Genomic DNA, 221,031 nt, shown 5'->3' on the forward strand with positions numbered 1-221,031 from the left:
GCGGGACCCGCGACCGCCCAGATCAGCACGACGAGTCCGGCGGTCATGAGTGTGACGAGAACCCAGCCTCTAGTACTCTTGCACCTATGTCTGACCCTCGCGACCTCGTGGACCTGTATCTGCGGCTCAGCGTAGACCGCGACGGCAAGGACTCCCTAGAGCGCCAAGAAAAGGACCTTCGAGCCTGGGCGACGCGGGAGGGTCTGACAGTGCGCACCGTCTGGGCCGACAAGGTGTCGGGATTCAAGAAGGTGAATCGCGACGACTTCGACGGGGCCGTATCCGCTGTTAGCTCGGGCGAGGTCGGCACGCTCGCCGTGTGGAAGTTGGATCGTCTCTCGCGTCGCGGCGCCGGTCAGGTCGGTCTCGTGCTCGATGATGTCGAGGAAGTCGGCGGGCGTCTCTTCTTCCTCAAGGATTCACTCGATTCCACAGTGCCCGGTCACCGCATGGTCATCTTGGTTGTCTCGGAACAGGCGCGGGCTGAGTCCGCGAATACGTCTCTTCGAGTCCGCGACAAGATCGCCAAAGATGCCGCGAAGGGCATTCCCAAGAAGGGCACGCGGCCATTCGGGTATGAGCCTGACGGGATCACCCTTCGACCCTCAGAGGCCGACCTGATCCGCGATGCTGTGGCCGACGTGCTCGCCGGTGAGCGGTCCATGCTCAGGATCGCGAAGGATTGGACGGAGGCCGGGGTGCTCACTGACGGCATGAAGCGGGAGCGCCGGGGCAAGGACGGTATCAAGAAACCAGCACTCCGCCGTTGGACGGCCACCACGGTACGGAGTGTGCTTCTCCGGGAGCGTAATGCGGGCCTCTTGGTGCATGAGGGTGTGGTGATGCCGGTGAGCCTGATCCAGTCGATCATCACTCTGGAGGATCACGACAATCTCAAGGCACGTGTCAAGGTCGGCATTCCTCTGAGTGGGCGCGCACACTCTCTACTGGGCGGGATCATCCGGTGCGGAGAGTGTGACGCCACCATGCACGGCACGATTGCCTACTCACAGCGCAAGGGCGGGCCTAGGAACGTCTATCGCGTTTACAAGTGCCAGAACACCCTCTACGACAAGAGCCGCCGCCACGCGAGCATTCAGGCGCCCATCGCTGATGATCTGTTCGTCGGGTTCATCTTCCGTGATCTGTTTGTCGATGAACTCCACTCCCCCGAGACGGACGACCGGACAGCGGCGCTCAAGGCCGTCACAGCCCGCCTGGCGAGCTTGGTGGAGAGCATCGAGCACGTGGGTCATGTCCTGCTGGACCCAAGCCTGAAGAGCCTACACAGCCAAGCGCGGGGTGAATTGAAGGTGCGCGAAGCGGAGCGATCCGGGCTCGAGCAAGAGCGAGACGCTTTGCTGGCCCAGACTGTGGACGGTGGCGCTCTCGCCGCTTTTATAGCGGAATGGCGAAGCCGGGGCGAAGGGTTTTCGGATGAAGCCGACATGGAGGATTGGAACCGGCGCTTTTGGGCTGCGTGGGAGGGTGTTGGCCTGGACGGCCAGCGGGCCATGATCCGAGCGCGATACAGGCCCTCGGTTCGAGTGGGAGGGCGGGGCGTCGGCAGAATCAGCCCCCACCCCATCAATCCAGTCACGTTCGGGCAACCGGTCTAGTCCCCCGCATGTTCGATGCGGGCGTGCCCCTTCGACCACCGACCAGACAGCCTGACCCCGTGCCCGCGAAGATGCCTCAGATATATTCGCGAGCATGGAGCAACGCTACGTATTCGACCTGACGTTCCCGACGGGTAATCCCGAGCAGAGGGTTCACCTGAAGTTCGAAGGTGGTGGAGACGAGCTGGTGTTTCCACTCATCGCCGCCGCCTTCGCACGGCTGGGGCGACACGAAGACGGCACAACCGGCTTCTTGCTCTCACCTGCGGACGCACTCGACCATGACCAAGGCGTCGAGGATTCGCAATTCCTACTCCTCGAAGGACACGAGACAGCGCATGACCTTCGATTCCTCATCGGTCCGAACGACGACGCGGTGTTCCTGCGCACCGGCGGGTGGGGCGGCACGGGCCTTCCCGAGATGTACAACTGGGTGCTCAGTGATCTGCTGCCGTTCGGACGCACCTTTTTAGAAGTCTACGGAGCCGTGGAGTTCATCAAGGTAGCTGGCCGTGCAGTCGAAGCCAGGAAGAACCGAGAACTGCGGCGCGAGGCAGAGGCATGGCTAAGGTCCGACAGCAAGGAAGTGTGGGGCTTGCTACTAGACGCGGTTAGGCGCTCAGATGCTTGGCCCGTCGACGACCTGACTAGAACGTTCGCGTTGTCGATCACGGACGCAACGCGCCTGATGACAGTGTGCGGATACACGTACGATCCGGCCTCGCGGTGCTACTACCGGATGAACGCGTACCCCGGACTGTTCGACCAGTTGGACGGCGGAGGCGCGTGATCGGCCTCAGAAAGGGCTGAACCTGGCACGGATCGCATCATGCAAGGTCGGCTGCGACGGGTAACCCTGCTGCCTAGGATCAAACGACCCGTCTTCGAGGCGGTAGACGGTCGCCTGAAGTCCGAACTGTCGATGTGCCTGCCATGCGTGCTCGCCGGTTCGTAGCACATTGATCTCTACGGCGCTCGTCTCCCCGTGGAACTCGATGATGAATTCGTAACCCACCGGCTTCTTGATTGCGTCGTCTGGTTGGAGGTCGTCGTGGTCTTTCGTCATGTACTTAGCCATGCGCACAGATTACGTCCAACGAGAATGTCAGCGTTCCCCTGCGATCGACCCCGGCTTCTACATCTGACACTACGCATCGATCATCTGCACGGCGTTGGACCGGGACCGAACGAGCGGAGATCAAGACAAGGGCCGGATCATCGCGGCAGGACTAGCCGCCCACACTCCCAGCACTGCCAGATGGGGCCGCGATGCGTCGTGCAGACGGTCATCGAGATAGAACAGTGGGCGCACGTGGGTGGGTTCGCGAGGTCTAACGCGGGTAAGTGGGAGTCATTCACGCTGGAAAACGTACTCAGCGATCCGCCCTGTCAGCGCTTATCCACAGATATACACACAAGAATGTAGCTGGGAGTTCGCTGGGAAGATGAAGGCACGATGTAGTCGCGCACTGTCTGCATAGCGGTGGATGGCGGCCTATGCCGACCCACAGCGGCCTTTTGGGCTACCTAGTACATGGGACCTAGACCCGTTACTCACCTTGTTACTCCCTCGGGATGTCTGTCGCCGCTCGTAGACTGAAGACGCAAGGTTCCGCCTCCCGATGACACCACACAGTGTCACCGGGAAACGACAACCGAGCACAGAGAAAGCCCCCGAGCCTGACAACTCATAAAGGGGGGCTTTCACTGCGGAACAGGGCGACCTCAGTCCTCACAGGGACAGGGCCGGGGGCCGCTTCGTAGCTACCAACTGCGGAGCGGCCTTCCTGTCAGTGTACCTAGCCGAAATCTACGCGTGGGGTCAGACATTCCGCCTGAGCCTCCCGTCCACCTACCTCCCTGCTCTACGCTCAGTGCATGGATAGATGGTTCACCGCGTACTTCAGACGCGACAACTCCGCGACGGGCAACACGGCTGTTCTTCTTTCAGAGGATGGCACCTATCCGGCGCGCCTCGCCTGGGAAGGCGGAGTGTACGAACTCGACTTCGCGCACGATACGGCACCTGAAGCCCACTACGAGTACATCCATGACCTTCCGGAGAACTCGAACTAGGCGGCAGGATCACGCCTCAAGGTTTCAGGCCGATTGAAGCACGCGATACAACGTTGCAGGGCTGATCCCCACCATGCGCGCGATGTCGGCGCGAGTGTGATCACCGGAGCGAACTAGGGCCATGATCGTGGCCAGCTTCTTGGCATCCACCACTGACGGACGCCCGCCCACGTTCCCCTTGGCCTTCGCGGCTTCGAGACCGGCACGAGTGCGCTCAGCCATCGTGGCCCGCTCAAGCTCTGCGAACGCGGCGAGGATCGTCAGCATGGCCTTACCCATAGGACCAGCGCTGAGGTCGATCTGTTCCGTCAGACTCTTAAAGGTCACGCCCCGGTCGATCAGGGTCTCGATAACCTCCAGTACGTTGCGGGTGTTGCGGCCAAGGCGGTCGAGCTTCCACACAACGAACGTGTCTCCACGGTCCAGCCGGTCGAGTGCCTTGTCGAGTTCGGGGCGGGATGCCAACGCGCCACTCACGCCGTGATCCGTGTAGACCCGATCCACCTTCGCCTTGGTCATAGCCAGGTCCTGGGAGGCCGTGTCCTGATCCTTGGTGCTGACTCGCGTGTATCCGATGATCGCCATGCCTCAATACTCTCAAAACCCATCTGTCTCATCAAGACCTTGTGAGAGATATTTCTGCGATACCTTTTTGGGATCAGATCGGCACCGTACCGGCGCTCTCACCCACCCATCGTTTTTGATAGAGAACGTTCCAGGCATAGGACAGCCCGCCCCATCGGACCTTGACGAAGGACGGGGCGGGCTGTGGAGGGTGTCACCCTTCCCTGTGAGAGGGTGACGGGTCTGTGCGCGCTGACAGAAGAAGCACGCACAGAGGACTTTTCTACTTCTGGGATTCCTCGGCGGCGAGAGCGGCCAGGCGAGCGACCTCGGCACGCTCGCCAGCGGTGAGGGTGGCGTGCTCGCCGCGCATCAGACGGTCGGCCTCGCCTTCGCCGGTGAGCATCTTGCGGATATCCGCCTCAGTCCACGTCGTGAACTCTGCTTGCTCTACCTTCGCGGCCTTCTCTTGCTCGCGCAGAAGGGCGGCGAGTGCGTAGATGTCAGTCATTCTTGGTTCCAATCCCTGCGAGGGTGCGCACGGTCACGTCGAGGTCTGCTACTTCGTCTTCGCTCAACACGATTTCGCCGCGCACGTGAGCCAGGAGGGCGTCGAGGGTGGCGAGGAAGGCGTCATCCGTCACACTCATCTGTAGTCCTCATTCAAATGACGGAGCACTTCGCCGTGATCGCGCCAGACCTTCTGGACGGCAAGCTTGCGGGCGGCGGGATCACTAATCTTGCGCGAGTACTCCAGCTTGGCGAACGCGGCCTTGAAAACTTGATACTCGTCGTCCTCACCGATCACCATGTCTTCGGGGGCTGGGCCAGTACCGAAGCGCTGACTGCCCCACTTTTGCACCTGCTCCTGCGGCGTAAGGTCCAAGAATGAACTCCCTAGACGATCCTTGGTCAGTTCGTATGTCTCCGGTGAGACCGTAAACGTCTCACCACGGGAGAGAACTCGGCCTGCGGCGGCGTCACCGGCGGCAGAGAAGGCGGGGAGGGTCAGCCCCGTGGCGCGGCAATGAAAAATCTTGTCAGTCATCGGGAAACTCCTAGGTACTTCGCGAGCGTTCGGGCGAACGCTTCGAGTTCGGGGAAGGTGTCAACGGCGCTCAGGAGAGCAAGACCGGCTTGGGGATCGCGGCGGATCATGACTTTCACAGCCTCTGTGAACAACTCGGCCTCGGCCATGTACTCCGCCGATGAAGTGTCCGTAATGCCTAGCTCATCGATGAGCTTCGTCAGTACGTCGGACTCCGCCTTAATCATTCGAGCCTGATGCACTGGGCTACCGGTGAGCTTCGCCTGTCGGCGGGAGTCTCGGGCGTGATCCGCCGCTTCGATCAGCCGTGTGAGCACGTTCGCGGTCGTCGGTTCACCGTCGAGTACGCGCGCAAGCTCGCTCTTTCTGGCAATGGCGTAGCGTCCGACGCTCGACGTGGCGAGCGACATTTCCTTGGCGATGACGGAATAGGGCACGCCGTCATCAAGCATTGTGTTAATGCGCGTGATTTGCGGGTGCAGTGCCACCGTGCTTTGTCGTGTCATATGCGAACTTCCTAATAGAGAGTAGGAGGAGCGCAGAGGGACCAACGTTTTCGATCAGCCCACGGCGAAGGAGTCCAGACGAACTATCCGTGGGATCAACGCCTCTGCGCCCTTCCTATGCTTTCTACTATCGCGCACTGGCATCCCAGAATGCGGGTCTCATCCCAGTGGATTTCGGGAAGCTCTCGCGCATTATCCAAAAATAGCTGATGCGATCTGCGGGCCTCTAATTCTCTCCAGGTCCACGGATACCTGACATTGCACACTAGGCGCTGATAATGGCGCACGGTGTTATTGGAGGCCATCGAGCGGGAGTGCGCCAATCTCCGAAAGAAGCTCATCCATCCAATCAACCTGACTCTCTGCCGCGCCGGAGCGAGCCGGAGGCTCAGCGACGACAGGCGCGGGCGAGGAGGATTTATCCGACGAGGGGTTCTTCTCTTCCTGCGGATTCCTATTGTGGTTCCCCGTTTGCCACTCAGTGGTTCCCCGTTTGCCACTCAGTGGTTCCCCGCTTGCCACTGCTGGCTCAACAGTGGTCTCCTGCTTTCCGCTGCCCCAGTCGCGGTCCTTCACCTGCATAACATCCGTCACCAGTTGGTTGCGGACGAACCGGTACTCAGTCACTGGGGAGCCTCCGCCTGGGTTTCGATGCTTCCCAGTCGCAACCAGCACACCGGTCCGTTGCAGGTACGCGAGAACCTTTCGCACCGTAGGCTTGCTCACTCCAGCTTCGTCGGCGAGCGTTCCCACGGATGGTCGAATGCGTTCTCCGCTCTTAAAAACACCGTGTCGCGAGAGCATCATGCTTACTGCGACGAACGGGGCGCGTCGGATCTTCGCCTTAGCGAGAGCGGCGTTGGGGAAGTGTTGCACGAACTCCTGGAACTCGAACGGCTTCAGGGCATCGGTCTTCCGGGTACGGTCTTGTACCATTTTCTAGTTTCCAATTCATCGTTACCTCTCGGTCGGTCGAGAGGGAGCCAGCCCCGGTGCGGATGAATTGGGAAACGACGCGCCGGGGCTGGCTCACCTAAGTGTGCGGGGTTCCGACATCCGCTGACGCCATATATATACGCCTCTTTACTACAATCGTCCAAAACGCGACAGGATCAATTGGGGCGCTGTCGAGTTCGCCACTCGCGTTGATACTCTGCGGCGGCGGATCGACATTCGTCGCACCGGCACTTGTTGTTCGAATATCTCGAAATGGTGCCGTGCGGTGACACTGTGCCGTCCGGTCGTCGGAGGTTCCGCTTCTTCCTGCTCGCGCTCTTCGCTGCTCGGCAGACATCACAGCGACAGCGATTCTTGTTGTAGGCGGTGAGGCCGTGCTCGGGGGCTTGCTTGCGCGGCCTGGGTTCCGGCTTGACCTTGGCTACCGGCTTGTCGACGTACTTCTTGTTCTGACCCATCAGCGAACGGCGCTCTCGGATCTGCTCTTCAGTAGGCGTTCGAGTGATCGGTCCCCATGTCACGATTACCGGCCTTGGGCCGTCGTGCGTTGTGCCTTCCTCTGTCCAGCGACGCCCGCCTACGGGCTTCTGAGCGGCGCCTGACGGCTTTGGAGGGTTGCTTGCGGCCCATCGAGCGCGGTCTGCAAACTCGGCCTTAAGAGAGACCGCTAGGTCTGCACGCACCCTGCGCTCTTCATCTCTGGCCTTTACCACGATCAGAGCGCGGTCGACATCCGTCTGGGCGTCGGCGGCGAGCATCGTCAGGTATCGACGGCGTAGCTCTGGGAGTGCGTCGAGCTCGTAAAGGGCTGAGACTGCATCTGAGAAGTTCATATCCCTTCTACCTATCGCGCGAACTCGCTCGGCCTATTTCGGTGGCCCTACGACATCGAGATATGCCCTGAGGTTCCCGCACACGTGCCGCTATGTATGCCGTCCGAGGATTGCAGTGACGCCGACGGCGGCTGGGGGCGAGGTGCGGCGCGCGTCGCCACTAGTCTGGGCGGATCAGCTGAACCCGCCGTCGTGGAGATCGATATGCCACCTGCCTGCCCTTGCCAAGACGCGCACCGCCGACTTATGGACGTCCACGAAGACATCCATCGTGCGAGCGAGTCGTACTTCGATGCAGAGGAGTTCCGCCGGTTTCTTAACTCCGCCATACAGAATTCTCGCGGGGTGAGCTTCCTACTTCAGAAGCGCAAGTCTCGATGGAACAACTTCGATGACTGGTATCTCAAGTGGCAGGACGAAGCGCGGGCCAATGAGGTCATGCGCTGGGGCGTTCAATCGAGAAACCGCATAGTTAAAGAAGAGGACTTGCGCACGCTCAGCGTCGCGGAGGTCACGTACTACGGGCCGCGCCTTCGCGAGGGCGAGGACGTGATCAACGTCCCACCGTCGTCCACGGTTGACGACATCATCAACGTCTACCGGGATCTGATCGCCCGCGATCGCCCAACCGGTCCTGGCACCATCCGAGTCTCCCGCAAGTGGTTCGACGATCAACTCCCACAGCATGAGTTGATTGCGGCCCTCCGCGAGCTTTACGCGGGGATCGCGAAATTGATTCAAGTTGCACACGAACAGTCCGGGGTCGGAGTGTGCGAACTAGGCGGGTTTCGGCGTCCGTGCGTCGACGCCAGCATAAGCGACGCCCCTCGGTGCTTTCCGCTCGCCCCGCCATCGGCGAGCATCGATGTGACGACCGGAACCATCTACGACGTTGAGTACGGAATCATCGAGATGGACGAGGACGCGGCTCTGCGCTCGATGGAGAAGTACGGGGAACCGATCGCGTTCGATAAGGGAGTGTTCGACGACGTGCCCGCTCGGATGGCGATGTCAAAAATCTTCCTTGAGAAGGACGGGTATGCAGGATCGGTGCTCCTGTTTTACAGAGGCCTCAAGGTTGTTCGAGGCATACCGCTCGCGATCCCCGTCGACCAACCACGGGAGTTGATCTTCGAGCATGCAATCGAGATGCTAGGCGCAATGACCTTCGATGGAGTCATGTTCGCCTCTGAGACGTGGATTACGACGCTGGACGCACGCACCGGTAAACCAAAGAAGCGTTGGGCTAGCGGCTCGCCGCAGCAGACCGAGTTCTACGACAAAGATCCCGTCGGAGGTCGCGACGAGGCCCTCGTCGTCTACGGGCTTTCGAAGGACGGTCGTGCGCGCACGATCGCCGAGTTGTTCAGAAAGACGTCGGCAGGCTACGAGTACCGGACGTTCGTCGACAGCGACGACCCCAAGGATGTGCCTCAGATGCTGATGGGGCCGGTCTCCCGCGCCTGGGGCACTCACCGCGGGCAAAGGTCGAGCGAGTAGTTCGACGGCCTGCACTTGATCGTGATCGGGCAGTAGTCGGCTCTTGGCACCGAGAGCGGCCACGGGCTGAGGTCAAAGCGCTTGTAGCGCCGAACCGGGAAGCGCCTCAGTGCTCGGTCCAGACTTCGCTCTCCTTCAACGGCGGCTCACCTAGAATCTTCCGCGCCGCGTTGAGCGAAGCAACGGCCTCACCAAACGCCAGGGTGTCGAGGTGCGTCGCGTTGATGGTTATGGATGTCTCGCTGTCGCCCTCCACGACCCGCAGAGCGCATGCCGCCCCAATTGGCTCGATCTCTCCGACAAGCCGGGCGATGAAGCGCGCGTCGTCGAGGATCACATGCTCCGCTTCCCGCATGTAGGCGGCCACGACCGTCTCGCAAGCCTTGTACGCCTGCTCAAACACAGCTCGAATATCGACGGGCTCCACGAAGCCTTCCCAAAGGGCGGCGCACTCTCTCCACTGGCGCTTGTAGTTCTGGCGTTGCGACGCCTCAATGTTGTCCGCGCAGACCTGCAACACGTCAATGACGGGACGCACTCGTGTCCCGCCAGTCTCCGGGTCCTCATCGGAGGAGATCGTGATTGCCGACGCCGCCGGGGGACGATGCTGGTCCAGGTTGCGAAGCATCCAGACAAGGCGGAAACTGCGGTGCTGTTGGTAGAGCCGATTGAAGTTGTCTGGGGCACTACTCCCCATTGGGAGGTCGAGCGTCTTGGCGTTCGTCTCGACCATCGAACGGAGCGTTGTGAACGCCGTGAGGGCGGCGCTCAGGCGACCATTGAGCCTCGAGCGGTACGGTCCGCGCTGATACTCCAACTGGCCCACTGACGGCAGTTCCGCGAAGAACGTCTGCAACTCGTTCAGGGCATCGACGATGGGGCCAATCAGCGCATGTCCGCTGAAGTCGCGGAGCCGGGCGAGAGCCGCCGGGATGCGCTGGCGTTCCTCCAGGGTGAGTGGGCGCACCATCCGGATTTCGTTCTCCCCATTTGGCCCGACCATCGAGCCGAGGGACCAGTCGTCGCCTTCGAGCATCAGGACTCGTGACGGACGACAACGCCCGCGGAGAACCAACCCACGAGCGTCGCGGCGAGTTGCACATGCCCGGTCGCCTCTGCCAACGAGTATCCGTGCCCCGAATGCCGATGTTGCTCTGCGAAAGCGAGAGTTTCGAGCATGCCAAGTAAGACCGCGAGATGATCGGGATGGTCGTCGTCGCGCCGGGCGAACGCGAGCCCCCATCCGTGTTGCTGTCGGAGCGCGCCTACGATCTTCGACAGTTGTGGCTTCTTGTCTTTGGGGATGATCTGACTTCCCGCGGCGGCCTCGACCGCTTGAATGCCCTCGCGGAGAATCTTGCTGGTGTCCGGGTCAATGCTCTGCATCTCCCGCCACGCCTTGACTAGATGCCGCCCGGCGGTGCCATTCGCATCCTGAATTGCCACTTGCGCCGCTTCCTCCACTCCCTCCGGTAGGCGACGAGCAAGCCTGTAGTGACGGTCCTCCCCCACAATTGTGACCGCCGAGCCGCTGCGCTCCATGTGAACATTGAGCACCGCAACCTTTTCCGGTGTCGACCCGTACGGCAACTCAGGCTCGAACGTAGACAGGAGAAGGTCGACAACGCGAAGAGTGAACTTGTCTCCCCGATTGGTAATCGCCGAGGCGAGTTCGTCCTGGCTCGGACGGGGCTGGTCGAGCCGCGTCCGGAGGGAGGTCTCGATGAAGTGGATCATCGCAGGATTTACCTGGCCGTACTGCGTCGCCTGGTAGAACAGACTGCGTAACCACTCGAAGATCGGTCCTTCAAGACTCTCCGGGATCTGCTCACGGATGATGTAGAGATCGGCGATCTCCTCTTCGGATGCGTCCCACGGTTCCCAAGGCTCCACATGTGGAGCCTATTGCTTCGGCGCGACGTCAGACATAACGACGCCGCGCGGCCCGAATCAACCGCGGCTTCCGTCTCATCCCGCGGGCTAGTCAGTGGTGTCCGCTTCGTCTAGTTCGAGGTATGCGAGCACTTCATCCAAGCTCGCGTCGGGACCAACGAGAACCCTTCGGGCGCTGATGTCGTTCAACGAGAAATGCCCGTCGTCCTCTTGCAGGTACAGGCCCCGCTTCTCAGAGAAGGCGGAGGCTATGTCCTTCTCGGTGGGCGGCTGCTCTTCCGCATCTTCGATACCCCAAGCGATTGCATCCAGCATGGCGGCGGCGCGGTGCAGTCTAGACGGGTCATCGCTTCGGAGAGCAACCCGCGCGACGGCCTCCGCGGCCTTATGGATGGTGGTCGGCCACGTGACATCAGGATCTGTCGTCATATCCGCAGATTAGTACAGAGCGTGGCGTCAGTGGGATCGCCGCAGGCAGGTCGCATCAGCGTGCTTTACTCACTGGCTGTTGGGACCATCGTGAGCCGCACGCATGCCCTAGATTTCACTCATGCGCGAAGAACCTGAATCTCACACACAGGACGCTCTGTCGGCCCTCAGCAGACGCATCCAACGCACTTACAAGTCGCGCGTTGAGACAGCGCGGCGTCATCAAAAGCGGGGTAACTACTGGAACTTTGCCCTGGTCGTGGCATCACTTACGGGCACATCGGTGGCAGTGGTGTCGCTCACTGACCCGTCCGTGTACGGTGAGCGTGGTTCGGCCCTAATGGTGGTTCTCGGAATCGTGACTCTCGTGGTTTCCGTGCTGGTTACAAGCGCGCAGTTCCAGGTGCAGGCAGAGAAGTTTTTTCACGCGTACCGAAGCCTTCAGAAGCTGTGGGTGGCGTCCGATCTTGCAAAGCGTTCGCTTACGGATACGCGTGAACGAAACGAGCGTGCGGACGAGATAGACCGCGATTACCAGTCTGTGCTGGACGACACCGATAATCACAGCCCTGCCGACTTCTTCAAGGCGTTCCCGGGCGAGCTCAAACGGAATAAACCATCTGGCGTGGACCCCGCCGATCGGTTGTCGATCGTGGCATTCAGCAAGAGAAAGCTGATAGTCCTCGGAAGCAATATTTTCACCTTCCTTCCTGTGCTCGGGAGCATCGCCTTGTTGCTGCTGCTGACCCCAGCAGCCAAATGGCTCCTCGGTCTGTAGTTTCGTCATATGTGGCTTGCAATAACAGCCCATCCGGGCACATCCCCTCGCTCGTCGTCGAGGAGTTCGCGAGCTACGGTCAGGCCGCCTCCGTGGCTGTGTCGAAGAGTATTCATGTCGTCCTTTCGTGGGGCGCTCAGCCGATGCCGAGTCGCAGGATGAAGAGTCCCGGATAGATGGCGAAAAGCACGGAGAGCGGGAGGATCAGGAACACGAGCGGTAGGAGCATCAGGATCTCCTTGCGGCCGGCCTGTTCGATCAGCACCCGCTTGGCGTCTTCGCGGGCGTCTCCCGCCTGTGCATGCAACACGGCCGACAGCGGGGCGCCGTGTTCGAGCGCGGCGACGACCTGATCGATCGCGCGCGCGAGTCCGGGCAGCTGCAGACGGCTCGACATCTCTCCGAGCGCGTCGGCAAGCGAGGATCCCGTTCCGACGGCCAGCACCACGGTGCGGAACTCGACAGTGAGCTCACCCGATCCGACCGCCGCGACGCGGCGAAGAGAATCGAGGAAGCCTTCCCCCGCCGACAGGCAGAGAGCGAGGAACTCGAGTGTCGTCGGCAGCTCATCGGTGAGCCGTGCTCGACGCGACCGCATGCGGGCTGTGAGATGCATGTCATACGAGACCCCGGCGCAGCTTCCGAGCAGGATGGGGAGAAGAGCGATCGGAGGGCTCATACGTCCGGAGATCGCGATCGCGATGAGAGCGAGTGCTCCGGCGATGATCCCGCCGAGCACCCAGCCGAGTTGTCGTCCGCGGAAGGTCGACGGGTCGATCGCGAGACCCGCCTGGGCGATCCTCCCCTGGAGCGCCCCGCCACCGCCGAGCAGTCTCTCGAAGACTGCCGACGAACGGACCCAGAGCGTTCGGTCCGCAGCGGGAAGAACTCCTGCCCAGGGCAGGGCGATCTCCGGCAGCCGCTCGTCCGCGACGGCGTCGCGCACGTAGGGAGCTATCCGCAGCGTCAACGACGCCGCCGACCACCGCGGGAGCGCCGCGAGGATGCACAGCAGCCCGGCAGACAGCACCCCACCGCCGAGCACTGCGACGGCGAGCCCGGACAGAGCACTCACCCGAACCACCGTCCCGGTTCCGGCAGGCGCCCTATCCGGATCATGATCCGGTATGCCATGACGGACACGGCCGCGCCCAGACAGATCACCAGCACACCCTCGGGCGTGCCGTAGGCGGCGGCACCTTCGGGCCTCAGCACCAGGAGGCCGAGGATGACCCACGGCGCGACGGATCCGAGGACGGCCGCACCGCGGATCCACGACTGACGCGCCTCGACCTCACCTCGGAGGGCCGCATCCGCACGCACCGACGACGACAGCGCCCGCAGGACACCGACCAGCTCCGTGCCGCCTACCTGCCTCGCCATGCGGAGCGTCTCGATGATGCGGTCCGCGATCGGATCGGCCAGCGAAAGTTTCAGTCGATCGAGGCTCGTCTCGAATCGCCCCGTCGCCCGCAGATCACGCGCGAACACGATGAAAGCCGGCCTCATCATCGCGGGAGCGGACTCAGCGAGACTCGCGACCGCATCCGGCAGCGACAGCCCCACACGGATGGATGCGACAAGCAGGTCGCAGACGTCGGGCCAGAGCTGTCGGCGCAGCTTGCGCAGCCGCAGGCGACGCGACCGCAGGAACACGACCGGCGCCGTCGCCGCAGTCGCACCGGCCAGCATCGCGAGGGCAAGAATCGCGGTGACGAGCCAAACGGCGGATGTCGTGGCGAGCGCGACCAGAACCACGATGACCAGAAATGAGCGCTGGCGGATGCGCCCGAAACCCGCCTCTTCGAGCATCCGGACGATGGCTCCCCGTCGTCTGGCCTTCTCCTGCTCGGGCCGCGGAGGCCAGAGCCAAGGCGCCGCGCACAGCAGCAGGCCCGCCGCAAGCACTGCACCGAGCAGAGCCGTCACGCGTCGACTCCGACGCGTCGGAGATCGCCGCGCCGACCCGCGTTCGCATCTGTGCCGTGTGCGTACACCGACCGCGTGACGAGTCGGCCGTCGAGGATGTCCCCCGTCGGCGCGATGACCTCGTGCACTCGTCTGACACCGTCAGCGCCCCGCACGCAATGCACCACGAGATCGACTGCGGCGGCGAGAGCAGGGGCGATGAACGAGCGGTCGATGTTCCTGCCTGCCAGCAGCGGCAGAAGCGTCAGCTTGTCGAGCGCGTCGGCTGCGGAACTCGCGTGCACAGTGGCGGCACCCGGCACGCCCGTGTTGAGTGCGAGGACGAGGTCGAGCGCCTCCGCATCCCTGACCTCGCCCACCACGAGGCGATCGGGACGCATCCGCAGTGCCTCCTTCACCAGACGACGCAGGGTGATCTCACCCGTCCCCTCGAGACTCGCCTGACGTCCCTGCAAAGAGACCACGTCAGGGCCGTCGACGGCGAGCTCGAACGTCTCCTCGACCGTGATGATGCGCTGCTGATCGGCACATGACGCGAGGAGCGCGCCGAGGAAAGTGGTCTTGCCGGCGTGCGTCGCACCCGACACGACGACGCTCTTCCCCTCTCTCATCGCCCGACGCAGAGTGGCCGCGAGGTCGGCGGGGAGTGCGCTGTGCGTGACGAGGGCGTCGAGCGATCGGTAGCGAGGTAGGAACTTGCGGATGTTCACCGACCAGGAGCCGCGCACCACATCCGCGATGGCCACGTGCAGCCGCGACCCGTCCGCCAGCGACGCATCGACGAAGGGCTGGCTGATGTCGACCCGGCGACCGGTCGACTGCAGCATCCGCTCGACGAGGTCGCGCAGCTGCGCGTCACTCACCCGCAGCGCGAGTCGCTGCGAGACACCACCCCGCGCGACATGAATGCTCTCGGGGCCGTTGACCCAGATCTCCTCGATCTCGGGATCGTCGAGCAGCGGCTGCAGCACGCCGAATCCGCTCACCGCGGCGAGGACATCGCGCACGCATCCGGCCTCATCATCGATCGGAGTCTCACCCCGAGCGAGCGCGACATCGTTGAACCGCCGCACCTCGGCGAGAGCGACGGCGCGAGCGACCTCGGCATCGCGCGACGGGTCCGTCCCCTCGGCGCGGAGGCGCTGACGGACACGCTCGACGACGAGGACGGAGGGGTGGATCACCCGAGCATCCTCGCAAGGATCCCGCTCCCGCCGCCGGAGTTATCCACAGCACGGTCCCGCCGCCTGCGGGCGGATCCTCAGCTACGCACGATCCCCCGATCAGTAGACTGATTTCACCGCGCGGGAGTGGTGAAATTGGCAGACACGCAGGATTTAGGTTCCTGTGCCCTAGGGCGTGTGGGTTCAAGTCCCACCTTCCGCACCGATCAGTCGCATGCCGTGCGGCCGACGACTTGACCGCCGCACAGCTCACTACGACGGGAAATCCATGCATCACGCCGCTCTCATCCCCTGGCTCGACCCCGCCACCATCATCGGCTCGGCCGGCCCCTGGGCGCTCCTCGTGGTGTGCTTCATCGTCTTCGCCGAGACCGGCCTGCTGGTCGGCTTCCTGCTGCCGGGCGACACGCTGCTCGTGATCTCGGGCCTGCTGTCGCACCCGATCGCCGGCTCCGAGCACGGCGTCTTCGGCATCAACGTCTGGATCGTCGCGCTGCTCATCGGGTTGTCCGCGTTCGTCGGTGGCGAAGTCGGCTATCTGATCGGTCACAAGGGCGGGCCCGCGGTCTTCGAACGCAAGGAATCCGGCCTCTTCAGCAAGAAGAACGTCGAGCGCACCAACGCGTTCTTCGAGCGCTTCGGCGGCATCACCGTCATCCTCGCCCGCTTCGTGCCGATCGTCCGCACGTTCGCGCCGGTCGCTGCCGGCGTCGGCCACATGCCGTGGCGCCGCTACACGCTCTACAACCTGATCGGAGCGATCCTCTGGGGCTTCGGGCTCACGATGTTCGGCTACGCCATCGGATTCATCCCTCCGGTCGCGCACTTCGTCGAGAGCTACATCGACCTGATCCTGCTCGCCGCCGTCGGCGGTACCGCGCTCGTCACGCTCTGGCACTACCTCTCCGAGCGCCACAAGGCCAAGAAGGAGGCCGCTGCCGGCGAAGGCGAGACCGACGCCGCCGAGGCGGAAGAACTCGCGCTCGACCCCGAGGTGTTCGACCGCGCTCCCGACTTCGACGGAGACGGCAAGCACTGACCTCGAACGAGTGAGATGGGGGCGGGCTGAGCTCTCAGCCCGCCTTCTTCTTGCTCGGGGTCTTCTTGGTGCTCGCCTTCTGATCGGACGAATCCGACGAATCCGACCGAGCGGCCTTCGTGCGCGCGACGCTGGCTCGCAGCGCCTCCATGAGATCGATCACCTCGCCGCTCTTGGCGTCACCCTCGGCCTCGCCGAACGTCTCCGACACGTCGAACGTGTCACCCGCCTCGATCTTGGCGTCGATCAGAGTGCGCAGCTCCCTCTGGTACTCGTCGACGAAGGACTCGGGGTCGAAGTCGGCTGAGTAGCTGTCGACCAGGGATGCCGAGAGCTCGAGCTCCTTCTTCGAGATCCGCACGTCTTCATCCAGCGCCGGGAACTCGGCCTCGCGCACCTCGTCGGCCCACAGCAGCGTCTGCAGCACCAGCACCTTGCCGCGCACCCTGAGCGCGGCGAGGCGGGTCTTCTGCCGCAGTGTGAACCGCACGATCGCCGTGCGGTCGGTCTGCTCGAGCGTCTTGCGCAGCAGCACATAGGCCTTGGGCGACTTCGAGTCGGGCTCGAGATAGTACGGCTTGTCGAGAGTCAGCAGATCGACCTGGTCGGACGGCACGAACTCGACGACGTCGATCTCGCGGCTCTTCTCGGCGGGCAGCGCTGCCAGGTCGTCCTTCGTGAGCACGACCGTCTGCCCCTCGTCGACGTACGCGCGATCGATGTCGGCATATGCCACGGTCTCGCCGCACACCTCGCACGTGCGCTGATACCGGATGCGACCGCCATCCTTCTCGTGCACCTGATGCAGCGGCACGTCGTGGTCCTCCGCCGCGGAGTACACCTTGACCGGCACATTCACGAGGCCGAAGGTCAGCGCGCCCTTCCAGATCGTTCTCATGCCCCCAGTGAACACCAGGCGCCCCGGTCGCGGCCAGTACCTTGACTACGCTGGGCGTCATGGTTGCCGAGGCGCAGAACGTGCAGATCGACGGCCGCCGCCTGCGCATCACCAACCTCGACAAGGTCGTCTACCCCGACACCGGCACGACCAAGGGCGAGATCATCGCCTACTACACGGCGATCGCGCCCCACATCCTCCCCCTCCTCAAGGGCCGCCCGGTCACCCGCAAGCGCTGGGTCGAGGGGGTCGGAACCTCTCAGCATCCCGCCGATTCCTTCTTCACGAAGCAGCTCGAGCCCGGAGCGCCGAGCTGGATCCCGCGGCACGAGATCCGTCACTCCGACGGCCCGAAAGAGTATCCGCTCGTCGATGACGTGCCGACCCTCGTCTGGCTCGCGCAGGTCGCCGCGATTGAGCTGCACGTGCCGCAGTGGCGCTTCGCCCCGGACGGCCTCCCCGGAAACCCCGACCGACTCGTGCTCGACCTCGACCCCGGCCCCGGGGTCGGTCTCGCTCAGTGCGCGGACGTCGCCCGGATCGCCCGCGGACTGCTCACCGACATCGGACTCGACCCCGTTCCCGTCACCAGCGGCAGCAAAGGCATCCACCTCTACGCCGCTCTTCCCGGCCAGCAGACCAGCGACGAGATCTCGGCAGTGGTGAAGGAGATCGCCCGGCTCATCGAGACCGAGAATCCTGATCTCGCCACCAGCACCATGGCGAAGGCCGCCCGCGGCGGCAAGGTGTTTCTCGACTGGAGCCAGAACAACGGCAAGAAGACGACCATCTCGCCGTACTCGATGCGCGGCCGCGCACAGCCCTGGGTGGCCGCACCCCGCACCTGGGAAGAGCTCGACGACCCCGATCTGGCGCAGCTCGACTTCGCGACCGTCCTGGAACGCGCGGACTCCGGGATCGATCCGATCTCGCCGCTGCGCACCGAACATGCACCGCGGGTGCAGACCCCGAGCGCCGCAGCATCCGATGAGGACGCCGCCTCCGCGCAGCCCGCCGCATCTGCGCGACGCCGCCCGCGGATCTCCGGCGCGGCGAACGCCCCGACATCCGTCTCCCCCGCGTCCGTCTCGCCGATGCTCGCCGAGAACGGCACGCCCGCGATCGCCCGCCGCCTGAGCTCCCCCTCCTGGGTCGAGGTGAAGTGGGACGGCATCCGCGCGATCGGCACCTGGGCCGACGGACGGATGCTGCTGCATGCCCGCAGCGGCACGGACATCACCGCCCGCTACCCTGAGCTCACCGCGGACGGCGCTCCCTTCCTGCCGGTCGCCGATGCGATCATCGACGGAGAGATCGTCGCATTCGACGCGCACAGCCGGCCGAGCTTCTCGCTGCTGCAGAATCGGATGCACCTCACTCGGCCCCGTGAGATCGAACGCGAGGTCGTTCGCACCCCGATCGTCTACATGGTCTTCGACCTGCTGCGCCTCGACGGGCACGACCTCAGCTCGATGCCGCTGTCACAGCGGCGCACTCTGCTCGAAGAGGTGGTCTCGGATCTGGAGGCCCCGATGCAGGTGCCGCCCGTGTTCGACGACGTCGACGCCGCGCTGGCCGCGAGCGACGAGTTCGGTCTCGAGGGCGTGGTCGTGAAAGACCCCGCGTCCCGCTATCGCGCAGGGCAGCGCTCCCCCGCCTGGCTCAAGCTCAAGCTGACTCGGATGCAGGAGGTCGTGATCGTCGGCATCCGTCCGGGGAAAGGCGAGCGCGAGGGCACGTTCGGTTCCCTGCTGCTCGCGGTTCCGGACTCCGGCCGGCTGCGGTACGTCGGACGCGTCGGCACCGGCTTCACCGACCGGATGCTGCGCGATCTGCTCTCGCGCCTCGCGCCGTTGCGCATCGGATCAGCCGCCGTGGACGGAGTACCCGCTCTCGACGCATCGGACGCGCTGTGGGTGGAGCCGGAGCTGGTCGGCGAGGTCGAGTTCGCCAACTGGACCCCCGACGGCGTCCTTCGTCACTCCCGCTGGCGCGGGCTCCGCCCCGACAAATCGCCCGACGAGGTCGTGGTCGAGAGCTGACCCGTCACGCGTGATGCGGTTCGCAGTCCGACTGCTCAGCGGGTTCGATCTGGAAGGTCGAATGCTCCACGTCGAAGTGATGGGCGAGACACGACTGCAGGTCGCTCAGCAGCTTCGCGGATCGCCCGTCGGCGAGAAGCGCAGGTTCGACGCTGACGTGCGCGCTGAACACCGGAGCGCCGCGGGTCAGCTGCCACACGTGCACATCGTGCACTCCGACGACACCGTCGTAGTCGAGCAGGTGCTGGCGGATGTCGCTGACCGCCGTGCCTGCCGGCGCCGATTCCGACAGCACCGAGAAGACCTCGCGCAGCAGCGCGATCGCGCGCGGGATGATCAGCACGGCGATCATGATCGACGCGAGCGCGTCTGCCGGCATCCATCCCGTCGTCACGATCACGATCGCGGCGATGATCACCATCGCCGAGCCGATCAGGTCGCCCATCACCTCGAGGTACGCGCCGCGGACGTTGATGCTGGTGCGCTGGGCACGGCTCAGAAGCCACATCGAGATCGCATTGGCCACGAGTCCGACGACCGCGACGACGAGCATCAGCCCTCCGGCGACCTCGGTCTCGCCCGGATCGATCAGCCGACCGACGGCCTCGATCCCGACCCATCCGGCGAGGAGGATCAGGATGATCGCGTTGATCAGCGCCCCGAACACCTCGGCGCGCTGATACCCGAACGTACGGCGGTCGTCGGCCGGTCGCGCGGCGACCGCGGCGGCGATCAACGCGATCACGAGTGCCGAGGCGTCGGTGAACATGTGCGCCGCGTCCGCCAACAGCGCGAGCGAGCCTGTGAGGATCGCGCCCACGACCTGCACCACCATGATGGTCGCGGTCAGGCTCAGCGATATCGCCAGAAGACGGCGATGACTCGCAGAGCGGATGCCGCCGGAGGCGGGCGCGTGATCGTGCATGCTTCCAGGCTAGACGGGCGATCGTGCCGCTCGGCGGGTCTGCGCGCAGTCGGGAATGGTGATGATTCTCAGTAGCCGCGCCCTTCAGCGCGCTCGGGTGTACTCGAGCACGACGCAGCCGTTGTCGAACGAGCGCATCCGATCGAGGCCGAACTGCGTCGGGGCGAAGGGGTGGCTCGTCATCGGGATGCCGGACCCCGCGATCACCGGGTACTTCTTGACGATCAGCCTGTCGATCTCATCGAGGAGTACGCCGGCGAGCACGGCACCGCCAGCCAGGTAGATGCCGAGACCGGGCTCCGCCTTGAGCTCACGCATCCGCGCGACGGGATCCGTGCGGACGATCTCGACGTTCGGCTCGCCCGGGTCGTCCAGCGAGCGGCTGAACACAATGGTGCGCAACTGCGAGTACGGATCGGTGATGCCGGCCTGCAGTGCTGGCTCGTAGGTGCGACGCCCCATCACCACGGTGTCGAAACGAGTGAGCGGCTCGTCGGCGCCTCCCCGATCGGCTCGGACGAATGCGGGCTGGATGTCGGAGAGTTCCGTGCCGAGCAGTTCGGCGAATGCCGGGGTCACCGGATAGAAGTCGACCTCGTCGGCCGGCCCCGCGATGAACCCGTCGAGGGTCACGCCGATGTAGTAGGTGAGTTCTCGCATGTCGACCACAGTAACCACTACGTATGAAGTACGTCAAGAGTAGTGGTTACTGCTCGGTGGGTCAGAGATCGGCGAGCAGCGGCACCAGTTCTGCGAACGCGCGGGCGCGGTGCGACTGCTCCTGCTTCTCGTCGGCCGTGAAGTCGCCCACGGTGCGCTCGGCGCCCTCCGGCTGTCCATCCGGGATGAAGATCGGGTCGTAGCCGAACCCGCCCCCGCCGGATGCCTCGGTGGCCAGGCGCCCCGGCCAGTTCCCCACGACCACGTGCTCGGCTCCCTCGGGCGTCACCAGCGCGATGGTCGAGTTGAAGTGGGCGGTGCGGTGTGGATCCGCGATGTCACGCAGCTGGTCGAGCAGCAGTTCGAGGTTCGCCGCAGCATCCTTCTTCTGCCCCGCCCAGTAGGCGGAGAACACCCCGGGCGATCCTCCGAGCACGTCGACGCAGATGCCGGAGTCGTCGGCGAGGGCCGCGAGACCCGTGTGCAGCGATGCAGCACGCGCCTTGATGAGCGCATTCTCGGCGAAGGTCACACCGTCCTCGACCGGCTCCGGGCCGTCGTATCCGACGACCTCGAGATCGGGGCGCGTGGCCGCGACGATCTGCTGGAACTCCGCGACCTTGTGCGGATTGTGGGTGGCGAGGACGACCTTCATCAGCCCGCGAGCGCCTTCAGCTGCTGATCCTTCAGATCGGCGCAGCCTGCGACGCCGAGTTCGAGAAGCGCATCGAGCTCGCGCTTGTCGAACGGTGCCCCCTCGGCGGTGCCCTGCACCTCGACGAAGAGGCCACGACCGGTCACGACGATGTTCATGTCGGTCTCGGCGCGGACATCCTCGACATATGCGAGATCGAGCATGGGCGCGCCGTCGATGATCCCGACCGAGACGGCGGCGACGGAGTCGAGCAGCGGCGTCGAGTTCTTGCCGATGAACTTCTTCTCCCTGCCCCACTCGATCGCATCCGCCAGGGCCACGTAGGCACCGGTGATCGCGGCGGTGCGCGTTCCGCCGTCGGCCTGCAGCACGTCGCAGTCGATGACGATCGTGTTCTCGCCGAGAGCCTTGGTGTCGACGACGGCGCGCAGGGCTCGGCCGATCAGGCGCGAGATCTCGTGCGTGCGTCCACCGATGCGACCCTTGACGCTCTCGCGGTCGTTTCGGCTGTTGGTCGCACGGGGAAGCATCGAGTACTCGGCCGTGACCCAGCCCTTGCCCTTGCCGGTGAGCCAGCGGGGCACGCCGTTCGTGAACGATGCGGTGCACAGCACCTTGGTGCCGCCGAAGCTGATCAGTGCCGATCCCTCGGCGTGGCTGCTCCAGCCTCGCTCGATCGTTATCTCACGGAGCTGGTCGGTGGAGCGGCCGTCGGCGCGGACGATGCTGGTCATGGGGTTCCTTCGGTGGGGGTGGAAGAAGCGGATGGATGCTGCGGAGGAGTCAGAGCCCTGCGGCTGATTCCGGAAGAGTGATGACGCCGGTCTGCACGAGCTGCACGTCGCGCACCTCCCGGCCCATCAGACGGTTGGCGAGGGCGGTGAACTCGGTGGTCGAGTCGCCGGTCGCCTCGTAGACGTACGACGCGGTGGCATCGGGCGACGCGAGAAGGTCGCCGCGGACCAGCTGGCGATACACGTCTCCCGCGGTCTCGTCGTCGCTCGACACGAGGGTGACGCCCTCGCCCATCACGTAGCTGATCGCACCGCGGAGGAAAGGGTAGTGCGTGCATCCGAGCACCAGGGTGTCGACACCTGCGTCTCGCAGCGGCGCGAGGTACTCCTCGGCGGTGGCGAGGACCTCGGGCGTGCCGGTGATGCCACCCTCGACGAACTCGACGAAGCGGGGGCACGCCGCGGTGAAGACCTCGAGACGCTCGTTCACCTCGAGCATGTCCTGGTAGGCACGTGAGCCGATCGTCCCGACAGTGCCGATGACGCCCACCCGCCCGTTGCGCGTGGTCGACACGGCCCGGCGCACGGCAGGGCCGATGACCTCGACGACGGGGACGTCGTAGCGCTCCCGCGCGTCGCGCAGCATGGCCGCGGACGCCGTGTTGCAGGCGATCACGAGCATCTTGACGCCCTGATCGACCAGCGTGTCGAGCACCTCGAGGCTGTAGCGACGCACATCGGCGATCGGCTTCGGGCCGTACGGCGAGTGCGCGGTGTCGCCGATGTAGACGAACGATTCCCGGGGCAGCTGGGCTCGGATGGCCCTGGCCACCGTGAGTCCGCCGACACCGGAGTCGAAGATTCCGATCGGGGCGTCGTTCATGACTCACCAGCCTACCCGCGCGCACCCCGCGTCACGCTCAGCAACCCGGGCGGATGTCGTCACTAAGCTGAGCGCATGACGACGTCCACGGCGCTTCTGACCGACCGTTACGAACTCACGATGCTCGCCGCCGCGCTGCGCGACGGAACGGCCTCACGGCCGAGCGTGTTCGAGCTCTTCTCACGGCGGCTGTCCGGCGGGCGCCGATTCGGCGTCGTCGCGGGCACGGGACGCCTGCTCTCGCTGCTGCGCGAGTTCCGCTTCGGCGACGACGAGCTGCGCTTCCTGCGCGACAACGACGTGGTGGATTCCGAGTCGCTGACCTACCTGGAGAACTACCGCTTCACCGGCTCCATCCGCGGGTATCGCGAGGGCGAGCTGTACTTCCCCGGTTCGCCGATCCTGACCGTCGAGGGCACGTTCGCCGACGCCGTCGTGCTCGAGACCCTCGCGCTCAGCGTTCTGAACCACGACTCGGCCGTCGCCACCGCCGCATCGCGCATGAGCATCGCCGCAGGCGAGCGCCCGCTGGCTGAGATGGGTTCCCGCCGCGCCGCCGAGCAGTCCGCCGTGGCCGCCGCGCGCGCTGCCTACATCGCCGGCTTCCGTGCGACGAGCAACCTCGAGGCCGGACGCCGATGGGGAATCCCGACGATGGGCACCGCGGCGCACTCGTGGACCCTTCTGCACGAGACCGAGGAAGAGGCCTTCCGATCGCAGATCGACAGCCTCGGCACCGACACGACCCTGCTCGTCGACACCTACGACATCCGCACCGGCGTCGAGACAGCCGTTCGCGTGGCCGGCACCGGCCTCGGCGGTGTGCGGATCGACTCTGGCGACCTGCCGATCGTCGCGGCGGAGGTACGCGCTCAGCTCGACGAGCTCGGAGCGACGAGCACGCGGATCACGGTCACGAGCGACCTCGACGAGTATGCCATCGCTGCGCTGGCGGCATCGCCGGTCGACGCCTACGGCGTCGGCACCTCGGTCGTCACGGGCTCCGGATACCCCACCGCAAGCATGGTCTACAAGCTCGTCGCGCGGCAGGATCCGACAGGAGCATGGATCGGAGTCGCGAAGGCCTCGACTGACAAAGCATCGCAGGGCGGCCGCAAAGCCGCATTCCGCACTCTCGTCGACGGCGTGGCCGAGGCCGAGACCGTCGTGGTCTCGGACGGCTTCGAGCAGTTGGACACCCCGGCGGAGCACCCGGAGGGTCGCGCACTGCAGATCACGTTCGTCGAGGCCGGTGAGATCGACACCGCTTTCGAAGGGCCGGAGGGCACGGCATCCGCTCGGGAGCATCACCTGCGCGTGCGTGAAGAGCTTCCGGTCAGAGCCCTCGCCCTGAGCAAGTCCGACCCGGCCATCCCGACCGTGTTCGTCGACGCGAGCTGATGCGCCGCTGAGCCTGCGCGGCTCAGCTGATCATCGACTCGTAGATCTCCTTGCACGTGGGGCAGATCGGGAACTTCTCCGGGTCGCGACCCGGGGTCCACTTCTTGCCGCACAGCGCGCGCACCGGCTTGCCGGTGATGGCGGACTCGAGGATCTTGTCCTTCTTCACGTAATGCGAGAAGCGCTCGTGGTCGCCCGGTTCGAGATTCTCCTCCCGGAGGAGCTCTTCCAGTTCGCGATCAAGCGTTGCCACGCCGCCCTGATCGGGGCTGTCCAGCGGAGTACTCATGCCGAGAGTCTAGCCGTGCACAGCCGCTGGTGGGCGGCTGTCACGCGGTCTCGACGAACTCCATCAGGCGCTCGCCCCCACGCTCGAAGATGCGACCGCCGACCGTCACGCCGACGGCGAGCATGACGACGCCGGTGGCGATTCCGGCCCAGAACGTCGCCGGAGCGAACTGCGAGCCCTCGAGCATCGTGAGCACCAGCAGCCAGATGGTCGGGATGCTCACGACGATGGCGCCGAGGAACGCCGCGGCCGGGCCATAAGCCCCGCGCGAGGTGGGGCGCTGGGGCTGCTGGAACGGGCTGTCTCCCGGGCGCGACACAGCATAGGGCGCGATCACCGACACGATGCTCGAGAACCCGAGCGCCGACAGCAGCAGGCTGGCCCCCAGCCCGGTGAGCGGGAGCAGAAGACGCCAGTCGTCGATCCACAGCAGCGTCAACGGCACGGAGATCGCCAACACGGGCACGGCGACCAGCACGACCGGCACCAATCGTCCCAGGCGATCGGGGATACCGCGCACGCCGCTCGCGACGTGGGTCCACAGCGCGGTCGAGTCGTAGGCGACGTCGTTGTGCGGAAGCCATCCGAAGAACAGGGCCATCACGGGGACCGGGACGAGCGCCGCGATCTCGAGCGGCACGCCCGCGACGAGGAGAGGGAGCACCGTGAGTGCGCCGGCCACGGGGACCACGATCAGGTTCATGATGTACCGACGGTCGCGCAGCCAGTAGACGAGGCTCCGCGACGCGATCGCGCCGAAGGCGTTCGACGGGAGCAGACCGAACCAGCCGAGTCCGGATCGCTCGCGCGATGTGACAGGCCGCTCCGTGGTGGTCAGCAGCCGACGCACGAGCCACGTCCACAGCGCCCAGAGGACCGCGGCGGTCGCGAACGCCACGACACCGCTGATCCAGGCGCCGGTGTTGTCGTCCGTCGCGAACGAGAAGAGGAAGCGCGACGATGCCGCGAAGGGCGTGACACCGACGGCTGCCGCGAGGGTGCCGACCGCAGCGGGCACCTCGCCGTCCCACTTGAGGGATGCGAGGAAGACGGCCACGGGGAATGCGATCACGATAACGGCCAGAGCGAAGAGGGCGGTGAGCTCGCGTGATCGGCGTTCGGGCAGGACCAGCGCGTTGACGGCCATTCCGACCCTCGCCGCCAGGATCGTCGACATGAGGCTCACGAAGCTCATCACTACAGCGAGGAGCCACGGGGCGCCCAGCCTGATAGCGACGACGCAGACGCTGATGTTCACCGCGAGCAGCGCCAGACTCGGGACGCTGATGAACGAGGCGAGGGCGAGGATCCACGGCATCTGCCGCTCGTCGACCCCGAACACGGCGAACCGCCGGGGGTCGAGCTGGTCGACCGCACCCACGAGGATCGGGCCGACCAGGAATCCGAGCAGCAGCGCGGCGCTGCCGAGCACGATGACGGTGCGCGCGACGGCGACCGGCGCGTCGTCGAGGCTCAGGACCGCAGCGCAGACCACGGAAGTGAGAACGACGATCACGGCGAGCATGATCACCGTGCGCAGCCGACGTTCGCCGCGGAGCGATCCGATCAGGAGCGCCGCCCTCAGTCGGAGAACGTGTGCAGCCACTCGAGCCCCTCCACCTCGCTGATGCCACCGGAGAGCTCGACGAATCGCGCCTCGAGCGTCTGGCCTGCGCGCACCTCATCGATCGTGCCCTCGGCGAGCACCTCTCCCCCGACGATGATCGCGACGCGCGAGCAGACGCGCGCGACGAGATCCATGCCGTGGCTGGAGAGGATGACCGTTCCGCCATGGTCGACGTATGCACGCAGGATGTCGAGGATGACCGCGGACGATACGGGATCGACCGCCTCGAAGGGCTCGTCGAGCACCAGGACGCGAGGCGAGTGGATCATCGCTCCCGCGAGCATGATCTTCTTCGTCATACCGGCCGAGTAGTCGGAGACGACGCGGTTCAGCGCCTCGCCGAGGTCGAAAGCGCGCGCGAGGTCGCCGACGCGCTTCTCGATGACGTTCGATGCGAGACCTCGCAGCAGGCCGTAGTAGTAGAGAAGCTGACGGCCGGTGAGGCGATCGAACGTGCGCAGCCGATCGGGCAGCACACCCATCATCCGCTTCGCCGCGAGCGGCTTGGCCGCCTGGTCGATGCCGCAGATCACGACGTTCCCCTCGTCGGCGCGCAGGAGCCCTGCGACGATCGAGAGCGTCGTCGTCTTGCCCGCGCCGTTGGGCCCGACGATTCCATAGAACGACCCGGCGGGTACGGTCAGATCGATGCCGTTGACCGCCGTGTGGTCGCCGAAGCTCTTCACCAGACCGCGGATGCGGATCGCCTCGGAGGCCGATGCAGCCTCGACTCCGCTGACGGCCTCTTCCGTCGCATCCGCATCGGAGACGGCGTCGACGACGTCGGACACCGGACTTTCGTCTGCGGGCTCATCCGCTGCAGCGTCTTCGAGGACCTCGACGACGTCGGAGGCCGCGCCATCGGTCGAAGCGGCGTCAGCCGTCGGGGACTCGATCGACGGCGTGTCGACGTCGTCGACGCGGGGTCGTTCGATCACGGGAGACACGTCGTCCGCGCCGTCCGCCACAGGATCAGCCACGGCAGGAGCGGCCACGGTCGCTTCAGCGGACTTCGCCTCCGCAGCACCCTTCGACTCCGCCTCCGCAGCGGCCTTCGACTCCGCAGCACCCTTCGACTCCGCAGCGGCCGCAGCCGCGGTCTCCTCCGCGGCCCGAGCCTCGGCGGCCTTCGCCTCCTCCGCCTCAGCCTCCGCGGCCTTCGCAGCGGCGGCCTTGGCCGCAGCCGTCTTCGCAGCGGCGGTCTTCGCGGCCACCGTCCTCGCCGAAGCCGTCTTTGCGGCAGACGTACGGGCGGTGGACTTCGCCGCGGCGCTCTTCTCGGCCGCAGCCTTCGCCGCAGCCGTCTTCGCGGCGGTCGTCTTCGCGGCCGTCGTCTTCGCGGCCGTCGTCTTCGCGGCCGTCGTCTTCGCGGCCGTCGTCTTCGCCGCCGTCGTCTTCGCCGCCGTCGTCTTCGCGGCACTCGACTTGGCCGTCGTCGATCGCGCTGCGGTGGTCTTCGCGGCAGTACTTCGCGCAGTCGTCGGGCGAGCCGAGTTCTTCGCTGCGGCGGTGCGTGCCGCGGCCGACGTGGTCTTCTTCGGCGCGGCGGAACGCGACGCCGCAGCATCGACGCTCCGGTCGATCTTCAGCGCGGGCTCCGCCACCACCTCGATCGTCGCGGCAGCCTTGTCAGCGGCTGACTTCGTGGGCGTTCGCGCGCTCGTCGCCTTCTTGGCGGGCGTCTTCCGAGCCGGCGTCTTCTTGGCGGTCGAGGGCGCGGCGTCGGCCACCTGATCGGTGCGGTCGTCGGGGGAAGCAGTCACCGTCCTACGGTATCAACGGGTACCCACTTTCTCAGGGTCGCCGCAACAATTGGCCCCGGAATCACAGATCGGACCCCGTACGGGGCCGATCTGGACGAATCTGAGTGTTGGGTGTGTACTGGATCACGAATTGGCAACAGGGACCACAACCCCCGGGGGTTCCCAGGCTGGATCGCTAGCATGACCCTCGGCACGACGAAGTGTCTGGTCGGTGAACCGACCGTGAACACATACTTCCTTTAGGAGCACTCGTGACTCTTCAGACCGTCATCCTCGCAGCAGGAATGGGCTCACGCCTGGGCCGCGCGCTGCCGAAGCCGCTCACCGAGCTCAGCGACGGCCGCACGATCATGCGTCAGCAGCACGACAACATCCGCGCCGCCTTCGGCACCGACGCACGCATCACCTCCGTCGTCGGCTACCGCGCCGAGACCATCATCGAGGCCTTCCCGAACGTCAACTACGTGCACAACGAGCGCTACGACGAGACGAACACGTCGAAGAGCCTGCTGCGCGCGCTGGGCGCGACCGGCAAGTCCGGCGTGCTCTGGATGAACGGCGACGTCGTCTTCGACCCGATGATCCTGGGCCGTGCCGCGGCCTACATCGAGCGCGACCAGTCGTTCGTCACGGTGAACACCTCGAAGGTGAGCGACGAAGAGGTGAAGTACACGGTCACGGCCGAGGGCTTCATCAACGAGCTCTCCAAGACCGTCAAGGGCGGACTCGGCGAGGCCGTGGGTATCAACTACATCTCCTCCGCGAACAAGAAGGCGTTCATGCGCCAGCTGCAGCGCGTCGAGGACCAGGACTACTTCGAGCGCGGACTCGAACTCGCGATCGCCGAGGACGGCCTCCTGCTCGAGCCGATGGACGTCTCCGACCTCTACGCGGTCGAGGTCGACTTCGCCGAAGACCTGGAGCGGGCGAACCTGTTCGTCTGATCTCTTTTCACGAAAGCCCGGCCCCGTCAAGGGTGCCGGGCTTTCGGCGTTTTCGCGGGCTGTGTTCCTAGGATCGATCCATGGCCCCCAAGGTGCACAAGATCCACTCCCTCCCCGATGACTCCCCGTGGGACAGGGGCGTGCCGCCGGTGGGTTCCGCCGAGCATCCGTTCATGGTGCGGGGCCTCGATCGAGTTCTCGCGATCCAACGACCGCTCGTGCTCGCACACATCCGCAGCATCCGTCTGCGCAACCCCCACGCATCGCCCGAGCAGATCATCCGCATCCTCGAACGCCGCTATCTGGCGGCGGTCACCACGGGCGGCGCAGCCGTCGGTGCGACGGCTGTCGTCCCCGGCATCGGCACGGGCATCACGCTCGCGCTATCCGGCGTCGAGACCGTCGGCTTCGTCGAGTCGACCGCTCTCTTCGCTCAGTCGGTCGCCGAGGTGCACGGCATCGCGGTCTCGAATCCCGACAGGGCCAGAGCTCTCGTCATGACGCTCATGCTCGGCAAGGAGGGCGTGGCGCTGGTCGGCCAGCTCGCCGGAGAGGCGACCGGCAAAGGCGGCACCCGTTCGTCCTATTGGGGCGAGATGGTGACGAAGTCACTCCCCCGGGCCGCGGTCGGACCGCTCGTCGACCGACTCAAGAGCATGTTCGTGAAGCAGTTCGCCGCAAAGGGAGGAGCCTCCTTCATCGGCAAAGCGCTGCCGTTCGGTGTCGGCGCAGCCGTCGGCGGGGCGGGCAACCACATCCTCGGACGCCGTGTGCTCACCACCTCGCACCGCGCGTTCGGCGCGGCTCCCATGGATCTGCCCCTCGATCTCGAACCGGTCGACGGTGCCGAGAAGGTCGAGCTGCGGATGCTGCACGGCGCGCAGTTCGTCGGCGGCGCCATCGCGGGAGCGGCCGGTTCCGCGGCGCGCGGTGTCGGCTGGGCCGGACGGAAGATCACGTCGGTGGGTCGTGGGCGCAGGCAGGGAACGTCCGAGATCGAGAGCGGCGCGGGCGAGCGGTCGGGCACGCACGACCTGTCGGGCGAGCTCGGCACAGACGCGCGTCCCCCTCGCAGCGACTGAGTCCGCGCGGATCGCCGAACACGAGAGAGACGCCAAAGGATCCGGCGACCCGTTGTGGCGAGCATCCAACGGACGAGGCCGACCCGACGATAGGGTGGAATCCGTGACGGACAAGCCCGAACTCTCGACCACCGCCGGCAGGATCGCAGACCTCCGCGCTCGCTACAACGAAGCCGTTGTCGACGCTGAGAAGGTCGCGCACGACAAGCAGCACGCCAAGGGCAAGATGACCGCCCGCGAGCGCATCGAGCTGCTCGTCGATCCAGGAAGCTTCGTCGAGTTCGACGAGTACGTGCGCCACCGCACCACGGCCTTCGGGATGGACAAGAACCGCCCCTACGGAGACTCGGTCGTCACGGGCGTCGGCACGATCCACGGGCGGACAGTCGCGGTGTACTCGCAGGACTTCACCACGTTCGGCGGCTCGCTCGGCGAGGTGTCCGGCGACAAGATCATCAAGATCATGGAGTTCGCGCTCTCCGGCGGCATGCCGATCATCGGCATCCTCGACTCGGGCGGTGCGCGGATCCAGGAGGGGGTGCTCGCGCTCAGCAAGTACGGCGAGATCTTCCGACTGAACACCCGTTCGTCCGGTGTCATCCCGCAGATCTCGATCATCATGGGCCCGGCCGCCGGTGGTGCCGTGTACGGCCCCGCCCTGACGGACTTCGTCATCATGGTCGACAAGACCAGCCAGATGTTCGTCACCGGCCCTGACGTGATCAAGACGGTCACCGGCGAGGATGTCGGCATGGAGGAGCTCGGTGGGGCCCTCACGCACAACACCCGCTCCGGCGTCGCGCACTACCTCGCCGAAGACGAGGACGATGCGATCGACTATGCGCGCACGCTTCTGGGTTTCCTCCCCGACAACAACATGGCGGAGATCCCCGGCTACGAGAGCGGGTTCGAGTGGGAGACCACGGATGCCGATCGCACGCTGAACGCGATCATCCCGGACTCCCCCAATCAGCCGTACGACATCCACACGGTCATCGAGCACGTCGTCGACTCCGGGGACTTCATCGAGGTCCAGCCGCTCTTCGCGCCCAACATCGTGATCGGCTTCGGACGCGTCGAGGGCCGCTCGGTCGGCATCATCGCCAACCAGCCGTCGCAGATGGCAGGAACCCTCAACATCGAAGCCGGCGAGAAGGCCAGCCGGTTCGTGCGGTTCTGCGATGCGTTCTCGATCCCGATCGTCACGCTCGTCGATGTGCCCGGCTATCTGCCAGGCACCGATCAGGAGTGGACCGGTGTGATCCGCCGCGGCGCGAAGCTCATCTACGCGTATGCCGAGGCGACGGTGCCGCTGGTCACCGTGATCCTCCGCAAGGCCTACGGCGGCGCGTACATCGTCATGGGCTCGAAGCAGCTCGGCGCCGATGTGAACCTCGCCTGGCCCACCGCCGAGATCGCCGTCATGGGCGGTCAGGGTGCGGTCAACATCCTCTACCGCGGCGAGATCAAGCGCGCCGAAGAGGCAGGCGAAGACGTCGCAGCCGTGCGAACCCGCCTTGCGAACGAGTACACGTACAGCGTGACCTCACCGTTCCTCGCGGCCGAGCGCGGCGAGATCGACGGCATCATCGAACCGGCGAACACCCGCGTCTCCATCGCCAAGGCCCTCCGCGCCCTGCGCGGCAAGCGGGCGGAGCTGCCACCCAAGAAGCACGGGAACATTCCCCTGTGAGCGCGCAGGACGCACCGGAGACGCCGGCGGGGGCAGAGCGTCCGCCGACGATCGAGATCACGCGCGGCTCGGCCACGGAAGAGGAGCTCGCGGCGCTCATCGCGGTCGTGAGCGATGCGTACGCGCAGGAGTCGGCGGATGCCGTCGCGGACGTGCCCCGCGTCTCCGCGTGGACTCGCACGCAGCGTCCGCTGCGGAGACCTCTTCGACGGGACATCCCGTGGGGCCGCTTCTCGGGCTGATCGCGCGTCGCTGAACGCGAGGCGGACGAGGCGCCTGCGAGACCCGGAGCCCCCCAGCTTCCGGGCCACGCAGACAGTCTCCCCCGGTCGACGCGGGACCGTCGTCCCAGCAATCGGAGCACCCCAGTCGGCGCATCCCTTCGATAGTACATCGATTGGAATTAACCACCCACTCCGAAAACCGATATACCGGTATGGCAGTTGGATGCTCGTTCAGTCGTCAAGGTAGAGATCGGATGCCCTCGGGGTGAGAACGGCGTCGAGAACGACGCATGCAGCTCCGACGGCACCCACATCGTCTCCCACCACGGTGCCCTCGACAGGGAGAAGATGCACTGCGCGCGTGGCGCTTCGCCTGTTCAGCTGCTCGGGGAGCTCGCGCAGGTACACCTCGGCCAGGCGGCCCCAGAACGGCCCACCCAACACGACACGGTCGACGTCGAGCACGTTGGTCAGCGCCGAGATCAGGACCGCGAGGTGGCCCGCCGCCCGGCGCAGCACCGCGAGCGCAGGCGAATCGCCGGCACCGGCCCGCTCGCAGAGGAGTGAGAAACGCGCCTCTACGGCACGCTCGTCGTCAGCATCTCGATCATCGTCGAACACTCCCGCGGTCTCCGCCTGCTCGACGATCGCCTGCGGCGTGCACACCACCTCCACGCATCCGCGTGATCCGCACGAGCATGCCGGCCCCTCCGGATCGACCATGATGTGACCGATCTCGCCGAAGTTATGAGAACTGCCCGTGATGACACCGCCCCCGCGCACCGCGGAGGCGCCGAGCCCCGTTCCGAGGTAGATGAACAGGAACGAGCCCTCGGTGGAATCGGTACCCGTCCAGAGCTCGCCCACGGCGGCGGCCGTCGTGTCCTTCTCGAGAGTGACGTCGAACCCGGTGGCCGCAGCGAGCACCGAACGCAGCGGAACTCGATGCCAGCCGTGCAGCTTCGGCGGGTCTATCACCGTGCCCTTCTGCGCGTCGAGCGGACCGGGAGCGGCCACCCCGACACCCGCGACGAGAGCACGGTCGACTCCGGCCTCGTCGATCAGCGCATCGATCGTCTGGGCCATGGTCTCGACGATGCGGCGGGGATCCTTGTCAGGCGTCCGAACCACGAGTCGGTGGATCACACCGCCCGACATGTTCAGCAGTACGAAGGTGATCACCGCCGGGTCGAGGTGCACACCCACCGAGAAGCGGCTCTCCGCCACCAGGCGAAGAGTGACACGAGGCTTGCCGGGTCCGTTGATCGTCCGCCCCGCCTCGGCGATGAATCCGTCGTCGAGCAGCCGTCGGGTGATGTTCGTGATCGTCTGGGCGGAGAGCCCCGTCGCCTCGACGAGCTCGATGCGACTGAGCCCCTCGGCCGAGCGGCGGATGGCCTCGAGGATCACCGACTGGTTGAAGTCGCCCATTCGGGGGAGGTTGGTTCCTCGGCGCATTCCCATGCCCCATCTTCTCGCATGGGAGCCATTCCTGTGTCCCCCAAAATACCTACAGACAACGACTTGAATAACCACGAGACTGAGTAAGACGCTTCGCGTTCGGCTGGTCTCTCCGTCCCAGGGTAGACAGACGCAGACCGGCCACCAGCGGATGGTTTTCGGGTAACTGTCCGCATGGCGAGGGGCTGGCGGATTCGCCGCCCCTCGCCCACTCTGTCTGACCTCGACTCTGACCTCCTCCCCCGGCCAGAGCCGAGGGCAAGGACCGCCTCTCAGTGCTCGGGTGCCTCGCGGGGGATCTCGTGGAAGACATCCACGGCGTCGTCATCGCTCTGCCCGCCGGCGCCGGCGCGACCGACCACCGTCACCGCGGTCACCGGATCCCGTGCGGCACGGATGATCCAGCGCTCGGCGTCGGCGTCACGAAGCACCCTAGCGAGCTCGTCACGGATCACGGCTCGCCGCGCTTCGTCGACATCGTCCAGACCGCCCTCGTCGAAGACGGTCACGGCGGCACCGTGCCGCCGGGCATCCTCGATCGCATCCCGCACCGCATCGTTGAGCAGGTCGGCGCCGCGCAGCTCGTCGCGGAGCCGCCCCTCGGCCAGCCTCGCCTGGAGCCGTTCCTCGGCGTCGAGCGCACCGCGGGACGCGACGGCGCGGCTGAGCACAGGTCCGGCGACGGCGAGCGCGAACTGCGTGCGCAGGCGCCGCTCCTTCTGCCGCACCTGCTGCGTCGCGTGCCACGCGGATACCGCCTGCTGGATGCCGGCGAGGCGCTCGGTGTCACGCACCGCCCGATCCCAGAACATCACCAGCAGGTGGGCCACCGCGACCCACATGAAGGATCCGACCAGGCCGAGCGACAGCGCCACGAAGAACCCGAGATAGGCCGACGAGGCGACCACGAGGACCAGGACGACGAGCCAGCCGATCACGAATCGGCGGCGCACGATGCATACGATGCCCACCAGCCCGAGCGCACCGATGTACCACGTGGCGAATGGCGCGGTCAGAGTCAGCGGATCGAGCGAGAGTGTCACGAGGATGGGGATCAGCACGCTGGATGCCAGCGTGACGAGGGCGACCCACAGGGGCATCCGCACCGACGTCGCGGAGTCCCAGAGGATCGCCGCGTTCACGACCACGAGATACAGACCGATCGCTGCCACCATCAGCAGCGGCCCGGTGGGCTGCTCGATCCACCAGACGCCTCTGGCGGCGAAGTACATCGCGAACCCGACTGCGAGAGAGGTCGCGACGCTGCGCACCGTCCGATTCATGGACGCTCCCAGCCGAGCGTCACGGTGGTGCCGCACTCGCTCGAGTCGATCTTCGCCGTCCCAGCCACGCCGGCCATGCGCGCAAGGATCGACGCGCTGATGCCGAGGCGGTCAGCACCGATGGCCTGGAGGTCGAACCCGGGACCGGTGTCGGTGATCGTCACGCTGATCCCCTCGTCACCCCTGCCCTCGGCGAGAATGTGCAGCCCCCGTCCGTTCGCGTGCGTCACGGCGTTGCCGAGGGCCTGTCGGGCGGCGAGCACGAGCGCCCGCGCGGCACGACCCGGGATCAGTCCGATCCCCCCTCGCTCTTCGACGATCGCATCCGCTCCGAGCTCGGAGAGCGCCCGCCGCAGCTCCACGACGATCTGTGCGATTCCGACCGGCTCATCGCTCCCCTCCTGCGCCACCGCGGCTTCGGTGTTCGCGAGCCGGGTCAGCGCCTCGCGCGCCATGCCGACGGCGAGCTCCTGTGCTCGTTCCCCCTCTGCCCGCTCCGCAGCGATGAGAGCAGCGAGGACGCTGTCGTGCATGAGCGCCGACATCGTCGCACGCTCCTCCTCCGCAGCGGCAGCCGCAGCGGCCGATGCATAGGATTCCACAGCGTGCGCGCGGGCTTCGTCGACGCCGGCTGCGACGGATCGGAACATCCAGCCCAGCGCGATGATCACGATGCCGAGGATCAGTGTGAACGACACGTCGAACGCCGTGGTCACCCAGAAGTCCCGCGAGAACTCCCCCTCGACCAGCCGGACGTACCCGTAGACGAAAGGGAGGCCCACTGCCCAGGCGAACTGCAGCCATAGCGGGAAGGCGAGCATCGCGGCGACGACGCCGACGTTGACGAGGAAGAAGATCCACGGCTGATCGGCCGCCTTGCCCACGGGGTCGACGAAGCTCGGCCAGGCTCCGAGTGCAAGGGTGTAGACGATCGCGAAGACACCTGACGCGGTGCGCACCCCTCGGCCGACCACGCAGGCGATCAGCATCACCACGAGTGGTGTGAACACCACCAGAAGCATCGCGATCCTCGCAGGATCCGACCACGACATCGTCGTGATGCCGGCGATCAGCGCCTGGGCTCCGAGGATCGCCGATCCGATCGCGACCACCGTCGCGAGGATGCGCTCCATGCGCTTGCCCGTGAATCGCTCGAATTCGGTCTCGACGCTCCCCGGGGAAGGGATCTTGCTCCACGCATCGCGGATGCTGAGCGGGTCAGTGGGCACTCGGTGCCCCGTCTGCGGCGACGATCCCGTCCTCCATCGCGCGGCGGAGGAGATCGACCTTGGTCGGCGCCGGGCGCCCGACCTCGACGTACTTCACCCTGATCCGCGTGATGTTCTCCTTGGCGGTCGAGTAGGCGACGCCGAGACGCTCGGCCACAGCCTTCAGCGGCAGACCCGCCGCGTACAGGCGCAGCACATCGCGCTCGCGAGAGGAGAGCTGCGCATCCGCGAAGTCACGGTCGCCGTCGACGGCACTCGCCCATTCGACGTTGTTGAGCGCCTCGCCGTCGGCGACCGTGCGGATCGCATCGAGCACGTCGTCGAGCGCCGAGGACTTGCTGACGACTCCGGCGGCACCCGCGGCGAGCGCCTCGCGAACGGCCGCCGGACGGTCGGCGACGCTGTGGATCACGACGCTCGCACCGTCGGTGACGAGCGATCTGACGTTCTCGGTGACCGTCGTGCCGTCACCCAGAGTGAGGTCCAGCACGACCACGTCTGCGGGCGGAGCCGCGGACGCCGATCGCCACTCGAGGTACGACACGACAGTGCTGCCGGAGAAGACCACCGTCTGCCCGCCGTCACGGGCGAACGCGGCCTCCAGACCGAGGCGGACGGATTCGTGATCGTCGATGAGTGCGACCCTGCTCATCCACCCAGCCTAGTGATTCGCGCGGGTGTCGATTCCCGTCACCGCGTGAGCAGAGCGACGACCTCGAAATGATGCGAGTGCGGGAACAGGTCGAAGCCGCGGAGAGTCCCCACGTTCCACCCGCGCTCACGGAAGGTGCCGAGGTCGCGCGCCAGGGCGACCGGGTCGCAGGCGACGTAGGCGATCGCCTCGGGGGCGAGTGCGTCGAGGGCCTCGACCACCGCGCGACCGGCTCCGGCCCTGGGCGGATCCAGGACCACAGCACCCGCGTTCGTTCCCGCGGGCGCTCCCGCGATGTAGCGGTCGACGCGCGCGGTCACCGCGCTGACGCCGAGCTGCGCGAGGTTCTGCTGCGCGTGAGCCGTAGCGCGCCTGCTGGATTCGACCGTGACGATGTCGGTGCCGCCGAGGTCCGCGAGCGATGCGGCGAAGAGCCCCACGCCTCCGTACAGGTCGAAGTGCTTCTTCTCGGGGTCGACATGGCCGTCGAGGATGCCGTACACGGCACCGTCGAGCACCGATGCGGCGCGCGGATGCACCTGCCAGAAGCCGCCGGCATCGACCTGGAAGCGTCGATCGCCCACCTGCTCGTAGACGACCTCGGGCGCGGGGCGTCGGCCCTGTCCTCGCGCGGGACGCTCATCGAGCCGCTCACGACGGATGATCCGGACCTTGCCGTCGCCGGGTTCGACCAGGTCGACGCTGCCTGGCTCGCCGCCGACGAGCGCGAGCGCGGCCCGGGCGATCGCCGGACGCGCCAGGGGATGCGAGCCGACGGGGATCACGCGGTGACTGCGCGCGGCATAGGGGCCGACCTGTCCGTCATCGTCGACGTGCAGCGTGACCCTGGTTCGCCATCCGGTTCCGTCGGAGGAGTCGACCGCCTCGATCTCGGGGGCCTCGAGCCCCGCACCCGCGAACCGGTCGAGGGCCTCGGTCAGCACCTGGCGCTTCAGGACCCGCTGATGCCCGAGGTCGATGTGTCCGAGGTCTGCACCTCCCGGGCGGTCTTCCGGAGCACGGGAGACGTCGGCCTCCGACCAGATGTGCGGTCGGCGGTGCGGGGACGCCTCGAGGACCTCGACCGTCTCCGCGCGCCAGAAGCTCTTCGACTCGTCCATCGAGTCCTCGGTCAGCCTCGCACGCACCCGCTCTCCGGGGATCGCATCGGAGACGAACACGACGCGTCCCTCGTGGCGGGCGATGAACGTACCGCCGTGCGCGATGCCGGTGATGTCGAGATCGAGCAGGGCTGCGGAAGAAGTCATCCTTCGAGGATACGGTGGTGCACATGCGCGTCTGCCTCGCCTCCACCTCCCCTGCCCGCCTGATGCTGCTGCGGCAGGCAGGAATCGAGCCGCTCACGCAGTCGCCGGCCGTGGATGAGGATGCCGTGGCGGCCGTCGCCGCGGCAGCGCGCGGCACCGCACTGCCCCCGGCCGAACTCGTGCTGCTGCTCGCCCGAGCGAAGGCCGCCGACGTCGCGCACAAGCTCGCCGCGGAAGGCCTCTTCGACGGCATCGTGATCGGCGGCGACTCGATGTTCGCACTCGGGGGCCGCGTGTACGGCAAGCCCTACACCCCCGAGGAGGCCACCCGGCGCTGGCACGAGATGCGCGGCGCCACCGGCATCCTGCACTCCGGACACTCGGTGTTCCGGGTGTCCCCCGGTGCCGCGCCCGTCGAGGCGACCGCGACCGCAGAAGCCTCTGTGACGTTCGCCGACGACATCACGGATGCCGAGATCGCCGCCTACGTCGCGTCCGGCGAGCCTCTGCACGTCGCGGGCGCATTCACGGTCGACAGCCTGGGCGGGGCCTTCATCACCCGCGTCGACGGGGATCCGTCGACCGTGGTGGGGATGTCCCTGTCGACCGTGCGACGCCTGGCCACGGATCTGGGCGTCGCGTGGACCGACCTCTGGTCGTAGGGTCTCATCGACGTTTCTCCCTCTTTCTTGTGGAGAGTCGTCAAAGAGATCGAGTTCCTTCTCGCTAGGCTGGCAACCATGCCTGATATCGCCAAGGTGCTCATCGCCAACCGCGGCGAGATCGCCGTCCGCATCATCCGTGCCGCTCGTGACTCGGGGATCGCCTCAGTCGCCGTGTACGCCGACCAGGATCGCGACGCTCTGCACACCCGCCTCGCCGACGAGGCCTACGCCCTCGGCGGAGCGACGAGCGCCGAGACCTACCTGCAGATCGAGAAGATCCTCTCGATCGCCCGCCGTGCCGGCGCAGACGCCGTGCACCCGGGGTACGGCTTCCTCGCCGAGAACGCCGAGTTCGCCCGCGCCGTCATCGGTGCCGGGATGACCTGGATCGGCCCCTCCCCCGAGGCCATCGAGGCGCTCGGAGACAAGGTCACCGCTCGTCACGTCGCCGAGAAGGTGGGCGCCCCGCTCGCGCCCGGGACTCCCGGCCCCGTGGCCGGCGCAGACGAGGTCGTCGCGTTCGCGAAGGAGTTCGGCCTGCCGATCGCGATCAAGGCCGCCTACGGTGGCGGCGGACGCGGGCTCAAGGTCGCTCGCGAACTCGACGAGGTCGCCGAGCTGTTCGAATCCGCGACACGTGAGGCCGTCACCGCCTTCGGCCGCGGCGAGTGCTTCGTCGAGAAGTACCTCGACAAGCCCCGCCACGTCGAGACGCAGTGCCTGGCGGACTCCGCGGGCAACGTCGTCGTCATCTCGACCCGCGACTGCTCGCTGCAGCGCCGTCACCAGAAGCTCGTCGAGGAGGCGCCTGCGCCGTTCCTCACCGACGAGCAGAACGACCTGCTGTACTCGGCGTCGAAGGCCATCCTCAAGGAGGTCGGCTATGTCGGCGCGGGAACCTGCGAGTTCCTGATCGGCGCCGACGGCACTGTCTCGTTCCTCGAGGTCAACACCCGCCTGCAGGTCGAGCACCCCGTCTCCGAAGAGGTCACCGGCATCGACCTTGTGCGCGAGCAGTTCCGGATCGCGGCCGGCGGCACCATCGACTACGACGACCCGAAGCCGACCGGACACTCGATCGAGTTCCGCATCAACGGCGAAGACCCTGGTCGCGGTTTCCTCCCCCAGCCGGGTCCGATCCACGTCTTCAAGACCTTCGGCGGCCCCGGCATCCGTCTCGACTCCGGCGTCACCGCCGGCGACTCCGTCTCGGGAGCGTTCGACTCGCTGCTCGCGAAGATCATCGTCACGGGCAAGGACCGCGCCGAGGCCCTCGAGCGCTCGCGCCGGGCGCTCGACGAGTTCGAGGTCGCGGGTCTTCCGACCGTTTTGCCGTTCCACCGCAAGGTCGTCCGCGACCCGGCCTTCACCGCCGACAACGGCGAGTTCGGCATCTTCACCCGATGGATCGAGACCGAGTTCGAGAACGACATCCCCGCGTGGGACGGCGAGCTCGAGTCTCCGGCCGCCGCCGAGAACCGCCACACCGTGGTCGTCGAGGTCGCCGGCAAACGGCTCGAGGTGAGCCTGCCCGACCGTGTCGCGGTCGCCGCAGGAACCGCGGGACGACCGGCCGCCGTGCCGCCGTCTCGTCGCAGCCACGCCACCTCGGTCAGCGCCGGAGCCTCCGGTGACGCCGTGAAGTCGCCGATGCAGGCCACCGTGGTCAAGGTCGCCGTCGAAGAGGGGCAGCAGGTAGTCAAGGGCGACCTGGTCGTCGTGCTCGAGGCGATGAAGATGGAACAGCCGCTGCAGGCGCACAAGGACGGCACGGTCGGCAGCATCGCGGCCACCGCGGGAGCGACCGTCGCCGCCGGCCATCAGCTGCTCACGATCAGCTGACCGCAGACAGTCTCAGGACGAAGGCCCCCGCCGCGAGGCGGGGGCCTTCGTCGGCGATTCAGTCCGCCGGGGCAGAAGCGCACCATTCATCGAGCAGTCGCTGCCCTGTCGATGTGCCGAGGGTGGCGCGTGCCGCCGGCGAATCGTGGAACTCCCGCAGCGCGGACCAGACGACCTGCGGGTGCGTCTTCAGCATCGCCGGGGCCACGGTGACCGTGGCGGCGACACGCATCCCGTGGGACGCGGTCACACGGCTCGGATCCACGCGAAGCCGGATCACGGGGAGCTCGACCATGCCGCGACGCGGTTCCGTCAGGTCTGGCTCCACGCCGCGGATAGAGGTCCACGGCAGGTACAGGGTCTCTGTGGCACGGATCAGGATCACCCCGTCGTGGCCGATGCCCAGCCCCATCGGCCGACGACCGAAGGAATCGGAGCGGTACTGCGTGATGGCCGCACGAACCGCCGTATAGACGAACAGGGCGGCGGTCGCCGCGAGCACCGCGACTCCGAGGAAGGCCTCGGGTCGGCCGGTCAGCCCGATTCCGACCGCCACGATCGCAGCCGCGATGAGCACGAGCGCCCACACGACGCACAGCGTCAGGGTGAGGACGCCCGGCCGCCGCTCCGGCACGAAATGCATGCGTGCATCCGGGGTCGATATCCGCCCGCGCGTCAGAGTCGCCGCGTCGACCAGACGCGCGCGCCCCTCGGCGAAAGGTGTGCGGGCCGCGACCGCGAGGGCCGTGACACCGAACAGCGCGACGAACGCACCCGACCACAGCGGGCCGGCTGCGCCGCCCGAGAATCCGATCATGGCGGCCGCGGCTGCGAAGAGGACGACGCCCAGCCAGAGCATGCCGGTGTTGCGCCGGGGGCGACGTTCACCCCACGTCGCCGGCCATCCCTGCAGCGGTGGCGACGCGAACGGATCCGTCACTGCGCCTCCCCCGCGAAGCCGAACGGCACCACGGGATCGGCAGACAGCACGATCACCGGCACCTAGGAGATGTTCGCGTTGACGAGGTGCATCGCCCGGCTCGCATCGGTGATGCTGCTCGAGAGCGAAGGGTACGCCGCGAACACGCGCGAGACCTGGTCGACCGTCAGACGCCGCTCGACGGCGACGGCGATCGGATAGATCAGCTCGGAGGCCTTCGGTGCGACGATCACGCCGCCGATGACCGTGCCCGAGCCCTTGCGTGCGATCAGCTTCACGAAGCCGTCCTTGATGCCCATCATCTTGGCGCGCGGGTTCGCGGCCAGCGGCAGCTTGAAGACGAGTCCGTCCGCGACACCGTCTTCGACGTCCTTCTCCGAGTAGCCGACCGTCGCGATCTCGGGAGCCGTGAAGATGTTCGAGGTGATCTTGATCAGCTCGAGCGGGATCACGATGTCGCCCAGAGCGTGGAACACGGCTGTGCGGCCCTGCATCGACGCGACGGATGCGAGGGGGAAGAAGTTCGTGCAGTCGCCGACGGCGTAGACGTTCGGCACCGAGGTGCGAGCCACGCGGTTGACGCGGACGTGCCCGGTCTCGTCGAGTTCGACTCCCGCATCCTCGAGGCCGATGCCCGCGGTGTTGGGGATCGAGCCGACGGCCATGAGGCAGTGGCTGCCGTCGACCGTGCGACCGTCGGAGAGCGTGGCCGTCACACCGTCCTTCGTGACCTCGACCTTCTCGGCTCGAGCCTTGGAGAGCACCGTCATTCCGCCGCGCTTGAAGACCTTCTCGAGCACGCGTGCAGCATCCTGGTCCTCGCCCGGCAGCACCTGGTCGCGGCTGGAGATGAGCGTCACCTTCGCGCCGAGGTTCATGTAGGCGGAGGCGAACTCCGCACCGGTCACACCGGAGCCGACGACGATGAGGTGCTCGGGAAGCGCCTTCATGTCGTAGAGCTGCGTCCAGGTGAGGATGCGCTTGCCGTCGGGCTTCGCCGAATCCAGCTCGCGCGGCGAGGCACCGACCGCGACGATGATCGTGTCGGCCTCGATGCGGTCGAAGTCGGTGCCCTTCTGCCCCGTGGACACGATGATCGCGTTCGGACCCTCGAGCCGACCGTGGCCGGAGAGGATGCGCACACCGGCCTCGAGCAGAGTGGTGCGCATGTCCTCGGACTGCTGACCGGCGAGGGCGATGAGGCGCTTGTTCACGGCTGCGAGGTTGATCGCGATCTCGGGCTTGAGCGGCTTGCCGTGCTCGCCCTTGGCGTAGAACTGGACACCGAGATCCGAGGCCTCGGAGATCGCGACCGCGGCGTCCGCCGTGGCGATCAGGCTCTTCGAGGGGACGACGTCGGTGAGCACTGCCGCACCACCCACGCCGACGCGCTCGACCAGGGTCACCTCGGCTCCGAGCTGAGCGGCTGCGAGTGCCGCTTCGTAACCGCCGGGACCGCCACCGAGGACGGCGACGCGCTGAGTGCGCTCAAAAGGGGTGGAAGACATGATCTCCATTCTTCCGCAATCCTGGCCCCGGAGCCTGCACCTTCCTAGAGTGGATCCATGTCCGAAACACACAGCAACCCCCTCGACGACCCGAATGCGAATCCGTTCGAGGTCGCAGCCGACGCAGCCGCCGACATCGCGCGCCTGACCGGAGTCGAGAAGCACGACATCGCCCTCACGCTCGGCAGTGGCTGGGGCAAGGCCGCCGACATCATCGGCGAGACGATCGCGACCATCCCCGCCACCGAGGTCACCGGCTTCTCGAAGCCCGCTCTCGAGGGCCACGTCGGGACCCTTCGCAGCATCCGCACCCCTGACGGCAAGAACGTGCTCGTCATCGGCGCCCGCACCCACTACTACGAGGGCCACGGCGTCCGCCGTGTCGTGCACTCGGTCCGCACCGCCGCGGCCACGGGGGCGAAGATCATGGTACTCACCAACGGTGCCGGCGGCGTCCGCGAGACCTGGACGCCGGGACAGCCGGTGCTGATCAGCGACCACATCAACCTCACGGCCGACTCTCCGCTCGAGGGCGCGACCTTCATCGACCTGACCGATCTCTACGCGACGCGCCTGCGCGACATCGCTCGCAGCGTCGACCCCACGCTCGACGAGGGCGTCTACACGCAGTTCCGCGGCCCGCACTACGAGACGCCGGCCGAGGTGCAGATGGCGAAGCGCATCGGCGGCGACATCGTGGGCATGTCGACCGCACTCGAGGCGATCGCCGCCCGCGAGGCCGGCATGGAGATCCTCGGCTTCTCGCTCATCACGAACCTCGCCGCCGGCATCCAGAAGACGCCGCTCAGCCATGCCGAGGTCATCGAGGCCGGTCGCGAGGCGGAGCCTGTGATCTCGGCTCTGCTCGCTCGCGTGGTCGAGGCGCTGTGAGCGCCGAGCGCCTCGCACAGGCTCGCGCCTGGATGAGGCAGGACCCCGACCCCCAGACGCGCGACGAACTCGCGGCGGTCATCACCCGCGCGGCGGCAGGCGACGAGACCGCGATCGCCGACCTCGACGATCGCTTCAGCACGCGCCTCGCATTCGGCACCGCAGGGCTCCGCGGCGCTCTCGGGGCGGGCAGCAACCGCATGAATCGCGTGCTCGTCGCCCAGGCGGCGGCCGGGTTCGCCTCGTACCTGCGCGAGCGGGCGCACGGCGGCATTCCGACCGTGATCATCGGCTACGACGGTCGCCGCAACTCCCGGGTGTTCGCCACCGACTCCGCCGAGCTGTTCGCCGGTGCCGGGCTCCGCGCGATCCTGCTCCCGCGCCTTCTGCCCACCCCGGTGCTCGCCTTCGCGGTACGGCACCTCGGAGCGGATGCCGGGGTCATGGTCACGGCCTCGCACAACCCGCCGAACGACAACGGCTACAAGGTCTACCTGGGCGGCGCGGATCAGGGGTCGCAGATCGTCGCGCCGGCGGACGCCGAGATCGCCTCCCACATCCAGCGGATCGCCGATGCGGATGACGTCACTGTTCTCCCCCGGTCGAGCGCCTACGAGACGGCAGGCGAGGACGTCGTCGACGCGTATGTCGCGGCGACCGCCGCGGTGGCCCCTGCTCCCGCATCCGCGTCGGACATCCGGTGGGTCTACACCGCGATGCACGGCGTCGGATGGGAGACCCTGTCGAAGATCGCCGCCGCCGCCGGCTACCCCCAGCCCATGGTCGTCGAGGAGCAGCTGAAACCCGACGCCACGTTCCGCACCGTGTCGTTCCCCAACCCGGAGGAGCCAGGGGCGATGGACCTGTCGTTCGCCCGGGCCCGGCGGGTCCAGGCGGATTTCATCCTGGCGAACGATCCAGACGCCGACCGCCTCGCGGTGGCGATCCCCGACGCGTCGTCTGAGAACGGCTGGCGTCGCCTCACCGGCAACGAGGTGGGCCTCCTGCTCGGAGCGCGCGCCGCGAAGGCGGCCGCAGGCGCGCCCGGCGCGTCCCTGGCCTGCTCGCTCGTCTCCTCCCCCGGTCTCGGCGCGGTCGCGGCGCACCACGGCCTCGACTTCCACGAGACGCTCACGGGCTTCAAGTGGATCTCGCGTGCCCCCGGTATCGTGTTCGGATTCGAGGAGGCCCTCGGCTACCTCGTGAACCCCGAGACGGTTCGCGACAAGGACGGTATCTCGGCAGCCGTGGCGATCCTCGGCCTCGCCGCCGAGGCGCACGAGCGAGGGAAGTCGCTGGCAGATCTCCTGACGGAGCTCGGCGACACCTACGGCCACTTCGCCAGCGGCCAGGTGTCGGTGCGCGTCGACGACCTCTCGGTGATCGGCACCGTGATGCTGTCGCTGCGCACGCTGCCTCCGTCGCAGTTCGGCGGGCACACCATCGCCTCGGCGGAGGATCTGCTGCAGGCGGACCCAGGGCAGCCGTCGGGCGACGTGCTGCGTTACCGCCTCACCGACGGATCCCGGATCATCGTGCGCCCCAGCGGCACCGAGCCCAAGCTCAAGGTCTACATCGACGCGAAGGCCGAGTCGGCCGAGCGCGCCGCCGAGATCGTGCGCGAGCTCGAAGCCGCCGTGCGGAGCCTCCTGGAAGAACGATCGTAGGCCGCATGCCGAGAAGACACGTCGTCATCAGCGCGCACAACGGGGTGCACGCGCGCCCCGTCGCCGAGCTGGTGCGCGTCGTGCAGGCGCATCCGCACACGGTGACCCTGCGCACGTCGTCGGGCGCGGTCGTGGACCTCAGCAGCGTCCTCGCGCTGATGGACCTCGCACTCGCGCCCGGCGACGCCGTGGTGCTCGAGACGGCGGAGTCGGCAGACGCCGACTCCGTGCTCGACGCGCTGGCCGGTGTGCTCGACCCTCGGCGCTGAGTTGCACCCTCGAGCCCGGACCTGAGCGGTCAGCCGTCGATGACGGCCACGAGCTCGTCGAGAAAAGCCTCGAAGCTGGTGCCACGGCGAACGATGCGCTGCACGCTGTCGCGCTCGCTGAACACCTCGACGAGCTGCTCGAAGACGGTCTGGAATGCGGCCCGGTCGCTCTCGCTGAACGCGGCGAGCGCGACCACCTGCACCCTGCCCTCCCCCCAGGCCGCCGAACCGTCGGCGACGCCGATCGCGATCGCTGTCCTCGACGCCGTCATCTGCAGCGCATGGGGCACAGCGAGGGCGTCCGTGAACGCCGTCGACGACATCCGTTCGCGCAGGATCGTGTTCTCGACGTAGTCCTCGCCGATGAGCCCTGCGCTCACGAGCAGTCCCCCGAGGCGCCGGATGATCGCCTCCTCACCCTCGTCGGGGAGCGGATAGACGAACGCATCCGCGACGAAGTACCGTGCGAGCTCTGCACGAAGGCGCGTCAGGCGCCTCCCTCTTCTGACCCGTGCCGCGGCCTGCTGGATGCGATCGACATCGGCATCGGTGAGGAACGGCTGGATGCGCACGAACCGGTCACCGGTCGCACCTGGCTCGATCGTGCTGAGCACCAGATCGGTGTCGAAGGAGGCCCATTCCGGGTCGACGTTCGTGACGACGCTGGTGACCTCGATGGCGGATCCCAGGGACCGGTCGACGCTGGAGCGGAGCAGCTCATGCAGTTCGTAGTAACCGGGGCACACGATGGTCGCCGTGAGGATCGACTCGGCCTTGCGGCTGCGCTCGAGGCGTCCGCCGACGTGCATCGCGATGTAGGCGATCTCGTCGTCGTGGATAGGCGTCCCCAGCCGGTCGTGCAGACCGCTCGCGATCGACACCGCCACCTCGAAGATCATCGGATAGGAGGTCTTCAGCGACCGCGTGAGCGGATTGCGGGTGAGGGCGCTCTCCTCGGCGCGGCGCAGCAGGTTCTGCACGTGCAGGGCGAGGCGCAGCACGAAGGTCTCGTCGACCAGGTCGACCTGGAAGTCGTCGGCGGCCCTGGCGATCTCTGCACGGACCGCGGCCTCCACGGCAGGAGCGACGCCGCTGCGAGCGACATCGCCGGCGGCGTCCTCCCCCGGGGCCACGATGCGGGTGAGGACGAGGGACGCCAGGTGACCGCTGTCGCCGTCGCCCAGCGCGACGGAGAAGTGCTCCTGGGCGAGGCGGGCGATGATCGCGCCGACTCTCGGTATCTCCTCGCGCGCGCCGGCAGGACCGGCCTCGAGCGAGTGACCGGCGGCGACCCGCTCGGCCGCGATCGCGATGTGCAGAAGGACGTCCGAGATCGCGAGCTCGTTGACGTAGTAGCCCAGCTCGCCGAGCTCGCGCACCAGCTCGGACTTGAAGGGGGCGACGGACCCTGCGGCGACGGCGGTGCCGGCGAGGGCTCGGCGGAAGGTCTCGGGGTGGAAGGACGCGGCGTCCATCTCGTCGTGCGCGAGCCGGCTGAGAAGGCGGCGCTGTGCCGCCTCGTTGCCGCGCAGGCGCACGATCTCACGGTCGCGCTCCAGAGTCAGCTCGGTGCCGTCCAGCAGCCCGCGGACCCGGGTGAGGTCGGATTCGAGAGTCGCCTCACTCACGTGCAGCTCGTCGGCCATCGCGAACACGTCGACGCCGCGCGGCAGGTCGAGCAGTGTGCGGACTATGCCGTGCAGCCGGTCTCTGGGAGCGGATTCGCCGCCCTGCCTGGCACGCAGCGCATCGCGCGCCGCTGAGCCCGCCCGGTAGCCCGCGGGCCCTGACTCGACGGCATCCGCACCGCCCGTCCGAGCGTTCAGCGCCGCCACGTACGAGCGGATGCTGCGGGGGGTGACCCCGAGCTGATCGGCGAGGCTCGCGGCCGTCGCCCAGTCGCCCTGGCGGAGCAGGGTCGAAAGGAGCTGGTCCTGGCGCTGACGCGACATGATCCTCCCCCTCTTCCGTGCCGACTGCACTGTCCTGACGTGACTTCCATGATGTCAGGAAGCGCGTGGCCCCGCTCCGAAACCGATGTTCCGCAGGGGCGGAAAGGAACCTGTTGGCGAGCGCACGCACCGGTTCCCAGACTGTTCTCAGGAAAGGTAGTGGGCATCGATGAAGATCCTTGTGGTGTGCGGCGCCGGCGCGTCGAGCACATTCGTCGCACAGCGACTGCGCAGAGCGGCCTCCGACGCCGGACTCGACTGGGACGCGGCAGCCGGCATGGAGCACTCCGTCACCGGCGGCGATCACGACCTCGTCCTCGTCGGCCCTCATCTCGCCGGCCGCCTCGACGCCATCCGCGATGCGGCCGCCGTGCCCGTGTTCGTCCTCCCGGAGGACGTCTTCGCCGACCGCGACGGCACCCGCACCCTCGCGCTCGCCCGCTCGATCCTCGCCGACGCCAGGAACACCCCGAAAGGAACATCATGACCGTCTCCCGCACCGTACGCATCGGCTCATCCCACGGACTCCACGCCCGCCCCGCGAAGCTGTTCGCACAGGCGGCCAAGGACTCGGGCATCGCCGTGACCATCGCGAAGGACTCCGGCAAGGCGGTCAACGCAGCCAGCATCCTCGGCGTCATCGCGCTCGCGATCGAGTACGGCGACTACGTCACGCTCACCGCGGACGGCGACAGCGCCGAAGGCGTGCTCGACACGCTCACAGAGCTGTTGACGACCGACCACGATCAGGATGCCGGCGCGTGAGCGAACTGCGAGGAGTCGGGATCGGTCTCGGCGTCGCCCAGGGCGTCGTCGTGCGGATGACCGAAGCGCTGCCCGCTCCGGAGAACACACCGAGCACGCAGGGCATCGATGCCGAGCGCACCAGGGTGCGCGAGGCCGTCGCCGCGGTGGCTCAGGAGCTGACCGCCCGAGGGGAGGCAGCCGGAGGCTCGGCCCGGGAGGTTCTCGAGGCCCAGGCGATGATCGCCGAGGACCCCACGCTGCAGGACGAGGTCGACGCCAGGATCGATGACGGCGCCACCGCCGAGTGGGCCGTGCACGACGCCTTCGCCGGGTTCCGCGCCACGCTCGAGGCGGTCGGGGGCTACCTCGGCGAGCGCGCGGCCGATCTCGACGACATCGCCCAGCGCGTGCTCGCACGGCTTCGGGGCGTGGATGCGCCCGGTGTGCCCGACCCGGGGCATCCTTTCGTCCTGGTCGCGCGTGACCTCGCCCCGGCCGACACGGCGCTGCTGAACCTCGACCAGGTGCTCGCACTCATCACCTTCGACGGCGGCCCCACGTCGCACACGGCGATCCTCGCCCGCGAGAAGGGCATCGTCGCGATCGTCGGCGCGGCCTCGGCATCTTCCCTCGCCACGGGCCAGTCCGTGATCGTCGATGCGGCCGCCGGACTCGTGACCCTGGATCCGACCGACGACGAGAAGGAGCGCGCCGAACAGCGCGCCGCCGCTCGACGATCCGCGGACGACGCACCACTGACCCCCGGCGCCCTCGCCGACGGCACGCTGATCCCGCTGCTGGCGAATCTGGGGAAACCTGCAGACGCATCCGATGCCGTCGAACGCGGGGCCGAGGGCGTCGGGCTGTTCCGCACCGAGTTCCTGTTCCTCTCGTCGGCCCAGGCGCCGACGGTGGAGCAGCAGCGCGAGTCGTACCTGGAGCTGCTCGCAGCCTTCCCGGGCAAGAAGGTCGTCGTGCGGATGCTGGACGCCGGGGCCGACAAGCCGCTGGCTTTCCTCAACGACGCGCACGAGGAGAATCCGGCACTGGGCCTGCGCGGCCTCAGGGCCCTCCGCGCGAGCGAGGACATCCTGCGCGAGCAGCTGACCGCTCTCGCCGAGGCGGATGCCGCGACCGAGGCCGACCTCTGGGTCATGGCGCCCATGGTCGCGACCGTCGAGGAGACCGAGTACTTCACCGCGCTCGCCCGCGAGTACGGCCTCAAGACCGCCGGCGTCATGGTCGAGATCCCGTCCAGTGCCCTGCTCGCCGACCGGATCCTCGCGCATGCGGACTTCGCATCGATCGGCACGAACGACCTGACGCAGTACACGATGGCCGCCGACCGCATGCTGGGTTCCGTCGCCGGATTCCAGGACCCGTGGCACCCCGCCGTGCTCAGGCTCGTGCGCGAGGTCGGTGCCGCCGGTGCCCGACTCGGAAAGCCGGTCGGCATCTGCGGCGAGGCCGCGGCAGACCCGATGCTCGCCGTGGTGCTCGTCGGACTCGGTGCTACGAGCCTCTCGATGGCTCCGTCGGCGCTCGCGGACGTGCGTCAGATGCTCTCCACCCGAACCCTCGACGAGGCCCGCAACCTCGCCGAACTGGCGCTGGCGGCCGACGACGCCGCCGGAGCCCGCCTCGCCGTGGCCGATGCCACAGCAACCCTTCCCCCTCACCAGAAAGAGACGACATCATGACGACGACGTCACCGGCCGCCACGAAGGCAGGCGGCCTCCGAACGGGCGTGCAGCGCTTCGGCACGTTCCTGTCCGGAATGATCATGCCCAACATCGCCGCGTTCATCGCGTGGGGATTCATCACCATGCTGTTCATCCCGAAGGGCTTCTTCGGGGCGGAGAGCCCCTTCGGCTGGCACTGGGCCGGCGTCGCCGAGATCGTCGGCGGGGGTGGCGATTCGGCCGTCCTCGGCTGGCAGGGTGCGATGACCGCGGTCGCCGAAGGCGCTGACGGCAACATCCTCGCGTATGTGGGCCTCGTCGGCCCGATGGTCACGTACCTGCTCCCTCTCCTCATCGCCAACACAGCGGGCCGCATGGTCTACGGCGAGCGCGGCGGCGTCGTCGCGACGATCGCGACGATGGGTGTCATCGTCGGCACGAACATCCCGATGTTCCTCGGTGCCATGATCATGGGACCGATCGCAGCCTGGATCACCAAGCGCATGGACCGGCTGTGGGACGGCAAGATCCGGCCCGGCTTCGAGATGCTGGTGAACAACTTCTCCGCCGGAATCCTCGGCATGGTCCTGGCGATCGTCGGATTCTTCGCCTTCGGCCCTGTCATGCTCGGCATCAGCGCGGTGCTCGGCGGGGCAGTCGACTGGCTCGTCTCGCTGAACCTGCTCCCGCTGGTCTCGATCATCGTCGAGCCCGCCAAGGTGCTGTTCCTCAACAATGCCATCAACCACGGCGTGTTCACCCCGCTCGGCATCGAGCAGGCCGCTGAGACCGGCAAGTCGATCCTGTTCCTCATCGAGGCGAACCCCGGCCCCGGCCTCGGACTCCTGCTCGCCTTCACCTTCTTCGGCGTCGGTGCGGCGAAGGCCTCGGCACCGGGTGCGGCCATCATCCAGTTCTTCGGTGGCATCCACGAGATCTACTTCCCGTACGCACTGAGCAAGCCGACCACCATCCTCGCGCTGATCGCGGGTGGCGCGGCCGGTGTCACGACGAACATGGTCCTCGGTGGCGGTCTCGCCTTCCCGGCAGCCCCCGGCAGCATCATCGCCGTCACGGCCGCGGCCGTCGGAGGCGGTGTCGGCAACCTGCTGGTCGTGTACCTCTCGGTGGTCATCGCCGCCGTCGTCACCTTCCTCATCACCGGCGTCATCCTCCGGGCTTCGCGCAAGCGCGACCTCGAGGCCGAGGGCGACAGCTTCGGCGACGCGATCGCGCAGACCGAGGCGAACAAGGGCAAGTCCTCCGCCGCGATGGACGCGCTCCGGGCCTCCTCGGGTGCGGGCGCCGCGGGCGCGGCAGCCACCGGTGCAGGCGTGGCCACCGACCGTCGTATCGCGAACATCGTGTTCGCCTGCGACGCCGGCATGGGCTCGTCGGCGATGGGCGCGAGCGTCCTGCGCAACAAGTTCAAGAAGGCCGAGATCGATGGGGTCACGGTCACCAACCAGGCGATCGCGAATCTCGACGGCAGCGCCGATCTCGTGATCACGCAGCAGCAGCTGACCGACCGCGCGAAGGCGCAGTCGCCGAACTCGATCCACGTGTCCGTCGACAACTTCATGAACTCTCCGAAGTACGAAGAGGTCGTCGAGATGGTGCGCGAGCAGCGCGACTCCGACGCGTGACAGACCGGGCGGGGCGGGTGCCACGGCATCCGCCCCGCCCCCACATTCTCAGAAAGAAGGAATCACCATGAGCGTTCTCACCCTCGACCAGGTCCGCATCCACGCAGGCTCCAGCACTCAGCAGGAGGCGCTGCAGGAGGCGACCGACATCCTCGTATCCGTCGATGCCGTCACTCCCGCCTACGTCGACGCGATGCGTCAGCGCGAAGAGACCGTCTCGACCTACATGGGCAACGGTCTGGCGATTCCGCACGGCACGAACGACACCAAGGATGCGATCCTCGCCTCGGCTCTCTCGGTCGTGCGCTACGACGGCGGCGTCGACTGGGCCGGCGAGCCCGCGACCTTCGTGATCGGCATCGCCGGACGCGGCGACGAGCACCTCGAGATCCTCTCGCAGATCGCGATCCTCTTCTCCGACGAGGACGACGTCGCCAAGCTGAATGCGGCGCAGACCCCGGACGAGCTGTACGCACTCCTCTCGGCGGTGAACGACTGATGAAGGCCGTCCACTTCGGAGCGGGCAACATCGGCCGCGGTTTCGTCGGCCTGCTGTTGCACGAGGGCGGCTACGAGGTCGTCTTCTCGGACGTTGTCGACGCCCTGGTCGATGCGATCAACGCTGTCGACTCGTACACCGTGCACGAAGCCGGTCCGGGTGGCACCGATCACGTCGTCACCGGATTCCGTGCGGTGAACAGCAAGACGGACCCGGATGCTGTGGCCGACGAGGTCGCGACCGCCGATGTGGTCACCACCGCGGTCGGGCCCACCGTGCTGCGATTCGTCGCTCCGACGATCGTCGCGGGCCTCGCCCGCCGCTCGGCCGGCGCCGCTCCGCTGCAGGTGATGGCGTGCGAGAACGCGATCGGCGCGACCGACACCCTTCGCGCCGAGATCGAGAACGCGGCGGGAGTGGATGCGGAAGAGCTGCTCTCCCGCGCGGTGTTCGCGAACACCGCAGTCGACCGCATCGTGCCAGGACAGCCCGCGGACGGCGGAGTGGACGTCACTGTAGAGCCGTACTTCGAGTGGGCGATCGAGTCGGAGGCCTTCGGCGGCGCGTTGCCGAAGATCCCCGGAGCGCATTTCGTCGAGAACCTCGCGCCGTACATCGAGCGCAAGCTCTTCACGGTGAACACCGGGCACGCCGCGACGGCGTACTTCGGCGCTCGTGCCGGCATCGAGCGCATCTCGGATGCGCTGGCGGATCCCGACATCGCCGCTCGCGTGTCGGCTGCGCTCGAAGAGACCTCCGCGGTCCTGGTCGCCGAGCACGGCCTCGACCCCGCCGAGCTCGCCCAGTACCGCGCGACGATCCTCGAGCGGTTCCGCAATCCCGCGCTCGTCGACACCGTGCAGCGCGTCGGCCGCCAGCCGCTGCGCAAGATCTCGCGGCACGAGCGGTTCATCGGCCCCGCGGCGATGGCCGCCGAGCGAGGACTCTCCACCATCGCACTGGTCGGCGCCGTCACCGCCGCGCTCGAGTTCGAATCGCCCGACGACGAGCAGGCGGTCGAGATGCAGGAGGCCCTGCGCACCGAAGACGCTCTCGCCTTCACCTCGCGCACGACGGGACTGGATCCCGAGCATCCGCTGTTCCCTGCGGTTCGCGATGCCGTCGTCTCGCGTCAGACGGCTCTGAACGCCTCCTGAGCGCCGCTGCACGCATCGCCCACGCCCTCTGCCGATACGATCGGCGGAGGGCGCAGGTGCGCGCGCAGCGAGGTGCGGGAGCAGCATGAACAGATACGCCGTCATCGGCGCGGGGCCGTCAGGACTCGCTGCCGCCCGCGCGCTCACGAGACGTGGGATCGGCGTCGACGGATACGAGGCCTCTGCAGGGGTCGGTGGACTCTGGGACATCGACAACCCGCGCAGCACCATGTACGAGTCCGCGCACCTGATCTCTTCCCGCACCACCACCGAGTTCACCGAGTTCCCGATGCGCTCGACGGTCGACTACCCGGGTCACCGCGCGCTGCGGGAGTACTTCGAGGACTACGCCGAGCACTTCGGGCTCACCGAGCTGTTCCGGTTCGAGACCACCGTCACCCGACTCGAACCGCGTGACGGCGGGTGGGACCTCACCAGCGCGGGACCTCAGGGCGAGCAGACGCAGTGGTACGCGGGAGTCGTGCTCGCGAACGGCACCCTGGCCGAGCCGAACACCCCCGCATTCGCCGGCTCCTTCAGCGGCGAGCTCATGCACACGAGCTCCTACAGGTCCCCCGCACAGCTCGCCGGCAAGAGGGTGCTCGTGATCGGCGCGGGCAACTCCGGATGCGACATCGCGGTCGATGCCGTGCACCATGCAGCCGCGGTCGACATGAGCGTGCGCCGCGGCTACTACTTCGTGCCGCGCTACCTGTTCGGACGGCCCAGCGACACCTTGAATCAGGGCAGACCGCTTCCCGCCCGCATCAAGCAGGCCGTCGACAGCCGGGTGCTCAAGGCGTTCACGGGCGACCCCGTGCGCTTCGGGTTCCCGAAGCCCGACTACCGCATCTACGAGGCGCACCCGATCGTCAACACCATGGTCCTCAACCACCTGGGGCAGGGCGATCTGCGCATCCGTCCGGACATCGACCGCTTCGACGGACCGACCGTGCGGTTCCGCGACGGCACAGCCGACGACTACGACCTCGTGCTGCTCGCGACCGGCTACACCCTCGACTACCCGTTCGTGGATCGACGGCATCTGCAGTGGCAGGGCGCAGCCCCCCGACTCTTCCTCAACATGTTCCCGTCCTCGTTCAACGGCCTGTACGTGATGGGCATGATCGAGGCCTCCGGCATCGGCTGGCAGGGCCGCTACGAGCAGGCGGATCTGCTCGCCACCTATCTCGATGCCGTGGACAACGATGCGGCCAGTGCGGCACGGTTCCGCGACCGGGTGACCGCCAAGCCGTGGCCGGATGTCACCGGCGGCTACCGGTACCTCGGGCTCGCGCGCATGGCGTACTACGTCAACAAGGACGCCTACCGCGCTGCGGTCCGCCGCGAGCGGGAAGCGCTCGAGAGCCCTGTGCCTCACCGTCGTGGGTGATCCTCGGCCCCGATGCTGTTCACATGCACCGGCCCTAACGTTGATCCCGTGCAGAAGAAGCGTGGCCGTCGTGTCCTGAAAGTGATCGTCTGGGCGCTCGTCGCCGTCCTCGTGCTCGGAATCGGCGGCATCGTCGCCTGGAGCCAGATCGGGGTGATGCCCGCCGAAAAGGCACCGCTCGCGAGCGTCCGCGAGAACCCCGCTGTCCACGTCGAAGACGCCGAGCAGGGAATCGTCCTCACCCCCGCCGACGGCGAGTCCGAGACGGGCCTCGTGTTCATCCCCGGGGCGAAAGTGGACCCGTGGGCGTACGCCGCGATCCTGCAGAGCCTCGCCGAGGAGGGCGTGACGGTCGTGATCACCCGCCCGTGGCTGAACCTCGCGTTCTTCGACCTGCGCGGCCTGGATTCCCTCACGTCGGCGGCTCCCGACATCGACGAGTGGGCGGTCGGAGGTCACTCGCTGGGCGGCGTGCGCGCGTGCCAGCTCGCCGCAGACGCCGATGCGCTCGTGCTGTTCGGGTCGTACTGCTCGAACAATGTCTCCGACACCGACCTCGCAGTGCTGAGCATCTCGGGCAGCGAAGACGGGCTCTCGACGCCCGAGAAGATCGACGCGGCCCGCGACCTGCTCCCCGCCGACGCCGAGATGGTCGAGATCGAGGGCGCATCCCACGCATCGTTCGGCGACTACGGCCCTCAGGCCGGCGACGGGACGCCGACCATCGCGGACGACGAGATGCACGCCGAGGTCGCCGAGATCCTGAACCCCTTCATGGCTGGGCTCCCCCAGGGCTGACCTCCGCTCAGCCGCGCGTCGTCTCAGCCGCCCTCCATCTCAGACGATGACGGCATCGAGCAGCGGATGCAGGTGACGCGTGCCGAGCACCTCTGCCGCCGTCCGCGCGCCCGCCGTGAGCGCGGACCGCACGTCGGCGCCGGAGAGCCGGGCGTCGAGCACCCCGGCGAGGAAGGCATCGCCGGCGCCGTTCGTGTCGACGATATCGGCGGGCAGCGCCGCGACCCGGTGCTCCGTGCCGTCTGCGTCGATCGCCACCGCGCCCCGCGCACCCAGGGTGCACACCGCGAGCGATGCACCGGCCCCGATGCGCGAGCGGAGGAACGCGACCGGATCGTCGAGGTGGTCGGCATTGCAGAACACCGCGTCGGCCGCGGCGAGGAACGGACGGTGGAAGTCGGCCTCGCCGTCGTAGTCGTGCACGTCGACCCAGATCGGGAGACCGGTGGACTTCGCCGCGGGGAGAAGCCTCAGCGGCTCCGCGGCGAGGTCGAGCACGATCACGTCGGCCTCTCGCATCGCAGAGACCAGAGCAGCGTCATCGGCGCCGTCCGTGGCCGACGGCGACGCGAGGTAGAGCGACACCCTGCCGCCCTCCCGCGTCATCAGGTTGAGGTGTCGCTCGGTGGCATCGCCGTCACCCCACACGGTGCCCACGCCTGCCCTGTCGAGTGCGCCGCGCACGCGCTCCCCCGACTCATCCGCAGCCGTCAGTGCATACAGCACCGTCGGGCGGCCGAGAGCCGTGAGGCTGAGGGCCTTGCCCGCGCTGGTGCCGCCGAGGGTCTCCCAGCTCTCCTCCGCGAACTGCATGTGCGGCACGGGTTCAGGAAGCCTGTCGAGCACGACGATCGAGTTCCACGAGGCGGGGCCGGCGATGAAGACGGATGCGGTCATGGGCTCCATCCTGCCGCGTCCACGCGCCGAGTCAGCCGATCCGCTTGATCAGCGAGTCCAGCCCCATGCCGTAGTCGATGCGCACGACCGGCAGCGCGAGCTTGTCCGTCCCGATCTCAACGTACCCGGGTTCGATGGTGCGGGCCATCTCGAACCCGGCCTGGGCGACGCCCTGCTTCGCGGTGTCGTTGTAGTGGCCGAACGGATACGCGATCACCTCGCGCACCCCGAGCACGTCAGCCGAGGCGTTGAGGTCTGCGGCGATCTCGTCGGCCGTCCAGTTCACCATCCGGCCCTTGCCGTTCTCGCCGGCCTGATGCATGTCGTTCGTGTGCGATCGTCGGAGCACGTAGATCGACGGCGGCGGATCCTGACGGTAGGCGGTGATCATGAATGACGTCGAGAGCAGCTTGTACCTGTCGATCACGGGCACGGCCAGATCGAACCAGGTCTGATCGGCGTCATCGTCGGTGATGATCACCGAACGCGCGGGCAGCGAGAGCCGACCGTCGATGAACGCGCTGAGCTCGTCCCAGGTCGGGAGGTAGAACCCGGTCGTCGCGATGTGGTTCATCTGGGCATCGAAGTCGCCGATGTACGCGTAGTTGCCGCGCAGCCAGCCCGTCTCGCCGTCGGGGTTCGCGGTGAACTGGTGGTACATCAGGATCGACACCTGCACTGCGGCCGCGGCGTTCGCCTCCGGAGTCGTCCACCCCGCGAACAGGTCGACCTGCTGATCGACGCAGACGACGGGGTCGGCTCCGTTGATCCGCGCGGCGACCGTGAACCCCGCCGCATCCGCCTCGCTCGCGTACCACCCCGCGAACACGCGTCCGTCCTGCTCCGGGATCGGGAGGCCGGCGTAGAGAGCGTTCTGCCACTGCAGCATCGGGTCCTCCGGCGCACCCTCGCCGAGGAAGCTCACCGCGCACGCCAGCGGATCGTTCGTGTCGGCGACGAGCTGCTCGGCCTTCGTCAGCGGACGCTCGATGACCGCCGCGGTCGTCCTCGGGGCGATCTCCTCAGTCGCGCGGGTGAACCACGCGTAGGCTGCGGCCGCACCTCCTGCGAGCACGATGACGGCACTGATGACCACTGCGATGCCTGCTCGGCGTCGCTTCCCCCCGGAAGCCATGACTCAGTCGTCCATGTCTCAGATGTCGAATCCTTCTGCGATCATCTCGACGAGCTCCTCGCGCTCCTCGACGGGCAGGAAGGCCGCTGCCGCGGCGTTGAACTGGAAGGTCTCGAGATCGTCGAGGTCGTACTCGAACGTCTCGACCAGGTTCGCGAGCTCACGCGTGAGCGAGGTCGCACTCATCGTGCGGTTGTCGACGTTGACCGTGACGGCGAAGCCGAGCTGGTAGAGCAGGTCGAACGGGTGGTCTGCGAGCGAGTCGCCCCATGCCGCGATCGCTCCGGTCTGGAGGTTCGACGACGGCGACAGCTCGAGCGGGATCTCACGGTCGCGCACCCATCGCGCGAGGTCGCCGAACTGCACCTGCACCTCATCGCCCTCCTGCGTGATGACCTGCAGGTCCTCCGCGATACGCACACCATGGCCGAGACGCAGCGCCCGTCCGTCGAGCAGGGCCGAGCGGATCGACGCGGGGCCGGCGGCCTCACCGGCGTGCACCGTCACGGGGAAGAAGTTCTCGGCGAGGTAGTCGAAGGCCTTGCGGTGGTTCGAGGCGGGAAAACCGTCCTCCGGGCCCGCGATGTCGAAGCCGACCGCTCCGCGACCGCGGAAGCTCACTGCGAGCTCTGCGATCTCGAGCGAGCGGTCGGTGTGGCGCATCGCGGTGATCAGCTGGCCGACGCGGATGCTGTGGCCGGCGCGATCAGCGGCATCCTCGCCCTCTTCGATGCCCTGCTGCACGGCCTCGACGGTCTGCTCGAGAGTGAGCCCACGGGTGAGGTGCTGCTCGGGAGCCCAGCGCACCTCGCCGTAGATCACGCCGTCGGACGCGAGGTCCTGCACGAACTCGCGCGCGACGCGGGTCAGCCCCTCCGTCGTCTGCATGACGGCGGTCGTGAGGTCGAAGGTCTTCAGGTACTCGACGAGCGAACCGGAGTCGCTCTTCTTCGCGAACCACTTGCCGAGCGCTGCGGGCTTCGACTCCGGGACCTCGAGACCGATCGCATCCGCCAGCTCGATGATCGTCGACGGACGTACGGCGCCGTCCAGGTGGTCGTGCAGCGACACCTTGGGCAGGCTGCGCAGGGATGCTCCCTGGATGGTGACATCACCGTTCGCGTCGATCGACATGAAAATCCTCTCGGTCGCTGATTCGCTCAGTTCAGGCTAGCGGTCAGCGGCTCAGGCCGTGATGCGATCGCGCACGATGTGGCCCGCGGCCGGAGCCTCGTCGCCGATCGCCCAAGAGCCCTCCAGCGCCTCGAGTGCCCGCGGGAACCGCGCCTCGTCGGCAGCGGAGAGCGTGAACAGGGGCTGCCCCGCGACGACGCGGTCGCCGGGCTTCGCGTGCAGATCGATGCCGGCCTCGAAGACCACGGGGTCCTCCGCCCGCGCGCGTCCCGCACCGAGACGCCAGGCGGCGATGCCGAACGGCAACGCGTCCATCTGCGACACGACACCGTCGGACGGAGCCGTGACCACATGGGTCTCCCGGGCGGTCGGCAGCGGGGCATCCGGGTCACCGTCCTGCGCGCGGATCATGGCCTTCCAGCTGTCCATCGCGCGGCCGTCGTCGAGAGCGGCCTCGACATCGGCATCCGGCTGTCCTGCCAGCGAGAGCATCTCGCGAGCCAGGGCGATCGTCAGCTCGCGGACGTCCGAGGGGCCTCCTCCGCCGAGGACCTCGACGGATTCGCGAACCTCGTTCGCGTTGCCGATCGCGAGGCCGAGGGGCACGTTCATGTCGGTGAGCAGCGCGGTCGTGGCGACACCCGAGTCGGTGCCGAGAGCGACCATCGTGCGCGCCAGCTCGCGGGCGCGATCGATGTCCTGCATGAAGGCACCGGAGCCGAACTTCACGTCGAGCACCAGGGCGTCGGTGCCCTCGGCGATCTTCTTGGACATGATGCTCGATGCGATCAGCGGGATCGCCTCGACCGTGCCCGTGACATCGCGCAGCGCGTAGAGCTTCTTGTCGGCGGGCGCGAGGCCGGAGCCCGCGGCGCAGATGACGGCGCCGACGTCGCCCTGCATCTGGGCGAACATCTCCTCGTTGCTGAGCGCGGCGCGCCAGCCGGGGATCGACTCGAGCTTGTCGAGCGTCCCGCCGGTGTGACCGAGGCCGCGACCCGAGAGCTGCGGCACGGCGACGCCGAAGACAGCGACCAGCGGCGCGAGCGGCAGGGTGATCTTGTCGCCGACACCGCCGGTGGAGTGCTTGTCGACGGTCTTCTTGCCGAGCGTCGCGAAGCTCATCCGCTCCCCCGACGCGATCATCGCGTCGGTGAGCACGCGGATCTCATCGCGCTCCATGCCCCGCTGGAACACGGCCATCGCGAACGACGCCATCTGCGCGTCCGACACGTAGCCGCGCGTGTACGCGTCGACCATCCAGCGCAGCGCCTTCTCGGGCACCACGCCTCCGTCGCGCTTGGCACGGATCACATCGACGGCGTCGAAGGGCTCAACGCTCATCGGGCGTCCTCCAGATCTCGGGGGCCGAACGCGTCCGGCAGTACTTCGTCGATGGTCCGGATGCCGGAGACGGTCTCCAGCAGCATTCCCGGCATCGCGTGTTCGTAGAGCAGCTGGCGGCACCGGCCGCACGGCATGATCGTCTGCCCGTCGTTGTTGACGCACACGAAGGCGACGAGCTGGCCGCCGCCCGACATGTGCAGGTCTCCGACGAGCGCGCACTCGGCGCACAGCGTCACGCCGTAGGAGGCGTTCTCGACGTTGCAGCCCGCGACGATGCGCCCGTCTCCGACGAGAGCGGCCGCGCCCACCCGGTAACGGGAGTACGGCGCGTACGCCTTCGTCATGGCGTCGGTCGCCACCTGGCGGAGTTCATCCCAGTCGATGTCTGTCATGTCGCTCCTAGGACTTGATGTACGGCTTGCCGCTGGCGGCGGGTCCGCGGATCTGGCCGGCGAAGCCTGCGACCGCGAGAAGCGTGACGACGTACGGCAGCATCAGCATGAACTCGCCGGGGATCGGCGTCTTCAGGATCGACAGCAGGTTCTGTAGGTTCGTCGCGAAGCCGAACAGCAGAGCGGCGAGCGTCGCGCGGATCGGGTCCCAGCGTCCGAAGATCACCGCGGCGAGGGCGATGAAGCCGAGCCCTGCCGTCATGTCCTTGCCGAACTGCGGCACCGAGACGAGCGTGAAGTACGCTCCTCCGATGCCGGCGATCGCACCCGCGAGGAGCACGTTCCAGAATCGCGTCGCGTTCACCTTGATGCCCACGGTGTCTGCGGCCTGCGGGTGCTCGCCCACGGCACGGACCCGGAGTCCCCACTTCGTGCGGTACAGACCCCAGGCGACGATCGCGACGGTGACGAACATCAGGTAGACGATGAACGTCTGGTTGAACAGCACCGGCCCGATGATCGGGATGTCGCTGAGCAGCGGGATCTCGATGCGGCTGAAGCGCACCGGCGTGTTGAGGGCGGCCTCGTTCGGTGCGAGCAGCGCCCCGTAGAGGAACCCGGTGAGACCGCTGACGAGGACGTTGAGCACCACACCGACGATGACCTGCTCGACGAGGTACTTGATGGCGAATGCCGCGAGCACGGCGGCCACGAGCACGCCGCCGAGCATGGCGCCCAGCAGGCCGATGAAGGGGCTCCCGGTGACACTCGAGAGGAGCGCCGCCGAGAACGCTCCGAGGAGCAGCTGTCCTTCGATCGCGACGTTGACGACACCGGCACGCTCGCCGATGACGCCGCCGAGCGCACCGAACACGAGCGGGACCGAGAGCGAGACCGCTCCGAAGAGCAGGCTGCTGACAGGCACGAGCCCGCCGGCACCGGCCCACACGAGGAACCCGAAGACGGCGAGCACGCTGAACGCGATCACCAACCACATCGACGCCTTGCGATACGCCCAGGCCCGCAGGAACGCGAGAACCGACAGCAGCGCCAGGATCACGATGACGACCCAGCTGGTCGGCCCGGTCGGCAGCGCGACATCGGGCAGCGCGAACGGCGACGACGGGTCGTTGAGCCGGAAGCTGCTGGTGCCGGTGCGCGGCACCAGCAGGAACAGGAGCGCCAGCAGCACGGTCGCTGCGGCGAGGACGATCGGAGCCTTCAGGTGCCGCTCACGCACTGTGGCGAGCTGCACGGTTCCGTCGGCGGCTTCGCTCTGGACGAGGGAGGTCATGCGGTCACCGCCTTCTTCGCTGCCTTGGCTCTCGCCTTGGCCGCCTTCTCGAGGTCGGACTTCGGGAGGAAGAACACCGTGCGCAGCAGCGGCGGCGCGGCGATGAACAGCACGACGAGCGACTGCACGACGAGCACGATGTCGACGGGGATGTCCTGCGCCTGCATCGAGAACGATCCGGCCTTCAGCGCACCGAACAGGATGCCGGCGGCGAAGGTGCCCCAGGCGCGGCTGCGCCCGAGCAGGGCGACGGTGATCGCGTCGAAGCCGATACCGGCGTCGATCGTCTCCGTGATGCCCGTCGTGACCGCACCCTGCACCTGGTTCATGCCGGCGAGACCTGCGAGAGCACCGGCGAGCAGCATGGCGTACACGTAGACGCGCTGCACGCTGATGCCCGCGGCGCGCGCTGCGTGCGGGTTCTCACCCACGGCGCGCATGCGCATGCCGAGCGACGAGCGCTCGATGAGCCACCACACGAACAGGGTCGCGATGATGACGATCACGAATCCGAGGTCGAGCAGGGGGAACTGCGGGCCGAGGAGCGAGGGGAACTGCGCGCTCTCGGGGGTCGCGTATCCGAGCGCCTGGTTCGTGCCCGGCTTCTGCAGCAGCCCGGGGGTGCGGATCATCCACAGGAGCAGGTAGTAGGCGACGTAGTTGAGCATGATCGTGAGGATCACCTCGTGGGCGCCGGTCTTCGCCTTGAGCAGACCGGCGATCGCTCCCCAGAGAGCACCGCCGGCGATGCCGGCGATCAGCGTGACGGGGATGTGCAGCCAGAACGGCAGGTCGAGCTGGAAGGTCAGGAGACCTGCCACGGCGACACCGATCAGCATCTGGCCGCGTGCACCGATGTTGAAGAGGCCGACACGGAACGCGAGTGCCACACCGAGACCGGCGGCGATCAGCGGGGCCGCGAATCCGAGGGTGTTCGTGAGCGGACGGATCTGCGCGGCGAAGTCGGCACCTCGCGCATTGAAGATCGCTCCGCGGAACAGGGCCTCATAGCCGTTGTAGACGGCGTTCCATGCTGCGGCGATCGTGTCGGTCGGACGCGAGAAGAAATACCCGGAGGCCTCGATCACGTCTTCGTTGGTGAAGGCGATCAGGATGCCTCCGACCACGAGCGCGAGGAAGATCGCCAGGATCGTGGTCACCGCACTGCCGCGCAGCATCTCCTTGAGGATCACGTTGCCGCGCGGGGGCGGCGGAGCGTCGACCGGGTCACGCAGCGTCGTCGTCGTGTTCACCGAGAGCTGGTCGCCCGAGTTCCCGTTCGATCCGTCGCCCTGTGGCGTCGTACCGCTCATGCGGCCACCTCTCCCTCGGCGGCGCCCGCCATCATCAGTCCCAGCGTCTCGCGCGGGGTGTCGCCCGGAACGATCCCGACGATCGTGCCTCGGTACATGACCGCGATGCGGTCGGCGAGAGCTGCGACTTCGTCGAGCTCGGTCGAGACCACGACGACGGGGATGCCGGCGTCACGCGTCTCGATGATGCGCTTGTGGATGAACTCGATCGAGCCCACGTCGACTCCGCGGGTCGGCTGCGCCGCGACGAGCAGACGCAGTTCGCGACTCATCTCGCGAGCGATCACGACCTTCTGCTGGTTTCCGCCGGAGAGAGTCCCCGCCGGAGTGTGCGGACCCTGCGCGCGGATGTCGTACTCCTTGATGCGCGCGTGGGCGAACTCCTCGAGCGCTGCGCGGCGCAGAGTGCCGCCGCGGCTGAACTCGGGGTCGCCTGAGCGATCGAGGATGAGGTTCTCGGCGACGGAGAAGGCGGCGACGAGGCCGTCTTCCGTGCGGTCCTCGGGGACGAAGCCGACACCGGCGTCGAGGATCGCTCGCACGCTCTTTCCGACGAGCTGGGTGCCGTCGAGCGAGATGGATCCTTCGACGCGGGCCGCAAGGCCGACGATGGCCTCGACCAGCTCGGTCTGTCCGTTGCCCTGCACGCCGGCGACGGCGAGCACCTCGCCGGGTCGCACGGTGAAGTCGACGTCATCGACGACGATCGCGCCCGCGGCGGTCAGGACCCGCAGGCCCTTCACCTCGAGGCCGCCGTCGCCCAGGCGCGGAGCGTCCTTGTGCACGGTGAGCTCCACCGCACGTCCGACCATGAGCGAGGCCAGCTCGCCGTTCGTCGCGGTGGGCGATGCCTCGCCGACGATGCGGCCGAGGCGAACGATCGTGATGGTGTCCGCGACCTCGCGGACCTCACGCAGTTTGTGGGTGATGAAGACGATCGCGGTGCCCTCGTCGCGGAGCTGGCGCATGATGCCCATCAGCTCGTCCGTCTCCTGAGGGGTGAGCACGGCGGTGGGCTCGTCGAACACGAGCACCTTCGCGTCGCGCGAGAGGGCCTTGATGATCTCGACGCGCTGCTGCACTCCGACAGGCAGGTCGCCGACGATCGCGTCAGGGTCGATGTCGAAGCCGAAGCGCGCGGCGACGGAGCGCACGTGCTCACGCGCCTTCGCGATGTCGAGGGTGCCGACGCCCTTCGTCTGCTCGTGACCGAGCATGACGTTCTCGGCCACCGTGAACACGGGGACCAGCATGAAGTGCTGGTGCACCATGCCGATGCCGGCGTTCATGGCGTCGCCCGGGCCACGGAACCGCTGGACGACGTCGTCCAGGAGGATCTCTCCCTCGTCGGCCTGGTACAGCCCGTAGAGGACGTTCATCAGGGTCGACTTGCCTGCACCGTTCTCACCGAGCAGCGCATGGATCTGCCCCGGCTCGACGATCAGGTCGATGTGGTCGTTGGCCACCAGGGTTCCGAACCGCTTGGTGATTCCGCGGAGTTCGAGCTTCATATCTGCACCTTATCCAGAAGTGTCATCCAGAAGAGTCTGAAGAATCTGCGGCGCATCCCCCGGGGATCGCCCGGGTGCGCCGTGAACAGTCATCGTCGTCCGTCCACGGCGCGGGGCGAGTGGCCGCTTGCACCACTCGCCCCGCGCTGGAACTCGATGATTTACGGGGAGTTCGGGGACTCCACCGTGATGTCGCCGTCGATGATCTGCTTCTGCAGAGCGGCGATCTCGTCGAGAAGGCCGTCGGGCAGGTCGCCCTCGAACGAGCCGAAGCCCGAGAGCTTCACGCCCTCGTTCTCGAGGGTGCCGACGTACGGAGCCGGGTCGAAGTCGCCCTTCGAGGCTGCGATCGTCGCATCCTGGACTGCGACATCGATCGCCTTCATGATCGAGAAGAGCGTGACGTCGGCCACGGACTCGTCAGCGACGGCGAGGTCGCTGTCGACGCCGATGAGCAGCGTGTCCTTGCCGCTGTCGGCGATCGCCGCAGCCGCGCTCTGGTAGACGGGACCGCCGACCGGGAGGATGACGTCGACGCCCTGGTCGAGCACGCCCTGAGCCGTCTGCTTGGCCGTGTCGTTCGCGTCGAAGCCGCCGGTGAAGGAGCCCTTCTGCGTGGCGGTGTCCCAGCCGAAGACCTCGACCGCACCCGACTTGTCCTCGTTGTACTTCTCGACACCGAGCTGGAAGCCGTCCATGAACACGGCGACCGACGGGATCTGCATTCCGCCGAAGGTGCCGACCTTGTTCACGCCTGCGGCCGACGACCAGCTCGCGGCGGCGTAGCCACCGAGGTAGGCGGCCTGAGCGGTGTCGAAGACGAGCGGCTTGATGTTCGGGGCATCGGTGGTGCCGTCGAAGTCGTTGTCCGCGTAGTCGTCGATGATCGCGTAGTTGATCTCGGGGTTGGCGAGTGCCGACTCGACGGTCGCGGCCGAGAGCTTGAACCCGACCGAGACGATCAGGGAGCAGCCCTCCGAGACCGCGGTCTCGAGGTTCGGCGCGTAGTCGTTGTCATTGGCCGACTCGAACTCGAGCGGCTTCACGCCGAGCTCGTCAGCGGCGGCGTCCATGCCCTCCTTGGCGGACTGGTTGAACGACTTGTCGTTCCAACCGCCGGCGTCGGAGACGAGGCAGGGGAGGAAGTCGGATGCTGCATCCCCGCCCCCGTTGCCGCCCGATTCGGTCGGAGCCTGGCCACAGCCGGCGAGTGCGAAGACGACGCCCGCGGCGATGGTCGCGCCGAGCAGCTTCTTGGTGGTGGAGATGGTCAACTCATGCCTCCCTCAACGATCCCGCGGCCCTCGCGGATCGCTCAAAGTTACCTACTGTTTCGACTTTTGTGCATGCCAGCACCCGAGCGGCAATCGAATGGTTACAAAGCTGAAACCAAGACAGCCGATGAGCGGCGGTCGCTGCTCATCAGAGCACGTCGCCCCGCCCGGTGAGCTTGAGCGACTCCACGACGCCCTTCACCCGCTGCGCGTGCTGCACGGTGGTGACCAGCAGAGCGTCCGGGGTGTCGACGACGACGATGTCCTGCACACCGATGAGGCTGATCACGCGGGACGTCTGACTGACCAGGATGCCGCTGGCGGCATCCGAGAGCACGCGGGCTTTCGGACCGAGCACCGCGAGGTCGTTCTTGCGGCCGTTGTTGATGAGCTTCGTGAGCGAGGCGAAGTCCCCCACGTCGTCCCAGTCGAAGTGGCCGGGCACGACGGCGAGGCGCCCTCGGCGCGCAGCGGGCTCGGCCACCGCGTAGTCGATCGCGATCTTCTTGAGTCCTGGCCAGATCCGGTCCACCGCCGGGCCGCGCCGCTCACGGTCGTCCCACGCCTCGGCGAGTTCCAGGAGCCCTGCATGCAGGGCGGGCTCGTTCGCGGCGAGTTCGTCGAGGAGCACGCTCGCCTTGGCGATGAACATGCCGGCGTTCCAGAGATAGTCGCGGTCGGCGAGATAGGCCTGGGCGGTCTCGAGGTCGGGCTTCTCCACGAAGCTCTCGACGAGGGCGGCCTCGCGGGCTCCGTCGACGACGAGTTCCGGCCCCTTCTTGATGTAGCCGAAGCCGGTCGCGGGCTCGGTGGGAGAGATGCCGATCGTGCAGATGTACCCTTCACGGGCGACCTCGACCGCGTCGCGGACGGCGAACTCGAACACGCGGGTGCTGCGGATGACGTGGTCGGCGCTGAACGAGCCGATGATCACGTCGGGGTCACGACGATGCAGGACCGCCGCCGCGAGTCCGATGGCCGCCGCGGACTCGCGGGGCTCCGACTCGAGGAAGACGTTCAGATCCGCGATGCCGGGCAGCTCGGCCTCCACCGCGGCCCGGTGGGCCCGTCCGGTGACCACGGCGATGCGGTCGTGCCCGGCGAGCGGCTCGAGCCTGTCCCACGTGTCGCGGAGCAGCGAATGCCCGGAACCCGTGAGATCGTGCAGGAACTTCGGGGCGTCGGCACGGGACAGAGGCCACAGACGGCTGCCGATGCCGCCGGCGGGGATCACTGCGTAGAAGTCCTTGATGGGTTGGCTCACCCTGTCAGAGTATCCCGACGGAACATCTCGACATCGAGATACTTAGGCTCCCCTTCGTCGCCCACGGGCGCCACACGGGAATAGGATGGTGTCCGATCGGCCGTGCCTGGCAGCAGGCTCATGCTTGGACCACGCATCGCACGCGACCGAGTCACATCGATCCAGGGAGGACGACCGTGTCCACAAGCGCTCGCTTGACACCGTCGATTTCGGAAACCACTTCCAAGACACCTCGAGGCACCCTCTACCGGGGTCGCGAAGGCATGTGGTCGTGGGTGCTTCATCGCATCACCGGAGTCGCCATCTTCTTCTTCCTGTTGGTGCATGTGCTCGACACTGCACTCATCAGGGTGTCCCCCGAGGCGTACAACGCCGTCATCGGCACCTACAAGAACCCGATCATGGCCCTCGGCGAGGTCGTGCTGGTCGCCGGCATCGTGTTCCATGCGATGAACGGCCTCCGCATCATCGCCGTCGACTTCTGGTCGAAGGGCGCCAAGTACCAGCGCCAGCTGTTCTGGGGTGTGCTCGCGGTGTGGGTCGTGATCATGGCCGGCTTCGTGCCGCGTCACCTCGCACTCGCGTTCGCCGGATTCGGAGGAGGACACTGATGACCGCTCAGACTGTCGCCGCTCCCGTCCGCCGTCAGCGCGGATTCAACCTCGAGAAGTGGGGCTGGCTCTTCATGCGCGGCTCCGGCGTCGTCCTGGTCGTGCTCATCTTCGGCCACCTGTTCATCAACCTGATGGTCGGAGAGGGCATCCACGCCCTCGACTTCGCGTTCATCGCGGGCAAGTTCGCCACGCCGTTCTGGCAGTGGTGGGACGTCATCATGCTCTGGCTGGCCCTGATCCACGGCGCCAACGGCATGCGGACGATCGTCAATGACTACGTCACGAACAACACCGCTCGCAAGGCTCTGACGTGGGCCCTGGGCCTCGCAGCCGCCCTGCTCATCATCCTCGGCACCCTGGTCGTCTTCACCTTCGACCCGTGCCTCGGCGTGACCGAGACGAGCACGCTGTGGGAACAGTGCCAGACGCTGGGCAAGTAGAAGAGAAGGCATACGAGAAGTGACTACCGAGACCCAGGATTCCGTCGTGCGCGACGGTGTGCATTATCACCAGTTCGACATCGTCATCGTGGGCGCCGGCGGCGCCGGCATGCGCGCGGCGATCGAGGCCGGCCCCGGCGCGAAGACCGCGGTGATCTCCAAGCTGTACCCGACGCGTTCGCACACCGGTGCGGCGCAGGGCGGCATGGCGGCTGCGCTCGCGAACGTCGAGGAGGACAGCTGGGAGTGGCACACCTTCGACACCGTCAAGGGCGGCGACTACCTCGTCGACCAGGACGCTGCGGAGATCCTCGCGAAGGAAGCGATCGACGCGGTCATCGACCTCGAGAACATGGGTCTGCCGTTCAACCGCACGCCCGAGGGCAAGATCGACCAGCGCCGCTTCGGCGGTCACACCGCCCAGCACGGCAAGACCCCGGTCCGCCGCGCCTGCTACGCGGCCGACCGCACCGGTCACATGATCCTGCAGACGCTGTTCCAGAACTGCGTCAAGCTCGGCATCAACTTCTTCAACGAGTTCTACGTGCTCGACCTGCTCACGGTGAAGGACGCCGACGGAAAGACCCAGGTCTCGGGCGTCGTCGCCTACGACCTCTCGACCGGCGAGCTGCACGTCTTCCAGGCCAAGGCCGTCATCTTCGCGACCGGCGGTTTCGGAAAGATCTTCAAGACGACCTCGAACGCCCACACCCTCACCGGTGACGGCGTCGGCATCGTCTGGCGCAAGGGCCTCCCCCTCGAGGACCTCGAGTTCTTCCAGTTCCATCCCACCGGACTCGCCGGCCTCGGCATCCTCCTCACGGAGGGCGCGCGAGGAGAGGGCGCGATCCTGCGCAACGCCTCGGGCGAGCGCTTCATGGAGCGCTACGCCCCGACCATCAAGGACCTCGCTCCCCGTGACATCGTCGCGCGCTGCATGGTCCAGGAGGTCGCGGAGGGTCGCGGCGCAGGCCCCCACAAGGATTACGTGCTGCTGGACTGCACGCACCTGGGCGCCGAGGTCCTCGAGACCAAGCTGCCCGACATCACCGAGTTCGCCCGCACCTACCTGGGCGTCGACCCGGTCGTCGAGCCCGTGCCGGTCATGCCCACCGCGCACTACGCCATGGGCGGCATCCCGACCAACAACAACGGCGAGGTCCTCGCCGACAACGACACCGTCGTCCCCGGCCTGTACGCCGCGGGCGAGTGCGCCTGCGTCTCGGTGCACGGCGCCAACCGCCTCGGCACCAACTCGCTGCTCGACATCAACGTGTTCGGCAAGCGCTCGGGTCGCAACGCGGTCGAGTACGTCAAGACCGCCGAGTTCGTGCCGCTCCCGGAGAACCCGGCCGCCTTCGTGTCCGACATGCTCGAGGGTCTGCGCAACAACCAGGGCACCGAGCGCATCGCGGTGCTCCGCAAGGCGCTGCAGGACGAGATGGACAAGGGCGCGCAGGTGTTCCGCACGCACGACTCCCTCCAGCACGTGCTCGGCGTCATCGCCGAGCTGCGCGAGCGCTACAAGAACGTGCATGTAGACGACAAGGGCAAGCGGTTCAACACCGACCTGCTCGAGGCCGTCGAGCTGGGCTTCCTCCTCGACATCGCCGAGGTCGTCGTCTACGCCGCGCAGAACCGCGAGGAGAGCCGTGGCGGCCACATGCGCGACGACTTCCCGACGCGCGACGACGAGAAGTACATGAAGCACACGATGGCCTACCTGACGGGCGATCCGCACTCCTCCACCCCGAGCGACCACATCAAGCTCGACTGGAAGCCCGTCGTCTTCACCAAGAACGACCAGGGCGAATTGAACTACCCGCCGATGGAGAGGAAGTACTGAGCATGTCCAACGCCATCGCTGAAGCTCCCGCTGACACGACCGAAGAGACCGGTATCCAGTCCTTCATCGTCACGTTCAACATCCGCCGGTTCGACCCCGAGGTCGACGCCGAGCCGCACTGGGTCGACTACGACGTGGAGCTCTACTCGACCGACCGCGTGCTCGACGCGCTGCACAAGATCAAGTGGGAGGTCGACGGCTCGCTCACGTTCCGCCGCTCCTGCGCCCACGGCATCTGCGGCTCCGACGCCATGCGCATCAACGGACGCAACCGCCTCGCCTGCAAGACGCTGATCAAGGACCTCGACATCTCGAAGCCGATCTACGTCGAGGCGATCAAGGGTCTGCCCCTCGAGAAGGACCTCGTCGTCGACATGGAACCGTTCTTCGCCTCCTACCGCGAAGTGCAGCCCTTCCTCGTCGCCAACTCGGTGCCCGAGAAGGGCAAGGAGCGCGTGCAGACGATCGCCGATCGCGAGATCTTCGACGACACGACCAAGTGCATCCTGTGCGCCGCGTGCACGTCGTCGTGCCCCGTCTTCTGGACCGACGGCCAGTACTTCGGCCCGGCCGCGATCGTGAACGCGCACCGCTTCATCTTCGACTCGCGTGACGACAACGCCGCTGTACGCCTCGACATCCTCAACGACAAGGAGGGAGTGTGGCGCTGCCGCACGACCTTCAACTGCTCCGAGGCGTGCCCCCGTGGCATCGAGGTCACCAAGGCCATCGCCGAGGTCAAGCAGGCCGTGCTGCGCGGGCGTCCCTGACCTCCGCGCACTGACGACGACGGGCGGGCTCCTTCACGGGAGCCCGCCCGTTCTCGTCAGGTGGATAGGGTGAGGATGTGTCTGATCCCGCTGGTGCTGAGAGCGAGCCCCGCCGCCTCGACGCGGCCGTCGAACGGGCCACCGCGCTGACGCAGCGCACACTCGGGCTGTTCCCCGTGCGGGTCTGGCGGCATTTCTTGCAGCACAACGGCTTCCTGCTCGCTGCGGGTGTGAGCTATCAGGCCCTCTTCGCGATCTTCGCGGCGATCTATCTCGCCTTCGCGATCGCGGGCCTCTGGCTCGGCGGCAGCAGCGAAGCGGTCGACGGCATGATCGACATCATCAACAGCTACATCCCGAATCTGATCCAGGACGAGGGCGGGGTGTTCACCCCGCAGCAGGTGCAGGAGATCGCGGTCAGCACGACCGGGCTCCTGAGCATCACCGGTCTGATCGCGCTCGGAACAGTGATCTGGACGGCCATCGGCTGGGTCACGTTCTCGCGCCGCGCGACGCGTGACATCTTCGGCCTGCCGCCCGACCGTCGCAGCTACGTCATCCTGAAGGCGCGGGACCTGCTGGCCGCGCTGATCTTCGGGGCCTCACTTCTCGCGGGCTCGCTGCTCAGCTCCGCCAGCGCGGTCGCACTGAGCTGGATCCTCAGCCTCCTCGGCTGGGGTGCGGCCCTCGACGGCCTGACCAGCATCCGCATCGGGACCGTGCTGGTGTCGTTCGCGCTGCTGTCGGGCGCACTCGCGGCGATGGTCCGCTTCCTCACAGGCACGTCTCTGCACTGGGGCACGATCTGGCCCGGCGCCCTCCTCGGGGGCGGGGCGATGACGATCCTCCAGTTCGGCGCGGGGTTCCTGCTGAGCTACACCCCGTCGAATCCGCTGCTCGCCACATTCGCGATCTTCATCGGCCTTCTGCTGTGGTTCCGGGTCAACGGCGTGGTGATGCTGGTGGCGTCGTCGTGGATCGCGGTCAGCGCGCAGGACAGGGACCTCCCGCTGCTGTCCCAGACCGAGGCGGAGCGACGGCTGGCGGAGTATCAGACGCTGCTGGAGGCAGCACGGATCCGGGTGCGCGAGGCGCAGGCCGATCGCGACGAGGCACCCTGGTACCGCTCGTGGCAGAGCGAACGCGCCCTGCGTGCGGCCGAAAGGGAACTCGAGTCCCTCAAGGCCTCCGCTCCCCCTCCCGTCGACGAGAGCGCCCCCTTCGCCCAGCGTCTCCTCGCGGAGCTGCAGCGTCCGTCCAAGGATGTCGGCGGCCCTCGTTAGGCTGGTGAGCATGCCTCATCTGCGTATCGCCTCGGTCAATGTCAACGGAATCCGAGCGGCGGCTCGCAACGGCATGAGCGGCTGGCTCGATGCGGCCGATGTCGACATCCTGACCCTGCAGGAGGTCCGCGGGCAGGACGAGCACCTCGAGGCCGCCCTCCCCGGCTGGACGTTCGTGCACGACGAGGCGACGGCGAAGGGCCGCGCCGGTGTGGCGATCGCGAGCCGCGTCCCGGCGCTCGCCTCCCGTACCGACTTCGGCGACGTCGACTTCGACTCGAAGGGCCGGTGGATCGAGGCCGACTTCCAGATCGGCGATCGCCCGCTCACCGTGGTCAGCGCCTACGTGCACAGCGGCGAGGCCGACACTCCGAAGCAGGAGGAGAAGTGGAAGTTCCTCGATGCTTTCGGCATCCGGCTCGCAGAGCTCGGCCAGGCTGACGACGCGCTCGCCCTCGTCACCGGCGATCTGAACGTCGGGCACCGCGAGCTCGACATCAAGAACTGGCGCGGCAATCGCAAGAAGGCCGGATTCCTGCCCCGCGAACGCGCCTACTTCGACCGGTTCCTCGGTGCGGCAGGAGAGGCCGTCGAGGGAGTCGACGGATCCACCGGCACCGGACTCGGCTGGATCGACGTCGGACGCGCCTTCCACGGCGACGTCGAGGGGCCGTACACCTGGTGGTCGATGCGCGGCCAGGCTTTCGACAACGACTCCGGGTGGCGGATCGATTACCACCTTGCGACCCCGGCGCTCGCAGAGCGTGCGACCGCCTATCACGTCGCTCGCGCGGCCGCGTACGACCAGCGGTGGAGCGACCACGCGCCGGTCGTGGTCGACTACACCTACTGACGACCTGCACGGCGAATGTCTGCGACTTCGGGCGGAGATCAGGCCGTGACCAGAGCGACGATCAACCCGGCCGCGACCGCGAGGTAACAGAGCATGCTCCACAGATAGGCCGCTCCGCGGTGCGCGCGAGGGAAGACGAGCGGAACCGCGATCGCGACGAGGATCCCGGTGACGAGCGCGAGGAATGTGCCGAAGATCATCCCGTAGCCGTGCGGGTCTCCGCTCGTCCACCCGAACCGGCTGCTCAGCGCCATCCACGCGAGCAGCACGAAGGGTCCGCCGAACAGCACCGTGAGCACCACGCCGATGATGCGGGAGAGGACATCCCGACGGTCCCCGGGGACGCCGGCGGGTTCAGGAGCGGTCGTCATGAGGCGAGTCTCCCCCGCGGGCTCGCGCATCACCACCACCCCCATAGGATTGATACCGTGACGAAACCTCGCCTCTACTCAGGAATGCAGCCCTCCGCCGACTCTCTGCAGATCGGCAACTACATCGGGGCGCTCCTGCAGTGGCGAGACCTGCAGAGCTCCTACGACGCGTATTTCTCCGTGGTCGACCTGCATGCGCTGACCGTCGCGCAGGACCCGGCGGAGCTTCGCGAGAAGACCCGCCGCACCGCCGCGCAGTACATCGCCGCGGGCATCGAGCCGTCCCTGTCGACGCTCTACGTGCAGTCGCACGTGCGCGCCCACGCCGAGCTCGCCTGGATCCTCTCCACGATCACCGGGTTCGGCGAGGCCGGACGGATGACGCAGTTCAAGGACAAGTCCGCCCGCTACGGCGCCGACGCCACGAGCGTCGGCCTGTTCACGTACCCCGTCCTGATGGCTGCCGACATCCTGCTCTACCAGACCGATGTGGTGCCCGTCGGCGACGACCAGAAGCAGCATGTCGAACTCACCCGTGATCTCGCCGAACGGTTCAACTCGCGCTTCGGCGAGACGTTCGTCGTGCCGCGACCGGTGATCCAGAAGGACACGGCGCGCATCTACGATCTGCAGAATCCGACCTCGAAGATGTCGAAGTCCGCCGAGAGCGACGCGGGCGTGCTCTGGATGCTCGACGACCCGGCGAAGTCGGCCAAGAAGATCATGCGTGCCGTCACCGACAACGAGGGCTCCGTGCGCTTCGACCGCGAGAACAAGCCCGGTGTCTCGAATCTGCTCACGATCTACGCCGCCCTGTCGGGTCGCCAGGTGCCGGCCATCGAAGACGAGTACGCAGGTCGCGGATACGGAGACTTCAAGAAGGGGCTCGCCGAGGTCGTGGTGAACGAGTTCGAGCCGGTCCGCGCCCGCGCACTCGAGCTCCTCGACGATCCCGCTGAACTCGATCGGATCCTCGCGGCGAATGCCGCCAGGGCCGACGCGGTCGCCGACGCGACTCTCGCCGCCGTGTACGACCGCGTCGGTCTGCTTCGTCGCATCTGACACGACCGGCCATAGGATGGGGGCGTGACTGATCCGCAGCTGCCCCCGTCCGGTGCCGTTCCTCCCGTGCCACCGGCACCCCAGCCCGCTGCGCCCCAGCCCGCTGACCAGCAGCCACCTGTCGCGCCTCCCGCATACGCTCCTGCGCCGCCCGCTCCTCCGGCTCCGCCCGCCTATCAGGCGGCTCCGCCGGCGTACCAGCCCGCACCCCCGGCGGCCCCGTACGCGCAGCCCGAGCCCGCTTTCCCGGCCCCGCCCGCACCGGCGTATCCCGCACCGGCGGGGAGCCCGATGTACCCCGCTTCAGCTCCCGCAGCCCAGCCCGGCGTTCCCCCCTACCAGGCCGCCCCTCCCGGCGCATATCAGGTGCCCGTCGGAGGTTATGCGGCCCCAGAGGGTGCGTACCAGGCGCCGTCGATGGAGCCGAAGAAGTCCGGCCTCCTCGGCCTTCTCGCATTGATCTTCGCGATCGTCGCCGCTGTCGTCACTCCGATCGTCGCCGGAATCGCGGGGTTCGAGATCGGACGCCGGATCCCCGGCGGACTCGATACGACGGATCCCGACTTCCTCTCGATCCTCTCCCCCGCACGCGATCAGGTGCTGTGGGCCGAGCTCTCGTTCTGGACGGGCACCATCCTCGGCATCGCCGCGATCGTGATCGGCATCCTCGCCATCCGCAAGAAGCAGGCGCGGGGCGCCGGCATCGGCGCGCTGGTCGTCGCCGTGCTCGGACCCATCATCTTCTGGGTCGTGCTCTTCGTCGCCGTCTCCACCGGCACCGCGGCGGGCTTCCTCCCCTGAGATGTCGCGATCAGGTCGGCGTGCATCGACCGGCTGTCAGCGTGGAGCGTGATGCTTCTGCTGCGCGGCCAGCAGCCCCTCAGCGACGAGGAGCTCGACGGCGTCAGCCCCGTCGGACACGAGGATAGGCAGGTTCGCGCGTTCATCCTTGCCGAACGGTGAGAGCACCCAGTCCGCGGGATCCTGTCGACCCACCGGTCGACCGATGCCGACGCGCACCCGGGGGAACTCCGGGGTGGTGATGGCGCGAGCGATATCGCGCACCCCATTGTGCCCACCGTGGCCGCCGCCGATCTTGAGCTTGACGGTGTCGAAGGGGATGTCGAGTTCGTCGTGGACGACGATGATCTGCTCGGCCGGCACGGAGTAGAACCGCGCCAGAGCGGCGACCGGCGTGCCCGAGACGTTCATGAAGGTGTTGGGCTTGGCCAGCACGAGCTTGTCGCCACCGGGGCGCAGCCAGGTCTCGACGACACGCGCGCCGCCCTTGTGCTCACGGAAGCTCTCGCCCCGTCGCGCAGCCAGCTCATCGACCACCATCTGGCCGATGTTGTGCCTCGTCGCCTCATATCGCGGGCCGGGGTTGCCGAGCCCCACCACGAGCCAGGTGGATGCCATGTCCTCGTCCTCTCGGATGCGGGCGCCGTGCGGTTCCCGGGTCAGAATACGACAGAGGGGGCGCGATCTGCTCGCGCCCCCTCTGTGATGCAGTCAGCGGTGAAGCTGCGCCTGCGGAGATCACTCCGCGGCGGGCGCCTCCTCGGCGGCAGCCTCGTCGGCTCCGGCCTCGTCCTCTTCGAGCGACTCCTCCGCCGGGATCGAGATCGCGACGACCAGGACCTCGGGGTCGGTCAGCAGCGTCGAGCCCTTGGGGAGCTTGACGTCGGCGGCGGTGATGTGAGCACCGTCTTCGAGACCGTCGACAGAGACCTCGACGTTCTGCGGGAGGTGCGTGGCCTCGGCCTCGATCGACAGGGTGTTCGCGTCCTGGTTGACGATCGTGCCGGGAGCCGACTCGCCGGTCACGATGACGGGAAGGTCGATCGCGACCTTCTCGCCCTTCTTCACGACGAGCAGGTCGATGTGCTCGATGATCTGGTGCACGGGGTCCTTCTGGACGTCCTTGACCAGGGCGAGCTGAGGCGTGCCCTCGATGTCGAGCTCGAGCAGCGCGTTGGCGCGGCGGATGATGAGCGAGACCTGGTGGCCCGGCAGCGCGACGTGCACGGGGTCGGTGCCGTGACCGTAGATGACGGCGGGGATCTTGCCTGCGGCGCGCAGACGACGGGCGAAGCCCTTGCCGAAGCTCTCGCGGAGCTCGGCCTTGACCTTGGTGTCTTCAGACATGGGGTTCTCCTTCGGGGCACGCAGCGACAGCTACGCGGTGGTCTTGGAATTGTTCTCGAACGCAGACACGTGAGGAAAGCCACCGGCTTGCTTCGCCGCGTCGATAACGGATGCCAGCGCACGCGCAGAAGCATCCCTCGCCGAGGTACTCCTCCGATGGTACCAAACGAGCCGGTAGGCTGAGGACACCGATCCCTCTCTGCAGAACACGGAGTTCTTCTCATGCTCGACGGCGTCTTCTTCTCCCACGCGATCGCCTGGCTCATCGGCGCCATGACCGTGTGCGCTGCCGGCTTCACGTTCGCCGCGCTCTTCTCTCTCGGCCGCTCGGGCTACCGCAAGGACTGATCTCCCCCACTCGGACGGTCACCGCGCGCTCGCGAGAGACGCATTCCGGCGACACACGGGAGAAGCACCCCTGACGTCGCGATAATCTGGATGCATCCCTTTCTTCTCGATCTAGGAGCCATCTGTGCCCGAAGCATCAGCGAACATCGGAGTCGTCGGACTCGCCGTCATGGGGTCGAACCTCGCCCGCAACCTCGCCAGCCGCGAGGGCAACACGGTGTCGATCTTCAACCGCAGCTACGAGAAGACCGAGACCCTCGTCTCCGAGCACCCTGAGGCCGGCTTCGTCGCCGCCAAGACGTACCAGGAGTTCGCAGACTCGCTGCAGAAGCCGCGCACCGCGATCATCATGGTCAAGGCCGGCGGCCCGACCGACGCCGTGATCGACTCACTCGTCGAGGTCTTCGAGCCGGGCGACATCATCGTCGACGGCGGCAACGCCTACTTCCCCGACACCATCCGCCGCGAGAAGGCCGTTCGCGAGACCGGCATCAACTTCGTCGGCGCAGGCATCTCCGGTGGCGAAGAGGGCGCGCTCACCGGCCCGTCGATCATGCCCGGCGGCTCGGACGAGTCCTGGATCACCCTCGGCCCGATCCTCAAGTCGATCGCCGCCGTCGCCGAGGGCGAGCCGTGCGTGACGCACGTCGGCCACGACGGCGCCGGACACTTCGTCAAGATGGTGCACAACGGCATCGAGTACGCCGACATGCAGCTGATCGCCGAGGCCTACGACCTCATCCGCCGCGGCACCGGCAAGTCCCCCGCCGAGATCGCCGAGATCTTCGCCGAGTGGAACAAGGGCGAGCTCGAGTCCTACCTGATCGAGATCACCGCAGAGGTGCTCCGCCAGGTGGATGCCGAGACCGGCAAGCCCCTCGTCGACGTCATCCTCGACCAGGCCGGCGCCAAGGGCACCGGCGCGTGGACCGTGCAGACGGCGCTGTCGCTCGGCGTCCCCGTCTCGGGCATCGCCGAGGCCACCTTCGCCCGCTCTCTGTCGTCGCACCCCGAGCAGCGCGAGGTCGCGGGTTCGCTCCCCGGCCCCGACGAGGAGTTCGTCGTCGCCGACCAGGCCGCCTTCATCGAGGACGTCCGTCTCGCGCTGTACGCGTCGAAGATCGTCGCCTACTCGCAGGGCTTCGACGAGATCCGCGCGGGCGCAGCCGAGTACGGCTGGAACATCGACCTCGGCGCGATCAGCAAGATCTGGCGCGGAGGCTGCATCATCCGCGCCCAGTTCCTCAACCGCATCGCCGACGCGTACGCGGCAGAGCCCGGCCTGCCCGTGCTGCTGACCGCTCCGTACTTCACCGAGGCGATCACGCGCGCTCAGGCGGCGTGGCGTCGCGTCGTCGTCGCGGCGGCACAGGCCGGCATCCCGGCTCCGGCGTTCTCGTCGTCGCTGTCGTACTACGACGGCATCCGCGCCGACCGCCTGCCCGCCGCCCTCGTTCAGGGGCAGCGCGACTTCTTCGGCGCGCACACCTACAAGCGCATCGACAAGCCCGGCACGTTCCACACGCAGTGGTCGGGCGACCGCACCGAGATCGAAGCCGAGGACACTCACTGAGCGCGTCTCGCACATGACGAAGGCCCCGGCGATTCCGCCGGGGCCTTCGTCATGTCTCATCGGGTGATGTCCTGCACCGTCCCCTTCGCGAGCCGCAGGCGCCTGGTGGCCCTGCGGGCGACCGCCGAGTCGTGTGTGACCACGATCATGGTGATCCCCTCCGCGCACAGCCCCTCGAGCAGCGCGAGGATCTCATCGCGCATGCTCTCGTCGAGATTGCCCGTGGGTTCGTCCGCGAGCAGCACGCGGGGCCGCTTCACGATCGCACGCGCGATCGCCACGCGCTGCTGCTGACCGCCCGACAGCTCGGTGGGCAGGTGGTCGCCGCGGTCGGCGAGCCCCACATGAGCGAGAGCTTCGGCGACCCGAGTCGCGCGCTCGGTGCGGCTCAGCTCGGTCGGCTCGAGAGCCATGTTCACGTTCTCCGCCGCCGTCAGCGTGGGAATCAGGTTGAATCCCTGGAAGACGAAGCCGATCTCCTCGGCGCGGATGCGACTGAGCTCGCGCGCGGATGCCGAGGCCAGCTCGATGTCACCGAGCTTCAGAGAACCGGACGACGGCTTGTCGAGCGCACCGAGCATCTGCAGCAGAGTCGACTTGCCCCCTCCGGTCGGGCCCTGGATCGTGACGAACTCACCGGGGTGGATGGTGAGGTCGACGCCCGTCAGGGCCTTCACCGTGCGCCCCTTCTGCGTGTAGGTGCGTGTGACATCCTGCGCGCGGTACAGCGGTGCCGTGGCATCCGTGCCGTTCGCGGCCGGAGCGATATCTGCGATGGTCATGTCCGTGTCTCCTTGTCTGTGACGTGTGTTCGCGAGTCCGTCAGGCGACGGATCGCAGGGCTTCTGCCGGGCTGAGACGCGCAGCGCGCCAGCCCCCGAACGCTCCGGCCACAAGGCCACCGAGCACTGCGAGACCGACCGCGGCGACCAGCACCCACAGTGTGAACGGAGCCTGCAGCACGATGTCGGCCGCCTGCTGGGTCTGGAACATGCCGCCTCCCCCGGTCGGGCCGCCGCCCATGCCCCCGGGGCCGCCTTCCGCGTTGCCCGCGGCCGCGGCGGCGACCGTCGGCTTCACGAGGTTGATGACGACGATCCCGGCGATCCCGAGCGCCAGTCCCACGGCGCCTCCGATCAGCCCCTGGACCATGGACTCACCCGCGACCTGGCGCACGACGCGTCCGTTCGACCAGCCGATCGCCTTGAGAGTGCCGAACTCGCGGGTGCGGCGGGAGACCCCGGACAGGGTCAGCAGCACCGAGAGCAGCACGGCCACCGCGAGCACGATGATCGACAGCCACGTGCCGAGGTTCGTGATCAGCGAGGTGGCGCTGGACAGCGACCCCGAGACGGTCGAGGCGAGCTCCGACTGCGACGTGATCGTCGCGTCCGGCAGCTCGTCGGCGAGGGCGCCCTGCACCGTGTCGATCGACGATGCGGACTCCGCCTGGACGTACACGGTCGAGATGACATCGCCGGCACCGGAGAGCTGCTGAGCGGTGTCGAGCGGCAGATACACGTTCGCCGCGGTGTCGGCGGAGTCGGAGGTGGAGGCCACGACCCCGACGACCTCGACATCGGAGCCGGCGACATCGATGGTGTCGCCGACCGCGATCTCGTTCGTGGTCGCGTAGGTGGAATCGACGAGGGCGACGAGGGCACCGGCATCATCGGTGTCGAGAGCGCGACCGTCACTGATCGCGACGGAGGCGAGTGGCCCCACTGAGGTCACGGCGGGGTCGATCCCGAGAACGGTGAACGAGTCGACGCCGAACGATCCGCCGCCGGCGCCGTCCGTGCCGCCCTGCGGCGGAGTCTGGCCCTCGGTCGGCGCGGTTCCCTCGGTCGCGCCGTCCTGCGCGCCGAACCCACCGCTCGGAAGCTCGCCCGAGAAGGTCGAGTTGGTGAGGCTCAGGGCCGCGGATGCTGCGGTCACGCCCTCGGTCGAGGTGACCGTGTCGAGAACGGACGACTCGAGCGTCCCACGCATGAAGTCCGTCATCAGCGTCGACTGGCTGAGAGTGGTCGTGTCTCCGTCCGTGGCTCCGTCTTCGGATCCGAAGTCGAAGCGCTGCCCGCCGCCCTCCCCCGGTTCCGCCGCGGCACCGGTCACCGTGAGGTCGGTGCCGACTCCGTACACCGACTCCAGGGCCTGTGCCTGCGCATCGCGCACTCCCGCTGTGAGGGCGTTGACGATGATCACCAGAGCGATCGCGATCGCGAGTCCGATCGCGACGATCCACGTCTGCTTCTTGCGGCCCGCCAACTCTCGCCGCAGATATGTCCCGTACATGTGTCTCCTTACGCCGCGCCGTTCGCGGGCCGATCACGACGCTAAAGAGCGCAGTTTTGCGAGATCGAGGGCGGAGTGATGAGAAGCCTATGGAGCGCGCATCTCACAGGAGACGCATAGCGCTCTCCATAGAAACCCCATAGGTGATTCCGCAGAATGTACTCATGAGCTCCGATCTCCCCGAACTGCGCCGCCCCGACGGCTCGCCCCTGCGCATCCTCGCCGTCGACGACGAGCAGATGCTCACCGACCTGCTGGCGATGGCGCTGCGCATGGAGGGCTGGGAGGTGCGAACCGCTTCGTCCGGCCTCGAAGCCCTTCAGGTCGCACGCGAGTTCGAACCCGACGCGCTCGTGCTCGACATCATGATGCCCGACCTCGACGGCATGGCCGTGCTGCGGCGTCTGCGCGAGTCCGGCAGCCTCGTTCCCGTGCTCTTCCTCACCGCGAAGGATGCCGTCGGCGATCGAGTGGCCGGACTCACCGCGGGTGGAGACGACTATGTCACGAAGCCCTTCAGCCTCGAAGAGGTCATCGCGCGTCTGCGTGCGATCATCCGCCGTACGGGGCACGCGACGGCCGACGACGGCCAGTCGATCCTCCGAGTCGCCGACCTCACCCTCAACGAGGACAGCCACGAGGTCGTGCGCGACGGCACCGAGATCGAGCTGACCGCGACCGAGTTCGAACTGCTCCGCTACCTGATGCGCAATGAGCGCCGTGTGCTGTCGAAGGCCCAGATCCTCGACCGCGTCTGGAGCTACGACTTCGGCGGCAAGTCCTCGGTGGTCGAGCTGTACATCTCGTACCTCCGCAAGAAGATCGACGCCGGACGCACCCCTCTGCTGCACACCGTGCGAGGCGTCGGCTACATGATCAAGGCGCCTCAGTGAGCTCGACGAGGATGACGCGACGGCCGATGAGCCTGCAGACGCGGCTGATGACAGCCGTGATCGGCTTCGTCTCGCTCATCCTCGTGATCGTCGCCGTCATCACCAGTGCGACGCTCGGCGCGACCCTGGAACGCCAACTGGAAGATCGACTGAACGGTTATTCCCTCGACGTCGCGAAGCTGGTGAGCCGGGTGCCAGCCCAGATCGCGACCATCGACTATGTCGTCGAGGGCACAAACCCTGTGCCCGGCATTCTGCTCGCCGTGTCCAGCTCCGAAGGCGGCACCGGCGGGGTCGTCTTCCCCGACACGAAGGGACAATGGAGTGGAGTGTCTCAGCCACTGACGAGCGCCGACCTCGACCGCATCGATGCGGCGCTCGGCGGGCGCGCGAGCGCTACTGTGACCTTGGACGACTTCGGTTCGTATCTCGTCGTCGTGAGGCAGGCCCCCAACGGAGTGAACGTCGTGACGGGCCTGCCCCGCACCGAGATCCAGAACCAGTTGGCGACTCTTCTCACCGTGATCGCTCTGGCGACCGTCGGCGGATTGATCCTCCTCGCGCTCACGACGGCCATCACGATCCGTGTCGGACTCAGACCGCTGAGGGCGGTGGCTGCGACCGCCACGCGCGTCGCAAACCAGCCGCTGGACCGAGGCGAAGTGCAGATCACCGAACGCGTGCCGGCAGCCGAAGCCGACCCTCGTACCGAGACCGGTCTCGTCGGGGCGTCGCTCAATACCCTCCTCGACCACGTGAACACCTCGCTGGCCGCCCGCCAGAAGAACGAGGAGCGGATGCGGCGGTTCGTCGCCGACGCCAGCCATGAGCTGCGGACTCCGCTCTCGTCCATCCGCGGGTACTCCGAGCTGTCGTTGCGCGCTCTGAAGCAGCAGGGCGGCCCGGCCGCCATCGAGGGGACGACCACGTCGCTGGAGCGCATCCAGGCCCAGTCGCTGCGGATGACGAGCCTGGTCGAGGACCTGCTGCTCCTCGCCCGCCTCGACGAGGGTCGAGAGCTGGTGCACGGGACCGTCGACCTCACGCAGCTCGCCCTGGAAGGCCTCTCGGACGCGCGTCCGACCGCCGCCGATCATCACTGGAACATCGAGGCCCCCGAAGAGCCGATCGTCATCATCGGCGACGCCGGACGGATGCACCAGGTCGTCGCGAACCTCCTCGCCAATGCGCGGACGCACACCCCGGCAGGCACCTCGATCACGCTCAGCGTGAGCCGCGAAGGCGACGAGGCCGTGCTTCGCGTGCACGACGACGGCCCCGGCATCGACCCCGGGGTGCGCGACGAGCTCTTCGCCCGCTTCGCACGCGGCGACAGCTCCCGCGCCCGGCAGACCGGTGGCACGGGCCTCGGACTCGCGATCGCGAAGGCGATCGTCGAAGGACACGGCGGACATATCACCGTGGCGAGCGAGCCCGGAGACACGACATTCACCGTGCGCATCCCGATCAGCCCGGCTCGGGCCGCGGACTGAGGTCGCGGGCTGGTCGCGCGGCCCTCCCGTCTCAGCGGGGTCACTATCGCACCGGGACCAGGCGGTTCCCGTGCGGAAGTGGTCCCGCACGGTAGATCCCGTGCGGAAGTGGCCCCACAGGGAAGTTCGACACCCGGCCCGTAACGCCCTCGGGATTCGTTCGGCCCTGAACCGCCCTCACCCGCAGACGGGGCACGGCGCCGGAGCGACCCCCGCGCTGTACGGCGGTGACTCCCGGCCCACCGAGCAGGACCCCGAGCTCAGTACCCCGCGAATGCGTCGGTCGTGAGAGACCGGGCCTTCTGCAGAGCCGGGGCGAGGTCGGCGATCAGACGCGGCGGGCCGGAGATGAACGAGTGCCGATCGCCGAGGTCGGGAACGTGGCGCTCGAGTCCCGCGGCATCGAGACGGGCACCCTGCGCCCACGTCCAGTGCGCGGGCAGATCGGCCGGCTCGTCACGGGTGAAGACGACGACCCGGGCACCCGTCGCGGCGAGCTCGTCGCGGAACGCGAGCTCCGAGCTGTCGGATGCGACGTAGACGAGGACGACGTCGCGCTGCTGCCCCGTCAGCTGCAGCTGACGCAGCTGCGACACGAACGGCGTGACGCCGATCCCTGCGGCGACCATGAGCACGGGGCTCTCCGAACGTGGCAGAAGGAAGTCTCCCCACGTGCCCGTGACGGCAAGCGCGGATCCGGGCTCTGCGGCGGCGAGAGCGCGCTTGTAGCTCGAGGGATGCGTCTGATCGCCGTCCTTGTACGCGATCCGCAGCGTCGGGAGATCGGCGGGTGCCGAGACGATGCTGAACTCGCGGCGGGTGCCTCGCGCATCCGGCCGGTGATGCGGCACGTCCAGCTCCAGGTACTGGCCGGGGAGGAAGCGGACCTTGCCCTTGGCCCGGAACGTGAGCTCCTGTGCGGTCGGCGTGATGAACTGCCGCTTCTCGAGCACCAGGCGCACCGCCCCCCGCAGCGCGAAGGCGAACGCGAGGAGGTTGCCGATGAGCAGCGCGCGCTCCTGGCCGAGGGTGAAGAGCCCGGCGACCTCGATCGGCCACCCGGCGAGGACGCCGACGAGCGCGGCCACGGAGAACTGCTGCCAGCGACGAGGCGGCAGGGTCAGCGGCTCCGACAGCATGAACGCCCCGAGGAACAGGAACGGCGACTGCAGCACCGCGAACGAGAGAGCGGAGCCGAGGTCGAAGGCGATCGCGAACTCCTGCGCCTGCACCGCCTGCCGCAGCACCGACACGGCGACCGCGACGAGGAGGAAGATCACGGCGATCCGCACCTTCTCGGTGCGCCACAGCACGGCGAGCCCCAGGATCAGGACGGGGATGAAGAGCGACGGGGTGCCGACCCACCAGGACGACGACGTGCCGAGCCACTCGAAGGCTCCGAAGGAACCGAGGATCGACACCACGGCGGCGCCGAAGGCCGCCGGGTTGAGGATGTGCCGCCCGCGCCAGGCGATCAGGTACTTCGACAGGCTCGCGACGGCACCGGCGATAGCGAGACCCAGCAGCGCGGTCGGCTCGATCCCCGGTCGCAGGACGAACAGGAGGATCAGCGCGGTGACCAGCGACGACTCGATGCGCCAGGGCAGGCGCAGGATTCGCTGGGCCGCCGCATCCACGAGCGAGATCACGACCGCGAGGACGACGAACGAGGCGATGATCTCGAGCGGTGCGGGCGACACGATCACGCCGAGCGCAGACAGCACGAGGGCGATGAGAGTGAGCGTCAGCAGCGAGAACAGCACCAGGCGGTACATCGAGATGCCGCCGAGCAGCGCCAGAACGCGCTGGCGCAGGGCGGTGATGGAGGTGATCACGGGTCTACTCTTCCCTACTTCGGAGGCTCAGGGGCGTGCGGTGAACAGCTGCGCCGGGCATCCGGTCGAGCGTTCGGCGCGGCCGTCCGTCGACATCCGCACCCATTCGACGCCCCACGCCGCTGCAAGCTCGGGGCCGCCGTCGAAGAAGAGCGCGGTGGCGACGGCATCCGCCCTCATCGCCGCAGGCGCGATCGCCCAGGTCGCAGCCCAGGTGCGCACCGGGACTCCTGTGCGGGCGTCGAGCACGTGGTGCAGGCCGTCACCCCACGCGCGACGATTGACCGCCGAGGCGCACAGCGCCGCGTCCTGCAGCTCGATGACACCGATCGCCTTGGTCGCATCATACGGATGCTCGAGGCCGATGCGCACCGCGCTGCCGCGCACCCTCATGTCACCGCCCGCGTCGACGACGAGATCACCGGGCACGTCGGCGAGGACGTCGGTGACGATGTCGACGAGACGCCCCTTGCCGAGTGCCCCCACGTCGAGGAGTGCGGGAGAGGATGCCGTGGCCTCGCCCGCCGTCCATCGGAGGCGATCGGTCCAGTTCCGAGGGGCGGCGATCGGATCGCCCGCGATGAGCGAGTACGACGCGTCGTATCCGAGCGCTGCGAGGCTGTCGGCGACGAGCGGATTCACCGCTCCTGCGCTCGCGTTCGAGAGCTCGACATAGGCGTCGAGCATCGCCCCGGCATCCGGCGAGGAGATGAGCCCGCCATCGTGACCCACACGGGTGACCGCGGAATCGTCCCGGAACCGGGACCACTCCCGGTCGAACCGCTCGATCTCGGCGCCGACGGACTGTCTTTCCTCGGCGCCGAGCTCGCTGGTGGTCTCGATCTCCCAGGTCGTGCCGATCGCGTCGAAGCGCCAGATCGCCATGGCCGTGTCAGGCGCCTCAGGCGGCAGCCTGCTCCTTGATCGAGTCGACGGCCTCGTTGAACCCGCCGCTGGTGAGCGACGAGCCGGCGACGCGGCTGACGTTCAGCTCATCGAGCGACTTGCCCACGACCTCATCCGAGATGCCCTCGATGAACTGGCCCTGGTACTGCTCGGTCTCGCGGGCCTTCGGGTCGCCCGTCACCTCGACCTCGCTCACGACGCCGTCGGCGATCGTGAGGGTCACGCTGATCGACTCGACCGTCTCGGGCGTCTGGTACGACCCGTCGGCCGTGTACGTGCCGTCGGCGTAGTCACCGGTCGACGCTCCCGAATCGGTCGATTCGGTGCTCGTGTCGGTCCCGGTGTCGGTGGACTGGTCTTCAGCGCCAGCGGTGCCGGAGCAGCCCGCGAGGACGAGGAGTCCTGCGACGCCGGCGAGAGCTGCGCCCTTGCGAACAGAAGTCGGTACAGTCGTGCGGATCATGATGGTCCTCCCGGCCTTGATCGATATGTTGATTCGACCGTAGGGACATGATCTATGCGCGGGCTGTGCCCGATATATGAGTCGCTCAGGCGTCTCCGCCGAACATGCTCGTGACGGATCCGTCTTCGAAGACCTCACGGATCGCGCGACCCAGAAGCGGGGCGATCGGGAGGATCGTCAGCTTGTCCCAGCGGCGGGACTCGGTCAGGGGGATCGTGTCGGTGATGACGACCTCGTCGATCGAGGCATCCTGCAGACGCTCCGAGGCAGGGTCGCTGAAGATCGCGTGCGTCGCGGCGACGATCACGCGGTGCGCGCCGTTCGCCTTGAGCGCCTGGGCCGCCTTGACGATGGTGCCACCGGTGTCGATCATGTCGTCGACGAGGAGGCAGGTGCGTCCCTCGACGGCTCCGACGATCTCGTGCACCGAGACCTGGTTGGCGACCTTCGGGTCACGGCGCTTGTGGATGATGGCCAGCGGCGCACCGAGGCTGTCGGACCACGTGTCGGCGACGCGGACGCGCCCCATGTCGGGAGAGACGACCGTGAGGATCTCTCGGTCCTCCGCGCTCAGCGTGCGCTCGAAGTAGTCCAGCAGCACCGGCTTGGCGAACAGGTGGTCGACGGGACCGTCGAAGAAGCCCTGGATCTGCGCGGCGTGCAGGTCGACGCTCATGACGCGGTCAGCGCCCGCTGTCTTGAGCAGGTCGGCGACCAGTCGGGCGCTGATCGGCTCGCGACCGCGGCCCTTCTTGTCCTGGCGCGAGTACGGATAGTACGGGGCGACGACGGTGATGCGCTTGGCCGATGCGCGCTTCGCGGCGTCGATCATGATGAGCGCTTCCATGAGCCACTCGTTCACCGGCTCGCCGAAGGTCTGGATCAGGAAGAGATCGCAACCGCGGATCGAGACGTCGAACCGGGCGTAGATCTCTCCCGACGCGAACGTGCGGTGCTCGGTGGGCACGACCTCGGTGCCCAGCGACGCGGCGACCGCGGCGGTGAGCTCGGGGTGGGAACGCCCGCCCGCGACCACGAGCCGCTTCTTGGTCTTGGCGACGAGTCCGGGGGCGATGCCGTTGTCCCGGTCCAGATCGACAGTCTTCTTCTTGCGCGCCATCGTTTTCGCCTATTCCGCCACTCGGGATCGGGCTGCGGCGTCTGCCGCGCCCGTGCCTGCCCTGTTCTTCTCGACCCAACCCTCGATGTTGCGCTGAGGGGCGACGCTCATGGCAAGGGAACCGGCAGGAACGTCCTTGCGGACTGTGGCGCCGGCACCTGTCTTGGCGCCAGCTCCCAGCCTAACGGGCGCGACGAGGGTCGTGTGCGACCCGGTGTGCACCTCGTCCTCCACCACCGTGCGGTGCTTGTTCACATCGTCGTAGTTCGCGGTGATGGTGCTCGCTCCGAGGTTGACTCCGCGCCCGATGGTCGCGTCGCCGACGTATGACAGGTGCGGGACCTTGCTGCCCTCGCCGATCTCGGCGTTCTTCGTCTCGACATAGGCGCCGATCTTGCCTCTGGCGCCGAGCACGGTACCTGGGCGGAGGAACGAGAAGGGTCCGACAGTGGCCTCGGCGCCGATCACCGCGAGCGTGGCGTCGGTGCGGCGGACGATCGCATCTTCTCCCACCTCGCAGTCGACGAGCGTCGTGTCGGGCCCGACGATGGCGCCCTCGGCGATCGTCGTGGCTCGCAGGATGTGGGTGTTCGGGAGGATCGTGACGTCGGGTGCGAGCGTCGCGTCGTCATCGATCCAGGTCGTCGCCGGATCGATGACGGTGACGCCCTCGAGCTGCCAGCGCCGCACGATCCGGCGGTTGAGGAGGCGACCGACCTCGGCGAGCTGAGCGCGATCGTTGACGCCGTAGGTGACCGTGACGTCGGAGACGACGGATGCCGCGACACGGCTGCCGTCGCGGCGGAGCAGCCCGGGAACGTCCGTCAGATACATCTCGCCCTGTGCGTTGTCGACGCCCACCGACGGGAGGTACTTGCGCAGCGTGCCGACGCGGAACACGTACATACCGGCGTTGATCTCGCGAACCGCGGCCTCATCGGCACTGGCATCCTTCTGCTCGACGATGCGGTCGACGCCGCCCTCGGCATCGCGGATGACACGTCCGTAGCCGTTCGGGTCGTCGACGACCGCGGTCATCAGAGTCGCCTCGGCGTCCGCCTCGCGATGGGCGTCGAGGAAGGAACGCAGCGTGTCGGCATCCGCCAGCGGGCAGTCGCCGGAGAGCACGAGGACGTCTCCGTCGAAGGATGCCGGGAGAGCGTCGACCGCGACCTGCACGGCGCGTCCGGTCCCTGGCACCTCGTCCTGATCGATGAACACGGCATCCGGGTAATCCGCCTCGAGAGCAGCGACGACCTGGTCGCGCTCGTGCCGCACGACGACCTCGACGTGGGAGGCCTCGAGCAGACCGGCGGTCGTGAGGACGTGTCCGACGAGCGGTCGTCCCCCGATCGGGTGCAGCACCTTGGGCAGGCGCGAGCGCATGCGAGTTCCCTGGCCTGCGGCGAGGATGATGATCGCGAGATTGTTCCCAGTCATGCTCCGCCGCCAGGACTCGAACCTAGACCTAACAGCTCCAAAGGCTGTCGTGCTGCCATTACACCACGGCGGACCGCGGCCCTCGAGGGAGCCGCGGATCAAGTCTGCCACGTCCGCCTGCGTGCTACCGGCGATAATGGACGGATGACAGAGGCTGATGAGGTTGATCGGATCGTCGGCGCCTGGAACACCCAGCGCCCCGACCTCGACTTCTCGCCCCTCGAGGTCCTCTCTCGGATGGACCGGCTGACGCGCCTGCTCGACCGCGCCCGGCGCGACGTGTTCCGCCGCAGCGATCTCGAAGCCTGGGAGTGGGATGTGCTGTCGGCGTTGCGCCGTGCAGGGGCTCCCTTCCAGCTCTCCCCCAAGCAGCTGCTGCAGCAGACTCTGGTGTCGAGCGGAACCATGACCAACCGCATCGACCGACTGGTCGGCCGTCGTTTCGTGCGACGCGAGGGCGATCCGGCCGATGGCCGCAGCGTGCTCGTCACGCTCACGGATGACGGGCGGATCAGGGTGGATGCCGCGATCACGCGCCTCGTCGACGTCGAGGACGACCTGCTCCAGGCCCTCTCCAGAGGCGATCGCGACCGCCTCGCCGCGCTGCTGCGCAAGCTGAGCCTCAGTTTCGACGCGTGAGGGGCTGACGACATGGCGATGCTCTCCCCTCTTCCGGTGCGCGACGGCGTCGGCGCCACGCGCCTGCACGTTCCGATGCACGGCGAATGGCCGACCGTGGGCGCCTACATGATCGACCGCTTCTTCCACCTCGATCCCGAAGGCCTGCTCAGCCGTTTCGACCGCGGCGAGATCGTGGCCCGCGACGGCACTCCCCTGGCTCGGGACACCCCCCTGGGCGTCGAGGAGTTCATCTGGTACTACCGCGATCCCCCTGTCGAGACCCGGCTCCCCGTGGAGATCGAGGTGATCCATCAGGACGACGACCTGGTGGTGATCGACAAGCCGCACTTCCTGCCGACCATCCCCGGCGGAAAGTTCCTGCAGAACTCGGCGCTGATCCGCCTCCGCAACCTGCTCGGCAACGACGAGCTCGCACCGATCCACCGACTCGATCGGGCGACCGCCGGGGTGCTCATGTTCTCGGCGCGTCCGGCCACCAGAGGCCCGTACCAGCTCCTGTTCGAGACCAGGCAGGTGCAGAAGGTCTACGAGGCGGTCTCCGCGCGTCCGGCCGACTGGGATACGTCGCGATACCCCCTCGTCTACCGCAACCACATCGTGAAGCTCCGCAACGAGCTGAAGGTCCAGGTCGACGACGAACGCGAGCCCAACGCCGAGACGCTGATCGAGGTCCTCGATGCCGACGACCGCGTCGTGCACACTCTGCTGCGCCCGCACAGCGGCAAGATGCATCAGCTGCGGGTGCACCTCGCAGCTCTCGGCCTCGGCATCCTGAACGACCCGTTCTACCCCGAGCTGCGCGGCGAGCGCCCCGACGACTTCGATCACCCCATGCAGCTGCTCGCGCGTGAGCTGCACTTCGTCGATCCGCTGAGCGGCGCGCCGCGGGTGTTCTCCACGACGCGCACGCTGCAGGAAGCGCCCGTCAGCGGCGCATGATCTTGCGCGCGAGCCTCGTGCCGAGCATCTGCACGAGGTGCACGAACACCACGATCAGAACGATCGCCGCCCACATCACGAGCGGCTCGAACTGACGGAAGCCGTAGATCTGCGCGAACGCTCCGAGACCGCCGCCGCCGATGAGACCGGCCATCGCCGTCATGTCGATGAGCGCGACGACGATGAACGTGTAGCCGAGGATGAGCGGTCCGAGCGATTCGGGGATCGCCACGGTGAACAGGATGCGCCAGGGGCCGGCGCCCATCGCGCGGGCGGCCTCGATGACCCCGGGCGAGACCGAGACGAGGTGCTGCTCGACGATGCGGCCGATCGCGAAGGCCGCGGCGAGACCGATGATGAACGCGCCGGCCGTGGTGCCGATGCCGGTGCCGACCACCACGCGGGCGAAGGGCTGCGCGACGGCCATGAAGATCACGAACGGGATCGGGCGGAAGAAGTTCACCGCGAGGTTCGCGACGACCGAGACGGGTCTGTTCTGCGCGAGCCCGCCGGGGCGGGAGACGTAGAGGATGACGCCGATCGCGAGACCGAGGATGCCGCCGAGCACGAGTGCGAACGACGTCATGTAGAGGGTTTCGAGCGCGGCCTTCCAGAATTCGGGCCACAGTTCGTTCAGACGGTCCATCAGCGCGCCTCCTCTCCGGCGATCTCGGTGACTTCGACGCGCTGCGAGATCTCCCCGAGGGTGCGGTCGATCACGGCGCTCTCGCCGCGGATCGCGAGCGTGAGGTGGCCGAAGGCCCGCCCGCGGATGTCGTTGATCCCGCCGTACACGAGCTCGAAGTCGAGGCCGGCCCCGGCGAGATCGAGGAAGACCTGCGCTTGCGACGAGTCGCCGTCGCGGAACGAGAACGTGACGAGGCGGCCTCGGTGGCGCTCGCGCAGCACACCGAGCTCGGACGGCGAGGGGATGCCCTTCACGACCGTGCCGACGAAGCGCTGCGACGCGGGGTTCTGCGGAGCGGAGAAGACGTCGAAGACATCGCCCTGCTCGATCACGCGACCGTTCTCCATGACTGCGACCTTCGTGGCGATGGTCTGGATGACGTCCATCTCGTGCGTGATCACGACGATCGTGACGCCCTGCTCCCGGTTGACCCGCTTGAGCAGATCCAGCACCTCGTGCGTGGTCTGCGGGTCGAGGGCGCTGGTGGCCTCGTCGGCGAGCAGGATGGCGGGGCCGGTGGCCAAGGCACGGGCGATGCCGACGCGCTGCTTCTGACCGCCGGAGAGCTGCTCGGGGTAGGCCTTGGCCTTGTCGGCGAGGCCCACGAAGGTGAGGAGCTCGGCGACCCGCGTCTCGATGTCGGCCTTCGACCAGCCGGCGAGCTTGAGCGGGTACGCGATGTTCGCCTTGACGCTGCGCGAGGCGAACAGGTTGAACTGCTGGAAGATCATGCCGATCCCCCCGCGGACCTTGCGCAGCTCGCTCTCCCGGAGAGAGGTGATGTCCACGTCGTCGACCGTGATGGTGCCGCTGGTCGCCGGTTCGAGGGCGTTGATCAGCCGTACGAGGGTCGATTTACCCGCACCGGAGTATCCGATGATGCCGAAGACATCGCCCTTCTCGATCGAGAGGGTGACGTCGTCGACGGCCACGACCTCGGCGTCTTCACGGGTGCGGGAGGGGTAGGTCTTCGAGACGTTCGTCAGGGTGACGATCGGCATGTGGTGCTCCGGTCTGCTTCGGGAACGAAGAATCGGGTGACGCACGAAGCGCCACCCGATTCTCCCTCATCGGACGGGGGTGTCCTGCACCCGGGCGTCCTACTTCTTGGCCTCGGTGTCCTCCTGGACCTTCTTCAGCGAGGCGACGAGGTCCTCGACCGGAGTCTGCAGCGGAACCGCGGTGTTACCCGACGACTCGATCAGACCGGCCTGCACGTCCTCGTTCGTCTGGAAGATCTCGACGAGCTTGAGGTACGTCTCGTTGTCGGCGTCCTCGGCGCGCGACGCGAAGATGTTCACGTACGGCAGCGCGTTCGGGTCCTCCGGGTCGTCCTGTGCGATCGCGTCGTCGAAGGTGAGACCGGAATCCTCGACGAAGTCGTTGTTGATGATCGCCGCGGCGACATCCGGCAGCGACGTCGGGATCAGGGCGGCCTCGAGGGCGGTGACCTTCACCTTGGACTTGTCGGTGTCGACATCGGCGAGGTCGGAGAAGATCGTTCCGCCGCTCTTGAGCTCGATGAGACCGGCCGACTGCAGCACGAGGAGTGCGCGCGCCTGGTTCGAGGCATCATCCGGGACGGCGACGGTCTCGCCCTCGGGGATGCTGTCGACGTCGTCGTACTTCTTGGAGTACAGACCCAGCGGGTAGATCGCGGTCGAGCCGATCGGCGTTAGGTCGGAGCCCGAGGCGCTGTTGTACTCGGCCAGGTACACGATGTGCTGGAACTGGTTGAGGTCGATCTCGCCCTCGGTGAGTGCGGGGTTCGGCTGCTCGTAGGAGCCGAAGTCGACGAGCTCGACCGTGATGCCCTCGTCAGCGGCTGCCTCGACGAAAGGAGCCCACTGCGCGTCTCCCTTGCCGACGACCCCGATCTTGACGGTCTCGTTCTCGGAGTCACCGCCGCCTGCGCCGGCGTCGGATGATGCGGTGGCGCAGCCTGCGAGTGCGACGAAGAGCGGGACCGCGGCGAGCGCGGCGATGACGGATGTGGTCCGACGGGATGCTGTGATGGACATGAGTGTTCGGGTTCCTCTCTTGGGGGACTCGAATACGTTAGGCAGCGCGATGCCGCAGGCGACAATCGAGTGTCACAGAGCGTCACAGCTCTCAGTCGTACTCCTCGATGCCCTGCAGCCGGACCTGCTCGAGGTCGAGCCGCGCCGAGATCCGGCGCACGACGAGATCGTCGACTGTTCCCTCTCTGCGGAGCCCGAGGAGCACCTCGCGCTTGCGGTCGAGGAGGGCGAGCTTGAGACGTGTGTGCTCCTCGTGGCGCAGCAGCGGTGAGCGCTGCATGACGTCGACGTCGACCGAGGTCGCGAGCATCTGCAGAGTCCTCACCTCGCCCTCTGAGCCGTCTTCATCGTCGGCGATGCGCGTCGCATCCGGCATCCGCACCGTCGTCGGCGCAGCATCCGCTCCTGCGTCCCCCGCCTCGGATATCGAGCCGCGGCCGAGGGGATCCGGTTCGTCGAGCAGCACATCGAGCGCCTGCGCCTCGGCGTCGACGATCGCCTGTTCGCGGGCCAGCGCTCGCGCGTTCGAGAACTCGAGCATCTGATAGCCCTCGGCGCGCACCTTGTCGCGGATCTCCTGTCCGACGCCGTGCTCGACCGCGAGGTCATCGAGGGCTGCGAGTGCCGCGCCCGAGATGGTGCGCTCGGCCAGCTCGTACTCCTCGTCTTCGGCGTGGTCGACCGGGAATCGGGCCCAGCGCACGATGGCCGGAAGGAGCGGCCCCTGCACGAGCAGGCTCAGCAGGATCACCCCGGCGGTGACGAAGACGATCTCGTCACGCCCCGCGATCTCGCCTTCGGTCGCACTGGCGGCAGGCACGGACAGCGCGATAGCGAGCGAGACCGCACCTCGCATGCCTGCGACGGTCGACACCGCCATCGAACGCGCCCGCGCACCGCGCGACGGGCGCGCGGGGTTGCGTCGCTGGAACGGGGCGTTCATCACCTGGAAGAGGTAGCGCACGACGAGCAGTGTCATCCACACGGCGAGCGTGATCAGCACCAGACGGCCGATCGCCGCTGCCGAGATCTCGTGCGCGACGAACTGCACCTCGAGCCCGATCAGGACGAAGAGCGCGCCGTTGAGCAGGAAGACCCCGAAGGGCCAGGCCGCCGCGACCTGACGTCGAGAAGAGGCGGTCGTCACCCGAGGCGACACATAGGCGACTATCAGGCCGGCGACCACGACGGCGAGGACGCCGGAGGCGTGCACGATCTCGGCCAGCAGGAACGCCGAGAACGGGATCAGCAGAAGTGTGACGTTGATGACGATCGTCGAGGAGGTGCGACGCAGCAGCAGGTATCCGAGGGCGGCGACCACGACACCGGCGGCGATGCCTCCGATGTACGAGGTGAGCACCGACATGGTCACCGACAGCGGCGTCACGTTTCCGCCGAGGGCCAGCGAGATGGCGATCGCGTAGAGCACCAGGGCGGTGCCGTCGTTCGTCAGGCTCTCCGCCTTGAGCTTCATGAACATGCGCGTCGGCAGCAGGCGTCCGAGGGCGGCGACGGCCGTGGCGTCCGGCGGGGCGACGGCAGCGCCGAGAATGAGGGCGGTCTCCCACGGCATCCCGAACAGCAGCCCGATGCCGGCGACGGCGAAGGCGGATGCCACGACGAGCAGCGTGCTCATCGGCAGGATGTAACGGAAGTCGCGGCGGATCGACCGCAGCGACGTCGTCAGGCTCTCCCAGAACAGCATCACCGGGAGGAAGAGCAGCAGCACGGTCTCGGGCGGGAGCTGGATCTCACGCAGCTGCGGCACGAAGCCGAGCAGCAGGCCCATGATGACGAGCACCAGGGGCAGCGCCAGCCTCACTCTGGGCGCGAGCAGCGTCCCGACGAGGATCGTGAGTCCGATCAGGACGGTGACCTCGAGTCCTTCCATCTGAACCTCCCGGGTACCGCAGGATCAAGCTGTGCGATCCCGGATGGCATCGAACCCCGCCCAGAGCACAGCGCATCGCAGTGCCACCGTATTCCCACGGAGGCCGGATCGCGAGGGGTCAGTTCAGTCGAGCTCTTCCGTCAGCTCGAACCAGCGGAGTTCGAGCTCCTCGATCTCCGCCTGCTGATCGCTGATCGCCTTCATCTTGTCGCCGAGGCCTGCGAAGTCCGACTGATCGTGATCCGCCAGAGCGGTCTTCGCCTTGTCGACCTGCTGCGTGAGCTTCTGGATGCGACGCTCGAGCGAGGCGACCTCCTTCTGCGCTGCGCGCAGGGCGGCACCGTCGAGGCTGGGGGCCTTCTTCTCGGTGTTGACGGCGGTCTGGGACTTGCCGGGGGCCGACGTCTGCAGCTGACGCAAGCGCAGATACTCGTCGACCCCTCCGGGAAGGTGCCGCAGGTGACCGTCCAGGATCGCGAACTGCTGATCCGTCACGCGCTCGAGGAAGTACCGGTCGTGGCTGACGACCAGCAGGGTTCCCGACCACGAATCGAGCAGGTCCTCGATCGCCGCGAGCATGTCGGTGTCGAGATCGTTGGTCGGCTCGTCGAGGATGAGCACGTTGGGCTGGTCGAGGAGCACGAGCAGCAGCTGGAGGCGACGCTGTTGACCGCCCGAGAGGTCTTTCACCGGAGTCGAGAGCTGCGCCGAGTCGAAGCCGAGCCGCTCGAGCAGCTGCCCGGGGGTGAGTTCCTGCGCCTTGGATCCCGCGCCCATCGTGTAGGACGTGCGCAGACGCGAGATCACGACGCGCACCGGCTCGCGCCGCACGTCCTCCAGCTCGTCGAGGCGCTGGGTGAGGGTCTTGACCTTGACGGTCGTGCCGCGCTTCACGCGGCCGACGGTGGGCTCGACCGTGCCCGAGATGAGCCCGAGTAGCGTCGACTTGCCCGCACCGTTGACGCCGAGGATTCCGGTGCGCTCCCCCGGTGCGATGCGCCATTCGACGTCGCGGAGCACCTCGCGCGTGCCACCGTCGGCGGTCGGGTAGGTCACTCCGACGTCGAGCAGGTCCACGACGTCCTTGCCGAGGCGTGAGACGGCGAGCGACTGCAGCGAGATCTTGTCGCGGATCTCGGGCACGTCGGCGATGAGCTCGTTGGCCGCGTCGATACGGAACTTCGGCTTCGCGGTTCGGGCCGGTGCGCCTCGGCGCAGCCAGGCGAGCTCCTTCTTGGCGAGGTTCTGTCGCTTGGCCTCGGTCGCGGCCGCCATCCGGTCGCGCTCCACGCGCTGCAGGATGTAGGCCGCATAGCCGCCCTCGAAGGGCTCGACGATGCGGTCGTGCACCTCCCAGGTCTCGGTGCAGATCTCGTCGAGGAACCACCGGTCGTGAGTCACGACCATGAGGGCGCCCGAGTTCGCACTCCAGCGCTTCTTGAGGTGCCCGGCAAGCCACGTGATGGCTTCGACGTCGAGGTGGTTGGTGGGCTCATCGAGGGCGATGACGTCCCAGTCGCCGGTGAGCAGCTTGGCGAGCGAGACACGACGACGCTGGCCACCGCTGAGGGAGCCGATCTCGGCGTCCCAGGGCAGATCCTTCAGCAGACCCTCGATCACATCGCGGATGCGCGGATCGCCGGCCCACTCGTACTCCGGGGTGTCACCGACCACCGCAGCGCTGATGGTCAGGTCGTCGCTGAGGGTGTCGGCCTGGTCGAGGACGCCGATGGTCGTGCCGCCGCGCACGGTGACGCGGCCCGAATTCGGCTCCTTGGTTCCGGCCAGCATGCCCAGGAGGCTCGACTTGCCGTCGCCGTTGCGGCCGACGATGCCGATGCGGTCGCCCTCTTCGATGCCGAGGGTCACGGAGTCGAAGACGACCCTCGTCGGATATTCGAGGTGAAGGGCTTCTGCCCCGAGAAGATGTGCCATGTTGCTTCCCAGGGTAGTCGGGCGCGCTGGGTGAGCCGGTCAGACTAGGGCGACCTCGATCGCAGGAGCATGCCTCGCCTGCATCCGGTCGTCCCAGTGCCCGAGGAGTTCGAACGTCGCGATCCGGAAGGCGAGAGCGCGGATCAGGAACTGCCGGTCCACGTTCCTGGCGTCTGCGAGCCGGATCATATCGGCGGGGTCGAGGCCGTGCCAGCACACGGCGTCGGCGAGGACGATCGCATCGGCGAAGCCGACCGGACGCCAGTAGGGTGCCCAGTCGATGACCACCGGGGGCTGTCCCGGCTCGAACATCACGTTGCCGAGAAGATCTGCGTGGATGATCTGCGCTGTCGCCGAGACCGGGCGGAAGGCGGCGATCAGACGATGGAGGGTAGCATTCGCCGCTGGTGGCTCGTCTTCCTGCCAGGCGATTCTGTCGGATCTCGCCCACGGATCGTCAGCATGATCGAGGAAGTCGGGGCGGTCGAGGCCTCGGACCGCCTGGTGGAACGCGTCCCCCGCGTCGAGCACGTCGGTCACGCGCGTCTCATCCGCGGCACCCGGGAGCCACCGCCAGGCCTCCCACCCGTCGAGCGTCCACGCTCCGGATCGGGTGGCGATCGGACGGGGAGTGCGGAACCCCGCGGAGTGGGGCAGCGTCGAGAGGACGTTCGCCTTCCATACCGTCTCGCCGTCGCCTGCCGACGGGCGCAGCACCGTGTCGCCGGCCCGCCAGGTCAACCCTCGACCGCCGGGAAGATTCAGAGGTTCCGAGTGGTGCGCGCTCCCGATTCCGAACTCGGCGAGCGCGGCGCGTGAGGGTGAGAGTGCCGTCGCCATGGGTCGAGGCTATGGCAGCGTTGCTGTCTCTGCTCGAGAATCTGCGGCTTATCGCCGCATTGCATATCGGGAATATGTCGAATCTTTCTTCGAATGTCGGTGGTCCCTGATCTACTTAATGCATGACAGCGCTGCTCGACGCGACGGACTCCCAGATGGCGACACTCGCCGATCTGGTGTCGTCGCTGCAGATCGCGGAGGCGACGGTGAGCAGCATGATGGCGGCTCGCGACGGCCTTCTCGCGATCGCCGGGCGACTGGCGATCGACATCGCGAAACAGGGCGACCATCCTGATCGCGGCGACCACTCGATCCGCACGATCGCCGCCGAGATCGCGACCGTGCAGCACGTCAGCGATCGCACCATCGAGCGACGGATGGCAGCTGCGGGAATGATGATCGACCTCTTCCCCACCGTGTGGGAGGCGCAGGGCCAGGGGCGCATCAGCGCCGCGCATTCCCGGGTCATCGTCGATGCCGGGTCGCACATCGAGTCGCCGAGCGCCCGCCAGGCGTACGCGACGATCATGCTCCCTCTCGCCGAGGTCGAGTCGCCCAATCGGCTGCGGGCGCTGGCGCGTCGAGTGGCCGAGCGATTCGCGCCCACGACCGTGACGGAGCGACACCGCAAGGCGCGCGCTCAGCGGCGCGTCTGGGTGACTGACGGCGAAGACGGGATGGCCGGGTTGCACGTGCACGCGCCCGCGGCGCTGATCCACGGCATGTTCGACCGCCTCTCGCAGATGGCGCATGCGCTGCGCGACGAGAACCTCCGCGCGAGGCGGGAGGCTAAGCGAGAAGGACGAGAGTTCGAGGCCGACGACCGAACGGTCGATGAGATCCGCGCCGATCTGCTCACCGATCTGGTGCTCAGCGGCACTCCGACCGGGCATGACACCGAAGACGGGCTGCTCGCACAGATCATGGCTCGCATCGAGGTCACGGTTCCGGTGACGACCCTGATGGCCGATGATGCGAGCCCGGCGTCGGGCGACCAGATCCCGACCGGTGACGGCTCCGCGACTCCGCCAGCCGAACTCGATGGCGTGATCCCCATCGATACCGACACCGCGCGGAAGCTCGCAGGCACGGCCACGGGGTGGGATCGAGTGATGACTCATCCGATCAGCGGGCGGGTACTCGCAGTCGACCGATACAGGCCCGGCAAGCACCTACGACGACATCTTCGAGCGAGAGACCAACGTTGTCGATTCCCCGGGTGCGGGATCGCGGCGCGGAAATGCGACCTCGACCACAATCACGCAGCATCGGCGGGTGGCGCGACCTGCGAGACGAACCTCGCCGCGTTCTGTCGGCGACATCACGTCCTGAAACACCACTCCCCCTGGCACGTGGGACAGAAGCCGGGCGGGGTCATGGAGTGGACGAGCCCCACCGGTCGCACCTACATCGACACTCCTCCTGCACCGAACACGGTCACCTTCACCGTGGCCGACGATGCAGCCCGCGCGCCGTTCTGAGCGAAGTGCTGGTCGACGTCTGGTGCTGTGGATAACTGCGGCGGCACCGACCGCACGTTGACTACGGTGGCGCGGTGACCCCTCCTCGCTTGCGACCCTCGCCCGCTCCCCGACCGATGACGACGCGCACAAGAAGTGTGGCTGTCGTGCTGGTTGCGTTCGCGCTCAGCTCACTGCTGGGGTGCGCACCGGAGCCGGCACCGGTGCCCACGCCGACGCCCGCCTTCGCCAGCGAGGAAGAGGCGTTCGCGGCGGCGGAAGAGGTGTACCGGGCATACTTTGACGCCCTAAGCGCTCGGGCACGTGGTGATTCTGAGCCTGACCCACAAGAGTTTCTTACGTCTCTCGCGCTCGAAAGCGACATCGAGGCTCAAAGGTCACTACGTGAATGGGGGCTACGGGCCAGCGGGGAGGCGAAGATCCTGTCTTTCCGCGGGACAGAGGCAAGTGTTGGCGAGCCGACCGGGAAAGTCGAAGGAATGGTGTGCATCGACGTATCTGAGTTTCGAGTCGTTGATGCGGGCGGCATCGACGTAACCCCTCCTGACCGAGGCGACGTTGTCGCGCAGCTCGTGGAATTCTCCGGAGACGGCGATAACCTGCTGATCGCTCACGAGGACTCCGCAGATGGGGAAACATGCTAACCAGAACAGCGACGGCCTTGATGGCCGTCGCAATAGTGCTGGCGATGCCTAACGCTGCCACTCGGGCTAGTTCGGGCTGCACCACGTCCTCGCAAATGATGGGCCTCTGCGGTTCAACCGACGGCTCGTCTCTTACGATCTCCGGCACGCAACAGCAGCAGGGTACCAACCCGAACACGGACACACGTCGAACTAATGGGGGCCCGGGCGGCCCCTCCGACCCCAGCGCACCATCGGGGCCGAGCCAGGAGGCGATCGATCTCGCGGCGTGCATGGATGACTCGGGCACCACGCGATGCGCACCCCGTCTGAACCGGCCCGCTGCCCCGGCGACGACCCCGCTGGCGACGGGCACTCCGACGATCGTCATCTCCGACCTCGCGCGGTTCGCCCCCGCATCCGTCCTCGCCACCGCCGAACCCGGAAACGTCGGAATCGCCGGGATGCCGACCAACTTCACCGCTGCTGCGACACCGCAGGTCCAAGGCGGCGAGCTGTTCGGCGTGCCACTGCGCGTGCGATTCGTCCCGGCCGGATACGACTACACCTACGGCGACGGCAGCTCCGCGACACTCACGACGCCAGGGCAGACCTGGGAGGCGCTCGGCCAAGCACAGTTCACGCCGACCCCGACCAGCCACGTCTACCGCAAACCGGGCGTGTACCCGGCCCGCGTGGACATCCGGTACACCGCACAGGTGGACCTCGGCGGCGGATGGATCGACATTCCCGGGCAGCTCACGACCAACGGCGCCACGCAGGAGATCCGCATCCTCGAGGCCCGCACCGCGCTCGTCGCCCACACCTGCGACGAGAACCCGGCCGGCGTCGGCTGCTGAGGAACGCACCACAGCAGCACGCCAACAAGAACGAGCCCCCGGCCCCGAAGGTCCGAGCGGCCCTGTTCTGCCAGATCGTTGATCGCTGTCTCGTACGACTCGACGATCTCGAGGAGGCTCGGCCTTCCGAGAGCAGATTCGCCCACGGCGCTCTGCTCCTCGAGAGGCAGCCGCCGACCGATCCCCTCCGGCATAAACTAGACACGTGCCATGGAGTCGCCGGGTGTTCTCGCTCTCACTAGCCAACCGCCAGGCAAAGCTGGTGCAGTCGAGAAGGCGACCCGGTCGCTTCGAGCTCAGCGTGGATGGAATTCCGCAGTCCGTCGTCTCGATGACCGAACCCACCGCCCTCGAGTACAGCTACACCCGACACATCGCCCGCGCAATGGATGCCGCCGCCGAGCCGGGTGCGCCGCTGTTCGCCGTGCATCTGGGGGCCGGAGCACTCACGCTGGCACGCTACGTCCAGGCGACGCGCGCCGGATCACCTCAGCTGGTGGTGGAGTTCGAACCCGCGCTCTACGCCGCCGTCATCGACGCGTTGCCATTGCCTCCCGGGTCTGACATACGAGTCATCCTCGGTGACGCTCGGACGGTCGCGGACGCCGCTTTTCCGAATGAGAAGATGTCGCCGGTGCAGTCATCTCCATCCCCCGGACTTGACGACGCAACGAGTTATCGCACCGCAATCGACACCGATTGGATGGAGGCGTGCTTCACCGTCGTCGATCTCTGGGATGCCGCCGTCATCCGGCATCGTGTGGCCAGCCAGGAGTTCTATCGCCGGGTCGCCGCGCGCTCCGCAGCAGCGGGCGTGGTCGCCGTGAACCTGCTCGACGGGCATCCGTTCGAATACTCACGACGACAGGCCGCGACCCTGAGCACCGTGTTCGATCACGTCGCTGTCGTGCTCGACGCAGAGCCGGAAGATGCGGAAGGGCCACTCGGCAACGTCGTCATTTTCGCGAGCGATGAGCCGCTGGACAAGGTGACCGCCTCCGTTTTGCTCGACACACCGCGACCTCATCTCCTCCGCGATCGCCCTCTGACGTCGTGGATCGCTGAAGCGCGAATCATGACAGATGCCGACGGCACAGACTCTCCCGATCCCGACGACCCCCTCTGGGGCTAGCGCACCGTGTGCGGACGTCCTCCGACAGGACGTCCGCTTCCCGCCAGCGGCTCGCCCGCGCGAGGCGTGAAAAGTCCACCCGAGATGACAAAGAGCCGCCCGGACCCGAAGGTCCGGACGGCTCGTCGTTGTTCGAGCGGAATCGCTTACTGGTACGACTTCACGATCTCGAGGAGGCTCGGCACGTTGGCGTATGCCTCGGCCGCGTTCTCCTTGGTGACGATGATCGGGTCGAGCAGGTATGCCGGAACGACCTTGGCGCCGTTGTCGTACGACTCCTCGTCGTTGACGTCGACGTCCTCGCCCTTCTGCAGCTGGCCGACCATCTTGATCGACTGCTCGACGAGCAGCGCGGTGTCCTTGTTGATCGTGGAGTACTGGATGCCCTCCATGATCGACTTCACCGACTCGACCTCGGAGTCCTGACCCGTGACGACCGGAACCGGCTTGCCGGCCTGCTGCACCGAGGTGATGATGGCGCGAGCAAGGGTGTCGTTCGGGGAAAGCACACCGTCGAGGACCGTGTTACCGCTGTACGAACCGGTGAGCAGCGTGTCCATGCGGTTCTGCGCGTTCTCCGCGAGCCAGCCCTCGGTCGCGGTCTGCGCGATCTCGGTCTGACCCGAGACGACGACCAGGTTGCCGTTGTCGATCTCCGGCTGCAGGACGTCCATGGCGCCATCGAAGAAGACCTTCGAGTTGGCGTCATCAGGCGAACCCGAGAAGAGCTCGATGTTGTACGGAGCCTCGTGACCCGCACGCTCGGCGAGGCCGTCGAGCAGAGCCTGGCCCTGCAGCTGGCCGACCTTGAAGTTGTCGAACGCGACGTAGTAGTCGACAGCCTCGGTGTTCTCGATGAGACGGTCGTACGCGATCACGTACGCGCCGGCGTCCTTGGCCGCCTGCACCTGCGTGGCGAGCTGCTTGCCGTCCTTGGCGCCGATGATGATGACCTTGGCACCGTTGGTGACCATGGCCTGGATCTGGTTCTGCTGCTCGGCGACGGTGTTGCTCGCGGGAGCGTACTGGACGTCGGCCTTGAAGCCGGCCTTCTCCAGTCCGTCCGTGAACAGCTGACCGGCGAGGACCCAGTTCTCACTGGTCTTGTCGGGAAGCGCGACGCCGATCGAGGAGTCAGCGGCGAAGCCCGCTGCGGCCTCGTCGCCGGAGCCCGAGCCGGCGTCTCCACCGCGCTCTGCCGAGCAGCCGGTGAGGGCGAAGGCAGCCGTCGCGACGAGCGCTGTCGCTGTGACGATGATCTTCTTCATGTGATCTCTTTCTGTGTGATGTGACGGATTCTGCGTGCGAGCACTGCGCGGAGAGTCCGCTTACTCGGCCCTCGTCTTGTCGACGGGCGGGGCTTGGTAAGTCCTGTTGGGTTCGAAGGTCGGCGTTGCCTCCGGGTCGTCCTTGCGATTCGAACGACGCATCATGAAGCCGATCAGCGACGGGCGACCCTGCTGCTTGTTCCAGACGTCGATGCCGACCGCGAGCAGCAGCACGAGGCCCTTGATCATCGAGACGACGTCGGCGCCCTGACCGAGAAGGGCCAGACCGTTGTTGAGGAAGGCCATGACGAGACCACCGATGATCGACCCGATGACCGTTCCGATACCACCGGCGACGGCAGCGCCACCGATGAAGACGGAGGCGATCGCGTCCAGCTCCCAGCCGGTGCCGTCGTTCGGGCCGGATGCCTGCGAACGGGCGACGAAGATCATTCCGGCGAGAGCGGCCATCATCGACATGTTCATCATGACGAAGAAGTCGACCCAGCGGTCCTTCACACCCGAGAGGCGTGCGGCCTGACGGTTGCCACCCACGGCGTAGATGTGACGGCCAAAGACCGTGTTGCGGGTGACGAACGAGTAGATGACCACGAGCGCGAGCAGGATGATGCCCGGCACCGGGAAGCTCGTGCCGGGGCGACCGGTGGCGAACATCCAGCCCGCGGCGAGGACGACGACCGAGAGCAGCACGACCTTGACCGCGCTCACCCACACTGGCGCACTGTCGGAACCCATCTTGTGCTGGATGCGGCGGGTCCGGATCTCCCAGAAGACGAGCCAGGCGACACCGAGCAGCGCGAGGATCATCGTCGGCACGTTGAACGGCAGCGGCAGGCCGACCTCGGGAAGGTATCCGGTTCCGATGTACTGGAAGCCCTTGGGCACCGGGATCGTCTGCGCGTCACCGATGAACTGCTGGGCGCCGCGGAAGAAGAGCATTCCGGCGAGCGTCACGATGAACGCCGGCACGCCGACGTAGGCGACCCAGAATCCCTGCCAGGCACCGACCAGAGCTCCCACGCCCAGGCCGAGCAGGATCGCCAGCGGCCAGGGGAGGTTCCAGTCGGTCATCGACTTCGCCACGATGATGCCGGTGAAGGCCGCGACGGATCCGACCGACAGGTCGATGTGGCCCATGATGATGACCATCACCATGCCGATCGCCAGGATCAGGATGAACGAGTACTGGTTGATGACGTTGATCAGGTTGCCCGGGGTCAGCGTCGCGCCGGCCGGGTTCTTCAGCAGCGTCATGACCTCGAAGAACAGGATGATGACGATGAGGCTGCCCAGGATGCCGAACTGGCGCAGCGACGAAGTGCCGTTGCTTCCGAACATCTTGCGGATGTCGCTGAAGTGGAAGCCACGCTTCGTTGTCGTGAGGTCGGTGGTCATGCGGATGCTTTCTGGTTCGCGGAGGTCATGCTGCGCATGAGTGCCTCGGGTGTCGCCTGGTCGGCCGGGATGCAGTCGGTGACCCGACCTTCGAAGACTGTGTAGATGCGGTCGGAGATGCCGAGGAGCTCGGGCAGCTCACTGGAGATGACGATCACTCCCTTGCCCTGGGAGGCGAGCTCGTTGATGATCGCGTAGATCTCGTACTTCGCTCCGACGTCGATGCCTCGGGTCGGCTCGTCGAGGATCAGCAGGTCGGGGTCGGTGAACATCCACCGCGCCAGCACGACCTTCTGCTGGTTTCCGCCGGACAGCTTGCCGACGCCCTCCTCGACACTCGGCGCCTTGATGCGCAGCGCCTTGCGGTACTGCTCGGCGATCGAGAACTCCTGGCGCTCGTCGACCACGCCGCGCTTCGAGATCTTCGACAGCTTCGCCGCGACGACCGAGCGCTTGATGGTGTCGAGCAGGTTGAGACCGAGCACCTTGCGGTCCTCGCTGACGTAGGCGAGGCCGTGCTTGATCGCGGATGCGACGTCGGGCATCGAGATCTCCTGGCCGTCCTTGACGACCTGGCCGCCCAGGAACGTGCCGTACGAGCGACCGAACAGGCTCATCATGAACTCGGTGCGACCGGCGCCCATGAGGCCTGCGATGCCGACGACCTCGCCGCGGCGGACATTGATGCTCGAACCCTTTACGACCATGCGCTCGGAGACCGTTGGGTGCTGCACCCACCAGTCCTTGACCTCGAAGAAGACCTCGCCGATCTCGGGCGTGCGGTCGGGGTAGCGGCTCTCGAGCGAGCGGCCGACCATGCCGCGGATGATGCGGTCCTCGTTGATCTCGCCGCGCGAGATGTCGAGGGTCTCGACCGTGCGGCCGTCGCGGATGATCGTGATCTCGTCGGCGATCTGCTCGATCTCGTTGAGCTTGTGACTGATCATGATCGATGCGATCCCCTTGGCCTTGAGTCCGAGGATCAGGTCGAGCAGGTGCTGCGAGTCGTTCTCGTTCAGCGCCGCGGTCGGCTCGTCGAGGATGAGCAGCTTGACGTCCTTGTTGAGCGCCTTCGCGATCTCGATCAGCTGCTGCTTGCCGACACCGAGCGTCTTGATCGCCACATCGGGGTCTTCACGCAGACCGACACGGGCGAGCAGCTCGACCGTGCGCTGGCGCTGCGCCTGCCAGTCGATACGGCCGAAGTGACGGATCTCGTTGCCGAGGAAGATGTTCTCGGTGATCGAGAGCTCGGGGATCAGCGCGAGCTCCTGGTGGATGATCGCGATTCCCGCCTGCTCGCTGGCCGCGATGTCGCGGTAGCGCTGCTCCTCGCCGTAGAGCAGGATCTCCCCGTCGTACGTGCCGTAGGGGTACACGCCGGAGAGGACCTTCATCAGAGTCGACTTCCCGGCACCGTTCTCCCCGCAGATCGCATGGATCTCTCCTGCGCGGACGGTGATGGACACGTCGGACAGCGCCTTGACTCCCGGGAACTCCTTGGTGATGCTGCGCATCTCCAGGATGGGGCCTGACACGACCGGCAACGTTGCTGTGGTGCTCACAAGATCTTCCTCGCGACGGGCGGTCACACTCGATGTGACCGTTCACATTGGATTACATAGTCTACGCTCGCTCAGGCGGTGTCAAGACCACGAGCGAAATTGTGGCCTTATCGAGCGGCCGATGATTCCCTGGTGCGCAGAGTCGTCTGCAGCGGCCCGAACTGCGGCGTCTGCTCTCCGCGGATCTGGGCGAGCAGCAGACGCACGGCCCGGCGGCCGAGTTCGGGGAAGTCCTGGTGCACCGTGCTGAGCGTCGGCGCGACATGGGCCGCGACCGGGATGTCGTCGAACCCGACGACGCTCACGTCCTCCGGCACACGGATGCCGGCGTCACGGAAACCGTGCAGCAGACCGATCGCCATCTGGTCGTTCGCGACGAACACCGCGGTGAAGTCACGACGACGCGACAGCTCCTGCCCTGCGAAGTAGCCGAAATCCGCCGTCCAGTCTCCGCGGATGGGCGGGAAGGTCGGCAGGTCGGCCTCGCGCAGGGCATCCAGGTAGCCGCGCATGCGCGACTCCGCCTCGATCCAGTCCTGCGGGCCCGCGATGTGGATGATGTCGCTGTGCCCGAGCCCGATCAGGTGCTCGGTGGCCTTGCGTGCACCGGCAACCTGGTCGGCCGACAGGCTCACCCCGTCGGAGCCGGACGCGGTCTGCAGCGACACGAACGGGATCTCCACCGCCATTCCACGAAGCACATGGAACGCTCGCACCTGCGGTGCCAGCACCACGATGCCGTCGACCTGCTCTCGAGCCAGCTGTCTCAGCGCACTCCCGATGGCCTCGGGAGTCGTGGCCGAGAGGTTCAGCGTCGAGACCGAATACCCCTCCTCGCGCGCCGCATCCTCGATGCCGACGATCGAGGAGGTGGGGCCGAACTCGCCGACCGTCGCCGCGAGGATGCCGAGCATGTTGGACTTGCTCGTCACCAACGCCCTGGCAGCGAGATTCGGGCGGTAGTCGAGCACCGCGATGGCGTCGAGCACCTTGGCCTTGGTCTCAGGGCGGATGCTCGGGTGGTCGTTCAGCACTCGGGAGACGGTCTGATGCGACACTCCTGCGAGGCGCGCGACGTCGCGGATGCTGGGCATGCGGGCACGCTCGGAGGCCGTCGACATCACAGACCTCCTCGTATGTGCACGGTCACATCGTCTCTACATTATGTATGCCAGGCACGCCGAGCGCACGCCGAGCCGGTGCCGCGCGTGTGTCGAGCGGATACCGCGACCGCTCAGGAGATGATGCGGGCGCCCTGCACAGGGCCATGCACATGCAGCGACTCGAGGCCGTGCTCGCGCAGCAGCGACTGCACCTCCTGCGCGCCCTCGGGGCTCGCGCACAGCAGCGCGACCGTCGGGCCGGAGCCCGACACGATCCCCTGCAGGGCTCCGGCATGGATGCCGCGCAGGATCGTCGTCTCGAGCTCAGGGCGCTCGTAGAGAGCGGCTTCCTGCAGATCGTTGTAGATGCTCTCGGCCAGCAGATCCGGATCTCCCGAGCGCAGCGCCTGGAGCACCGGTGCCGGCACCTCCAGGGAGAGGGGCGGGTCGTCGGCGAGAGCGCCCTCGTCATCGCGCAGGGCGTCGAGCCGGGCATAGACCACCGGCGTCGAGAGCCCCTCATCGCTCTGGACGAGCACCCAGTCGAAGCGGCCGCGGGCCAGCGCCGGGTTCAGCTGGTCACCGCGACCGGTGCCGACAGCGGTGCCGCCGTGCAGCGCGAACGGCACGTCGGCGCCGAGACGAGCGCCGAGCTCGTGCAGACGCGCCGTCGAGAAGCCGGTGCCCCACAGGGCATCGCACGCGACGAGGGCTGCGGCCGCATCCGCCGATCCGCCGCCCATGCCGCCGGCGACCGGCACGCTCTTGCGGATCTCGAGCGCGACCCCGCCGTCGTACTCCGCCGCCGTGGCGAGGAGCTTCGCGGCCCGCATGGCGAGGTTCCGATCGTCCAACGGCACGGAGTCGGGGTCGTCGACACCCGACACCGTGATCGAGAAGTCGTCGGCGTGCCTGGCGATCACGTCCTCGTACAACGACACCGCCTGGAACACCGTCGCGAGCGCGTGGTAGCCGTCGTCGTGACGACCACCCACTCCGAGATAGACGTTGATCTTTCCCGGAGCTCGGACGTGCACCGAGTCGACGGGGGCGGCGAAGCTCATCTGGGTGCTCCCGTCACAGCTCCGTGGACGACGCCCACAGGTCGACGTCGATGGAGCCTGCGGCCTCGTCGATGCGGGTGAGCTGCTCGTCGGTGAAGGCGGGACCGTTCACCGCGGCGATGTTCTCGTCGAGCTGCTCGGGGCGCGACGCACCGACCAGCGCTGAGGCGACCACGGGGTTGCGCAGCGTCCACTGGATCGCCAGCTGCGCGAGCGACTGCCCACGCTCCTTCGCGATCTCGTTCAGTGAGCGGAGCGTCTCGACCGCGGCATCCGACAGCGGAGCCTCGGGAAGCGACCCGCGCTTCTGCGCGCGCGCCGCGGTGCCGTCGCCGAGGTACTTGTCGGTGAGCAGCCCCTGGGCGAGCGGCGTGAACGCGATCGCGCCCACTCCCGCCTGCTCGAGGGTCTCGGTGAGACCGTCCTCCACCCAGCGGTTGAGGATCGAGTACGCGGGCTGGTGGATCACGAGCGGCGTGCCGAGCTCGGTGGCGACGGCGACGGCCTCTGCCGTGCGCTCGGCGCTGTACGACGAGATGCCGACGTAGAGGGCCTTGCCCTGGCGCACGAGGGTGTCGAGCGCCGCGACCGTCTCGGCGACCGGCGTCACGGGGTCGGCGCGGTGCGAGTAGAAGATGTCGACGTAGTCGAGGCCCATACGGGTCAGCGACTGCTCGGCGCTTGCGAGGATGTACTTCCGGCTCGCGAAGTCGCCGTAGGGTCCGGGCCACATGTCCCAGCCGGCCTTCGACGAGATGATCAGCTCATCGCGGTAGGGGCGGAAGTCCTCGGCGAAGATGCGCCCGAAGTTCTTCTCGGCCGACCCGTAGGGCGGGCCGTAGTTGTTCGCGAGGTCGAAGTGCGTGATGCCGCGGTCGAACGCATGGCGCAGCAGCGCACGCTGGTTGTCGAGCGGGATGTTGTCGCCGAAGTTCCACCACAGCCCCAGCGAGATCGGCGGCAGGAACAGGCCTGAGGTGCCCACCTGGCGGTACTCGAACTGCTGGTAGCGGCTCTCGTCGGCGGCGTACGGCCGGTGCAGCTCGGGGATGTTCGGACGGAAGCGGGGAGAGTCGGTCACGGTGCCAGGTTAGTCGGTGACGACGGCGTCTTCGATCTGAGCGACGTGCCGCGCAATACGGTGATAGTCATCGACCGTGAGGTCCTCGCCACGAGCGGTCGGGGCGACTCCTGCCGCGATCAGGACCTCGGATGCCGCGGCTGAGCTGCCGAAGAGGTCGGACAGCGCCTGTCGCAGCATCTTGCGGCGCTGGTTGAAGGCGGCATCCACGATCTTGAAGGTGAGTCGGCGTTCGTCCTCCGTGCCGCGCTCGCCCTCCGACCGGTCGAAGCCGACAAGGAGGCTGTCGACGTTGGGGACGGGCCAGAAGACCTGACGAGACACGGTGCCCGACAGCTTCCACTCGCCGTACCAGGCTGCCTTGACGCTCGGGGTGCCGTAGATCTTGGAGCCGGGCTTGGCCGCGATGCGCTCAGCGACCTCGGCCTGCACCATCACGACACCGCGCTTCAGGTACGAGAAGTTCTCGAGGAAGTGCAGCAGCACCGGGACCGAGACGTTGTAGGGCAGATTGGCCACGAGCACGGTGGGTTCGCCGGGCAACTCGGTGATGCGCAGCGCGTCGGCGTCGACGACCGTGAGCATCTCAGCCGGCACTCCGTGCTCGACCGCCGTCTGCGAGAGTCGGGCGGCGAGCCGGTGATCGATCTCGACGGCGGTGACGGACGCCCCCGCCTCGAGGATCGCGAGGGTGAGAGAGCCGAGCCCCGGCCCGACCTCGACGACCCGCTCCCCCGGCTGCACCCGCGCCGCATGCACGATCTTGCGGACCGTGTTCGCGTCGACGACGAAGTTCTGTCCCAGCTTCTTGGTCGGGGTGACATCGAGCTCGGCGGCGAGTCGGCGGATCTCGGTGGCGCCGAGCAGGGTGACTGTCATTGCTCCATTGTCCCCCACTGCCTCTGCGTTCGACGCCGCCACCGGTGTCCGAGCCGCCCACTAGTCTTCTGTGGTGCCTTCCCTCGGTGAACTGATCGCGCCCCGCCGGATGGGCAGGGACTTCCGCTGGCTGCTCGCGTCGTCGTGGACGAGCAACGTCGGAGACGGTGTCGCCCTCGCAGCGGCTCCCCTGCTCATCGCCTCGATGACGTCGTCGCCGATCCTCGTCGCGGCCGGCGCCATCATGCAGTTCCTCCCGTGGCTGCTGTTCGGCCTGCACGCCGGCGCGATCGCCGACCGCTTCGACCGCCGACGACTGGTGATGTTCGCCAACGCCGGCCGGGCCGTGGTGCTCGCGGGTCTCTGCGCGTTCCTGCTCACGGGCACCGCGAACATCTGGATCGTGCTGGCTGTGGCGTTCCTCTACGGCACGGCAGAGGTGTTCGTCGACACGGCGGGCAGCACGCTGCTGCCGATGCTCGTCAAGCCCGCCGATCTCGGCGTCGGCAACGCGCGACTGCAGGCGGGATACCTGGTCGCGAATCAGTTCGCCGGTCCCCCGCTCGGCGCGTTCCTCTTCGCTGCAGGCACGGCCTGGCCGTTCCTGGTCGAGATCCTCTGCGTGCTGCTCGCCGTCGTCCTGATCTCGCGCATGGCGCGCACGCCCGTACCTCCGCGGGCCGCAGGCGAGGGTGTCGAGTCGCACGTGCACACCGACATCGCCGAGGGGCTGCGCTGGCTGTGGCAGAACCCGCCGGTGCGGATGCTGGTGCTCATCATCCTGGTCTTCAACGTGACCTGGGCGGCCCCGTGGGGCGTGCTGGTGCTCTACGCCACCGAGCACCTGAACATGGGCGCCGTGGGCTATGGAGCGCTGACCACGGCGTCCGCCGCCGGCGGCATCCTCGCCACCCTGTGCTTCGGGTGGCTCGAACGGCACGTGTCGTTCGCGACGCTCATGCGCGTCGTGCTGTCTCTCGAAGTGCTGATGCACCTCGCCTTCGCTCTCACCAGCACCGGGTGGGTCGCACTCGTGATCATGTTCGTCTTCGGCGCCTATGCGTTCATCTGGGGCACGATCTCGACGACGGTCCGTCAGCGCCTCGTGCCGCCCGAACTGCAGGGCCGGGTCGCCTCGGTCAACATGGTCGGCGTGTTCGGCGGCATGGTGATCGGCCAGGCGCTCGGCGGCGTGATCGCCCAGGTCTGGGGGCTCACGGCCCCCTGGTGGTTCGCCTTCGTGGGCGCGGCGCTCACGCTGCTGCTCGTCTGGAAGCCGATCTCGCAGATCGTCTCAGCAGTCCCTGCGGATCAGTCGCTGAACGAGCCGTAGACCCGCAGCGTGTTGGCGGCGAGCTGAGCCGACAGCTCGTCGACCTCGATGCCGAGCTCGGCTGCCATGAACCGCACCGTGATCGGTACGAGGTACGGGGCGTTGGGCCTGCCGCGCAGCGGCGTCGGGGTGAGGAACGGGGCGTCGGTCTCGATGAGGATGCGATCGAGCGGCGTCACCTTCAGGGCATCGCGCAGGTTCTGCGCGTTCTTGAACGTGACGTTTCCGGCGAAGGACAGGTGATACCCCGCGTCTGCACAGATCCGAGCCATCGCGTCGTCGCCCGAGAAGCAGTGGAACACCGTCTTGTCCGGCGCCCCCACCCGGGTCAGAGTCTCGAGCACCGCGTCGTGCGCGTCGCGGTCGTGGATCTGCATCGCGATGCCGTGCTTCTTGGCGAGGGCGATATGCGCCTCGAAAGACTCGAACTGCGGTGCCCGGCGCTCGGGCTCGGTGCGGAAGAAGTCGAGCCCCGTCTCGCCGATCGCCCGCGTCCGCGGGTGCGCGGCGAGCTCGTCGATCACAGCGATGGCCTCATCGAGGCGCCCCTCTTCGGCGTACGCGGGCGCGTCGTTCGGGTGGATCGCAACCGCTGCGAGCACCCGGGAGTCCGACTCCGCGGCCTCGACCGCCCAGCGAGACGACTCGATGTCACCCGACGCCTGCACCACCCCGGCGATGCCCACGGCCTGGGCACGATCGAGCTGCTCGGTCAGCGACAGAGGCTCGTCGCCGTCGAGGATCTCGAGGTGCGCATGGTTGTCGTAGACGGGCACGGCGAGCGGCTCGGGGGCCGCCGGATACCGCAGGTTCTTGCGTCCCTCGCCGTCTCGCTGCTGCACGTAGGTCATGCTCAGGAAGCGGACTCCACGCGCGGGAACAGCGGGCTGAGGCCGTTGACGCTGGTACCCGGGCGCAGCACGCCCCAGGCTCCGGCCTCACGGATCGGCTGGTCCTGCAGGCGTCCGAGGCTCTCGGCGGCTCCGAGGGCGACCCACAGCTTCTCGGTCGACTGCGGCATGACCGGCGAGAGCAGCACAGCGAGGGCGCGCAGGCCCTCGGCGCACGTGTAGAGCACCGTTCCCAGACGGCCGCGCTGAGCCTCGTCTCCGCTGTTCGCCTGCTTGGCCAGCGCCCACGGCTCGTTCGCGGTGATGTAGCCGTTCAGGGCATCGACGATGGTCCAGATCGACGAGATGGCCTCGTCGATGCGGAACTGCTCGATCGCGGCATCCGCGTTCGATGCGGCATCCGCCACGATCTTCTGGATCGCGAGGTCGTTCTCGGTGTATTCGGCGGGCGGCGGCACGACACCCTCGAAGTACTTCTCGATCATCGCCGTGGTGCGCGAGGCGAGGTTGCCGAAGCCGTTGGCGAGCTCGGCCTGATAGCGGGCAGATAGGTCTTCCCACGAGAACGAGCCGTCCTGCCCGAACGCGATCGCGGAGAGGAAGTAGTAGCGGTAGGCGTCGGAGCCGAAGACGTCGGTGATCTCGGTCGGAGCGATGCCGGTGAGCTTCGACTTCGACATCTTCTCGCCGCCGACGAGCAGCCACCCGTGCGCGAACACGCCCTTCGGAACATCGAGGCCCGCTGCCATCAGCATGGCTGGCCAGATCACGGCGTGGAAGCGCAGGATGTCTTTTCCGACCACGTGATACGCGGGCCACCGGCGGTCGAAGGTGTCCTCATCCGCGCCGTAGCCGACGCCGGTGACGTAATTGAGCAGCGCATCGATCCAGACGTACAGCACGTGCGAGGTGTCCCACGGGATGGGGATGCCCCAGTCGAACGACGAGCGCGAGATCGAGAGATCCTTCAAGCCCTGGCGAACGAACGAGACGACTTCGTTGCGAGCGGACTCCGGGCGGATGAAGTCGGGCTGTGTCTTGTACAGCTCGAGCAGGCGGTCCTGGAACTCGCTGAGCTTGAAGAAGTAGTTCTTCTCCTGCAGCAGTTCGAGAGGCTTGGAGTGGATCGCGCAGACCTTCAGCCCCTCGAAGGGACCGGTGCCGTCGAGGATCTCGGACTCGGGCTTGAACTCTTCACAGCCCACGCAGTAGAGCGCCTCGTACTCGCCCGCGTAGATGTAGCCGCGGTCGTAGATCGTCTGCCAGAACTTCTGAGCGTTCGTCTCGTGCCGCTCCTGCGTGGTGCGGATGAAGTCGTCGTTCGCCACGTCGAGGGTCTCCAGCAGAGGGAACCACGCCTCGGTCACGAGCTTGTCGACCCATTCCTGCGGGGTGACGTCGTTCGCCGCCGCCGCGCGGAGCATCTTCTGGCCGTGCTCGTCGGTGCCCGTGAGCATCCACGTGTCATCGCCGCCCTGACGGTGCCAGCGCGCGAGCGCGTCGACAGCCACCGAGGTGTACCCGTGGCCGATGTGAGGCACATCGGAGGGGTAGTAGATGGGCGTGGTGATGTAGAACGATTCGCCTGCGGGCATGGGGACAATTCTAGGTGCGATGGCGAGGGTCGTTACGCTCAGGCGACCGACACCTCGATGCGGTGCCAGCCCTGGGCGCCGTCGGGCACCACTCCCGCAGGATCCGAGGTCTGCGTCTCGCCCTCAGCGCTGAGCGCCCGGCACTCGATCGTGTGCGCTCCACTCTCCGCCATCCACGGCAGACGCCACTGCACCCAGGTGTCGGCCGAGATGGCGTCAGCGAGCTCGGCGCGGCGCCACGGCCCCTCGTCGATCCGCACCTCGACCCCGTCGATCCCCACGTGCTGCTGCCAGGCCATGCCCGCGATGACCGCGTCACCCGCCTCGACCCGCGCGCCGCGCCGGGGCACGTCGATGCGCGACTGCAGCTTGACGGGGCCGCGCTCGGACCACCCGCGGTCGGTCCAGTACGCGGAAGCCCGATCGAACCTGGTGACCTCCAGCTCGGTCACCCACTTGGTCGCCGACACGTAGCCGTAGAGACCAGGCACCACCATGCGCACCGGGAAGCCGTGCTCGATCGGCAGCGGCTCGCCGTTCATCCCGATGGCGAGCAGCGCGTCGCGGTCGTCGGTGAGCGCCTCGATCGGCGTCGACGCCGTGAACCCGTCGGATGACCGGGACAGCACCATGTCGGCATCCGAGTCGACTCCCGCGCGGGCGAGCAGTTCGCGGATCGGGTGGCCGAGCCAGCGGGCGTTGCCGATCAGATCGCCGCCGACCTCGTTCGACACGCACGCGAGCGTCACGTGCGACTCCGTCATCGGCAGGGTCAGCAGCTCGTCCCACGAGATCACGACTTCACGCTCGACCATCCCGTGGATGCGCAGAGACCAGTCTGCCGGGTCGATCCGCGGGACGATGAGCGCGGTGTCGATGCGGTAGAACTCGGTGTTCGAGGTGACGACCGAGGCGAGACCGGGGATCCCCAGCTCGGCGCCGGCAGGCACGGCGGGAGCCGCCGTCGTCGGCGCAGGCAGCCGGAGCATCGTGCGCACAGCCTCGATCGATCGGGTGGCACCGCGTGCGGCGGTGCCGATGACGAGCGCCGCGACTCCTGCGGCGGCCACGCCAGCGGTCCAGAGCAGGAACCGCCTGCGCTCCTCGTGCTCGGCGCGCAGATACGGAATCGGATGCACGACGCGCATGAGCAGTCTGAGGGCGACCACCGCGGTGACTCCCGCGACGAGTCCGGGAAGCCAGGCGAAGGGGCCGGCGCCCGGGCGGATCATCGCCGCCACCAGGGCGAGCACACCGAGGGCGCCGAGGATCGCCGACCCCACGCCCGCCCGGCGGGACTCCAGGATGCCGGCGAGCGCCGCAACACCCACGAGCACCACGGCGATGCCGGTGATCAGCGCCACCTTGTCGCCGGTGCCGAACAGCGCGATGGCCGCATCCTTCGCCCAGCTGGGCGCGAGGTCGATGAGTCCGCTGCCGATCACCGCGAACGGGCTGGCGCTCGGCTCGACGACCGCCGCGACGAGCTCCGCCAGGCCGACCGCGGCGACCGCCGCGCTCAGCCCGGCGGCCGCCGATCGGAGCCTGTCACCGCGCGTCGGACGGGTTGCATGGCTCATGATCCGAGGGTAACCCCGGGGCAGCGCCCCGGGGTCATCCGCTCAGAGCCCGTTGCGACGTGCGACCTCGCCGAGCCAGGCGAGCGAGGGCTTCGGGGAGCGCTCGAAAGTCTGGTGGTCGAAGCCGATCAGACCGAAGGTCGGTCGGAATCCGCTCGCCCACTCGTAATTGTCGAGCGCGCTCCAGTGCTGGTACGCCTTGACCTCGATGCCGTCGGAGATCGCCCGGTGCAGCCCCTCGAGGGCGCCCTGCGTGTAGGCGATGCGCCTGGTGTCGTCGCCGGTCGCGATGCCGTTCTCTGTCACGAGCACCGGCACGCCACCGCTGCGCTCCCACGCACTGCGCACGCCCATCTCGAGCGCCTCCGGGAAGAACTCCCACCCGGTGAGCGTCGTCTCGACATCGTCCGCGACGGGTCGGGGGCCCTCGGGACCGATGAAGGTTCGTGTGTACGCCTGCACGCCGACGAAGTCGTCGCCGGCCGACTGGTCGAGGTACCAGTGGTCGCGCGGGTCGCCGTACTCGGCGAGCATCTCGTCGGCCCCCGGCTCTCCTGTGGAGTGGAACGCCTGCGTCGCGATCGTCCATCCGGCCTGCACACCAGAGACGGAGTGCAGGATCTCGGAGGCGCGGTGGTGCGCGTCGAGGAGGGTGTCGGCGACCGCGAGGTCGGGGTTCGGCAGGCCGAACGCGACGAGGTTCGCCGCATCCTCTCCCCCGGCGAGCATCGCCGCGATGTTCGGCTCGTTGATCGTGCAGACGTAGGTCACGCCCTCGAGGATCGGGAGAACCGTCTCGACGTAGCGGGAGAACAGGTCGACCGCGTCGTCCGCGCGCCAGAAGCCGTCCTTCTGGAACCACTGCGGCACCGTGAAGTGCATCAGGGTCACCGTCGGGTCGAGCCCGTTCTCGCGTGCCGTGTCGATCATGCGTCGGTAGTGATCCAGCATGGCGCGAGACACGAAGCCGCGCTCCGGTTCGATACGGGCCCACTCCATCGAGAAGCGGTACGAGTTCAGACCGGCCTCCGCCAGCAGACGCATGTCCTCCGGATACCGGTGGAAGTGGTCGGCGGCGTCGCCCGAGGGCTCGACCATCGGCGAGCCCGGAGCATGCTCCATGGCCCACCAGTTGCTGGTCGTGTTGTTCCCCTCCACCTGATGGGCTGCGGTCGCAGCGCCCCAGAGAAAGCCGTCAGGGAATGTGAGCACGAGTGCTCCTTTCGTCTTGCGATGGGTCTTCGGTCAGCGTTCGGCGCGTGCCGGATTCGGCACGGCGTCGAGCAGCTGCACGGTGTACTCGTCCTCCGGATGCTGAAGCACCTGCGAGGTCTCGCCGCGTTCGACGACGCGACCGCTGTTGAGCACGAGGATGTTCTCGGTGACCAGACGCGCGCTGAGCAGGTCGTGCGTGATGTAGAGCATGCTGATGCCCCACCTCTCGCGCAGGTCCTCGAGCAGGGCGAGCACGCCGGCTCGCAGCGACACGTCGAGCATCGATACGGGCTCGTCGGCGATCAGCACCTGCGGATCGCTCGCGAGCGCCCGGGCGATGACCACGCGCTGGCGCTGGCCACCCGACAGCTGATGCGGCAGCTTGGCCGCGAACTGCTCGACGGGTGTCAGCCCCACCGTCTCGAGGAGCTCGAGCACGCGGGCCCTCGCCTCCTCACCGCGGAGCGGGGTGTAGTTGCGGATCGGCCGGCTCAGTGCGTACTCCACCGTGTGCAGCGGGTTCAGCGCCGCATACGGATCCTGGAACACCATCTGCACGTCCTTGCGCAGGTCGCGCAGACCCTTGCGTCGCAGGGTCGCGACGTCGACGTCTCCGAAGCGCACGGTGCCCTCGGTCGGCTTCTCGACTCCGGTGATGAGCTTCGCGATCGTCGACTTGCCCGATCCCGAGGCGCCGACGAGAGCCAGAGCCTCGCCCGGTTCGAGCCGGAAGGAGACATCGTCGACGGCGACCACCGGCTTCTCCCCTCGACGGGGAGCCGCGTAGCGCTTGGACACGCCCTCGACCACGATCGCGGCATCAGCCCGTCGGGTGTCGCGCTGCGACACCGTGGGCAGAGTCTCGGTGAGGTCGGTGCGCGAGTGTCCCTCGCGGCGCCGGGTGCCGAGATCCACGAACCCGGGGATCGAGATCGACTCGGCCCTGGGGTCGGCGTAGTGGCTCAGCAGCATCCGCGTGTACTCGTCCTGCGGCCGGTGCAGGATGTCGAGGCTCGGTGCGTCTTCGACGATCCGCCCCTCGTGCATCACCATCACGCGATCGGTCGCCTCGAGAACGATGCCCAGGTCGTGGCTGATGAGGATCGCGGTGAAGTGCTCGGAGCGCTGGAGATCCTTGATCGTGTCCATGACGGCGTGCTGCACGAGCACATCGAGAGCCGTCGTCGGCTCGTCGAACACCATCAGCTGCGGCTCGAGCGATAGAGCGAGCGCGATCGAGGCGCGCTGGCGCATACCGCCCGAGAGCTCACTCGGGTATCGGGAGAGCACCACGGGGTCGAGACCGACCTTGCCGACCAGTTCCTTCGCCCTCGCATCCCGGGCGTCTCGGGCCACATGCCCGTGCGCGGCGAAGATGTCGCGGAAGTGATTGCCGATCGTGCGGACGGGGTTCAGCGCGTTCATGCCCGATTGCAGCACCATCGCGAATCCGCCCTGGCGCTGGCGACGCAGCTCCTCGGCGTCCAGTTCGCGGATGTCGCGGCCGTCGAACAGGATCCGCCCGCCACTGATGCGAGCCGGCGGCTTCTGCAGCCGTGTCAGCGCGAAACCGAGCGTGGACTTGCCCGAGCCCGACTCGCCGACGAGGCCGACGAACTCGCCCCGACGCAGCGTGAACGACACGTTCTCGACGGCGGTGACCGGCGTCGCCCCCGGCGAGGCGTACTCGACGGACAGGCCCTGGACATCGAGCAGGACGTCGTTCGTGGTCGCGGGGGTGTTCGCTTCCATGGCGCTCATCGGCCCTTCCCCTCTCGCAGGCGCGGATTGGAGATGCCGTCCACGCCGAAGTTGATCAGTGTCAGGCTCAGAGCGAGCAGGGCGATGCAGAGACCGGGGGCGAACAGCAGCAGCCACTGCCCGGTGAGCAGGGAGTTGGAGTTCTGCGCCCAGTAGAGCATCGTTCCCCAGCTGACGATGCTGGAGTCGCCGAGCCCGAGGAACTCGAGTCCGGCCTCGGCGAGGATCGCCGCGGTCGCCGCCCCGAAGAGCGTGCCGGCGATGATCGACGTCATGTTCGGCAGGATCTCGCGGAACACGATGCGCGCCCGGCTGTCGCCCGAGAACTGCGCCGAGGTGACGAAGTCGTTGCCTCGCAGCGACTGGGTCTGGCTGCGGAGCACACGCGCACCCCACGCCCACCCGGTGACGACGATGACCGCGATGATCATCAGGATGCCGCCGTTCTGCAGGTACGCGGCGATCACGATCATCAGCGGGAGTCCGGGGATCACCAGGAAGAGGTTGACGATGAAGCCGACCACCTCCCCCAGGAAACCGCGCATATAGCCCCAGCTGAGACCGATCAGCACGGCGACGATCGTGGAGAGGATTCCGGCGGCCATGCCGACCAGCAGGCTGATCTGCGAGCCGTAGATCAGCTGGCTCAGGACGTCTTCGCCCGCAGCCGTGGTGCCGAGCCAGTGCGCGGCCGATGCGTCGGCGTTGCGCTCGAACGAGTTGTCCTTCGGGCCGTAGGGCGCGAGCAGCGGCGCGAACACCGCGACCAGCACGAACAGCCCGAGGATGATGAGGCCGAGGCGAGCCTTGCCGTTGGACCAGAGGGTGCCCACCATCCGGGCGAACGAGCGCCACGGGCTGGGAGCCGCGATCCGGTCGGAGGGAACCTTGACATTCATGGTGGAGGTCATCGGCGGGTCCTTGGATCCAGCACGCCGTACAGGATGTCGACGAGGAAGTTGGCGACGAGCACGCTCACGGTGATCATCAGGAAGAGCGCCTGCATGAGCGGGTAGTCCTGCCCGATCACGGCGTTGAAGAGCAGGTATCCGATACCCGGATATCCGAACACCTGCTCCACGAGGATCGATCCGCCGACCACGCCACCGAGCGTGAGCCCGAAGCCGGTGAGGTTCGGCAGGATCGCGTTCCGTGCGGCGTAGCGCAGGGCGATGGTGCGACCGTGCAGGCCGTTCGCCTCGGCGAAGGTCACGTAGTCGTCACCCAGCGTGTTGATCATCGCGTTGCGCATGCCGATGATCCATCCGCCGAGGGAGGTCAACAGGATCGTGACCGCCGGGAGGATCGCATGCTGCACGAGGTCGATGAGGAAGTCCCAGGTGAAGCCCGGCGTGGTGGTCGCCGAGTAGGCGCCCGTCGTCGGGAACCAGTGCAGCACGTACCCGAAGAAGAACAGCAGCAGCAGCGCCGTCCAGAAGTACGGGAAGGTGCTGAGGAACGATCCGGTCAGCGTCGGCAGCGAATCGAGCCACGTGCCCCGGCGCCAGGCGGCGGCGGTTCCGATCAGTGTGCCGATCACGAACGCGAGGATCGTGACGATGCCGACCAGGCCGATCGTGTACGGCAGCGCGGTCGAGACCATGCTCGACACGCTCTGCGGATAGAACGTGTACGAGACACCGAAGTCGAGTCGGGCGACCTGACCGAGGTAGGCCACGTACTGGTCCCACAGGGAGCCCGTGGGAACACCGAGCTGAGCCTCGATCGCGGCCCTCGTCGCATCCGACACCGGACCGTTCTGCGAGAGCTTCGCGATCGCGGCGTCGGCCGGCGAGCCGGGCATGAGACGCGGAAGGAAGAAGTTCAGAGTGACGGCCGCCCACAGGGTGAGAACGAACAGTCCGATCTTCTGGAGGACGTACTTCATCGGTCATCCTCCTTCACGCGCTCGAGCCGGGTGAAGATGCCCAGAGGTGCCGAGTCGTAGTTCTGCGGGATCATGTACGGGTCGTCCTCTGAGGGCCATCCGGTGAACTTGGAATCGTTGAACAGGCCCCAGATGCCGCCGTAGTAGAGGCCGATGACCGGCATCTCCTCGTAGACGATCGCCTGCAGCTCCTTCACGATCTCGGCCTGGCGTGCGGTGTCCACCGTCTCGCGGTACTCCTTGAGCAGGGCGTCGGCCTCATCCGAGCGGTAGCGCTCGAAGTTGTTCGCGGTGGCTTCACCGGAGGGCACGTAGAACTCGCTCGAGAGCAGGTTGTTGTACGCCTGGTAGATGTCGCCGTTGCCCATGCCGCCGATGGCCATCTCGAAGTCGCCGTTGCTGATGGCGCTCTGGTAGCCGGCCGGCTGCGGAAGCTTGAGGGTCACCTTGACGCCGACCTTCGCCAGCTGGCTCTGCACCGTCTGCGCCGCGCGGGTCCAGTCGGAGTAGCCGTTGGCGGTCGTCAGCGCGAACTCGAGCTGCTCTCCGTCGGCGCCGACGAGGCGGTCGCCGTCGAGGGTGTATCCCGCTTCGGCGAACGCCGCGAGTGCGGCATCCGTGTCCTGCGTGATCATGCCCGCGTCGGGGATGCTCGGATCGAGGTACTCCTCCTGGTTGGGGAGGATGAGTCCGGTCTGCCCTGCGGGCTCCATGTACCCCTCGGAGGCGGTCTCGGCGATCTCCTCACGGTCGAGTGAGAGCGCGATGCCTCGGCGCACGTTGACGTCGTCGAACGGGGCGACCTCAAGGTTCGGCATCAACGCGATCACGCCTCCCGGCGGGAACCACCAGGCGTTGTCATCGCTCGCCGCACCCCATGTGCCCTCGACATCGGAGATGAACGAGTAGGCCCAGTCGTAACCGCGCGTGACGGTGTCGAGCTGCGAGTTCGTGGACGGCAGGATGATGTGCTCGATCTCGATCTTGTCGGCCTGCCAGTAGTCGGGGTTCTTGTCCACCGAGTACTGCTGGTCGTTGTAGTTGCCGAGCACGAACGGGCCCGTGCCGACCGGGTTCTCGTTCCGATAGGTGCCCGGATCCTTCACGTCGGACCAGAGGTGCTCGGGCACGATCATGGTCTGACCGAGGATCGGCAGCGACGGCGCGTCATCGGTCTGCAGGTGCATGATGACGTCGTCGCCGTCGACCTCGACGGTCTCGAGGTGCTGCCAGGCGCCCTTGATGTCGAGCGAGGGGTTGTCCTTGAGCAGCTGGAACGTGAACGCCACGTCGTCGGGCGTCAGCTGCTCGCCGTCGCTCCACTCGACGTCGTCGCGGATCGTCATCACGATCGTGCGGGCGTCGGGCTGGGTCCATTCGGTCGCCAGCCACGGGTTCTCGGTTCCGTCGAGCGGGTTCACCAGGATCAGCGGCTCATAGATCCAACGCGATGCGGTGCGCGTGTTGGTCAGATACGGGTTGAAGTTCCGCGTGAAGAACGGGTTCCCCTTGTCCGCATTGATGAGCATCGTGTCGTCGCCGATCGATGGATCGGGCTGCGAACTGATCTGGATGCTGCAACCGCTGAGCACGACGGCTGCTGCCGCCAGTCCCACGATCGCGGCTCTCCGCCAGCGTCGGAGCATGTGCGTCTTCGCCACACTGCCACCTCATGTCGTCTGTGTCATGAAGGGGGTCCCGCGGGTCGGGGCACCCCGCGGCCGAAGCCGCATGAGTGATTGTAAGCGCATACATTTTGCATCCGCAACCCCTTGACACATGCGTTCAGCGCCGTCAACCCTCTCGATGACAGGGATGGGAGCGGTGCCAAACTGCCGACTATTCGGGATCGGCGCGCAGCGAGCGCGTCATGCTCCGGAGCGCTCGGAACGCCGCCGACTGCTCGGCATCCGTCATGCCCGCCAGCATCGCGACCTCGACCGATCGCACCGCGACCGTCGCCGCCGCCAGCCGCTCCCTGCCCCGCGGGGTCAGCGTCGTCGGGAGAGCCTTCCCGACGACCGCTTCCGTGGGCCTCGTCACGATGCCGTCGCGCTCGAGGCCCTGCAGCAGGACATTCATCGACTGCCTCGTGACGAACGCGCCACGGGCCAGTTCGGAGTTCGACAGGCCGGGGCGCTGTGCGAGCAGCTCGAGGCAGGAGTAGTGCGTGATGGTCATGCCGAGCGGGCGCAGCACCTCTTCCATCGCCGCACGGAGCGCACTCGCAGCCTCCTTGAGCAGGTAACCGAGCGATGTGTCCAGGTCGATGCCCGCACCGTCTTGACTCATGTCAGTATTCTGACATACATTGAGCTGTGTCAGATAACTGACACGAACAGGAAAGAGTCTCACCATGCCCGTCACCGGCCCCGACTTCGTCTCCCTCCAGACCCGCGACCTCGCGGCGTCCCAGGCGTTCTACCAGAAGTACCTCGGACTGGTCCGCTCGCAGGCCGGTCCCCCGCACGCCGTGGTCTTCGAGACGACACCCATCGCCTTCGCGCTGCGCGACATCGCGCCTGGTACCGACCTCGACGGAGTCGACCAGCCGGGGATCGGCGCCGCGATCTGGCTGCACGCCACCGATGTGCAGGAGATCCACGACGCTCTCGCCGCCGACGGGCACACGATCGTCGCGGATCCGATCGACGGCCCGTTCGGCCGCACCTTCACGTTCGCCGACCCCGACGGCTACCGCATCACGCTGCACGACCGCGCCTGAGCGGCGAACGCCGGTCCGTCGCCCGGGCCTCCTCAGGGGCGCTGCGAGCTCTCGCGGACGAGGATCTGAAGGGGCAGACGCACGGTCATCGGATCGGCGTCCGGGTGCTCGAGACGGCGCGCGAGCAGCTGCACGGCGGCGCGACCGAGGTCGATCATCGGCTGGCGGACGGTCGTGAGCGTGGGGCGAGAGAGCGCGGCCGCCTCGAGCCCGTCGAAGCCCGTCACCCTCACGTCGTCCGGCACACGGATGCCCGCCGAGCCGAATGCCTCGATCGCCCCGAGAGCCATCTGGTCGTTGGCCGCGACCAGTACAGACGGCGCTCCTCGGGCGATGAGCTGCTCGGCGGCGGCATACCCCGAGGCGCGGGTGAAGTCGCCTCGGAGCACGGTCACGTCGTCGATCGAGACCCCGGCCTCGGCGACGGCGGTGGCGAAGCCGTCCCAGCGCTGCGCACCGTCCGGCGAGTCCTCCGGGCCGCCCAGGAAGGCGATCGTCCCCGGGTCGGCCTGGGCGAGCACGAGGCGGGTGAGCTCGGCCATGGCCTCGGCGTTGCTGACGGTGACGTGGTCGTAGCGGTCGCCACGGGCGGGGCCCGAGAGCACGACGACCGGAATCCGCTGGGCGAGGCGAGAGAGCACATCATCGGGCACGCTCTGCGCCAGCACCATCAGCCCGTCGACCCGGCCGGCGATGTCGCGCACGGTCTCGCGGGCGGGGTCGCCTCGGCCGACACCGATCATGAGCACGAATCCCTGCTTCCACGCCTCGAGCTCTGCACCGCGCAGCACCTCGTCGAGGAAGAGCATGGTCGGATGCGGCGCGTCGGCGTCCGACGACGCCTGCTCGACCGTGAACGGCGGCGCGTCGGCCTGCTCGTCGGCGAGCACGTCGAGCACCGGGGCATGCTCCGACGCATCGAAACCCGGGAAGTACAGTCCCAGCACACCGGTGCGGCGTTCAGCCAACCCGCGCGCACTGCCGCTGGGCACATAGCCGAGCTCGGAGACCGTGTCGAGCACGCGCTCACGGGTGGCCGGGCGCACGGCATCCGGCTGCCGAAGCACCCGCGAAACCGTGGCGATCGAGACCCCTGCGCGCTCTGCGACATCGTAGACGGTCGCCTTCTTGCTCACGCTCGGTCCTCCTCCGGTTGCGTGTGCACCAGGGTACCCGGGGTCAGCGGCGGGCGACGAGGGAGCCATGCGGCCGGGCGCTGATCTCGCCCGCTTCCCGGCCGCGGGTCTCACTAGACACGACCGCGAAGCCTGCATCGGTGAGAAGCTCCGCGAGCGCGTCGGCAGACCAGAAGAATGCCGGAGCGACGGCGTGCGCGAACGGCTCGCGCGGTTCACCGTCGAAGAACCCGATCAGGATGCTGCCGCCAGGGGCGAGCACTCGAGCGAACTCGGAGAGGATCTCGGGCACCTCCGAAGGCGGGATGTGGATCAGCGAGTACCAGGCGAGGATGCCGCCGAGCGACTCCGCCTCGAACGGCAGATCGCGGAATGTGCCCACCTCGAAGGCGGTGCCGGGATGCCGATTCTTCGCGGTCGCGATGAACTCCGACGACAGGTCGACTCCCCGCGCCTCGCGCCCACCTCTGCCGAGGAACGCGGTCCAGTGCCCCGGCCCGCAGCCGGCATCGAGCAACTGCCCCGGGGTCGCGTCGCGCCAGGCGGCGATGACCGCCGCATCACGGGCATCCATCTGCTCGATCGCACCGGCCAGCTCGACGTATTCCGCTGCCCGCGCGTCGTAGGCGGAGCCGATCGCGGATTCCGTACCCCGCACCATCAGCTGCGAGCGGCGAGCGCTGCCTGATACAGGTCGCGGGACGACAGCCCGGTGGCGGCGGCGACCTCGGCGCACGCCTCCTTCAGGCGGACTCCAGATGCCACGAGCCGCTGCACCTGTGCCAGCGCGTCGTCCGCCGAGGCCTCGCGGTGGGGCGCACCCTCGACCACGACGACGATCTCGCCCTTGACCCCGGCGGTCGCCCACTCGACGAGCTCCGACGACGTGCCGCGGCGCACCTCCTCGTAGAACTTGGTGAGCTCACGGCACACGGCGATGCGGCGGTCGTCGCCGAAGGCTGCGCCCATGTCGGCGAGCGACGAGGCGAGACGCGCGGGCGATTCGAAGAAGACCATCGTGCGAGGTTCTGCAGCGAGCGCCCGCAGGGTCGACCGCCGTTCGCCGGGCTTCCGGGGCAGGAAGCCCTCGAACGTGAAGCGGTCGGTCGGCAGCCCCGAGATCGAGAGCGCCATCAGCACGGCGCTCGGCCCAGGGATCGCCGTCACGGTCACGCCCAGCGCGACGGCCTCGGCGACGAGCCCGTAGCCGGGGTCGCTGATCGCCGGCATCCCGGCATCGCTGACGACGACGACGTCGGTCTCGACCGCGAGCGCCGCGAGCTCGGCGGCTTTCTGCTTCTCGTTGTGATCGTGCAGGGCGATCAGTCGCGGCCGATTGGCGATCTGCAGCGCCTGCAGCAACCGTCCGGTGGTGCGCGTGTCCTCCGCGACGACCACCTCGGCGTTCTCCAGCACCTCGACGAGGCGACGCGAGACATCCCCGAGGTTTCCGATCGGCGTTGCGGCGAGGATGATCACCCGCCCAGCTTAGGCGGCCGCCACAGGCAGGTTGTCTAGGCTGGAGCGGTGACTGCGCCCGTGCCTCTGCTGCCTCCCCCCGAGGAGCGGTTGACGCGCTATGGCCAGGCGCGCGACCGCATCCTGCGAGACCCCGACTGGGGGCGGATGATGCGGTGGTTCGCGCCGCTCGTCGTCACTGCGCTGGCCGCTGTGCTGCGCCTCGTCAACCTCGGCCATCCGCACCAGCTCGCGTTCGACGAGACCTACTACGTCAAGGACGCGTGGTCGCTGTGGACTCTGGGCTACGAGGGCACGTGGGGCAAGGACGCCAACGAGGCGTTCGTCACCCTGCAGCAGCTGCCTCTGTCGGACGTCGGCTCGTTCATCGTGCACCCGCCGCTGGGCAAGTGGCTGATCGCGCTCGGCATGGCCCTCGGCGGCCCCGACAACACCGTCGGATGGCGGATCGCCACCGCCCTGCTAGGAACCGCCACCGTGCTGCTCGTCTATCTGGTCGCCCGACGCCTGACCGGATCGATCGTCGTGGCGACGGTCGCCGGGACGCTGCTGGCGATCGACGGCCTCAGCATCGTGATGAGCCGCACTGCGCTGCTCGACGGCCCGCTGACCTTCTTCCTGCTGCTCGGGGCGCTGTTCATCCTGTACGACCGCGACCGCGCGATCCCGCTGCTCGAACGCCCGGACCCCGATTCCCCCGACTCGATGTGGGGGCCGGTGCTGTGGCGTCGCCCGTGGCTGATCGCTGCGGGTCTCGCCCTCGGCGCAGCCTGCGCCGTCAAGTGGTCGGGCCTGTACGCCCTCGCCGCCTTCGGGCTCTACGTGGTGGTGACGGATGCTCTCGCGAGGCGTCGCGCTGGGGTCGTGCTGTGGCCGACCGCCGCGGCGTTCCGCCAGGGTCCGGTGTCGTTCGTGCTGCTCGTGTTCCCCGCGCTCGGGGTGTATCTGGCCAGCTGGACGGGATGGTTGGTGACCTCCGGCGGCTATGCCCGTCAGAGCGACCCGAACCCGCTGATCGCACTGTGGAACTACCACGAGGCGATCCTGAACTTCCATGTCGGCCTGGTCAAAGGCCACCCCTACGCGAGCCCCGCGTGGGAGTGGCCGCTGCTGCTGCGCCCGACTGCGGTGTGGGTGGGCACGGACCCGGCGCCCTGCGGCGTCGACCACTGCATCGCCGTGATCTCGACGATCCCGAATCCGATCATCTGGTACGCCGGAGTCGCTGCAGCCGTCTACCTGCTCTATCGGCTCGTGCGGGGATGGATCGAACGGCGGTCGGTCAGCGCGGCATTCACGTTCCCACTGGTGGGACTGGCCGCGACCTACATCCCCTGGCTGCTGTTCCCCGAGCGCACGATCTTCCAGTTCTACACGGTGGCGATGGCGCCGTTCCTCGTGATCGGACTGGCCGTGGTGCTGCGTCACATCGCGGGGCGTCGAGAGGATCCCCTGCACCGACGGCAGTCGGGTGAGCGCACCGTGATCATCTTCCTCGCGGTGGTGGTGCTGGTGTCCGCCTTCTTCTACCCCGTGTGGACAGGCATCAGCGTGCCCTACGACTTCTGGCTCCTGCACAACTGGATGCCGGGCTGGATCTGAACTCTCAGTCGGCGTCGCTGGTGACGCCCGGTCGCGAGACGTCGCGCGTCAGTCGGGCGACGATCAGCAGGATCGCGGTGAGGCCGACGGTCAGCAGCAGCTGCACGCGTGCGGCCTCGTCGATCATCGTGAGTGCGATGACACCGGCGAGCAGCGCCAGGCACAGCCACGACAGCCAGGGGAAGCCCCACATGCGCATCGGCATCGGCTCGCCCGCGCGATCGGCACGGCGGCGAAGGATGATCTGCGACACCGCGGTCGCGGTCCAGATGACCAGCAGCGTCGACCCGACGACGTTGAGGAGCGCCGGGAGCACCACGTCGGGGAACGCCCAGTTGAGGCCCACCGTGATGAAGCCGAACGCGACGGAGGCGAGGACGGCCACGACGGGCACGCCGTTGCGGGTGGTGCGGGTCGCCGCGAGAGGTGCGAGACCGCGCTCTCCGAGCGAGTAGGCCATGCGCGATGCCCCGTAGATGTTCGCGTTCATGGCCGACAGCAGCGCGATCACGACGATGAGGTCCATGACGAGTCCGACGCCCGGCAGCTGCAGCGTGTCGAGCACGGCCGAGAAGGGACCGTCCTTGACCGCCGGGTCGTTCCACGGCAGCACCGATACGATCACGAAGATCGAACCGACGTAGAAGATCAGGATGCGCACGAGCACCTCGCGCACGATGCGGCGGATGTTGCGTGCGGGGTCGTCGGACTCGGCAGCCGCGATCGCGACCACCTCGGTGCCGCCGAACGCGAAGACCACGATCAGCAGAGCGGCCGCGATGCCCGTCATGCCGTTCGGGGCGAAGCCGCCGTTGTTGACGAGGTTGCCGATGCCGGTCGCCGGCACCCCCGGGATGAAGCCCACGATGGCGCACACGCCGACGACGAGGAACACGATGATCGCGGCGACCTTGATCGCCGCGAACCAGAACTCGAACGTGCCGTAGTTGCGCACCCCGAAGAGGTTCACCGCGGTCAGCGCCACCACGAAGACGAGCACCCACACCCACGCGGGGATGCCGGGGATCCAGGCCGAGATGATGCCGCCGGCCCCCGTGGCCTCCGCCGCGATCACGACGACGAGCTGGATCCAGTAGAGCCAGCCGACCGCGCTGCCGGCGCTGCGTCCCATCGCCTTCTGGGCGTAGGAGCTGAACGCCCCGGAGCTCGGACGGGCGGCGACCATCTCGGCGAGCATCGCCATGACGAGCACAACGATGCCGCCGGCGACGAGATACGAGATGAGCACGGCAGGGCCGGCGATGCTGATCGCCTGCCCCGAACCCACGAAAAGGCCGGCACCGATCGCACCGCCGAGCCCCATCATCGAGATCTGGCGACGGGTCAGCCCCGGGTGCAGCCCCTTGGTCGTCGTCGTGGTGGTGGGGACCTCGGTCATACGCGTGCCTCCTGCGGAGCGGTCTGAAGGGAGAGCGCGGCCTGCACGCGGTCGATGTCTTCGCTCGAGCCCGAGGAGATGCGCACGCCCTCGCCGGGGAACGCCCGAGTGATGACGCCACCCTCGCGCAGCAGGAGCTCGAGCTCGTCGGTGCGGTCGCCCGCGGGCACCCACACGAAGTTCGCCTGGGAGGCGATGGCGGGCCATCCCGCCGCGACGAGCAGCGAGTGGAGCCGATCGCGCTGCACGACGACCTCGTCGATGCGCGCGGAAAGCTCATCCTCGGCGTCGAGCGAGGCGAGCGCCGCCGTCTGCGCGAGGTCGGTCACGCCGAACGGCACCGCGACCTTGCGCTGGTTGTCGGCGATCTCGACCGGCGCGAGCGCATAGCCGATGCGCAGGCCCGCGAGTCCGTAAGCCTTGGAGAACGTGTGCAGCACAGCGACGTGCGGATGCCGTCGGAACAGCTCGATGCCCGCGCCGAAGGACTCGGTGCGGTCGAAGTGCACGTAGGCCTCGTCGACCACGACCAGCACGTCGTGCGGCACTGCGGCGACGAAAGCCTCGAGCGCAGCCGCACCGACGACCGTCCCGGTCGGGTTGTTCGGGTTGCAGACGAAGATCAGTCGCGTACGAGGGGTGATCGCGGCGAGCATCGCATCGAGGTCGTGCGCGTGATCGTCGCCCAACGGCACGGCGATCGGCGTCGCTCCGGCGATGCGCACGAGCGACGGATAGGCCTCGAACGACCGCCAGGCGAATATCACCTCGTCGCCGTCGCCGGCGACCGCATGGATGAGCTGGGATGCGAGCTCGACCGAGCCCGCGCCCACGGTGACGACGGCGGGATCGACGTCGTAGCGCGCGGCCAGCCGTTCGCGGAGCGTCGCGGCACTCATGTCGGGATAGCGGTGCATCGATGACAGCCGCTGCTGGACCGCCTCGACGACGGACGGGAGGGGCGGGTGCGGCGACTCGTTGGACGAGAGCTTCGAGGCGCCGGCCGGGGCGGAGCGCCCCTGGCGGTAGGCGGGCACGGCGTCGAGGCCGGCACGGGTGGGGAGGGGCATTCTCAGAGCATCCTTGCTGTGATCCAGCGGCGCCCCTGGTGGCGGCGCCTGCTGTCGAGCAACACTAGACCGGAGATCGGAGGGTGGGCAATCGGTGCAGCATCCGGTGCGCAACGCGCGCAACCGGCGGGGTGCGATCCCCGAACCGCTGAGCAGACTGCACAGCTTACGCGGTCCAGCGGCAGGTCTACGATCGCAGCATGGGCAGCCCGTCAGGTTTCGAGTTCGCGGTGCGTGGCGACGACGTGGTCATCCGTCATCACGGGGTCACCGCGGCCGTGCTGCGCGGAGCCAGGGCGAGCGAGTTCCTGGCTCAGGTGGATCAGGGCGACGCGCAGCTGCTGATGGCACGACTGACCGGCAACTATCGCCGAGGCAACGAGCGCACCGCACGGCAGCACCCGCGCAACGCTCGCTGACGAGTCAGCGCGAGAGGGGAAGCTCGGCGGGGTCGCTCACCGGGAGTCGACACACGAACGTGCGGCAGTCGAAGGCCTGCTCCCTCGCGTCCCCCTTGCCCTCGAACAGCTCGAAGTCGGCGTCCGCGAACGCCCTCGCCTGCGCGGGTGCCACGATCGCGATCAGATCGGCGTCCGCCATGCGGGCAGCGGAGGCGAGTGCGCCCTCCGGTCTCTCGGTGACGACCACGAGCTGCCTCGGCGGATCGACGAGACCCGCCGCCACGCGCAGCAGGCTGCCATGCGCGAACGGCTGCGACACGGCCTGAGCGGCATGCGCCCGTACCCGTTCGGCGGCCGCCTCGCGATACCGGTCCCCCGCGCCGAGACGCCATGCCGTGAGAGATGCAGCCGCTACGGCCGCCGCATCCGACGGCAGGTCTCCGTCTGTCTGATCGGGCGATGCCGAGATGCCGTGAGCCGCGAGCAGGGGGTCGCCGTCGAGTCCCTCGATCGCCTCATCCAACAGCTCGCGCGCCTCGACCGCCCAGGCCGCCTCGCCGGTGGCCGCGGCGAGAGCGAACAGCCCCTCGGCCAGGAGCGCGACATCGGCCGTGGTCGCCACCGCACCCGAGGCGACACCGTCGAGAGACGCGCGGACGAGGGCTCCCGTCGAATCCCGATTGACCCGGAGCACGCACTCGGCGGCATCGACCGCGGCCTGCACCCACGAGCTCTCTCCGAGCGCGGCACCCGCCCGGGCGAGAGCTGTGATGGCCAGCCCGTTCCAGCCCGTGATGACCTTGCCGTCGACGGCCGGCGGCTCGAGTCCCGCACGTTCCGACACCGGCCGCAGGTAGTACCCGCCCTCGCTGCGCTGACCGTCGATCCACGACTCCGAATCCTGAGCGGCACCGAATCCGCCGTCGTCGCGGCGCAGAGCGCCCATGAGGAAGGCCGCGACTCCGCGCGCGGTCGGCTCGTCCCCCGCGTCCAGCGCCACGAGCAGCAGCTGGGCGTTGTCGGTCAGCATCCGCTCGTAGTGCGGCACGGTCCAGTCGCGCTGGGTCGCGTAGCGGAAGAAGCCGCCGTCGGCATCGCGCAGATCGGATGCCGACATCGCGGCGAGGGCCCGGTCTGCCGCGGCGGCGGCATCCGGAGCCTCGCGTCGCACGAGCGGGGTCTGCAGCAGCCCCAGGGTCGTCGCCACCGGGAACTTCGGCGCACCGCCGAATCCGCCGAACATCGAGTCCTCGCGCTGGGCGATCGTGTCGGCGGCCGCGGCGAGGGCCGCAGCATCCGGCAGCTCGGAGGGAGTCGAGGCCGCCGCCCTGGCGAGCGCCTCGGTCACCGCATCCGCCGATTCCTCGGCCTGCGCGCGGCGCACGGTCCATGCCTCGTTCACCGCCGCGAGCACGTCGCGGAACGCCGGCATCGGCTGCCGGGCCTCGGGAGGCCAGTACGTGCCGGCGTAGAAGGTGCGCCCTCGCGGCGTCGTGAACACCGTCAGCGGCCAGCCGAGATTCTGCGTGAACGCGGATGCCGCGGCCATGTAGGCGCCGTCGACGTCCGGGTGCTCCTCGCGGTCGACCTTGATCGCCACGAAGTCGCGGTTGATCAGCGCCGCCGTCGCCGGGTCGGCGAACGACTCCCTCGCCATCACGTGGCACCAGTGGCAGGTGGAGTAGCCGATCGAGATCAGCAGCGGCACGTCGCGGCGCTGCGCCTCGGCGAAGGCCTCGGGCCCCCATGGATACCAGTCGACGGGGTTGTCGGCGTGTGCCCGCAGGTACGGGCTGAGCGTGTCGGCGAGCCTGTTGGTCATGGGCTCACGCTACGCCGATCAGGAGACGAGGAGCTGCTCCGCGGGCCGTGACGCCGCGTAGCCGACGAGAGGCAGTGCTCGTTCGGTGGCAAGGGCGATGCGCGAGTGCAGCACGTCCGACGCGATCACGTAGCCGTCGAAGTCCGTGTCGCTGGCGTAGACGCCGAGCGGCAGGGTCAGCGCCTGGAAGAACGCGAACAGCGGCCGCAGCTGGTGCTCGATGATCAGCGCGTGACGCTCGCCGCCACCGGTCGCCGCGAGCAGCACCGGCTTGCCGACGAGCTCGTACTGACCGACGAAGTCGAACAGGTGCTTGAACAGGCCGGTGAACGAGGCCCGGTAGACGGGGCTGCCGACGATCAGCAGATCTGCCGCCTCGATGGCCAGGAGCTTCTCCTCGACATTCGCCGGAAGGCGGTCACGGCGCAGGGCCCCCGCGAGCGAAGGCCCGATGTCGGTGAGCTCGATGACCTCAATCTCGACCTCGGCACGCTCGGCGACGGCCGCGGCGATCGCACGGACGAGCGCCGTGGTCTTGCTGGGCTCGTGCAGAGAGCCGGACACGGCGACGACGCGGTAGGGAGCTGTCATGCCGTTGACGCTACTCACGACGACGCCCCGTGTCGCGAGGAGCGACACGGGGCGTCATCTGTCGAAACGGAACGCCTCAGTTGACGTCGTTCGGGTGCGAGCCGACACGACCCGAGCCGTCGAGCGGGTCGAGGGCGTCGATCGATGCGACCTCGGCATCGGTCAGCTCGAAGCCGAACACGTCGAGGTTCTCGCGCAGGCGCTCGGCGCGCACGGACTTCGGGAAGACGATGAAGCCCTTCTGCAGGTGCCAGCGCAGCACCGCCTGCGCAGGGGTCACGCCGTGGGCGGCAGCGGCCTCGGCGATCGCGGGAGTGCCGAACAGGTCGTACTTTCCCTGTCCGAGCGGACCCCACGACTCGATGCGGATGCCGTGCTCGGTCGCCCAGGACACGACGTCGCGCTGCTGATAGGCCGGGTGCAGCTCGATCTGGTTGACCGCGGGGGTCACGCCCGTCTCGGAGACCACGCGCTCGAGGTGCGGCACGAGGAAGTTCGAGACGCCGATGCTGCGGGTGAGACCGGCGTCGCGCAGCTCGATGAGCTTCGCGAAGGCGTGCACGTAGTCGTCCTTCGCGGGGGTCGGCCAGTGCACGAGGTACAGGTCGACGGCGTCGAGGCCGAGCTTCTCGAGGCTCTCGGCGATCGCCGCATTCGGCTCGTCGTCGTGGTGACGGTCGTTCCAGAGCTTCGTGGTGATGAACAGCTCGTCGCGGGCGATGCCCGATGCGGCGATGGCCGCGCCGACGCCCTCCTCGTTGCCGTAGATGGCTGCGGTGTCGATGTGGCGGTAGCCGATCTCGAGCGCCTCGCTCACGGCCCGCTCGGTCTCGTCGGCCGGAACCTTGAACACCCCGTAGCCGAGCTGCGGGATGGAGTGGCCGTCGTTCAGTTCGAGTGCAGGAATCGTCATGATCCCACCCTAGGACCCTGTGATGACAGGCGGGCCCGCCGGCACCGAAGCCATCTTCTGCGCGGCCCTGCCCACCAGCCGTTCGAGGGGCCCCCGACCCACCAGGATCGACCACAGCGTCGTGGCCAGGAGCAGGCAGATCGCCGTCGCCGCCCAGAAGGCGTTGCTCGAGAAGAACCCGCCGGGTCCGCCGATCAGCGCGACCGAGAGCACGTGAACGCTGTATGCCGTCAACGGCATGGATCCGAGTGCGCCCAGCGGGAGCAGCACCCAGCGCAGCGGACGACTGAGCAGCACGCACAGCGCGATGACACACAGGGCGAAGCCGCCGGAGCCGAGGATCTCGGCCGTGCCGCCGGAGTGCGGATCGACTCCGAAGATCGCTCGGAGCACCGCCCCCAGCGGATCCGCTGCGGCGAGCGCATCCGGGTAGGTGCTCCATCCCGATGCCGCTCCTGAGCCCTGAGCCCACCCTCCCTTCGAGGACGAGCCGGTGATCCCCGCGACCGCTCCGACGAGGCCGAGTCCGTAACCGGTGATCATGAGGCCGACGCCCGCGCCGAAGGTGATGGCAGCGGTCTCGAGCTTCTCGACGTGCAGCCGCCCGAGGGCCATGCCCGCCAGCACGAAGGCGAGCCATGCGGTGATCGGGTACGAGCCGTAGAGCACGAGGCTGATGCCGGCGCCGTAGGGGTTGAGGGTCAGGGCGGCGAGCAGCGCCAGCAGCGCCGGCGCCGCGAGCGCGAGGATGCCCGCGGTGATCAGCAGCTTCCAGGGCTGCCACCGCAGGAAGGGGATGACGGCGACGTAGAGCAATCCGTACAGGGTGAGGATCACCGCGATCGGGGTGTTCAGCATCTCGAGCGCGAGCCCGATCACGAAGATCACCGCACCGCGTCCGACGAGCTGCAGACGGATCGTCGGCATCCGCTCGGGAGCAGGCAGCGTGCTTCTCCCCGTCATCAGCGCGATCGAGATTCCCGCGAGCACCGCGAACAGGATCGACGATCGCCCGTGCACGAGATCGGTCCAGGTCGACAGATCGAACGGGTCGAACGCCTCGGTCTCGCCGATGTGCGCCCCGGCCATCCCCAGGATCGCGAGTCCTCTCGCGACGTCGAGACCGAGGATGCGGGGAGCCCGCCCGAACTCGTGGAACCACCGCGTTGCGGGAAGGGCTGTCGACACAGTGCTCACGGATGAATCGTACGATGGGAGTTCTATGTCCTCCCCCGTGATCATCTATCCTCCCGAGCTGCCCGTCAGCGCCGCCAAGGACGAGATCGCCGACGCCATCCGCGACAACCAGGTGGTCATCGTCGCCGGAGCCACCGGGTCGGGCAAGACGACTCAGCTTCCGAAGATCTGCCTCGACCTCGGGCGCGAGCGCATCGCGCACACGCAGCCCCGTCGACTCGCCGCCCGCACGATCGCCGAACGCGTCGCTGAGGAGCTGCAGGTCGAGCTCGGCACCCTCGTCGGTTACAAGGTGCGCTTCACCGACAAGGTGTCGGACGAGACGCGCATCGCGCTGATGACCGACGGCATCCTGCTGAACGAGATCCACCGCGACCGGCTGCTCCGCCGCTACGACACGATCATCATCGACGAGGCGCACGAGCGCTCGCTCAATGTCGACTTCCTGCTCGGGTATCTCGTGCGCATCCTGCCGGAGCGCCCCGACCTCAAGGTCATCATCACGTCGGCGACGATCGACCCCGAGAGCTTCGCCCGGCACTTCGCGACGCCGCAGGGAGATCCCGCGCCGGTCATCGAGGTGTCGGGGCGCACGTATCCGGTCGAGATCCGCTACCGGGCGCAGACGGAGGAGACCGAGGAGTCCGACGAGGTGACCGCGATCGTCGCGGCGCTGCGCGAGCTCGACAGGGAAGAACCGGGCGACGTGCTGGTGTTCCTCCCCGGCGAGGCCGAGATCCGGGATGCGGCGGATGCCGTGCGCGGCGCGTATTCGAAGGACCGCTCCCCCACCGAGGTGCTGCCGCTCTACGGGCGCCTGTCGGCCGCCGAGCAGCATCGGGTGTTCGAGAAGAGCCGGGTCGCCGGAGTGCGTCGCCGCGTGGTGCTCGCCACGAACGTCGCCGAGACCAGCCTCACGGTGCCGGGCATCCGCTACGTGATCGACACCGGCACCGCGCGCATCTCGCGCTACAGCAGCCGCTCGAAGGTGCAGCGTCTGCCGATCGAGGCGATCTCGCAGGCCTCGGCGAACCAGCGCTCCGGCCGCGCTGGTCGCACGAGCGACGGCATCGCGATCCGCCTCTACAGCGAAGAGGACTTCGACAAGCGGGCGGAGTTCACCGAACCCGAGATCCTGCGCACCTCTCTCGCCTCCGTCATCCTGCAGATGCTGTCGCTCGGGTTCGGCGACATCACGGCGTTCCCGTTCCTGACCCCGCCCGATTCCCGCGGCGTGAAGGCGGCCGTCGACCTGCTCACCGAGCTCGGCGCGGTGAGCGGCAGCGGCGACTCTCCGCGTCTCACCCGCATCGGCCGCGACATCTCGCGCATCCCCATCGACCCCCGCTTCGCCCGCATGCTCATCGAGGCGGGGCGCACCGCATCGGGGTCGTCGAACGTCACGCGCGACGTGCTCGCGATCGTGGCGGGGATGTCGATCCAGGACGTGCGCGAGCGTCCGTCGCAGGATGCCCCGCAGAGCGTGCGCGACGAGGCCGACAGGATGCACGCGCGCTTCGCCGATCCGACGAGCGACTTCCTCTCGATCCTCAACCTCTGGAACCACCTCAGGGAGCAGCAGCGCGAACTCGGCTCGAGCGCCTTCCGACGCCTCTGCCGCTCCGAGCACCTCAACTACGTCCGAGTGCGCGAGTGGTTCGACGTGCACCGCCAGCTGCGATCGCTCGTCCGCGAGAACGATGCCGGAGGCTCCGGCGCCGCGGATCCGGATGCGATCCACCGCGCCCTGCTCGCGGGCCTCCTGTCGCAGATCGGCATCCTCGACGAGCGGAACACGCCCGGCCGCGGCCAGAGCAAGACCCCGCCGAAGGATGCCAAGCGCCGTCAGGCCGAGTATCGCGGCGCACGCGGCATCCGCTTCTCGATCTTCCCCGGATCGGCCCTGCGCAAGAAGAGCCCGCCGGCGGTCATGGCCGCAGAGATCGTCGAGACCTCCCGCACCTACGCACGCACGGTCGCCGCGATCGATCCGGCCTGGGCCGAGGCGCTCGCGGGCGACCTCGCGAAGCGCCAGGTCACCGAGCCGCACTGGTCGAAGGATGCAGGGGCCGCCGTCGCCTACGAGAAAATGACCCTGTTCGGCGTCGAGATCATCCCCCGCCGTCGCGTGCAGTTCGCCCGGATCGACCGCGCAGCCTCGCGCGAGATGTTCGTGCGGCATGCGCTGGTGGAGGGCGAATGGGATCCGACGCGCATCGACAAGCGCGTGAGCGCGTTCTGGCGCAGCAACGCCGAGCTGCGCAAGCGCCTCGAGAAGCTCGAGGAGAGGGAGCGCCGCCGCGACATCCTCGCGGGCGATGAGGCGGTCTTCCGGTTCTACGACGAGCGCATCCCGTCCGACGTCTTCGACGTGCGCTCGTTCGAGAAGTGGTGGCGCGAGCAGCTCGCCACGACCCCGAAGCTGCTCGTGATGCGCGAGGCCGACCTTCTCGACGACGACAGCCGGGCCGACCAGAACGAATTCCCCACGAGGTGGACCCAGGGCGATCAGGTGCTCGGGCTCGCGTACCGCTTCGAACCGGGCGCCGCAGACGACGGCGTGAGCGTCGTGATCCCGCTCCCGCTGCTCGCGCAGATCGAGGACCGCGGTTTCGACTGGCAGGTGCCGGGGCTCCGAGCGGAACTCGTCACGGGTCTGCTGCGTGCGCTGCCGAAGGCGATCCGCCGTCACGTGGTCCCCGCTGCGGACTGGGCCGACAAGTTCGGCACCGAGCTCACGGGAGAAGGTCCGGAGTCGCACGGGGGGCTCCCCGTCCGCACGCTCAAAGAGGCACTCGCCCGCCTGATCCAGCCGCTCGCGAACCAGCTCGTCTCTGCCGCCGACTTCGAGGACGACCGGGTGCCGGCGCATCTGCGCATGAACTTCCGTGCCGTCGACGAGCGCGGGCGCGTCGCAGGTTCGAACCGCGACCTCAGCGCGCTGCAGGCCGAGCTCGCCGATCGGGCACGCAGCAGCGTGGCCCGCTCGATCGCGGCACCGCCCCGCCGCCCCGGCCCTGCGAAGGGACCGCAGCCCGCTGCTGCCGCCGCCTCGATAGAGAAGGACGGCCTCACCGCCTGGACCTTCGGCGACCTGCCCGACGTGCTCGACACCCGCGTCGCCGGCGGCGTGGTCCGCGGCTACCCGGCGATCGTCGATCAGGGCAAGACCGTCTCGGTGCGCGTGGAGTCCACGGCCGATGCCGCGGCCGCAGCCACCCGCGCAGGAGTCCTGCGGCTGGTGCTGCTCGGCGTGCCCTCGCCGTCGTCCTACGTGCAGCAGCACCTCACGAGCCAGGAGAAGCTCGCACTCGCCGCATCTCCCTATCAGTCGGCCGCGGCGCTCATCGAGGACTGCCGAGCGGCCGTCGTGCACAACCTGATCGACAGGGCGCACCCCGGCGGCATCATCCGCACCGAGGACGAGTTCGCGCGCGTGCGCGACGCCGTATCGGCATCGCTCGTCGACGAGCTGTTCGCCTGCGTATCGCTCGTCGCCCGCATCCTCACCAAGACGCGTGACGTCGAACGCGGCATCAAGTCGCAGAACTCGCTCGCGCTGCTCGGCCCCCTCAATGACATCCGCACGCAGCTCTCGGGCCTGCTGCACCCGGGATTCGTCTCGGCGGCGGGCGTCGACCGTCTCGCGCACTTCCCGCGCTACCTCGACGGGATGCTCGACCGGCTGAAGACGCTGTCGAGCGAACCCGGCAAGGACCGCACCCGCATGAGCGAGTTCGAGCGCATGGCGAAGGTCTTCGAGGATGCCGGGGGCACGATCCCGCTCGCTCCGGATGCGCCGCCTGCGCTCGTCGAGACGCGCTGGCTGCTCGAGGAGTATCGCGTGAGCGTGTTCGCGCAGCGGCTCGGCACCGCACAGCCGGTCTCCCCGCAGCGCATCATGAAGGTGCTGTCCGCACGGGGGTAGCCTGAAGACATGGCTCGCGCGATCGTCTACACAGAGTTCGGTTCCCCTGACGTGCTGCATCTGATCGAGACCCCCGATCCGATCGCTCTGAGCGGCGAGGCGGTGGTGCGCATCGAAGCCGCAGGGGTCAACCCGATCGATGCGAAGCTCCGTGGGGCCAAGCGCCCGTCGCCGCCCATCACCGAGCCGCGCGGCGTGGGCTTCGACGGCGCCGGTGTGATCGAGTCTCTCGGTGCCGGCGTCGACGCCTTCGCGGTGGGCGACCGCGTGGCCATCCGCGACACGGTCGGCACCTACTCGAGCCTGCTCGCCGTGCCGGTCGAGAAGCTCGTCGCGCTGCCCGATGCGGTCACCTCGGCTGAGGGCGCCGGAATCGGCATCCCCGCAGGGACCGCGTACCAGGTGCTCCGCTCGCTCGGGCTCGCGCAAGGCGACGTGCTGCTCGTGCACGGCGGCTCAGGCTCCGTCGGCCAGGCGGCCGTGCAGTTCGCCGTCGCCTGGGGTGCCACCGTGATCGCCACCGCCAGCCCTGCTCGACACGATCAGCTGCGCGAACTCGGCGCCACCCCCGTCTCCTACGGGGACGGGCTGCTCGAGCGCGTGCGCGAAGCCGCTCCGGACGGCGTGACCGTCGCACTCGACTGCGCCGGCACCGACGAGGCGATCGAGACGTCGCTCGAACTGGTCGCCGACCGCGACCGCATCGCGACGATCGTGCGAGGCCCTGATGCCGCATCGTTCGGCATCCGCGCCTTCTCCGGCGGCTCCCCCACCCCGCTCACCGAGCAGGAGCTCGCCTGGCGAGCCGAAGCTCTTCAGGCCACGGTCGACCTGCTCGCGGCCGGCGACTTCACGATCGAGGTCGGCCCCGAGCTTCCCCTCGCCGAAGCGGCACAGGCCCACGAACTCGTGGAGTCCGGCGCCGCCTCGGGAAAGATCGTCCTGATCCCGTAGCCGGATCGGCCGTCAGGCGACCCGCTCCTCGCGCTGCGCGGCCCGTGCCTCGTCACGCAGCCGAGCCCCTTCACGCAGTGCCGGAACCAGTTCCGCACCCCAGTCGCGCACATCGCCGAGGGGATCGAAACCGCGGATGAGGAAGCGCGTCACGCCCAGGTCGTAGTACTTCAGCAGAGCCTCGGCCACCTGGGCGGGTGTGCCCACCGGTGCCGTGGAGTTCCCGGCCGGGCCCGTGAGCCTCGTGATGCCGAGCCACAGCCGCTCGTCGTGCACGTCACCGCGCCGGGCGGCCTGCTGAAGGCGGTCGGCGGACACGGGAACCGGCTCGTGCTGCGCCGGACGGGCGAACGTGAGGGTGTTGCCCGACGCCCGGCTCGCGATCACGGCCTCTGTCTCGGCGTAGATGCGATCGGCCTTCTCCCAGGCCTCGGCTTCGGTCGCAGCGATGATCGGCCGGGTCGACAGACTGAATTCGACGGTTCGGCCCTCGCGCGCAGCCGCGGCGCGAATGGTGCGGATGTGCTCCGCGACGTCTGCGAGGGGCTCGCCGAAGAGCATGTAGACGTCGGCACCCTTGGCCCCCACCTCGACCGCGCCATCAGACAGACCTCCGAAGAAGACGGGGATCCCGGCATCCGTTGCGGGCTTCACCGCGGAGAACGCCCCCTCGACCCGGTAGAAGTCACCGCGATAATCGAACGGCTCGTCGGACTCCAGTGTGCGACGAAGCACGTCGATGAACTCGCCCGTGCGCCGGTAGCGGTCGGCCTTCGCGCTGAAGTCGCCATCCCGACGCTGATCGGCCTCGCTTCCACCGCTGATGTGGTGGATCGCGACCCTCCCTCCGCCGGTGAGGTGGTCGAGAGTCGCGAGCTTGCGGGCGACGACCGTCGGGGCGACGAAGCCCGGCCGGTGGGCGATGAGCACCTTCAACCGTTCGGTCGAGTGCAGCGCTGCCGCCGCCACCGCGAATCCGTCGGGCGAGCTCGCGCTGTAGCCGATCAGCACACGGTCGAACCCCGCCTCTTCATGAGCTTGGGAGAACTCCCGAACATAGGCAGCGTCGACGACCGGTCCTTCGACGGCCTTCGACTCCGATCCGGCGGTCGTGGCGATCATTCCGAGCAGTTCGATGGGCATGTTCTTCAGCTCCTGGCAGGGACGGGCGCCGGGCGGTTCGCCCGGGGGGTGTGGATGAGGGGGACAGAGTCGATGAGCAGGCGGGTGTATGGATGCTCGGGCCGCGAGATCACGCGTCTGGTGGGGCCGTCCTCGACGATGCGGCCGCGATCCAGCACGACGAGGCGATCGCTCATGGCCGCGAGCGAGCCGATGTCGTGGGAGATCACCAGCATCGCGAGCTCTGCGCCACGGGAGTCTCGCAGTGCGATGAGGGCCTGCACGACGCGATCGCGGCTCGCGGCGTCGAGGGCGCTGACCGGCTCGTCGAGCAGCAGCAGCCGCGGTTCGACGACGAGCGCTCGAGCGATCGCCGCGCGCTGCCGCTGCCCTCCGGAGAGACCGGCCGGAAGCCGCGTGATGAGCTCCTCGTCCAGCCCCACGGCGGCGAGCGCCTCTGCCCGCCGACGCGCGGCGTCCGGGGCCGGAGTGCCGGCGATGCGGAGCCCCTCGACGATCGAGTCGGCGACGCGCACGCCGGGGTCGAGCGAGCGCAACGGATCTTGGAACACGTACTGCACGGCTCCGCCACGGCGCCATGTCCGCAGCGCACCGCCCCGAAGGCGCGTGACGTCGCGTCCGTCGACGAGCAGACGGGATCCCCCCGAGGTGTCGACCGCACGCAGCACGGCCTTCGCGAGGGTGGTCTTGCCGGAGCCTGATTCGCCGACCACACCGACGACCTCACCCGGACGCACGGTGAGGGAGATGCGGTCGAGCACGCGCACCCTGCCGTAATCGACCGACAGGTTCTCGAGCGCGAGGATGGGTGTCGTCATGCGAGGAACCTCTCGAGTCCGTACGCGGCATGCGCACTGAGCAGCTCCCGCGTGTACGGGTGCGCGGGGGCGCGGAGCACGCGCGATGTCGCCCCGGCCTCGACGACACGTCCGTCGCGGAACACCTGCACACGCTCGCAGACCTGCGCCACCACGGCGAGGTCGTGCGAGACCAGGATCAGCGCGAGATCGCGCTCCTTGCGAAGACGGGCGAGCAGGTCGAGCAGCTCCGCCTGCACTGTGACGTCGAGCGCCGTCGTCGCCTCGTCGGCGATCAGCACGGCGGGGTCGGCGGCGAGCGCCATCGCGATGAGCACACGCTGCAGCATCCCGCCCGAGAGCTGCGCGACCCGCTGACGCAGCACCAGGTCGACCCGGCGTATCCCAAGGTCGTCGAGGAGTTCGCGGGCGCGCTCCCTGGCCTGTCGGCGCGGAAGCGATGCGGTGACCCGCAGCGTCTCCTCGAGCTGCGCACCGACGGGGATCGCGGGGTTGAGATACGACGCGGGGTCTTGGAAGACCGCGCCGATGTGCGTGCCGCGCACTCGACGCCACGCGCGCTCATCCGCCGCGGTGAGATCGATCCCGGCGACCTGCACCGATCCACCGGTGACCTCGAGACCCGCAGGCAGGATGCCGAGCAGGGCGCGGCAGGTGAGGGTCTTACCGCTTCCCGATTCGCCGACGATGCCCAGCGCCTCACCGGGGCGCACCGACGCCGTGACTCCGCGCACCAGTTCCGTGCCGTCGGAGTCGGCGATCACGAGGTCCGTGACCGCTGCCGTGGCCGGGCGCGCGAGGGACGCCTCGTCGAACGAGGGCACCAGGGGTGTTCCCTGCACGGCGGCGGTGCGGGGTGCAGTGCTCGGTGTGGTGCCGCGTGCCTCGATGATCGACCGGGTGTCAGACATGGGCGACCGCCTTCCGCTTCGCCGGCGTGACCACCCGAGGTCCGAGCACGTCGCGTGCCGCGTCGGCGACCACGTTGAGAGCTCCGACTGTGACGATGATCGCGAATGCCGGAGCAAGCGGGCCCCACGGCCTCTGGCCGAGGTACCCGAGGTCGCTCGACAGCATCCCTCCCCAGGTCGGTGCCGGCGGCTGCACCCCGATGCCGAGGAAGGTGAGCGAGGCGACGGCGAGAAGCGCGCCGCCGAGAGCCGAGACGGAAGCGACCACCAGATTGGGCGCGACCTGGCGCCAGACGTGCCGCCGCAGGATCCACCACGCGGAGGCGCCGAGATAGCCCGCCGCGTCGATGTATGGGGAGTCGCGCACGAGCAGGGTGGCGGCACGCGCGATGCGGAAGAAACCGGGGGCGACCAGGATGCCGATCGCGAGCGTGGCCTGCACGAGCCCGTTGCCCAGCAGCGCCGCGAACACGATCGCGAACAGGATGAACGGCAGAGCGAGGAGCGCATCGACGATGCGCAGCGAGAACCACTCGGCCAGCTTCGGGACGAACGCGCTCAGGGCTCCTGGCACCGCACCGAGCACGAGACCGATGAGCGCGGCGGCGATGGCGCTGAGGAGAGACGCAGGCGCCCCGGCGAACAGCCGTGAGAGCACATCCCTGCCGAGGTAGTCGGTGCCGAGCAGGTGCTCGAGGCTCGGCTCCTGCAGCGCCGCCGACGCATTCTGCGCGAGCGGATCCTGCGGCGCGAGGGCGGGGCCGGCCACGGCGAGCAGTGCCACGCCGACCAGCACGAGAAGTGCGAGCCTGACGTTCCATCCTGCGCGCCACAGTCTCACGGCGGCCGGTGGTACGACGACGCTCATGCGGCGCTCCTCTCGGTTCCGCCGGTGCGGGAGATCACGATGTTGAGGACAGCCCCGACGACCACGATCATCGCGATCGTCACCAGGAGCACGCCCTGCACGACGGGCACGTCCCCCTGCAGGGCGGCGCGGTTGGCGAGCTGTCCGAGCCCGGGCATCCCGAAGATCACCTCGGTGATGACGGCCCCGCCGACCAGCCGCGGCGCGTGCACGCCGAGCGCGGAGAGGGCGGGTCCCGAGGCGATGGGCAGCGCGTGTCGGAACACGATGCGGGCGGGGCCGAGCCCGTGAACCCTCGCCCCGATGATGAAGTTCTCACCGAGCGTGCCGACGAGCGAGGTCCGCAGCTGCCTGGCGATGTCGGCTCCTGCGTCCAGGCTGAGCGCGATCGAGGGCAGCACGAGGCATGCGAGCCACGCTCCGACGTCCTTCTCCGGCGGGGTGTACCCGGCGACCGGGAAGATCGGGATCGCGTAGGAGAAGAGCAGGATCAATCCGATCGCCGCGACGAACGCGGGAACCGTGGCGGCCACGGTGCTGAGACCGGTCACCACCCTGTCGATCACGCCTCCCCGGTTCACCGCGGCGACCACCCCGCCGACGAACCCGAACACGAGGGCGAACAACGTCGCCCCCGCCGCGATCGACAGACTGACGGGGAAAGCCTGGGCGATGCTGTCTGCGACCGGGATGGTCGTGAACCACGAGGTGCCGAGGTCGCCGGTGACAGCGCCGGCTATCCAGTCGCCATACCGCACGAGGAAGGGGCGATCCAGACCGAACTGGTGGTTGAGCCGGTCGATGTCGTCCTGGGTGGCGACCTCGCCGAGGGCGACGGCCGCGGGGTTCGAACCGCTCGCGGCACCGAGTGCGAACGTCGCGAAGGTCGCGAGGAGGAAGACGGCGGCCGCCGTGACGAGGGTCGCGAGGAGCACTCTGAGCGCGGGCCACGCGCGGAGCACTGCGGCCCCGTCGTCGCGCTCGGGCGGCGCGACCTTCTCGGCGGTCACTGTCGACATGGTCCGCTCAGCCCTCGACCTTCACGTCTTCCCAGCGCTGCACGTCGAGCCAGTGCTGGATGCCGGTCACCTTCTCGGGGTGCACGAGGATCCGCGGCCAGCTGAAGAGGAACGTGTTCGGCTGCAACTCCACGCCGATCTCGACAGCGTTCTGGATCTTCTCGGCGTAGTCGTCGGCATCCGTGGGCGTCGCGCGTGCGGCGTCGATCGCCTCGGTGAGCTCGGGCGGTGTCTGACGGCCCAGGTTCATCAGCCCCTCGGTGCCGTAGAGCACCTCGAGGCCCTGCAGCGGCGACTGACGTCCCGAATAGCTGTCGAGCACGAAGGGCAGTGTGCGCTGCACGTAGTTCTGTGCGACAGCGGCCGCAGGGAGCACGTTCAGTGTCACGTCGATTCCGGCCTCCGCCCACTGCGCCTGCAGCACCTCGGCGAGCGCCGTGTCGTCCTCGGTCAAAGACAGGGTGATCTCCAGCCCGTCCGGGTGACCGGCTTCAGCGAGAAGCGCCTTCGCAACATCCACGTCATGGGGATACAGGTCGTCGAGCTCCGGGCTGTGTGCGACGTATCCCTCGGGGAACGGCTGCCAGTTCGGCGTGCCCTGCCCGAAGTACGCCGCATCGACGAGTGCTTCCCGGTCCGTGGCGTGACTGATGGCTTGGAGCACGCGCTGGTCGTCGAACGGTGCGACGGTGCTGTTGACGTCGAGAGCCCGCACGGTGAGCGCCCGGATCGTCTCGACCTCCAGGTTCGCCGCCTCCGCGCCGTCGACCTGGGCCGGCGGGACCTGCGCCACATCCCACTGCCCCGAGGTCACACCGGCGACGACCGTCGCGGGGTCGGTGACGGGGACGATCGAGAAGTCGTCGATGAAGATGTGGTCCGCGTTCCAGTAGTCCTCGTTCTTCTCCAGGTCGGCGTGGGCGTTGGGCACGTACTCGGTGAGAGCGAACGGGCCGGACCCCTCGGGCTGGGTCGCGAGGGTCGTGACGTCGTCGAATGCTGCCGGGTTCACGATGAAGCCCGTCTTGCCCGCGAAAAGGTACGGCACCTGGTAGTCGGCCTGATCGAGATGCACGGTCACCGTTCGCTCGTCCTCCACGTCGATGCCGACGACGATCCGCAGCTGGCCGGCGAGTGTGGAGTTCTCCTGATCACGTCCTCGTTCGATGCTCTGTTTCACCGCATCGGCCGTCACCGGAGTGCCGTCCGTGAATTCCGCCCCCTCTCGCAGATGGAACGTGATCGCAGTGCCGTCGGTGTTGTATTCCCAGCTCTCGGCAAGACCCGGCACGACCTCGCCCTCGGTGTCGAGCTGAGTGAGACCGTCGTAGACCAGCGCGAGCGCATGAGTGTCCCATCCCGCGGTCGAGGTCACCGGATCCCAGCTGGTGGGCAGCGCCCACCCCCAGGTCAGCGACGTCCCGTCGGACGAGTCGGAAGGAGCGGCGGAAGCACCGGCGCACCCGGCCAGGGCAAGGGTCGCGGCCGTCGCGGCGGCGAACAGGGGCAGGCGAGATCGGGGGGTCATGCAAGCGAACGTAGGAGTGCGGTGTGATGGCCCACAACGCCTGCGAAGCGGAGGGTCACGTATCGCAACACTGCGAAATATCGGCTGAGACCATGCGCCGCCGACAACAGGATGGGGGCATGACCACGACCTCCTCCCCCGCACTCTGGACGCCTCCCACCCGCGTCCGCGGCACCCTCGCCCTCGTCACCGGACGCGGCGAGCGCGCAGGCGTGTACGAGCGCTTCGGCCGCCGTCTGAGCTCGGACGGCTACCTCGTCGCCGTCTTCGAAGAGGATGCCGATGCCGCGAGCGCCTGGCTCTCCGAGGCCACCGACACTCCGCGGGTGCTCGTCGGGTCGGATGCCGGCGCATCCGGCGTGCTGCGTCTCGCTGCGCAGGGCATCTCCGTCGAAGCGGCGGTCGTCGCCGCAACGCTGGTGGATGCCGAGATCGATCTGCCGTCCGCCGAGGAGCGCACGGCGTGCCCGCTGCACCTGGGCGTGCTGGCCACCGAGGCCGCATCCGTCGACGTCACTCCGGCCGAGCCGCTCCCGGCACCCGCAGACCTCGCGGCGATCGAGGTCCCCGTGCTCGCCGTGCACGGCGGCGCCGACACCGTGTCGCCGCTGCCCCAGGTGATCGACGCACTGCGCGCCGTTCCCGACCTCGAGATCGTCGAGACCGTCGACGGACTGCACGACGCACTCAACGACCAGTCGCACCGCAGCGTCGCGGCGGCGCTCGTGCAGTGGCTCGAACGGCTGCGCGGCGGTGACGTGCACGCCGCGATCGTCCGCACCCATGAGACGGCGGCGGTGGCGACCGCATGACCGAGTTCTCCACGCGACAGATCCAGGCGGGCTACATCCCGGGGACTCCGCAGAACAGCGCCGTCCCGCCGATCTATCAGACGGCCGCGTACGAGTTCGCCTCGCTCGCCGACGCCGCAGACCTGTTCGCGCTGCGCACCGCCGGCAATCTGTACAGCCGCAACGCGAGTCCGACCCAGCAGATCCTCGAGGAGCGCATCGCCGCACTCGAGGGCGGGGTGTCGGCGGTGGCCGTGGCGTCGGGGCAGGCGGCGGTCGCGGTGACCCTGCTCGCGCTCGTGGGCCGCGGCGGTCACATCGTCGCCGCCACCCAGCTCTACGGGGGCACGGTCGATCTGCTGCAGGAGACCTTCGACGACTTCGGCATCCCGGTGACCTTCGTCGATCAGGACGACCCCGATGCCTGGCGCGCGGCGATCCGGCCCGAGACTCGCGTGCTGTTCGCCGAGTCCATCGCGAACCCGATCGCGCAGGTCCTCGACATCCGCGCCGTCGCCGACATCGCGCACGAGGCCGGTGTGCCCCTCGTGATCGACAACACCGTCGGCACCCCGTATCTGGTGCGACCGGGTGAGCACGGCGCGGACTTCGTGGTGCACTCCGCGACGAAGTTCCTCAGCGGCCACGGCACGTCTCTCGGAGGCGTGGTCGTCGACCAGGGAACCTTCGACTTCGGCCGCGAGCCCGCACGCTGGCCGCACTTCACCGAGCCCTACGCACGCGTCGGAGACTTCACCCTGTGGGAGCGCTTCGGCATCGGTCAGGCGTTCGCCGCCCTCGTGAAGTCGAAGTACGTGCACGACCTCGGCCCCTCGCTCTCGCCGTTCAACGCCTGGCAGATCCTGCAGGGCGTCGAGACGCTCGACCTGCGGGTGGCCAGGCAGACCGCCACGGCGCTCGCGATCGCAGAGCACCTGCAGCGGCATCCGGCGGTCGCGACCGTGCACCACCCCGGTCTCGAGGGCAACCGCTGGCATCCGCTCGCCCGGCGCTACCTGCCGCGAGGAGGCCCCTCGGTCTTCTCGTTCGATCTCGCCGTCCCGCTCGATGCCGAGACGCAGGGCAGCGTCGCGCGGGTGATCGACTCGCTGCGGGTCATCCGTCTCGTGGCGAACATCGGCGACGCGCGCAGCCTCGTGAACCACCCGGCGTCCATGACGCACTCGCACCTCACCGCCGAGCAGCGGGTCGCCGCAGGCATCTCGCTCACGACGATCCGGCTGTCGGCGGGGGTCGAGGACCCGGCCGACCTCATCGCCGACCTCGACCACGCGCTCGCGCTGGTCTGACAGAAGGAGCTCTCATGGCAATCGACCTCGGATACTGGACCCCCGTCTACGGCGGGTTCCTGCGCAACGTCACCGACGAGGGCCGGATGGCTGCCACCTGGGAGTACATCCGCGAGGTGTCGGTGAAGGCCGACCGCCTCGGGTTCCACACCACGCTCGTGCCGGAGCTCTACCTCAACGACCGCAAGGGCACCGATGCACCGAGCCTCGAGGCCTGGTCGCTGTCGGCCGCCATCCTCGCCGTCACCGAGCGCCTGCGCGTCATGACCGCCGTGCGCCCGGGCTTCCACCTTCCGGCCGTGCTCGCGAAGACGGTCGGGACCCTGGATCAGATCGCCCCCGGTCGCGTCTCCCTCAACGTCGTCGCCGCGTGGTGGGCGGAGGAGGCCCGACAGTTCGGCGGACACTTCACGACACATGACGAGCGCTACGTGCAGGCCGAGGAGTTCGTGACGGTGCTGAACGGCCTGTGGCAGCAGACGCCGTACTCGTTCCAGGGTGCGCACTACGCCCTCGACGGGACGATCGTCGAGCCGAAGCCGTCGAGTCACCCCGTGATCTTCGCCGGTGGCGAGAGCGAGGCGGGGCGCGAGTCGATCGCCGGCTTCGCCGACGCCTACGTCATGCACGGCGGCACCCTCGACGAGGTTCGCGCCAACGTGACCGACATGAACGCGCGCTCCGAGCGGCTGCACGGTCGCCCGATCGCCGAATTCGGGATGCCGGCATATGTGATCGTCCGAGACACCGAGGCCGAGGCGCGGCGCGAGCTCGACCGCATCACGACCGTCGACCCCGACTCCCCCGGGTACGCGTCGTTCGAGGAGTTCCAGCGCAACTCGAAGCTGTCGCTCGAGCTCACCCGCCGTGAATACTCGGTCGGCACCAGGGGGCTCCGCCCGAACCTCGTGGGCACGGCCGCGCAGGTCGCCGAGCGCATCCACGACTACGCGGATGCCGGGATCACGCTGCTGCTGATCCAGGCGTCGCCGCTCGACGAGGAGCTCGAGCGGATCGCCGAGCAGGTCTTCCCTCTCGTGCCGCAGCGCACGCTCGCAGCTCTCGCCTGATCGTCACGGCTGTCGGCCGCACCCTCTACGCTGAGACCATGACTGGTCTTCGTTGGGGAATCCTCGCGACCGGCGGCATCGCCGCCGCGTTCGCATCCGATCTGCGCACCGCCGGGCTCGATCTCGTCGCGGTCGGCTCTCGCTCGCAGGAATCGGCCGATGCCTTCGCGGCCCGCTTCGACATCGCCCGCGCGCATCCCTCGTACGCGGCGCTCGTCGCCGACCCCGATGTCGACATCATCTACGTCTCCACACCGCACCCGATGCACCACGAGGGCGCGCGCCTGGCTCTCGAGGCGGGCAAGCACGTCCTCGTCGAGAAGGCCTTCACCCTCAACAGGGGCGAGGCGGAAGACCTGCACCGCCTGGCGGCCGAACGAGGACTCCTCGCGATGGAGGCGATGTGGACGCGCTATCTGCCGCACATGGTCCGTATCCGCGAGATCATCGCCGCGGGAACCCTGGGCGAGATCCGCGCCGTCAGCGCCGACCACACGCAGCTCCTGCCCTCCGACCCCGCGCACCGGCTGAACGCGCTCGAGCTCGGCGGCGGCGCGCTGCTCGACCTCGGGATCTACCCGATCTCGTTCGTGTGGGACATCCTCGGTGCCCCGGCGAGCATCCAGTCGGTCGCCCGCCTGATCGAGACCGGCGCAGATGCCGAGGTCGCGACGATCATGACGCACGAGGGTGGGGCGATCTCGACGACCCTGTCGTCGTCGAGGGCGGCCGGCCCGAACGCCGCGAGCATCATCGGCACGAAGGCGCGCATCGACATCGACCAGGTCTGGTACGCCCCGACGACGTTCCGTGTGGTCCTTCCCGACGGCACCGTCGTCGAGGAGTATTCCTCCGACGTCGCGGGCCGCGGCATGGAGTACCAGGCGCATGCCGCCGAGCGGCTCGTGCGCGAGGGCCTGCTCGAGGGCGACATCCTGCCGATCGCCGAGAGCGTCGCCATCATGGGCACCCTCGACGAGATCCGCGCCCAGATCGGCGTGCGGTACCCGGGCGAAGGAGACACCAATGGCTGAGGCACACGACGCGCGCGTCGCCGTCTATCTCGACTTCGACAACATCGTCATCTCCTGGTACGACCGGGTGCACGGACGCAACGCCTACGGCAAGGACCGTCAGCGCATCACCGAGAACCCCTCCGACCCCGAGGTCACCGAGCGGCTGGCCCGCGCGATGATCGAGGTCGGCGCGATCATCGACTACGCCGCCTCGTTCGGCACTCTCGTGCTCACCCGCGCCTACGCCGACTGGTCGTCTCCGGTGAACGCGGTGTACCGCTCTCAACTCGTCGCACGTGCGGTCGACCTCGTGCAGCTGTTCCCCGCCGCCGCCTATGCGAAGAACGGTGCCGACATCCGACTGGCCGTCGACGCCGTCGAGGACATGTTCCGTCTGCCCGACCTCACCCACGTCGTGATCGTCGCCGGAGACAGCGACTACGTGCCGCTCGCGCAGCGCTGCAAGCGCCTGGGCCGCTACGTCATCGGCGTGGGCGTCGCCGGCTCCACCGCCAAGTCGCTGGCCGCCGCGTGCGACGAGTTCGAGGCGTACGACTCGCTTCCGGGCGTCGTGCGACCGACCAAGCCCACTGCCGCCGCTCCCGCGGCCGTGGAGGTCCCCGAGCCGGTCGCAGAGCCCGAGCCCGCGGTGAAGGCCAAGTCCAGGCAGCCGGCCAAGACCACCAAGGCGAAGGCCGCAGCGCCGGCGCCCGTGAAGGCCGAAGACCTGAACGACGGCACCGAGCAGGGCGAGGCGACCGAACTGCTGCAGCGGGCGCTGCGACTGGGCCACGACAAGACCGATGCCGACGAGTGGCTGCACAGCTCGGCCGTGAAGACCCACATGCGACGCATGGATCCCTCCTTCAGCGAGAAGGCTCTCGGCTACCGGTCGTTCTCGGACTTCCTGAAGTCGCGCGAGAACATCGCCGAGCTCGAGGAGACCGGACACGAACGCCTGGTGAAGCTGCGCGACTCGGCCTCCTGACCGAGGTCGGGTCTCGCGCAGCTCACGCCTCGAAGTCGTACTCCTGGAACGCCGCCACCTCGGGGACCCATCGCTCCGACACGAACGCGGTGTGCGCGGGGTGCTCGTTGTACGCCCGGTAGGCACTGACGTCCTGGAACACCATCGAGAACTGGTGCTCCAGGTCGCTCTTCGGACTCACCTGCCTGCGGATCGTGAAATCTTCGACCCCGGGGATCGATGTGAGCACCGCCCGTCCGGTGGCGAGGAACTCGCGTTCCTCCGCCGAACCCGCCTCGTGCACCAGGCGGAAGACGACAGTGTGCTGGATGGTCATGAGGGGGCTCCGGTCTCCTGGTTGCTGAAGGCGGCATCGAAGGATGCCGAGGGCGCGGGCCACAGCAGCGACCGCACGTAGTGGAGGGCCTCGGGTGCTCCGTGCAGCCGATCCATACCGGCATCCTCCCATTCGATCGAGATGGGTCCGGCATAGCCGATCGCCTCGAGGGCGCGGAACGCGTCTTCCCACGGCACGTCGCCGTGACCTGTCGAGACGAAGTCCCAGCCGCGGCGCGGGTCGCCCCACGGCAGGTGCGAACCGAGCACTCCGGCACGACCGTTGTGAGGGCGCATCCGGGTGTCCTTGCAGTCGACGTGGTAGATCCGGTCGGCGAAGTCGACGATGAACCCGACCGGGTCGATGTTCTGCCACATCATGTGCGACGGGTCCCAGTTGAATCCGAACGTCTTCCGGTGATCGATCGCTTCCAGGGCACGCACCGACGACCAGTAGTCGTAGGCGATCTCGCCAGGGTGCACCTCGTGGGCGAAGCGCACGCCCTCGCCGTCGAACACGTCGAGGATCGGGTTCCAGCGGGCGGCGAAATCCTCGAAGCCGCTCTCGATGACCGATGCCGGCACCGGCGGGAACATCGCCACATAGGGCCAGATCGATGAGCCGGTGAACCCGACGACCGTGTCGATGCCGAGCTTGCGTGCCACGCGCGCCGCCCTCTTCATGTCGTCCGCTGCACGGGTGCGCACGCCCTCGGGATCGCCGTCTCCCCACACGTACTCGCGCAGGATCGCCTCATGACGGAAATCGATCGGCGCATCGCAGACCGCCTGACCGGCGAGGTGGTTCGAGATCGCGAAGATCTTCAGCCCATGCCTGTCGAGGATCTCGAGTCGGGAGGCGACGTAGGCGTCGTCCTCCTCAGCCCGCCGCAGATCGAGGTGATCGCCCGAGGCCGCGACCTCGAGGCCGTCGTAGCCCCATTCGGCCGCGAGTCGGGCCACCTCCTCGAACGGCAGGTCGGCCCACTGTCCGGTGAACAACGTGACGGGGTGCGTGGTCATGGACACTCCTTCGTATCGCGTGACGGTGTCAGGCGCCGAGCGCCCTGAGCGCGTGGATGCTGCGGCGGGCGAGCTCGTCCTGACTCGGTGCGAGGGGACGCCAGACGGATGCGGCGACCGCGATCGTCGCGTTCTCGCCGGTGAAGCTCTCGAGGCCGAGCGGTCCGCCGTAGCCCGCATCGTCGAGGGCCCTCAGCATCTCCGGCCAATCGATGTGATCGTCGCCGACCGCTCCCCGATCGCTGCCGCACACCTGCACATGGGAGATCGACGAGCCCGCGGCCCGGACGGCGTCAGCGGGCTTCTTCTCCTCGATGTTGAGGTGGTAGGTGTCGAGAGCGAGCCCGACGCCGGCACCGAGCAGAGGCTCGAGGGCATCCAGACTCTGCTCGACGGTGTTCAGCACGCTGGTCTCATACCGATTGAGCGGCTCGACCGCCAGCGCGATGCCCCGGGACGCGGCCTCCTCGGCCACGGGGCGGAGATTGTCGCGCAACTCGCGCACGACCTCCGTGCGCTCGTCGGGTGTCATCCGCCAGGTCACGCCGGTCGGTGCGTAGAACGGGCCGGCGACGACATCCGACCCGAGAGTGAGGGCCGCGTCGATGCACGATCGCAGATAGTCCTGCGTCCCGGCCACGTCTCCCGCTCTCGCGAGCAGTGACCTGCCGGGGCCCATCGCCCCGACCACGATCGCGCCGAGTCCGAGTCCGTCCAGGACCTCGCGGGTGCGCCCGGGATCCCAGTCGCCGACGTTCTCGAGCGGCAGCTCCAGCGCCTGGTAGCCCATCTCCGCGGCCTTCCGCGCGAGGGGCTCGAGAGTCGCATCGGTCAACGGAGACGTCCACACCCAGGTGTTGACGGCGATCGTGCGAGGCATCCTGCTCCTTCGGGGATGACGCGTGTGCTCCCACCCTCCCATCCGCGGGCGTGCGGAGGGAAGGGCGGGAGCGTCACTGCGGGTTACGGGATCTGACGTTCCTGCCAGACCGTCGGGTAGCCGGGAAGATCCTCTCCGCCGAACTTGGCGTAGTGGCCGTCGGGCATCCCGTCATTGGCCTCGAGGTAGCCGTCGAGCTCCGCCTCGGTGATCGGCTTCTGCGGCAGCACCCACTCCTTCGGCACCTCTTCACCCGCGAAGACCATCTGCGCGGCGAGCAGCGGCGTGCGCCACTGGAAGTTCGAGTACACCGGCGCGAGACCGGTGAGACCCGTCTCCTTCCACTTCCGCAGGAAGCTCATCTCGTCTTCACCGGTCATGACCGGGTAGTCGGCACCGGCATCCTCGAATGCCTCGATCGCCGCGACCGCGCCGTCACCGGCATCCATCCAGATGCCCTGCACGTCACCCTTGGCGAGCTCGTCGCTGATGATGCTCTTGATCTCGGCGGGGTCGGCACCCGTGAAGTAGTCCACGGCCTCGATGCCCGCCTCGTCGAAGAGCTTCTCAGCGGCAGCCCACCGGTGCTCGAGCACATCGACACCGGGGAGGATGCGCAGCGCCACGACCTTGTCTCCCTCTTCGAGGTTGTCGATGAGGAATTCGGCGGTGTCGATGCCCCACGCGAATCCGCCGATCGGGTGGATGAAAGTGACGGGGCAGTCGGTGTTCACGCCGCGGTCGAACACGATGACCGGCTTGCCTGTCTCACACGCCCGCTCGACGGCCGGCGTCATCGCCGCCGTGCTGTTCGGCGAGATGAGGAAGACGTCGCAGCCGCCCTCGGCGATGAAGTAGTCGATGTCGGCGATCTGCGTGTCATCGGAGTCCTGCGCATCGCGGGTCTCCATCTCGCTGATGGCGCCCGCCTCCTGCAGCGACTTGAGCTGCTCGTTCATCGTGATCCAGCCGGTCTGGCGCCACGGGTTCGAGATCGACGCGTTCGCGAAGCAGGCCTTCTTCGCTCCCTCGCTCGCGAACGCGGACGTGTCGACCATCTCGGCGTTGATGTGCTGGAGGTAGGGCTCGTCCGCCGGGCCCTGCGGCTCGACATCCCGCTCCTCCATCTGCTTGTCGAAGAGCTCCTGGTCGAACCACTCGGTGGTCTCGGCCGATTCGTCGGGACTGTCGGATTCGGCCGGCGCCACTGACGGGTCTGTCGTACACCCGGCGAGCGCGATGAGGCCGAAGAGAGCCACCCCTGCGGTGGCGATCCTCATTGATCGTCGCATTGCTAATCTCCTCTGGTTTCTGTGTGGATGGTGCGGGATGTTGCGGTGGATACGGGTTCTGCGGCTCCTGCGGTCTCCGAGGTGCTGAGCTCGGGAGAGGTGCGGGGGCCTCGCCTGCGCCGGGCACGGAAGGCGACGGCGGAGTAGGCGACGGCGGCGATGATGATGACTCCCTGCACGGCGTCGCGCAGCGTCGAGGGGACGCCGGCGATGTTCAGCAGCATGAACAGGGCCTCGAGCGCGAAGGCTCCTGCAGCGGCGGCGACGATCCAGCCCCGTCCGCCGCCGAGCACGACCCCGCCGAGGACGACGGCCGTGATCGCGACGAACTCGTAGCCGCGACCGACGGAGGGGTGCACACCCGCGTAGCCGACCAGCAGCACGGCCGAGAGCGTGGCGGAGAGCGACGAGATCATGAACGCGCGGGTCGTGATCCAGGTGCTGCGGGCGCCGGCGAAGTCGACCGCCGTGGCGTTGTCGCCGACCGCGATGAGCAGCTTGCCGAGCGGTCGCTTCGTGATCCAGATGCCGAGCGCGAGCCAGCCGATCAGGATGAACACCGCCCAGGGGATGAACTCGAGCAGGGGCACATCGCGGATCCCACCGCGTCCGATCTCGCGGAAGCTGTCTGCCGGGTTGCCGGTGGCGGCTCCCCCCGTCCACCACATGACGCCGCCGAGAAGGGCGAGCATCATGCCGAGCGTGACGATGAAGGAGGGCACCTTGAGCAGAGTCGTGATCACTCCGTTGACGAGACCGACCACGGCGCCGAACGCGATCATGAGCAGCAGGACGGGGATCGTGCGCGAGTCGTCCTGCCCGACGAGATTGCCCGCGACGATCACCTGCGCGGTGATCAGCGAGCCCTGCGACAGGTCGAACTCTCCGGCGATGATGACGAAGTACTGGCCGATCGCGACGATCGCGATCGGAGCCACTCTCTGGATGAATCGCATGAACTGGCCGGGTTCGGCGAAGCTCGGGTTGAGGATCGTGACGGCGACGAGCAGGATCACGAGCAGCAGGAACACCGCACCCCGGGGGCTCACGAGTGAGCGCAGCGCGTTCATGAGCGCCCTCCTTCCACAGCGGTGCCCGTATCGGCGAGCTCGGAGGCCGCGGCCGCCATCTCGGGCTCGGCCGCCTTGGCGGCGTCGTCTCCCCCGGTTCTCGTGCCCCCTGGGCCGAAGCGCGGGCGGCGACGGACGATCGCTCGCCGGCTGTATACCGCGACGGCGGCGACGATCACGACGCCGCGCACCACGTCCTTCAGGAACGGGTTCACCTGCATGACGCTCATCACGCTGTCGACCACCGCGAGGATCGCGACACCGCCGATCGCACCCCAGATCGACCCGCGTCCCCCGAGCAGAAGCGTGCCGCCGAGCACGACGGCTGCGATCGAGAGCAGCGCATACCCGCCCTGCTGGCCGACGGTCGGGCTGCCGACACCGAGCCTGCTGGCGAGCAGCAGCCCCGCGAGCCCTGCGAAGACGGAGCACAGCACATGGGCCGCGATCAGCGGCGGCCGGGTGCGCACCCCCGACAGCCGGGCGATGTCAGGATCCCCGCCGACGGCGTACAGGTGGGCACCGGTGCGGGTGCGGTTCAGCAGGAACCACACGACCACGGCGAGCGCGACCATGATGATGGTCGACACGGGAATCGGTCCGACGCCGGTGGCGCCGATCAGCTGGAACTCCCACGGCACGTTGCCGGACGAGCCCTCGAAGTTGGTGTTGAGGATGCCCTGCAGAATGAGGCCGACGCCGAGGGTCGCGATGAATCCGTTCACCTTGAGCACCGTGACGATGAGGCCGTTGATGAGGCCTATCCCGGCGCAGACGAGCAGGGTGACCGCGACCGCCGCGGGGATGTTGCCTGGGCTCCCGTTCATGATCGTGGCGGCCAGCAGACTCGAGAGGCTGATGACGTAGGTGACCGAGAGGTCGAGCGAGGCGCCGAGCACCACGAGCGTCTGACCGATCGCGACGAGTCCGAGCACGCTCATCCCGGTGAGGATGTCGCGGATGTTGCCCGCACTGAAGAAGTTGCGCCCGACGGTCGCGACGAGGATCGCACCGACGATCAGAGCGAGGATCAGGATGCCGAGGACGATGACCGTCGAGTCGATCCGCACGCGCTTCATCGTGCACCTCCGTCGGTGGTCTCATCGTGCGGGTGGATCGCCCCTGTCGCGGCGCCGAGGATCTCGTGCTCGGCGGAGCCCGCCGGCAGTTCGATGACGAGCTCGCCGTCGTGCATGACGAGGATCCGGTCGCTCATGCCGATCACCTCGGGGAGTTCGCTGGAGACCATGAGCACCGCCTTGCCCTGTGCCGCGAGATCTCGCATCAGCTGGTAGACGGCGTACTTCGCACCGACGTCGATACCGCGGGTCGGCTCGTCGAAGAGCACGATCTGCGGCTGCGTGAGCAGCCACTTCGCGAGCACGACCTTCTGCTGGTTGCCGCCTGACAGGAAGCGCACCTCCTGGTCGAGCCCGCGCGAGCTGATCTCAAGAGAGCTGAGCACTCCCGGCACCTCGCGGCGGGACGCTGACGTGCGAGCGGAGAACACGCTCCGGATGACGAGCAGCGAGTTGTCGAGCACCGACTGGCCCAGCGCCAGCCCTTGCGCCTTGCGGTCTTCGGAGACGAGTGCGAGTCCTGCCCTCACCGCTGCTCGCGGACTCGTGATGCGCGTGGATGCGCCGTCGACGCGCATGCTGCCCCGCACGAACGGGTCGATCCCGAAGATGCCCTCCACGAGCTCGGTGCGCCCGGATCCCTGCAGACCGGCGATCCCGACGATCTCCCCCGCGCGGAGCGTGAGCGAGACCTCGTCGACGAAGGCATTGCCGCAGCCCTCGAGCTCGAGCCGCGGCTCGCCGACGACCGTGCCGTCGACGGCATCCGGGAAGTACGACTGGATCGAGCGACCCACCATGCGGCGCACGAGCTCATCGGTCGTGAGGTCCGCCGTCGCGTCGGTCGACACGAGCGCGCCGTCCTTGAGGATCGTGATGCGGTCGCAGAGGTCGAAGATCTCCTTCAGCCGATGAGAGACGTAGATCACCGCGACACCGCGAGAGGTGAGTCGACGGATGATCGCGTAGAGCAGCTCGACCTCGCGGTCGCTGAGCGCGGCCGTGGGCTCATCCATCGAGATGACCCGTGCCTCGAACGACAGCGCCTTCACGATCTCGACGATCTGCTGCTCGGCGACCGTCAGCGAGCCGACCCGCGCCTGCGGATCGATGAAGGAGACACCGAGATCCGCGAGGAGCTCCGCAGTCCGGGTGACCATCGCCGTGCGGTCGACGAACCCGCCGCGGCGCGGCTCGCGTCCGAGGTACACGTTCTGCGCGACCGTGCGCTCGGGAAGCAGCGTGAACTCCTGGAAGACCGTCACGATCCCGTCGTCCATCGCCTGCCGAGGATGCGTGTGGTGCACCTCGTCGCCGCGGTACCGCACGACGCCCTCGTCGGCGGGCTGCACGCCGGCGATGATCTTCATGAGCGTGGACTTTCCCGCCCCGTTCTCACCGACCAGGCCATGCACCTCGCCAGGGCGCACGTCGAAGTCGATGCCCCTCAGCACCTCGACTCCGAAGAACGACTTGCGGATGCCCGACACCTCGAGCACCGCCTGCGTGTCGACTGCTGCGGTCATGCCGCCACCTCCGTCCAGCGACCGGCCGTGGCAGCGGAGGCGAGAACGGCCTCGGTCAGCACGGCAGATCGATATCCGTCCTCGAATGTCGGCAGCCCGGTCGGATGCGACCCGCCGATCGCCGCGTACACGTCGGCGATGAATCCGTTGAACGCGTCCTGATACCCCATCGCGTGGCCTGCGGGGACCCGCTGCAGACGGGCCGAATCGGGTGCGGCCGTGGCAGGGTCGCGCAGCAGGACGCGCGATTCCTGCCGCATCCCGACCCACAGCTCTTCCGGGCGTTCCTGCTCGAAGCGCAGGCTCTGCCGCGATCCGTGCAGCTCGAGCGTCAACGCGTTCTTGCGGCCTGCGGCCATCTGCGAGATGAGCAGCGTGCCGAGCGCGCCCGATTCCGTCTCGACGAGGATCGCGACGATGTCCTCGGTGTCGACCGTCCGCCCTGCCCGCTCGTCGAACACGCGACGGGTGCGGGCGCTCAGAGACCGGATGCGCTCGCCGATCACGAACTCGATCAGGTCGCACAGGTGCGAGCCGATGTCGGCGAACGCCCTGGAAGCACCGCCGGTCGCCGATCGCACCCGCCAGTCGTCGTCGGTCGGGAGCAGCATCCAGTCCTGCAGATACGAGCAGTCGAGCGTGAGGAGCACACCGAGGTCCCCCTGAGCGATGCGGGTCCGCGCCTCGCGCACCATCGGGTGATACCGGTAGACGAAAGGCACGGCGGCGACCCGGCCGCGTCGCGCCGCGAGGTCGACGAGCCGCTTCGCGTCTTCGGCGTTCGTGGCCAGCGGCTTCTCGCAGATGACGTGCTTGCCCGCCTCGAGCGCACGGAGGGCGAGGTCGGCATGGGTGGCGTTCGGGGTGCAGATGTGCACGACATCGATGTCGTGGGCGTCCAGCAGCGCAGCGGCGTCGGCCTCGGCGCGACCGGCTCCGAGCTCGTCCGCCGCGTGCCTGCTTCCCGATGCGGAGCGGGTGGCGACGGCGCGCAGCTCGCCGCCTGCGTCGCGAGCCGCGGTGCGATGCACGCGAGCCATGAATCCCCCGCCGAGGATGCCGGCTCGGATCGTTCCGAGACCGGTGTCTGTGACATCCGTTGTCATGCCGGTGAGTCTGACACAGCCCACGGGACTTCTGCTAGCCCCCTGTCAAAAGTTCTTTGTAACGAATCGGAAGTCAATCGAGGACACACGTAAGTGCTGTGGTTTACTGACGCAATGGTTGACGCACTTCGCCCCGCCGCGGCGGCGAATCCCGGTGCCGGAGAGATCTTCCAGATCCTCCGCGACGGCACCGCCCGCACCAAGGCCGAGCTCGCGGCCCTCACCGGCCTCGCCCGCTCGACGGTGGCCCTGCGAGTGGACGCGCTCCTCGCCGCCGGTCTGCTGCGCCCGGCAGGAGAGGCGGTCTCGACCGGTGGACGCCCGCCCGCCCGACTGGCCTTCAACTCCCGGGCCGGAGTGGTGCTGGCCGTCGATCTCGGCGCCACGCACGCGACCGTCGCGGTAGCCGACCTCGCCGGGATGATCCTCGACTCCCGCACACGCACGATCGACATCGGCGACGGACCCGAGAGCCTGCTCGATCTGATCCTCGACGACGGCGCGGCCCTTCTCGACACCCCCGCATCCGCCGGGATCTCGCTGCTCGGCATCGGGATCGGGGTTCCGGGTCCTGTCGAGCACTCGACGGGGCGACCGACCAACCCGCCGATCATGCCCGGGTGGGACCGCTTCGACGTCCCCGGCTACGTGCAGCGCACCTTCGACGTCCCGGTGCTCGTCGACAACGACGTCAACATCCTCGCGCTCGGCGAGCATGCCACGACCTGGCCTCACGTCGACGACCTGATCTTCGTCAAAGTGTCGACCGGCATCGGTGCAGGAATCATCGCGGGCGGCCAGCTTCAGCGTGGCGCCCAGGGCTCGGCGGGAGACATGGGGCACGTGCAGGTCCCGAGCGGATCGGGCTCTGCCAGGGAACCCGGCGACGAGCGAGACCTCGAGGCTCTCGCCAGCGGGGCCGCACTGGCGACGGCTCTGCGGGCGGGCGGGCACGAGGCGAGCAGTCCCGCCGACGTCGTCGACCTCGTCCGCGCCGGCAATGCCGTGGCCATCGAGGCGACGCGACAGGCGGGTCGCGATGTGGGCGAGGTCCTCGCCACGGTCGTCAATCTGCTCAACCCGTCGATCATCGTGCTGGGCGGCAGCATCGCCCGAGCCGGCGAGCACCTTCTCGCCGGGGTGCGGGAGGTCGTCTACCGACGCTCGATCCCCCTCGCGACGCAGCATCTCGCGATCGTGCAGTCGCAGGCCGGTGACCGTGCGGCCGTGCTCGGTGCAGCGATCATGGTCGCGCGCGAGGTGCTCTCGCCGGCGAACGTCGACCGTCATGTGGCGGCGAGGACGCGCTGACCGCGCCTCCTCACCACCACACCGGCGTCTGTCAGAGGGTCGACTCGAACGGGTCGAAGCCGGCGTCGATCGCGCCGACCTCGTCGAGCGTGCTCTCGACCTTCACGAAGCTGCGGGACTCTGCCGCCTCCTCGATCGACAGAAGCGTGTCGAGCACGTGGTACCCGAACTCGCCGGTGGCGACGTGCGGGCGGCCCGCAGCGATCGAGCGCGCCATGTCGAGCAGTCCGACGCCGCGACCCGAGAGCACACCCTCCTGCTCGACGTCGACGACGTCCTGCACGGTCGGCTCCGGCGGCACGAAGACGCGCGACAGCGGACGAGTGATCGTGATGGGCCCGCCGAACGTGTTCGGATCGGGGATCACGATCGTGCCCTCGGTGCCGGTGATCTCGACGATGCCCTGGCGCAGCAGCGGCGAGTCGGTGCTGTACAGGCTCTGCGCCTGTCCGCCCTGCTCGAAGTCCATGAGCACGCTCAAGGTCGACGGGATCTCGACGGGGAACTCCTGACCTGCGAGCTCGCCGACCTGCACCGTGCGCGTCGGTGTGCCCTGCAGTCCGAGGGCAGCGACGGCCGCGACGGGACCGAACACGTGCACGAGCGCCGACACGTAGTACGGCCCCATGTCGAGCAGGGGTCCCGCGCCCTTGGCGTACAGGAACGCAGGGTTCGGGTGGAAGATCTCCGGCCCCTGCCACTGGAAGGTGGTCTGGGCGAACAACGGCCGACCGATGTCGCCGCGTGCGATCGCTCGCTTCGCGGTCTGCACCCCGGGTCCGAGGACGGTGTCGGGCGCGACGCCGACGCGGAGCCCCGCGGCATCCGCCTTCTGCAGCAGACCCAGCGACTCGTCACGGCTCACACCGATCGGCTTCTCGGTCCAGACGTGCTTGCCCGCGGCGATGATCGCCTCGGACACCTCGACGTGGACGGCCGGGATCGTCAGGTTCACGACGATGTCGATCTCGGGGTCGTTCAGCACCGCATCGACGCCACCCGCACGCGGGACGCCGTACTTCTCGGCCTGCGCCTTCGCACGCTCCACGAGCAGGTCGCCGATGGCGAGCACCCGCACATCGGGGAACGTGGTGAGGTTCGACAGGTACTGGTCGCTGATGTTGCCCGCGCCGATGATGCCGACGCCGACGGGTCCGTTGCCGATGGCCATCAGCCGGCCACCTTCTCGTCGAGGTAGACGCGGCTGCGCTCGATCGCGGCCCACAGGTCACCCTCGTAGTGGTCGAACTCGACGATCGCGAGCTCGAGGGCCGGAGCGGCGGCGATGGCCTCGACGAGCGGGACCGCGCCCTCGCCCGCAGGCACTTGGTCGGCGGGCGGGTAGGCGCTCAGCAGCGAGGGATCGAGCGTGCCGTCCTTGGCGTGCACGGCGATGACCCGGTCGCCCAGACGCTGCAGAAGTGCGACCGGGTCGACGCCGCCGCGGGCTACCCAGTACAGGTCGACTTCGAGCACGACGCGCTCGTCGAGCAGGCCGGCGAGCACTTCGAGTCCGGTGACTCCGTCGAACACGGCCTCGAGCTCATGCGCGTGGTTGTGGTAGCCGACGCGCACGCCGACGCTCGCACCGACGGCGGCAGCCTCGTTGAGCAGACGGGCCGTCTCCTCGATCTGCTCGATCGACTCCCAGCGGGCAGGCTCGGTGTACGGGTCGATCACGGTGTCCATGCCGAGCACCTTGGCCGCGGCGAACACCTCGGCGGGCGACGGCACAGGCAGTGTGGTGCCGCTGCCGTCGGGGTTGACGAACGACTGCGACGCGAGGAACGCGTGGCCGGAGGGCGCAGTGAGGCCCGCGCTCTGCAGGGCGTCAGCCATCGGCTGCGCTCGGCGCACGAAGTCGTAGGGCTCGACGGCGGTGAAGCCCCGCGCGGCGACCTCTTTCAGGGAGCCTTCGAGGTCGGCCTCCAGCTGGTCCTTGATCGTGAACAGCTGGATGGAAGTCTGGATCGTCACTGGTCTCTCCTTCAGTCTTCGGCGACGTGCGGGCTCATCGGCCCGTCTGTCCGAGCACGTTACCACCAAATACCTCCGCGCGGAAGTTTTCGCTTCGCTACACTCGTCCCATGACCGACGACCGCCCCGCCGCAGCCGCCGCCGGCGCCGACGAGGACCGCCCGCGTCCGCGGGGCGCGTACGCGAAGGGGATCGCTCGACGCCAGGAGATCCTCGACAGGGCGATCGAGGTCTTCGCCGCGCGCGGCGCCGACCGCACGAGCCTGCGCGCGATCGCGAGCGCCGTCGGCGTCACGCACTCCGCCCTGACCCACTACTTCGGCTCTCTCGAGGAGCTGCTGGTGGCGGTCTACCAGGAGAGCAACGCCCCTGGACGCCAGCCCCCGGAGCGCCTGCCGCCGGATGCGACCCCGGTCGAGCTCATGATCGAGTCCGCCCGCACGAACCGCGCGGTACCGGGTCTCGTGCAGCTGTACTCGACTCTGGTGTCGGCCGCGCTGGAAGAGGGCCACCCCGCAGCACGCGATTTCGCCACGACGCGGTTCTCCCGTCTGCGCGCAGACATGGCGGACGTCGTGCGACGCCAGCAGGAGAGCGGACGCATGCGCGACGACGTGGATGCCGATGCCGTCGCCGCACTCATCGTGGCGGCATCCGACGGCCTGCAGACGCAGTGGTTGCTCGACGACTCGGCGCCCCAGCAGGAGGCGCTGGCGTTGCTCGATCGGCTGCTGCGCCCCGCCGCTCGATAGGGTGAAGGAGTGACAGCAGCGGACACCGCACAGGGGTCGCCCTACGAGCGGGCTCTCGGCGAGCGCATCTCCGACCTCCACCCGAAGACGGCCTGGTACTTCCGCACGATTCCCGACGGCCACGTCGGAGTCGGGACCGGGGTGTTCACGAGCGCGGGTTCGCGGCACCGGTGGCTGTGGCCCGTCTTCCGCATCGCGGAGGCGCTCGGCGTCGCGTTCGCCGGATGGGAGCAGGACGTCCCGTTCCGGATCGAGAACCGCACGATCGACGGGACGGCGGTGGCCGTGCGTCATTTCGAGCTCCCCGGGCGCACATGGGTGATGCCCGATGTCGTCTCCCTCGGAGCGAACCGGATCCTGCGCAACGAGATCGGCCCTCACCGCACGGTCGTGACGACCTTCGACATCGACGTCCGCGACGGAGCGGTCGTGCTCACCATCCGCCGGGTCGGGATGCGGTTCGGACGTCTACGCATCGCCGCCCCGGGGTTCCTGCGTCCGCGCATCGGCCTCATCGAGCGCTGGGACGAAGACCGCGAGCGGCACCACGTGAACATGACGATCGATGCTCCCCTGCTCGGTCGCGTGTACGAGTACACCGGATTCTTCGAATACGCGATCGAGAGCGAGACCCCGTGACGGATGCCACCCACTCCCCCGAGGGCCCCGTCGTGATCGGCGGATCCACCGGTTTCATGGGCCAGTACCTGATTCCTCGCCTCAGCGCGGCTGGGCGCGAGGTGATCACGATCTCGCGTTCGGGAGCCGACATCGCCTGGGGCGACCAGGATGCGATCGACCGCGCCGTGGACGGTTCCTCGCTGGTCATCGGCCTCGCCGGCAAGAGCGTGAACTGCCGGTACACCGCCGAGAACCGCGCGGCCATCTTCCGTTCGCGACTCGACACCACCTCGTCACTCAGCTCAGCGATCGCGAAGGCGACGAACCCGCCGCCGCTGTGGGTGAACTCGTCGACCGCGACGATCTACCGCCACGCCGAGGACCGCCCGATGACCGAGTCGTCCGGCGACCTCGGCACCGGGTTCTCCGTCGAAGTGGCGAAGGCGTGGGAACGTGCGCTCTTCGCCGACGACCTGCCGCGCACCCGGCGGGTCGCACTGCGCAGCGCCATCGTCCTCGGGCACGGGGGCGTGCTCGGGCCCCTGAAGAACCTGGCCCGCCTCGGCCTGGGCGGCGCCCAGCACGACGGTCCGTGGCCCGTGAGCCGGGCGCGACGGGCCGCCGGCACAGGGCACCTCCCCGGTGCGCGCCGAGGCGCGCAGCGGTTCAGCTGGGTGCATGTCGAAGACGTCGCACGCATCATCGACTTCCTCGAGGAGACTCCGTCTCTGGAGGGACCGGTCAACGCCGCCTCTCCGAACCCGTCCGACAACGCGGAGTTCATGGCCACCGTGCGCCGAGTGCTCGGCGTGGGCTTCGGGCCTCCGATGCCTCGCTGGATGCTCGAGCTCGGCGCCATCGGCATCCGCACCGAGACCGAGCTGATCCTGAAGAGCCGATGGGTGATCCCCGAGAAGCTCACTCTCGCCGGCTTCGAGTTCGCCTACCCGAAGCTCGAAGATGCCATTCGGGAGTCCTTCGACGTCGCGGCGGCCGCTTAGCCCCCAGCGGACTCCGACCCCGCGGGCGAGTCTCCGCCCTCGCGACGACGCTTCTCGATCTCCTGGCGTAGACGCCACTCCTCGATCTCCCGGTCGAGGTCGGCGATCTGCTGCTCGGTGCTCCGGGTGTCGACCGGCGCAGCGGGGGGCCGCTGGTCCGGCTGACGCGCCGCAGGTCGGGCGGCCGGACGCATGCGCGGGATGCGCAAGCCCGCCTCCGAGTACTCCCGACCTATCGCGAACCACAGCAGGCTGCCGATCAACGGCAGCAGGATGACGATGATGATCCACGCCATCTTGGGCAGGAATCTCACCTGCGCGTCGTCGCGCTTGATGATGTCCACGAGCGCGCCGACCATCAGCGCGATGACGAGGATCGAGAACAGGAACGGCATGAGTTCAGGGTAGACGACGAGCGCGCGTCCTGCCCGGGCTACGGGAGCAGGTGACCGGCCGCCCGGAACAGCTCGTACCACTCGGCGCGGCTGAGTTCGATCTCCGCCCCCGCCGCGGCATCGCGCACCCGCTCGGGCGTCGTCGTGCCCAGCACGACCTGCATCTTGGCAGGATGCCGCGTGATCCAGGCCGTGGCGATCGCGATCGGCGCGACCCCGTACGACGCGGCGAGACGGTCTATCACCGCGTTGAGCTCGGCGTACTCGGGGTTGCCGAGGAAGACCCCGGTGAAGAATCCGCCCTGGAACGGCGACCAGGCCTGGATCGTGATGCCGTTGATACGGCAGTACTCGACGATTCCGCCGCCGTCGCGGACGATGCTCTGGTCCTCGCCCACCATGTTGGCGGCGACGGGCTGGGCGATGATCGGCGCGTGAGTGATCGACAGCTGCAGCTGGTTGGCGATGAGCGGCTGCGTCACGGCCGTGCGGAGCAGATCGATCTGTCGCGGCGTGTGATTCGAGACGCCGAACGAGCGCACCTTGCCCGTGGCTTCGAGCTCGTCGAACGCCCTGGCGACCTCCTCCGGCTCGACGAGGGCATCCGGACGGTGCAGCAGCAGGACGTCGATGTGATCGGTGCGCAGCGCCCTCAGGGATCCTTCGACCTGGCGGATGATGTGCTCGTATGAGAAATCGAACGAGCCCTCCGCGGGGTTGATGCCGCATTTGGTCTGCAGCACGATCTCCTCGCGCTCGGCCGGAGTCAGTTCGAGCGCATCTGCGAAACGCGCCTCGCAGAAGTGCATGCTCCCGCCGTAGATGTCGGCGTGATCGAAGAAGTCGATCCCCGCGGTCCGGGCGGTGTCGTACAGCTCGCGGATCTGCGCCGCATCCTTGTCATCGATGCGCATCATTCCGGCGACGACAGCAGGGGCGGTGGCAGATCCGAACGGCACAGTCTTCATACCGACACGCTACTGCGGGGACACTCACGACGCGAGGCGCGCGGGCATCTCCGATCGATCGGCTGCTGTCACGTTTTCGCGGGCCGTGGCAAGAGCCGCGCGATGTCGATAGAGAGGGCGTCGGCGATCTCGGCCAGGTCCGTGACCGTGAAGTCGAGCTGCATCGCCAGTTGCTTCTGCAACACGTGCAGGGCGATCCCCGTCTGTTGGGAGAGCCAGGGGATGGTTCGGCCCGCACCCAGGAGTTCGGCTCTCACGGTCAGTGCCACCGCTCGTCGCAGATCTGTCGTCACTTGTAGACAGTAGCGCCGCACATGACGCGCGGCAAGGCCTTCACGCACCAGTATGACGGCATCCTGGCTTCATCCCGGTGCTATCGTGACTCACGTGAAGACACCGGGCGAGCAGTACAACGCGGCCGTCGGGCGCCAGCTCCGCGGTGAGATCGGCATCGCGGGCAGCAGCATCGCGGCGATGGCGCGCGAGATCGGCATCGCCCGCAGCGCCCTCGACAACTACGTCACGGGCAAACGATCCATTCCGATCCCGGTGCTCTACGCCGTCAGCGCGTCGCTCGATCTCGAGCCGCACCTCGTCCTCAGCCGCGCCGAGGAACGACTGCGCGCCGAGGGCGGTCTCCACACCGCGACCGTCACGCCTCTCCGCCCCCGCACCGATGTCCGCGGCCGGCGCGAAGATGAGGCCGAGGTGGCATTCGACTCGCCCCTCGCGCACGACGACGACACCGACGATCTCTACGACTGACGATCCGGCGAAGAGGGGGCCTCATGGAGAACCTCCTCCGCCTGCTCGAAGAGAACGGGCTGCACCTGGTCGAGCGCTCCGGCCGCACTTATGGCGGCTACGAGCCGCGCACCGCCACGATCCGAGTGACCCCGGGGCTGAGCCTGCGCGCGACCTGCAGCGTGCTCGCGCATGAGCTCGCGCACGCGATGCTCGGTCATACCCCGACGGCAGATGCCGCCGCGCGCGATCGTCAGGAGCGACGCGCCGACGAGTGGGCTGCACGCCTGCTGATCACCCCCGCAGCGTACGCCGCGGCAGAGAAGGCCCGAGGCCCGCACCCCGCCAGCCTCGCCTTCGACCTGGGTGTGACGGTCGAGATCGTGATCGCCTACCAGCGGCTGCTCCGGAGGGTCGGCGATGCCACCTACGTCGGGGCGCGGATGGGCAGAGGTCAGTGGGAGCATCGGCTGCCGAGCCCCTGACACTCCCCCGGTCTCGCCGCTGGTTGAATGACAGCATGACGTTCCGCACCGCGCCGGCCCCGATCACCCTCACCGGGCGCCTCGTCGAGCTCCGCCCGCTCGAGGCCACCCACTACGACGGGCTCCTCGACGCCCTTCTCGAAGGAGACCTGTGGAAGAACGCGTGGTACACGTCCGTTCCCTCACCGGATGGTCTCGCCGCCGAGATCGATCGCCGGATCGGCCTCGTCGACAGCGGAGGGATGATCCCCTTCACCGCGTTCGACCCGTCCGGCCGCATCCTCGGCCTGACGTCGTACTACGACATCGATGCAGATACCCCGCGGCTGCACATCGGCTACACCTGGAATCGCCCCTCTGCGCACGGCACCGGCACGAATGCGGAGTCCAAGCTGCTGCTGCTCCGCCACGCGTTCGAGGAGCTCGGGGTCTTCCGTGTGGGACTGACCACGCAGTGGATGAACTTCCAGTCGCGAGCCGCGATCGAGAGGCTCGGAGCGAAACAGGACGGGGTCATGCGCGCGATGAGCCGCTACCGCAACGGTGCTCTGCGCGACAGCGTCGAGTTCTCGATCATCGAGCCCGAATGGCCCGCGGTGAAGGCGAACCTCGAGATGAGACTCGCCAAGCGGAGCTGAGAGTTCCGGCGGGCGACGTCGACTACTCGGTGGGGTTGCCCGACCAGTTGTCCTTGCGGCGGGTGGCCGACCCGCGCTGGCGCATCATGAAAGCCAGCGACAGGCTGGTGATGAGGAGCCCGGCGACGAAGACGATCGCCTGGAAGTCCTCCAGCGACTGAGCGAACCCCATGAGCCAGATGCCTCCGAGGAAGAGGATCATGAAGAAGATGAAGCTGAGGATCACGGGGTCTCCTGTCGTAACGGCCGTCATCCAGGATACCGTCTAGCGCAGACGCCCCGGTGACGGAACCCCCTGGGGGATCCGCGGCGATGGTGGTTTCGTGCAGACATGACTGCACAACTGACCGCCCTTGCCATCTCCTGCACCCTGAAGCCCTCCCCCGCGGACTCGAGCACCGACCTGCTCGGGTCGCAGATCCTCACAGCCCTCGGCGAGCACGGCGTCTCGGGAGAGATCGTACGAGCCGTCGATCACGTGATCAGCCCCGGCGTCGAGGCCGACATGGGCGGGGACGACCAGTGGCCGACGCTGCGCGAGAAGGTGCATGCCGCCGACATCCTCGTGCTCCTCACCCCGACCTGGATGGGGCAGCACTCGAGTGTCGCTCAGCGCGTGCTCGAACGGCTCGATGCCGAGCTGAGCGAGACGGATGATGCGGGCAGGCCGATCCTGTTCGACAAGGTCGCGATCGCCGGCGTCGTGGGCAATGAGGACGGCGCGCACCATATCGCCGCGATCCTGTTCCAGTCGCTGAACGACATCGGCTACTCCGTGCCCGCGCAGGGGTCGGTCTACTGGAACGGCGAGGCGATGCAGACCGTCGACTACAAGGATCTCGACGAGACGCCCGAGAAGGTCGCCGAGGCCACGACCACGGCTGCCCGCAACGCCGCTCAGCTCGCCCGACTGCTCAAGGCCGACGGGTATCCGGCCGAGTGACTCAGGACTTCGGTGCACTCCCGTCGGCGATCTTCGCCTGCACGTAATCATCGATCACGAGCTCCCCGGTCGCGTTGAGGGCGTGCATGATCTCTTCGACGCGCGGCTTCTGGATGGCCTGGGGCTCAGCTGAGCTGAAGAGGAACTGCAGGGGGATCGCCGGGTGGATCCATACCGTGACGCGTCCCGGGTCGCCGCCCTCGGGAGGAAGCCAGGTCATCATGAAGCTCTCCTGGCGGCGCAGCTTCGTCCCCACGATGACCTTCAGGTGAGCGAGCGTCTCGTCGTCGATCAGTATCGGCTCCGATGTGCCGTCATACCGCAGTCTTCCCATGAAAGAAACCGTACCTCGTGCGCGCACTCCGGCGTGCACGCGCGAGGTCACCGGGCTCTGCGGAACGTCACGACCTCGTCACGACGAGATCGCTCAGCGGTGAGTCCCGCGAGCTCGAGCCGACGGAACACGCGACGGGGCAGCGCGGGGAGCTCCGCCGCGCGGCCTGCCGCAGGCTTCGCGAGCCCGACGATGAGGGAGAGGTCGGCGCCGAGGCCCTCGACCTCCACCCGCGCGTAATCGCTGCGCGTCCGCCAGACGAGCGTCTGAAGGTCGGAGTAGGGGATGCGATGGCGCGACGAGCCGACGCGGATCCTCAGCTCGTCATTGCCGAACGCGAGCGTGCACCACAGGGTCCGCCGTCGCAGAGCCGCCCTGAGCAGGAGATACACCGGAAGCCCGACGACGACGCCCATCACGATGATCGCGATACGGGGGCCCATGGACATCACGGCGTCGTCGAACGCGATCAGCAGGGCGGTTCCCGCGAGGCCGACGACCACGACGACTCCGATGATCCCGAGGGTCAGCGAGCGCATCCGCAGGTCGAGCGCCGGGAACTCGACTCGTGATCCGTCGCCGGCGTCCTCCCGCTGCCACTCAGGTGGCGTGGGCGCCGGCCGCTTCGCGTCCCGACGCCGGAACAGATCGGTGATCCGTGAGAGCAGCCCGAGCCAGATCCATGCGGTGGCAGGGGCCGCCGCGATCTGGAGCACCACGATCACCGCCCGCGCGCCTTCGGGAAGGCCTTCGAGAAGGTCGTCGCCGCCGAACTCGATGACGAAGATCATGAGCGCGGTCAGCACCGCTGCCACGCCGAGCTCCAGCACGACGCCGTTGCGCGCGGGTCGCATCTCCATGGTCGCGTTCACGAAGGAGAATGCGAGGCTCCACCCTCCGATGAGCATCAGGAGGAAAGAGAGGAAGCCGAGATCGTCGCCCGCGAGCGTCCAGCCGATCGCGGCGGCGAGCAGGACGAGCCCGACGATCAGCGGATATCGCACGAATCGGCGGGTGACGGTCGCCCTGATCCGCCGGTCTGCGGTGGTTTCGGGGGCCGCGTCGGTCATCGCAGCAATCCTAGAGCGAGCCCGGGCGTCATCACGGGCTCATCGGGTCGCCCGTCGCAGTACCGTGGATCCATGACCGCTCCTGTTGATCCGACACTCACTCCCGCCTGGTCCGAGCTCGCAGCGCTCCGCGAGTCGATCAGCGCCGATCTGCGCGGGTGGTTCGCCGCCGACGCCGATCGCGCAGAGCGCTTCTCGTTCCCGCTCGCCGATCTGCACGTCGACCTGTCGAAGAACCTCGTCACCGACGAGGTTCTCGCAGCGCTGGTGCACCTCGCAGAGCAGACCGGCGTGGCCGAACGCTACGCGGCGATGCTCGAGGGCGCCCACCTCAACACGTCCGAGGACCGCGCCGTGCTGCACACGGCGCTCCGCCGCCCGGCAGAGGCCTCCCCCGCCCTGGTCGTCGACGGCCAGAACGTGGATGCCGACGTGCAGTCGGTGCTCGATGCACTGAGCGCGTTCGCGACACGGGTCCGCGCGGGCGAGTGGCTCGGGGTCACCGGCAAGAAGGTCACCCACGTCGTCAACATCGGCATCGGCGGCTCCGACCTCGGCCCGGTGATGGTCTATGAAGCTCTGAAGCCCTATGCGGATGCCGGCATCGAGGCACGGTTCGTCTCGAACATCGACCCCACCGACCTCGCCCAGAAGACGGCGGATCTCGACCCCGAGACCACGCTGTTCATCGTCGCCTCGAAGACGTTCACGACACTCGAGACGCTCACCAACGCCCGCCTGGCGCGCGACTGGCTGTGGGCCGGCCTCACGACATCCGGCGCGATCTCCGATGATGACGATGCCCGTACCGACGCGGTGGCGCACCATTTCGTGGCCGTGTCGACCGCGCTCGACAAGGTCGCCGCGTTCGGCATCGACCCCGCCAACGCCTTCGGGTTCTGGGACTGGGTGGGCGGTCGGTATTCGGTCGACTCCGCGATCGGCCTGTCGCTCGCCATCGCTCTCGGCCCCGACACGTTCCGCGACCTCCTTTCCGGATTCCACGCCGTCGACGAGCATGTGCGCACCACTCCGCTCGAGCGCAATGTGCCGATCCTGATGGGCCTGCTCAACGTCTGGTACGTGAACTTCCACGGTGCGCAGTCGCACGCGGTACTGCCCTATGCGCAGCAGCTGAGCCGGTTCCCCGCGTACCTGCAGCAGCTCACGATGGAGTCCAACGGCAAGTCCGTCCGCTGGGACGGCACGCCCGTCACGACCGACACGGGTGAGGTCTTCTGGGGCGAGCCCGGCACCAACGGACAGCACGCGTTCTACCAGCTCATCCACCAGGGCACGCGGCTGATCCCCGCCGACTTCATCGCCTTCGTGAACCCGGCGTATCCGCTCAGCGACGGCGGCCAGGACGTGCACGAGCTCTTCCTCGCGAACTTCCTCGCCCAGACGAAGGCGCTCGCGTTCGGCAAGACCCCCGAGGAGGTCGAGGCCGAGGGCACCACGGGTGCTCTCGTCGCCGCCCGCACGTTCGCCGGCAACCGACCGACGACGTCGATCTTCGCGCCCGCTCTGACGCCGCAGGTGCTCGGTCAGCTCATCGCCCTCTACGAGCACATCACGTTCACCCAGGGCACGATCTGGGGCATCAACTCGTTCGACCAGTGGGGCGTCGAACTCGGCAAGCAGCTCGCGATGCAGATCGCCCCCGCGATCGGCGGCGACGAGTCGGCGATCGAGGCGCAGGACGCCTCGACCAAGGCTCTTCTCGCCTACTACCGGACGAACCGCAAGTAATCGAGCCGCAGATGAAGAAAGCCCCTCCGTGCTCGCGCTCGGAGGGGCTTCTTCGTCTGTGGACCTAAGGGGATTCGAACCCCTGACCTCCTCGATGCGAACGAGGCGCGCTACCAACTGCGCCATAGGCCCTGACGTCTTCTACGCTATCACGCCGGAAGAGGTGCCCGTGTCGTTGAGATCAGCCTGCTGCGCGCTTCGCGAGCAGGTCACGCACGTGCGCCTCGATCTCGGCGTCGTCGACATAACCCATCTTCGCGAAGGGCGACACGGCTGCCGGGATCTGCACGGGCGTCGCGGGCGCCATCCGCTCGGCGCGTTCACGCAGCTCCGCGAGACGGGCGGCCGTACGGCGCTCCTCCTGCGCATCCATCTCGGCCCGCGCGACCTGCGCGCGCGACCCCGCGACCGAGACCAACGGCTCGGGAAGCGGACGCGGCGTCCAGGTGGCACGTCCCTGATCGTGCAGCTTCGGTTCGACGCGGGCGATGGGCTGCTCGATCGGAGCGACCGATCGGCGAGCGGCCCGAGCCGCGACCGACGCCATGCGCTGAAGAGCGAATCCGCCGGCCAGCACTGTCGCGCCACCGAGCCAGAGAAGAAGTTGAGCCTGGGTCGCGATGAGCTGCCACACGCCGAGTCCCGTGAGAGCGAGCCCCAGGAGAAGCGCGGAGGTCGCGACGATGCGCACCCGTCGGCGCGCACGCGCCTGGCGGACGACCGGATCGGCCCTGGCGGCCGCGAGCTCCTCGCGAAGAAGGGTGAGCTCGGCGGCCTCTTTCTCGGACTGCACCCGCTTCGCGAGCTTCTGCTGCGCGAGCGCCGTTCGAGCATTCAGTTCGAGGCGCACCTCGCCGGGCGTCTCGCTGGTCTCAGCCAGCACACGCAGTGCCTGGTTCAGGCGGACGGCGTTGCGCTCAGCGGCGTCGTACTGGAAACGGCCGCGCCACGAGGGCAGCAGATAGAGCATCCACAGGAGCACGGCGACGAGGACTATCACTCCCCCGCTCAGCACCGGCCCGTCCATGTCGACAACGGTACGGGAACATCGCTGTTCACGCGGCTCAGTCCGGGCGTGTGTCGCGACGAGTTCGGCGTGTCGCGCCTTCAGATCGCGAGTCGGTCCGACGGAGGGATCGTCGCGGCATCCGGGGGGACCTGACCGTTGAGCCATCGCGCCAGCACGCCCTGGGGAACATCCTCCCGCGTGAGAGCGAAAGCGTAGTGGTCGCGCCAGTCGCCGTCGATGTGGATGTAGCGCCGACGAAGCCCCTCATAGCGGAAGCCGAGCTTCTGCACGACGCGCAGACTCGCCGCGTTCTCGGGGCGGATGCAGATCTCCATCCGATGCAGCGCGTACTCGGTGAAGCACGCGTCCGTCGCCAGCGCGACCGCCGTCGGCGTGATGCCCTTGCCCGCGAATCGCTCGCTCACCCAATAGCCGATGGTCGCCGAGCAGAGCGACCCCCTGGCCACTCCCCACACGTTGAGCTGACCGGCGACCTCCCCGTCGTACTCCATGACGAACGGGTAGCCCTGACCGTCTCGGTACTGCTGGAGCAGACGGCGGATGCTGAGTCGCATGTCGAACGACACCGATCCGTACGGGACGGTGGCCTCCCAGGGCTGCAGCCACGAGCGGTTGCTCAGCAGCTCATGCTGCAGCGGCCTGGCGTCACGAGACCGCACGAGACGCAGCTCGATCGGACCGTGCCTCATTCCCGTCGCCTGATCCATCCGAGCGCTCCGACGCCGCGAGGACGCCTAGAGGCGCTCCGCGAACTCCTTCAGCCACGGCCGCAGCTCGGGGCCGAGATCCTCGCGGTCGGAGGCGAGCTGGACGATCGCCTTGATGTAGTCGACGCGGTCACCGGTGTCGTACCGGCGTCCGCGGAAGATCACGCCGACGACGCCGGGGCCCTCGGGCCGAGTCGCCAGCTCCTGCAGAGCATCCGTGAGCTGGATCTCGCCGCCCTTGCCGGGCTCGGTGCGCTCGAGCACGTCGAAGATCGATGCCGGCAGGACATACCGGCCGATGATCGCGAGGTTCGAGGGTGCATCCTCCTGCGCGGGCTTCTCGACGAGGCCCGTCACGCGCACGGAGTCGGATCCGTCGATCTCCTCGACGGCCGCGGCGCCGTACATGTGGATGTTCGAAGGATCGACCTCCATGAGGGCGATGACGGCGGCGCCGCTGCGCTCGTGCTCCGCGATCATCTCGGTGAGCAGCGGATCCCGCTCGTCGATGAGATCGTCACCGAGCAGCACGGCGAACGAGCTGTCTCCGACGTGTGTGCGCGCTCGGAGGACCGCATGACCGAGACCCTTGGGCTCACCCTGGCGGACGAAGTGGATGTCGGCGAGATCGCTCGACCGCACGACCCGCTCGAGACGTCCGGTGTCGCCCTTCTCCATGAGTTTGACCTCGAGCTCGGGAACCGAGTCGAAGTGGTTCGAGATGGCGTTCTTGTTGCGGCCGATGATGACGAGGATGTCCTCGATCCCGGCGCTCGCAGCTTCTTCGACGACGTACTGGATGGCCGGCTTGTCGACGACCGGCAGCATCTCCTTCGGCATCGCCTTCGTCGCCGGCAGGAATCGCGTCCCCAGTCCTGCGGCGGGAATGACAGCCTTCATCTTCTGGGTACCCATCTTCACAGCCTAGTGGGGATGCCCGCCGTAGACTCGGAGGCATGTCCCACGACGTCGAGCACGAGAAGCGCGCGCTGCGCGCGGAGCTCCGCGAACGCCGACAGCTGCTCAGCGACTCGCAGCGCGAGAACGCCGCAGCCGCGATCACGAAGCGTCTGGACGACCTCGTCGAGTCGCTCGGAGCGCGGTCCATCTCGTGCTTCCTCTCCACGACCACGGAACCGGGCACGCGCGAGTTCGTGACCGGCGCCGTGCGCCGCGGCATCCGCGTCCTCCTCCCTGTCACCCGCGCGGACGGCCTGCTCGACTGGGCTGTGGCGACCGACGACGACGACGTCGCCGAAGGCCTCTTCGGGCTGCCGGAGCCGACCGGCGAGGTGCTCGGCCCGATCGCCGTCAACGACGTCGACCTGATGGTGATCCCCGCGGCGGCCGTCGACCGCACCGGGATGCGCATGGGCTGGGGCCGCGGCTATTTCGACAAGACGATCGGATCGATGGAGAAGTGCCCGCCGGTCTACGCGGTCATCTATGATTCCGAGGTACTCGACTTCCTGCCGCGGGAGGTTCACGACCAGCCGGTCACCGGCGTCGTGACGCCCACGCAGACCCTTCTCCTGTCGCAGTCGCGACGCTGACCCCCGCGAGGACCGCAATGCCCACCTATGCCTATGCCTGCCGTTCCTGCGGCCACGCCTTCGACGCCGTGCAGAGCTTCTCCGACGACGCACTGACCGTCTGCCCCGAGTGCGGTGGAGAGCTGCGCAAGCAGTACGGATCCATCGGCGTGACGTTCAACGGATCCGGCTTCTATCGCACCGACTCGCGGTCGGGCTCTGGCTCTTCGGCATCCGCCCCGGCATCATCGAAGTCGGAGCCGACGAAGAGCGCCACCCCGGCGCCCGCGTCGAGCACCGCTTCTTCCTGACACACAACGGACCTCCGGAGGTTCCCATGCTCAAAGGTTTCAAGGACTTCATCCTCCGCGGCAACATCATCGACCTGGCTGTCGCGGTCGTCATCGGCACGGCGTTCACGGCCATCGTCACCGCCGTCGTGAACAGCATCATCACCCCCCTCGTCGCCCTGTTCTTCCAGGCGGACGCCACCGGCGAGTTCGGCTGGACCGTCCAGAACTTCTACGGCGACGACGTCACGTTCCCGATCGGCGACCTCATCTCGGCGATCATCAGCTTCCTCGCCGTCGCCGCGGTCGTCTACTTCGTGTTCGTCCTGCCGATGAACACGTTCAAGGCTCGGGTCGAGGCTCGCAAGGGCACCGCCGCAGAAGAGCCGGCCGAGGAGCCGGCCGCCGCGACCGAGGCCGAGCTGCTCGTCGAGATCCGCGACCTGCTCGCCCGCAACGCCCGCAGCTGACGCTCACCGCATTCCGCACGATGCGCGCGGTCCCGTCGGGGCCGTGCGCATCGTCGTTTCCGCCTCAGTAGTGCGGCGGGACGTCCTGCATCAGCTGGTCGTCGTTGGGGCCCTTGGGCCCTTTCGGCCCGCGCGGGGCGGATGCGCTCGGCTTCTGAGACGCCGCCGACTCCGGGTCGGTGTCGGTTCCGGCCACCGGCGTCAGCCGCGCGCGGCGAGATCCCGGAACCCGCACGACCTTCTGCCGCGGAGCACTCGGGTCGGGCTGATCAGTCATTCTGCGGATCGATCAGATCGATCGGCTGCGTGTCGTTCTCGGCCCGGACGGCGGATGCCGAGATGCCGAGGACCTCGGCGATGCGGGCGGCCGCGGTCACGGGATCGCTGTAGAGATCGAAGGCATGCACCCGGACGTAATGCCAGCCGAGGCGGCGCAGCACGTGCGGGCGCAGGCGCAGCGTCTCCCGCAGGGACTCTCCTCGCGACTCGGGGTCGGATTCGATCACGACGGCCTTGCCCTTGTGCTGGGCGACGAGCGGCAGGAGACCGCGGTAATCGACGTCCACGGCCGCACCCAGGCGGCGCAGCTCGCGCGCGAGGGCGAGGGTGAGCGGATCGGCGAGATCCTCGAGGCGCGCCTCGCGCCCCCGGGAGGCCAGGCCGCCGAGGATCGACATCAGCGTGGCCGCGCCGAACTCGAGGCGTCCGTCGTCGAACGAAGAGGGTCTGATCGACGAGACGATGACCATCGAGCGGCGCGCCCTGGTCATGCCGACCGTGAGCAGTCGCTCGCCGTCCGGCGTCGACAGGTCGCCGAAGTCGCTGAGGACCCGGCCGTGCTTGGTGAGACCGAATCCGAGCGAGAAGATCACGCGGTCACGGCTCTCGGCCACGGATTCCTCGAGCGTCAGCACCGCGAACGGCTCGGCCGTGTCGCGCCCGACGAAGTCGGCGACGTCGGAACGGCCGGCGAACGCGGAGGTGACTGCGGCGCGCACGCGCTCGGCGTGACGTCTGCTGGCCGTGACGACCATGAGCGACTCGTCCGGACGGTGCACGGCATGCTCGACGACCAGGGTGACGACACGGGCGACCTCGGCGTCCGGGCTCTCCACGGCTCCCGAGACGGGGTCGGGCGCTCCGGTTCCCCCCTCGACGTAGTCGACGGCGAGGCTGCCTCGGCCCAGGTACGATCCGGCCCACGGCAGGGAGACGATCTCTCCGCCGTAGAACGCGTCGTTGATGAGTTCGGCGAGATCCTCACCGCCGGCGCGATAGCTGCGCGTGAGCGTCATCACCGGGAGCAGCTCCGACAGCCGCTCGAACACCGAGACCGTGTCGAAGGGAACCTCGTGCTCCCACTCGGCGCCGGGGTCGACGGCGACGTGGAACGGGGTGGGGAGCTGCGTGACAGGGTCGCCGAATGCCACGATCTGGCGCGCACGGCGGATGGCGGGAGCCGCCTCCGCGAGGTTGATCGCGGCCGCATCCACGAGGAGCACCGCGTCGAACTCGACCGAATCGGGGATGTGCGGCACGAGATAGGGCGACGAGATCCAGACGGGCGCCAGCACGTCGACGAGGGTGGGCGCGGCGCTGACGATCTCGGCGGTCGTCGTCGCCGGCTGCTTCAGCGCGCGGCGTAGGTTCTGCGACTCCTGCGGCTCGTCGACGATCGCGATCTTCCACTGATTCGCGAGCTGCCAGGCGAGCAGGGGGCCCGCCATAGCCGCGTGCGCCTCGTCGACGAGACGGAAGTCGCGCTCGAGGCGGTCGACCACGGCCGTGTTCGCACCCAGAAGGGCACGGTCGTCCTGCAGGGCGCGCTCGAGCAGCGTCTGCCACCAGGCGAACTCCAGCTCGTCGCCCACGCGGGCCTCGGAGACGTGGCGCACGGAGAGTTCCGCGAGCAGAGGCTCGAGCCCCAGCTCGGCGAGGCGGTCGCGCAGCTGTGCGCGCTCGACGAGGTTGTCGAAGACGTCGGACTTGGCGGCGAGGCCTGCCAGAGTGCGCACGAGTCGCTCGACGGGCAGGGTCGAGAGCGGCTCCCTACGACCGAGAGCGACATCGAGCTCGGCGAGCTCCGCCGTCACCCGCTGCCAGGAGGCGTAGACGTCGGCGAGCCCGAGCGGCACCTCCGGTGCGACGCCCGCCTCGACACAGCGCTGCCACTGCGTGCGCTGCGCCTGGATGCGGAGCAGCGACTCGTGCATCTCGGTGACGTGCACGCCCGGGCGGACATACTCCTTGGCGAGACGACGAAGTCGTCGCCGGTTGGCACCCGACATGTTGGGCGCGTCGCGTCGGGAGCCGTGCGCCTGGATCAGCTCGCCCAGCGGCCGCTCGAACACGGTCGGACTGAAGCGATCGAGGGAGTCGCGGATGCCCTGCAGAAGTCGCAGGTACTCGCCGAGCTCGTCGATGGTCGAGAACGGTCGCATGTGCGTCTGCGCGATGAGGGCGTAGCCGCGCTCGAGCAGCGCCGGGACGCTGTCGGAGTGCAGTCGTCCGGCGAGCTGATGAGCGGACTTCGCGGCCTCGGTGCTCGAGAACGTGACCCCATACCAGGGCGAGTCGTTCGGGCCGAAGCGGAACTCGCCGAGACGGGCCGCGTACGCGAGGGCCGCCGCTGCCGAGGAGCGGTCGTCGGCCAGGCGGCGCAGGGTCTCGATACTCAGCCGCGCACTGGTCGACGGCGGCGTGGGCAGCGACGCGAGTCGGGTGAGATGACGCGTGGCGTCGAGGACCGACGATGTGGTTCCCGCGACGGGAGACGTGAGCGCCTGACGATAGTCGCGCAGCACGGTGCGCAGCCGCACCAGCGCGTCGTCGACGTCGCTCACCTTCGGGGCTGTGGCCTTCTCGTTGCGTCCGATCGCACGCACGAGGTCGCGGCGGACGCTGGCCGGCGACACGGCCAGGCTGTCGAGTCCGATGCCCGCCAGACGATGCCGCACCCCGTCGAGCGTCGAACGCCTCGCCGACACGACGAGCACGCGCTTGCCGTTGCGCACCAGTTCTCCGAGTGCGTTGATGACGGTCTGCGTGCCACCCGTGCCGGGAAGCGTCGCGACGGTGAGCGAGTGTCCGGCCGCGATCTTGGCGAGCAGCGCCTCCTGCTCGGCGTCCGCGTCCAACAGGAGGTTGTCGGATGCCGGCGCGCGGTCGTCCGGGCCGGTGTGGTGCGGGTCGGGCCGGCGCGCCGAGACCTGCTCGCGGTCGCCGACGTGCCCGGCGAGCGCGTTGAGCACGATGTGGTCGAGGCTGCCGCCGTCGCGCGCCATCGCACCGCCCACGTCCGCGAAGGTCGAGACGACGAGCCTGGGCAGCACGGTGAAGGTGTCGATCGATCGGGTGGTCGCTCGGAGGCTGTCGATCACGGGCTGCGGCTTGAAGATGCCGCCGTCGTAAGCGAGGGACGCGAGCGCCGCGGCATCGATCGTGATGCCGAAGTGCTCGCGGGCGATGCGCACCAGCTCGGGGTTGACCTCGAAGGCGCCCTGCAGCTTGAGCTCGAAGTCGGTGTGGTGGCGACGGATCGCGAGAGGGCGGAGCAGCACGGGAGCTGCGAAGTCAGCGCCGCCGATGCGCCATCCTGCGACGCCGACGGCGAGATGCACCGCCTCGATGCCGCGAACCGTGCGGAGCTCGGTGTTCTTCGCCGTGATCCGCTCGGCCGCGAGCCGAGCGGTCCGAAGCCCGACCTCGTCGCGGAAGAGGTTCGACAGGAGTGTCGATTTCCCGGTGATGAACTGGGGGAGGCTGCCCGGGTGCGCCTTGGAGATGTCGATGCCCGATTCGACGGTGTCTCGGAACGTCACGAGGGGCGACAAGCCACCGAGGTCGGCGGCTTCGGCACGCAGACGTGTGCGCTCGGCCTCCGCGGCGTGGGCGATCCCGAAGCCGACGACGGGCTCGGGCGGCGCACTCAGGGTCGCTGAGGCATCGGTCGCTGCATCGTCCGCAGCCTTGCCTTCACGTCGCCACACACCTCACACCCTAAGCGCGCCTCGCCGAGACGGCGGTATCCCGGGCGGGTTTCACCGTATTTCCGCCCCTCGGAAGGCAGTCGGAGGCACACGGATGCTCGGAGGACTGCTCCTGCACGGCCGGGATGGGTCGGCGGCCTCTCCCCCGGCACCGTGATCGCGCATGTCGACGGGCGGCCCCGGAGGTCAGTATGGAGGCATGACCTTCCGCTACGACTTCGCACCGACCCCCTTCGGAGACGCCCTCGCCGTGTTCTCCGACGAGGGGATCGTCCGATTCGACCTCTCGGAATCCGACGACCCGTCCGTCCCCTGGCTCCTCGAGAACGTCTCCGGCCAGCTGCACTCCGTCCCCGAGCCCGACCCCGGCGCCGCCGACGAGCTCGCGCACCTCCTCGACGACTACTTCGACGGTGCTGCGGTGCGCTTCGACGAGCATCTGCGGTTCGACTGGCGCCTCAGCACCGGTTTCGCCCGCGCCGCCTTGCAGACGATCAGCACGATCGAATGGGGGCAGACGCTCAGCTACGGAGAAGTCGCGGTGCTCGCCGGTCGCCCCGGAGCCGCGCGCGCGGTCGGCACGGCCTGCAGACTCACGCCGTTCTCCGTCATCGTTCCGGTGCACCGCGTGGTGCGGTCCGACGGAACTGCCGGACAATACGGTGCGCATCCCGAGCGCAAGAGGTTCCTGCTCGACCTCGAGTCGCACGGCTGACGACAGACGACGTGGACCCCGACGAGTAGGCCGCCGGGGTCCACGTGCTCTTCACCGCCGGTGGCGGCGTCTGCGCACTGCGTCGCTCAATGATCCGTCGCCTTCTCGGCACCGAACCCGGTGAGAGAGCGCACCTCCATCTCGGCGGCGAGTGCCGGAGACTCCTTCTGCCGACTCGTGATCGTGCCGAGCCAGCCGAGGAAGAACCCGAGCGGTATCGAGACGATTCCGGGGTTGTTCATCGGCCAGAGCACGATGTCGATGCCGGGGATCATCGAGGTGGGCGACCCCGAGAACACCGGCGACAGCACGATCAGGATGATCGCCGCCGCGAGCCCGCCGTACATGCTCCACACCGCGCCTCGGGTGTTGAAGCGACGCCAGAACAGCGAGTAGAGGATCGTGGGCAGATTCGCGGATGCGGCGACGGCGAACGCCAGCGCCACGAGGAAGGCGATGTTCTGCCCCTGTGCGCCGATGCCGCCGACGATGGCCAGGATGCCGATCACGACCACCGTGCGTCGTGCGACCCGCACCTCGCCGTTCGGGTCGGGCTCCACGGCGTTGCCGGCCGCATCCTTCCTGCCCTTCTGGATCACGTTCGCGTAGATGTCATGCGCGAACGACGCTGCTGCCGTGATCGTGAGCCCCGCGACGACGGCGAGGATCGTCGCGAAGGCGACAGCCGAGATGAACCCCAGCAGCACAGGACCGCCGAGGTACAGCGCGAGGAGGGGAGCCGCGGAGTTCGGTCCGCCGGGAGCCGCCGCGATGACGTCCGCCCCCACGAGAGCGCCGGCGCCGTACCCGAGCACGAGCGTCAGCAGGTAGAAGCCGCCGATGAGCCAGATGGCCCAGACCACCGAGCGGCGGGCCTCCTTCGCCGTCGGAACCGTGTAGAAGCGCATCAGCACGTGCGGGAGTCCGGCGGTTCCGAGCACGAGCGCCATGCCCAGCGACAGGAAGTCCCAGGGGTTCGCACCGTACTGCAGGCCCGGCCCCAGGATCGCATCGCCCTTGTCGGAGTTGGCGACGGCCGCCTCGAGCAGCGTGTTCAGGCTGAACCCGTTGATCGCGAGCACCCAGATCGTCATCGCGATGGCGCCCCCGATGAGCAGGAACGCCTTCACGATCTGCACCCAGGTGGTGCCCTTCATGCCGCCGATGAGCACGTAGACGATCATCAGCACACCGACGACTGCGATCACGATCGACTGGCCGATCCTCCCGTCGATGCCGAGCAGCAGAGACACCAGACCACCGGCGCCCGCCATCTGCGCAAGCAGATAGAAGAAGCAGACGGCGAGTGTGGTGATCGCCGCCGCCATCCGCACGGGGCGCTGCTTGAGCCGGAACGACAGCACGTCGGCCATCGTGAACTTGCCCGTGTTGCGCATCATCTCGGCGACGAGCAGCAGCGCCACCAGCCAGGCGACGAGGAATCCGATCGAATAGAGGAAGCCGTCGTAGCCGTTGATCGCGATCGCGCCGCAGATTCCGAGGAACGACGCGGCGGACAGGTAGTCTCCCGCGATCGCGAACCCGTTCTGGGGGCCGGTGAACGAACGCCCTGCCGCATAGTAGTCGGCAGCCGTCTTGTTGTTGCGGCTGGCCCGGATCACGATGAAGAGCGTCACCGCGACGAATGCCGCGAATATCGAGATGTTGAGGACGGGATTGCTTTCAACGGTCGGCTGTTCGGTCGCCGCGTGAAGCAGGTTCATGCGCCGGCCTCCGCCTTCTCGAGCTCTTCACGGACTTCCGTGGCGATCGGATCGAGCTTGCTATTGGCGAAGGCGACGTATCCCATCGTGATCGCGAAGGTCGTCACGAATTGGCCGAGTCCCATCAGGAGCCCGACGGTGATATCGCCCCACACCCGCTGCGACATGAAGTCCGTTGCGAATGCCGCAAGCAGGACATAGACGAAATACCAGATGAGGAAGAATGCCGCGAGCGGGAAGATGAACGAACGCTGTGTCTTCTTCAGCTCGCGGAAACGTGGCGATTCCTCGACGGCGATATAGTCGATCGCTCCCGCCGGATCGGCCGTTGGATGGTCGGTCATGGGGCCTCCTTGCCTCATGGTCTACGGCTCGCCCTCATCTGCCGGGCGAATGGTAGGGTCGACGCTACGAAACGGGGAACAGCGCCGTCACCCCCGAAAGTAGGTAGTCGTGAGCACGTCGACAGAGATGGAATCCGAGACCGAGCTCGTCGCCAGAGCGGTGCGCGAGCTTGCTCAGCGCACCCGGTTCCCTGTCGCATTCGGCGGCCTGATCGATGAGGGCGTGGTCAGCGTCACGAGCATCGTGGGCAATCGCACCCATAGCCTCGACGGCCTCAGGGTGCGGCCGGAGCGCGGACTCGGCGGGCGGGCGATGATGGAACTCCGCCCCCGAATGACCAACGACTACGGCTCCTCGCAGCAGATCACCCACGACTACGACGTGTTCGTCCTCGGCGAAGGGCTGCGGACCCTGTTGGCGCTGCCCATCGTGGTGAGCGGTCGCCCGCGCGGCGTGCTCTACGCGGGGGCGTGGGAGCGGACCCCCGTCGGCGGCGTCACGACCGCACCCGCGATGCAGGTCGCGCAGTCCGTCGCGGAGGAGCTCCGTATCCGCGATGAGGTCGACCGGCGTCTGCGCTCCGTCTCGCCCGCCGCCGAGTCCGTCGCCCCACGCCAACGGGAAGAGCTCCGCGAGAGCTTCGCCGAGTTGCGCAGCATCGCCGCCTCCGTGGACGACGCGGGGCTTCGTGCACGCATCGCCCAGGTCGAACGCCGCCTCGTGCTGCTCGCGGAGGATGCCGTCGCCCCGGCGACCGGCCCGGTTCCCATCGTCCATCTCTCTCGCCGGGAGACCGACGTGCTCGCCTGCGCGGCCCTGGGGGCGACGAACGCCGAGATCGGTGGCCAGCTCGGCCTTCGCGAGGGGACCGTCAAGGCGTATCTCGGTACCGCGATGTCGAAGCTCGACGCATCGACCCGTCATGCCGCTGTGACCAAGGCACGGCGGGCGGGCCTCCTCCCCTGAGCGGCCCGTCTGACCCCCGTGCGCTGCGCAGTGGCTGCCCAGTGGCTGCCCAGGCCGGGTGGCTAACATGGACACTGGTCGGTGAACCCCGACCCCGGACGAGGCAGACCAGTACCCGGTGAGCGAAAAGACTGGTCCGAAAGGACCATCATGCCGTGGATCGTGCTGATCGCATCCGGAGTCCTCGAAGCCGTCTGGGCGACCGCCCTGGGCAAATCGGAGGGACTCACCAAACTCTGGCCGAGCGTCATCTTCATCGGCGGGCTGATCCTCTCGATGATCGGGCTCGCTTTCGCGATGCGCGACATCTCCACCGGAACCGCATATGCCGTCTGGGTGGGCATCGGCGCGACGCTCACCGTCGTCTGGGCAATGGTCACCGGCGACAGCGATATCTCCTGGCTGCGAATTCTGCTGCTGCTCGGACTCGTCGGATGCATCGTCGGACTGAAACTCATCGACCCCGGACACGAATGAATACGCGACCCGGTCCCGGATAACGTGTCGGAATTCTTCTCGTCACGGTAATGTCATTTCCATGGCGAGAAGAATTGTGCACCAGCTGGTCGATGACATCGACGGATCCGTACTCGATGTCGGCGAAGGCGAGACGGTTCATTTCTCGCTCAACGGCGCGTCGTATGAGATCGATCTGAATACCGCGCACGCGGAAGAACTGCGCAAGGCGTTCGAGCCCTACATCTCGGCCGGGCGCCGGGCGGGGTCGTCGGGTTCCGTGCGCTCTGCCGCTCCGAGAAAGCGTCCAGGACGCAATCCCGAGGTTGCAGCGATCCGCGCCTGGGCGAACGACAACGGTTACACGCTGTCGGAGCGGGGTCGAATTCCGGCTCCCGTGGTCGAGGCGTACAACGCCGCGCACTGACTCACTCGGACGACACGACTCCGGCCTGGGCCCACGGCTCATCCCGGAGCGTGATCTCCTGCGCCATGTCCGAGAGGAATCGGATGACCACGTCGCGCTCTTCCGGCGTCAACCGCGCCGCTGAATAGAAGCGCTTTGCCTGCTGACGACCGACGGTCTCCATGGCAGCCTGGCGCGTCTCGGGCGTGATCGTGATCGCGAGCGCGCGTCGATCGGTGGGGTGCGGTGCACGACGGATGTGCCCGCCCTTCTCGAGGCGGTCGAGAAGCTTGGTCGTCGACGCCGTCGAGATGCCGAGGTGCGTGGCGATGCCACCGGGGGTCGCCGTCGCACCCTTGTTCGCGCAGACGATCAGATAGTGCAGCGCGCGCATGTCTGTCTCGTTGAGCTGCATGTAGCGTCTCGACGCGAGCGAAAGCTTCTGCTCGGCATCCCTCAGATCTCCGAGCGCCGCCATCACCAGCGCGATCTGACGCAGGTCTTCCTCGGCGACACCTGAGCGATCGACCAGCAGGCTCCGAGGATCGCTCGATTCGACGTCGTAGATCGCCGAATGGGCGAGGCCGTCAGGAGAGTGGGAGCCCCGATGCGGGATCACGTCCGACACCCCGTTCCCCCGGGGACTGGCGTCAGATCCGTTGTCCATGCCATCATGCTACACACCATTGGATTCATGTTATGTTGATTATTAGCTAAGCTAGCGAAATCGAGGAGGTTCCCGTTGGATGAGGTCACCCTCCTTTCTCCGGATGGCGTCGCGATCGGGGTGATCGCGAAAGACGCGGTGCACACGACGGACACTCCCCTGCACCTGGCCTTCTCCTGCCACGTGCTCAACAGAGACGGTCTTCTGCTGGTGACGCGTCGGGCCCTCGCGAAGCGCACGTGGCCGGGCGTCTGGACGAACAGCTTCTGCGGCCACCCTCGCCCCGGCGAGGACATGACCGACGCCGTTCATCGCCGCGCGCTCGACGAGCTCGGCCTCCGCATCGCGGAAGTCTCGCTCGCGATCCCCGACTACCGATACCGCGCCGTGGATGCGAGCGGGATCGTCGAGAACGAGATCTGCCCTGTGCACGTCGCCGTCGCGGACGGGCCGCTCTCCCCTGACCCCGACGAGGTGTCCGAGTGGGCCTGGGTCGACCCGGCCGAATTCGCCGATGCCGTCACCGCCGCCCCCTTCGCTTTCAGCCCCTGGCTGGTGGAGCAGCTTCCCCGGCTGCGCGAGCTCGGGGCGGTATGACCGTGGCATCCACGGCGATCCGAGAAGAGATGAGCACCCGGGTCGAAGAGGTGCTGCGCCAGCGCTTCGCAGTGCACTGCGAGAACGCGGAGACGTACGGCGCGGAGTTCGCCGCGCTCTGGCGGGCGACGGCGGACCATGCTCTCGGCGGAAAGCTCGTGCGCCCGCGACTGCTCCTCGACATCCACCGGGCACTCGCCCCCGGCATGGGCGCCGAGCCGAGCATCGCCGCTGTGGACATCGCCACGCACATCGAGCTGCTGCACTACGCCTTCCTCCTGCACGACGACGTGATCGACGGAGACCTGACGCGACGCAAGCGGCCCAACCTGATCGGCGAGCTCGCTGCGGCCAGCCCGGGTTCGACGGAGGAGGACTCGCTGCACTGGGCGAGGTCCAGCGCGATCCTCATGGGCGACCTGCTGCTCTCTGCGGCGATCATGGGGTTCGCCCGTGCTGATGTGCCCGCGCACGCTCGAGGGCGCCTCCTCGATCTGGTCGAGCAGACGATCCTCGAGACCGTCGCAGGCGAGCACACCGACGTCGCCCTCAGCCACGGCATCATCGCCTCGGACGTCGACACCGTGCTCACCATGAGCGTGTACAAGACGGCGACCTACTCCTTCTCCCTTCCGTTGCGGGCGGCCGCGCTGCTGGCAGGATCCCCCGTGTCAGCGGAGGAGACTCTGCAGGCGGTCGGACGCCACCTGGGCTTGGCGTATCAATTGCAGGACGACCTCCTGTGCGTGTTCGGCGACCACCGCACGCACGGCAAGGACGCATTCTCGGATCTGCGCGAGGGCAAGGAGACGGCGATCATCGCATTCGCCCGGTCGACGAGCGCCTGGCCCCGCATCGAACCGCACTTCGGGTCGGCCGAGCTGAGCCTGCACGATGCCGCGGAGATCCGCGAAAGACTCCGCGAATGCGGCGCCGAGCGATTCGTGGTCGGCCTGATCGGCGACCAGCTGGATGCCGTCTACGCACTGCTCGCGCAGGCGGAACTGGCCGGGGAGATCAGCGCGGATGCGGCGCGGTCGATCCTGGTCTCCGCCTCCCGTCTCGAGGGCCGCCAGTCATGACCCCGCCGACGAACGACGCCCCGGAGGAGAGCCTGGGGCGGTTCAGTCGAGCCGCCGACACCGCGTCCACGGAAGTGATCCGCACCTACTCCACGTCGTTCGGGCTGGCCACGCGGCTGCTCGGTCAGAGACACCGGCAGCACGTGCGGAACATCTACGCGATGGTCCGAATCGCCGACGAGATCGTCGACGGCGTCGCCGCTCAGGCCGGCCTCGACGCCTCTGCCCAGACCGAGGCTCTCGCCTCGTACGTCGCCGAGACCCATCGTGCGATCCGAGTCGGCTACAGCACCGACCTCGTCCTGCACGCGTTCGCACGGACCGCTCGGGAGTGCGGCATCGGCGAGGACCTCACCCAGCCATTCTTCGACTCGATGGGCGCCGACATCGCTGATGCCACGGACTTCACCGCCTACGACGCGGAGGCGCACGAGCGCTACGTCTACGGCTCCGCCGAAGTGGTGGGGTTGATGTGCCTCCGGGTGTTCCTGCGCGACGAGACCCGCACCGAGAAGGAGCGCGAGATCCTCGAGCACGGAGCCCGACAGCTCGGCGCGGCCTTTCAGAACGTCAACTTCCTCCGCGACCTCGCCGACGACACCGATCGACTGCAGCGAGGGTATCTGGGCGAATCGGGACGCCTCAGCGATGCGGACCGAGATGCGTGGGTGCGCACGATCTCGACCCAGCTCGACGATGCCCGGCGCTCGATCCCTCTTCTGCCGAAAGACGCGCGCGCTGCCGTGCGCAGTGCGCAGGCCCTCTTCGAATCGCTGACCCGACGTGTGGCGAAGACGCCCGCGGCCACCCTCTACGAGCGGAGGGTCCGCGTGCCCGATCCCGTCAAAGCCCTGCTCGCCGCGCGATCCGTGCTGGTGACGTCCGTGGAGCGTGACCGATGAGCCGGGTCGCCGTCATCGGCGCGGGCGTCGCCGGCCTCGCCGTCGCCGGGCTCCTCGCGCGCGACGGCCACGACGTGACCGTCTACGAGAAGAACAGCAGAGTCGGAGGGCGTGCGGGCACCATCGAGCGCGAGGGTTTCCGCTTCGACTCGGGCCCGTCGTGGTACCTGATGCCCGAGGTCTTCGACCACTTCTTCGCGATGATGGGCACCTCGACCGAGGAGCAGCTCGATCTGACGCTCCTCGACCCCGGTTACCGCGTCTTCCAGGCACCGGGCGCTGACGGCAGCCCGGCGCCGTCCGTCACCGTGCCCTCGGGGCGCGCGGAGGTGTCGCGGCTGTTCGAGTCACGCGAGCCCGGCGCCGCGAAGGCGCTGGACGCATACCTCGATTCGGCGCACGATGCCCGCGTCATGGCCGAGCGGTACTTCCTCTACAACCCGTTCACCCGGCTGCGCGGGCTGATGACGCCCGAGGTGCTGCGAGCCCTCCCCCGACTGTTCACGCTGCTCGGCACGCGCCTGCAGTCGTTCGCCGCACGACGCTTCCGCGATCCGATGATCCGGCAGCTGCTGGGGTACCCGGCCGTCTTCCTGGGCACCGACCCGCGTACGGCGCCCGCGATGTACCACCTCATGAGCGCACTCGATCTCGACGAGGGCGTCAGCTATCCGCAGGGCGGCTTCTGGCGGGTCGTCGAGCGCATCGCCGAGTTGGCAGAGGGCGCGGGCGTGCGGATCGTGCTGAATGCCGACGTCACCGCGATCAGCACCGGCATCCGCTCCGGCGCGGCATCCGTGACCGGCGTCGAATGGCGCGACGCCGAGGGAACCGCGCGCCGCGCGGACGCCGACATCGTGGTCTCCGGAGCCGACCTGCACCACACCGAGACGGCACTGCTCCCGCCGCACCTGCGCACCTACCCCGACTCGTGGTGGCAGCGACGCACGAGCGGGCCCGGTGCCGTGCTGGTGATGCTCGGCATCCGAGGCTCCCTCCCCGAGCTCCCCCACCACTCCCTGTTCTTCACCGAGGACTGGGATGCCAACTTCGACGCCATCTTCGGCGATCAGCCCGTGGTCCCCTCGCCCGCGTCGACCTACGTGTGTCGCCCGAGCGCGACCGACGACACGGTCGCGCCGGAGGGGCATGAGAACCTCTTCGTGCTGGTCCCCGTCCCCGCCGACACCGATCTCGGCGGCGGCGGATCCGACGGCGCAGGCTCCGCACGCATCGAGCAGGCTGCCGACGACGCGATCGACCAGATCTCGCAGTGGGCGGGTATCCCCGACCTCCGCGAACGCATCGTCGTCCGCGAGACGAAGGGCCCTGCGGACTTCCGCGACGACTACAACTCGTGGCGGGGCGGCATGCTGGGCCCCGCGCACATCCTGTCGCAGAGTGCGATGTTCCGCGCGCAGAACGCCTCGCGCCGGGTCTCGGGGCTCTACTACGCGGGCGCCACCACCGCACCGGGCGTCGGCGTGCCGATGTGCCTCATCAGCGCCGAGATCGTGCTCAAGCGGATCCGCGGCGATCATTCGTCCGGACCTCTCGACGTCTCGACCGCCGCCCCTGCGAAGAGCGGAACCGCGTGATGGGGTTCGTGTACCTGGCGCTCCTCCTCGCGACCCTCGGCTGCATGCTTCTGCTCGACCGGCGCTTCCGGCTGTTCTTCTGGCGCGACGCGGTCTCAGCATCCGTCGTGACGGTGACGGGACTCGCCTTCTTCCTGATCTGGGATGTCGCCGGGATCGCCGGGGGGATCTTCTTCCGCGGTGAGGCCGCCGTGGCGACCGGTATCGTGCTCGCACCCGAGCTCCCGATCGAGGAGCCGGTGTTCCTGCTCTTCCTCGTGGTGTGCACCATGATCGTCTACACCGGCGCAGTGCGCATCCTGTCGAGCATCCGCCGCCGCTCCGCCGTGGAGGAGCTCTCATGACGTACCTGCAGCTCTCGGCGTGGTTCGTCGGCGCGTCGATCGTGGCGGCCATAGTGCTCTCGATCCTCGCCGGGCGGCATCGAGCCCACGCGGGCGCGGTCGCGGTGACCATCGCGGTGCTCGTCATCCTCACCGCCGTCTTCGACACCGTGATGATCGCGACAGGACTCTTCCACTACTCTCCCGAGCACCTCCTCGGTGTGCACGTCGGTCTCGCCCCGCTCGAGGACTTCGCCTATCCGATCGCAGGCGCCATCCTCCTGCCCGCCCTGTGGGCCGCGCTCCGCGCCCGCCGCGTGAAGGCCGACCGACGAGCAACCGCCGAGGACGCCTCATGACCGCGCCCGCCGCCCGCGGATCCGTCGGCCGCGACTTCGCACAGATCGTCCTGTCGTCGCGCCCCATCAGCTGGATCAACACCGCCTTCCCGTTCGCGGCCGCCTACCTGCTCAGCACACGCGAGATCGATCTCACGCTGATCATCGGCACCCTCTACTTCGTCGTTCCGTACAACCTCGCGATGTACGGCATCAACGACGTCTTCGACTACGCCTCCGACCTCGCCAACCCGCGCAAGGGAGGCATCGAGGGCGCACTCCTCTCGCCCCGCATCCACCGCGCCACCCTGTGGGCTGCGGCGGCGACGAACATCCCGTTCCTCGTCTACCTCGTCGTCGTCGGCAACCCGGCGTCGTGGGTCTGGCTGGCGATCAGCGTCTTCGCCGTGATCGCGTACTCGGCACCCGGGCTTCGGTTCAAAGAGCGTCCGTTCCTGGACTCGACGACCTCGAGCCTGCATTTCGTGACGCCGGCGATCGTCGGTCTCACCCTCGCCACCGGGACCATCACCCCCACCGCGGTCATCGTCCTCGTCGCCTTCTTCCTGTGGGGCATGGCCGCTCACGCGTTCGGCGCGGTGCAGGACATCGGCCCCGACCGCGAGGGCGGCATCGGCTCGATCGCCACGGTCATCGGCGCACGAGCCACAGTGCGGCTGTCGATCGCTCTGTGGACCCTCGCCGGGGCGGCCATGCTGTTCACCACCTGGCCGGGGCCGCTGGGCGCTCTGCTCGCCGTGCCCTACATCGTGAACGCCGCCCCCTGGTGGAACGTCACCGATGAGACGTCGGGCGGCACGAACCGCGCCTGGCGACGCTTCATCGCACTCAACTACTTCGCCGGCTTCCTCGCGACGATGATCCTCATCCTCGCCTGGATCTCCTGATCACCCTGCGTCACTCCCCCACCTGCACGTCCCGAGAGGAACCCGATGTCCAGCCCTGAGCACGCGCCCACTCCGCCGACCCGCGAACGCACGCGTCGACACTCCTGGGTCCGCGTCCTCATCCCCGTGGTCCTGATCCTCGTCTGGTTGGTGGGCGCAGGACTCGGCGGTCCGCTGTTCGGCAAGGTCGACGAGGTGTCGTCGAACGACCAGACCAGCTACCTGCCCGAGTCTGCTGACGCCACGCAGGTGCAGAAGCTCCTCGGGGAGTTCAACGACAGCGACGCGATCCCTGCCATCGCCGTCTTCGTCGCCGATGGCGAGCTCTCGGAGTCCGACATCCAGACCATCTCGGATGCCGTCGCGGACGCCCCCTCCGTGGAAGGTGTGAGCGAGGACGTGTCACCCGCGCTCACCTCGGAGGACGGCAAGGCGATCCAGGCGTTCATTCCGATCGAGGGCGACGCAGAGCTGGCAGACGCGATCGAGGCGCTGGGTGCGCAGCTCCGCGACGCCGCTCCCGATGGCGTCACCGTCTACATCACGGGACCTGCCGGCTTCAGCGCCGACCTCGTCGCCGGCTTCGCCGGTATCGACGGCCTGCTGCTCGGTGTCGCCCTCCTGGCCGTCCTCGTCATCCTCGTGCTGGTCTACCGTTCCTTGCTGCTGCCGATCGTCGTGCTCTCGACCAGTCTGTTCGCCCTGTGCGTGGCGCTGCTGGTCGTGTGGTGGTTGGCCAAATTCGAGGTGCTGCTGCTCAGCGGCCAGACGCAGGGCATCCTGTTCATCCTGGTGATCGGAGCCGCCACCGACTACGCCCTTCTGTTCGTCGCGAGGTTCCGAGAAGAGCTGCGCATCGCACAGGACAAGGGCACTGCCGTGCTGGCCGCCTGGAAGGGCTCGTTCGAGCCGATCGTGGCCTCCGGCGGAACCGTGATCGCAGGGCTCCTGTGCCTGCTGCTCAGCGACCTCAAGTCGAACAGCACGCTCGGCCCGGTGGCCGCGATCGGCATCGTGTTCGCGATGCTCGCGGCGCTCACCCTGCTGCCGGCACTGCTGCTGCTGTTCGGACGTGCGGTCTTCTGGCCCCGGCGCCCGAAGTTCGAGCCGGAGGTCGTGGCCGAAGAGCACGGTATGCGCAAGACCGGCCTGTGGGCACGACTGGCGCATCTGATCACGAAGCGCCCTCGCATCATCTGGGTCGTCACGACGCTGGTGCTGCTGGCGGGTGCCGCGGGTGTGCTGCAGCTCAACGCCGTCGGCGTTCCGCAGTCCGATCTGGTGCTCGGCGCGTCCGAGGCCCGGGACGGTCAGGTCGCGCTCGGCGAGCACTTCCCCGGCGGCTCCGGCAGCCCGGTGTACGTCGTGGTCGCGGAGGAGCAGCTGCAGGATGCGGCCGATGTGCTCCTCGCCGACGACGGGATCGACGGGGTGACGGTCACGGCAGCCGATTCGCCGAGCGGTTCGGCCACGGTCACCGCGGACGGACTGGAAGCGGTCGGCCCTCCGGGAACAGCTGCCGCTGAGCCCACCGTCGTCGACGGCGAGGTGCTGTTGCAGGGAACGCTGACGGACGCGGCCGACTCCGACGCGGCGGCCGCGACCGTTCGGGACCTGCGCACTCAGCTCGACGACCTCGACGCTCTCGTCGGTGGAGTCACGGCGACGGCCATCGACACGAACGACGCATCCATTCATGATCGCAACCTGATCATCCCGGTGATCCTGGTCGTCATCATGCTCATCCTGATGCTGCTGCTGCGGTCGATCCTTGCACCGGTGCTGCTGATCCTCACGACCGTGCTGTCATTCGGCACGGCGATGGGCGTCTCGGCACTGGTCTTCAACGGCGTGTTCGACTTCCCGGGCGCCGACCCCGCGGTTCCGCTCTACGGATTCGTGTTCCTCGTGGCGCTGGGCATCGACTACAACATCTTCCTGATGACCAGGGTGCGGGAGGAATCGCTCGAGCATGGAACCCGTGAGGGGGTGCTCCGGGGCCTGTCGATCACGGGCGGCGTCATCACATCGGCCGGGCTGGTTCTTGCGGCGACGTTCGCTGCGCTCTCGGTGATCCCGATCCTGTTCCTCGTGCAGCTCGCGTTCATCGTCGCGTTCGGCGTGCTGCTCGACACGTTCGTGGTGCGCTCGCTGCTGGTGCCGGCTCTCGCCTACGACCTGGGTCGAGTCATCTGGTGGCCGTCGAAGCTGTGGCGTCGCGGCCGGGACTGATGGGGTGCCCTCGACTGGATTCGAACCAGCGACCTGCCCTTTAGGAGAGGGCTGCTCTATCCTGCTGAGCTACGGGGGCGAGGCTTCCATTCTAGAGGAACCCTCGCTCCCCGATCATGCCGCGAGTGCCAGGTACGGCTCCCACCGAGGATCGCTGCGTTCGATGCCGCGGACAGTCCAGGCGGTGCCGTGCGGCGGCCGAGGCGCGAACCGCAGCTCCCACCTCATCTCCTGCGGTGTGCGGTCGCTCTTGGTGTTGTTGCAGCGAAGGCAGCAGGCGACCAGGTTCTCCCAGGAGTCCGCTCCCCCGCGTGAACGGGGCATCACATGGTCGATGGTCGAGGCCGCTTTGCCGCAGTATCCGCAGCGATGGTTGTCGCGACGCAGCACTCCCCGCCGGGTCACAGGCACCCGCCGGCTGATCGGGATACGGACGTAGCGCGAGAGGACGATGACGGCGGGGCGATCGTAGACTCCGTGGCTGCCCCAGACGGGGTCGTCCTCGATGTGTTCGACCACGGTCGCCTTGTCATTCATGACCAGGACCAGGGCTCTCTTGAACGACACGATCGCGAGCGGTTCGTATCCTGCGTTCAGTACAAGTGTGCGCATCGTCATCCTCTCGATCCGCCGGGACGGCTTCCCGGCACTCTCGACTCACACGAAGCCGCACAGGGCGGAAGCGTTCGCGGGGATGCAAAAAAGGCGCTGTCTACAGACAGCGCCTCATGCGCACGGCAAGACCGTGGCGTCCCTGCGGACGATGCAGAAGGACGTGACGACCGAGGGCATCCATGGTTCGGATGTTCGGTATTCGCTCCATCAGCTTCTCCCGACTATGCGACAACGGGTTCAGGCTAACCCATCGGGAGTGCTCGAAGGCCAAACGGCGGGTGAACGCCTGAAGGCGTGTCCGAACAGGAGTGCGTCGGGTGACCGTGCTCAGCCGGCGTTGGCGGCGAGCCAGGCGATCGGCTCCATGAGCCCGCCGTTGACGTGCACCTCGAAGTGGAGGTGGTTCGCGGTCGAGCGTCCGGTGCTGCCGACGAAGCCGATGAGCTGCCCGGCGGCCACGGTCTCGCCGGCCTGGACCTGACGCGAACCGTAGATCATGTGACCGTAGGTGGTCTGCACTCGCTGGCCACCGACGACGCTGTCGAGCATGACGCACACGCCGTATCCGCCGATGCTCTCAGCGGAGGCGCGGACGACACCGGCGGCTGCCGCGTAGATCGGGGTTCCGGCCGGAGCCAGCATGTCGGCACCCTGGTGGGCTCCGCCGACGGTGCGGCTGACGCTGTACGACCCCTGCGGAAGCGGGTAACGCACCTCGCCCGAGCCGGGCGAGACCAGAGCGTAGTTGCCGATGTTGAAGCTGCTGGACGATGCCGTCGAGACGGAGGCGGCTGCGGCAGCACGCGCGGCTGCGGCCTCTTCCGCCTTCTTCTTCTCGATCTCGTCAGGGGTCGTGGCGGTGAACGTGCCACGGCTGAGCGATGCGGCCGTCGCATCGGAGGCGACGACGAGCGACTGTGCGTCGACTGCTGCGAGCTGCTGCACTGTCGCGGTCGCCTCAGAGGGCTTCGTCGCAGCGTAGGCAGGAAGAGCGACGGCGGCGACGAGAGCACCGACGGCCCCGAAGATGGCGACCGAACGCAGGGGCTTCACGACCTTGCGTGCGTCGACCCTGCCGCGGGAGCGGCGGGCGACTGTTCGATCTTCAGTTGTCTTCGCGGGCGATTCGATGTCTTTTGCCAAAACCTGATCCTCCTGCGCCTGCACGCTCGGGTAGCGCTGGCTCGTCGGCACTCTGCTCTCGGGGCACCATGTAGCTCGGGTACGTTGTGCGATTTGACCGGGAGGGCGACGAGCCTGGAAGGCGAATCCTCTCGGGTGTCGTCAGCGGGCTTCTTCGACGACCTGTCCGAGGTTACCGGAAGATAACGATCCTGTCACCCTGTGAACCTGGCAATCCTCGGAGAGGCGGAATCACGCGGTTCTCGGGGTCGATCTCCCCATGAAGCTCGGCTCGGATTCAGGCGGGCTCGCCCACGAGGAAGATGTGCGAAGCGAGTTCTACGGGAAGTTCGAGCCCGTCTTCCTTGCCCTCCATCTGGATCAGCACGTAGCCCTCGTTGAAGCGGTAGTCGCCCTTGGCACCGGGCACCACTCCTGCGTCGCGAAGCTGTTCGAGCAGCTCCGGGTCGACCTGAGCGGGCTCGGCGAGGCGGCGGACGGTGCCCTCGATCGGAGCGCCGGCGGCATTCAGCTTCTGCACGAGACCGATGACGCCCTCGTCGAAGGTACGCGCAGGGGTGTCGCCCAGCTGGTCGAGGCCGGGGATCGGATTGCCGTACGGCGACTCGGTCGGGTGGCCCAGCAGCTCGACGAGTCGACGCTCGACCTGCTCGCTCATGACGTGCTCCCAGCGGCATGCCTCTTCGTGCACGTACGCCCAGTCGAGACCGATGACGTCGGACAGCAGGCGCTCGGCGAGTCGGTGCTTGCGCATGACGTCGACGGCCTTGCGTCGACCGGCGTCGGTCAGCTCGAGTGTGCGGTCTTCGGAGACGACGACGAGGCCGTCCCGCTCCATCCGCCCGACAGTCTGCGAGACCGTGGGACCCGAGTGGCCGAGGCGCTCGGAGATGCGTGCACGCAGCGGCACGATGTTCTCCTCCTCGAGTTCGAGGATGGTGCGGAGGTACATCTCCGTGGTGTCGATCAAGTCCGTCATGTGGCCCTCCGGGTCTTCTTAGGCAAGCCTACATTCCCGCGCGGACATCAGGGCGTCACGCGGTGAAGCGACCGGAGGGTCACGCCGTAGAATCGACGCATGGCGATCGAGATTCCCCGTGACCTCCTGCCCGCTGACGGCCGCTTCGGCTGCGGTCCCTCGAAGGTGCGCACCGAGCAGCTCGATGCGCTGCTCGCCGCAGGGCCGACTCTGCTCGGCACCTCGCACCGACAGGCTCCGGTCAAGAACCTGGTCGGCAGCGTCCGCGAGCAGCTCGCCGCCCTCTTCCGCCTTCCCGAGGGCTACGAGATCATCGTCGGCAACGGCGGATCCACGGCGTTCTGGGATGCCGCGGCATTCGGGCTGATCGAACGGCGCAGCCAGAACCTCGTGTTCGGCGAGTTCGGCGGCAAGTTCGCCGCCGCTGCCGCCGCTCCGTGGCTCGAGGCACCCGACGTGCGCAAGTCCGAGCCTGGCTCGCGCATCGCGGCCGAGATCGTCGACGGCGTCGACGTCTACGCCTGGCCGCACAACGAGACCTCCACCGGTGTCGCGGCTCCCATCGAGCGCGTCGTCGCCGATGGCGCGCTGACGGTCATCGACGCGACCAGTGCCGCAGCCGGCATCGACTTCGACGCCGCGCAGGCCGACGTCTACTACTTCGCGCCCCAGAAGAACCTCGGATCCGACGGGGGCCTCTGGTTCGCGGCCGTGTCGCCCGCCGCGATCGACCGCATCGAGCGCATCGCCGCCTCCGACCGGTACATCCCCGAGTTCCTCAGCCTGAAGAACGCCGTCGACAACTCGCGTCTCAACCAGACGCTGAACACTCCGGCCCTCACGACCCTCCACCTGCTCGACAGCCAGCTGAGCTGGATCCTGTCGAACGGCGGGCTCGCATGGGCGGGCGCTCGCACGGCGGAGTCCTCCGGCATCCTCTACGACTGGGCTGCGGCGTCCGCCGTCGCCACCCCGTTCGTGACCGATGCCGCGCACCGCTCCCCCGTGGTCGTCACGATCGATTTCGACGACAGCGTCGACGCCGCAGCCGTCGCCAAGACCCTGCGCGCCAACGGCATCGTCGACACCGAGCCCTATCGCAAGCTCGGCCGCAACCAACTGCGCGTCGCGACCTTCGTCTCGATCGAGCCCGACGACGTGCGCCAGCTGACGCGTGCGCTCGACTACGTGCTCGCGAACACCGGCTCCTGACACCGGGACGTCAACAGAAGAGGGGCCGCGTTCTCACGCGGCCCCTCTTCTGATTCCCACCTCTGTCGATCGCTGGTCATTCCTCGTCGTCGGAGTCGTCGTCGATGTCGGATTCGCCGTCCGCGTCTTCATCCTCGTCCGCGGAATCGTCGTCGAGGTCCTCGTCGTCCGCGTCGTCCGCGTCATCGACGACGGAGTCGTCGAGCTCGTCGATGTCGACTCCGTCGAGGTCGCCCGCATGCAGCACGCGCGGCTCCGCGGCGAGGTCATCCTCGTCGAGCTCGTCATCATCGTCGTCGTCATCGTCGTCATCGTCGTCGTCGTCGTCGTCGTCGTCGAGATCCTCGTCCTCTTCGAGGTCCTCGTCGAGCTCGTCGTCCTCGTCGGACTCCGCGTCGTCGGCATCGCCCACGACCGCGTCGTCAGCGGCAGCCGCGGCGGCCTGCTCGGCGAGCTCCACCTGGTGAGCGCGGTACTCGGCGAGACGCTCGGCCCACGGCACCCACTCGGGAGCGAGCAGCGCACCGTCGCCGGGAAGCAGCTCGATCTCGAGGACCGTCGGCTCCTCGTCGTCGACGCGGGCGACCGTGACGGTCCAGAACCATCCCGGGTACCCGGGGAGGCGGTTCTCGAAGCGCAGCGACACAGACCCGTCGTCCTCAGGGAGGTAGTCGGCAGCGGGGCCGACGGTCGACGCCGGAGTGATCTCGTGCAACGCGGCGAGCGCGAGATCATGGGCGTCGATCAGACGCTGATCGACTTCAGGCTTCGAGGTCATCAGCTACCTTGCGCAGTACTGCCGCGATCTTGCGACCCTGAGCGGAGGAGGGGTATCGGCCGCGACGGAGGTCGCCGCCCATGCCGTCGAGGAGCTTCACGAGGTCCTCGACGATGATCGCCATGTCGTCGGCCGGCTTGCGCTTCGCCTTCGCGAGGCTCGGGGGCGCATCGAGCACGCGCACCGAGAGTGCCTGCAGACCGCGCTTGCCGTCGGCGACACCGAACTCCACGCGTGCACCCGCCTTCACAGCGGCGCCTGCGGGCATGGCTGAGGCATGCAGGAAGACGTCCTGGCCGTCATCTGTGGCGATGAAGCCGAAACCCTTGTCTTCGTCGTAGAACCTGACCTTGCCGGTGGGCATGGGAGAAACCTCGCTGAGTCGGTGTGGAGCTGGATCGGACGCACGTCGGTGCGTCCGATCCAGCCTACCGGTCGACGCCCGAGTAATCCGTAGGTCGGCGTGCGGAACCGCGGGGCGTCGCAGCGAGTAGGCTGAGGGCGATGAGTACCAAGAGTCCCGAACCTGAGGTTCCCGTTCGCCGTATCGATCGCATTCTGGCGTTCTCGGCACTCGGACTCGCCGCGGCATCCATCATCTGCTTCTTCGCGATCATCATCGGCACCGCCGTCGGTATGGAGCAGGAGGACTTCGGTGCGGGCGTCTGGCCGTTCATCGCCGCCATCCCCTATTGGGGCCTTCCCGTGGCATTCGTGATGATCATCGCGCTCCTGATCATGAGCTTCATCCGCAAGGGGCGCGCGGCATCGCGGCCCTGAAAGATCCGGCATGAGCACGCACGCCCGACCGCTGGCCGAATGGCTGTCTGCGGCGAGCGACGAGCAGCTGTCCTCGCTCTTCTCGGCTCGGCGAGTGCGCCCGGATGCCGGGTGGCAGGATTTCTTCGACGCGGCTGAGGCACTGCTCGACCCGGGGTCTCTCGCCCGCATCCTTCCCGCTCTCACGCACGACGAGGCGACGGCGCTCGTCGCTGCCGCTGTCGAGGCCTCCGCCGAGGGGACGCCGAAGCGTGCGACCCTCGAGAGCCTCGCGCTTCTTGGGCCTGACGGCTCACCCTTCCCTCCCGTGATCGATGCTCTCGCCGACCGCGCCGTACCGACGCCGTTCGATGTCTCCCCTCCACAGGCAGCGAGCGAGGCCGACACGGCTCACGCGGCAGAGCGCGCGTTCACGACCGTGGCTGCGATCGCCGATCTGCTGCTCCTCGCACGGGAGAAGCCCTTCGCTCTGCTCACCGGGGGCACGGTCAGCGCCGGCGAGAAGCGTCTGCTGGCTGAATCCGGTATCGCGGCTGAATCCGTCGATGCCCTCATCGCCATCGCCGATGACTCCGATCTGGTCGCACCCGACGGCCGGCGCCTGCGCACGACGGGACGCGCAGAGGAGTGGTTGAGGTCGTCCGTGGCCGACCGATGGAGCACTCTGGTGACCGGGTTCCGCGACGCTCTTCCCCGCGGAGTGCGCACGGACGACGGCGGGTGGCTCCCCACGGCCGCCTGGTCGCAGGCACACCCCTGGGATCCGACCTGGGCCGAACACGGCGAGGCGCTTCTCGAGCGCGCGCGGCTGCTCGGTCTGATCACCGACGACGGCAGCGAACCCGCATGGGCCGCATCGCTGCGGCAGGGTGGGAGCATCGAGTCCGCCCCACTCACGAACCTGCTGCCGAGCGAGGTCGATCGGATCTTCCTGCAGAACGATCTGAGCGCGATCTCCCCCGGCCCGCTCGCCCCTGCACTCGACGTGCGTCTGCGCACGATCGCCGTCCGTGAATCCGCGGCGCAGGCATCCACCTACCGTTTCACTCCCGAGTCGATCGCCCATGCTCTCGTCGCCGGCGAGAGCGAAGAATCGATCCTCGAGTTCCTCGAGTCGCTGTCGCTCACCGGCATCCCGCAGCCGCTGCGGTACCTCGTCTCACAGACCTCCCAGAGACATGGCCTGGTCCGGGTGTCCACCGACTCCGAGACCGGACGCACCCGCATCGAGAGCAGCGACCCGCATCTGATCGAGGCGATGGCGGTCGACCAGGGACTGCGGTCGCTCGCGCTGACGAAGCACGTCGCCGCGCTCTCGACGAGGGTCGGACGCGACACCGTGTACTGGGCGCTGACGGATGCGCGCTATCCCGCGACGCTCGTCGCCGAGGACGGCACCGCGATCACCGGCGAGCGCAACCCGGTGGTCCGCGCCGCGCCCCAGAGCGCCGCCGATTACGCGCCTCTCATCGCCGCCCTCCGCTCGCATCAGGGCCCGGATGCGGATGCTGCGTGGCTCGATCGCGAGCTCGAAGCCGCGGTGCGGGCGAAGGCGGTGCTTCGCGTCAGCGTGGGAATGCCCGACGGATCGACGCGGGAGCTGATCCTCGAGGCGACAGGGCTCGGCGGCGGACGCCTGCGCGGACGAGATCGCGCGGCAGACGTCGAGCGCACACTTCCGGTGTCGAGCATCCGCGCCGCCACCGTGATCGCGCAGTAAACTGGACAGCTATGTCTGATGGCCCCCTGATCGTCCAGAGCGATCGCACCGTGCTGCTCGAAGTCGCCCACGCGGACGCCGAGAGCGCCCGCCACGAGTTGGCGATCTTCGCCGAGCTCGAGCGCGCGCCCGAGCACATCCACACCTACCGGATCACCCGCCTCGGCCTGTGGAACGCGCGCGCCGCCGGGCACACCGCCGAGGACATGCTCGAGACGCTCGACCGCTGGTCGCGGTTCCCCGTGCCCCCGTCGGTCGCCGTCGACCTGCGCGAGACCGTCAACCGCTACGGGCGACTCGTGATCGAGCGCGACGACGAGGGCACCCTGATCCTGCGCTCCACCGATCCGGCCGTGCTCGCCCAGGTCGCGAACAACAAGCGCATCCAGCCGCTGCTGATCGGCCACCCGGCGCCCGACACGTTCGTCGTCGACGCCTGGGCGCGCGGCCAGATCAAGCAGGAGCTGCTCAAGATCGGCTGGCCCGCCGAGGACCTCGCCGGATACACGCCGGGCACCCCTCACGAGATCGAGCTGGCCGAGGACGGGTGGGCGATCCGCCCGTACCAGCAGGATGCCGTCGACGCGTTCTCGAAGGACGGATCCGGCGTCGTGGTGCTGCCCTGCGGCGCGGGCAAGACGATCGTGGGCGCCGGCGCGATGGCGGCGACGAAGACGACCACTCTGATCCTCGTGACCAACACCGTCTCCGCACGCCAGTGGCGCGACGAGCTGCTGAAGCGCACGAGCCTCACCCCCGAGGAGATCGGCGAGTACTCCGGTCAGGCCAAGGAGGTCAAGCCGGTCACGATCGCGACCTACCAGATCCTCACGGCGAAGCGGAAGGGCGAGTACGCCCACCTGGCCCTGCTGGATGCCCTCGACTGGGGCCTCATCGTGTACGACGAGGTGCACCTGCTCCCGGCTCCCGTCTTCAAGCTGACCGCCGACCTGCAGGCGCGGCGACGGATCGGCCTCACGGCCACCCTCGTCCGCGAGGACGGCCGCGAGGGCGACGTGTTCAGCCTGATCGGCCCCAAGCGCTTCGATGCGCCCTGGAAGCAGATCGAGGCTCAGGGCTTCATCTCCCCCGCCGTCTGCTACGAGGTACGGGTCGATCTGCCGCCGGACGACCGGCTCGAGTACGCCGCGGCGACCGACGACGAGCGCTACCGTCTCGCTGCATCCGCCCCGGCGAAGATCGACGCCGTGCGCGAGCTCATCGCGAAGCACAAGGACGAGCGGATCCTCGTGATCGGACAGTACCTCGACCAGCTCGACTCGCTGTCGCAGTCGCTGAATGCGCCGCAGATCACCGGCTCCACCCCCATCGACGAGCGCGAGGAGCTGTACCGCGCCTTCCGCGAGGGAGAGATCTCGCTGCTCGTCGTGTCGAAGGTCGCGAACTTCTCGATCGATCTCCCCGAGGCATCGGTCGCGATCCAGGTATCCGGCTCGTTCGGCTCACGCCAGGAGGAGGCGCAGCGACTCGGCCGGCTCCTCCGCCCCAAGCAGTCGGGCCGCACGGCGAGCTTCTACACGCTGGTCGCGCGCGACACGATCGACCAGGACTACGCGCAGAACCGCCAGCGGTTCCTCGCCGAGCAGGGCTACAGCTACACGATCATGGATGCCGACGCGATCGCTGCCTGAGCGCTCCGCCGGGGCTTCGGCAGCCGGGTACGCGGTGGGCGAAACCGCCGCTCCGAAGGATAATCAGCATCCCCATGGCCGAAGTCACCATAATGGGGTCATGACTGATGCGCGCATCCTGGTCGTCGACGACGAACCCAACATCCGCGACCTGCTCTCCACAGGTCTCAGCTTCGCCGGGTTCCAGGTGAAGACGGTCGCCAACGGCGCCGCCACCATCTCGGCCGTGCTGGAGGAAGAACCGGACCTCATCATCCTCGATGTCATGCTCCCCGACATGAACGGCTTCAGCGTCACCAAGCGTCTGCGCGGCGCCGGGTTCACCGCTCCGATCCTGTTCCTCACGGCGAAGGACGGCACCGACGACAAGATCGAGGGTCTCAATGCGGGCGGCGACGACTACGTCACCAAGCCGTTCAGCCTCGACGAGATCGTCGCGCGCGCCCAGGCGATCCTGCGGCGCACGATGCAGGCCGACGAGGAGTCGATCATCCGGGCCGGTGAGCTGTCGATGGACCAGGACACCCACGACGTGCACGTCGGCAAGGAATCGATCGAGCTGAGCCCGACCGAGTTCAAGCTGCTGCGCTACCTGATGCTCAACCCGAACCGGGTGCTGTCCAAAGCCCAGATCCTCGACCACGTCTGGGAGTACGACTTCAACGGCGACGCCGGCATCGTCGAGAGCTACATCTCGTACCTCCGCCGCAAGATCGACCCGCACACCGAAGAGTCCGTGATCCAGACGAAGCGCGGCTTCGGCTACATGCTCAAGGTCGGCAAGTAGTCCGGCTCACCGACGTCCGCTGACGCCGCACAGCATCCGTATCCCGGGAGGTCCGCATGGCGCACAAGCCTGACGCGATCACCCGCTGGTGGCGATCGATCAGCCTGCGCGCGAAGGTGACGGGTGTCACCGTCGCCGTTCTCGCCCTCGGACTGCTGGCCGCGGGGCTCGGAACAGTACCCATCCTTCGCAACTCGCTCATCGACAACATCGACTCCCAGCTGCCCGCCCTGGTGTCGGCCGATCTCGCTGATCGGTACTTCGAGGTGACGGTCGAGGACGGCAAGACCGTCTACACTCCCACCGACTCGCCCAGAGACTTCTTCGTCGCGATCTACGACGCGGAGGGCGTGCTGCAGACGACCACGGGAAACTCCGCCAACGGGGCGCCCCTGTTCCCCTCGACCTACTCCCCGCTCGCTGTGCAGAACAACGAGGACACCCCGTTCACGCTCGAGGGCACGAAAGGCACGAGCTTCCGCGCGGCTGTGGCACGAGTACCGGGCGAGGGCGACGGATCCTTGCGGATCCAGATCGTCGCGATGCCGCTGGAATACGCCGATCGCATCATCGGCCAGTACTTCGGGATCTACATCACCGTCGCGCTCGTCACGATCCTCCTCGCGGCCCTGCTGACCCGAGGACTCGTCACCCTCACCTTCCGCAGGCTCGGACAGGTCGAATCCACCGCCATGTCGATCGCCGCCGGCGACTTCACCCAGCGTCTGACGGATCTCGAGCCCACGACCGAGGTCGGCCGACTGAACAGCGCGATCAACACAATGCTGGATCGCGTCGACGGGTCGCTCGCGCAGCGCGACCGCACCGTGCAGCACATGCGACGCTTCATCGGCGATGCCAGCCACGAGCTGCGCACACCGCTCGTCAGCGTCCGCGGCTACGCCGAGCTCTATCGGATGGGCGCGATCAAGGGCGAGGAAGACACCGCTCGAGCCATGGAGCGCATCGAGAAGGAGGCGATCCGGATGGGCGTGCTGGTCGAGGACCTCCTCGCGCTCGCCCGGCTGGACGAGGAGCGCGAGCCCGAGATCGAAGCTCTCGACCTCCGCCCGATCGCCCGTGACGCTGCCCTCGATCTGCGCGCGGCCGCACCGGCTCGCACCGTGTCCGTGATCGACCGCACCGTCGAGGCACCGCTGATCGATGTGACCACGCGCTCGAACCCTGTCACCCCGGCCCCACAGATCCCGGCACCGAGGGGACTCTCTCGCGGCACGCTCGCGCGGCTGCGCAGGCGCCCTCGCAACTCGTCGGCGGAGGTGCCCGCCATCGACTTCACCGAAGCCGCGGACATCCCGGTTCGCACCCCGCCGATCGTCCTCGGCGAAGAGAACAAGGTGCGACAGGTGGTCACGAACCTGCTCGGCAATGCTCGCCGGTTCTCCCCCGAAGAGAGTCCGATCGAGCTCATCGTCGACGCAGACCGGGTCCGAGGCACGGGGAGCATCTCGATCGTCGATCACGGCGAAGGCATCCCGCTGCAGATTCGCGAGCAGATCTTCGAGCGTTTCTGGCGAGCCGACACCTCACGCGCGCGCGAGACGGGCGGTTCCGGCCTCGGACTCGCGATCGTTTCGTCGATCGTCAGGGCGCTGCACGGCAGCGTCGCGGTGTCCGAGACGCCGGGTGGCGGCGCGACGTTCACGGTGACGTTCCCCCTCGCGCCGTCGCGCGCGACCCCGGCACACCTGCTCGAGGACACCCAGCCGCTCGAGCCTCTGGACCTCTGACCTCCGGCCTCTGGCTTCTGGCGTCCGGCTTCTGACCGCCACTGCACGAGAGCGTGCCTTCGCGGGTTCTGCACAGCGAGCGGTCGACGTACGGATGCGTCGGGATGTCAGCATCCGCCCCTCTCCTATGGTCGGAGCACCAACCGAGAGGAGTTCCATGTCCGTCATCACCGTAGACACCGAAGCCGTAGGTGCCGCTCAGGCGGCAGCGCTCGCAACCATGGGGCGCCTGCAGACCGAGTCCGCGACGCTCATGTCGCAGCTCAACCAGCTGCAGGGGTCCTGGGTCGGCACCGCATCGACCGCGTTCCAGTCCTGCGCCGAAGAGTGGCGCGGAGCGCAGCTGCATGTCGAGCAGGTGCTCGAATCGATCGGGCACTCGCTCGGGAGTGCGGCGACCCAGTATGCGGACGCCGACCAGTACTCGGCGAGCCTGTTCCGCTGAACTTGTCGTCCATTCGCCCTGAACGCAGAAACGCCCCGACCGAGAGGTCGGGGCGTTTCTGTCAGTGCTGATGGATCAGAAGTCCATGCCACCCGACGGGTCACCCATCGGAGCTGCTGCCTTCTCGGGCTTGTCAGCCACGACGACCTCGGTGGTGAGGAAGAGAGCCGCGATCGAGGCTGCGTTCTGCAGCGCCGAGCGGGTCACCTTCGCCGGGTCGATGATTCCTGCAGCGAACATGTCGACGTACTCGCCCGTTGCCGCGTTGAGGCCCTGGCCCGAGGGAAGCTCGGAGACCTTGTTCGCGACGACACCCGGCTCGAGACCGGCGTTGAGGGCGATCTGCTTGAGCGGAGCCTCGATCGCGACGCGAACGATGTTCGCACCGGTCGCCTCGTCGCCCGAGAGCGACAGAGCGTCGAGAGCCTTCGTGCCCGACTGGATCAGCGCGACGCCACCACCGGGGACGATGCCCTCCTCGACGGCCGCCTTCGCGTTGCGGACGGCGTCCTCGATGCGGTGCTTGCGCTCCTTGAGCTCGACCTCGGTCGCCGCTCCCGCCTTGATGACGGCGACGCCACCGGCGAGCTTGGCGAGACGCTCCTGGAGCTTCTCACGGTCGTAGTCGCTGTCGGTGTTCTCGATCTCACGACGGATCTGCGTGACGCGACCCTCGATCTGGTCGGCCTCACCGGCGCCCTCGACGATCGTGGTCTCGTCCTTGGTGACGATGACCTTGCGCGCACGACCCAGCAGGTCGAGCGTGGCGTTCTCGAGCTTGAGACCGACCTCTTCGGTGATGACCTGACCACCGGTGAGGATCGCGATGTCCTGCAGCTGCGCCTTGCGACGGTCTCCGAAGCCGGGGGCCTTGACGGCGACCGACTTGAAGATGCCCTTGAGCTTGTTGAGCACGAGAGTCGCGAGAGCCTCGCCCTCGACGTCCTCGGCGATGATGACGAGCTCCTTGCCGTCCTGGATCACCTTGTCGACGATGGGCAGAAGGTCCTTGATGTTCGAGATCTTCTGGTTCGCGATGAGGATGTAGGCGTCTTCGAAGACAGCCTCCTGGCGCTCCGGGTCCGTCACGAAGTACGGGTTCAGGTAGCCCTTGTCGAAGCGCATGCCCTCGGTGAGCTCGAGCTCGGTGCCGAAGGTCTGCGACTCCTCGACGGTGACGACGCCCTCCTTGCCGACCTTGTCGATCGCCTCGGCGATGAGCTCGCCGATCGCGGGGTCAGCGGCGGAGATCGATGCGGTCGCGGCGATCTGCTCCTTGGAGTCGATCTCCTTCGCGCTGGCGAGGAGCTCCTCGGTGATCGCTGCGACGGCCTTCTCGATGCCGCGCTTGAGCGAGATGGGGTCTGCGCCGGCTGCGACGTTGCGCAGGCCCTCGCGGACGAGTGCCTGAGCGAGCACCGTGGCGGTGGTGGTTCCGTCACCGGCGACGTCGTCGGTCTTCTTGGCGACCTCCTTGACGAGTTCCGCACCGATCTTCTCGTACGGGTCGTCGAGTTCGATCTCCTTGGCGATGGACACGCCGTCGTTCGTGATCGTGGGAGCGCCCCACTTCTTCTCCAGCACGACGTTGCGACCGCGCGGGCCGAGCGTCACCTTGACGGCGTCGGCGAGAATGTTGAGGCCGCGCTCGAGGCCGCGGCGGGCCTCCTCATCGAAAGCGATGATCTTTGCCATGAGTTTTGTCGTCCCTCCTGGACGTAGACGTTGGGTTTAGCACTCAGAGTAAGAGAGTGCTAACGCCATTCTGGCACTCGACCCCCTCGAGTGCAAGCTGTGCGGAGGGACTGCGCGGCGGTCTACGGGGCGGGCGTCTCCGCCGGAGTCTCCGGTGCGCTCGTCGATCGGTCGAGTCCGATGACGACCGTGAGCTGCTTCGCCCCGGTGTCGTTCAGATCGGCGTAGAAGTCGCTCTGCTCGACGGCCGCCCCGCCGATCAGATTCGCGAGTCCGATGGCCGCCAGCTCATCCTCGTCTGCGATGTAGTACACGGTCGTGGTCGAGAAGTCCTGGCTCGCGCTGTCGCTGGCGAAGACGACGTCGGCCGCCCATCCGTTGTTGATCAGGACATCGCGCATCTGCTCGTCCAGCCCCGCGTCGGGCGACGCGTTCAGGATCATCACCGAGTACGTGACGTCGACAACACCGGTCTCCACCGGCGTGGGAGTCGCGGTCGGGACGGCCTCGGGGAAGAGGCTGATCCGCCCCATCACCACCAGCGAGCCGAAGATGCCGCCGATGATCAGCACCAGTGCGGCCACGAAGGACCAGAGCAGGACGACCCAGCCGTTCATCCCGGGGGCTTCGGCGCGATGCGCTCCGACGCGTCCGGACGATCGGGGGACGTCGTCGAATCGATCTCGGCTGGGCTTTGACACTCCTCGATGCTAACGGCACCGACCCGTGTATCCGCATCGTGGCGCCTCAGCGCGTGGCGGGAAGCTCCGTCAGCCGACGAAACCGGGGGTTCGCGACGCCCTCTGGAACGATCGCGCGTCGCGGATGCGGCGGAGGCGGCGCACCAGCATGGGGTCGTACTCCAATGCCGCCTCGGACTCGAGCAGACGGCCGAGGAGCTGGTAGTAGCGGGCCGAGCTCATACCCAGTTGGGCGCGGATGGTCTCCTCTTTCGCGCCGCCGTGCCGCGGCCACGCGGTCTCCAGGGCGAGGATCGCACGATCCCGCTCGCTCAGCTCTCCCAGCATGGGATCAGACTAGATCGCCGGCGCGTCGATCCCTGCGCGCCACTCCCACCATCGGCCGAGTGGGTCCGCCGCCGCACGCACCTCCCCGTCGAGCGCCACGACGAAACCGGGCCACCCCCGGGAGGCCACCGGAGGATCCCAGACGTCGAGGAGCGCGGGAGGGTCGATGGTCACCCAGCGCGCGTCGAGCCCGCGGATGCGATCGACGAGGACCTCCCGTGCCTCCCTGGGGATGTGCACGAGCACGCCGGGAGTCGTCACGACGAGCGTGGCGTCGCGCGGCGCCTCGGCGGCGAGCGCGTCGATCCGGTCGATCGCGTCTCCGGCGACGAGGTGGGGCGGGTCGGTCGCCGCGATGTCGAGCGCCGCGGTCACCCGCCGCTCCCGCCCGTGCTCCCCCGGCCACACGAGTCCCTGCAGCCAGCGCCGATCGCGGTCGTCACGGGCGTCGAGAGGCGCGAGGTCGATGCCGGCCCGCCACACCACCTCCGGCATCCGCATGGGAGGAAGGGCCCCCTCGACACGGCTCTCGAGCATCACGGTCGACACGCCGTCGGCGGGGTCGAGCGCCGTCCGCAGCCACCCGTCGGCATCGACGACGCGGTACGAGTACCGGTCGGGGTACAGACAGAGTCCCGCGGAGGCGCCGACCTCGAGCAGCGCGATCGGGCCCTCGATCTCCGACAGCACGGGAAGCAGCGGGGCCAGGCGCAGGGGTTCGTTCGTCTGCAGCCGCCGCCCCGTGCACTCGGCGACGATCTCGTCGGCACGTGCGACGACGAACGACCGCCAGGCGCCGTATCCGACCAGACCCGCGCCCAGCATCCGGGTCACCGCGAACACGAGCGGAGGCTGCCGTCGGTTCTCCGGGATCCGGGCGAGGACCCCCTGCATCTCGGAGTCGCCCGCGACACCCTCCGCCCATTCGACATACAGGTCGCTGCGCCCTGGCGCCTCCTGCTCGGCGAAGCGCGCGTAGCGCTGCTGCACGGCATCCGTCATGCACCCATTGTCTCGTGGCGCCGAGGGGTCTCGAACGCGAGAGAATGGAGCAGACCCCCAGGAGGACCGATGTCGTACAGCGTGGACAAGACCGAAGAACAGTGGCGCGAGGAGCTCGGTGAGCAGCAGTACGCCGTGCTGCGTGAAGCCGCGACCGAGCGTGCATGGACGGGCGAGCTGCTCGACGAGGGCCGCGCAGGCCTCTACACCTGTGGCGCATGCGGCGCCGAGCTGTTCAAGAGCGGCACCAAGTTCGACTCCGGATGCGGATGGCCGAGCTTCTACGAGTCGATCCGCCCCGACGCGGTGCAGCTCATCGAGGACACGACCCTCGGCATGGTGCGCACCGAGGTGCGCTGCGCGAGCTGCGGCTCGCACCTGGGTCACGTCTTCCCCGACGGCTTCGGCACGCCCACCGGCGACCGGTACTGCATGAACTCCATTGCTCTGAACTTCACGCCCGAAGAGTCGTGAACGCTCTCGAGGCCGTCCGCGCTCGACAGTCCTGGTCGAAGGTCACCGACGAGGCGCCGTCACGCGACGAGCTGCTGAAGCTCGTCGCCGCCGCGGGACGCGTCGCCGACCACTCCTCGCTTCGTCCGTGGCGGCTCATCGAGCTGCGAGGTTCGGACCGCGAGGTGCTGGGCGCGGCGATCGCGAAGGCGGAGGGAGACGCGTCACCATCATCGAAGCCCCTCCGTGCACCTCTTCTGATCGCCGTGGTCGCCAGCTACCGCAAGAGCGACAAGGTGCCCCGGTGGGAACAGGAGGCCGTCGCCTCCGGCGTCGCGCATATGCTCAGTCTGCTTCTCGACGAGGCAGGCTGGGGCGTGCTGTGGCGTACCGGACGGTACACGCGCTCGAAGGCCGTCGCCAAGGCGCACGGAATCGGCAAGAACGAGGAGCTGCTCGGGTGGCTCTACGTCGGCGGCAAGCCGACGGGCAAGAAGCCGGGGCGGCGCAAGCCCGTCGATGCTCGCGCCCTGGTGACGCGGATGCCGCAGCCCAAGAAGAAGTAGTCAGCTCCGTCGGCGACGCGGCAGGGCGACGAGGACGGATGCCACGGCGACGACCACCATCCCGACGATCTGCCAGGGGGCAGGTCCCGCGTCCGCGGGCCACAGCATGTCGATGATCACCGACGTCGCGAGCTGCCCCAGCACCGACCCGAGCCCCATCAGCAGCACACCCGTGTGCGCCACGATGAAGGCGCCGAGCAGGATGTACGCCGAGCCGAGGAATCCGCCGAGGTAGAGCCACGGCTCGGCCGGCGGCACCTCGGGCAGGCCTCGCACCGCAATGCTGATGCCCGCCGCGACGAGCAGCGCGATCGTCCCGGCGATGAAGCTCATGAGCGTAGCCGAGAGGGGCGACTGCACCCGCTGGGCCAGGCGGCCGTTGGTCGCTGCCTGCCACGCGATGCCGACACCCGCGGCGAAAGGCAGGAGGAGCATCCACAACGGCGCCGTGGCGAGCACATCGCCGCTGAGCGAGATACCGACCGCGGCAAGCGCGAGCGCTCCGCCGAGCACGCGGCCGGGGGTCACGGCGACGACGCCGGCCGGTCCGAAGCCGATCCGATCGAGGACGAGGCCGTGCAGGGTCTGCCCCGCGACGACGCCGACCGTGAACAGCGAGACCCCGAGCACGCCGGCCGTGACGCCCTGGGTCGAGACGGTGAGGGCTCCGCACGCGCCGCCGAGGAGCATCCAGAACGGGATCGTGCGCTCGCGGATGCCGTCGCGCAGCCGCCCGACTCCGCGCCTCGCCGAGGGGATGCAGAGGACGACGGCGATCAGGGCGGCGAGCCCGACCGCGAAGGAGATGAGGCCCGCGACGATCCCGTTGTCGACCTTGACGCCGAGCACACCGTTGATACGCGCCTGGACGGCGGTCATGACGCCGATCGCCACCGCTCCTCCGAGCGCGACGGGCGGCGAGAGTCGGCGGGTCTGGGACACCTGTCGACCCTAGCCGAGCGGGCGGATGTCGGCGGCCGGGCGTACCCTGGCGGCATGTGCGCGAGTTATGGTCTGGATCCGCGGTTCACCGACACCGAGCTCCTCGCTGCGGCCGACGAGGCGGTGCTCGAGGGGCTCCGGGGGTGGGCGCAGGAGAACGCCCGCGAGACCGTGCGTCCGACCGGCAAGAACCTCCGCAACCTCAATCCGATCGTGGTGCAGCCCGAGACCTCTCCGACACTCGAGTCGGTGTCGGGGCCCGTGTGGGAGTCCGCGTGGTGGGGATTCCTGATCGGCGGAGAGCCCTCGAAGTTCCCGTCGATCAACACCCGGTCCGAGCGCCTGCAGGACAGGCCCGGCGGGTTGAAGACCAGGGCGCTCGTCCCCGCGACCAGCTGGTATGAGATGAAGAAGCCCGAGCGCGTGTGGCACGAGTTCCTCGTCGACGACGGAGCGCTCTTCGGCATGGCAGCCGTCACCCAACGCGGGCGCACAGCCGACGGCGAGTCCTTCACCTGCTATTCGATCGTGATGCGCCCGGCCCCTCCGCACCTCGCCGGCATCCACGATCGGATGCCGCTGCTGATCCCTGCCTCGCTGAGCGAGGACTGGCTCACCGCCGAGCCGACGAAGGAGATCATCGATGAGGCGCTGCTCGCCGCGATGACGCTCGACGAGCGCGTGCAGGCCGTCCCCCGTACGGATGACAAGGGCGCCGATCGGCTGTTCTGATCACCATGGATTCGACACAGCTGAACGCTGCCGCCACAGAGCGCGCCGAAGAGCTGCCCGGCGCAGAGCGGGAGAACCCTTTCGGGCCCGAGTGGGACGTGTACAAGGTGCGAGGGCGGGTGTTCCTGTTGGTCCCCCTCGACGGCACCGGCAGGATCACGCTCAAGTCGCACCCTGACGACGCCGTGGCGCTGCGCGAGACGTTCGCCGACATCGTGCCCGGCTATCACATGAACAAGAAGCACTGGATCACGCTGATGCCCGGGCCCTCTCTGGAAGAAGACCTCGTGACCGAGCTCGTCACCGAGTCGTACCGGCTGGTCGTCGAGAAGCTCCCGAAGGCGCAGCGCCCGGTCGATCCGAATCTGTTCGGACGCCCGGCTCCGTAGGACGTCACCGGGATCTGCCGCCCGCCGGCGCCACGGGACACTGTGCATCCGTCTCGAGGATGACCCCCGGCATCGGCGGAACGGTACCCCGGGAGGACGTGCGGGCCCGGGCGACGTCTGTAGCGTCGAAGACATGATCACAGCAGAAGGCCTCACGAAGAGATTCGGAGACAAGACAGCCGTCCAGGACGTGTCGTTCACGGTCAAGCCCGGCACCGTCACGGGATTCCTCGGGCCGAACGGCGCGGGCAAGTCCACGACGATGCGCATGATCGTCGGCCTCGACCGGCCCACCTCCGGCACGGCGACCGTCGGCGGGCGGGAGTACCGGAAGCTCCGCGCACCGCTCACCGAAGTCGGCGTGCTGCTCGACGCGAAGGCGGTGCACACCGGCCGCACCGCGCGAAATCACCTGCGTGCGATGGCGGCGACCCACGGCATCGCCGCCTCCCGCGTCGACGAGGTCATCGACCTCGCCGGCATCGGCCCCGTCGCCCGCAAGCGCGCGGGCAAGTTCTCGCTCGGCATGGGACAACGACTCGGAATCGCCTCCGCTCTGCTCGGCGACCCGCACACCCTGATCCTCGATGAGCCGGTGAACGGACTCGACCCCGAGGGAGTGCGCTGGGTACGCCAGTTCGTGCGCCACGCGGCATCCGAGGGGCGGACGGTTCTGCTGTCCAGCCACCTGATGAGCGAGATGGCGCAGACCGCCGACCACGTGATCGTGATGGGCCGCGGCCAGGTGCTCGCCGATGCTCCGCTGCAGGAGCTGGTGCGCGCATGGACCACCAATACCGTGCGCGTGCGCACCCCTCGTGCCGCCGATCTGGCGGCTGCCGTCGGAGGACCGTCTGTCGAGATCGTGAGCTCCGCGCCCGATCTTCTGGACATCGTCGGTCTGCCCGCGTCGCGCATCGGCGACCTCGCCGCGGATCGCGGCATCCCTCTGCACGAACTCACCCCGACCACAGGATCGCTCGAAGACGCGTACCTCGCGCTCACCGGCGACTCGGTCGAGTACCGGACGAAGGAGATCTCATGACCGTCCAGGCTCCTCCCCTCACCCGCGCGCAGGTCGACACCGGCCGACGCCTCACGTTCGTCCGGGCGGTCCGCGGCGAGTGGATCAAGCTCTCGACATTGCGCTCGACCTGGTGGTCGATCGGCATCGCCGCGATCCTCACCATCGGCATCGCCGTGCTCATCGCACAGGCGGTCGACGTGCCGGGCTTCGAGCCCATCCAGGCCGTCGTGATGCCGATCCAGTTCACGATGCTGCTCGCCGGCATCCTCGGCGCGATCTCAGTGACCGGCGAGTACTCGACCGGGATGATCCGTTCGACGCTGGCGGCCAACCCGAAGCGCGGATCCGTGCTCGCCGCCAAGGCGACCGTGATCGGCCTCTTCCTGTTCGTGTCGTCGCTCGTGATCTTCACCGCCGCGGCTGTCGCGGTCTCCGCGATCGTCGCCCCGCGCGATCAGAGCATCGACTGGAGCGACCCGTCGATGTCGATCCTCCCGATCGTCGTGTCATCCCTCGCCATGGCGGTGTTCGCCCTGATCGGCGTCGCGTTCGGCTTCATCCTGCGCTCGGGTGCCGGAGCGATCGCCGCGACGGTGGGACTCCTGTTCGTGCTGCCGATCGTAGCGAGCTTCTTCGCGATCGCCGGCGAGGGCTGGGCCTGGGTGATGGATGCCGCGAACTACCTGCCCGTGGCCGCAGCGCAGAGCGCGATCCTGCCCGAAGGCGCTGCTCTCGAGGGCCCGGTCGCGTACGTGACGCTGGCCGGCTGGGTCGCCGCGGGGATGCTCGCCGCGTGGGCCGTGCTCCGCACGCGCGACGCGTGACCATGACGATCCGCGATGCAGCCGCGTAGAGTCGGCCGGTGAGCAGAACGCGCAGCCGCAGCACCTCGGTCCGGGAGGACGAGGCGCTGCGGCTGCCGCGTCCGCCCGGGGTGCTGAGACGCTTCTGGGCACGGCATCCGGTGGTCGCCGACGTCCTGATCGCACTGGTGTGCCTGCTGCTCTCGCTGGTACCCGCCGGCGTCATCACGAACGATCTGCCGATGCCACTCGCGATCGGGGTGGCCGTCCTGGTTCCCGCATCGGTCGTCGCCGCCTGCGCGACGCTGCTGTGGCGGCGCCGGCGCCCGCTCGTACCGTTCGTCGCCTCCTTCGCGCTCGAGGCCGGATTCCTCTTCGCACTGCAGCCGATCGGGTCGCCGCTTCTGCTGGTCACCTGCTACTCGCTCGCCGTGTACCGCTCGTCGCGGGCCGCATGGACGGGTTTCGGCATCGGACTGGCCTCCCTCGCAGCCTTCGGCGGGCTGCTCACGCTCTCGGGCGTCATCACGCTGCAGATCGCCGCGAACGCCGTGATCATGTCGCTCGTGCTCGGGTTGATCGGCACGCTCATCGGCGTCAACGTGGGAGGCCGCAAGCGCTATCTCGACGCCGTGATCGACCGGTCCCGGCAGCTGCTCGTCGAGCGCGACCAGCAGGCGCAGCTCGCGGCCGCCGGCGAGCGCGCACGCATCGCCCGCGAGATGCACGACATCGTCTCGCACTCGCTGACGGTGATCGTCGCACTCTCCGAGGGCGGCGCCGCCACATCCGACCCCGAGCAGGCGCGTGCAGCGGCCACGGCTTCGGCAGAGACGGCCCGCAGCGCCCTCACCGAGATGCGCGCCATGCTCGGCGTCCTGCGAGCCGACGACTCCCCGCTGCCGCTGGCGCCCCTCGCGCCGACGCCTCCGCAGGAGACCGTCGCACACGCGCAGCGCGCAGGTTACCCCGTGACGCTCTCGGTCTCCGGTGGCGCCGACCTCTCCCCCGCCGTCGCCCACGCGGTCGGGCGCATCGTGCAGGAGGGCGTCACCAACGCGATGCGGCACGCACCGGGTGCGACGTCGATCGCCGTCCGACTGGTCTACACGGCGGATGCAGTGACGGCCGAGATCGTCAACGACGGCGCCTCTGGCCCGGTCGGCACGTCGGGATTCGGACTGCGCGGTCTTGCCGAGCGCGCCGCGCACGCCGGCGGAACCGTCGTCTCCGAACCGCTCGAGGGCGGCAGATGGATGCTGCGCGCCGAGCTCCCGACGCCCGATCCGAGCGAACTCACCACCCCCGACCTGGAGGACAGACCATGACCGACTCGATCTCGATCCTGCTCGTCGACGACCAGCAGCTCATCCGACTCGGGTTCCGGATGGTGCTCGAAGCCGAGGCCGACATGGTGGTGGTCGGCGAGGCGGAGGACGGCCACGCGGCCATCGCTCAGGCTGCGGCGCTGCAGCCCGATCTCGTGCTGATGGACATCCGGATGCCCGGGCTCGACGGCATCGCCGCGACCGAGGCGATCGTCCGCGCGCACCCCGAGACGCGTGTGCTCGTGCTGACCACGTTCGATCTCGACGAGTACGCGTTCGGCGCGATCCGCGCGGGTGCCAGCGGTTTCCTGCTGAAGGACGCGCAGCGGCACGAGATGATCTCGGCCATCCGCGCCATCCACCGAGGAGACGCGGCGCTCGCGCCGAGGGTCACCCGGATGCTGCTGGAACATGTGACGCCGGGATTGGGCGCTTCTCCCGTGCAGCCGACCGTCCCGATCGACGATCCGACGACCGACCTCACCGATCGGGAACGGGACGTGTTCCTCGAGATCGCGCGCGGGCTGACCAATGCCGAGATCGCGCAGGCTCTGTTCGTCAGCGAGTCGACGGTGAAGACGCACGTGGGTCGCGTGCTCGCGAAGCTCGGCGCTCGCGACCGCATCCATCTGGTCATCCTGGCCCACCGGCTCGGGCTCATCGACGACGACGCCCTGCCCTCCGACTCGTAGGCCGGCGGGCAGGGCTCGAGTACCGTCAGGCCTTCGCCGGAGCCCACTCCGACACACGGTCGAGCGCGTCGACCTCGTCGGTGGTCAGCTCGAGACGAGCACCGGCGAGGAGATCCGGCACCTGCTCGACGGTGCGGGCGCTGGCAATAGGCGCCGCCACGGTCGGCTGGGCGCGCAGCCATGCGAGCGAGGTAGCGGCGATCGAGGCGCCGTGCGCGTCACCGATCTGCTCGAGGGTGTCGATGATGCGCAGTCCCGCTTCGGTGGCATACTTCGCTGCCCCCGAGGCACGGGGCGACGTCTGCCCCTCGGTGTCGGCGGAGCGGTACTTTCCGGTCAGGAATCCGCTTGCGAGCGAGTAGTACGGCACGAGTCCGAGACCGAACTCCTCTGCCACCGGGATGATCGTCTCCTCGACGTCGTTGCGGTGCACGAGGTTGTAGTGCGGCTGCACGGCGACGGGCAGGGCGACGCCGATGCGGCGGGCGATCTCGACCCATTCGCGGATGCGGTCGGCACTGTAGTTCGAGACGGCGACGTTGCGCACCAGGCCGTCGGCGACGAGCTGGCCGAAGGCCCCGACGGTCTCTTCCAGCGGCACGGTCTCGTCATCGAAGTGCGCGTAGTAGAGGTCGATCGTGTCGACTCCGAGGCGGCCCAACGACGCTTCGGCGGCCGCGCGGACGTTCGCGGCCGCGAGTCCCGTGAACTCCGGATGCTGGCTCACCTTGGTGGCGACGACCACGCCCTGGGGCTTGCGCGAGGCGAGCCACTCTCCGATGATCGTCTCGCTCTCGCCGCCCGAGTTGCCCGGCACCCACGCGCTGTACGCGTCGGCGGTGTCGATGAAGTCACCTCCCCCGTCGACGAACGCGTCGAGCACGGCGAACGATGCGTCGCGGTCGGCCGTCCAGCCGAACACGTTGCCACCGAGCGAGAGGGGGAAGACGTCAAGGTCGCTGTTTCCGATACGAGTCATACTCGTGACAACCCGCGACCCCCGCGCACTATTTCGCGTATGACGATGTGTGTCATGCGAGGAACCGCTGACCGGCGAACTCCTGCATCCCAGTCGCGTATCGTTGGCCCGATGAACCCCAGGCGCGAACCTCGAGGCGGCATGGCGTCCCTGCCGCTGATGCTCGGCCTCCCCGTCGGCGCAGTCGTCGGGCTCGGCATCGGGACTGCCGCGGGCGACCCCGGGATCGGCGCCGCGATCGGTGCTCCCGCCGGTCTCATGATCGGGCTCGTCTGGACCGTCGTCTGGGAGCAGATGCGGCGCAGCGAGAACGACTAGGTCGCCTCTCCGCTCCTTCGCGGTCTCGAGCGGGAGCTTCTCCGCCCGGACAGAGCGAAGGTCCGTATCCCTGGAGCCCTCCAGGGATACGGACCTTCGTGTGTGGTGCCGACTACAGGACTCGAACCTGCAACCCCCGTATTACAAGTACGGTGCGCTACCAATTGCGCCAAGTCGGCGGACGCCACCCAGCTTAGCGAGGGGCGGCCCGTGCCGAGAACTACGGCGCGGTGGTCGGGGTGGGAGTCGGACTGGGCGACTCGGTGGCGTAGTACGCGTCGCTCGCGACGGTCAGCACGAACTGGGAGAACTCGCTCGGGTCGTCGAGTGCACCGACGTAGGCCTCGCCGTTGACGACGATCATGGGCGCTGCGGTCAGAACGAGATCGTCCGAGCCGACGAGCGGGCCCTCGAGGGCGCGCGAGGTGGCATCCTTCGCCCACGTCACGTAGTCCTGATCCTCGATGCAGGATCGCACGCTCTTGACGTTGTCCGAGCCGACGGCGCCGGCGATGTCGGCGAGCTGCGCGTCGGAGAAGCCGTCGGTGTTCACCTCGGGCTGATCGTCGAGCAGATCGTGGTTGAAGGCGTAGAACTGCGCCGGTGAATGCGTCGCGACGCACGCGGCGGCCGCGGCGGAGCGCAGAGAGTACTTGGTGCCGTTCGAGCTGGCGGTGAGCAGTGCGACCGGGTGGTACGTCACGGTGGCTGCGCCCTCGGTGATCCAGTTCACGAGCTGGCGGGCGTTCGCGCGCTCGAACTCACCGGCGTCCGGCGACAGGTAGTCGACGTAGATGTGGATGTCGACCGTGCTCGACGTGGTGGGCGCCGGGGTCGGCGTCGCCTCGCCTCCGGCCTCCGTATCGTCGGGGCTCGGCGCTGCCACGCCCTCATCGGACGCAGCAGTGGCGCTGATGTCGGAGACGAGGATGCCGTCATCGTCCATGCCGCCGGGAGTGAGCTGCGGCTTCGACACCTGCGCCGAGACGGCGAGAGTGATGGCCGTGCCGATGGCGCCCACCGCGACCACGGCGATGGCACCGAGGATGATCCGTCGCATCACGCGCGCCCTCGACTGCTGGGCATGCACCTTCTGTGCCTTCTCCCGCACCACCTCACGCGAATTGCGAGGGGTGGGGACGTTCGGCGTCTCGTCGCTCGACATCGTTCCTCTAGACAGTCTCAGGGGGGCAGGGTGGCCCCGGACGCCACTCGGGTGGCGAACGCCACGTTAAGCGGCCGAGAACGATGTTAACGAGCCAGGCTGAGAAATACCCAGATAGACGGGTTTCTGCCATACTGATCCCGACCCGATGAGGGGTCACGGCGGATCGCTCCGCCGCTCTATCACTACGGATCGTCCGGCACGTACCTGCCGGTGAAGGAGAAACACAATGGCATCTGTGACTTTCGACGAGGCCACCCGCCTCTACCCCGGCGGAACCCGCCCGGCTGTCGACAAGCTCAACCTCGAGGTCGCCGATGGCGAATTCCTCGTTCTCGTCGGCCCTTCCGGCTGCGGAAAGTCCACCTCGCTGCGTATGCTCGCCGGCCTCGAAGAGGTCAACGCGGGCCGCATCCTCATCGGTGACCGCGACGTCACCGACGTGCCGCCGAAGGACCGCGACATCGCGATGGTGTTCCAGAACTACGCGCTGTACCCGCACATGACGGTCGCCGAGAACATGGGCTTCGCGCTCAAGATCGCCGGCGTCGGCAAGGAAGAGCGCGCCAGCCGCGTTCTCGAGGCCGCCAAGCTGCTCGACCTCGAGGAGTACCTGACCCGCAAGCCGAAGGCGCTCTCGGGCGGTCAGCGTCAGCGTGTCGCGATGGGCCGCGCGATCGTCCGTCAGCCCCAGGTCTTCCTCATGGACGAGCCGCTGTCGAACCTCGACGCCAAGCTCCGCGTCCAGACGCGTACGCAGATCGCATCGCTGCAGCGTCGCCTGGGCGTCACCACGGTCTACGTCACGCACGACCAGACCGAGGCCCTCACCATGGGCGACCGCATCGCCGTCCTCAAGGACGGCCTGCTCCAGCAGGTCGGCTCGCCGCGCGACCTGTACGAGAAGCCCGAGAACGTGTTCGTCGCCGGCTTCATCGGCTCCCCCGCCATGAACCTGTTCAGCGCGGACCTGGCTGACGGCGGCGTGCGCTTCGGCACCGAGGTCGTCCCGCTCGACCGCGACACCGTCGGCCGCGCCAACGGCTCGCAGGTCACCGTGGGTGTGCGCCCCGAGGACATCACCGTCGGCCCCGCCGACGGCAAGGGCCTGTCGGTCGTCGTCGACCTCGTCGAGGAGCTCGGCGCCGACGGCTACCTCTACGGTCACACCGAGATCAACGGCAAGCGCGCCGACCTGGTCGCACGTGTCGACGGTCGCAGCCACCCCAACGCGGGCGAGACCGTCACGCTGGCTGCGAACGCGGGCCACGTGCACGCGTTCGACATCGAGTCGGGTGTGCGCCTGAACGACAAGCCGATCGTCTCCGCCTGATCGGATCCACAGACGCGGCGCGGGCTGACTTCGGTCGCCCGCGCCGCTTCTGCTTTTCCCACACACCGTCTGGAGAGCCATGCAGGATGCGCTGCGGATCACCGCGAGCTCGATCGACCCGGGGCTGCTCGCCCTCCCCTGGTCGACGACACTGGCCAAGTGGCCGTCCGAGCAGATCGTGTCGCTGCCGAAGGGCCTCTCCCGCCACCTCGTGCGGTTCGCCGATCTCTCCGGCCGCGTCGTCGCCGTCAAGGAGACGACCGATGAGATGGCGAAGCGCGAGTACGAGATGCTCGGCAACCTCGCACGCCTCGACATCCCCTGCGTCGACCGTGTCGCGGTGATCGCAGGACGAACGGATGCCGCGGGTGAACCGCTTCCCGCCGCGCTCGTGACGTCGCATCTGCGGTTCTCGATGCCGTACCGTGCCCTCTTCACCCGAGTCCTGCGCCCCGACACCGCCACCCGCCTCGTCGACGCCCTCGCGGTGCTGCTCGTGCGCCTGCACAACGTCGGCTTCTACTGGGGCGACGTGTCGCTGTCGAACACCCTCTTCCGGCGTGACGCCGGCGCCTACGCCGCGTACCTCGTCGACGCCGAGACCGGCGAGCTGCACGAGGAGGGCCTGACCGACGGCCAGCGCGCCTACGACCTCGACCTCGCCCGCACGAACATCGCCGGCGAGATCATGGACCTCGCCGCGGGCGGCCGGCTCGAGCACGGTGTCGACGCGATCGCGATCGCCGACGGCATCGTCTCGTCCTACCGCTCACTGTGGGCGGAGCTCACG

Annotated in this window: 221 protein-coding genes, 5 tRNA genes and 1 riboswitch (1 of these 227 only partly in view); of the genes, 98 read left to right on the forward strand and 128 right to left on the reverse strand. The window is 68.0% G+C overall.

The window, feature by feature from the left end:
* The first annotated feature begins 86 nt into the window (after positions 1–86).
* Together MRBLWH13_RS09390 and MRBLWH13_RS09395 are read left to right on the forward strand one after the other, a co-directional pair.
* On the forward strand, positions 87–1,619 hold the full coding sequence (locus MRBLWH13_RS09390) for a recombinase family protein (protein ID WP_341954531.1): 1,533 nt from the start codon (positions 87–89) through the stop codon (positions 1,617–1,619).
* Positions 1,620–1,713: 94 nt separating this feature from the next.
* Positions 1,714–2,409: a hypothetical protein gene (locus MRBLWH13_RS09395; RefSeq protein ID WP_341954533.1), complete on the forward strand. Its 696-nt coding sequence runs from the start codon at positions 1,714–1,716 to the stop codon at positions 2,407–2,409.
* Between the two features lie 6 nt (positions 2,410–2,415).
* Here the strand turns inward: MRBLWH13_RS09395 and MRBLWH13_RS09400 are convergent, their stop codons facing one another.
* Complete coding sequence (locus MRBLWH13_RS09400) at positions 2,416–2,697, reverse strand: hypothetical protein (RefSeq protein ID WP_341954536.1); 282 nt, start codon at positions 2,695–2,697, stop codon at positions 2,416–2,418.
* Between the two features lie 800 nt (positions 2,698–3,497).
* Here MRBLWH13_RS09400 and MRBLWH13_RS09405 point away from each other — a divergent pair.
* Complete coding sequence (locus MRBLWH13_RS09405; RefSeq protein WP_341954538.1) at positions 3,498–3,695, forward strand: hypothetical protein; 198 nt, start codon at positions 3,498–3,500, stop codon at positions 3,693–3,695.
* Positions 3,696–3,719: 24 nt separating this feature from the next.
* On the opposite strand, the gene MRBLWH13_RS09410 is transcribed toward MRBLWH13_RS09405, so the two are convergent.
* The 7 genes from MRBLWH13_RS09410 to MRBLWH13_RS09440 all read right to left on the reverse strand — a co-directional run bounded on the left by MRBLWH13_RS09410 (position 3,720) and on the right by MRBLWH13_RS09440 (position 7,603).
* Positions 3,720–4,280, reverse strand: a complete 561-nt coding sequence (locus MRBLWH13_RS09410; RefSeq protein WP_341954540.1) for a recombinase family protein — start codon at positions 4,278–4,280, stop codon at positions 3,720–3,722.
* Between the two features lie 262 nt (positions 4,281–4,542).
* Positions 4,543–4,770, reverse strand: a complete 228-nt coding sequence (locus MRBLWH13_RS09415) for a hypothetical protein (RefSeq protein WP_341954542.1) — start codon at positions 4,768–4,770, stop codon at positions 4,543–4,545.
* Positions 4,763–4,909, reverse strand: a complete 147-nt coding sequence (locus tag MRBLWH13_RS09420; RefSeq protein WP_341954544.1) for a hypothetical protein — start codon at positions 4,907–4,909, stop codon at positions 4,763–4,765. Before MRBLWH13_RS09420 ends, MRBLWH13_RS09415 begins: the two co-directional genes overlap by 8 nt.
* On the reverse strand, positions 4,906–5,307 hold the full coding sequence (locus tag MRBLWH13_RS09425; RefSeq protein ID WP_341954546.1) for a hypothetical protein: 402 nt from the start codon (positions 5,305–5,307) through the stop codon (positions 4,906–4,908). Before MRBLWH13_RS09425 ends, MRBLWH13_RS09420 begins: the two co-directional genes overlap by 4 nt.
* A complete protein-coding gene (locus tag MRBLWH13_RS09430) occupies positions 5,304–5,759 on the reverse strand; it encodes a hypothetical protein (RefSeq protein WP_341954548.1) in 456 nt (151 codons plus the stop codon). Before MRBLWH13_RS09430 ends, MRBLWH13_RS09425 begins: the two co-directional genes overlap by 4 nt.
* A gap of 345 nt (positions 5,760–6,104) precedes the next feature.
* Entirely contained in the window at positions 6,105–6,749 is a 645-nt protein-coding gene (locus tag MRBLWH13_RS09435) for a hypothetical protein (protein WP_341954550.1), read from the reverse strand.
* A gap of 176 nt (positions 6,750–6,925) precedes the next feature.
* The gene (locus MRBLWH13_RS09440; RefSeq protein ID WP_341954552.1) at positions 6,926–7,603 is read right to left on the reverse strand and encodes a hypothetical protein; all 678 of its coding nucleotides are present in this window, start codon (positions 7,601–7,603) and stop codon (positions 6,926–6,928) included.
* A 246-nt stretch (positions 7,604–7,849) separates the two neighbouring features.
* On the opposite strand from MRBLWH13_RS09440, the gene MRBLWH13_RS09445 reads away from it, so the two are divergent.
* The gene (locus MRBLWH13_RS09445) at positions 7,850–9,103 is read left to right on the forward strand and encodes a hypothetical protein (RefSeq protein ID WP_341954554.1); all 1,254 of its coding nucleotides are present in this window, start codon (positions 7,850–7,852) and stop codon (positions 9,101–9,103) included.
* A 106-nt stretch (positions 9,104–9,209) separates the two neighbouring features.
* On the opposite strand, the gene MRBLWH13_RS09450 is transcribed toward MRBLWH13_RS09445, so the two are convergent.
* The 3 genes from MRBLWH13_RS09450 to MRBLWH13_RS09460 form a co-directional block, all read right to left on the reverse strand.
* Positions 9,210–10,139, reverse strand: a complete 930-nt coding sequence (locus MRBLWH13_RS09450; protein ID WP_341954556.1) for a hypothetical protein — start codon at positions 10,137–10,139, stop codon at positions 9,210–9,212.
* A complete protein-coding gene (locus MRBLWH13_RS09455) occupies positions 10,139–10,996 on the reverse strand; it encodes a hypothetical protein (RefSeq protein ID WP_341954558.1) in 858 nt (285 codons plus the stop codon). Before MRBLWH13_RS09455 ends, MRBLWH13_RS09450 begins: the two co-directional genes overlap by 1 nt.
* An 87-nt stretch (positions 10,997–11,083) precedes the next feature.
* Positions 11,084–11,425: a hypothetical protein gene (locus MRBLWH13_RS09460; protein WP_341954560.1), complete on the reverse strand. Its 342-nt coding sequence runs from the start codon at positions 11,423–11,425 to the stop codon at positions 11,084–11,086.
* A 121-nt stretch (positions 11,426–11,546) separates the two neighbouring features.
* On the opposite strand from MRBLWH13_RS09460, the gene MRBLWH13_RS09465 reads away from it, so the two are divergent.
* Positions 11,547–12,203, forward strand: a complete 657-nt coding sequence (locus MRBLWH13_RS09465) for an SLATT domain-containing protein (RefSeq protein ID WP_341954562.1) — start codon at positions 11,547–11,549, stop codon at positions 12,201–12,203.
* A gap of 136 nt (positions 12,204–12,339) precedes the next feature.
* Here the strand turns inward: MRBLWH13_RS09465 and MRBLWH13_RS09470 are convergent, their stop codons facing one another.
* From MRBLWH13_RS09470 to MRBLWH13_RS09480, 3 genes are read right to left on the reverse strand one after another with little or no spacing between them, the layout of a single operon-like run.
* A complete protein-coding gene (locus MRBLWH13_RS09470) occupies positions 12,340–13,278 on the reverse strand; it encodes a type II secretion system F family protein (RefSeq protein WP_341954564.1) in 939 nt (312 codons plus the stop codon).
* Positions 13,275–14,132 carry a type II secretion system F family protein gene (locus MRBLWH13_RS09475; RefSeq protein WP_341954567.1) on the reverse strand — a complete coding sequence of 286 codons (858 nt, stop codon included), beginning with the start codon at positions 14,130–14,132 and terminating at the stop codon, positions 13,275–13,277. The genes MRBLWH13_RS09470 and MRBLWH13_RS09475 overlap by 4 nt, the downstream gene beginning before the upstream one ends.
* Positions 14,129–15,316, reverse strand: a complete 1,188-nt coding sequence (locus tag MRBLWH13_RS09480; protein ID WP_341954569.1) for an ATPase, T2SS/T4P/T4SS family — start codon at positions 15,314–15,316, stop codon at positions 14,129–14,131. The genes MRBLWH13_RS09475 and MRBLWH13_RS09480 overlap by 4 nt, the downstream gene beginning before the upstream one ends.
* 120 nt (positions 15,317–15,436) lie before the next feature.
* Between MRBLWH13_RS09480 and MRBLWH13_RS09485 the strand changes: the two genes are divergently transcribed.
* A tRNA-Leu gene (locus MRBLWH13_RS09485) sits at positions 15,437–15,518 on the forward strand.
* Positions 15,519–15,584: 66 nt separating this feature from the next.
* The gene (locus MRBLWH13_RS09490) at positions 15,585–16,355 is read left to right on the forward strand and encodes a VTT domain-containing protein (protein WP_341954572.1); all 771 of its coding nucleotides are present in this window, start codon (positions 15,585–15,587) and stop codon (positions 16,353–16,355) included.
* Between the two features lie 34 nt (positions 16,356–16,389).
* On the opposite strand, the gene MRBLWH13_RS09495 is transcribed toward MRBLWH13_RS09490, so the two are convergent.
* A complete protein-coding gene (locus tag MRBLWH13_RS09495) occupies positions 16,390–17,253 on the reverse strand; it encodes a Ku protein (protein ID WP_341954574.1) in 864 nt (287 codons plus the stop codon).
* Positions 17,254–17,312: 59 nt separating this feature from the next.
* Here MRBLWH13_RS09495 and ligD point away from each other — a divergent pair, with 59 nt between their 5' ends.
* Positions 17,313–19,295, forward strand: a complete 1,983-nt coding sequence (gene ligD / locus MRBLWH13_RS09500; RefSeq protein ID WP_341954577.1) for a non-homologous end-joining DNA ligase — start codon at positions 17,313–17,315, stop codon at positions 19,293–19,295.
* Between the two features lie 4 nt (positions 19,296–19,299).
* On the opposite strand, the gene MRBLWH13_RS09505 is transcribed toward ligD, so the two are convergent.
* The 5 genes from MRBLWH13_RS09505 to murI all read right to left on the reverse strand — a co-directional run bounded on the left by MRBLWH13_RS09505 (position 19,300) and on the right by murI (position 23,152).
* Positions 19,300–20,220, reverse strand: a complete 921-nt coding sequence (locus MRBLWH13_RS09505) for a cation diffusion facilitator family transporter (RefSeq protein ID WP_341954579.1) — start codon at positions 20,218–20,220, stop codon at positions 19,300–19,302.
* Between the two features lie 84 nt (positions 20,221–20,304).
* On the reverse strand, positions 20,305–20,880 hold the full coding sequence (locus MRBLWH13_RS09510; protein ID WP_341954581.1) for a dihydrofolate reductase family protein: 576 nt from the start codon (positions 20,878–20,880) through the stop codon (positions 20,305–20,307).
* A 61-nt stretch (positions 20,881–20,941) separates the two neighbouring features.
* The gene (gene rdgB / locus MRBLWH13_RS09515) at positions 20,942–21,535 is read right to left on the reverse strand and encodes an RdgB/HAM1 family non-canonical purine NTP pyrophosphatase (protein WP_341954584.1); all 594 of its coding nucleotides are present in this window, start codon (positions 21,533–21,535) and stop codon (positions 20,942–20,944) included.
* Complete coding sequence (gene rph, locus MRBLWH13_RS09520; RefSeq protein WP_341954586.1) at positions 21,535–22,269, reverse strand: ribonuclease PH; 735 nt, start codon at positions 22,267–22,269, stop codon at positions 21,535–21,537. The genes rdgB and rph overlap by 1 nt, the downstream gene beginning before the upstream one ends.
* A 49-nt stretch (positions 22,270–22,318) precedes the next feature.
* Positions 22,319–23,152, reverse strand: coding sequence for a glutamate racemase (gene murI, locus MRBLWH13_RS09525; RefSeq protein WP_056513305.1), 834 nt, complete (start codon positions 23,150–23,152; stop codon positions 22,319–22,321).
* A 75-nt stretch (positions 23,153–23,227) separates the two neighbouring features.
* On the opposite strand from murI, the gene MRBLWH13_RS09530 reads away from it, so the two are divergent.
* Complete coding sequence (locus tag MRBLWH13_RS09530) at positions 23,228–24,553, forward strand: nicotinate phosphoribosyltransferase (RefSeq protein ID WP_341954590.1); 1,326 nt, start codon at positions 23,228–23,230, stop codon at positions 24,551–24,553.
* A 22-nt stretch (positions 24,554–24,575) separates the two neighbouring features.
* On the opposite strand, the gene MRBLWH13_RS09535 is transcribed toward MRBLWH13_RS09530, so the two are convergent.
* The 3 genes from MRBLWH13_RS09535 to MRBLWH13_RS09545 are packed head-to-tail and all read right to left on the reverse strand — an operon-like array spanning position 24,576 to position 27,683.
* Positions 24,576–24,842 carry a DUF3039 domain-containing protein gene (locus tag MRBLWH13_RS09535; protein WP_046013003.1) on the reverse strand — a complete coding sequence of 89 codons (267 nt, stop codon included), beginning with the start codon at positions 24,840–24,842 and terminating at the stop codon, positions 24,576–24,578.
* Positions 24,843–24,882: 40 nt separating this feature from the next.
* On the reverse strand, positions 24,883–26,448 hold the full coding sequence (locus MRBLWH13_RS09540) for a hypothetical protein (protein WP_341954594.1): 1,566 nt from the start codon (positions 26,446–26,448) through the stop codon (positions 24,883–24,885).
* Positions 26,424–27,683: an ABC transporter ATP-binding protein gene (locus MRBLWH13_RS09545; RefSeq protein WP_341954596.1), complete on the reverse strand. Its 1,260-nt coding sequence runs from the start codon at positions 27,681–27,683 to the stop codon at positions 26,424–26,426. Before MRBLWH13_RS09545 ends, MRBLWH13_RS09540 begins: the two co-directional genes overlap by 25 nt.
* Between MRBLWH13_RS09545 and MRBLWH13_RS09550 the strand changes: the two genes are divergently transcribed.
* From MRBLWH13_RS09550 to MRBLWH13_RS09570, 5 genes are all read left to right on the forward strand, one after another.
* Positions 27,643–28,203 (forward strand): hypothetical protein, encoded by a 561-nt coding sequence (locus MRBLWH13_RS09550; RefSeq protein WP_341954598.1) that lies wholly within the window; start codon positions 27,643–27,645, stop codon positions 28,201–28,203. The genes MRBLWH13_RS09545 and MRBLWH13_RS09550 overlap by 41 nt on opposite strands.
* Positions 28,204–28,483: 280 nt before the next feature.
* The gene (locus MRBLWH13_RS09555) at positions 28,484–29,176 is read left to right on the forward strand and encodes a phosphocholine cytidylyltransferase family protein (RefSeq protein WP_056312247.1); all 693 of its coding nucleotides are present in this window, start codon (positions 28,484–28,486) and stop codon (positions 29,174–29,176) included.
* A gap of 80 nt (positions 29,177–29,256) precedes the next feature.
* A complete protein-coding gene (locus MRBLWH13_RS09560) occupies positions 29,257–30,258 on the forward strand; it encodes a hypothetical protein (RefSeq protein ID WP_341954602.1) in 1,002 nt (333 codons plus the stop codon).
* A gap of 94 nt (positions 30,259–30,352) precedes the next feature.
* A complete protein-coding gene (locus MRBLWH13_RS09565; protein ID WP_341954604.1) occupies positions 30,353–31,951 on the forward strand; it encodes an acyl-CoA carboxylase subunit beta in 1,599 nt (532 codons plus the stop codon).
* Positions 31,948–32,193, forward strand: coding sequence for an acyl-CoA carboxylase subunit epsilon (locus tag MRBLWH13_RS09570; protein ID WP_082478057.1), 246 nt, complete (start codon positions 31,948–31,950; stop codon positions 32,191–32,193). The genes MRBLWH13_RS09565 and MRBLWH13_RS09570 overlap by 4 nt, the downstream gene beginning before the upstream one ends.
* A gap of 213 nt (positions 32,194–32,406) precedes the next feature.
* On the opposite strand, the gene MRBLWH13_RS09575 is transcribed toward MRBLWH13_RS09570, so the two are convergent.
* The 5 genes from MRBLWH13_RS09575 to MRBLWH13_RS09595 all read right to left on the reverse strand — a co-directional run bounded on the left by MRBLWH13_RS09575 (position 32,407) and on the right by MRBLWH13_RS09595 (position 38,068).
* Positions 32,407–33,606 (reverse strand): ROK family transcriptional regulator, encoded by a 1,200-nt coding sequence (locus MRBLWH13_RS09575; RefSeq protein ID WP_341958273.1) that lies wholly within the window; start codon positions 33,604–33,606, stop codon positions 32,407–32,409.
* A 302-nt stretch (positions 33,607–33,908) separates the two neighbouring features.
* Positions 33,909–34,919 carry a hypothetical protein gene (locus tag MRBLWH13_RS09580; protein ID WP_341954608.1) on the reverse strand — a complete coding sequence of 337 codons (1,011 nt, stop codon included), beginning with the start codon at positions 34,917–34,919 and terminating at the stop codon, positions 33,909–33,911.
* Positions 34,916–36,148 carry an ATP-binding protein gene (locus MRBLWH13_RS09585; protein WP_341954610.1) on the reverse strand — a complete coding sequence of 411 codons (1,233 nt, stop codon included), beginning with the start codon at positions 36,146–36,148 and terminating at the stop codon, positions 34,916–34,918. The genes MRBLWH13_RS09580 and MRBLWH13_RS09585 overlap by 4 nt, the downstream gene beginning before the upstream one ends.
* Positions 36,138–36,800: a response regulator transcription factor gene (locus tag MRBLWH13_RS09590; RefSeq protein ID WP_341954612.1), complete on the reverse strand. Its 663-nt coding sequence runs from the start codon at positions 36,798–36,800 to the stop codon at positions 36,138–36,140. The genes MRBLWH13_RS09585 and MRBLWH13_RS09590 overlap by 11 nt, the downstream gene beginning before the upstream one ends.
* 38 nt (positions 36,801–36,838) lie before the next feature.
* A complete protein-coding gene (locus MRBLWH13_RS09595; RefSeq protein ID WP_341954614.1) occupies positions 36,839–38,068 on the reverse strand; it encodes a TRAM domain-containing protein in 1,230 nt (409 codons plus the stop codon).
* A 23-nt stretch (positions 38,069–38,091) separates the two neighbouring features.
* On the opposite strand from MRBLWH13_RS09595, the gene MRBLWH13_RS09600 reads away from it, so the two are divergent.
* Complete coding sequence (locus MRBLWH13_RS09600) at positions 38,092–38,730, forward strand: Maf family protein (protein WP_341958275.1); 639 nt, start codon at positions 38,092–38,094, stop codon at positions 38,728–38,730.
* Positions 38,731–38,808: 78 nt separating this feature from the next.
* Complete coding sequence (locus tag MRBLWH13_RS09605; RefSeq protein ID WP_341954616.1) at positions 38,809–40,575, forward strand: biotin carboxylase N-terminal domain-containing protein; 1,767 nt, start codon at positions 38,809–38,811, stop codon at positions 40,573–40,575.
* Between the two features lie 58 nt (positions 40,576–40,633).
* Here MRBLWH13_RS09605 and MRBLWH13_RS09610 read toward each other — a convergent pair whose 3' ends face one another.
* Together MRBLWH13_RS09610 and MRBLWH13_RS09615 are read right to left on the reverse strand one after the other, a co-directional pair.
* Positions 40,634–41,515 (reverse strand): hypothetical protein, encoded by an 882-nt coding sequence (locus MRBLWH13_RS09610; RefSeq protein ID WP_341954618.1) that lies wholly within the window; start codon positions 41,513–41,515, stop codon positions 40,634–40,636.
* Between the two features lie 62 nt (positions 41,516–41,577).
* Positions 41,578–43,032 (reverse strand): NAD(P)H-quinone dehydrogenase, encoded by a 1,455-nt coding sequence (locus tag MRBLWH13_RS09615; protein WP_341954620.1) that lies wholly within the window; start codon positions 43,030–43,032, stop codon positions 41,578–41,580.
* A 48-nt stretch (positions 43,033–43,080) separates the two neighbouring features.
* Here MRBLWH13_RS09615 and MRBLWH13_RS09620 point away from each other — a divergent pair, with 48 nt between their 5' ends.
* The 3 genes from MRBLWH13_RS09620 to MRBLWH13_RS09630 are packed head-to-tail and all read left to right on the forward strand — an operon-like array spanning position 43,081 to position 45,850.
* The gene (locus MRBLWH13_RS09620) at positions 43,081–43,914 is read left to right on the forward strand and encodes a purine-nucleoside phosphorylase (RefSeq protein ID WP_341954622.1); all 834 of its coding nucleotides are present in this window, start codon (positions 43,081–43,083) and stop codon (positions 43,912–43,914) included.
* 32 nt (positions 43,915–43,946) lie between these two features.
* Positions 43,947–45,581: a phospho-sugar mutase gene (locus tag MRBLWH13_RS09625; protein ID WP_341958276.1), complete on the forward strand. Its 1,635-nt coding sequence runs from the start codon at positions 43,947–43,949 to the stop codon at positions 45,579–45,581.
* A gap of 5 nt (positions 45,582–45,586) precedes the next feature.
* Positions 45,587–45,850 (forward strand): HPr family phosphocarrier protein, encoded by a 264-nt coding sequence (locus MRBLWH13_RS09630; RefSeq protein ID WP_341954624.1) that lies wholly within the window; start codon positions 45,587–45,589, stop codon positions 45,848–45,850.
* A gap of 29 nt (positions 45,851–45,879) precedes the next feature.
* On the opposite strand, the gene MRBLWH13_RS09635 is transcribed toward MRBLWH13_RS09630, so the two are convergent.
* Entirely contained in the window at positions 45,880–47,802 is a 1,923-nt protein-coding gene (locus MRBLWH13_RS09635) for a PRD domain-containing protein (protein ID WP_341954626.1), read from the reverse strand.
* 169 nt (positions 47,803–47,971) lie between these two features.
* Here MRBLWH13_RS09635 and MRBLWH13_RS09640 point away from each other — a divergent pair, with 169 nt between their 5' ends.
* The 8 genes from MRBLWH13_RS09640 to MRBLWH13_RS09675 all read left to right on the forward strand — a co-directional run bounded on the left by MRBLWH13_RS09640 (position 47,972) and on the right by MRBLWH13_RS09675 (position 55,724).
* Positions 47,972–48,289 (forward strand): hypothetical protein, encoded by a 318-nt coding sequence (locus tag MRBLWH13_RS09640; RefSeq protein ID WP_341954629.1) that lies wholly within the window; start codon positions 47,972–47,974, stop codon positions 48,287–48,289.
* Positions 48,286–48,567, forward strand: a complete 282-nt coding sequence (locus tag MRBLWH13_RS09645; RefSeq protein WP_056513358.1) for an HPr family phosphocarrier protein — start codon at positions 48,286–48,288, stop codon at positions 48,565–48,567. Before MRBLWH13_RS09640 ends, MRBLWH13_RS09645 begins: the two co-directional genes overlap by 4 nt.
* A gap of 56 nt (positions 48,568–48,623) precedes the next feature.
* On the forward strand, positions 48,624–50,249 hold the full coding sequence (gene ptsP / locus MRBLWH13_RS09650) for a phosphoenolpyruvate--protein phosphotransferase (protein WP_341958278.1): 1,626 nt from the start codon (positions 48,624–48,626) through the stop codon (positions 50,247–50,249).
* The gene (locus MRBLWH13_RS09655; RefSeq protein ID WP_341954633.1) at positions 50,246–51,877 is read left to right on the forward strand and encodes a PTS mannitol transporter subunit IICB; all 1,632 of its coding nucleotides are present in this window, start codon (positions 50,246–50,248) and stop codon (positions 51,875–51,877) included. The genes ptsP and MRBLWH13_RS09655 overlap by 4 nt, the downstream gene beginning before the upstream one ends.
* A gap of 67 nt (positions 51,878–51,944) precedes the next feature.
* Entirely contained in the window at positions 51,945–52,376 is a 432-nt protein-coding gene (locus MRBLWH13_RS09660; protein WP_341954635.1) for a PTS sugar transporter subunit IIA, read from the forward strand.
* Positions 52,376–53,533, forward strand: coding sequence for a mannitol-1-phosphate 5-dehydrogenase (locus MRBLWH13_RS09665; RefSeq protein WP_341954637.1), 1,158 nt, complete (start codon positions 52,376–52,378; stop codon positions 53,531–53,533). Before MRBLWH13_RS09660 ends, MRBLWH13_RS09665 begins: the two co-directional genes overlap by 1 nt.
* An 85-nt stretch (positions 53,534–53,618) precedes the next feature.
* Positions 53,619–54,926 (forward strand): NAD(P)/FAD-dependent oxidoreductase, encoded by a 1,308-nt coding sequence (locus MRBLWH13_RS09670; protein WP_341954639.1) that lies wholly within the window; start codon positions 53,619–53,621, stop codon positions 54,924–54,926.
* 48 nt (positions 54,927–54,974) lie between these two features.
* Positions 54,975–55,724: an alpha/beta hydrolase gene (locus MRBLWH13_RS09675; RefSeq protein ID WP_341954641.1), complete on the forward strand. Its 750-nt coding sequence runs from the start codon at positions 54,975–54,977 to the stop codon at positions 55,722–55,724.
* 39 nt (positions 55,725–55,763) lie between these two features.
* Here the strand turns inward: MRBLWH13_RS09675 and MRBLWH13_RS09680 are convergent, their stop codons facing one another.
* From MRBLWH13_RS09680 to MRBLWH13_RS09725, 10 genes are all read right to left on the reverse strand, one after another.
* Positions 55,764–56,621 carry a carbohydrate kinase family protein gene (locus MRBLWH13_RS09680; protein WP_341954643.1) on the reverse strand — a complete coding sequence of 286 codons (858 nt, stop codon included), beginning with the start codon at positions 56,619–56,621 and terminating at the stop codon, positions 55,764–55,766.
* 31 nt (positions 56,622–56,652) lie between these two features.
* Positions 56,653–57,756, reverse strand: a complete 1,104-nt coding sequence (locus tag MRBLWH13_RS09685; protein ID WP_341954645.1) for a polysaccharide deacetylase family protein — start codon at positions 57,754–57,756, stop codon at positions 56,653–56,655.
* A gap of 18 nt (positions 57,757–57,774) precedes the next feature.
* Positions 57,775–58,890, reverse strand: a complete 1,116-nt coding sequence (locus MRBLWH13_RS09690; protein ID WP_341954647.1) for an adenosine deaminase — start codon at positions 58,888–58,890, stop codon at positions 57,775–57,777.
* A gap of 51 nt (positions 58,891–58,941) precedes the next feature.
* Entirely contained in the window at positions 58,942–60,234 is a 1,293-nt protein-coding gene (locus MRBLWH13_RS09695; protein WP_341954649.1) for a thymidine phosphorylase, read from the reverse strand.
* On the reverse strand, positions 60,231–60,629 hold the full coding sequence (locus MRBLWH13_RS09700; RefSeq protein ID WP_042536471.1) for a cytidine deaminase: 399 nt from the start codon (positions 60,627–60,629) through the stop codon (positions 60,231–60,233). Before MRBLWH13_RS09700 ends, MRBLWH13_RS09695 begins: the two co-directional genes overlap by 4 nt.
* Before the next feature lie 7 nt (positions 60,630–60,636).
* Complete coding sequence (locus tag MRBLWH13_RS09705; protein ID WP_341954656.1) at positions 60,637–61,923, reverse strand: ABC transporter permease; 1,287 nt, start codon at positions 61,921–61,923, stop codon at positions 60,637–60,639.
* Entirely contained in the window at positions 61,920–63,236 is a 1,317-nt protein-coding gene (locus MRBLWH13_RS09710) for an ABC transporter permease (RefSeq protein WP_341954659.1), read from the reverse strand. The genes MRBLWH13_RS09705 and MRBLWH13_RS09710 overlap by 4 nt, the downstream gene beginning before the upstream one ends.
* Complete coding sequence (locus MRBLWH13_RS09715; protein WP_341954661.1) at positions 63,233–64,747, reverse strand: ABC transporter ATP-binding protein; 1,515 nt, start codon at positions 64,745–64,747, stop codon at positions 63,233–63,235. The genes MRBLWH13_RS09710 and MRBLWH13_RS09715 overlap by 4 nt, the downstream gene beginning before the upstream one ends.
* Positions 64,748–64,908: 161 nt before the next feature.
* Positions 64,909–66,021 (reverse strand): BMP family ABC transporter substrate-binding protein, encoded by a 1,113-nt coding sequence (locus tag MRBLWH13_RS09720; RefSeq protein WP_341954663.1) that lies wholly within the window; start codon positions 66,019–66,021, stop codon positions 64,909–64,911.
* Between the two features lie 148 nt (positions 66,022–66,169).
* Positions 66,170–67,285 (reverse strand): mannose-1-phosphate guanylyltransferase, encoded by a 1,116-nt coding sequence (locus MRBLWH13_RS09725; protein WP_341954666.1) that lies wholly within the window; start codon positions 67,283–67,285, stop codon positions 66,170–66,172.
* 263 nt (positions 67,286–67,548) lie between these two features.
* Between MRBLWH13_RS09725 and sdhC the strand changes: the two genes are divergently transcribed.
* The 6 genes from sdhC (at position 67,549) to MRBLWH13_RS09755 (ending at position 73,091) form a co-directional block, all read left to right on the forward strand.
* Positions 67,549–67,896, forward strand: coding sequence for a succinate dehydrogenase, cytochrome b556 subunit (gene sdhC / locus MRBLWH13_RS09730; protein WP_056312309.1), 348 nt, complete (start codon positions 67,549–67,551; stop codon positions 67,894–67,896).
* Positions 67,896–68,339 (forward strand): succinate dehydrogenase hydrophobic membrane anchor subunit, encoded by a 444-nt coding sequence (locus tag MRBLWH13_RS09735; protein ID WP_056312310.1) that lies wholly within the window; start codon positions 67,896–67,898, stop codon positions 68,337–68,339. Before sdhC ends, MRBLWH13_RS09735 begins: the two co-directional genes overlap by 1 nt.
* 19 nt (positions 68,340–68,358) lie before the next feature.
* Positions 68,359–70,185 (forward strand): succinate dehydrogenase flavoprotein subunit, encoded by a 1,827-nt coding sequence (gene sdhA, locus MRBLWH13_RS09740; RefSeq protein ID WP_341954673.1) that lies wholly within the window; start codon positions 68,359–68,361, stop codon positions 70,183–70,185.
* A gap of 2 nt (positions 70,186–70,187) precedes the next feature.
* Complete coding sequence (locus MRBLWH13_RS09745) at positions 70,188–70,955, forward strand: succinate dehydrogenase iron-sulfur subunit (protein WP_056513404.1); 768 nt, start codon at positions 70,188–70,190, stop codon at positions 70,953–70,955.
* A 77-nt stretch (positions 70,956–71,032) separates the two neighbouring features.
* Positions 71,033–72,238, forward strand: a complete 1,206-nt coding sequence (locus MRBLWH13_RS09750) for a YhjD/YihY/BrkB family envelope integrity protein (RefSeq protein WP_341954678.1) — start codon at positions 71,033–71,035, stop codon at positions 72,236–72,238.
* 10 nt (positions 72,239–72,248) lie between these two features.
* Entirely contained in the window at positions 72,249–73,091 is an 843-nt protein-coding gene (locus tag MRBLWH13_RS09755) for an exodeoxyribonuclease III (RefSeq protein ID WP_341954680.1), read from the forward strand.
* A 38-nt stretch (positions 73,092–73,129) separates the two neighbouring features.
* Here the strand turns inward: MRBLWH13_RS09755 and MRBLWH13_RS09760 are convergent, their stop codons facing one another.
* On the reverse strand, positions 73,130–73,462 hold the full coding sequence (locus MRBLWH13_RS09760) for a hypothetical protein (RefSeq protein WP_341954683.1): 333 nt from the start codon (positions 73,460–73,462) through the stop codon (positions 73,130–73,132).
* Positions 73,463–73,546: 84 nt separating this feature from the next.
* On the opposite strand from MRBLWH13_RS09760, the gene trpS reads away from it, so the two are divergent.
* Together trpS and MRBLWH13_RS09770 are read left to right on the forward strand one after the other, a co-directional pair.
* Positions 73,547–74,524, forward strand: a complete 978-nt coding sequence (gene trpS, locus MRBLWH13_RS09765; protein ID WP_341958280.1) for a tryptophan--tRNA ligase — start codon at positions 73,547–73,549, stop codon at positions 74,522–74,524.
* 24 nt (positions 74,525–74,548) lie between these two features.
* On the forward strand, positions 74,549–75,325 hold the full coding sequence (locus MRBLWH13_RS09770) for a hypothetical protein (RefSeq protein WP_341954685.1): 777 nt from the start codon (positions 74,549–74,551) through the stop codon (positions 75,323–75,325).
* A 36-nt stretch (positions 75,326–75,361) separates the two neighbouring features.
* On the opposite strand, the gene pth is transcribed toward MRBLWH13_RS09770, so the two are convergent.
* Both pth and MRBLWH13_RS09780 read right to left on the reverse strand, forming a co-directional pair.
* The gene (pth, locus tag MRBLWH13_RS09775; protein ID WP_341954687.1) at positions 75,362–75,943 is read right to left on the reverse strand and encodes an aminoacyl-tRNA hydrolase; all 582 of its coding nucleotides are present in this window, start codon (positions 75,941–75,943) and stop codon (positions 75,362–75,364) included.
* Between the two features lie 120 nt (positions 75,944–76,063).
* Positions 76,064–76,672: a 50S ribosomal protein L25/general stress protein Ctc gene (locus MRBLWH13_RS09780; RefSeq protein WP_341954690.1), complete on the reverse strand. Its 609-nt coding sequence runs from the start codon at positions 76,670–76,672 to the stop codon at positions 76,064–76,066.
* A 222-nt stretch (positions 76,673–76,894) separates the two neighbouring features.
* Between MRBLWH13_RS09780 and MRBLWH13_RS09785 the strand changes: the two genes are divergently transcribed.
* Positions 76,895–77,020: a hypothetical protein gene (locus tag MRBLWH13_RS09785; protein WP_256381367.1), complete on the forward strand. Its 126-nt coding sequence runs from the start codon at positions 76,895–76,897 to the stop codon at positions 77,018–77,020.
* Positions 77,021–77,189: 169 nt separating this feature from the next.
* On the forward strand, positions 77,190–78,593 hold the full coding sequence (gene gndA / locus MRBLWH13_RS09790; RefSeq protein WP_341958281.1) for an NADP-dependent phosphogluconate dehydrogenase: 1,404 nt from the start codon (positions 77,190–77,192) through the stop codon (positions 78,591–78,593).
* A 56-nt stretch (positions 78,594–78,649) separates the two neighbouring features.
* Here gndA and MRBLWH13_RS09795 read toward each other — a convergent pair whose 3' ends face one another.
* Together MRBLWH13_RS09795 and MRBLWH13_RS09800 are read right to left on the reverse strand one after the other, a co-directional pair.
* The gene (locus MRBLWH13_RS09795) at positions 78,650–79,375 is read right to left on the reverse strand and encodes an ABC transporter ATP-binding protein (protein ID WP_200934818.1); all 726 of its coding nucleotides are present in this window, start codon (positions 79,373–79,375) and stop codon (positions 78,650–78,652) included.
* Between the two features lie 40 nt (positions 79,376–79,415).
* On the reverse strand, positions 79,416–80,888 hold the full coding sequence (locus tag MRBLWH13_RS09800; RefSeq protein ID WP_341954696.1) for an FtsX-like permease family protein: 1,473 nt from the start codon (positions 80,886–80,888) through the stop codon (positions 79,416–79,418).
* Between the two features lie 164 nt (positions 80,889–81,052).
* Here MRBLWH13_RS09800 and MRBLWH13_RS09805 point away from each other — a divergent pair, with 164 nt between their 5' ends.
* Positions 81,053–81,781, forward strand: a complete 729-nt coding sequence (locus MRBLWH13_RS09805) for a response regulator transcription factor (protein ID WP_042540306.1) — start codon at positions 81,053–81,055, stop codon at positions 81,779–81,781.
* Between the two features lie 26 nt (positions 81,782–81,807).
* Positions 81,808–83,274, forward strand: a complete 1,467-nt coding sequence (locus MRBLWH13_RS09810) for an ATP-binding protein (RefSeq protein WP_341954700.1) — start codon at positions 81,808–81,810, stop codon at positions 83,272–83,274.
* Between the two features lie 260 nt (positions 83,275–83,534).
* Here MRBLWH13_RS09810 and MRBLWH13_RS09815 read toward each other — a convergent pair whose 3' ends face one another.
* The 6 genes from MRBLWH13_RS09815 to MRBLWH13_RS09840 form a co-directional block, all read right to left on the reverse strand.
* Positions 83,535–85,109, reverse strand: a complete 1,575-nt coding sequence (locus MRBLWH13_RS09815) for a flavodoxin reductase (protein ID WP_341954702.1) — start codon at positions 85,107–85,109, stop codon at positions 83,535–83,537.
* A gap of 27 nt (positions 85,110–85,136) precedes the next feature.
* Positions 85,137–85,994 (reverse strand): FAD:protein FMN transferase, encoded by an 858-nt coding sequence (locus MRBLWH13_RS09820; protein WP_341954705.1) that lies wholly within the window; start codon positions 85,992–85,994, stop codon positions 85,137–85,139.
* A 16-nt stretch (positions 85,995–86,010) separates the two neighbouring features.
* Positions 86,011–86,478: an FMN-binding protein gene (locus MRBLWH13_RS09825; RefSeq protein ID WP_341954707.1), complete on the reverse strand. Its 468-nt coding sequence runs from the start codon at positions 86,476–86,478 to the stop codon at positions 86,011–86,013.
* Between the two features lie 85 nt (positions 86,479–86,563).
* Entirely contained in the window at positions 86,564–87,598 is a 1,035-nt protein-coding gene (locus MRBLWH13_RS09830) for a ribose-phosphate diphosphokinase (protein WP_341954709.1), read from the reverse strand.
* A 9-nt stretch (positions 87,599–87,607) separates the two neighbouring features.
* A complete protein-coding gene (gene glmU / locus MRBLWH13_RS09835) occupies positions 87,608–89,038 on the reverse strand; it encodes a bifunctional UDP-N-acetylglucosamine diphosphorylase/glucosamine-1-phosphate N-acetyltransferase GlmU (RefSeq protein ID WP_341954712.1) in 1,431 nt (476 codons plus the stop codon).
* A gap of 1 nt (position 89,039) precedes the next feature.
* A tRNA-Gln gene (locus tag MRBLWH13_RS09840) sits at positions 89,040–89,111 on the reverse strand.
* A 71-nt stretch (positions 89,112–89,182) separates the two neighbouring features.
* Here MRBLWH13_RS09840 and MRBLWH13_RS09845 point away from each other — a divergent pair.
* Both MRBLWH13_RS09845 and MRBLWH13_RS09850 read left to right on the forward strand, forming a co-directional pair.
* On the forward strand, positions 89,183–89,677 hold the full coding sequence (locus MRBLWH13_RS09845) for a MarR family transcriptional regulator (RefSeq protein ID WP_053097060.1): 495 nt from the start codon (positions 89,183–89,185) through the stop codon (positions 89,675–89,677).
* A gap of 18 nt (positions 89,678–89,695) precedes the next feature.
* The gene (locus MRBLWH13_RS09850) at positions 89,696–90,619 is read left to right on the forward strand and encodes a pseudouridine synthase (protein ID WP_341958284.1); all 924 of its coding nucleotides are present in this window, start codon (positions 89,696–89,698) and stop codon (positions 90,617–90,619) included.
* On the opposite strand, the gene MRBLWH13_RS09855 is transcribed toward MRBLWH13_RS09850, so the two are convergent.
* From MRBLWH13_RS09855 to MRBLWH13_RS09880, 6 genes are all read right to left on the reverse strand, one after another.
* Positions 90,606–91,265, reverse strand: a complete 660-nt coding sequence (locus tag MRBLWH13_RS09855) for a methionine ABC transporter permease (RefSeq protein WP_056312350.1) — start codon at positions 91,263–91,265, stop codon at positions 90,606–90,608. The genes MRBLWH13_RS09850 and MRBLWH13_RS09855 overlap by 14 nt on opposite strands.
* Entirely contained in the window at positions 91,265–92,308 is a 1,044-nt protein-coding gene (locus tag MRBLWH13_RS09860) for a methionine ABC transporter ATP-binding protein (protein WP_341954718.1), read from the reverse strand. Before MRBLWH13_RS09860 ends, MRBLWH13_RS09855 begins: the two co-directional genes overlap by 1 nt.
* 99 nt (positions 92,309–92,407) lie before the next feature.
* Positions 92,408–93,328 (reverse strand): MetQ/NlpA family ABC transporter substrate-binding protein, encoded by a 921-nt coding sequence (locus MRBLWH13_RS09865; RefSeq protein WP_341954720.1) that lies wholly within the window; start codon positions 93,326–93,328, stop codon positions 92,408–92,410.
* Positions 93,329–93,419: 91 nt separating this feature from the next.
* Entirely contained in the window at positions 93,420–95,219 is a 1,800-nt protein-coding gene (locus MRBLWH13_RS09870; protein ID WP_341954722.1) for a Na+/H+ antiporter, read from the reverse strand.
* A gap of 123 nt (positions 95,220–95,342) precedes the next feature.
* The gene (locus MRBLWH13_RS09875; protein WP_341954724.1) at positions 95,343–97,154 is read right to left on the reverse strand and encodes an ABC-F family ATP-binding cassette domain-containing protein; all 1,812 of its coding nucleotides are present in this window, start codon (positions 97,152–97,154) and stop codon (positions 95,343–95,345) included.
* A 39-nt stretch (positions 97,155–97,193) separates the two neighbouring features.
* Positions 97,194–97,994, reverse strand: a complete 801-nt coding sequence (locus tag MRBLWH13_RS09880; protein ID WP_341954726.1) for a hypothetical protein — start codon at positions 97,992–97,994, stop codon at positions 97,194–97,196.
* Between the two features lie 122 nt (positions 97,995–98,116).
* On the opposite strand from MRBLWH13_RS09880, the gene MRBLWH13_RS09885 reads away from it, so the two are divergent.
* The 4 genes from MRBLWH13_RS09885 to MRBLWH13_RS09900 all read left to right on the forward strand — a co-directional run bounded on the left by MRBLWH13_RS09885 (position 98,117) and on the right by MRBLWH13_RS09900 (position 102,090).
* A complete protein-coding gene (locus tag MRBLWH13_RS09885; protein ID WP_341954728.1) occupies positions 98,117–99,475 on the forward strand; it encodes a DUF222 domain-containing protein in 1,359 nt (452 codons plus the stop codon).
* 137 nt (positions 99,476–99,612) lie between these two features.
* Positions 99,613–100,119, forward strand: coding sequence for a hypothetical protein (locus tag MRBLWH13_RS09890; protein WP_341954731.1), 507 nt, complete (start codon positions 99,613–99,615; stop codon positions 100,117–100,119).
* Positions 100,120–100,391: 272 nt separating this feature from the next.
* Positions 100,392–100,958, forward strand: coding sequence for a hypothetical protein (locus tag MRBLWH13_RS09895; protein WP_341954734.1), 567 nt, complete (start codon positions 100,392–100,394; stop codon positions 100,956–100,958).
* A gap of 331 nt (positions 100,959–101,289) precedes the next feature.
* Positions 101,290–102,090 carry a hypothetical protein gene (locus MRBLWH13_RS09900; RefSeq protein ID WP_341954737.1) on the forward strand — a complete coding sequence of 267 codons (801 nt, stop codon included), beginning with the start codon at positions 101,290–101,292 and terminating at the stop codon, positions 102,088–102,090.
* Positions 102,091–102,236: 146 nt separating this feature from the next.
* On the opposite strand, the gene MRBLWH13_RS09905 is transcribed toward MRBLWH13_RS09900, so the two are convergent.
* From MRBLWH13_RS09905 to rsmA, 7 genes are all read right to left on the reverse strand, one after another.
* On the reverse strand, positions 102,237–103,358 hold the full coding sequence (locus MRBLWH13_RS09905; RefSeq protein ID WP_341954738.1) for a sugar-binding protein: 1,122 nt from the start codon (positions 103,356–103,358) through the stop codon (positions 102,237–102,239).
* A 60-nt stretch (positions 103,359–103,418) separates the two neighbouring features.
* Positions 103,419–104,774, reverse strand: a complete 1,356-nt coding sequence (gene mmsB, locus MRBLWH13_RS09910) for a multiple monosaccharide ABC transporter permease (protein ID WP_341954740.1) — start codon at positions 104,772–104,774, stop codon at positions 103,419–103,421.
* Positions 104,771–106,291, reverse strand: a complete 1,521-nt coding sequence (gene mmsA, locus MRBLWH13_RS09915) for a multiple monosaccharide ABC transporter ATP-binding protein (RefSeq protein ID WP_341958285.1) — start codon at positions 106,289–106,291, stop codon at positions 104,771–104,773. Before mmsA ends, mmsB begins: the two co-directional genes overlap by 4 nt.
* A gap of 155 nt (positions 106,292–106,446) precedes the next feature.
* Positions 106,447–107,460 (reverse strand): LacI family DNA-binding transcriptional regulator, encoded by a 1,014-nt coding sequence (locus MRBLWH13_RS09920; protein WP_056513495.1) that lies wholly within the window; start codon positions 107,458–107,460, stop codon positions 106,447–106,449.
* Positions 107,461–107,573: 113 nt separating this feature from the next.
* Positions 107,574–108,506 (reverse strand): 4-(cytidine 5'-diphospho)-2-C-methyl-D-erythritol kinase, encoded by a 933-nt coding sequence (locus MRBLWH13_RS09925; protein WP_341954745.1) that lies wholly within the window; start codon positions 108,504–108,506, stop codon positions 107,574–107,576.
* Between the two features lie 13 nt (positions 108,507–108,519).
* The gene (gene mgrA, locus MRBLWH13_RS09930) at positions 108,520–109,587 is read right to left on the reverse strand and encodes an L-glyceraldehyde 3-phosphate reductase (protein ID WP_056312376.1); all 1,068 of its coding nucleotides are present in this window, start codon (positions 109,585–109,587) and stop codon (positions 108,520–108,522) included.
* Between the two features lie 9 nt (positions 109,588–109,596).
* On the reverse strand, positions 109,597–110,466 hold the full coding sequence (gene rsmA, locus MRBLWH13_RS09935; protein WP_341954748.1) for a 16S rRNA (adenine(1518)-N(6)/adenine(1519)-N(6))-dimethyltransferase RsmA: 870 nt from the start codon (positions 110,464–110,466) through the stop codon (positions 109,597–109,599).
* 73 nt (positions 110,467–110,539) lie between these two features.
* On the opposite strand from rsmA, the gene MRBLWH13_RS09940 reads away from it, so the two are divergent.
* Positions 110,540–111,799: an MFS transporter gene (locus MRBLWH13_RS09940; RefSeq protein WP_341954750.1), complete on the forward strand. Its 1,260-nt coding sequence runs from the start codon at positions 110,540–110,542 to the stop codon at positions 111,797–111,799.
* Here MRBLWH13_RS09940 and MRBLWH13_RS09945 read toward each other — a convergent pair.
* The 9 genes from MRBLWH13_RS09945 to MRBLWH13_RS09985 form a co-directional block, all read right to left on the reverse strand.
* Positions 111,778–112,650 (reverse strand): TatD family hydrolase, encoded by an 873-nt coding sequence (locus MRBLWH13_RS09945; protein WP_341954752.1) that lies wholly within the window; start codon positions 112,648–112,650, stop codon positions 111,778–111,780. The genes MRBLWH13_RS09940 and MRBLWH13_RS09945 overlap by 22 nt on opposite strands.
* Before the next feature lie 2 nt (positions 112,651–112,652).
* Positions 112,653–114,245, reverse strand: coding sequence for a methionine--tRNA ligase (gene metG, locus MRBLWH13_RS09950; protein WP_341954754.1), 1,593 nt, complete (start codon positions 114,243–114,245; stop codon positions 112,653–112,655).
* Between the two features lie 38 nt (positions 114,246–114,283).
* Complete coding sequence (locus tag MRBLWH13_RS09955; RefSeq protein WP_341954756.1) at positions 114,284–115,825, reverse strand: molybdopterin-dependent oxidoreductase; 1,542 nt, start codon at positions 115,823–115,825, stop codon at positions 114,284–114,286.
* A 42-nt stretch (positions 115,826–115,867) separates the two neighbouring features.
* Complete coding sequence (locus MRBLWH13_RS09960; protein ID WP_341954759.1) at positions 115,868–117,037, reverse strand: family 1 glycosylhydrolase; 1,170 nt, start codon at positions 117,035–117,037, stop codon at positions 115,868–115,870.
* 33 nt (positions 117,038–117,070) lie between these two features.
* Entirely contained in the window at positions 117,071–118,801 is a 1,731-nt protein-coding gene (locus MRBLWH13_RS09965; protein ID WP_341954761.1) for an ABC transporter ATP-binding protein, read from the reverse strand.
* Positions 118,798–119,712, reverse strand: coding sequence for an ABC transporter permease (locus MRBLWH13_RS09970; protein WP_194763583.1), 915 nt, complete (start codon positions 119,710–119,712; stop codon positions 118,798–118,800). The genes MRBLWH13_RS09965 and MRBLWH13_RS09970 overlap by 4 nt, the downstream gene beginning before the upstream one ends.
* The gene (locus MRBLWH13_RS09975) at positions 119,709–120,689 is read right to left on the reverse strand and encodes an ABC transporter permease (protein WP_341954765.1); all 981 of its coding nucleotides are present in this window, start codon (positions 120,687–120,689) and stop codon (positions 119,709–119,711) included. Before MRBLWH13_RS09975 ends, MRBLWH13_RS09970 begins: the two co-directional genes overlap by 4 nt.
* Positions 120,686–122,350: an ABC transporter substrate-binding protein gene (locus MRBLWH13_RS09980; RefSeq protein WP_341954767.1), complete on the reverse strand. Its 1,665-nt coding sequence runs from the start codon at positions 122,348–122,350 to the stop codon at positions 120,686–120,688. The genes MRBLWH13_RS09975 and MRBLWH13_RS09980 overlap by 4 nt, the downstream gene beginning before the upstream one ends.
* Before the next feature lie 178 nt (positions 122,351–122,528).
* Positions 122,529–122,981, reverse strand: coding sequence for a MarR family transcriptional regulator (locus MRBLWH13_RS09985; protein ID WP_341954770.1), 453 nt, complete (start codon positions 122,979–122,981; stop codon positions 122,529–122,531).
* Positions 122,982–123,045: 64 nt separating this feature from the next.
* Between MRBLWH13_RS09985 and MRBLWH13_RS09990 the strand changes: the two genes are divergently transcribed.
* Positions 123,046–123,414 carry a VOC family protein gene (locus MRBLWH13_RS09990; RefSeq protein WP_341954772.1) on the forward strand — a complete coding sequence of 123 codons (369 nt, stop codon included), beginning with the start codon at positions 123,046–123,048 and terminating at the stop codon, positions 123,412–123,414.
* 32 nt (positions 123,415–123,446) lie between these two features.
* Here the strand turns inward: MRBLWH13_RS09990 and MRBLWH13_RS09995 are convergent, their stop codons facing one another.
* The 3 genes from MRBLWH13_RS09995 to rsmI are packed head-to-tail and all read right to left on the reverse strand — an operon-like array spanning position 123,447 to position 126,029.
* A complete protein-coding gene (locus MRBLWH13_RS09995; RefSeq protein WP_341954774.1) occupies positions 123,447–124,550 on the reverse strand; it encodes a LacI family DNA-binding transcriptional regulator in 1,104 nt (367 codons plus the stop codon).
* Positions 124,551–124,593: 43 nt separating this feature from the next.
* Positions 124,594–125,208, reverse strand: coding sequence for a class I SAM-dependent methyltransferase (locus tag MRBLWH13_RS10000; RefSeq protein ID WP_341954776.1), 615 nt, complete (start codon positions 125,206–125,208; stop codon positions 124,594–124,596).
* Between the two features lie 2 nt (positions 125,209–125,210).
* Positions 125,211–126,029, reverse strand: a complete 819-nt coding sequence (rsmI, locus tag MRBLWH13_RS10005) for a 16S rRNA (cytidine(1402)-2'-O)-methyltransferase (RefSeq protein ID WP_341954778.1) — start codon at positions 126,027–126,029, stop codon at positions 125,211–125,213.
* A gap of 48 nt (positions 126,030–126,077) precedes the next feature.
* Here rsmI and MRBLWH13_RS10010 point away from each other — a divergent pair, with 48 nt between their 5' ends.
* Positions 126,078–127,631 carry a phospholipid carrier-dependent glycosyltransferase gene (locus MRBLWH13_RS10010; RefSeq protein WP_341954780.1) on the forward strand — a complete coding sequence of 518 codons (1,554 nt, stop codon included), beginning with the start codon at positions 126,078–126,080 and terminating at the stop codon, positions 127,629–127,631.
* A 4-nt stretch (positions 127,632–127,635) separates the two neighbouring features.
* On the opposite strand, the gene MRBLWH13_RS10015 is transcribed toward MRBLWH13_RS10010, so the two are convergent.
* Together MRBLWH13_RS10015 and hisC are read right to left on the reverse strand one after the other, a co-directional pair.
* Positions 127,636–129,030 carry an amino acid permease gene (locus MRBLWH13_RS10015; protein WP_341954782.1) on the reverse strand — a complete coding sequence of 465 codons (1,395 nt, stop codon included), beginning with the start codon at positions 129,028–129,030 and terminating at the stop codon, positions 127,636–127,638.
* Positions 129,027–130,100 carry a histidinol-phosphate transaminase gene (gene hisC / locus MRBLWH13_RS10020; protein WP_341954784.1) on the reverse strand — a complete coding sequence of 358 codons (1,074 nt, stop codon included), beginning with the start codon at positions 130,098–130,100 and terminating at the stop codon, positions 129,027–129,029. The genes MRBLWH13_RS10015 and hisC overlap by 4 nt, the downstream gene beginning before the upstream one ends.
* Before the next feature lie 200 nt (positions 130,101–130,300).
* Here hisC and MRBLWH13_RS10025 point away from each other — a divergent pair, with 200 nt between their 5' ends.
* Positions 130,301–130,519 (forward strand): hypothetical protein, encoded by a 219-nt coding sequence (locus MRBLWH13_RS10025; RefSeq protein ID WP_341954786.1) that lies wholly within the window; start codon positions 130,301–130,303, stop codon positions 130,517–130,519.
* 4 nt (positions 130,520–130,523) lie between these two features.
* Here the strand turns inward: MRBLWH13_RS10025 and MRBLWH13_RS10030 are convergent, their stop codons facing one another.
* From MRBLWH13_RS10030 to MRBLWH13_RS10045, 4 genes are all read right to left on the reverse strand, one after another.
* Entirely contained in the window at positions 130,524–132,323 is a 1,800-nt protein-coding gene (locus tag MRBLWH13_RS10030) for a DUF255 domain-containing protein (protein WP_341954788.1), read from the reverse strand.
* 18 nt (positions 132,324–132,341) lie between these two features.
* Positions 132,342–132,914: an FMN reductase gene (msuE, locus tag MRBLWH13_RS10035; RefSeq protein ID WP_341954790.1), complete on the reverse strand. Its 573-nt coding sequence runs from the start codon at positions 132,912–132,914 to the stop codon at positions 132,342–132,344.
* Between the two features lie 76 nt (positions 132,915–132,990).
* Positions 132,991–133,827 (reverse strand): aldo/keto reductase, encoded by an 837-nt coding sequence (locus tag MRBLWH13_RS10040; RefSeq protein WP_056513560.1) that lies wholly within the window; start codon positions 133,825–133,827, stop codon positions 132,991–132,993.
* A gap of 9 nt (positions 133,828–133,836) precedes the next feature.
* Positions 133,837–135,024: a heparan-alpha-glucosaminide N-acetyltransferase domain-containing protein gene (locus MRBLWH13_RS10045; protein WP_341954793.1), complete on the reverse strand. Its 1,188-nt coding sequence runs from the start codon at positions 135,022–135,024 to the stop codon at positions 133,837–133,839.
* A gap of 25 nt (positions 135,025–135,049) precedes the next feature.
* On the opposite strand from MRBLWH13_RS10045, the gene hrpA reads away from it, so the two are divergent.
* On the forward strand, positions 135,050–138,952 hold the full coding sequence (gene hrpA, locus MRBLWH13_RS10050) for an ATP-dependent RNA helicase HrpA (protein ID WP_341954795.1): 3,903 nt from the start codon (positions 135,050–135,052) through the stop codon (positions 138,950–138,952).
* Between the two features lie 9 nt (positions 138,953–138,961).
* Positions 138,962–139,906 carry an NADP-dependent oxidoreductase gene (locus MRBLWH13_RS10055; protein ID WP_341954798.1) on the forward strand — a complete coding sequence of 315 codons (945 nt, stop codon included), beginning with the start codon at positions 138,962–138,964 and terminating at the stop codon, positions 139,904–139,906.
* 12 nt (positions 139,907–139,918) lie between these two features.
* On the opposite strand, the gene MRBLWH13_RS10060 is transcribed toward MRBLWH13_RS10055, so the two are convergent.
* The 6 genes from MRBLWH13_RS10060 to MRBLWH13_RS10085 are packed head-to-tail and all read right to left on the reverse strand — an operon-like array spanning position 139,919 to position 146,193.
* Complete coding sequence (locus MRBLWH13_RS10060; protein ID WP_341954800.1) at positions 139,919–141,049, reverse strand: LLM class flavin-dependent oxidoreductase; 1,131 nt, start codon at positions 141,047–141,049, stop codon at positions 139,919–139,921.
* Between the two features lie 5 nt (positions 141,050–141,054).
* Positions 141,055–141,867 (reverse strand): ABC transporter ATP-binding protein, encoded by an 813-nt coding sequence (locus tag MRBLWH13_RS10065; protein WP_341954802.1) that lies wholly within the window; start codon positions 141,865–141,867, stop codon positions 141,055–141,057.
* Complete coding sequence (locus MRBLWH13_RS10070) at positions 141,864–142,778, reverse strand: ABC transporter ATP-binding protein (protein WP_341954804.1); 915 nt, start codon at positions 142,776–142,778, stop codon at positions 141,864–141,866. Before MRBLWH13_RS10070 ends, MRBLWH13_RS10065 begins: the two co-directional genes overlap by 4 nt.
* Complete coding sequence (locus tag MRBLWH13_RS10075; protein WP_341954806.1) at positions 142,771–143,646, reverse strand: ABC transporter permease; 876 nt, start codon at positions 143,644–143,646, stop codon at positions 142,771–142,773. The genes MRBLWH13_RS10070 and MRBLWH13_RS10075 overlap by 8 nt, the downstream gene beginning before the upstream one ends.
* Positions 143,643–144,665, reverse strand: coding sequence for an ABC transporter permease (locus MRBLWH13_RS10080; RefSeq protein WP_341954808.1), 1,023 nt, complete (start codon positions 144,663–144,665; stop codon positions 143,643–143,645). Before MRBLWH13_RS10080 ends, MRBLWH13_RS10075 begins: the two co-directional genes overlap by 4 nt.
* Positions 144,666–144,672: 7 nt before the next feature.
* Positions 144,673–146,193: an ABC transporter substrate-binding protein gene (locus MRBLWH13_RS10085; RefSeq protein WP_341954810.1), complete on the reverse strand. Its 1,521-nt coding sequence runs from the start codon at positions 146,191–146,193 to the stop codon at positions 144,673–144,675.
* Positions 146,194–146,312: 119 nt separating this feature from the next.
* Between MRBLWH13_RS10085 and MRBLWH13_RS10090 the strand changes: the two genes are divergently transcribed.
* From MRBLWH13_RS10090 to MRBLWH13_RS10110, 5 genes are read left to right on the forward strand one after another with little or no spacing between them, the layout of a single operon-like run.
* Positions 146,313–147,005: a hypothetical protein gene (locus tag MRBLWH13_RS10090; RefSeq protein ID WP_341954812.1), complete on the forward strand. Its 693-nt coding sequence runs from the start codon at positions 146,313–146,315 to the stop codon at positions 147,003–147,005.
* Positions 147,002–148,294 carry an aminotransferase class I/II-fold pyridoxal phosphate-dependent enzyme gene (locus tag MRBLWH13_RS10095; protein ID WP_341954814.1) on the forward strand — a complete coding sequence of 431 codons (1,293 nt, stop codon included), beginning with the start codon at positions 147,002–147,004 and terminating at the stop codon, positions 148,292–148,294. The genes MRBLWH13_RS10090 and MRBLWH13_RS10095 overlap by 4 nt, the downstream gene beginning before the upstream one ends.
* Positions 148,295–148,308: 14 nt before the next feature.
* Positions 148,309–149,364 (forward strand): LLM class flavin-dependent oxidoreductase, encoded by a 1,056-nt coding sequence (locus MRBLWH13_RS10100; protein WP_341954816.1) that lies wholly within the window; start codon positions 148,309–148,311, stop codon positions 149,362–149,364.
* Between the two features lie 38 nt (positions 149,365–149,402).
* Positions 149,403–150,398, forward strand: coding sequence for a Gfo/Idh/MocA family oxidoreductase (locus MRBLWH13_RS10105; RefSeq protein WP_341954818.1), 996 nt, complete (start codon positions 149,403–149,405; stop codon positions 150,396–150,398).
* On the forward strand, positions 150,391–151,368 hold the full coding sequence (locus tag MRBLWH13_RS10110; protein ID WP_341954820.1) for an NYN domain-containing protein: 978 nt from the start codon (positions 150,391–150,393) through the stop codon (positions 151,366–151,368). Before MRBLWH13_RS10105 ends, MRBLWH13_RS10110 begins: the two co-directional genes overlap by 8 nt.
* 22 nt (positions 151,369–151,390) lie before the next feature.
* Here the strand turns inward: MRBLWH13_RS10110 and MRBLWH13_RS10115 are convergent, their stop codons facing one another.
* From MRBLWH13_RS10115 to MRBLWH13_RS10150, 8 genes are all read right to left on the reverse strand, one after another.
* The gene (locus MRBLWH13_RS10115; RefSeq protein WP_341954822.1) at positions 151,391–151,684 is read right to left on the reverse strand and encodes a Dabb family protein; all 294 of its coding nucleotides are present in this window, start codon (positions 151,682–151,684) and stop codon (positions 151,391–151,393) included.
* Entirely contained in the window at positions 151,681–152,706 is a 1,026-nt protein-coding gene (locus tag MRBLWH13_RS10120) for a sugar phosphate isomerase/epimerase family protein (RefSeq protein ID WP_341954824.1), read from the reverse strand. The genes MRBLWH13_RS10115 and MRBLWH13_RS10120 overlap by 4 nt, the downstream gene beginning before the upstream one ends.
* Positions 152,707–152,734: 28 nt before the next feature.
* Complete coding sequence (locus MRBLWH13_RS10125; protein WP_341954826.1) at positions 152,735–153,586, reverse strand: sugar phosphate isomerase/epimerase; 852 nt, start codon at positions 153,584–153,586, stop codon at positions 152,735–152,737.
* A gap of 83 nt (positions 153,587–153,669) precedes the next feature.
* Positions 153,670–154,878: a substrate-binding domain-containing protein gene (locus MRBLWH13_RS10130; RefSeq protein WP_341954828.1), complete on the reverse strand. Its 1,209-nt coding sequence runs from the start codon at positions 154,876–154,878 to the stop codon at positions 153,670–153,672.
* Between the two features lie 2 nt (positions 154,879–154,880).
* Positions 154,881–155,948, reverse strand: coding sequence for an ABC transporter permease (locus tag MRBLWH13_RS10135; RefSeq protein ID WP_341954830.1), 1,068 nt, complete (start codon positions 155,946–155,948; stop codon positions 154,881–154,883).
* On the reverse strand, positions 155,945–157,027 hold the full coding sequence (locus MRBLWH13_RS10140; protein ID WP_056513630.1) for an ABC transporter permease: 1,083 nt from the start codon (positions 157,025–157,027) through the stop codon (positions 155,945–155,947). The genes MRBLWH13_RS10135 and MRBLWH13_RS10140 overlap by 4 nt, the downstream gene beginning before the upstream one ends.
* Entirely contained in the window at positions 157,024–158,553 is a 1,530-nt protein-coding gene (locus MRBLWH13_RS10145) for a sugar ABC transporter ATP-binding protein (protein ID WP_341954836.1), read from the reverse strand. Before MRBLWH13_RS10145 ends, MRBLWH13_RS10140 begins: the two co-directional genes overlap by 4 nt.
* Entirely contained in the window at positions 158,550–159,659 is a 1,110-nt protein-coding gene (locus MRBLWH13_RS10150; protein WP_341954840.1) for a Gfo/Idh/MocA family oxidoreductase, read from the reverse strand. Before MRBLWH13_RS10150 ends, MRBLWH13_RS10145 begins: the two co-directional genes overlap by 4 nt.
* A gap of 114 nt (positions 159,660–159,773) precedes the next feature.
* Between MRBLWH13_RS10150 and MRBLWH13_RS10155 the strand changes: the two genes are divergently transcribed.
* Entirely contained in the window at positions 159,774–160,970 is a 1,197-nt protein-coding gene (locus MRBLWH13_RS10155; protein WP_341954842.1) for an ROK family protein, read from the forward strand.
* Positions 160,971–161,001: 31 nt separating this feature from the next.
* Here MRBLWH13_RS10155 and MRBLWH13_RS10160 read toward each other — a convergent pair whose 3' ends face one another.
* A complete protein-coding gene (locus MRBLWH13_RS10160) occupies positions 161,002–162,141 on the reverse strand; it encodes a Gfo/Idh/MocA family oxidoreductase (RefSeq protein ID WP_341954844.1) in 1,140 nt (379 codons plus the stop codon).
* Complete coding sequence (locus MRBLWH13_RS10165) at positions 162,141–162,947, reverse strand: sugar phosphate isomerase/epimerase (protein WP_341954846.1); 807 nt, start codon at positions 162,945–162,947, stop codon at positions 162,141–162,143. The genes MRBLWH13_RS10160 and MRBLWH13_RS10165 overlap by 1 nt, the downstream gene beginning before the upstream one ends.
* 110 nt (positions 162,948–163,057) lie before the next feature.
* On the opposite strand from MRBLWH13_RS10165, the gene MRBLWH13_RS10170 reads away from it, so the two are divergent.
* The 3 genes from MRBLWH13_RS10170 to MRBLWH13_RS10180 are packed head-to-tail and all read left to right on the forward strand — an operon-like array spanning position 163,058 to position 165,321.
* Positions 163,058–163,699, forward strand: a complete 642-nt coding sequence (locus MRBLWH13_RS10170) for a TetR family transcriptional regulator (protein WP_341954848.1) — start codon at positions 163,058–163,060, stop codon at positions 163,697–163,699.
* A 9-nt stretch (positions 163,700–163,708) separates the two neighbouring features.
* Positions 163,709–164,338 carry a DUF4166 domain-containing protein gene (locus tag MRBLWH13_RS10175; RefSeq protein WP_341954850.1) on the forward strand — a complete coding sequence of 210 codons (630 nt, stop codon included), beginning with the start codon at positions 163,709–163,711 and terminating at the stop codon, positions 164,336–164,338.
* A gap of 56 nt (positions 164,339–164,394) precedes the next feature.
* The gene (locus MRBLWH13_RS10180; protein WP_341958286.1) at positions 164,395–165,321 is read left to right on the forward strand and encodes a DUF1731 domain-containing protein; all 927 of its coding nucleotides are present in this window, start codon (positions 164,395–164,397) and stop codon (positions 165,319–165,321) included.
* On the opposite strand, the gene MRBLWH13_RS10185 is transcribed toward MRBLWH13_RS10180, so the two are convergent.
* The 3 genes from MRBLWH13_RS10185 to MRBLWH13_RS10195 form a co-directional block, all read right to left on the reverse strand.
* On the reverse strand, positions 165,318–165,716 hold the full coding sequence (locus MRBLWH13_RS10185; RefSeq protein WP_341954853.1) for a PLDc N-terminal domain-containing protein: 399 nt from the start codon (positions 165,714–165,716) through the stop codon (positions 165,318–165,320). The genes MRBLWH13_RS10180 and MRBLWH13_RS10185 overlap by 4 nt on opposite strands.
* Before the next feature lie 38 nt (positions 165,717–165,754).
* Positions 165,755–166,684, reverse strand: a complete 930-nt coding sequence (locus MRBLWH13_RS10190; RefSeq protein ID WP_341954855.1) for an aldo/keto reductase — start codon at positions 166,682–166,684, stop codon at positions 165,755–165,757.
* A 68-nt stretch (positions 166,685–166,752) separates the two neighbouring features.
* Positions 166,753–166,977 carry a hypothetical protein gene (locus MRBLWH13_RS10195; protein WP_341954858.1) on the reverse strand — a complete coding sequence of 75 codons (225 nt, stop codon included), beginning with the start codon at positions 166,975–166,977 and terminating at the stop codon, positions 166,753–166,755.
* A 94-nt stretch (positions 166,978–167,071) separates the two neighbouring features.
* Between MRBLWH13_RS10195 and MRBLWH13_RS10200 the strand changes: the two genes are divergently transcribed.
* Genes MRBLWH13_RS10200 through MRBLWH13_RS10210 form a run of 3 tightly spaced genes read left to right on the forward strand, consistent with a single transcriptional unit; the run spans position 167,072 to position 168,551 of the window.
* Entirely contained in the window at positions 167,072–167,449 is a 378-nt protein-coding gene (locus MRBLWH13_RS10200) for a helix-turn-helix transcriptional regulator (RefSeq protein WP_341954860.1), read from the forward strand.
* Between the two features lie 23 nt (positions 167,450–167,472).
* A complete protein-coding gene (locus MRBLWH13_RS10205; RefSeq protein WP_341954862.1) occupies positions 167,473–167,913 on the forward strand; it encodes an ImmA/IrrE family metallo-endopeptidase in 441 nt (146 codons plus the stop codon).
* A gap of 35 nt (positions 167,914–167,948) precedes the next feature.
* Positions 167,949–168,551, forward strand: coding sequence for a GNAT family protein (locus MRBLWH13_RS10210; RefSeq protein WP_341954864.1), 603 nt, complete (start codon positions 167,949–167,951; stop codon positions 168,549–168,551).
* 22 nt (positions 168,552–168,573) lie between these two features.
* Here MRBLWH13_RS10210 and MRBLWH13_RS10215 read toward each other — a convergent pair whose 3' ends face one another.
* Positions 168,574–168,804 (reverse strand): hypothetical protein, encoded by a 231-nt coding sequence (locus MRBLWH13_RS10215; protein WP_235560774.1) that lies wholly within the window; start codon positions 168,802–168,804, stop codon positions 168,574–168,576.
* Between the two features lie 78 nt (positions 168,805–168,882).
* Here MRBLWH13_RS10215 and MRBLWH13_RS10220 point away from each other — a divergent pair, with 78 nt between their 5' ends.
* Positions 168,883–169,494: an NAD(P)H-dependent oxidoreductase gene (locus MRBLWH13_RS10220; RefSeq protein WP_341954869.1), complete on the forward strand. Its 612-nt coding sequence runs from the start codon at positions 168,883–168,885 to the stop codon at positions 169,492–169,494.
* Between the two features lies 1 nt (position 169,495).
* Here the strand turns inward: MRBLWH13_RS10220 and MRBLWH13_RS10225 are convergent, their stop codons facing one another.
* Both MRBLWH13_RS10225 and MRBLWH13_RS10230 read right to left on the reverse strand, forming a co-directional pair.
* A complete protein-coding gene (locus MRBLWH13_RS10225) occupies positions 169,496–169,828 on the reverse strand; it encodes a hypothetical protein (protein ID WP_341954871.1) in 333 nt (110 codons plus the stop codon).
* A gap of 47 nt (positions 169,829–169,875) precedes the next feature.
* Positions 169,876–170,898 (reverse strand): hypothetical protein, encoded by a 1,023-nt coding sequence (locus MRBLWH13_RS10230; protein ID WP_341954872.1) that lies wholly within the window; start codon positions 170,896–170,898, stop codon positions 169,876–169,878.
* A gap of 72 nt (positions 170,899–170,970) precedes the next feature.
* Between MRBLWH13_RS10230 and pgi the strand changes: the two genes are divergently transcribed.
* Positions 170,971–172,650: a glucose-6-phosphate isomerase gene (gene pgi / locus MRBLWH13_RS10235; RefSeq protein ID WP_341954874.1), complete on the forward strand. Its 1,680-nt coding sequence runs from the start codon at positions 170,971–170,973 to the stop codon at positions 172,648–172,650.
* A 59-nt stretch (positions 172,651–172,709) separates the two neighbouring features.
* Here the strand turns inward: pgi and MRBLWH13_RS10240 are convergent.
* From MRBLWH13_RS10240 to galU, 4 genes are all read right to left on the reverse strand, one after another.
* Positions 172,710–172,782 (reverse strand) — tRNA-Ala (locus tag MRBLWH13_RS10240).
* Positions 172,783–172,831: 49 nt separating this feature from the next.
* Positions 172,832–173,677 carry a hypothetical protein gene (locus MRBLWH13_RS10245; RefSeq protein WP_341954876.1) on the reverse strand — a complete coding sequence of 282 codons (846 nt, stop codon included), beginning with the start codon at positions 173,675–173,677 and terminating at the stop codon, positions 172,832–172,834.
* Between the two features lie 80 nt (positions 173,678–173,757).
* Positions 173,758–174,369: a GNAT family protein gene (locus tag MRBLWH13_RS10250; protein ID WP_056312505.1), complete on the reverse strand. Its 612-nt coding sequence runs from the start codon at positions 174,367–174,369 to the stop codon at positions 173,758–173,760.
* Between the two features lie 45 nt (positions 174,370–174,414).
* Entirely contained in the window at positions 174,415–175,302 is an 888-nt protein-coding gene (galU, locus tag MRBLWH13_RS10255; protein WP_056513681.1) for a UTP--glucose-1-phosphate uridylyltransferase GalU, read from the reverse strand.
* Between the two features lie 41 nt (positions 175,303–175,343).
* On the opposite strand from galU, the gene MRBLWH13_RS10260 reads away from it, so the two are divergent.
* Genes MRBLWH13_RS10260 through mscL form a run of 3 tightly spaced genes read left to right on the forward strand, consistent with a single transcriptional unit; the run spans position 175,344 to position 176,679 of the window.
* The gene (locus MRBLWH13_RS10260; protein WP_341954878.1) at positions 175,344–175,940 is read left to right on the forward strand and encodes a 5-formyltetrahydrofolate cyclo-ligase; all 597 of its coding nucleotides are present in this window, start codon (positions 175,344–175,346) and stop codon (positions 175,938–175,940) included.
* A gap of 17 nt (positions 175,941–175,957) precedes the next feature.
* Positions 175,958–176,230, forward strand: coding sequence for an FmdB family zinc ribbon protein (locus MRBLWH13_RS10265; RefSeq protein ID WP_341954880.1), 273 nt, complete (start codon positions 175,958–175,960; stop codon positions 176,228–176,230).
* Between the two features lie 26 nt (positions 176,231–176,256).
* Positions 176,257–176,679, forward strand: coding sequence for a large conductance mechanosensitive channel protein MscL (gene mscL / locus MRBLWH13_RS10270; RefSeq protein WP_341954882.1), 423 nt, complete (start codon positions 176,257–176,259; stop codon positions 176,677–176,679).
* A 64-nt stretch (positions 176,680–176,743) separates the two neighbouring features.
* On the opposite strand, the gene MRBLWH13_RS10275 is transcribed toward mscL, so the two are convergent.
* Together MRBLWH13_RS10275 and MRBLWH13_RS10280 are read right to left on the reverse strand one after the other, a co-directional pair.
* Positions 176,744–176,956 (reverse strand): hypothetical protein, encoded by a 213-nt coding sequence (locus MRBLWH13_RS10275; RefSeq protein ID WP_341954884.1) that lies wholly within the window; start codon positions 176,954–176,956, stop codon positions 176,744–176,746.
* Positions 176,949–180,611, reverse strand: coding sequence for an AAA family ATPase (locus tag MRBLWH13_RS10280; RefSeq protein ID WP_341958288.1), 3,663 nt, complete (start codon positions 180,609–180,611; stop codon positions 176,949–176,951). Before MRBLWH13_RS10280 ends, MRBLWH13_RS10275 begins: the two co-directional genes overlap by 8 nt.
* A 256-nt stretch (positions 180,612–180,867) precedes the next feature.
* Between MRBLWH13_RS10280 and MRBLWH13_RS10285 the strand changes: the two genes are divergently transcribed.
* A complete protein-coding gene (locus MRBLWH13_RS10285; protein ID WP_341954886.1) occupies positions 180,868–181,383 on the forward strand; it encodes a methylated-DNA--[protein]-cysteine S-methyltransferase in 516 nt (171 codons plus the stop codon).
* A gap of 86 nt (positions 181,384–181,469) precedes the next feature.
* Here the strand turns inward: MRBLWH13_RS10285 and MRBLWH13_RS10290 are convergent, their stop codons facing one another.
* Together MRBLWH13_RS10290 and MRBLWH13_RS10295 are read right to left on the reverse strand one after the other, a co-directional pair.
* A complete protein-coding gene (locus tag MRBLWH13_RS10290) occupies positions 181,470–183,107 on the reverse strand; it encodes a cation acetate symporter (protein WP_341954888.1) in 1,638 nt (545 codons plus the stop codon).
* Complete coding sequence (locus MRBLWH13_RS10295; protein WP_341954890.1) at positions 183,104–183,451, reverse strand: DUF485 domain-containing protein; 348 nt, start codon at positions 183,449–183,451, stop codon at positions 183,104–183,106. Before MRBLWH13_RS10295 ends, MRBLWH13_RS10290 begins: the two co-directional genes overlap by 4 nt.
* 109 nt (positions 183,452–183,560) lie before the next feature.
* Here MRBLWH13_RS10295 and MRBLWH13_RS10300 point away from each other — a divergent pair, with 109 nt between their 5' ends.
* The 3 genes from MRBLWH13_RS10300 to MRBLWH13_RS10310 all read left to right on the forward strand — a co-directional run bounded on the left by MRBLWH13_RS10300 (position 183,561) and on the right by MRBLWH13_RS10310 (position 185,301).
* Positions 183,561–184,418, forward strand: a complete 858-nt coding sequence (locus tag MRBLWH13_RS10300; RefSeq protein WP_341954892.1) for a LuxR C-terminal-related transcriptional regulator — start codon at positions 183,561–183,563, stop codon at positions 184,416–184,418.
* A gap of 72 nt (positions 184,419–184,490) precedes the next feature.
* A riboswitch (guanidine-III (ykkC-III) riboswitch) is annotated at positions 184,491–184,558 on the forward strand.
* A gap of 10 nt (positions 184,559–184,568) precedes the next feature.
* Entirely contained in the window at positions 184,569–184,895 is a 327-nt protein-coding gene (locus MRBLWH13_RS10305) for a multidrug efflux SMR transporter (protein WP_341954894.1), read from the forward strand.
* A 61-nt stretch (positions 184,896–184,956) separates the two neighbouring features.
* Positions 184,957–185,301: an Lsr2 family protein gene (locus tag MRBLWH13_RS10310; protein WP_341954897.1), complete on the forward strand. Its 345-nt coding sequence runs from the start codon at positions 184,957–184,959 to the stop codon at positions 185,299–185,301.
* A gap of 1 nt (position 185,302) precedes the next feature.
* Here the strand turns inward: MRBLWH13_RS10310 and MRBLWH13_RS10315 are convergent, their stop codons facing one another.
* Positions 185,303–185,947, reverse strand: coding sequence for a MarR family transcriptional regulator (locus MRBLWH13_RS10315; protein WP_341954899.1), 645 nt, complete (start codon positions 185,945–185,947; stop codon positions 185,303–185,305).
* A gap of 75 nt (positions 185,948–186,022) precedes the next feature.
* Between MRBLWH13_RS10315 and idi the strand changes: the two genes are divergently transcribed.
* The 8 genes from idi to MRBLWH13_RS10355 are packed head-to-tail and all read left to right on the forward strand — an operon-like array spanning position 186,023 to position 193,927.
* Complete coding sequence (gene idi / locus MRBLWH13_RS10320; RefSeq protein ID WP_341954900.1) at positions 186,023–186,544, forward strand: isopentenyl-diphosphate Delta-isomerase; 522 nt, start codon at positions 186,023–186,025, stop codon at positions 186,542–186,544.
* Entirely contained in the window at positions 186,541–187,626 is a 1,086-nt protein-coding gene (locus MRBLWH13_RS10325) for a polyprenyl synthetase family protein (RefSeq protein ID WP_341954903.1), read from the forward strand. The genes idi and MRBLWH13_RS10325 overlap by 4 nt, the downstream gene beginning before the upstream one ends.
* Positions 187,623–188,528: a squalene/phytoene synthase family protein gene (locus tag MRBLWH13_RS10330; protein WP_341954905.1), complete on the forward strand. Its 906-nt coding sequence runs from the start codon at positions 187,623–187,625 to the stop codon at positions 188,526–188,528. The genes MRBLWH13_RS10325 and MRBLWH13_RS10330 overlap by 4 nt, the downstream gene beginning before the upstream one ends.
* Complete coding sequence (gene crtI, locus MRBLWH13_RS10335) at positions 188,525–190,126, forward strand: phytoene desaturase family protein (protein ID WP_341954907.1); 1,602 nt, start codon at positions 188,525–188,527, stop codon at positions 190,124–190,126. The genes MRBLWH13_RS10330 and crtI overlap by 4 nt, the downstream gene beginning before the upstream one ends.
* Positions 190,126–190,470, forward strand: coding sequence for a lycopene cyclase domain-containing protein (locus MRBLWH13_RS10340; RefSeq protein WP_341954909.1), 345 nt, complete (start codon positions 190,126–190,128; stop codon positions 190,468–190,470). Before crtI ends, MRBLWH13_RS10340 begins: the two co-directional genes overlap by 1 nt.
* Positions 190,467–190,808, forward strand: a complete 342-nt coding sequence (locus MRBLWH13_RS10345; RefSeq protein WP_341954911.1) for a lycopene cyclase domain-containing protein — start codon at positions 190,467–190,469, stop codon at positions 190,806–190,808. The genes MRBLWH13_RS10340 and MRBLWH13_RS10345 overlap by 4 nt, the downstream gene beginning before the upstream one ends.
* The gene (locus MRBLWH13_RS10350) at positions 190,805–191,695 is read left to right on the forward strand and encodes a prenyltransferase (RefSeq protein ID WP_341954913.1); all 891 of its coding nucleotides are present in this window, start codon (positions 190,805–190,807) and stop codon (positions 191,693–191,695) included. Before MRBLWH13_RS10345 ends, MRBLWH13_RS10350 begins: the two co-directional genes overlap by 4 nt.
* A gap of 45 nt (positions 191,696–191,740) precedes the next feature.
* Complete coding sequence (locus MRBLWH13_RS10355; RefSeq protein ID WP_341954915.1) at positions 191,741–193,927, forward strand: MMPL family transporter; 2,187 nt, start codon at positions 191,741–191,743, stop codon at positions 193,925–193,927.
* Positions 193,928–193,932: 5 nt separating this feature from the next.
* Here MRBLWH13_RS10355 and MRBLWH13_RS10360 read toward each other — a convergent pair.
* From MRBLWH13_RS10360 to MRBLWH13_RS10375, 4 genes are all read right to left on the reverse strand, one after another.
* Positions 193,933–194,006, reverse strand: a tRNA-Arg gene (locus MRBLWH13_RS10360).
* 35 nt (positions 194,007–194,041) lie between these two features.
* Positions 194,042–194,539, reverse strand: a complete 498-nt coding sequence (locus tag MRBLWH13_RS10365) for an HNH endonuclease (protein WP_056514881.1) — start codon at positions 194,537–194,539, stop codon at positions 194,042–194,044.
* A 330-nt stretch (positions 194,540–194,869) separates the two neighbouring features.
* Positions 194,870–195,685, reverse strand: a complete 816-nt coding sequence (locus MRBLWH13_RS10370) for a M23 family metallopeptidase (protein ID WP_341954918.1) — start codon at positions 195,683–195,685, stop codon at positions 194,870–194,872.
* 277 nt (positions 195,686–195,962) lie between these two features.
* Positions 195,963–196,664, reverse strand: coding sequence for a metal-dependent transcriptional regulator (locus MRBLWH13_RS10375; protein WP_056312544.1), 702 nt, complete (start codon positions 196,662–196,664; stop codon positions 195,963–195,965).
* Between the two features lie 99 nt (positions 196,665–196,763).
* Between MRBLWH13_RS10375 and serC the strand changes: the two genes are divergently transcribed.
* Positions 196,764–197,876, forward strand: coding sequence for a phosphoserine transaminase (serC, locus tag MRBLWH13_RS10380; RefSeq protein WP_341954922.1), 1,113 nt, complete (start codon positions 196,764–196,766; stop codon positions 197,874–197,876).
* A gap of 76 nt (positions 197,877–197,952) precedes the next feature.
* Here the strand turns inward: serC and MRBLWH13_RS10385 are convergent, their stop codons facing one another.
* Together MRBLWH13_RS10385 and MRBLWH13_RS10390 are read right to left on the reverse strand one after the other, a co-directional pair.
* Positions 197,953–198,654, reverse strand: coding sequence for a DUF3027 domain-containing protein (locus MRBLWH13_RS10385; RefSeq protein WP_341954924.1), 702 nt, complete (start codon positions 198,652–198,654; stop codon positions 197,953–197,955).
* Positions 198,638–199,018, reverse strand: coding sequence for a cold shock domain-containing protein (locus tag MRBLWH13_RS10390; protein ID WP_056312551.1), 381 nt, complete (start codon positions 199,016–199,018; stop codon positions 198,638–198,640). Before MRBLWH13_RS10390 ends, MRBLWH13_RS10385 begins: the two co-directional genes overlap by 17 nt.
* Positions 199,019–199,158: 140 nt before the next feature.
* Here MRBLWH13_RS10390 and MRBLWH13_RS10395 point away from each other — a divergent pair, with 140 nt between their 5' ends.
* The 6 genes from MRBLWH13_RS10395 (at position 199,159) to MRBLWH13_RS10420 (ending at position 205,789) form a co-directional block, all read left to right on the forward strand.
* Positions 199,159–199,434, forward strand: a complete 276-nt coding sequence (locus tag MRBLWH13_RS10395; RefSeq protein ID WP_341954928.1) for a multidrug ABC transporter ATPase — start codon at positions 199,159–199,161, stop codon at positions 199,432–199,434.
* Between the two features lie 10 nt (positions 199,435–199,444).
* Entirely contained in the window at positions 199,445–201,154 is a 1,710-nt protein-coding gene (locus MRBLWH13_RS10400; protein ID WP_341954930.1) for a helicase-associated domain-containing protein, read from the forward strand.
* A gap of 11 nt (positions 201,155–201,165) precedes the next feature.
* Positions 201,166–202,806, forward strand: a complete 1,641-nt coding sequence (locus MRBLWH13_RS10405; RefSeq protein WP_341954932.1) for a DNA repair helicase XPB — start codon at positions 201,166–201,168, stop codon at positions 202,804–202,806.
* Positions 202,807–202,906: 100 nt separating this feature from the next.
* The gene (locus tag MRBLWH13_RS10410; protein WP_042539813.1) at positions 202,907–203,593 is read left to right on the forward strand and encodes a response regulator transcription factor; all 687 of its coding nucleotides are present in this window, start codon (positions 202,907–202,909) and stop codon (positions 203,591–203,593) included.
* A gap of 56 nt (positions 203,594–203,649) precedes the next feature.
* A complete protein-coding gene (locus tag MRBLWH13_RS10415) occupies positions 203,650–205,344 on the forward strand; it encodes a HAMP domain-containing sensor histidine kinase (RefSeq protein ID WP_341954937.1) in 1,695 nt (564 codons plus the stop codon).
* 157 nt (positions 205,345–205,501) lie between these two features.
* Positions 205,502–205,789: a WXG100 family type VII secretion target gene (locus MRBLWH13_RS10420; protein ID WP_056312559.1), complete on the forward strand. Its 288-nt coding sequence runs from the start codon at positions 205,502–205,504 to the stop codon at positions 205,787–205,789.
* A 75-nt stretch (positions 205,790–205,864) separates the two neighbouring features.
* On the opposite strand, the gene groL is transcribed toward MRBLWH13_RS10420, so the two are convergent.
* The 4 genes from groL to MRBLWH13_RS10440 all read right to left on the reverse strand — a co-directional run bounded on the left by groL (position 205,865) and on the right by MRBLWH13_RS10440 (position 209,514).
* On the reverse strand, positions 205,865–207,484 hold the full coding sequence (gene groL, locus MRBLWH13_RS10425; protein WP_056513751.1) for a chaperonin GroEL: 1,620 nt from the start codon (positions 207,482–207,484) through the stop codon (positions 205,865–205,867).
* 122 nt (positions 207,485–207,606) lie between these two features.
* Entirely contained in the window at positions 207,607–208,185 is a 579-nt protein-coding gene (locus tag MRBLWH13_RS10430; protein WP_235560776.1) for a LytR C-terminal domain-containing protein, read from the reverse strand.
* 69 nt (positions 208,186–208,254) lie between these two features.
* Positions 208,255–208,512, reverse strand: a complete 258-nt coding sequence (locus MRBLWH13_RS10435; RefSeq protein ID WP_056513759.1) for a DUF3263 domain-containing protein — start codon at positions 208,510–208,512, stop codon at positions 208,255–208,257.
* Positions 208,513–208,521: 9 nt separating this feature from the next.
* Positions 208,522–209,514: a DUF2332 domain-containing protein gene (locus MRBLWH13_RS10440; RefSeq protein WP_341954940.1), complete on the reverse strand. Its 993-nt coding sequence runs from the start codon at positions 209,512–209,514 to the stop codon at positions 208,522–208,524.
* Positions 209,515–209,583: 69 nt separating this feature from the next.
* On the opposite strand from MRBLWH13_RS10440, the gene msrB reads away from it, so the two are divergent.
* The gene (gene msrB / locus MRBLWH13_RS10445) at positions 209,584–209,988 is read left to right on the forward strand and encodes a peptide-methionine (R)-S-oxide reductase MsrB (protein ID WP_341954942.1); all 405 of its coding nucleotides are present in this window, start codon (positions 209,584–209,586) and stop codon (positions 209,986–209,988) included.
* On the forward strand, positions 209,985–210,533 hold the full coding sequence (locus tag MRBLWH13_RS10450; RefSeq protein WP_341954944.1) for a nitroreductase family protein: 549 nt from the start codon (positions 209,985–209,987) through the stop codon (positions 210,531–210,533). The genes msrB and MRBLWH13_RS10450 overlap by 4 nt, the downstream gene beginning before the upstream one ends.
* On the opposite strand, the gene MRBLWH13_RS10455 is transcribed toward MRBLWH13_RS10450, so the two are convergent.
* Positions 210,534–211,475 carry a DMT family transporter gene (locus MRBLWH13_RS10455; RefSeq protein WP_341954946.1) on the reverse strand — a complete coding sequence of 314 codons (942 nt, stop codon included), beginning with the start codon at positions 211,473–211,475 and terminating at the stop codon, positions 210,534–210,536.
* A 54-nt stretch (positions 211,476–211,529) separates the two neighbouring features.
* Here MRBLWH13_RS10455 and MRBLWH13_RS10460 point away from each other — a divergent pair, with 54 nt between their 5' ends.
* The 6 genes from MRBLWH13_RS10460 (at position 211,530) to MRBLWH13_RS10485 (ending at position 216,446) form a co-directional block, all read left to right on the forward strand.
* Positions 211,530–212,207, forward strand: a complete 678-nt coding sequence (locus MRBLWH13_RS10460; protein ID WP_341954949.1) for an SOS response-associated peptidase family protein — start codon at positions 211,530–211,532, stop codon at positions 212,205–212,207.
* A gap of 5 nt (positions 212,208–212,212) precedes the next feature.
* A complete protein-coding gene (locus MRBLWH13_RS10465; RefSeq protein WP_120494072.1) occupies positions 212,213–212,596 on the forward strand; it encodes an MmcQ/YjbR family DNA-binding protein in 384 nt (127 codons plus the stop codon).
* 133 nt (positions 212,597–212,729) lie between these two features.
* Entirely contained in the window at positions 212,730–213,641 is a 912-nt protein-coding gene (locus MRBLWH13_RS10470; RefSeq protein ID WP_341954953.1) for an ATP-binding cassette domain-containing protein, read from the forward strand.
* Positions 213,638–214,447, forward strand: a complete 810-nt coding sequence (locus tag MRBLWH13_RS10475) for an ABC transporter permease (RefSeq protein ID WP_341954954.1) — start codon at positions 213,638–213,640, stop codon at positions 214,445–214,447. Before MRBLWH13_RS10470 ends, MRBLWH13_RS10475 begins: the two co-directional genes overlap by 4 nt.
* A gap of 38 nt (positions 214,448–214,485) precedes the next feature.
* Positions 214,486–215,754, forward strand: coding sequence for a histidine kinase (locus tag MRBLWH13_RS10480; protein ID WP_341954956.1), 1,269 nt, complete (start codon positions 214,486–214,488; stop codon positions 215,752–215,754).
* Positions 215,751–216,446, forward strand: coding sequence for a response regulator transcription factor (locus MRBLWH13_RS10485; RefSeq protein WP_341954958.1), 696 nt, complete (start codon positions 215,751–215,753; stop codon positions 216,444–216,446). The genes MRBLWH13_RS10480 and MRBLWH13_RS10485 overlap by 4 nt, the downstream gene beginning before the upstream one ends.
* A gap of 25 nt (positions 216,447–216,471) precedes the next feature.
* On the opposite strand, the gene MRBLWH13_RS10490 is transcribed toward MRBLWH13_RS10485, so the two are convergent.
* Positions 216,472–217,425, reverse strand: a complete 954-nt coding sequence (locus tag MRBLWH13_RS10490; protein WP_341954960.1) for an aldo/keto reductase — start codon at positions 217,423–217,425, stop codon at positions 216,472–216,474.
* 111 nt (positions 217,426–217,536) lie between these two features.
* On the opposite strand from MRBLWH13_RS10490, the gene MRBLWH13_RS10495 reads away from it, so the two are divergent.
* A complete protein-coding gene (locus tag MRBLWH13_RS10495; protein ID WP_341954963.1) occupies positions 217,537–217,743 on the forward strand; it encodes a hypothetical protein in 207 nt (68 codons plus the stop codon).
* Positions 217,744–217,846: 103 nt separating this feature from the next.
* Here MRBLWH13_RS10495 and MRBLWH13_RS10500 read toward each other — a convergent pair.
* A tRNA-Thr gene (locus MRBLWH13_RS10500) sits at positions 217,847–217,922 on the reverse strand.
* Positions 217,923–217,963: 41 nt separating this feature from the next.
* Positions 217,964–218,908: a thioredoxin domain-containing protein gene (locus tag MRBLWH13_RS10505; RefSeq protein WP_341954964.1), complete on the reverse strand. Its 945-nt coding sequence runs from the start codon at positions 218,906–218,908 to the stop codon at positions 217,964–217,966.
* A 229-nt stretch (positions 218,909–219,137) separates the two neighbouring features.
* On the opposite strand from MRBLWH13_RS10505, the gene ugpC reads away from it, so the two are divergent.
* Positions 219,138–220,241, forward strand: coding sequence for a sn-glycerol-3-phosphate ABC transporter ATP-binding protein UgpC (gene ugpC, locus MRBLWH13_RS10510; RefSeq protein ID WP_053097292.1), 1,104 nt, complete (start codon positions 219,138–219,140; stop codon positions 220,239–220,241).
* 79 nt (positions 220,242–220,320) lie between these two features.
* On the forward strand, positions 220,321–221,031 hold the 5' portion of the coding sequence (locus tag MRBLWH13_RS10515; RefSeq protein ID WP_341954968.1) for a DUF4032 domain-containing protein. It continues 594 nt past the right edge of the window; the window shows 711 of its 1,305 coding nt (coding positions 1–711); the start codon lies at positions 220,321–220,323; the stop codon falls past the right edge of the window.

Source organism: Microbacterium sp. LWH13-1.2 (genome assembly GCF_038397735.1).
Taxonomy (GTDB): domain Bacteria; phylum Actinomycetota; class Actinomycetes; order Actinomycetales; family Microbacteriaceae; genus Microbacterium.

What these genes read in the sequence shown, in the direction of transcription:
- MRBLWH13_RS09390 (WP_341954531.1), top strand. Translation starts at nt 87, where the DNA reads ATGTCTGACCCTCGCGACCTCGTGGACCTGTATCTGCGGCTCAGCGTA.
- MRBLWH13_RS09395 (WP_341954533.1), top strand. Translation starts at nt 1,714, where the DNA reads ATGGAGCAACGCTACGTATTCGACCTGACGTTCCCGACGGGTAATCCC.
- MRBLWH13_RS09400 (WP_341954536.1), bottom strand. Translation starts at nt 2,697, where the DNA reads ATGGCTAAGTACATGACGAAAGACCACGACGACCTCCAACCAGACGAC.
- MRBLWH13_RS09405 (WP_341954538.1), top strand. Translation starts at nt 3,498, where the DNA reads ATGGATAGATGGTTCACCGCGTACTTCAGACGCGACAACTCCGCGACG.
- MRBLWH13_RS09410 (WP_341954540.1), bottom strand. Translation starts at nt 4,280, where the DNA reads ATGGCGATCATCGGATACACGCGAGTCAGCACCAAGGATCAGGACACG.
- MRBLWH13_RS09415 (WP_341954542.1), bottom strand. Translation starts at nt 4,770, where the DNA reads ATGACTGACATCTACGCACTCGCCGCCCTTCTGCGCGAGCAAGAGAAG.
- MRBLWH13_RS09420 (WP_341954544.1), bottom strand. Translation starts at nt 4,909, where the DNA reads ATGAGTGTGACGGATGACGCCTTCCTCGCCACCCTCGACGCCCTCCTG.
- MRBLWH13_RS09425 (WP_341954546.1), bottom strand. Translation starts at nt 5,307, where the DNA reads ATGACTGACAAGATTTTTCATTGCCGCGCCACGGGGCTGACCCTCCCC.
- MRBLWH13_RS09430 (WP_341954548.1), bottom strand. Translation starts at nt 5,759, where the DNA reads ATGCTTGATGACGGCGTGCCCTATTCCGTCATCGCCAAGGAAATGTCG.
- MRBLWH13_RS09435 (WP_341954550.1), bottom strand. Translation starts at nt 6,749, where the DNA reads ATGGTACAAGACCGTACCCGGAAGACCGATGCCCTGAAGCCGTTCGAG.
- MRBLWH13_RS09440 (WP_341954552.1), bottom strand. Translation starts at nt 7,603, where the DNA reads ATGAACTTCTCAGATGCAGTCTCAGCCCTTTACGAGCTCGACGCACTC.
- MRBLWH13_RS09445 (WP_341954554.1), top strand. Translation starts at nt 7,850, where the DNA reads ATGGACGTCCACGAAGACATCCATCGTGCGAGCGAGTCGTACTTCGAT.
- MRBLWH13_RS09450 (WP_341954556.1), bottom strand. Translation starts at nt 10,139, where the DNA reads ATGCTCGAAGGCGACGACTGGTCCCTCGGCTCGATGGTCGGGCCAAAT.
- MRBLWH13_RS09460 (WP_341954560.1), bottom strand. Translation starts at nt 11,425, where the DNA reads ATGACGACAGATCCTGATGTCACGTGGCCGACCACCATCCATAAGGCC.
- MRBLWH13_RS09465 (WP_341954562.1), top strand. Translation starts at nt 11,547, where the DNA reads ATGCGCGAAGAACCTGAATCTCACACACAGGACGCTCTGTCGGCCCTC.
- MRBLWH13_RS09490 (WP_341954572.1), top strand. Translation starts at nt 15,585, where the DNA reads ATGCATCACGCCGCTCTCATCCCCTGGCTCGACCCCGCCACCATCATC.
- MRBLWH13_RS09495 (WP_341954574.1), bottom strand. Translation starts at nt 17,253, where the DNA reads ATGAGAACGATCTGGAAGGGCGCGCTGACCTTCGGCCTCGTGAATGTG.
- ligD (WP_341954577.1), top strand. Translation starts at nt 17,313, where the DNA reads ATGGTTGCCGAGGCGCAGAACGTGCAGATCGACGGCCGCCGCCTGCGC.
- MRBLWH13_RS09505 (WP_341954579.1), bottom strand. Translation starts at nt 20,220, where the DNA reads ATGCACGATCACGCGCCCGCCTCCGGCGGCATCCGCTCTGCGAGTCAT.
- MRBLWH13_RS09510 (WP_341954581.1), bottom strand. Translation starts at nt 20,880, where the DNA reads ATGCGAGAACTCACCTACTACATCGGCGTGACCCTCGACGGGTTCATC.
- rdgB (WP_341954584.1), bottom strand. Translation starts at nt 21,535, where the DNA reads ATGAAGGTCGTCCTCGCCACCCACAATCCGCACAAGGTCGCGGAGTTC.
- rph (WP_341954586.1), bottom strand. Translation starts at nt 22,269, where the DNA reads ATGACCAGCATCGTCCGCGCCGACGGCCGCTCCACCGACCAGCTCCGT.
- murI (WP_056513305.1), bottom strand. Translation starts at nt 23,152, where the DNA reads ATGAACGACGCCCCGATCGGAATCTTCGACTCCGGTGTCGGCGGACTC.
- MRBLWH13_RS09530 (WP_341954590.1), top strand. Translation starts at nt 23,228, where the DNA reads ATGACGACGTCCACGGCGCTTCTGACCGACCGTTACGAACTCACGATG.
- MRBLWH13_RS09535 (WP_046013003.1), bottom strand. Translation starts at nt 24,842, where the DNA reads ATGAGTACTCCGCTGGACAGCCCCGATCAGGGCGGCGTGGCAACGCTT.
- MRBLWH13_RS09560 (WP_341954602.1), top strand. Translation starts at nt 29,257, where the DNA reads ATGGCCCCCAAGGTGCACAAGATCCACTCCCTCCCCGATGACTCCCCG.
- MRBLWH13_RS09575 (WP_341958273.1), bottom strand. Translation starts at nt 33,606, where the DNA reads ATGGGCGACTTCAACCAGTCGGTGATCCTCGAGGCCATCCGCCGCTCG.
- MRBLWH13_RS09580 (WP_341954608.1), bottom strand. Translation starts at nt 34,919, where the DNA reads ATGAATCGGACGGTGCGCAGCGTCGCGACCTCTCTCGCAGTCGGGTTC.
- MRBLWH13_RS09590 (WP_341954612.1), bottom strand. Translation starts at nt 36,800, where the DNA reads ATGAGCAGGGTCGCACTCATCGACGATCACGAATCCGTCCGCCTCGGT.
- MRBLWH13_RS09595 (WP_341954614.1), bottom strand. Translation starts at nt 38,068, where the DNA reads ATGACTTCTTCCGCAGCCCTGCTCGATCTCGACATCACCGGCATCGCG.
- MRBLWH13_RS09600 (WP_341958275.1), top strand. Translation starts at nt 38,092, where the DNA reads ATGCGCGTCTGCCTCGCCTCCACCTCCCCTGCCCGCCTGATGCTGCTG.
- MRBLWH13_RS09605 (WP_341954616.1), top strand. Translation starts at nt 38,809, where the DNA reads ATGCCTGATATCGCCAAGGTGCTCATCGCCAACCGCGGCGAGATCGCC.
- MRBLWH13_RS09615 (WP_341954620.1), bottom strand. Translation starts at nt 43,032, where the DNA reads ATGGAGATCATGTCTTCCACCCCTTTTGAGCGCACTCAGCGCGTCGCC.
- MRBLWH13_RS09620 (WP_341954622.1), top strand. Translation starts at nt 43,081, where the DNA reads ATGTCCGAAACACACAGCAACCCCCTCGACGACCCGAATGCGAATCCG.
- MRBLWH13_RS09625 (WP_341958276.1), top strand. Translation starts at nt 43,947, where the DNA reads ATGAGGCAGGACCCCGACCCCCAGACGCGCGACGAACTCGCGGCGGTC.
- MRBLWH13_RS09630 (WP_341954624.1), top strand. Translation starts at nt 45,587, where the DNA reads ATGCCGAGAAGACACGTCGTCATCAGCGCGCACAACGGGGTGCACGCG.
- MRBLWH13_RS09635 (WP_341954626.1), bottom strand. Translation starts at nt 47,802, where the DNA reads ATGTCGCGTCAGCGCCAGGACCAGCTCCTTTCGACCCTGCTCCGCCAG.
- MRBLWH13_RS09640 (WP_341954629.1), top strand. Translation starts at nt 47,972, where the DNA reads ATGAAGATCCTTGTGGTGTGCGGCGCCGGCGCGTCGAGCACATTCGTC.
- MRBLWH13_RS09645 (WP_056513358.1), top strand. Translation starts at nt 48,286, where the DNA reads ATGACCGTCTCCCGCACCGTACGCATCGGCTCATCCCACGGACTCCAC.
- ptsP (WP_341958278.1), top strand. Translation starts at nt 48,624, where the DNA reads ATGACCGAAGCGCTGCCCGCTCCGGAGAACACACCGAGCACGCAGGGC.
- MRBLWH13_RS09655 (WP_341954633.1), top strand. Translation starts at nt 50,246, where the DNA reads ATGACGACGACGTCACCGGCCGCCACGAAGGCAGGCGGCCTCCGAACG.
- MRBLWH13_RS09660 (WP_341954635.1), top strand. Translation starts at nt 51,945, where the DNA reads ATGAGCGTTCTCACCCTCGACCAGGTCCGCATCCACGCAGGCTCCAGC.
- MRBLWH13_RS09665 (WP_341954637.1), top strand. Translation starts at nt 52,376, where the DNA reads ATGAAGGCCGTCCACTTCGGAGCGGGCAACATCGGCCGCGGTTTCGTC.
- MRBLWH13_RS09670 (WP_341954639.1), top strand. Translation starts at nt 53,619, where the DNA reads ATGAACAGATACGCCGTCATCGGCGCGGGGCCGTCAGGACTCGCTGCC.
- MRBLWH13_RS09680 (WP_341954643.1), bottom strand. Translation starts at nt 56,621, where the DNA reads ATGACCGCATCCGTCTTCATCGCCGGCCCCGCCTCGTGGAACTCGATC.
- MRBLWH13_RS09685 (WP_341954645.1), bottom strand. Translation starts at nt 57,756, where the DNA reads ATGGCTTCCGGGGGGAAGCGACGCCGAGCAGGCATCGCAGTGGTCATC.
- MRBLWH13_RS09690 (WP_341954647.1), bottom strand. Translation starts at nt 58,890, where the DNA reads ATGTCGATCGACGCGAACGGTGATGTCACCATCCAGGGAGCATCCCTG.
- MRBLWH13_RS09695 (WP_341954649.1), bottom strand. Translation starts at nt 60,234, where the DNA reads ATGAGCGTTGAGCCCTTCGACGCCGTCGATGTGATCCGTGCCAAGCGC.
- MRBLWH13_RS09700 (WP_042536471.1), bottom strand. Translation starts at nt 60,629, where the DNA reads ATGACAGACATCGACTGGGATGAACTCCGCCAGGTGGCGACCGACGCC.
- MRBLWH13_RS09705 (WP_341954656.1), bottom strand. Translation starts at nt 61,923, where the DNA reads ATGACCTCCCTCGTCCAGAGCGAAGCCGCCGACGGAACCGTGCAGCTC.
- MRBLWH13_RS09710 (WP_341954659.1), bottom strand. Translation starts at nt 63,236, where the DNA reads ATGAGCGGTACGACGCCACAGGGCGACGGATCGAACGGGAACTCGGGC.
- MRBLWH13_RS09715 (WP_341954661.1), bottom strand. Translation starts at nt 64,747, where the DNA reads ATGAAGCTCGAACTCCGCGGAATCACCAAGCGGTTCGGAACCCTGGTG.
- sdhC (WP_056312309.1), top strand. Translation starts at nt 67,549, where the DNA reads ATGTGGTCGTGGGTGCTTCATCGCATCACCGGAGTCGCCATCTTCTTC.
- MRBLWH13_RS09735 (WP_056312310.1), top strand. Translation starts at nt 67,896, where the DNA reads ATGACCGCTCAGACTGTCGCCGCTCCCGTCCGCCGTCAGCGCGGATTC.
- MRBLWH13_RS09745 (WP_056513404.1), top strand. Translation starts at nt 70,188, where the DNA reads ATGTCCAACGCCATCGCTGAAGCTCCCGCTGACACGACCGAAGAGACC.
- MRBLWH13_RS09755 (WP_341954680.1), top strand. Translation starts at nt 72,249, where the DNA reads ATGCCTCATCTGCGTATCGCCTCGGTCAATGTCAACGGAATCCGAGCG.
- MRBLWH13_RS09760 (WP_341954683.1), bottom strand. Translation starts at nt 73,462, where the DNA reads ATGACGACCGCTCCTGAACCCGCCGGCGTCCCCGGGGACCGTCGGGAT.
- trpS (WP_341958280.1), top strand. Translation starts at nt 73,547, where the DNA reads ATGCAGCCCTCCGCCGACTCTCTGCAGATCGGCAACTACATCGGGGCG.
- pth (WP_341954687.1), bottom strand. Translation starts at nt 75,943, where the DNA reads ATGGCATCCACCTGGCTCGTGGTGGGGCTCGGCAACCCCGGCCCGCGA.
- MRBLWH13_RS09780 (WP_341954690.1), bottom strand. Translation starts at nt 76,672, where the DNA reads ATGTCTGAAGACACCAAGGTCAAGGCCGAGCTCCGCGAGAGCTTCGGC.
- MRBLWH13_RS09785 (WP_256381367.1), top strand. Translation starts at nt 76,895, where the DNA reads ATGCTCGACGGCGTCTTCTTCTCCCACGCGATCGCCTGGCTCATCGGC.
- gndA (WP_341958281.1), top strand. Translation starts at nt 77,190, where the DNA reads ATGGGGTCGAACCTCGCCCGCAACCTCGCCAGCCGCGAGGGCAACACG.
- MRBLWH13_RS09795 (WP_200934818.1), bottom strand. Translation starts at nt 79,375, where the DNA reads ATGACCATCGCAGATATCGCTCCGGCCGCGAACGGCACGGATGCCACG.
- MRBLWH13_RS09800 (WP_341954696.1), bottom strand. Translation starts at nt 80,888, where the DNA reads ATGTACGGGACATATCTGCGGCGAGAGTTGGCGGGCCGCAAGAAGCAG.
- MRBLWH13_RS09805 (WP_042540306.1), top strand. Translation starts at nt 81,053, where the DNA reads ATGAGCTCCGATCTCCCCGAACTGCGCCGCCCCGACGGCTCGCCCCTG.
- MRBLWH13_RS09810 (WP_341954700.1), top strand. Translation starts at nt 81,808, where the DNA reads ATGAGCCTGCAGACGCGGCTGATGACAGCCGTGATCGGCTTCGTCTCG.
- MRBLWH13_RS09820 (WP_341954705.1), bottom strand. Translation starts at nt 85,994, where the DNA reads ATGGCGATCTGGCGCTTCGACGCGATCGGCACGACCTGGGAGATCGAG.
- MRBLWH13_RS09825 (WP_341954707.1), bottom strand. Translation starts at nt 86,478, where the DNA reads ATGATCCGCACGACTGTACCGACTTCTGTTCGCAAGGGCGCAGCTCTC.
- MRBLWH13_RS09830 (WP_341954709.1), bottom strand. Translation starts at nt 87,598, where the DNA reads ATGGCGCGCAAGAAGAAGACTGTCGATCTGGACCGGGACAACGGCATC.
- glmU (WP_341954712.1), bottom strand. Translation starts at nt 89,038, where the DNA reads ATGACTGGGAACAATCTCGCGATCATCATCCTCGCCGCAGGCCAGGGA.
- MRBLWH13_RS09845 (WP_053097060.1), top strand. Translation starts at nt 89,183, where the DNA reads ATGACAGAGGCTGATGAGGTTGATCGGATCGTCGGCGCCTGGAACACC.
- MRBLWH13_RS09850 (WP_341958284.1), top strand. Translation starts at nt 89,696, where the DNA reads ATGCTCTCCCCTCTTCCGGTGCGCGACGGCGTCGGCGCCACGCGCCTG.
- MRBLWH13_RS09855 (WP_056312350.1), bottom strand. Translation starts at nt 91,265, where the DNA reads ATGGACCGTCTGAACGAACTGTGGCCCGAATTCTGGAAGGCCGCGCTC.
- MRBLWH13_RS09860 (WP_341954718.1), bottom strand. Translation starts at nt 92,308, where the DNA reads ATGCCGATCGTCACCCTGACGAACGTCTCGAAGACCTACCCCTCCCGC.
- MRBLWH13_RS09865 (WP_341954720.1), bottom strand. Translation starts at nt 93,328, where the DNA reads ATGTCCATCACAGCATCCCGTCGGACCACATCCGTCATCGCCGCGCTC.
- MRBLWH13_RS09870 (WP_341954722.1), bottom strand. Translation starts at nt 95,219, where the DNA reads ATGGAAGGACTCGAGGTCACCGTCCTGATCGGACTCACGATCCTCGTC.
- MRBLWH13_RS09875 (WP_341954724.1), bottom strand. Translation starts at nt 97,154, where the DNA reads ATGGCACATCTTCTCGGGGCAGAAGCCCTTCACCTCGAATATCCGACG.
- MRBLWH13_RS09880 (WP_341954726.1), bottom strand. Translation starts at nt 97,994, where the DNA reads ATGGCGACGGCACTCTCACCCTCACGCGCCGCGCTCGCCGAGTTCGGA.
- MRBLWH13_RS09885 (WP_341954728.1), top strand. Translation starts at nt 98,117, where the DNA reads ATGACAGCGCTGCTCGACGCGACGGACTCCCAGATGGCGACACTCGCC.
- MRBLWH13_RS09895 (WP_341954734.1), top strand. Translation starts at nt 100,392, where the DNA reads ATGGATGACTCGGGCACCACGCGATGCGCACCCCGTCTGAACCGGCCC.
- MRBLWH13_RS09900 (WP_341954737.1), top strand. Translation starts at nt 101,290, where the DNA reads ATGACCGAACCCACCGCCCTCGAGTACAGCTACACCCGACACATCGCC.
- MRBLWH13_RS09905 (WP_341954738.1), bottom strand. Translation starts at nt 103,358, where the DNA reads ATGAAGAAGATCATCGTCACAGCGACAGCGCTCGTCGCGACGGCTGCC.
- mmsB (WP_341954740.1), bottom strand. Translation starts at nt 104,774, where the DNA reads ATGACCACCGACCTCACGACAACGAAGCGTGGCTTCCACTTCAGCGAC.
- mmsA (WP_341958285.1), bottom strand. Translation starts at nt 106,291, where the DNA reads ATGCGCAGCATCACCAAGGAGTTCCCGGGAGTCAAGGCGCTGTCCGAC.
- MRBLWH13_RS09920 (WP_056513495.1), bottom strand. Translation starts at nt 107,460, where the DNA reads ATGTCGACGGCCTCCGAGCGTGCCCGCATGCCCAGCATCCGCGACGTC.
- MRBLWH13_RS09925 (WP_341954745.1), bottom strand. Translation starts at nt 108,506, where the DNA reads ATGAGCTTCGCCGCCCCCGTCGACTCGGTGCACGTCCGAGCTCCGGGA.
- rsmA (WP_341954748.1), bottom strand. Translation starts at nt 110,466, where the DNA reads ATGACAGTCACCCTGCTCGGCGCCACCGAGATCCGCCGACTCGCCGCC.
- MRBLWH13_RS09945 (WP_341954752.1), bottom strand. Translation starts at nt 112,650, where the DNA reads ATGACCTACGTGCAGCAGCGAGACGGCGAGGGACGCAAGAACCTGCGG.
- metG (WP_341954754.1), bottom strand. Translation starts at nt 114,245, where the DNA reads ATGCCCGCAGGCGAATCGTTCTACATCACCACGCCCATCTACTACCCC.
- MRBLWH13_RS09955 (WP_341954756.1), bottom strand. Translation starts at nt 115,825, where the DNA reads ATGAGCCATGCAACCCGTCCGACGCGCGGTGACAGGCTCCGATCGGCG.
- MRBLWH13_RS09965 (WP_341954761.1), bottom strand. Translation starts at nt 118,801, where the DNA reads ATGAGCGCCATGGAAGCGAACACCCCCGCGACCACGAACGACGTCCTG.
- MRBLWH13_RS09970 (WP_194763583.1), bottom strand. Translation starts at nt 119,712, where the DNA reads ATGACCTCCACCATGAATGTCAAGGTTCCCTCCGACCGGATCGCGGCT.
- MRBLWH13_RS09975 (WP_341954765.1), bottom strand. Translation starts at nt 120,689, where the DNA reads ATGAAGTACGTCCTCCAGAAGATCGGACTGTTCGTTCTCACCCTGTGG.
- MRBLWH13_RS09985 (WP_341954770.1), bottom strand. Translation starts at nt 122,981, where the DNA reads ATGAGTCAAGACGGTGCGGGCATCGACCTGGACACATCGCTCGGTTAC.
- MRBLWH13_RS09990 (WP_341954772.1), top strand. Translation starts at nt 123,046, where the DNA reads ATGCCCGTCACCGGCCCCGACTTCGTCTCCCTCCAGACCCGCGACCTC.
- MRBLWH13_RS10015 (WP_341954782.1), bottom strand. Translation starts at nt 129,030, where the DNA reads ATGACCGAGGTCCCCACCACCACGACGACGACCAAGGGGCTGCACCCG.
- hisC (WP_341954784.1), bottom strand. Translation starts at nt 130,100, where the DNA reads ATGCCCCTCCCCACCCGTGCCGGCCTCGACGCCGTGCCCGCCTACCGC.
- MRBLWH13_RS10025 (WP_341954786.1), top strand. Translation starts at nt 130,301, where the DNA reads ATGGGCAGCCCGTCAGGTTTCGAGTTCGCGGTGCGTGGCGACGACGTG.
- MRBLWH13_RS10030 (WP_341954788.1), bottom strand. Translation starts at nt 132,323, where the DNA reads ATGACCAACAGGCTCGCCGACACGCTCAGCCCGTACCTGCGGGCACAC.
- msuE (WP_341954790.1), bottom strand. Translation starts at nt 132,914, where the DNA reads ATGACAGCTCCCTACCGCGTCGTCGCCGTGTCCGGCTCTCTGCACGAG.
- MRBLWH13_RS10040 (WP_056513560.1), bottom strand. Translation starts at nt 133,827, where the DNA reads ATGACGATTCCTGCACTCGAACTGAACGACGGCCACTCCATCCCGCAG.
- hrpA (WP_341954795.1), top strand. Translation starts at nt 135,050, where the DNA reads ATGTCCTCCCCCGTGATCATCTATCCTCCCGAGCTGCCCGTCAGCGCC.
- MRBLWH13_RS10055 (WP_341954798.1), top strand. Translation starts at nt 138,962, where the DNA reads ATGGCTCGCGCGATCGTCTACACAGAGTTCGGTTCCCCTGACGTGCTG.
- MRBLWH13_RS10060 (WP_341954800.1), bottom strand. Translation starts at nt 141,049, where the DNA reads ATGCCCATCGAACTGCTCGGAATGATCGCCACGACCGCCGGATCGGAG.
- MRBLWH13_RS10065 (WP_341954802.1), bottom strand. Translation starts at nt 141,867, where the DNA reads ATGACGACACCCATCCTCGCGCTCGAGAACCTGTCGGTCGATTACGGC.
- MRBLWH13_RS10070 (WP_341954804.1), bottom strand. Translation starts at nt 142,778, where the DNA reads ATGTCTGACACCCGGTCGATCATCGAGGCACGCGGCACCACACCGAGC.
- MRBLWH13_RS10075 (WP_341954806.1), bottom strand. Translation starts at nt 143,646, where the DNA reads ATGAGCGTCGTCGTACCACCGGCCGCCGTGAGACTGTGGCGCGCAGGA.
- MRBLWH13_RS10080 (WP_341954808.1), bottom strand. Translation starts at nt 144,665, where the DNA reads ATGTCGACAGTGACCGCCGAGAAGGTCGCGCCGCCCGAGCGCGACGAC.
- MRBLWH13_RS10085 (WP_341954810.1), bottom strand. Translation starts at nt 146,193, where the DNA reads ATGACCCCCCGATCTCGCCTGCCCCTGTTCGCCGCCGCGACGGCCGCG.
- MRBLWH13_RS10090 (WP_341954812.1), top strand. Translation starts at nt 146,313, where the DNA reads ATGACCACGACCTCCTCCCCCGCACTCTGGACGCCTCCCACCCGCGTC.
- MRBLWH13_RS10095 (WP_341954814.1), top strand. Translation starts at nt 147,002, where the DNA reads ATGACCGAGTTCTCCACGCGACAGATCCAGGCGGGCTACATCCCGGGG.
- MRBLWH13_RS10100 (WP_341954816.1), top strand. Translation starts at nt 148,309, where the DNA reads ATGGCAATCGACCTCGGATACTGGACCCCCGTCTACGGCGGGTTCCTG.
- MRBLWH13_RS10105 (WP_341954818.1), top strand. Translation starts at nt 149,403, where the DNA reads ATGACTGGTCTTCGTTGGGGAATCCTCGCGACCGGCGGCATCGCCGCC.
- MRBLWH13_RS10110 (WP_341954820.1), top strand. Translation starts at nt 150,391, where the DNA reads ATGGCTGAGGCACACGACGCGCGCGTCGCCGTCTATCTCGACTTCGAC.
- MRBLWH13_RS10115 (WP_341954822.1), bottom strand. Translation starts at nt 151,684, where the DNA reads ATGACCATCCAGCACACTGTCGTCTTCCGCCTGGTGCACGAGGCGGGT.
- MRBLWH13_RS10120 (WP_341954824.1), bottom strand. Translation starts at nt 152,706, where the DNA reads ATGACCACGCACCCCGTCACGTTGTTCACCGGACAGTGGGCCGACCTG.
- MRBLWH13_RS10125 (WP_341954826.1), bottom strand. Translation starts at nt 153,586, where the DNA reads ATGCCTCGCACGATCGCCGTCAACACCTGGGTGTGGACGTCTCCGTTG.
- MRBLWH13_RS10130 (WP_341954828.1), bottom strand. Translation starts at nt 154,878, where the DNA reads ATGCGACGATCAATGAGGATCGCCACCGCAGGGGTGGCTCTCTTCGGC.
- MRBLWH13_RS10135 (WP_341954830.1), bottom strand. Translation starts at nt 155,948, where the DNA reads ATGAACGCGCTGCGCTCACTCGTGAGCCCCCGGGGTGCGGTGTTCCTG.
- MRBLWH13_RS10140 (WP_056513630.1), bottom strand. Translation starts at nt 157,027, where the DNA reads ATGAAGCGCGTGCGGATCGACTCGACGGTCATCGTCCTCGGCATCCTG.
- MRBLWH13_RS10145 (WP_341954836.1), bottom strand. Translation starts at nt 158,553, where the DNA reads ATGACCGCAGCAGTCGACACGCAGGCGGTGCTCGAGGTGTCGGGCATC.
- MRBLWH13_RS10150 (WP_341954840.1), bottom strand. Translation starts at nt 159,659, where the DNA reads ATGACAACGGATGTCACAGACACCGGTCTCGGAACGATCCGAGCCGGC.
- MRBLWH13_RS10155 (WP_341954842.1), top strand. Translation starts at nt 159,774, where the DNA reads ATGGTTGACGCACTTCGCCCCGCCGCGGCGGCGAATCCCGGTGCCGGA.
- MRBLWH13_RS10160 (WP_341954844.1), bottom strand. Translation starts at nt 162,141, where the DNA reads ATGGCCATCGGCAACGGACCCGTCGGCGTCGGCATCATCGGCGCGGGC.
- MRBLWH13_RS10170 (WP_341954848.1), top strand. Translation starts at nt 163,058, where the DNA reads ATGACCGACGACCGCCCCGCCGCAGCCGCCGCCGGCGCCGACGAGGAC.
- MRBLWH13_RS10180 (WP_341958286.1), top strand. Translation starts at nt 164,395, where the DNA reads ATGGGCCAGTACCTGATTCCTCGCCTCAGCGCGGCTGGGCGCGAGGTG.
- MRBLWH13_RS10185 (WP_341954853.1), bottom strand. Translation starts at nt 165,716, where the DNA reads ATGCCGTTCCTGTTCTCGATCCTCGTCATCGCGCTGATGGTCGGCGCG.
- MRBLWH13_RS10190 (WP_341954855.1), bottom strand. Translation starts at nt 166,684, where the DNA reads ATGAAGACTGTGCCGTTCGGATCTGCCACCGCCCCTGCTGTCGTCGCC.
- MRBLWH13_RS10205 (WP_341954862.1), top strand. Translation starts at nt 167,473, where the DNA reads ATGGAGAACCTCCTCCGCCTGCTCGAAGAGAACGGGCTGCACCTGGTC.
- MRBLWH13_RS10210 (WP_341954864.1), top strand. Translation starts at nt 167,949, where the DNA reads ATGACGTTCCGCACCGCGCCGGCCCCGATCACCCTCACCGGGCGCCTC.
- MRBLWH13_RS10215 (WP_235560774.1), bottom strand. Translation starts at nt 168,804, where the DNA reads ATGACGGCCGTTACGACAGGAGACCCCGTGATCCTCAGCTTCATCTTC.
- MRBLWH13_RS10220 (WP_341954869.1), top strand. Translation starts at nt 168,883, where the DNA reads ATGACTGCACAACTGACCGCCCTTGCCATCTCCTGCACCCTGAAGCCC.
- MRBLWH13_RS10225 (WP_341954871.1), bottom strand. Translation starts at nt 169,828, where the DNA reads ATGGGAAGACTGCGGTATGACGGCACATCGGAGCCGATACTGATCGAC.
- MRBLWH13_RS10230 (WP_341954872.1), bottom strand. Translation starts at nt 170,898, where the DNA reads ATGACCGACGCGGCCCCCGAAACCACCGCAGACCGGCGGATCAGGGCG.
- pgi (WP_341954874.1), top strand. Translation starts at nt 170,971, where the DNA reads ATGACCGCTCCTGTTGATCCGACACTCACTCCCGCCTGGTCCGAGCTC.
- MRBLWH13_RS10245 (WP_341954876.1), bottom strand. Translation starts at nt 173,677, where the DNA reads ATGGACGGGCCGGTGCTGAGCGGGGGAGTGATAGTCCTCGTCGCCGTG.
- MRBLWH13_RS10250 (WP_056312505.1), bottom strand. Translation starts at nt 174,369, where the DNA reads ATGAGGCACGGTCCGATCGAGCTGCGTCTCGTGCGGTCTCGTGACGCC.
- galU (WP_056513681.1), bottom strand. Translation starts at nt 175,302, where the DNA reads ATGGGTACCCAGAAGATGAAGGCTGTCATTCCCGCCGCAGGACTGGGG.
- MRBLWH13_RS10260 (WP_341954878.1), top strand. Translation starts at nt 175,344, where the DNA reads ATGTCCCACGACGTCGAGCACGAGAAGCGCGCGCTGCGCGCGGAGCTC.
- MRBLWH13_RS10265 (WP_341954880.1), top strand. Translation starts at nt 175,958, where the DNA reads ATGCCCACCTATGCCTATGCCTGCCGTTCCTGCGGCCACGCCTTCGAC.
- mscL (WP_341954882.1), top strand. Translation starts at nt 176,257, where the DNA reads ATGCTCAAAGGTTTCAAGGACTTCATCCTCCGCGGCAACATCATCGAC.
- MRBLWH13_RS10275 (WP_341954884.1), bottom strand. Translation starts at nt 176,956, where the DNA reads ATGACTGATCAGCCCGACCCGAGTGCTCCGCGGCAGAAGGTCGTGCGG.
- MRBLWH13_RS10285 (WP_341954886.1), top strand. Translation starts at nt 180,868, where the DNA reads ATGACCTTCCGCTACGACTTCGCACCGACCCCCTTCGGAGACGCCCTC.
- MRBLWH13_RS10290 (WP_341954888.1), bottom strand. Translation starts at nt 183,107, where the DNA reads ATGAACCTGCTTCACGCGGCGACCGAACAGCCGACCGTTGAAAGCAAT.
- MRBLWH13_RS10295 (WP_341954890.1), bottom strand. Translation starts at nt 183,451, where the DNA reads ATGACCGACCATCCAACGGCCGATCCGGCGGGAGCGATCGACTATATC.
- MRBLWH13_RS10305 (WP_341954894.1), top strand. Translation starts at nt 184,569, where the DNA reads ATGCCGTGGATCGTGCTGATCGCATCCGGAGTCCTCGAAGCCGTCTGG.
- MRBLWH13_RS10310 (WP_341954897.1), top strand. Translation starts at nt 184,957, where the DNA reads ATGGCGAGAAGAATTGTGCACCAGCTGGTCGATGACATCGACGGATCC.
- MRBLWH13_RS10315 (WP_341954899.1), bottom strand. Translation starts at nt 185,947, where the DNA reads ATGGACAACGGATCTGACGCCAGTCCCCGGGGGAACGGGGTGTCGGAC.
- MRBLWH13_RS10325 (WP_341954903.1), top strand. Translation starts at nt 186,541, where the DNA reads ATGACCGTGGCATCCACGGCGATCCGAGAAGAGATGAGCACCCGGGTC.
- MRBLWH13_RS10330 (WP_341954905.1), top strand. Translation starts at nt 187,623, where the DNA reads ATGACCCCGCCGACGAACGACGCCCCGGAGGAGAGCCTGGGGCGGTTC.
- crtI (WP_341954907.1), top strand. Translation starts at nt 188,525, where the DNA reads ATGAGCCGGGTCGCCGTCATCGGCGCGGGCGTCGCCGGCCTCGCCGTC.
- MRBLWH13_RS10340 (WP_341954909.1), top strand. Translation starts at nt 190,126, where the DNA reads ATGGGGTTCGTGTACCTGGCGCTCCTCCTCGCGACCCTCGGCTGCATG.
- MRBLWH13_RS10345 (WP_341954911.1), top strand. Translation starts at nt 190,467, where the DNA reads ATGACGTACCTGCAGCTCTCGGCGTGGTTCGTCGGCGCGTCGATCGTG.
- MRBLWH13_RS10350 (WP_341954913.1), top strand. Translation starts at nt 190,805, where the DNA reads ATGACCGCGCCCGCCGCCCGCGGATCCGTCGGCCGCGACTTCGCACAG.
- MRBLWH13_RS10355 (WP_341954915.1), top strand. Translation starts at nt 191,741, where the DNA reads ATGTCCAGCCCTGAGCACGCGCCCACTCCGCCGACCCGCGAACGCACG.
- MRBLWH13_RS10365 (WP_056514881.1), bottom strand. Translation starts at nt 194,539, where the DNA reads ATGCGCACACTTGTACTGAACGCAGGATACGAACCGCTCGCGATCGTG.
- MRBLWH13_RS10375 (WP_056312544.1), bottom strand. Translation starts at nt 196,664, where the DNA reads ATGACGGACTTGATCGACACCACGGAGATGTACCTCCGCACCATCCTC.
- serC (WP_341954922.1), top strand. Translation starts at nt 196,764, where the DNA reads ATGGCGATCGAGATTCCCCGTGACCTCCTGCCCGCTGACGGCCGCTTC.
- MRBLWH13_RS10385 (WP_341954924.1), bottom strand. Translation starts at nt 198,654, where the DNA reads ATGACCTCGAAGCCTGAAGTCGATCAGCGTCTGATCGACGCCCATGAT.
- MRBLWH13_RS10390 (WP_056312551.1), bottom strand. Translation starts at nt 199,018, where the DNA reads ATGCCCACCGGCAAGGTCAGGTTCTACGACGAAGACAAGGGTTTCGGC.
- MRBLWH13_RS10395 (WP_341954928.1), top strand. Translation starts at nt 199,159, where the DNA reads ATGAGTACCAAGAGTCCCGAACCTGAGGTTCCCGTTCGCCGTATCGAT.
- MRBLWH13_RS10400 (WP_341954930.1), top strand. Translation starts at nt 199,445, where the DNA reads ATGAGCACGCACGCCCGACCGCTGGCCGAATGGCTGTCTGCGGCGAGC.
- MRBLWH13_RS10405 (WP_341954932.1), top strand. Translation starts at nt 201,166, where the DNA reads ATGTCTGATGGCCCCCTGATCGTCCAGAGCGATCGCACCGTGCTGCTC.
- MRBLWH13_RS10410 (WP_042539813.1), top strand. Translation starts at nt 202,907, where the DNA reads ATGACTGATGCGCGCATCCTGGTCGTCGACGACGAACCCAACATCCGC.
- MRBLWH13_RS10415 (WP_341954937.1), top strand. Translation starts at nt 203,650, where the DNA reads ATGGCGCACAAGCCTGACGCGATCACCCGCTGGTGGCGATCGATCAGC.
- MRBLWH13_RS10420 (WP_056312559.1), top strand. Translation starts at nt 205,502, where the DNA reads ATGTCCGTCATCACCGTAGACACCGAAGCCGTAGGTGCCGCTCAGGCG.
- groL (WP_056513751.1), bottom strand. Translation starts at nt 207,484, where the DNA reads ATGGCAAAGATCATCGCTTTCGATGAGGAGGCCCGCCGCGGCCTCGAG.
- MRBLWH13_RS10435 (WP_056513759.1), bottom strand. Translation starts at nt 208,512, where the DNA reads ATGCTGGGAGAGCTGAGCGAGCGGGATCGTGCGATCCTCGCCCTGGAG.
- MRBLWH13_RS10440 (WP_341954940.1), bottom strand. Translation starts at nt 209,514, where the DNA reads ATGACGGATGCCGTGCAGCAGCGCTACGCGCGCTTCGCCGAGCAGGAG.
- msrB (WP_341954942.1), top strand. Translation starts at nt 209,584, where the DNA reads ATGTCGTACAGCGTGGACAAGACCGAAGAACAGTGGCGCGAGGAGCTC.
- MRBLWH13_RS10460 (WP_341954949.1), top strand. Translation starts at nt 211,530, where the DNA reads ATGTGCGCGAGTTATGGTCTGGATCCGCGGTTCACCGACACCGAGCTC.
- MRBLWH13_RS10465 (WP_120494072.1), top strand. Translation starts at nt 212,213, where the DNA reads ATGGATTCGACACAGCTGAACGCTGCCGCCACAGAGCGCGCCGAAGAG.
- MRBLWH13_RS10470 (WP_341954953.1), top strand. Translation starts at nt 212,730, where the DNA reads ATGATCACAGCAGAAGGCCTCACGAAGAGATTCGGAGACAAGACAGCC.
- MRBLWH13_RS10475 (WP_341954954.1), top strand. Translation starts at nt 213,638, where the DNA reads ATGACCGTCCAGGCTCCTCCCCTCACCCGCGCGCAGGTCGACACCGGC.
- MRBLWH13_RS10485 (WP_341954958.1), top strand. Translation starts at nt 215,751, where the DNA reads ATGACCGACTCGATCTCGATCCTGCTCGTCGACGACCAGCAGCTCATC.
- MRBLWH13_RS10490 (WP_341954960.1), bottom strand. Translation starts at nt 217,425, where the DNA reads ATGACTCGTATCGGAAACAGCGACCTTGACGTCTTCCCCCTCTCGCTC.
- MRBLWH13_RS10495 (WP_341954963.1), top strand. Translation starts at nt 217,537, where the DNA reads ATGAACCCCAGGCGCGAACCTCGAGGCGGCATGGCGTCCCTGCCGCTG.
- MRBLWH13_RS10505 (WP_341954964.1), bottom strand. Translation starts at nt 218,908, where the DNA reads ATGTCGAGCGACGAGACGCCGAACGTCCCCACCCCTCGCAATTCGCGT.
- ugpC (WP_053097292.1), top strand. Translation starts at nt 219,138, where the DNA reads ATGGCATCTGTGACTTTCGACGAGGCCACCCGCCTCTACCCCGGCGGA.